Source organism: Haloarchaeobius baliensis (genome assembly GCF_052060055.1).
GTDB lineage: Archaea > Halobacteriota > Halobacteria > Halobacteriales > Natrialbaceae > Haloarchaeobius > Haloarchaeobius baliensis.
On record NZ_JBPPFR010000001.1, the window covers coordinates 223,016 to 446,826 of the forward strand.

General features: G+C 68.0%; 224 protein-coding genes, 1 tRNA gene and 2 pseudogenes (2 of these 227 running past the window's edge). 110 read left to right on the plus strand and 117 right to left on the minus strand.

The features are described 5' to 3' along the window. A protein-coding gene (locus tag ACSG06_RS01090) for a hypothetical protein (protein ID WP_440988413.1) crosses the window boundary here: on the minus strand, nt 1-2,845 show its 5' portion. It extends 581 nt beyond the left edge of the window; only the first 2,845 of its 3,426 coding nucleotides appear in the window; its start codon is at nt 2,843-2,845; the stop codon falls past the left edge of the window. Further along, entirely contained in the window at nt 2,842-4,536 is a 1,695-nt protein-coding gene (locus ACSG06_RS01095) for a hypothetical protein (RefSeq protein WP_440988414.1), read from the minus strand. The genes ACSG06_RS01090 and ACSG06_RS01095 overlap by 4 nt, the downstream gene beginning before the upstream one ends. A gap of 333 nt (nt 4,537-4,869) precedes the next feature. Here ACSG06_RS01095 and hemC point away from each other — a divergent pair, with 333 nt between their 5' ends. From hemC to ACSG06_RS01110, 3 genes are read left to right on the plus strand one after another with little or no spacing between them, the layout of a single operon-like run. Continuing rightward, on the plus strand, nt 4,870-5,958 hold the full coding sequence (gene hemC / locus ACSG06_RS01100) for a hydroxymethylbilane synthase (RefSeq protein WP_440988415.1): 1,089 nt from the start codon (nt 4,870-4,872) through the stop codon (nt 5,956-5,958). Continuing rightward, nucleotides 5,955-6,707 (plus strand): uroporphyrinogen-III C-methyltransferase, encoded by a 753-nt coding sequence (cobA, locus tag ACSG06_RS01105; RefSeq protein WP_440988416.1) that lies wholly within the window; start codon nt 5,955-5,957, stop codon nt 6,705-6,707. Before hemC ends, cobA begins: the two co-directional genes overlap by 4 nt. Further along, nucleotides 6,704-7,453 (plus strand): uroporphyrinogen-III synthase, encoded by a 750-nt coding sequence (locus ACSG06_RS01110; RefSeq protein ID WP_440988417.1) that lies wholly within the window; start codon nt 6,704-6,706, stop codon nt 7,451-7,453. Before cobA ends, ACSG06_RS01110 begins: the two co-directional genes overlap by 4 nt. A 222-nt stretch (nt 7,454-7,675) precedes the next feature. On the opposite strand, the gene ACSG06_RS01115 is transcribed toward ACSG06_RS01110, so the two are convergent. Next, the gene (locus ACSG06_RS01115; protein ID WP_440988418.1) at nt 7,676-8,272 is read right to left on the minus strand and encodes a cupin domain-containing protein; all 597 of its coding nucleotides are present in this window, start codon (nt 8,270-8,272) and stop codon (nt 7,676-7,678) included. A 102-nt stretch (nt 8,273-8,374) separates the two neighbouring features. On the opposite strand from ACSG06_RS01115, the gene recJ reads away from it, so the two are divergent. After that, on the plus strand, nt 8,375-9,790 hold the full coding sequence (gene recJ / locus ACSG06_RS01120) for a RecJ family nuclease (RefSeq protein ID WP_440988419.1): 1,416 nt from the start codon (nt 8,375-8,377) through the stop codon (nt 9,788-9,790). A gap of 24 nt (nt 9,791-9,814) precedes the next feature. Here the strand turns inward: recJ and ACSG06_RS01125 are convergent, their stop codons facing one another. Next, nucleotides 9,815-10,402 (minus strand): metal-dependent hydrolase, encoded by a 588-nt coding sequence (locus tag ACSG06_RS01125; protein WP_440988420.1) that lies wholly within the window; start codon nt 10,400-10,402, stop codon nt 9,815-9,817. Nucleotides 10,403-10,502: 100 nt separating this feature from the next. Between ACSG06_RS01125 and ACSG06_RS01130 the strand changes: the two genes are divergently transcribed. Then, nucleotides 10,503-11,117: a DUF2238 domain-containing protein gene (locus ACSG06_RS01130; RefSeq protein ID WP_440988421.1), complete on the plus strand. Its 615-nt coding sequence runs from the start codon at nt 10,503-10,505 to the stop codon at nt 11,115-11,117. Between the two features lie 27 nt (nt 11,118-11,144). After that, a complete protein-coding gene (locus ACSG06_RS01135) occupies nt 11,145-11,873 on the plus strand; it encodes a TVP38/TMEM64 family protein (RefSeq protein ID WP_440988422.1) in 729 nt (242 codons plus the stop codon). Between the two features lie 200 nt (nt 11,874-12,073). Here the strand turns inward: ACSG06_RS01135 and ACSG06_RS01140 are convergent, their stop codons facing one another. Next, nucleotides 12,074-13,846, minus strand: a complete 1,773-nt coding sequence (locus ACSG06_RS01140) for a vWA domain-containing protein (RefSeq protein WP_440988423.1) — start codon at nt 13,844-13,846, stop codon at nt 12,074-12,076. 226 nt (nt 13,847-14,072) lie between these two features. On the opposite strand from ACSG06_RS01140, the gene ACSG06_RS01145 reads away from it, so the two are divergent. Further along, entirely contained in the window at nt 14,073-14,390 is a 318-nt protein-coding gene (locus ACSG06_RS01145) for a DUF5783 family protein (protein ID WP_440988424.1), read from the plus strand. A gap of 4 nt (nt 14,391-14,394) precedes the next feature. Here ACSG06_RS01145 and ACSG06_RS01150 read toward each other — a convergent pair whose 3' ends face one another. After that, complete coding sequence (locus ACSG06_RS01150) at nt 14,395-15,021, minus strand: phosphoribosyltransferase (RefSeq protein WP_440988425.1); 627 nt, start codon at nt 15,019-15,021, stop codon at nt 14,395-14,397. A 330-nt stretch (nt 15,022-15,351) separates the two neighbouring features. On the opposite strand from ACSG06_RS01150, the gene ACSG06_RS01155 reads away from it, so the two are divergent. From ACSG06_RS01155 to ACSG06_RS01165, 3 genes are all read left to right on the plus strand, one after another. Then, nucleotides 15,352-15,714, plus strand: a complete 363-nt coding sequence (locus tag ACSG06_RS01155) for a NifU family protein (RefSeq protein WP_440988426.1) — start codon at nt 15,352-15,354, stop codon at nt 15,712-15,714. A gap of 80 nt (nt 15,715-15,794) precedes the next feature. Then, nucleotides 15,795-17,297, plus strand: a complete 1,503-nt coding sequence (locus ACSG06_RS01160) for a sulfatase family protein (protein WP_440988427.1) — start codon at nt 15,795-15,797, stop codon at nt 17,295-17,297. 1 nt (nt 17,298) lies between these two features. Then, a complete protein-coding gene (locus ACSG06_RS01165; protein WP_440988428.1) occupies nt 17,299-18,336 on the plus strand; it encodes a lysylphosphatidylglycerol synthase transmembrane domain-containing protein in 1,038 nt (345 codons plus the stop codon). A 192-nt stretch (nt 18,337-18,528) separates the two neighbouring features. On the opposite strand, the gene ACSG06_RS01170 is transcribed toward ACSG06_RS01165, so the two are convergent. The 4 genes and pseudogenes from ACSG06_RS01170 to ACSG06_RS01185 form a co-directional block, all read right to left on the minus strand. Further along, entirely contained in the window at nt 18,529-19,038 is a 510-nt protein-coding gene (locus ACSG06_RS01170) for a hypothetical protein (RefSeq protein ID WP_440990309.1), read from the minus strand. Between the two features lie 96 nt (nt 19,039-19,134). Next, nucleotides 19,135-19,233: pseudogene (locus tag ACSG06_RS01175) on the minus strand (AN1-type zinc finger domain-containing protein); the annotation flags it as partial. 175 nt (nt 19,234-19,408) lie between these two features. Then, nucleotides 19,409-20,323, minus strand: coding sequence for a ketopantoate reductase family protein (locus ACSG06_RS01180; protein ID WP_440988429.1), 915 nt, complete (start codon nt 20,321-20,323; stop codon nt 19,409-19,411). Nucleotides 20,324-20,362: 39 nt separating this feature from the next. After that, nucleotides 20,363-20,662, minus strand: coding sequence for a DUF7130 family rubredoxin-like protein (locus ACSG06_RS01185; RefSeq protein ID WP_440988430.1), 300 nt, complete (start codon nt 20,660-20,662; stop codon nt 20,363-20,365). A 472-nt stretch (nt 20,663-21,134) separates the two neighbouring features. On the opposite strand from ACSG06_RS01185, the gene ACSG06_RS01190 reads away from it, so the two are divergent. Continuing rightward, nucleotides 21,135-22,151, plus strand: a complete 1,017-nt coding sequence (locus tag ACSG06_RS01190; RefSeq protein WP_440988431.1) for a threonine aldolase family protein — start codon at nt 21,135-21,137, stop codon at nt 22,149-22,151. Here ACSG06_RS01190 and ACSG06_RS01195 read toward each other — a convergent pair. Beyond that, a complete protein-coding gene (locus tag ACSG06_RS01195; protein ID WP_440988432.1) occupies nt 22,148-22,312 on the minus strand; it encodes a DUF7859 family protein in 165 nt (54 codons plus the stop codon). The genes ACSG06_RS01190 and ACSG06_RS01195 overlap by 4 nt on opposite strands. A gap of 237 nt (nt 22,313-22,549) precedes the next feature. On the opposite strand from ACSG06_RS01195, the gene ACSG06_RS01200 reads away from it, so the two are divergent. Continuing rightward, the gene (locus tag ACSG06_RS01200) at nt 22,550-23,239 is read left to right on the plus strand and encodes an ArsR/SmtB family transcription factor (RefSeq protein ID WP_440988433.1); all 690 of its coding nucleotides are present in this window, start codon (nt 22,550-22,552) and stop codon (nt 23,237-23,239) included. A gap of 191 nt (nt 23,240-23,430) precedes the next feature. On the opposite strand, the gene ACSG06_RS01205 is transcribed toward ACSG06_RS01200, so the two are convergent. Beyond that, the gene (locus ACSG06_RS01205) at nt 23,431-23,961 is read right to left on the minus strand and encodes a metallophosphoesterase (protein WP_440988434.1); all 531 of its coding nucleotides are present in this window, start codon (nt 23,959-23,961) and stop codon (nt 23,431-23,433) included. 80 nt (nt 23,962-24,041) lie between these two features. Here ACSG06_RS01205 and ACSG06_RS01210 point away from each other — a divergent pair, with 80 nt between their 5' ends. Further along, on the plus strand, nt 24,042-24,611 hold the full coding sequence (locus ACSG06_RS01210; RefSeq protein WP_440988435.1) for a hypothetical protein: 570 nt from the start codon (nt 24,042-24,044) through the stop codon (nt 24,609-24,611). 41 nt (nt 24,612-24,652) lie between these two features. Beyond that, nucleotides 24,653-25,618 (plus strand): cation diffusion facilitator family transporter, encoded by a 966-nt coding sequence (locus ACSG06_RS01215; RefSeq protein ID WP_440988436.1) that lies wholly within the window; start codon nt 24,653-24,655, stop codon nt 25,616-25,618. 1 nt (nt 25,619) lies between these two features. On the opposite strand, the gene ACSG06_RS01220 is transcribed toward ACSG06_RS01215, so the two are convergent. Further along, on the minus strand, nt 25,620-25,802 hold the full coding sequence (locus ACSG06_RS01220; RefSeq protein WP_440988437.1) for a DUF8027 family protein: 183 nt from the start codon (nt 25,800-25,802) through the stop codon (nt 25,620-25,622). A 160-nt stretch (nt 25,803-25,962) separates the two neighbouring features. Here ACSG06_RS01220 and ACSG06_RS01225 point away from each other — a divergent pair, with 160 nt between their 5' ends. From ACSG06_RS01225 to ACSG06_RS01240, 4 genes are all read left to right on the plus strand, one after another. After that, the gene (locus ACSG06_RS01225; RefSeq protein ID WP_440988438.1) at nt 25,963-26,115 is read left to right on the plus strand and encodes a hypothetical protein; all 153 of its coding nucleotides are present in this window, start codon (nt 25,963-25,965) and stop codon (nt 26,113-26,115) included. 68 nt (nt 26,116-26,183) lie between these two features. After that, the gene (locus tag ACSG06_RS01230) at nt 26,184-28,346 is read left to right on the plus strand and encodes an ATP-dependent DNA helicase (RefSeq protein WP_440990283.1); all 2,163 of its coding nucleotides are present in this window, start codon (nt 26,184-26,186) and stop codon (nt 28,344-28,346) included. A 69-nt stretch (nt 28,347-28,415) separates the two neighbouring features. After that, nucleotides 28,416-28,568, plus strand: coding sequence for a hypothetical protein (locus ACSG06_RS01235; protein WP_440988439.1), 153 nt, complete (start codon nt 28,416-28,418; stop codon nt 28,566-28,568). 594 nt (nt 28,569-29,162) lie between these two features. Continuing rightward, the gene (locus tag ACSG06_RS01240) at nt 29,163-29,537 is read left to right on the plus strand and encodes a hypothetical protein (RefSeq protein ID WP_440988440.1); all 375 of its coding nucleotides are present in this window, start codon (nt 29,163-29,165) and stop codon (nt 29,535-29,537) included. Nucleotides 29,538-29,688: 151 nt separating this feature from the next. Here ACSG06_RS01240 and ACSG06_RS01245 read toward each other — a convergent pair whose 3' ends face one another. The 3 genes from ACSG06_RS01245 to ACSG06_RS01255 form a co-directional block, all read right to left on the minus strand. Beyond that, nucleotides 29,689-29,883, minus strand: coding sequence for a cold-shock protein (locus ACSG06_RS01245; protein WP_440988441.1), 195 nt, complete (start codon nt 29,881-29,883; stop codon nt 29,689-29,691). Between the two features lie 89 nt (nt 29,884-29,972). Beyond that, nucleotides 29,973-30,473, minus strand: a complete 501-nt coding sequence (locus ACSG06_RS01250) for a 2'-5' RNA ligase family protein (RefSeq protein WP_440988442.1) — start codon at nt 30,471-30,473, stop codon at nt 29,973-29,975. 61 nt (nt 30,474-30,534) lie between these two features. Continuing rightward, on the minus strand, nt 30,535-30,738 hold the full coding sequence (locus ACSG06_RS01255; protein WP_440988443.1) for a DUF7554 family protein: 204 nt from the start codon (nt 30,736-30,738) through the stop codon (nt 30,535-30,537). A 309-nt stretch (nt 30,739-31,047) separates the two neighbouring features. Between ACSG06_RS01255 and ACSG06_RS01260 the strand changes: the two genes are divergently transcribed. The 9 genes from ACSG06_RS01260 (at nt 31,048) to argF (ending at nt 40,266) form a co-directional block, all read left to right on the plus strand. Then, on the plus strand, nt 31,048-32,316 hold the full coding sequence (locus ACSG06_RS01260) for an argininosuccinate synthase (protein ID WP_440988444.1): 1,269 nt from the start codon (nt 31,048-31,050) through the stop codon (nt 32,314-32,316). A gap of 1 nt (nt 32,317) precedes the next feature. Next, nucleotides 32,318-33,844: an argininosuccinate lyase gene (gene argH, locus ACSG06_RS01265; RefSeq protein ID WP_440988445.1), complete on the plus strand. Its 1,527-nt coding sequence runs from the start codon at nt 32,318-32,320 to the stop codon at nt 33,842-33,844. 194 nt (nt 33,845-34,038) lie between these two features. Further along, nucleotides 34,039-34,203, plus strand: coding sequence for a lysine biosynthesis protein LysW (gene lysW, locus ACSG06_RS01270; RefSeq protein WP_440988446.1), 165 nt, complete (start codon nt 34,039-34,041; stop codon nt 34,201-34,203). A 57-nt stretch (nt 34,204-34,260) separates the two neighbouring features. After that, nucleotides 34,261-35,145 (plus strand): lysine biosynthesis protein LysX, encoded by an 885-nt coding sequence (gene lysX / locus ACSG06_RS01275; RefSeq protein WP_440988447.1) that lies wholly within the window; start codon nt 34,261-34,263, stop codon nt 35,143-35,145. After that, nucleotides 35,145-36,218 carry an N-acetyl-gamma-glutamyl-phosphate reductase gene (gene argC / locus ACSG06_RS01280; protein WP_440988448.1) on the plus strand — a complete coding sequence of 358 codons (1,074 nt, stop codon included), beginning with the start codon at nt 35,145-35,147 and terminating at the stop codon, nt 36,216-36,218. Before lysX ends, argC begins: the two co-directional genes overlap by 1 nt. Next, complete coding sequence (locus tag ACSG06_RS01285) at nt 36,219-37,091, plus strand: acetylglutamate/acetylaminoadipate kinase (RefSeq protein WP_440988449.1); 873 nt, start codon at nt 36,219-36,221, stop codon at nt 37,089-37,091. Next, entirely contained in the window at nt 37,092-38,225 is a 1,134-nt protein-coding gene (locus tag ACSG06_RS01290) for an aspartate aminotransferase family protein (protein ID WP_440988450.1), read from the plus strand. Then, nucleotides 38,222-39,334 carry a [LysW]-lysine hydrolase gene (locus ACSG06_RS01295; protein WP_440988451.1) on the plus strand — a complete coding sequence of 371 codons (1,113 nt, stop codon included), beginning with the start codon at nt 38,222-38,224 and terminating at the stop codon, nt 39,332-39,334. Before ACSG06_RS01290 ends, ACSG06_RS01295 begins: the two co-directional genes overlap by 4 nt. Beyond that, nucleotides 39,331-40,266 carry an ornithine carbamoyltransferase gene (argF, locus tag ACSG06_RS01300; RefSeq protein WP_440988452.1) on the plus strand — a complete coding sequence of 312 codons (936 nt, stop codon included), beginning with the start codon at nt 39,331-39,333 and terminating at the stop codon, nt 40,264-40,266. The genes ACSG06_RS01295 and argF overlap by 4 nt, the downstream gene beginning before the upstream one ends. Nucleotides 40,267-40,269: 3 nt before the next feature. Here argF and ACSG06_RS01305 read toward each other — a convergent pair whose 3' ends face one another. Together ACSG06_RS01305 and ACSG06_RS01310 are read right to left on the minus strand one after the other, a co-directional pair. Further along, nucleotides 40,270-40,452, minus strand: coding sequence for a hypothetical protein (locus ACSG06_RS01305; RefSeq protein ID WP_440988453.1), 183 nt, complete (start codon nt 40,450-40,452; stop codon nt 40,270-40,272). A gap of 178 nt (nt 40,453-40,630) precedes the next feature. Next, the gene (locus ACSG06_RS01310) at nt 40,631-41,101 is read right to left on the minus strand and encodes a DUF6789 family protein (protein ID WP_440988454.1); all 471 of its coding nucleotides are present in this window, start codon (nt 41,099-41,101) and stop codon (nt 40,631-40,633) included. Between the two features lie 121 nt (nt 41,102-41,222). Here ACSG06_RS01310 and ACSG06_RS01315 point away from each other — a divergent pair, with 121 nt between their 5' ends. The 5 genes from ACSG06_RS01315 (at nt 41,223) to ACSG06_RS01335 (ending at nt 44,618) form a co-directional block, all read left to right on the plus strand. Then, nucleotides 41,223-41,468, plus strand: coding sequence for a DUF8001 family protein (locus ACSG06_RS01315; RefSeq protein ID WP_440988455.1), 246 nt, complete (start codon nt 41,223-41,225; stop codon nt 41,466-41,468). Nucleotides 41,469-41,526: 58 nt separating this feature from the next. Then, entirely contained in the window at nt 41,527-41,907 is a 381-nt protein-coding gene (locus ACSG06_RS01320; RefSeq protein WP_440988456.1) for a helix-turn-helix domain-containing protein, read from the plus strand. A gap of 68 nt (nt 41,908-41,975) precedes the next feature. Next, on the plus strand, nt 41,976-43,235 hold the full coding sequence (gene thrC / locus ACSG06_RS01325) for a threonine synthase (RefSeq protein WP_440988457.1): 1,260 nt from the start codon (nt 41,976-41,978) through the stop codon (nt 43,233-43,235). Between the two features lie 88 nt (nt 43,236-43,323). Further along, nucleotides 43,324-43,602 (plus strand): hypothetical protein, encoded by a 279-nt coding sequence (locus ACSG06_RS01330; RefSeq protein WP_440988458.1) that lies wholly within the window; start codon nt 43,324-43,326, stop codon nt 43,600-43,602. Between the two features lie 248 nt (nt 43,603-43,850). Next, nucleotides 43,851-44,618 carry a helix-turn-helix transcriptional regulator gene (locus ACSG06_RS01335; protein WP_440988459.1) on the plus strand — a complete coding sequence of 256 codons (768 nt, stop codon included), beginning with the start codon at nt 43,851-43,853 and terminating at the stop codon, nt 44,616-44,618. 9 nt (nt 44,619-44,627) lie between these two features. Here ACSG06_RS01335 and serA read toward each other — a convergent pair whose 3' ends face one another. From serA to ACSG06_RS01350, 3 genes are all read right to left on the minus strand, one after another. Continuing rightward, a complete protein-coding gene (gene serA, locus ACSG06_RS01340; RefSeq protein ID WP_440988460.1) occupies nt 44,628-46,211 on the minus strand; it encodes a phosphoglycerate dehydrogenase in 1,584 nt (527 codons plus the stop codon). Nucleotides 46,212-46,419: 208 nt separating this feature from the next. Continuing rightward, nucleotides 46,420-46,713, minus strand: coding sequence for a DUF424 domain-containing protein (locus ACSG06_RS01345; protein WP_440988461.1), 294 nt, complete (start codon nt 46,711-46,713; stop codon nt 46,420-46,422). After that, nucleotides 46,710-47,441: a tetratricopeptide repeat protein gene (locus ACSG06_RS01350; RefSeq protein ID WP_440988462.1), complete on the minus strand. Its 732-nt coding sequence runs from the start codon at nt 47,439-47,441 to the stop codon at nt 46,710-46,712. Before ACSG06_RS01350 ends, ACSG06_RS01345 begins: the two co-directional genes overlap by 4 nt. A gap of 121 nt (nt 47,442-47,562) precedes the next feature. On the opposite strand from ACSG06_RS01350, the gene thpR reads away from it, so the two are divergent. The 10 genes from thpR to ACSG06_RS01400 all read left to right on the plus strand — a co-directional run bounded on the left by thpR (nt 47,563) and on the right by ACSG06_RS01400 (nt 55,690). Beyond that, entirely contained in the window at nt 47,563-48,117 is a 555-nt protein-coding gene (gene thpR, locus ACSG06_RS01355; protein ID WP_440988463.1) for an RNA 2',3'-cyclic phosphodiesterase, read from the plus strand. 123 nt (nt 48,118-48,240) lie between these two features. Then, nucleotides 48,241-48,393 carry a 50S ribosomal protein L39e gene (locus ACSG06_RS01360; protein WP_089732352.1) on the plus strand — a complete coding sequence of 51 codons (153 nt, stop codon included), beginning with the start codon at nt 48,241-48,243 and terminating at the stop codon, nt 48,391-48,393. Next, on the plus strand, nt 48,393-48,671 hold the full coding sequence (locus tag ACSG06_RS01365) for a 50S ribosomal protein L31e (RefSeq protein WP_089732351.1): 279 nt from the start codon (nt 48,393-48,395) through the stop codon (nt 48,669-48,671). The genes ACSG06_RS01360 and ACSG06_RS01365 overlap by 1 nt, the downstream gene beginning before the upstream one ends. 7 nt (nt 48,672-48,678) lie before the next feature. Further along, nucleotides 48,679-49,344, plus strand: coding sequence for a translation initiation factor IF-6 (locus tag ACSG06_RS01370; RefSeq protein ID WP_440988464.1), 666 nt, complete (start codon nt 48,679-48,681; stop codon nt 49,342-49,344). A gap of 527 nt (nt 49,345-49,871) precedes the next feature. Then, nucleotides 49,872-50,048: a 50S ribosomal protein L18Ae gene (rpl18a, locus tag ACSG06_RS01375; protein ID WP_440988465.1), complete on the plus strand. Its 177-nt coding sequence runs from the start codon at nt 49,872-49,874 to the stop codon at nt 50,046-50,048. Further along, nucleotides 50,045-50,512, plus strand: coding sequence for a prefoldin subunit alpha (gene pfdA / locus ACSG06_RS01380; RefSeq protein ID WP_440988466.1), 468 nt, complete (start codon nt 50,045-50,047; stop codon nt 50,510-50,512). Before rpl18a ends, pfdA begins: the two co-directional genes overlap by 4 nt. A gap of 3 nt (nt 50,513-50,515) precedes the next feature. Next, on the plus strand, nt 50,516-51,691 hold the full coding sequence (ftsY, locus tag ACSG06_RS01385) for a signal recognition particle-docking protein FtsY (protein ID WP_440988467.1): 1,176 nt from the start codon (nt 50,516-50,518) through the stop codon (nt 51,689-51,691). Between the two features lie 267 nt (nt 51,692-51,958). Beyond that, nucleotides 51,959-53,362 (plus strand): signal recognition particle protein Srp54, encoded by a 1,404-nt coding sequence (locus tag ACSG06_RS01390; RefSeq protein ID WP_440988468.1) that lies wholly within the window; start codon nt 51,959-51,961, stop codon nt 53,360-53,362. Between the two features lie 285 nt (nt 53,363-53,647). Beyond that, nucleotides 53,648-54,364 (plus strand): class I SAM-dependent methyltransferase, encoded by a 717-nt coding sequence (locus tag ACSG06_RS01395; RefSeq protein ID WP_440988469.1) that lies wholly within the window; start codon nt 53,648-53,650, stop codon nt 54,362-54,364. Between the two features lie 351 nt (nt 54,365-54,715). After that, on the plus strand, nt 54,716-55,690 hold the full coding sequence (locus ACSG06_RS01400) for an ornithine cyclodeaminase family protein (RefSeq protein WP_440988470.1): 975 nt from the start codon (nt 54,716-54,718) through the stop codon (nt 55,688-55,690). A gap of 4 nt (nt 55,691-55,694) precedes the next feature. On the opposite strand, the gene ACSG06_RS01405 is transcribed toward ACSG06_RS01400, so the two are convergent. The 9 genes from ACSG06_RS01405 to surE form a co-directional block, all read right to left on the minus strand. Next, on the minus strand, nt 55,695-56,996 hold the full coding sequence (locus ACSG06_RS01405; RefSeq protein ID WP_440988471.1) for an outer membrane protein assembly factor BamB family protein: 1,302 nt from the start codon (nt 56,994-56,996) through the stop codon (nt 55,695-55,697). Nucleotides 56,997-57,060: 64 nt separating this feature from the next. Beyond that, nucleotides 57,061-57,825, minus strand: coding sequence for an ABC transporter ATP-binding protein (locus ACSG06_RS01410; protein WP_440988472.1), 765 nt, complete (start codon nt 57,823-57,825; stop codon nt 57,061-57,063). Beyond that, complete coding sequence (locus ACSG06_RS01415; protein ID WP_440988473.1) at nt 57,822-58,577, minus strand: ABC transporter ATP-binding protein; 756 nt, start codon at nt 58,575-58,577, stop codon at nt 57,822-57,824. The genes ACSG06_RS01410 and ACSG06_RS01415 overlap by 4 nt, the downstream gene beginning before the upstream one ends. Continuing rightward, nucleotides 58,574-59,617, minus strand: a complete 1,044-nt coding sequence (locus ACSG06_RS01420) for a branched-chain amino acid ABC transporter permease (RefSeq protein WP_440988474.1) — start codon at nt 59,615-59,617, stop codon at nt 58,574-58,576. The genes ACSG06_RS01415 and ACSG06_RS01420 overlap by 4 nt, the downstream gene beginning before the upstream one ends. Continuing rightward, entirely contained in the window at nt 59,614-60,528 is a 915-nt protein-coding gene (locus ACSG06_RS01425) for a branched-chain amino acid ABC transporter permease (RefSeq protein WP_440988475.1), read from the minus strand. Before ACSG06_RS01425 ends, ACSG06_RS01420 begins: the two co-directional genes overlap by 4 nt. 3 nt (nt 60,529-60,531) lie before the next feature. Next, complete coding sequence (locus tag ACSG06_RS01430) at nt 60,532-61,824, minus strand: ABC transporter substrate-binding protein (protein ID WP_440988476.1); 1,293 nt, start codon at nt 61,822-61,824, stop codon at nt 60,532-60,534. A 118-nt stretch (nt 61,825-61,942) separates the two neighbouring features. Further along, nucleotides 61,943-62,101, minus strand: coding sequence for a hypothetical protein (locus ACSG06_RS01435; RefSeq protein ID WP_440988477.1), 159 nt, complete (start codon nt 62,099-62,101; stop codon nt 61,943-61,945). Between the two features lie 279 nt (nt 62,102-62,380). After that, the gene (locus tag ACSG06_RS01440; protein ID WP_440988478.1) at nt 62,381-63,502 is read right to left on the minus strand and encodes a hypothetical protein; all 1,122 of its coding nucleotides are present in this window, start codon (nt 63,500-63,502) and stop codon (nt 62,381-62,383) included. 869 nt (nt 63,503-64,371) lie between these two features. Beyond that, the gene (gene surE, locus ACSG06_RS01445; RefSeq protein WP_440988479.1) at nt 64,372-65,220 is read right to left on the minus strand and encodes a 5'/3'-nucleotidase SurE; all 849 of its coding nucleotides are present in this window, start codon (nt 65,218-65,220) and stop codon (nt 64,372-64,374) included. A gap of 147 nt (nt 65,221-65,367) precedes the next feature. Here surE and ACSG06_RS01450 point away from each other — a divergent pair, with 147 nt between their 5' ends. The 6 genes from ACSG06_RS01450 (at nt 65,368) to ligA (ending at nt 70,858) form a co-directional block, all read left to right on the plus strand. Continuing rightward, nucleotides 65,368-65,874: a hypothetical protein gene (locus ACSG06_RS01450; RefSeq protein WP_440988480.1), complete on the plus strand. Its 507-nt coding sequence runs from the start codon at nt 65,368-65,370 to the stop codon at nt 65,872-65,874. A gap of 289 nt (nt 65,875-66,163) precedes the next feature. After that, entirely contained in the window at nt 66,164-66,397 is a 234-nt protein-coding gene (locus ACSG06_RS01455; protein WP_440988481.1) for a hypothetical protein, read from the plus strand. A 93-nt stretch (nt 66,398-66,490) separates the two neighbouring features. Next, a complete protein-coding gene (locus ACSG06_RS01460) occupies nt 66,491-67,069 on the plus strand; it encodes a magnesium transporter (RefSeq protein ID WP_440988482.1) in 579 nt (192 codons plus the stop codon). Next, on the plus strand, nt 67,070-67,627 hold the full coding sequence (locus tag ACSG06_RS01465) for a magnesium transporter (protein WP_440988483.1): 558 nt from the start codon (nt 67,070-67,072) through the stop codon (nt 67,625-67,627). Nucleotides 67,628-67,668: 41 nt separating this feature from the next. After that, nucleotides 67,669-68,721, plus strand: a complete 1,053-nt coding sequence (locus ACSG06_RS01470) for a hypothetical protein (protein WP_440988484.1) — start codon at nt 67,669-67,671, stop codon at nt 68,719-68,721. Nucleotides 68,722-68,767: 46 nt separating this feature from the next. Continuing rightward, the gene (gene ligA / locus ACSG06_RS01475; RefSeq protein ID WP_440988485.1) at nt 68,768-70,858 is read left to right on the plus strand and encodes an NAD-dependent DNA ligase LigA; all 2,091 of its coding nucleotides are present in this window, start codon (nt 68,768-68,770) and stop codon (nt 70,856-70,858) included. Nucleotides 70,859-70,912: 54 nt separating this feature from the next. Here ligA and ACSG06_RS01480 read toward each other — a convergent pair whose 3' ends face one another. From ACSG06_RS01480 to ACSG06_RS01505, 6 genes are all read right to left on the minus strand, one after another. After that, on the minus strand, nt 70,913-71,776 hold the full coding sequence (locus ACSG06_RS01480; protein WP_440988486.1) for an ABC transporter permease: 864 nt from the start codon (nt 71,774-71,776) through the stop codon (nt 70,913-70,915). Next, a complete protein-coding gene (locus ACSG06_RS01485) occupies nt 71,773-72,684 on the minus strand; it encodes an ABC transporter ATP-binding protein (RefSeq protein ID WP_440988487.1) in 912 nt (303 codons plus the stop codon). Before ACSG06_RS01485 ends, ACSG06_RS01480 begins: the two co-directional genes overlap by 4 nt. Nucleotides 72,685-72,764: 80 nt before the next feature. Then, nucleotides 72,765-73,613: an ABC transporter permease subunit gene (locus ACSG06_RS01490; RefSeq protein WP_440988488.1), complete on the minus strand. Its 849-nt coding sequence runs from the start codon at nt 73,611-73,613 to the stop codon at nt 72,765-72,767. After that, on the minus strand, nt 73,610-74,590 hold the full coding sequence (locus tag ACSG06_RS01495; protein WP_440988489.1) for an ABC transporter ATP-binding protein: 981 nt from the start codon (nt 74,588-74,590) through the stop codon (nt 73,610-73,612). Before ACSG06_RS01495 ends, ACSG06_RS01490 begins: the two co-directional genes overlap by 4 nt. Before the next feature lie 148 nt (nt 74,591-74,738). Next, on the minus strand, nt 74,739-75,002 hold the full coding sequence (locus ACSG06_RS01500) for a DUF7967 family protein (RefSeq protein WP_440988490.1): 264 nt from the start codon (nt 75,000-75,002) through the stop codon (nt 74,739-74,741). A 499-nt stretch (nt 75,003-75,501) separates the two neighbouring features. Further along, nucleotides 75,502-76,770 (minus strand): TiaS agmantine-binding domain-containing protein, encoded by a 1,269-nt coding sequence (locus ACSG06_RS01505; RefSeq protein WP_440988491.1) that lies wholly within the window; start codon nt 76,768-76,770, stop codon nt 75,502-75,504. Nucleotides 76,771-76,926: 156 nt separating this feature from the next. Between ACSG06_RS01505 and ACSG06_RS01510 the strand changes: the two genes are divergently transcribed. Next, nucleotides 76,927-77,928 carry a transcriptional regulator gene (locus ACSG06_RS01510; RefSeq protein WP_440988492.1) on the plus strand — a complete coding sequence of 334 codons (1,002 nt, stop codon included), beginning with the start codon at nt 76,927-76,929 and terminating at the stop codon, nt 77,926-77,928. A gap of 23 nt (nt 77,929-77,951) precedes the next feature. Here ACSG06_RS01510 and ACSG06_RS01515 read toward each other — a convergent pair whose 3' ends face one another. From ACSG06_RS01515 to ACSG06_RS01525, 3 genes are read right to left on the minus strand one after another with little or no spacing between them, the layout of a single operon-like run. Continuing rightward, on the minus strand, nt 77,952-79,529 hold the full coding sequence (locus tag ACSG06_RS01515; RefSeq protein WP_440988493.1) for a bifunctional N(6)-L-threonylcarbamoyladenine synthase/serine/threonine protein kinase: 1,578 nt from the start codon (nt 79,527-79,529) through the stop codon (nt 77,952-77,954). Then, nucleotides 79,530-79,664 carry a 30S ribosomal protein S27ae gene (locus ACSG06_RS01520; protein WP_440988494.1) on the minus strand — a complete coding sequence of 45 codons (135 nt, stop codon included), beginning with the start codon at nt 79,662-79,664 and terminating at the stop codon, nt 79,530-79,532. 1 nt (nt 79,665) lies between these two features. Next, entirely contained in the window at nt 79,666-79,977 is a 312-nt protein-coding gene (locus ACSG06_RS01525; RefSeq protein ID WP_440988495.1) for a 30S ribosomal protein S24e, read from the minus strand. 215 nt (nt 79,978-80,192) lie between these two features. Here ACSG06_RS01525 and ACSG06_RS01530 point away from each other — a divergent pair, with 215 nt between their 5' ends. Beyond that, nucleotides 80,193-82,634, plus strand: a complete 2,442-nt coding sequence (locus tag ACSG06_RS01530; RefSeq protein ID WP_440988496.1) for a methyl-accepting chemotaxis protein — start codon at nt 80,193-80,195, stop codon at nt 82,632-82,634. Here ACSG06_RS01530 and ACSG06_RS01535 read toward each other — a convergent pair. The 7 genes from ACSG06_RS01535 to ACSG06_RS01565 form a co-directional block, all read right to left on the minus strand. Continuing rightward, entirely contained in the window at nt 82,631-83,173 is a 543-nt protein-coding gene (locus ACSG06_RS01535; RefSeq protein WP_440988497.1) for a GTP-dependent dephospho-CoA kinase family protein, read from the minus strand. The two genes, ACSG06_RS01530 and ACSG06_RS01535, sit on opposite strands and share 4 nt — an antisense overlap. A 1-nt stretch (nt 83,174) precedes the next feature. Then, entirely contained in the window at nt 83,175-83,372 is a 198-nt protein-coding gene (spt4, locus tag ACSG06_RS01540) for a transcription elongation factor subunit Spt4 (RefSeq protein WP_440988498.1), read from the minus strand. Continuing rightward, a complete protein-coding gene (locus ACSG06_RS01545) occupies nt 83,373-83,942 on the minus strand; it encodes a DNA-directed RNA polymerase (RefSeq protein WP_440988499.1) in 570 nt (189 codons plus the stop codon). It abuts the gene before it with no gap. A 4-nt stretch (nt 83,943-83,946) separates the two neighbouring features. Continuing rightward, nucleotides 83,947-84,333 (minus strand): type II toxin-antitoxin system VapC family toxin, encoded by a 387-nt coding sequence (locus tag ACSG06_RS01550; RefSeq protein ID WP_440988500.1) that lies wholly within the window; start codon nt 84,331-84,333, stop codon nt 83,947-83,949. Nucleotides 84,334-84,336: 3 nt separating this feature from the next. Next, the gene (locus tag ACSG06_RS01555; protein ID WP_440988501.1) at nt 84,337-85,572 is read right to left on the minus strand and encodes a translation initiation factor IF-2 subunit gamma; all 1,236 of its coding nucleotides are present in this window, start codon (nt 85,570-85,572) and stop codon (nt 84,337-84,339) included. A gap of 66 nt (nt 85,573-85,638) precedes the next feature. Further along, the gene (locus tag ACSG06_RS01560) at nt 85,639-85,845 is read right to left on the minus strand and encodes a hypothetical protein (RefSeq protein WP_440988502.1); all 207 of its coding nucleotides are present in this window, start codon (nt 85,843-85,845) and stop codon (nt 85,639-85,641) included. 56 nt (nt 85,846-85,901) lie between these two features. After that, nucleotides 85,902-87,734 (minus strand): SLC13 family permease, encoded by a 1,833-nt coding sequence (locus ACSG06_RS01565; protein ID WP_440988503.1) that lies wholly within the window; start codon nt 87,732-87,734, stop codon nt 85,902-85,904. Between the two features lie 166 nt (nt 87,735-87,900). On the opposite strand from ACSG06_RS01565, the gene ACSG06_RS01570 reads away from it, so the two are divergent. The 4 genes from ACSG06_RS01570 (at nt 87,901) to ACSG06_RS01585 (ending at nt 90,654) form a co-directional block, all read left to right on the plus strand. Then, nucleotides 87,901-88,140 carry a hypothetical protein gene (locus ACSG06_RS01570; protein ID WP_440988504.1) on the plus strand — a complete coding sequence of 80 codons (240 nt, stop codon included), beginning with the start codon at nt 87,901-87,903 and terminating at the stop codon, nt 88,138-88,140. 41 nt (nt 88,141-88,181) lie between these two features. Then, entirely contained in the window at nt 88,182-89,153 is a 972-nt protein-coding gene (locus ACSG06_RS01575) for a DUF5787 family protein (protein WP_440988505.1), read from the plus strand. A gap of 217 nt (nt 89,154-89,370) precedes the next feature. After that, entirely contained in the window at nt 89,371-90,279 is a 909-nt protein-coding gene (locus ACSG06_RS01580) for a DUF7351 domain-containing protein (protein ID WP_440988506.1), read from the plus strand. A 138-nt stretch (nt 90,280-90,417) separates the two neighbouring features. Continuing rightward, a complete protein-coding gene (locus ACSG06_RS01585) occupies nt 90,418-90,654 on the plus strand; it encodes a hypothetical protein (RefSeq protein WP_440988507.1) in 237 nt (78 codons plus the stop codon). A 71-nt stretch (nt 90,655-90,725) separates the two neighbouring features. On the opposite strand, the gene ACSG06_RS01590 is transcribed toward ACSG06_RS01585, so the two are convergent. Next, entirely contained in the window at nt 90,726-91,550 is an 825-nt protein-coding gene (locus tag ACSG06_RS01590) for an MBL fold metallo-hydrolase (RefSeq protein WP_440988508.1), read from the minus strand. 101 nt (nt 91,551-91,651) lie between these two features. Here ACSG06_RS01590 and ACSG06_RS01595 point away from each other — a divergent pair, with 101 nt between their 5' ends. Next, a complete protein-coding gene (locus ACSG06_RS01595) occupies nt 91,652-92,023 on the plus strand; it encodes a hypothetical protein (RefSeq protein WP_440988509.1) in 372 nt (123 codons plus the stop codon). A gap of 46 nt (nt 92,024-92,069) precedes the next feature. On the opposite strand, the gene ACSG06_RS01600 is transcribed toward ACSG06_RS01595, so the two are convergent. Next, nucleotides 92,070-93,434 (minus strand): ATP-binding protein, encoded by a 1,365-nt coding sequence (locus tag ACSG06_RS01600; protein WP_440988510.1) that lies wholly within the window; start codon nt 93,432-93,434, stop codon nt 92,070-92,072. A 48-nt stretch (nt 93,435-93,482) separates the two neighbouring features. Next, nucleotides 93,483-95,861, minus strand: coding sequence for a flippase activity-associated protein Agl23 (locus tag ACSG06_RS01605; RefSeq protein WP_440988511.1), 2,379 nt, complete (start codon nt 95,859-95,861; stop codon nt 93,483-93,485). Between the two features lie 189 nt (nt 95,862-96,050). Between ACSG06_RS01605 and ACSG06_RS01610 the strand changes: the two genes are divergently transcribed. Then, a complete protein-coding gene (locus ACSG06_RS01610; RefSeq protein WP_440988512.1) occupies nt 96,051-97,241 on the plus strand; it encodes a thiolase family protein in 1,191 nt (396 codons plus the stop codon). Nucleotides 97,242-97,891: 650 nt separating this feature from the next. Further along, a complete protein-coding gene (locus tag ACSG06_RS01615) occupies nt 97,892-98,662 on the plus strand; it encodes an ABC transporter ATP-binding protein (protein WP_440988513.1) in 771 nt (256 codons plus the stop codon). Nucleotides 98,663-98,683: 21 nt separating this feature from the next. Here ACSG06_RS01615 and ACSG06_RS01620 read toward each other — a convergent pair whose 3' ends face one another. Both ACSG06_RS01620 and ACSG06_RS01625 read right to left on the minus strand, forming a co-directional pair. Beyond that, nucleotides 98,684-99,124, minus strand: coding sequence for a hypothetical protein (locus ACSG06_RS01620; protein WP_440988514.1), 441 nt, complete (start codon nt 99,122-99,124; stop codon nt 98,684-98,686). Nucleotides 99,125-99,163: 39 nt separating this feature from the next. Beyond that, the gene (locus ACSG06_RS01625) at nt 99,164-99,694 is read right to left on the minus strand and encodes a 2'-5' RNA ligase family protein (protein WP_440988515.1); all 531 of its coding nucleotides are present in this window, start codon (nt 99,692-99,694) and stop codon (nt 99,164-99,166) included. 220 nt (nt 99,695-99,914) lie between these two features. On the opposite strand from ACSG06_RS01625, the gene ACSG06_RS01630 reads away from it, so the two are divergent. Continuing rightward, the gene (locus ACSG06_RS01630) at nt 99,915-101,165 is read left to right on the plus strand and encodes an outer membrane protein assembly factor BamB family protein (RefSeq protein WP_440988516.1); all 1,251 of its coding nucleotides are present in this window, start codon (nt 99,915-99,917) and stop codon (nt 101,163-101,165) included. A 21-nt stretch (nt 101,166-101,186) separates the two neighbouring features. Here ACSG06_RS01630 and ACSG06_RS01635 read toward each other — a convergent pair whose 3' ends face one another. From ACSG06_RS01635 to ACSG06_RS01680, 10 genes are all read right to left on the minus strand, one after another. Then, nucleotides 101,187-101,990 carry an N-acyl homoserine lactonase family protein gene (locus tag ACSG06_RS01635; RefSeq protein ID WP_440988517.1) on the minus strand — a complete coding sequence of 268 codons (804 nt, stop codon included), beginning with the start codon at nt 101,988-101,990 and terminating at the stop codon, nt 101,187-101,189. Between the two features lie 63 nt (nt 101,991-102,053). Next, the gene (locus ACSG06_RS01640; RefSeq protein WP_440988518.1) at nt 102,054-103,970 is read right to left on the minus strand and encodes a cation:proton antiporter domain-containing protein; all 1,917 of its coding nucleotides are present in this window, start codon (nt 103,968-103,970) and stop codon (nt 102,054-102,056) included. Between the two features lie 114 nt (nt 103,971-104,084). Beyond that, nucleotides 104,085-106,067: an AMP-dependent synthetase/ligase gene (locus ACSG06_RS01645; RefSeq protein ID WP_440988519.1), complete on the minus strand. Its 1,983-nt coding sequence runs from the start codon at nt 106,065-106,067 to the stop codon at nt 104,085-104,087. A 109-nt stretch (nt 106,068-106,176) separates the two neighbouring features. Next, entirely contained in the window at nt 106,177-108,120 is a 1,944-nt protein-coding gene (locus ACSG06_RS01650) for an AMP-dependent synthetase/ligase (protein WP_440988520.1), read from the minus strand. A gap of 92 nt (nt 108,121-108,212) precedes the next feature. Further along, nucleotides 108,213-110,162: an AMP-dependent synthetase/ligase gene (locus ACSG06_RS01655; RefSeq protein WP_440988521.1), complete on the minus strand. Its 1,950-nt coding sequence runs from the start codon at nt 110,160-110,162 to the stop codon at nt 108,213-108,215. A gap of 75 nt (nt 110,163-110,237) precedes the next feature. Further along, a complete protein-coding gene (locus tag ACSG06_RS01660) occupies nt 110,238-111,149 on the minus strand; it encodes an MBL fold metallo-hydrolase (protein WP_440988522.1) in 912 nt (303 codons plus the stop codon). A 50-nt stretch (nt 111,150-111,199) separates the two neighbouring features. Then, nucleotides 111,200-111,754, minus strand: a complete 555-nt coding sequence (locus ACSG06_RS01665) for a hypothetical protein (protein WP_440988523.1) — start codon at nt 111,752-111,754, stop codon at nt 111,200-111,202. 71 nt (nt 111,755-111,825) lie between these two features. Further along, a complete protein-coding gene (locus tag ACSG06_RS01670) occupies nt 111,826-112,590 on the minus strand; it encodes an SDR family NAD(P)-dependent oxidoreductase (protein ID WP_440988524.1) in 765 nt (254 codons plus the stop codon). Nucleotides 112,591-112,681: 91 nt separating this feature from the next. Next, on the minus strand, nt 112,682-113,521 hold the full coding sequence (locus ACSG06_RS01675) for an oxidoreductase (protein ID WP_440988525.1): 840 nt from the start codon (nt 113,519-113,521) through the stop codon (nt 112,682-112,684). 38 nt (nt 113,522-113,559) lie between these two features. Further along, nucleotides 113,560-114,237, minus strand: a complete 678-nt coding sequence (locus ACSG06_RS01680; protein WP_440988526.1) for a helix-turn-helix domain-containing protein — start codon at nt 114,235-114,237, stop codon at nt 113,560-113,562. 127 nt (nt 114,238-114,364) lie between these two features. Between ACSG06_RS01680 and ACSG06_RS01685 the strand changes: the two genes are divergently transcribed. From ACSG06_RS01685 to ACSG06_RS01700, 4 genes are all read left to right on the plus strand, one after another. Further along, nucleotides 114,365-115,816: an aldehyde dehydrogenase family protein gene (locus ACSG06_RS01685; RefSeq protein ID WP_440988527.1), complete on the plus strand. Its 1,452-nt coding sequence runs from the start codon at nt 114,365-114,367 to the stop codon at nt 115,814-115,816. Nucleotides 115,817-116,205: 389 nt separating this feature from the next. Then, complete coding sequence (locus ACSG06_RS01690; RefSeq protein ID WP_440988528.1) at nt 116,206-117,534, plus strand: O-acetylhomoserine aminocarboxypropyltransferase/cysteine synthase family protein; 1,329 nt, start codon at nt 116,206-116,208, stop codon at nt 117,532-117,534. Further along, nucleotides 117,531-118,793: a homoserine O-acetyltransferase MetX gene (gene metX / locus ACSG06_RS01695; protein WP_440988529.1), complete on the plus strand. Its 1,263-nt coding sequence runs from the start codon at nt 117,531-117,533 to the stop codon at nt 118,791-118,793. The genes ACSG06_RS01690 and metX overlap by 4 nt, the downstream gene beginning before the upstream one ends. Nucleotides 118,794-119,236: 443 nt before the next feature. Continuing rightward, nucleotides 119,237-120,538 carry an O-acetylhomoserine aminocarboxypropyltransferase/cysteine synthase family protein gene (locus tag ACSG06_RS01700; RefSeq protein ID WP_440988530.1) on the plus strand — a complete coding sequence of 434 codons (1,302 nt, stop codon included), beginning with the start codon at nt 119,237-119,239 and terminating at the stop codon, nt 120,536-120,538. Nucleotides 120,539-121,359: 821 nt separating this feature from the next. Here the strand turns inward: ACSG06_RS01700 and serB are convergent. Continuing rightward, a complete protein-coding gene (serB, locus tag ACSG06_RS01705) occupies nt 121,360-121,995 on the minus strand; it encodes a phosphoserine phosphatase SerB (RefSeq protein WP_440988531.1) in 636 nt (211 codons plus the stop codon). A gap of 132 nt (nt 121,996-122,127) precedes the next feature. Between serB and ACSG06_RS01710 the strand changes: the two genes are divergently transcribed. Next, nucleotides 122,128-122,520, plus strand: coding sequence for a DUF7522 family protein (locus ACSG06_RS01710; protein ID WP_440988532.1), 393 nt, complete (start codon nt 122,128-122,130; stop codon nt 122,518-122,520). Between the two features lie 19 nt (nt 122,521-122,539). Here the strand turns inward: ACSG06_RS01710 and ACSG06_RS01715 are convergent, their stop codons facing one another. After that, a complete protein-coding gene (locus ACSG06_RS01715; RefSeq protein ID WP_440988533.1) occupies nt 122,540-123,157 on the minus strand; it encodes a DUF7504 family protein in 618 nt (205 codons plus the stop codon). 155 nt (nt 123,158-123,312) lie between these two features. Here ACSG06_RS01715 and ACSG06_RS01720 point away from each other — a divergent pair, with 155 nt between their 5' ends. Further along, entirely contained in the window at nt 123,313-124,398 is a 1,086-nt protein-coding gene (locus ACSG06_RS01720; protein ID WP_440988534.1) for a DUF373 family protein, read from the plus strand. A 20-nt stretch (nt 124,399-124,418) separates the two neighbouring features. Here the strand turns inward: ACSG06_RS01720 and ACSG06_RS01725 are convergent, their stop codons facing one another. The 6 genes from ACSG06_RS01725 to ACSG06_RS01750 all read right to left on the minus strand — a co-directional run bounded on the left by ACSG06_RS01725 (nt 124,419) and on the right by ACSG06_RS01750 (nt 132,126). Beyond that, the gene (locus tag ACSG06_RS01725; protein WP_440988535.1) at nt 124,419-125,261 is read right to left on the minus strand and encodes a polyprenyl synthetase family protein; all 843 of its coding nucleotides are present in this window, start codon (nt 125,259-125,261) and stop codon (nt 124,419-124,421) included. A gap of 75 nt (nt 125,262-125,336) precedes the next feature. Continuing rightward, nucleotides 125,337-127,667: a methyl-accepting chemotaxis protein gene (locus ACSG06_RS01730; RefSeq protein WP_440988536.1), complete on the minus strand. Its 2,331-nt coding sequence runs from the start codon at nt 127,665-127,667 to the stop codon at nt 125,337-125,339. Continuing rightward, complete coding sequence (locus ACSG06_RS01735) at nt 127,664-128,809, minus strand: BMP family lipoprotein (protein WP_440988537.1); 1,146 nt, start codon at nt 128,807-128,809, stop codon at nt 127,664-127,666. Before ACSG06_RS01735 ends, ACSG06_RS01730 begins: the two co-directional genes overlap by 4 nt. Before the next feature lie 184 nt (nt 128,810-128,993). Continuing rightward, entirely contained in the window at nt 128,994-129,950 is a 957-nt protein-coding gene (locus ACSG06_RS01740) for an electron transfer flavoprotein subunit alpha/FixB family protein (protein WP_440988538.1), read from the minus strand. Further along, complete coding sequence (locus ACSG06_RS01745; protein WP_440988539.1) at nt 129,947-130,744, minus strand: electron transfer flavoprotein subunit beta/FixA family protein; 798 nt, start codon at nt 130,742-130,744, stop codon at nt 129,947-129,949. The genes ACSG06_RS01740 and ACSG06_RS01745 overlap by 4 nt, the downstream gene beginning before the upstream one ends. An 80-nt stretch (nt 130,745-130,824) precedes the next feature. Next, nucleotides 130,825-132,126 carry a helix-turn-helix transcriptional regulator gene (locus ACSG06_RS01750; protein WP_440988540.1) on the minus strand — a complete coding sequence of 434 codons (1,302 nt, stop codon included), beginning with the start codon at nt 132,124-132,126 and terminating at the stop codon, nt 130,825-130,827. 165 nt (nt 132,127-132,291) lie between these two features. On the opposite strand from ACSG06_RS01750, the gene ACSG06_RS01755 reads away from it, so the two are divergent. Both ACSG06_RS01755 and ACSG06_RS01760 read left to right on the plus strand, forming a co-directional pair. Then, complete coding sequence (locus tag ACSG06_RS01755; RefSeq protein ID WP_440988541.1) at nt 132,292-133,536, plus strand: DUF7096 domain-containing protein; 1,245 nt, start codon at nt 132,292-132,294, stop codon at nt 133,534-133,536. A 52-nt stretch (nt 133,537-133,588) separates the two neighbouring features. Next, nucleotides 133,589-134,383 carry a type IV pilin domain-containing protein gene (locus tag ACSG06_RS01760; RefSeq protein ID WP_440988542.1) on the plus strand — a complete coding sequence of 265 codons (795 nt, stop codon included), beginning with the start codon at nt 133,589-133,591 and terminating at the stop codon, nt 134,381-134,383. On the opposite strand, the pseudogene ACSG06_RS01765 reads toward ACSG06_RS01760, so the two are convergent. Beyond that, a pseudogene (locus tag ACSG06_RS01765) lies at nt 134,341-134,961 on the minus strand (methyltransferase domain-containing protein); the annotation flags it as partial. The gene ACSG06_RS01760 and the pseudogene ACSG06_RS01765 overlap by 43 nt on opposite strands. 123 nt (nt 134,962-135,084) lie before the next feature. Between ACSG06_RS01765 and ahaH the strand changes: the two are divergent. The 8 genes from ahaH (at nt 135,085) to ACSG06_RS01805 (ending at nt 143,238) form a co-directional block, all read left to right on the plus strand. Next, complete coding sequence (ahaH, locus tag ACSG06_RS01770; RefSeq protein ID WP_440988543.1) at nt 135,085-135,417, plus strand: ATP synthase archaeal subunit H; 333 nt, start codon at nt 135,085-135,087, stop codon at nt 135,415-135,417. Continuing rightward, the gene (locus ACSG06_RS01775; protein WP_440988544.1) at nt 135,404-137,593 is read left to right on the plus strand and encodes a V-type ATP synthase subunit I; all 2,190 of its coding nucleotides are present in this window, start codon (nt 135,404-135,406) and stop codon (nt 137,591-137,593) included. The genes ahaH and ACSG06_RS01775 overlap by 14 nt, the downstream gene beginning before the upstream one ends. Nucleotides 137,594-137,837: 244 nt before the next feature. Then, nucleotides 137,838-138,068: an ATP synthase subunit C-like protein gene (locus tag ACSG06_RS01780; RefSeq protein WP_440990284.1), complete on the plus strand. Its 231-nt coding sequence runs from the start codon at nt 137,838-137,840 to the stop codon at nt 138,066-138,068. Between the two features lie 19 nt (nt 138,069-138,087). After that, nucleotides 138,088-138,672: a V-type ATP synthase subunit E gene (locus ACSG06_RS01785; protein ID WP_440988545.1), complete on the plus strand. Its 585-nt coding sequence runs from the start codon at nt 138,088-138,090 to the stop codon at nt 138,670-138,672. After that, the gene (locus ACSG06_RS01790) at nt 138,669-139,730 is read left to right on the plus strand and encodes a V-type ATP synthase subunit C (RefSeq protein ID WP_440988546.1); all 1,062 of its coding nucleotides are present in this window, start codon (nt 138,669-138,671) and stop codon (nt 139,728-139,730) included. The genes ACSG06_RS01785 and ACSG06_RS01790 overlap by 4 nt, the downstream gene beginning before the upstream one ends. Beyond that, a complete protein-coding gene (locus tag ACSG06_RS01795; RefSeq protein WP_440988547.1) occupies nt 139,727-140,050 on the plus strand; it encodes a V-type ATP synthase subunit F in 324 nt (107 codons plus the stop codon). The genes ACSG06_RS01790 and ACSG06_RS01795 overlap by 4 nt, the downstream gene beginning before the upstream one ends. 3 nt (nt 140,051-140,053) lie before the next feature. Beyond that, nucleotides 140,054-141,823 carry an ATP synthase subunit A gene (locus ACSG06_RS01800; protein WP_440988548.1) on the plus strand — a complete coding sequence of 590 codons (1,770 nt, stop codon included), beginning with the start codon at nt 140,054-140,056 and terminating at the stop codon, nt 141,821-141,823. Nucleotides 141,824-141,825: 2 nt separating this feature from the next. Next, complete coding sequence (locus ACSG06_RS01805; RefSeq protein ID WP_440988549.1) at nt 141,826-143,238, plus strand: ATP synthase subunit B; 1,413 nt, start codon at nt 141,826-141,828, stop codon at nt 143,236-143,238. A 51-nt stretch (nt 143,239-143,289) separates the two neighbouring features. Here the strand turns inward: ACSG06_RS01805 and ACSG06_RS01810 are convergent, their stop codons facing one another. Then, complete coding sequence (locus tag ACSG06_RS01810; RefSeq protein ID WP_440988550.1) at nt 143,290-143,454, minus strand: DUF8143 family protein; 165 nt, start codon at nt 143,452-143,454, stop codon at nt 143,290-143,292. Nucleotides 143,455-143,521: 67 nt separating this feature from the next. Here ACSG06_RS01810 and ACSG06_RS01815 point away from each other — a divergent pair, with 67 nt between their 5' ends. From ACSG06_RS01815 to ACSG06_RS01825, 3 genes are all read left to right on the plus strand, one after another. After that, nucleotides 143,522-143,740, plus strand: a complete 219-nt coding sequence (locus tag ACSG06_RS01815; RefSeq protein ID WP_440988551.1) for a zinc ribbon domain-containing protein — start codon at nt 143,522-143,524, stop codon at nt 143,738-143,740. A 72-nt stretch (nt 143,741-143,812) separates the two neighbouring features. After that, nucleotides 143,813-144,496 (plus strand): V-type ATP synthase subunit D, encoded by a 684-nt coding sequence (locus ACSG06_RS01820; protein ID WP_440988552.1) that lies wholly within the window; start codon nt 143,813-143,815, stop codon nt 144,494-144,496. Between the two features lie 42 nt (nt 144,497-144,538). Next, on the plus strand, nt 144,539-144,931 hold the full coding sequence (locus ACSG06_RS01825; protein WP_440988553.1) for a DUF6276 family protein: 393 nt from the start codon (nt 144,539-144,541) through the stop codon (nt 144,929-144,931). A 125-nt stretch (nt 144,932-145,056) separates the two neighbouring features. Here ACSG06_RS01825 and ACSG06_RS01830 read toward each other — a convergent pair whose 3' ends face one another. The 3 genes from ACSG06_RS01830 to prf1 form a co-directional block, all read right to left on the minus strand. After that, a complete protein-coding gene (locus ACSG06_RS01830) occupies nt 145,057-145,821 on the minus strand; it encodes a helix-turn-helix transcriptional regulator (RefSeq protein WP_440988554.1) in 765 nt (254 codons plus the stop codon). Nucleotides 145,822-145,866: 45 nt separating this feature from the next. Further along, entirely contained in the window at nt 145,867-146,475 is a 609-nt protein-coding gene (locus ACSG06_RS01835; protein ID WP_440988555.1) for a hypothetical protein, read from the minus strand. Nucleotides 146,476-146,541: 66 nt separating this feature from the next. Then, a complete protein-coding gene (gene prf1, locus ACSG06_RS01840; RefSeq protein ID WP_440988556.1) occupies nt 146,542-147,783 on the minus strand; it encodes a peptide chain release factor aRF-1 in 1,242 nt (413 codons plus the stop codon). A gap of 261 nt (nt 147,784-148,044) precedes the next feature. Here prf1 and minD point away from each other — a divergent pair, with 261 nt between their 5' ends. Beyond that, nucleotides 148,045-148,989, plus strand: a complete 945-nt coding sequence (gene minD / locus ACSG06_RS01845; protein WP_440988557.1) for a cell division ATPase MinD — start codon at nt 148,045-148,047, stop codon at nt 148,987-148,989. Nucleotides 148,990-149,042: 53 nt separating this feature from the next. Beyond that, nucleotides 149,043-149,174, plus strand: a complete 132-nt coding sequence (locus ACSG06_RS01850) for a hypothetical protein (RefSeq protein WP_440988558.1) — start codon at nt 149,043-149,045, stop codon at nt 149,172-149,174. A gap of 1 nt (nt 149,175) precedes the next feature. On the opposite strand, the gene argS is transcribed toward ACSG06_RS01850, so the two are convergent. Genes argS through ACSG06_RS01865 form a run of 3 tightly spaced genes read right to left on the minus strand, consistent with a single transcriptional unit; the run spans nt 149,176 to nt 152,532 of the window. Continuing rightward, the gene (gene argS, locus ACSG06_RS01855) at nt 149,176-150,930 is read right to left on the minus strand and encodes an arginine--tRNA ligase (protein ID WP_440988559.1); all 1,755 of its coding nucleotides are present in this window, start codon (nt 150,928-150,930) and stop codon (nt 149,176-149,178) included. A 47-nt stretch (nt 150,931-150,977) separates the two neighbouring features. Further along, a complete protein-coding gene (locus tag ACSG06_RS01860) occupies nt 150,978-151,202 on the minus strand; it encodes a hypothetical protein (RefSeq protein ID WP_440988560.1) in 225 nt (74 codons plus the stop codon). Nucleotides 151,203-151,248: 46 nt separating this feature from the next. After that, complete coding sequence (locus ACSG06_RS01865) at nt 151,249-152,532, minus strand: DUF7544 domain-containing protein (RefSeq protein ID WP_440988561.1); 1,284 nt, start codon at nt 152,530-152,532, stop codon at nt 151,249-151,251. 511 nt (nt 152,533-153,043) lie between these two features. Here ACSG06_RS01865 and twy1 point away from each other — a divergent pair. Next, the gene (gene twy1, locus ACSG06_RS01870; protein ID WP_440988562.1) at nt 153,044-154,021 is read left to right on the plus strand and encodes a 4-demethylwyosine synthase TYW1; all 978 of its coding nucleotides are present in this window, start codon (nt 153,044-153,046) and stop codon (nt 154,019-154,021) included. On the opposite strand, the gene ACSG06_RS01875 is transcribed toward twy1, so the two are convergent. Further along, entirely contained in the window at nt 154,015-156,546 is a 2,532-nt protein-coding gene (locus ACSG06_RS01875; RefSeq protein WP_440988563.1) for a sensor histidine kinase, read from the minus strand. The two genes, twy1 and ACSG06_RS01875, sit on opposite strands and share 7 nt — an antisense overlap. A 362-nt stretch (nt 156,547-156,908) precedes the next feature. Between ACSG06_RS01875 and ACSG06_RS01880 the strand changes: the two genes are divergently transcribed. From ACSG06_RS01880 to ACSG06_RS01900, 5 genes are all read left to right on the plus strand, one after another. Continuing rightward, nucleotides 156,909-157,613 (plus strand): DUF120 domain-containing protein, encoded by a 705-nt coding sequence (locus ACSG06_RS01880; protein ID WP_440988564.1) that lies wholly within the window; start codon nt 156,909-156,911, stop codon nt 157,611-157,613. After that, the gene (gene ribB, locus ACSG06_RS01885) at nt 157,597-158,307 is read left to right on the plus strand and encodes a 3,4-dihydroxy-2-butanone-4-phosphate synthase (protein WP_440988565.1); all 711 of its coding nucleotides are present in this window, start codon (nt 157,597-157,599) and stop codon (nt 158,305-158,307) included. The genes ACSG06_RS01880 and ribB overlap by 17 nt, the downstream gene beginning before the upstream one ends. A gap of 257 nt (nt 158,308-158,564) precedes the next feature. Continuing rightward, complete coding sequence (locus ACSG06_RS01890) at nt 158,565-159,653, plus strand: DUF2268 domain-containing putative Zn-dependent protease (protein WP_440988566.1); 1,089 nt, start codon at nt 158,565-158,567, stop codon at nt 159,651-159,653. A 29-nt stretch (nt 159,654-159,682) separates the two neighbouring features. Beyond that, nucleotides 159,683-159,826, plus strand: coding sequence for a hypothetical protein (locus ACSG06_RS01895; RefSeq protein ID WP_440988567.1), 144 nt, complete (start codon nt 159,683-159,685; stop codon nt 159,824-159,826). 34 nt (nt 159,827-159,860) lie between these two features. Continuing rightward, on the plus strand, nt 159,861-160,220 hold the full coding sequence (locus ACSG06_RS01900) for an HVO_A0114 family putative DNA-binding protein (RefSeq protein ID WP_440988568.1): 360 nt from the start codon (nt 159,861-159,863) through the stop codon (nt 160,218-160,220). 22 nt (nt 160,221-160,242) lie between these two features. Here ACSG06_RS01900 and ACSG06_RS01905 read toward each other — a convergent pair whose 3' ends face one another. The 5 genes from ACSG06_RS01905 to ACSG06_RS01925 all read right to left on the minus strand — a co-directional run bounded on the left by ACSG06_RS01905 (nt 160,243) and on the right by ACSG06_RS01925 (nt 165,504). After that, nucleotides 160,243-161,253, minus strand: coding sequence for an ABC transporter ATP-binding protein (locus tag ACSG06_RS01905; protein WP_440988569.1), 1,011 nt, complete (start codon nt 161,251-161,253; stop codon nt 160,243-160,245). Continuing rightward, the gene (locus ACSG06_RS01910) at nt 161,246-163,135 is read right to left on the minus strand and encodes an ABC transporter permease (RefSeq protein ID WP_440988570.1); all 1,890 of its coding nucleotides are present in this window, start codon (nt 163,133-163,135) and stop codon (nt 161,246-161,248) included. Before ACSG06_RS01910 ends, ACSG06_RS01905 begins: the two co-directional genes overlap by 8 nt. A 24-nt stretch (nt 163,136-163,159) precedes the next feature. Continuing rightward, nucleotides 163,160-164,242 carry a thiamine ABC transporter substrate-binding protein gene (locus ACSG06_RS01915; RefSeq protein WP_440988571.1) on the minus strand — a complete coding sequence of 361 codons (1,083 nt, stop codon included), beginning with the start codon at nt 164,240-164,242 and terminating at the stop codon, nt 163,160-163,162. A 100-nt stretch (nt 164,243-164,342) separates the two neighbouring features. Then, on the minus strand, nt 164,343-164,645 hold the full coding sequence (locus ACSG06_RS01920; protein ID WP_440988572.1) for a hypothetical protein: 303 nt from the start codon (nt 164,643-164,645) through the stop codon (nt 164,343-164,345). 52 nt (nt 164,646-164,697) lie between these two features. Further along, nucleotides 164,698-165,504: a hypothetical protein gene (locus tag ACSG06_RS01925; RefSeq protein WP_440988573.1), complete on the minus strand. Its 807-nt coding sequence runs from the start codon at nt 165,502-165,504 to the stop codon at nt 164,698-164,700. A 182-nt stretch (nt 165,505-165,686) separates the two neighbouring features. Here ACSG06_RS01925 and ACSG06_RS01930 point away from each other — a divergent pair, with 182 nt between their 5' ends. After that, nucleotides 165,687-166,859, plus strand: a complete 1,173-nt coding sequence (locus ACSG06_RS01930) for an AI-2E family transporter (RefSeq protein WP_440988574.1) — start codon at nt 165,687-165,689, stop codon at nt 166,857-166,859. Between the two features lie 15 nt (nt 166,860-166,874). Here ACSG06_RS01930 and ACSG06_RS01935 read toward each other — a convergent pair whose 3' ends face one another. Next, a complete protein-coding gene (locus ACSG06_RS01935) occupies nt 166,875-167,654 on the minus strand; it encodes a sulfurtransferase (RefSeq protein ID WP_440988575.1) in 780 nt (259 codons plus the stop codon). Between the two features lie 277 nt (nt 167,655-167,931). Between ACSG06_RS01935 and ACSG06_RS01940 the strand changes: the two genes are divergently transcribed. From ACSG06_RS01940 to thsB, 4 genes are all read left to right on the plus strand, one after another. Continuing rightward, on the plus strand, nt 167,932-168,792 hold the full coding sequence (locus ACSG06_RS01940; protein ID WP_440988576.1) for a sulfurtransferase: 861 nt from the start codon (nt 167,932-167,934) through the stop codon (nt 168,790-168,792). Between the two features lie 103 nt (nt 168,793-168,895). Continuing rightward, nucleotides 168,896-170,065 carry a hypothetical protein gene (locus tag ACSG06_RS01945; RefSeq protein ID WP_440988577.1) on the plus strand — a complete coding sequence of 390 codons (1,170 nt, stop codon included), beginning with the start codon at nt 168,896-168,898 and terminating at the stop codon, nt 170,063-170,065. Between the two features lie 25 nt (nt 170,066-170,090). Next, nucleotides 170,091-170,840, plus strand: coding sequence for an SOS response-associated peptidase (locus ACSG06_RS01950; RefSeq protein WP_440988578.1), 750 nt, complete (start codon nt 170,091-170,093; stop codon nt 170,838-170,840). 206 nt (nt 170,841-171,046) lie between these two features. After that, complete coding sequence (thsB, locus tag ACSG06_RS01955) at nt 171,047-172,699, plus strand: thermosome subunit beta (RefSeq protein WP_440988579.1); 1,653 nt, start codon at nt 171,047-171,049, stop codon at nt 172,697-172,699. A gap of 125 nt (nt 172,700-172,824) precedes the next feature. Here the strand turns inward: thsB and lrp are convergent, their stop codons facing one another. Next, nucleotides 172,825-173,283, minus strand: coding sequence for an HTH-type transcriptional regulator Lrp (gene lrp, locus ACSG06_RS01960; protein ID WP_440988580.1), 459 nt, complete (start codon nt 173,281-173,283; stop codon nt 172,825-172,827). Between the two features lie 126 nt (nt 173,284-173,409). On the opposite strand from lrp, the gene glnA reads away from it, so the two are divergent. After that, nucleotides 173,410-174,762: a type I glutamate--ammonia ligase gene (glnA, locus tag ACSG06_RS01965; protein WP_440988581.1), complete on the plus strand. Its 1,353-nt coding sequence runs from the start codon at nt 173,410-173,412 to the stop codon at nt 174,760-174,762. Nucleotides 174,763-174,808: 46 nt separating this feature from the next. Here the strand turns inward: glnA and ACSG06_RS01970 are convergent, their stop codons facing one another. The 4 genes from ACSG06_RS01970 to ACSG06_RS01985 all read right to left on the minus strand — a co-directional run bounded on the left by ACSG06_RS01970 (nt 174,809) and on the right by ACSG06_RS01985 (nt 178,295). Further along, nucleotides 174,809-175,507 carry a hypothetical protein gene (locus ACSG06_RS01970; protein WP_440988582.1) on the minus strand — a complete coding sequence of 233 codons (699 nt, stop codon included), beginning with the start codon at nt 175,505-175,507 and terminating at the stop codon, nt 174,809-174,811. Continuing rightward, nucleotides 175,500-176,384 (minus strand): YihY/virulence factor BrkB family protein, encoded by an 885-nt coding sequence (locus ACSG06_RS01975; RefSeq protein ID WP_440988583.1) that lies wholly within the window; start codon nt 176,382-176,384, stop codon nt 175,500-175,502. Before ACSG06_RS01975 ends, ACSG06_RS01970 begins: the two co-directional genes overlap by 8 nt. Nucleotides 176,385-176,533: 149 nt before the next feature. Continuing rightward, entirely contained in the window at nt 176,534-177,643 is a 1,110-nt protein-coding gene (locus tag ACSG06_RS01980) for a tRNA (guanine(26)-N(2))-dimethyltransferase (RefSeq protein ID WP_440988584.1), read from the minus strand. A gap of 70 nt (nt 177,644-177,713) precedes the next feature. Then, nucleotides 177,714-178,295 carry a twin-arginine translocation signal domain-containing protein gene (locus ACSG06_RS01985; protein WP_440988585.1) on the minus strand — a complete coding sequence of 194 codons (582 nt, stop codon included), beginning with the start codon at nt 178,293-178,295 and terminating at the stop codon, nt 177,714-177,716. A gap of 161 nt (nt 178,296-178,456) precedes the next feature. Between ACSG06_RS01985 and ACSG06_RS01990 the strand changes: the two genes are divergently transcribed. Next, nucleotides 178,457-178,777, plus strand: coding sequence for a hypothetical protein (locus tag ACSG06_RS01990; protein WP_440990285.1), 321 nt, complete (start codon nt 178,457-178,459; stop codon nt 178,775-178,777). On the opposite strand, the gene ACSG06_RS01995 is transcribed toward ACSG06_RS01990, so the two are convergent. The 3 genes from ACSG06_RS01995 to hisH all read right to left on the minus strand — a co-directional run bounded on the left by ACSG06_RS01995 (nt 178,774) and on the right by hisH (nt 182,806). Beyond that, nucleotides 178,774-181,008: a PPC domain-containing protein gene (locus ACSG06_RS01995; RefSeq protein ID WP_440988586.1), complete on the minus strand. Its 2,235-nt coding sequence runs from the start codon at nt 181,006-181,008 to the stop codon at nt 178,774-178,776. The two genes, ACSG06_RS01990 and ACSG06_RS01995, sit on opposite strands and share 4 nt — an antisense overlap. A 224-nt stretch (nt 181,009-181,232) precedes the next feature. Further along, on the minus strand, nt 181,233-181,964 hold the full coding sequence (locus tag ACSG06_RS02000; protein ID WP_440988587.1) for a PPC domain-containing protein: 732 nt from the start codon (nt 181,962-181,964) through the stop codon (nt 181,233-181,235). A 179-nt stretch (nt 181,965-182,143) separates the two neighbouring features. Next, entirely contained in the window at nt 182,144-182,806 is a 663-nt protein-coding gene (hisH, locus tag ACSG06_RS02005) for an imidazole glycerol phosphate synthase subunit HisH (RefSeq protein WP_440988588.1), read from the minus strand. Nucleotides 182,807-183,168: 362 nt separating this feature from the next. Here hisH and ACSG06_RS02010 point away from each other — a divergent pair, with 362 nt between their 5' ends. The 3 genes from ACSG06_RS02010 to ACSG06_RS02020 are packed head-to-tail and all read left to right on the plus strand — an operon-like array spanning nt 183,169 to nt 185,936. Then, nucleotides 183,169-184,098, plus strand: coding sequence for a PhnD/SsuA/transferrin family substrate-binding protein (locus tag ACSG06_RS02010; protein WP_440988589.1), 930 nt, complete (start codon nt 183,169-183,171; stop codon nt 184,096-184,098). Between the two features lie 37 nt (nt 184,099-184,135). After that, nucleotides 184,136-184,891 (plus strand): phosphonate ABC transporter ATP-binding protein, encoded by a 756-nt coding sequence (phnC, locus tag ACSG06_RS02015; RefSeq protein WP_440988590.1) that lies wholly within the window; start codon nt 184,136-184,138, stop codon nt 184,889-184,891. Nucleotide 184,892: 1 nt separating this feature from the next. After that, a complete protein-coding gene (locus tag ACSG06_RS02020; RefSeq protein ID WP_440988591.1) occupies nt 184,893-185,936 on the plus strand; it encodes a PhnE/PtxC family ABC transporter permease in 1,044 nt (347 codons plus the stop codon). Here ACSG06_RS02020 and ACSG06_RS02025 read toward each other — a convergent pair. Genes ACSG06_RS02025 through ACSG06_RS02035 form a run of 3 tightly spaced genes read right to left on the minus strand, consistent with a single transcriptional unit; the run spans nt 185,933 to nt 187,325 of the window. After that, on the minus strand, nt 185,933-186,532 hold the full coding sequence (locus ACSG06_RS02025) for a uracil-DNA glycosylase (protein ID WP_440988592.1): 600 nt from the start codon (nt 186,530-186,532) through the stop codon (nt 185,933-185,935). The two genes, ACSG06_RS02020 and ACSG06_RS02025, sit on opposite strands and share 4 nt — an antisense overlap. Nucleotides 186,533-186,589: 57 nt before the next feature. Next, nucleotides 186,590-187,144: an endonuclease dU gene (locus ACSG06_RS02030; protein ID WP_440988593.1), complete on the minus strand. Its 555-nt coding sequence runs from the start codon at nt 187,142-187,144 to the stop codon at nt 186,590-186,592. A gap of 4 nt (nt 187,145-187,148) precedes the next feature. After that, nucleotides 187,149-187,325, minus strand: coding sequence for a DUF5786 family protein (locus ACSG06_RS02035; RefSeq protein ID WP_440988594.1), 177 nt, complete (start codon nt 187,323-187,325; stop codon nt 187,149-187,151). A gap of 145 nt (nt 187,326-187,470) precedes the next feature. Between ACSG06_RS02035 and ACSG06_RS02040 the strand changes: the two genes are divergently transcribed. Further along, complete coding sequence (locus ACSG06_RS02040; RefSeq protein WP_440988595.1) at nt 187,471-188,088, plus strand: MBL fold metallo-hydrolase; 618 nt, start codon at nt 187,471-187,473, stop codon at nt 188,086-188,088. A gap of 54 nt (nt 188,089-188,142) precedes the next feature. Here ACSG06_RS02040 and ACSG06_RS02045 read toward each other — a convergent pair whose 3' ends face one another. The 4 genes from ACSG06_RS02045 to ACSG06_RS02060 all read right to left on the minus strand — a co-directional run bounded on the left by ACSG06_RS02045 (nt 188,143) and on the right by ACSG06_RS02060 (nt 191,573). Beyond that, the gene (locus tag ACSG06_RS02045) at nt 188,143-188,292 is read right to left on the minus strand and encodes a 50S ribosomal protein L40e (protein ID WP_256296093.1); all 150 of its coding nucleotides are present in this window, start codon (nt 188,290-188,292) and stop codon (nt 188,143-188,145) included. Nucleotides 188,293-188,778: 486 nt separating this feature from the next. Then, nucleotides 188,779-189,276: a DUF367 family protein gene (locus ACSG06_RS02050; RefSeq protein WP_440988596.1), complete on the minus strand. Its 498-nt coding sequence runs from the start codon at nt 189,274-189,276 to the stop codon at nt 188,779-188,781. Between the two features lie 36 nt (nt 189,277-189,312). Next, complete coding sequence (locus tag ACSG06_RS02055) at nt 189,313-189,729, minus strand: hypothetical protein (protein ID WP_440988597.1); 417 nt, start codon at nt 189,727-189,729, stop codon at nt 189,313-189,315. 74 nt (nt 189,730-189,803) lie between these two features. Next, nucleotides 189,804-191,573: a Rieske 2Fe-2S domain-containing protein gene (locus ACSG06_RS02060; protein WP_440988598.1), complete on the minus strand. Its 1,770-nt coding sequence runs from the start codon at nt 191,571-191,573 to the stop codon at nt 189,804-189,806. A gap of 110 nt (nt 191,574-191,683) precedes the next feature. On the opposite strand from ACSG06_RS02060, the gene ACSG06_RS02065 reads away from it, so the two are divergent. Together ACSG06_RS02065 and ACSG06_RS02070 are read left to right on the plus strand one after the other, a co-directional pair. Next, nucleotides 191,684-192,562 (plus strand): redoxin domain-containing protein, encoded by an 879-nt coding sequence (locus tag ACSG06_RS02065; RefSeq protein WP_440988599.1) that lies wholly within the window; start codon nt 191,684-191,686, stop codon nt 192,560-192,562. A gap of 68 nt (nt 192,563-192,630) precedes the next feature. Beyond that, nucleotides 192,631-192,984, plus strand: a complete 354-nt coding sequence (locus ACSG06_RS02070) for a nuclear transport factor 2 family protein (protein WP_440988600.1) — start codon at nt 192,631-192,633, stop codon at nt 192,982-192,984. 1 nt (nt 192,985) lies between these two features. Here ACSG06_RS02070 and ACSG06_RS02075 read toward each other — a convergent pair whose 3' ends face one another. Further along, on the minus strand, nt 192,986-193,225 hold the full coding sequence (locus ACSG06_RS02075; protein WP_440988601.1) for an SHOCT domain-containing protein: 240 nt from the start codon (nt 193,223-193,225) through the stop codon (nt 192,986-192,988). A gap of 61 nt (nt 193,226-193,286) precedes the next feature. Beyond that, on the minus strand, nt 193,287-194,663 hold the full coding sequence (serS, locus tag ACSG06_RS02080; protein WP_440988602.1) for a serine--tRNA ligase: 1,377 nt from the start codon (nt 194,661-194,663) through the stop codon (nt 193,287-193,289). A gap of 179 nt (nt 194,664-194,842) precedes the next feature. Here serS and uvrB point away from each other — a divergent pair, with 179 nt between their 5' ends. The 3 genes from uvrB to ACSG06_RS02095 all read left to right on the plus strand — a co-directional run bounded on the left by uvrB (nt 194,843) and on the right by ACSG06_RS02095 (nt 197,660). Continuing rightward, nucleotides 194,843-196,912, plus strand: coding sequence for an excinuclease ABC subunit UvrB (gene uvrB, locus ACSG06_RS02085; RefSeq protein ID WP_440988603.1), 2,070 nt, complete (start codon nt 194,843-194,845; stop codon nt 196,910-196,912). An 80-nt stretch (nt 196,913-196,992) separates the two neighbouring features. Next, a complete protein-coding gene (locus ACSG06_RS02090) occupies nt 196,993-197,484 on the plus strand; it encodes a DUF4013 domain-containing protein (RefSeq protein WP_440988604.1) in 492 nt (163 codons plus the stop codon). After that, nucleotides 197,466-197,660: a hypothetical protein gene (locus tag ACSG06_RS02095; RefSeq protein WP_440988605.1), complete on the plus strand. Its 195-nt coding sequence runs from the start codon at nt 197,466-197,468 to the stop codon at nt 197,658-197,660. The genes ACSG06_RS02090 and ACSG06_RS02095 overlap by 19 nt, the downstream gene beginning before the upstream one ends. Here the strand turns inward: ACSG06_RS02095 and ACSG06_RS02100 are convergent. The 3 genes from ACSG06_RS02100 to ACSG06_RS02110 form a co-directional block, all read right to left on the minus strand. Beyond that, nucleotides 197,657-199,408: an excinuclease ABC subunit C gene (locus tag ACSG06_RS02100; RefSeq protein WP_440988606.1), complete on the minus strand. Its 1,752-nt coding sequence runs from the start codon at nt 199,406-199,408 to the stop codon at nt 197,657-197,659. The two genes, ACSG06_RS02095 and ACSG06_RS02100, sit on opposite strands and share 4 nt — an antisense overlap. A 542-nt stretch (nt 199,409-199,950) precedes the next feature. Further along, nucleotides 199,951-202,035: a DEAD/DEAH box helicase gene (locus ACSG06_RS02105; protein ID WP_440988607.1), complete on the minus strand. Its 2,085-nt coding sequence runs from the start codon at nt 202,033-202,035 to the stop codon at nt 199,951-199,953. A gap of 67 nt (nt 202,036-202,102) precedes the next feature. Next, on the minus strand, nt 202,103-202,474 hold the full coding sequence (locus ACSG06_RS02110; RefSeq protein ID WP_440988608.1) for a cupin domain-containing protein: 372 nt from the start codon (nt 202,472-202,474) through the stop codon (nt 202,103-202,105). Between the two features lie 114 nt (nt 202,475-202,588). Here ACSG06_RS02110 and ACSG06_RS02115 point away from each other — a divergent pair, with 114 nt between their 5' ends. Together ACSG06_RS02115 and ACSG06_RS02120 are read left to right on the plus strand one after the other, a co-directional pair. Continuing rightward, entirely contained in the window at nt 202,589-203,755 is a 1,167-nt protein-coding gene (locus tag ACSG06_RS02115) for a CBS domain-containing protein (RefSeq protein WP_440988609.1), read from the plus strand. A gap of 168 nt (nt 203,756-203,923) precedes the next feature. Beyond that, nucleotides 203,924-207,340, plus strand: a complete 3,417-nt coding sequence (locus ACSG06_RS02120) for a PKD domain-containing protein (protein ID WP_440988610.1) — start codon at nt 203,924-203,926, stop codon at nt 207,338-207,340. A gap of 65 nt (nt 207,341-207,405) precedes the next feature. On the opposite strand, the gene ACSG06_RS02125 is transcribed toward ACSG06_RS02120, so the two are convergent. Together ACSG06_RS02125 and ACSG06_RS02130 are read right to left on the minus strand one after the other, a co-directional pair. Further along, a complete protein-coding gene (locus ACSG06_RS02125; RefSeq protein WP_440988611.1) occupies nt 207,406-207,699 on the minus strand; it encodes a hypothetical protein in 294 nt (97 codons plus the stop codon). A 153-nt stretch (nt 207,700-207,852) separates the two neighbouring features. Then, a tRNA-His gene (locus tag ACSG06_RS02130) sits at nt 207,853-207,925 on the minus strand. A 123-nt stretch (nt 207,926-208,048) separates the two neighbouring features. Here ACSG06_RS02130 and ACSG06_RS02135 point away from each other — a divergent pair. After that, entirely contained in the window at nt 208,049-208,507 is a 459-nt protein-coding gene (locus ACSG06_RS02135) for a DUF5814 domain-containing protein (protein WP_440988612.1), read from the plus strand. Here ACSG06_RS02135 and ACSG06_RS02140 read toward each other — a convergent pair whose 3' ends face one another. From ACSG06_RS02140 to ACSG06_RS02150, 3 genes are all read right to left on the minus strand, one after another. Further along, nucleotides 208,508-208,921 (minus strand): DUF8146 domain-containing protein, encoded by a 414-nt coding sequence (locus tag ACSG06_RS02140; RefSeq protein ID WP_440988613.1) that lies wholly within the window; start codon nt 208,919-208,921, stop codon nt 208,508-208,510. 73 nt (nt 208,922-208,994) lie between these two features. Further along, nucleotides 208,995-209,594 (minus strand): RPA family protein, encoded by a 600-nt coding sequence (locus ACSG06_RS02145; protein ID WP_440988614.1) that lies wholly within the window; start codon nt 209,592-209,594, stop codon nt 208,995-208,997. A gap of 1 nt (nt 209,595) precedes the next feature. Further along, nucleotides 209,596-210,525 carry a replication factor A gene (locus ACSG06_RS02150; protein WP_440988615.1) on the minus strand — a complete coding sequence of 310 codons (930 nt, stop codon included), beginning with the start codon at nt 210,523-210,525 and terminating at the stop codon, nt 209,596-209,598. 270 nt (nt 210,526-210,795) lie between these two features. Between ACSG06_RS02150 and ACSG06_RS02155 the strand changes: the two genes are divergently transcribed. Together ACSG06_RS02155 and ACSG06_RS02160 are read left to right on the plus strand one after the other, a co-directional pair. Then, nucleotides 210,796-211,080 carry a DUF7091 family protein gene (locus tag ACSG06_RS02155; protein ID WP_440988616.1) on the plus strand — a complete coding sequence of 95 codons (285 nt, stop codon included), beginning with the start codon at nt 210,796-210,798 and terminating at the stop codon, nt 211,078-211,080. Further along, the gene (locus tag ACSG06_RS02160) at nt 211,074-212,099 is read left to right on the plus strand and encodes a mannose-1-phosphate guanylyltransferase (protein ID WP_440988617.1); all 1,026 of its coding nucleotides are present in this window, start codon (nt 211,074-211,076) and stop codon (nt 212,097-212,099) included. Before ACSG06_RS02155 ends, ACSG06_RS02160 begins: the two co-directional genes overlap by 7 nt. A gap of 1 nt (nt 212,100) precedes the next feature. Here the strand turns inward: ACSG06_RS02160 and ACSG06_RS02165 are convergent, their stop codons facing one another. Next, a complete protein-coding gene (locus ACSG06_RS02165; protein ID WP_440988618.1) occupies nt 212,101-212,883 on the minus strand; it encodes an SDR family oxidoreductase in 783 nt (260 codons plus the stop codon). A gap of 484 nt (nt 212,884-213,367) precedes the next feature. Further along, on the minus strand, nt 213,368-213,826 hold the full coding sequence (locus ACSG06_RS02170) for a TRAM domain-containing protein (RefSeq protein WP_440988619.1): 459 nt from the start codon (nt 213,824-213,826) through the stop codon (nt 213,368-213,370). A 281-nt stretch (nt 213,827-214,107) separates the two neighbouring features. Here ACSG06_RS02170 and ACSG06_RS02175 point away from each other — a divergent pair, with 281 nt between their 5' ends. Beyond that, the gene (locus ACSG06_RS02175; RefSeq protein ID WP_440988620.1) at nt 214,108-215,604 is read left to right on the plus strand and encodes a M61 metallopeptidase family protein; all 1,497 of its coding nucleotides are present in this window, start codon (nt 214,108-214,110) and stop codon (nt 215,602-215,604) included. Between the two features lie 58 nt (nt 215,605-215,662). Next, on the plus strand, nt 215,663-216,343 hold the full coding sequence (locus ACSG06_RS02180; RefSeq protein ID WP_440988621.1) for a hypothetical protein: 681 nt from the start codon (nt 215,663-215,665) through the stop codon (nt 216,341-216,343). Here the strand turns inward: ACSG06_RS02180 and ACSG06_RS02185 are convergent, their stop codons facing one another. Further along, entirely contained in the window at nt 216,344-216,604 is a 261-nt protein-coding gene (locus tag ACSG06_RS02185) for a hypothetical protein (protein WP_440988622.1), read from the minus strand. 72 nt (nt 216,605-216,676) lie between these two features. Next, nucleotides 216,677-217,672 (minus strand): radical SAM protein, encoded by a 996-nt coding sequence (locus ACSG06_RS02190; RefSeq protein WP_440988623.1) that lies wholly within the window; start codon nt 217,670-217,672, stop codon nt 216,677-216,679. Nucleotides 217,673-217,817: 145 nt separating this feature from the next. On the opposite strand from ACSG06_RS02190, the gene ACSG06_RS02195 reads away from it, so the two are divergent. Further along, nucleotides 217,818-218,024 carry a hypothetical protein gene (locus ACSG06_RS02195; protein ID WP_440988624.1) on the plus strand — a complete coding sequence of 69 codons (207 nt, stop codon included), beginning with the start codon at nt 217,818-217,820 and terminating at the stop codon, nt 218,022-218,024. A gap of 362 nt (nt 218,025-218,386) precedes the next feature. Here the strand turns inward: ACSG06_RS02195 and ACSG06_RS02200 are convergent, their stop codons facing one another. The 4 genes from ACSG06_RS02200 to ACSG06_RS02215 form a co-directional block, all read right to left on the minus strand. Next, nucleotides 218,387-218,956, minus strand: coding sequence for a cysteine hydrolase family protein (locus ACSG06_RS02200; RefSeq protein WP_440988625.1), 570 nt, complete (start codon nt 218,954-218,956; stop codon nt 218,387-218,389). Further along, nucleotides 218,953-219,738: a YqcI/YcgG family protein gene (locus ACSG06_RS02205; protein ID WP_440988626.1), complete on the minus strand. Its 786-nt coding sequence runs from the start codon at nt 219,736-219,738 to the stop codon at nt 218,953-218,955. The genes ACSG06_RS02200 and ACSG06_RS02205 overlap by 4 nt, the downstream gene beginning before the upstream one ends. A 61-nt stretch (nt 219,739-219,799) precedes the next feature. Next, nucleotides 219,800-220,891, minus strand: a complete 1,092-nt coding sequence (locus ACSG06_RS02210) for a molybdopterin-dependent oxidoreductase (protein ID WP_440988627.1) — start codon at nt 220,889-220,891, stop codon at nt 219,800-219,802. Nucleotides 220,892-221,349: 458 nt separating this feature from the next. Then, entirely contained in the window at nt 221,350-222,564 is a 1,215-nt protein-coding gene (locus tag ACSG06_RS02215; protein ID WP_440988628.1) for a potassium channel family protein, read from the minus strand. A gap of 128 nt (nt 222,565-222,692) precedes the next feature. Here ACSG06_RS02215 and citZ point away from each other — a divergent pair, with 128 nt between their 5' ends. Then, nucleotides 222,693-223,811, plus strand: the 5' portion of a protein-coding gene (gene citZ / locus ACSG06_RS02220; protein ID WP_440988629.1) for a citrate synthase. The gene runs 18 nt beyond the window's last position; only the first 1,119 of its 1,137 coding nucleotides appear in the window; the start codon lies at nt 222,693-222,695; the stop codon falls past the right edge of the window.

The following is a 223,811-nucleotide window of genomic DNA, read 5'->3' on the forward strand; positions in this document are numbered from 1 at the left end:
TGTACGCGACCTTCCAGTCGGCGACCGCCTCGTCGTTCGGAGGGAGGCGCCTGATGTCCGCCGTGGGACTCGAATCGTCGAACACGGTGAAGCTCACCCTGTCGGAGCTCACCTCGACCCGCTCTTCGTTCGGGTTCCAGGCGTACACCATCACGCCTGGGCTGTAGATGCCAGCTTCCTCGAAGCTGCCGTACAGCGGCATCCGTTGGGTCCCCTCGCTCAGGATCCCTCGTTTGCCCGGGTCGCCGAGGTCGATGAACGCGTCCGTCGCGGTTATGTTCCAGTCGTAGCCGAGGATGGACCGATTCCGTTCGGCGTACGACGACGTGGCGTCGAGCGTGACATGATCACCGACTGTAAGTCGGTCGCCATCGTGGGCCATCTCCAGTTCCGCGTGGACCTCGTCGACGAACGGGTGGTCGACGCTGTCTCCCGGTTCGACCACCTCGACGGTGACGTGCGCGTAGTCCGCGGCGTCGGCGATGGGATCCTCGACGTGGTACATGACGTCGTACTCTCCGGGTTCGCTGAACGAGAAGGACGGGTTCGACCCGTGCATGATCTCGATATCGCTGGTCCACAGCCCGACCTCCTCGAGCATGTGTGGCTCCGGGTGGAGCGCCTCGGTCTTCGGACGGATCCACGTCTCTTCGACCTCGTTCGCCCCGGTGTAGACGAACTCACCGTCGCCCACGAGTGTCTCCCCGACCGTGACCGGTGGTCCGGCGTCCGCACCGTTCGCGTCGCTGCTCTCGACATCAGCGTACAGGGTCCGCAGCTCTGTTTCGGCCTCTATCTCGAGGTTCTCGGACCGGGTGACGCCCGACTCGTTCCGGACGACGAACAACGGATGGTACGTCCCCTCCTCGGCGAACGAGATCTCGGTCTCCGTGCCCGAGTGGAACTCCAGTTCCTCCAGCCACGGACCGGTCCGGTCGAGAAGTTCTTCGGTCGGGACGAAGCCTGGAGACTTCGGAACGACCCACATCGCTTCGACCGATTGCTCCCCGTTCATCGTGCTCGACTCACCGACCAGTCTGACACCCGTTCCGGTCGGTATGGGTCCCTCGATTCGGTCGTCTTCGTCGACGAGCTCTGTCGCGTAGAGGTCCGAGATGGTGATGTAGGAGCCGTAGACGAACTTCTGGGTGACGAAGTTCCTGTACCCGTAGTGTTGGGCTCCACCCTCGCTCGGGTCCCGGGCGTCGCTGACCGCGAGGACGACGGCGTACGTGCCGGTCTCCGTGAGTGAACAGCGCCAGTCGGGGTGGTCACCACGCCCCGATTCGACGACGGAGTCGCGACCGATGTTCGGCCAGCCCTGCTGGGTCGTGCTGATCTCGTCGGGGTCGAACGCGTGCTCCGTCGGGTTGGTCACCGGACCGAGCCGGTAGACCGCCCACTCGTACTCGTAGATGTCCTCCGAGCCCCATCCGTCCTCGAACCAGAGCTTCGTATCGTACGCGTCGAACTCGATGTCGGTACCCGGCTCGACGTACGGCACACCGTCTGCCGGATCGAACTCCTCGTTGAGCGAGAGTGATTCGGGAAGGTGGCCGTTCTGGATCGTCACGACCGGTGTCGGTCCCGGATCGAGATTGCTGAAGAACTGATCGAGGTGGTCTGTATCGTCCTGGGACTGGTGCTCGCCTCTGGTCAGCGAGACGTTCGAGTAGAGGCTCTCGAGCGAGACGCCCGGATGGGTCGCGTACCGCATATCGATCTCGACGGTCCAGTGGTTGGACGTGAGTCTCGATATCGAGTTCGCGAGCGACTGATCGAGGTCGTGTTCCGACGAGACATCGAACTCGACCCGTTCTCCCGGGGAGACGTACACGTCGAACAGCGCGTTGTGTCCGGTGATGGGGGAACCACGTTCGGGGGAGTCCCGAAGCTCGAACCCACGGTAGTAGGGAACTGGCCTCGGTCCGGGGCCGGAAAGGACTCCCTCGACGCCGAACAGGAACCCGACGACGGAGACCAGGGTGGCGGCACCAGCAACGAGAGGGAGACCGAGGGTTGCGAGGGCGGTGAGGGCGGCCCCGGTCACGACGAGTGCGATGTCCCGGACCGCCTTCGAATCCTGCTGTGCGTCCTGGATGAGCGCGTATTCGTTTCGCGCGTTCTCGGCGTCGGCTAGACCGAGGCTCCCGACGAGTTCGCCCCAGGCGTGGGCGAAGTCCTGCCGCAAGGATTCGTCGTTCGCGAGTAGTTCGACGATCGCGTCCCCGTCGATGGCAGAGAACAGGTCCTGATCGCGCCGGACACCGAACGCGATGTGCTTCCACGTCTCTGCCTCGTCGTCCAGGGGTGGCCCCTCCACCCGGATCAGGTTACCTATCCGTATCTTCCCCCGCTGGAGTCCTTCGTTCACCGTTTCGTCACTGAGCATATATCCGGCACTCTCGTCGGCGCGCTCGACCATGTTGTCGTCGTAGTGTATCTCCTGTGCGTGGAGGGAGTACGCGGTCGAACTGAGGTCGAACGTGACACGCCAGCAGCCGCGCTCGTCGGCCTCCGTGTCGGGGTTCCCGTACGGTTCCCAGGAGATATTCACCGGTGCCAGCTCGGTCTGGGAGGCACCGATCCAGAGTGGCGAGCTGGACCCGTCGAGGTAGGCGTCACGCACCGGGTCGTGGGTCAGCATGCGTCGGTCGTGAACGCGCCACCGCGCCTCGCGAACCGCATCTGTCGGGGGGTGGAGCCTGTCGTCGAAGGAGTCGATACGCAGGCCGGTGTCCTCGATAGCAGCGGCGCCCTGGCTGAGGAGCGTGGCTACCGTGGCACCAGACAACGTCTGGAGCAACGTTCGTCTGGTCGTCGGCAGTGAACCGTCGTCGGTCATGCTGTCTCGCTCACCTCGATTGATTCCGTGGCGACGGCGTTCAGATACGAGCCGTCGTCGAGTCGCTCCCACACCTCGAGGAACACGTCGTACGTCCCGGCTGTCTCGGGTGTGAACTCGAATGTCGGATCACTGTTCGGCAACGTCGCGTAACCCTTCCCCAGTGCCAACCGCTCGGTCATGCTGAGCCAATCCTGCGAAGCGGACCGCTCGTAGCTCTCCGTGTCGGTCGGATCCGCAGTCGGCGGACAGTACATCACCTTCCAGCAGTACGCGCCGATATCGGCGTGTGAAAGTGTTGTTCCGTAGCCGTCACACGTCACGGGTTCTCCGGTAGAGGCCGGCTCGGTTGCATCGAGCGCCAGTCCCGGTTTGGGCGGCTGTCCCTGGTCGTGCTCGAAGTCCCCCCAGGCGATGTTTGCCGAGCCGAACAGCTGTCGATATCGTTCCTGTTCCGTTGCAGCACCGATGCTCGGGCCCGACACTGGGGCACGGATCGAAACACTCCAGCGGGGATGTGCGAACGTCTCCGGTCCGGTCACGTTCGGGAAGTAGTCCGTCGAATCCTCGCGCGAGCTGCCGACGCCGTGATGGGTCCGGACGTCGGCGGGGTGTTCGGTCTCGACCCGGACGTGCGTCGTCTCGCCGGGGGCGACGTAGATGTCCATCAGCAACGAGACCGCGGTCATCGGGCCGAGCGCCGCGTCGGGTTGGTCGACCTCGAATCCCTGCCAGTGTGGAAACTGGAACTCGGGGTCATCGTTCAGCTCCTGGAGGCCCTTGACGACCGTGATGAGGTCGAGAATCTTGCTGAGATTCCCGAGAATGCGACCGGCTCCGTCCGACTGGACGTGGAAGTCGTTGACCCAGCCACCGATCGTCGTCGCCATCCCGATGGCCGGCATTGCCTTCTTTCCGACGAGCTCCCGAAGTCTGGCGACTTCGGCGTAGTTCGTGGTAGTGGTGTCCTCCCACTTCGGTTCCACTGTCTGCTCTGTGACTGCCTGTCCTAACGAAGTCGTGTACTCGTCGTAGGCAGCCGGGTCTTCGTTCCGGAGCGAACGAAGGTGCTGCCTGACGTTGTCGCCGTAGACGAACCGCATGAGGTTCGGGTTCCGGCGAGCCGAGATGGCGATGGCGTCGAGCTGGGGATTCAACCCGTCGCCGTCGCCTCCCTCGGGGTCTGGTCCCCGGACGGAGAGCTTCGTCCGGAGGTCGATGTCCTCACAGCGGTCACCCCTAGCGTGGAGGGAGCTGTCGGCGAGCGTCCAGTGGTCGCCCGTGACCTCGTAGATGGGTTCGCCGTCGTCGTTCGTCTCCTCCCAGTCGACGGAGTCCATGGTCGGGACGAGTGCGAGCGCGCTGGAGTTCAACTGGAACGTGTAGCGCCAGCATCCACCGTCGTGGTCGGAGCGGGGGTCGCCGAACTCCTGCCAGCGAACGTCCCAGAGGGTCAGCGAGGTGTCGGTGAGCCCGTAGTAGGACGGGTCGACGTCTGTCTCGTACATCTTCCGGTCGTGGACGTTCGTGTGGTTGGCCGTCCACCGGTAGCGGTTCTTCAGCTCCTCGTTCGGTGTGCGCGACGGTCGTGTTGCCTCCCCTGGTCGGCCGAGGGCGGCCGGAACTGCCGTCGCGCCAAGGGCGGAGAGTACGGCCCGCCGTGAGTGATCGGACCCACCAGCGAATTCCATTTAATCCGAAATGAACTGTCGATAATATATATCTTCGGAATACTAGTTTTAGTGCCAGTGCCCGGATGTGAGCACGATAGCTGCCTGTTGCACCGATACCGCCGTCGCTGAGTACGGCCACCATCGCTCGTCGCTGGTCGCCCGCTCCCTCTAGATTCTGTATCGTGAAATAGGATTTATTCGCTCCTGACGCCATCGTCCTCCCAAACTGCCTGCAACGTCGATAGAGTGTTCAAACCGTCTGAATCCGGCCGATCTGCTGCGTCGAACCTCTGAAACGCGCGTCGAACGCAAACTGGTGTGCTTTTCACCGTCGGTCACCGACTCCCTCGCATGAGAACACGTGGGACCATTCGGCTGGCGACGCGGGGCTCGGACCTCGCCATCCGGCAGGCGACGACGGTCCGTGACGCGCTGGAGGAGCGACACTACGAGGTGGAGCTCGTGGAGGTCGAGACCGAGGGCGACAAGATCCGCGACGAGCTCATCGCGGACCTCGGGAAGACCGGCGCCTTCGTGCGGTCGCTCGACGAGAAAGTGCTCGATGGCGACGTCGACGCCGCCGTCCACTCGATGAAGGACATGCCGACCGAGATGCCCGACGACCTCGTCGTCGCGGGCATCCCCGAACGCGCACCGGCGGGCGACGTGCTCGTGACGCCCGACGGCAGCACGCTCGACGAACTCGAAGACGGCGCCGTCGTCGGCACCGCCTCGATGCGCCGGCAGGCCCAGCTCCTGCACGAACGGGACGACCTGACCGTCGAACCCATCCGCGGGAACGTCGACACCCGGGTCGAGAAGGTGCTCGCCCCGTCGCTCCAGGCCGAACACGAGCGTCGCACCGAGGCCGCAAAGGAGAAGAAGGGCAACGCCGGCGACGACGACTTCGAGGCCGAGTTCGACCGGACGGTCGAGGAGTGGTTCGACGACCGGAGCGAGATCGAGCGCCGCGCGCTCGGCCGCGAGGTGGAGACGCCGTACGACGCCATCGTGCTCGCCGAGGCGGGGCTCCAGCGCTCCGGGCTGGCCCACTACATCGAGTACGAGCGGCTCTCGAACGAGACGTTCGTCCCCGCGGCCGGACAGGGCGCACTCGCCGTCACGGCACGCGACGGCGAGACCGCCGAGGAGCTGCACGAGGTGCTCGACTTCCCGCGAACGCGGGTCGAGACGACCGTCGAGCGGACCGTCCTCGCCGGGCTGAACGGTGGCTGTATCGCGCCCATCGGCGTCCACGCCGTGCTCCAGGGGGAGTACGTCCACACCGTCGCGCAGGTGCTCCACCCCGACGGCGACGACGTCGTCCAGCAGCGCCGTGACATCCCGGTCGAGACCCACGTCGCGGCGGCGAAGGAGTTCGCCCAGGCGCTGACCGAGGCCGGCGCTGACGAGCACGTCGCGGCCGCTCGCGAGCGATGACGGGCTTCGTCTACCTCGTCGGGAGCGGTCCCGGCGACCCCGACCTCATGACCGTGAAGGCCCGCAGGCTCCTCGACGAGGCCGACGTGGTGCTCCACGACAAGCTCCCCGGCCCGGAGATCCTCGGGACCATCGAGGCGGAGCGCCGCGAGGACGTGGGCAAGCGCGCCGGCGGCGAGTGGACCCCGCAGGAGTACACCAACAAACGGTTGGTCGAACTCGCCGAGGAAGGCAAGACCGTCGTCCGGCTCAAGGGCGGCGACCCGTTCGTCTTCGGCCGCGGCGGCGAGGAGGCCGAACACCTCGCCGAACACGGCATCCCGTTCGAGTACGTCCCCGGCGTCACCTCCGCCATCGCCGGCCCGGGCGTCGCCGGCATCCCGGTCACGCACCGCGACCACGCCTCCTCGGTCTCCTTCGTCACGGGCCACGAGGACCCCACGAAGGAGGAGTCGGCGGTCGACTGGGAGGCGCTCGCGGCAACGGGCGGCACGCTCGTCGTGCTGATGGGCGTCGGGAAGCTCCCAGACTACACCGCCGCGCTGCGCGAGGCGGGCATGGACCCCGAGACGCCCGTCGCGCTGGTCGAGCGCGCCACCTGGCCCGACATGCAGGTCGCGACGGGCACCCTCGACACCATCGTCGACGTGCGCGATGCGGAGGGCATCGAACCCCCGGCCATCACCGTCGTCGGTGACATCGCCGGGACGAGAGACCGCGTCGTCGAGTTCCTCAGGACCCGCACATGACCACGAGAGACACCACCGTCGCCGTGTTCCGCCCGGACGACGAGCGGCTGCGCGACGCCGTCGAACTAGTCGAATCGCTCGGTGCGACCCCCGTCGCCGACCCGATGCTGGAGGTCCGGGAGACGGGTGCGTCGCCCCGAACCGACGCCGACTACACCGTCCTGACGAGCAAGACCGGCGCCGAGATTGCTCGCGAGACCGGCTGGGAGCCCGGCGAGACGACCGTCTGTGCCATCGGGTCGGCGACCGCCGGCGCACTCCGAGAACAGGGGTACGACGTCGACCTCGTCCCCGACGAGTTCTCCTCGACCGGGATGGTCGAGCTGCTCGCCGAGCGTGTCGACGGCGCACGCGTCGAGGTCGCCCGCAGCGACCACGGCAGTCAGGTGCTACTCGACGGCCTCGAAGCCGCAGGGGCCTACGTCCACGAGACGGTGCTGTACGAGCTCGTGCGACCCGAGGGCGCGGGCGGCTCTGCCGAACTGGCCGCCAGCGGCGACCTCGACGCGGCCTGCTTCACCTCGTCGCTGACCGTGGCGAACTTCCTCGCTGCGGCCGAGGAGCGCGGAATCCGTGCCGATGCGGTCGCAGGACTCGCCGACGCCGTCGTCGGCGTCATCGGCGAGCCCACCCGCGAGACAGCCGAGAGCGAGGGTATCGCGGTCGACGTGGTGCCCGAGAACGCCGACTTCGACGAACTGGCGTGTGCGGTCGTCGAACGGGCCGCGCCGACGTACCACGACTGAGCCGATCCGCAGTTTTCGGACGAGTCAGGCCATCTTGGAGCCGTTGGCTCGTCGTGGGTCGTGAGCGAGGGGCCCGAGGAATAAACTATATCTCACGATACGAAATGTGGTTCGGTGCGGGAACGGCGGGCTTCGCCGAGGCCCGCTGCTCGGGGCCATCGGTTCCGCCACGGATGGCTCTGCACCGAGAACAGATCCGGCGAGATGACGTGACCCGCGTGCTCAAGCGGTCTCGAGCAGGTGCCGCCGCTCGACCGGTACGTATTCGGGGTACTCGTGGCTGTAGCCGAGCCGGCGGGCGGCGGGTGCCAGAACACGCACGCCGGCACGCTGGAGCCACGTCGGTAACCGCGAGAGGTAGAGCAGGTCGTCGAACTCGTCGATTACTGGTGCCAGTCGCAGCGGATTGAGCGGCATTCCGGAGGGCGTCGTCGCGTAGTCGCGGCCGAGGCCGTAGGTGACGTACATGAACAGCTCGGTGTCGAGTGCGGGTCTGACCTCCCCGACGAGGTGAAGCTCGCCGTCGCCGCCGTTCCAGAACCGGTGCGGGTCGCCCGCGGGGATGGTGACGCTCTCGTCCGGCCCGAGCAGCCGTTCAGTCCCGTCGTGCCAGACACCAAGGGTGCCCGCCCTGACCTCGAGGTACTCGTCCTGTTCGGGGTGGACGTGCCGCATCGGGCCGTGGGAGTCCGGTGGCGGGGCCAGCCACATCTCGAACCGGGCGTACTCCCCGTCGGTCTCCTCGGCGGTCGCCAGGTAGCGCACTCGCTTGCCGCTCCGGGGTGCGTCGACGGTCGGTGTGGCGCTGGCGTCGGTCATGGCTCGCGCTACGACGACCGCCCTGAAAAGGGTGCTCGGCTCGGGGTGTCGGGACCGCCCCATCCGAGCCTTTATCCGCGATTGCGACCCATGCTCCGACGAATGTCCGCCAGCGCCCCCGTTCCGGAACTCGCCGACCGCGCCGCTGCGTGCGCCGAGCACCTGCGTGCGGCCGAGGCGGTGCTGCTCGCCTCGCACATCGACGCCGACGGGCTCACCAGCGCTGCCGTCGCGTCGAGCGCCCTCGAACGCGCCGGCATCGACCACGAGGTCGTCTTCGAGAAGCAGCTCGACGCCGAGCGCATCGCCGCCATCGCCGAGACGGAGTACGACACCGTGCTGTTCACCGACTTCGGCAGCGGGCAGATCGACGACATCGTCCCGCACGAGGAGCGCGGGGCGTTCACGCCGGTCATCGCCGACCACCACCAGCCCGGTGACGCAGACACGGAGTTCCACCTGAACCCGCTGCTGGAGGGCATCGACGGCGGCTCGGAGCTATCCGGTGCCGGCGCGGCGTACGTCCTGGCACGAGCGCTGGAGGGGGACGGCGACAACCGCGACCTCGCCCGACTGGCCATCGTCGGTGCGGTCGGGGACATGCAGGACCAGGACGGCGAGCTCCACGGTGCGAACGCGGCCATCGTGGACGACGGCGTCGCGGCGGGCGTCGTCGAGAACGGGACGGACCTCGCGGTGTACGGCAAGCAGACCCGTCCCCTGCCGAAGCTGCTGGAGTACGCGAGCGACGTCCGGATCCCGGGCGTGACCAACGACCACAACGGTGCGGTCTCCTTCCTCGACGAGCTCGACGTCGACTGCCGGGCCGACGGCGAGTGGCGGCGCTGGGTGGACCTCACCGCAGAGGAGCGCCAGACCGTCGCGAGCGCGCTGGTGAAACGTGCGGTGTCCTCCGGCGTGCCAGCCGACCGGATCGACGACCTGGTGGGGACGACGTACACGCTCACGGCCGAGCCCGAGGGCACCGAGCTCCGGGACGCCAGCGAGTTCTCCACGCTCCTGAACGCCACCGCGCGGTACGAGCGCGCCGACGTGGGGCTGGCGGTCTGTCTCGGCGACCGCGGGGAGGCGTTGACGTCGGCGCGCACCCTCCTGCGGAACCACCGGCGGAACCTCTCCGAGGGCCTGGAGTTCGTGAAGAACGAGGGGACGACGAGCGAGGAGCACGTCCAGTGGTTCCACGCGGACGACCGCATCCGCGAGACCATCGTCGGCATCGTCGCCGGGATGGCCCTCGGGTCGGGCGGCATCGACCGACGCAAGCCCATCCTCGCGTTCGCGAACGAGAGCGACACCGAGGTCAAGGTGTCTGCACGGGGCAGTGGGGCGCTCGTGCGCAAGGGGCTGGACCTCTCGGTCGTGATGCGCGAGGCCTCGCAGGCGGTCGGCGGCGACGGTGGTGGCCACGTCGTCGCGGCCGGTGCGACGATTCCCCGGGGCGAGGTCGAGGCGTTCGTCGCGGAGGCCGACCGGATAGTGGGCGAGCAGCTCGGCTGAACCGCGAGGCGACGACGCCCCGCGTTACTCGAAGAAGCGCGCCGGCACGTGCTGTGCGACCGGCTCCGGCAGTGCTCTGGCGAGCGTGGCCCACACCGCCGCGAGCCGCTTCCGGAGCGCGACGTACACCGCGCCGACCATCAGCAGCGCGAGTGCGAACGCTGGCACCGGTTCGGGCAGCGTCATCGTCGGGACCGCCAGCACGGCTGCCGTCCCGAGGTCGCGCGGCGAGCCGTCGTAGGGGACCAGTCGCTTCGGGGCGAGCCAGCGGCCGTGGTAGTGGCTGTAGACCGCGCGCTCGGACCGGCCCTCCCACGGGCGGAGCTCGAGCCCGCCCCCGTAGATGTCCATTACCGGGTGGAGGGCGACCGCGACGAGGAACGTCGCGAGCGCGAGGGTTGCGTTCGTCGGGACCGCGACGGCGAGGACCACGGCGAGCCCGGCCGGGAACCACCCGTACACCGGGTAGTGAAGCGTCTTCCGGTGCCCGGCGTAGATGTCGAGGTCGGGGAAGAGGCTCCCGGCGAGTCCGACGGCCGCGACTGTCACCGGATCTCCACCGACACCGACCGCGAGCGCGGCGAGGACGAGCCCCGCCAGCGCGTGGGTCATGGCCATCATCACGCTTGCGTACGAGATGAGGCCTTACTAATGTGTCCCTTCTCAGAGGACAGTGTATGGGTTTTTCACGTCACCACCGCTACCGGACAGTATGGACCGCCTTCGGCTGTTGAATCGTGCCCTCCAGGCGGGTCTCATCGCCGTCCTGGCGTTCGGCCTCCTCGTGCGCAACGTCAGCGTCGTGGTGAACGCACTGGCCGGTTTCGGCGTGACACTGGTCCCGGCGGTGCTCGCACGGGACCGGGACCTCCTGCTCGACCCCCGGTTCACGCTCGTCGTCAGTATCGCCGTCTTCCTGCACTCGATCGGCATGGTCGGACTGTACGACCGTGTCTGGTGGTGGGACCACCTGACCCACACGTTCTCCGCGACCATCGTCGCGGTCATCGCGTACACCGTCGTCTGGGCCGTCGACGTCCACCGGGAGGATATCCACCTTCCACCGCCGTTCACCGGGCTGTTCGTGCTCAGCTTCGTGCTCGCGATGGGCGTGCTCTGGGAGGTCGCAGAGTTCCTCGCCCGCGAGGCCGCCATCCGCCTCGGGCAGGAGCCGGTTCTCATCCTCTACGGACTCGACGACAGCATGTTCGACCTGCTGTTCAACCTCCTCGGCGCCGTGGCGGTGACGCTGTTCGCGACGACCCGTCTGCGTCACTGGGGAGAGGAGCTCGCCGCCTGGCTCGACCGTCGGCTGGAGGCAAGCTAGAAACCCCTCGAGTACGAGGCATAGACCGTGGCACACAGGCACTTCCTCGCCGAGGACGCCGACCGCCGGCAGGTCGCCGTCGGGCTGGCCATCCTCGGCATCCTGCTGGTCGCCGGGGGGTTGCTCACGAGCCGGTTCCTCTGGCTGTTCGAGGAACCAGATGCGATCCGCGAGGCCGTCTCCGCCTTCGGGCCGTTCGCACCGCTGGCGTTCGTCCTGATGCAGGCCGCTCAGGTGGTCCTCGCTCCCATCCCGAGCCACGTGCTCTCGTTCGCCGCCGGCTACCTGTTCGGGCCGGTCTGGGGGTTCGTCTACAGCATGTTCGGGGCGATCGCCGGGACGTTCGTCGCGCTCCTGCTCGCACGTCGGTACGGACGACCGGTCGTCGAGCGGTTCGTCGCACCCGAGGTGCTCGACCGGTTCGACGCCTACCTCGGGGAGTACGGGGTGGTCGGCGTGTTCGTCGTGTTCCTCCTCCCCGGGTTCCCGGACGACGTGGTCTGTCTCGTCGCTGGCTGTTCCGAGCTCGACCTCCGGAAGATACTGGTCGCGGCCACCCTCGGCCGGATTCCGGGCTACCTCGTGCTCGTCCTCTCCGGTGCCGGGGTCGCCGAAGGGGAGCTGTACGAGTCGGTGTCGCTGCTGCTGGGCGCCGCGGTGATCGGGAGCATCCTGTTCTGGCGCCGGGAACGCCTGCTGGAGTGGCTCCGTCGGCAGCTGACCGTCGACGATGGGGGCCGCCACCCCGGTTCCTGACCCGATACCGCTGTTTTCGGTCGCCTTCGTGCACGAACGGGGCCGTTCTCGCAGTCCGTGGCCCGCCGACCCCGGCGCATTCTATATCGCGATATCTGGTTTATCCACTGCTCTGTGTACCTCGCTCCTCGCAGCAGGGGAACAGCCTGAAACGGCCGAAAATAGCCGGTTGAGTGCTCGAACGCCGTCCCAGCCGTCGGTCAGGAGCGTCGTGATCGACCGAGACGTCGAGTCGTCACCGACGCGTCGGCGAGCCGTTCCAGCACGGCGAGCTCGCGTTCGAGGCTCTCGTCACCGATATCGGCCATCTCGTCCCGGAAGTACTCGGCGAACGAGGCGAACCGATCGGCGTACTCGGGCGAGACGGTCAGGTCGGTCGATCGGCGCTCCCACCGGCCGAGGTCGTCGTACTCGGCGGGCGCGATACCGTCGGCTGGCGGTTCGCCGTCGTCCTGGCGCATCGCCACGGCCCAGTTCCGGCAGAGGTCGGCGTAGCGCGTCAGCAGCACGGCCTTGCGGACTCCGGTGTTCCCGAACTGCTCCGGGCCGCCGTCCGGAAAGGCGACGGTCGCGGTCGTCTCACCGGTCTCGCCCTCCCGGTTCTCCCAGCTCGCACGGAGCTGGAGGGAGCCGCTCGCACCGGTCTGCTCGAGCTTCGCGAGGACGACGCCACCTCTCGTCTCCCCGCCCTCGCGGTCGGCGGCGAACAGCGTGTTGACGTGCATCACCTCGCCGGTGGACTCCTCGGCCGCGGAGGAGCCGTACACCGTCTCTATCTCGTATCCGTCGGCGTCGAGCTCGAGCGAGAGGTCGAACACGAGCGGCGTGACCATGTACTGGAAGCCGTCGGTGAGCCGCTGCTCGAACTCGTCGGCGGAGTGGACCGAGTAGTGGTTCGCCCCGCGGACGCTCGTGATGGCGTCGATTATCTCGGTGTTGAAGTCGACACCGACGCCGACGAACGTCGAGTGGACGCCCCGCTCGGCCTCGCGGTCGAGCCGGCCCTGCAGTCCCTCCTCGCTGGTGTCGCCCAGGTTCGGCATCGCGTCCGTGAGGACTGCCATGCGGTTCTCGTAGACCGTGGGATCGGAATCCTCGACCGCGTCGAACAGCGCGCTGGCCTCGTCGAGCCCGGCGGAGAGGTCCGTCCCACCGCCTGCCTCGATGTCCGCCTCGATGTGGTCGCGGATGGCGTCCATGTCGGTCGTCTCGACGGGGTTCAGCGGTTTCGCCACCGTCGCCTGGGTGTTGTAGAGGACGACCCCGAAGCGGTCGCCGGGCCGCAGCTGTTCGGTCAGGGCGGCCAGGGCGTCCCGGGCGACCTCGATCTTCGGGCGGGAGTCGTCCGTGTCCTCCCCATCGTCGCCGTCGTAGTGGTACTCGTCGAACGGCGAGCTCATCGACCCGGAGACGTCGAGCACGACGACGAAGTTGAGCCGCTTCCGCTCGAAGTCGTCGGCGTCGAGCCCGGAGTTCAGCCCGACGGAGAGGTAGCGCTCGGTCTCACCCGACAGGGGGTCTGCGGAGACGGCGGGTGCGTAGCGGGGGCAGAACAGGGAGTCGCACCCGCCCGCGTCGCCGGTGTCGAAGTAGTAGTCGTAGAACAGCCCCTCGTAGGGCATGTCGCTCGGCAGGGGGAGGAACCCCTCCTCGACGTTCTGCCGGAAGTTGTTCACGTCCTTCGCGCCGCCCGCGGCGAGGCCGACGCTGTTCCCGGCGGAGGTCTGGGCTGTGTACGTGACGTTCGCGCCGCCGCTCCCGCCCTTCGAGCCCGCCCCTTCGCCCTGACCGATGTCTGCCGGGTCGAACTGCCAATCGTCGACGAGTTCGCCCGACGGGGCCGTCGTCGGGAGGTCGGTCGGTGGTTCGGTTCCGGGGTCGTTCCCGGGCGTCGAGCCCGTGCTACAACCCGCGAGCGAGGCGGCCGTCGCCGTCGCGAGCGCGAGGAACGAGCGTCTGCGTCGTGGGGACATGCTCGCCTCTTCTTCCGCACGGCACATAACACGATTCCAAGGTGAAACCCCGATTTCAGCCAGCTCGACTCCCGAGGCGGTGGTTCTGTGTGCCGTTGCTTTCCGGGGGCACCACCCGGATAAACTAGATATGGCGATACGAAATCGGTTCCGGGCGTTCCAGGGCCGACCGTGGGGCCGCCGGTGAAACGCCCCGCTTTTGACCGTCCTGACCGTTCCCACGGATATGACCGAGTTCGACCCGGACCGCTTCGAGGCGGAGAAGTACGTCGACTACTTCCCGCAGCTCCAGCGCGCATACAAGAACGCCTTCGAGACGATGAACGAGGAGTTCGACTCGACGCTCATCCACGGGATCGACCAGCAGGTGCTCAACGAGTCCGAGCCGTTCTACGACGAGGACGAGGGCTTCACCGTCGAGCTCCCCGACGACCCGTACGACCGGCTCACCGCCGTCGTCGTGAGCGAGGAGAAGTTCGAGGGCGTGATGGAGCGCTACCGCGAGGAGATCCGGAGCGAGCTCCGCCGGGTCTTCGGACTGTAGCCGGTCAGGGTTCGTCGAGGTACGTCATCGCCTCCTCGTCGGAGACCTGCGCGAACGAGTCGTAGAACTGGCCGACCGCGTAGAACCCGGTCGGGGACCGCAGACAGACGACCTCGTCGGCCTCCGCGCCGAGCTCCGCGACGGTGTCCGGGGGCCCGACGGGAACCGCGAGGACGACCCGTTCCGCCCCTGCCGCACGCGCCCCTCTGATGCAGGCGATGGTCGTCGCCCCCGTCGCCACACCGTCGTCCACGACGATCGCCGTCAGCCCGTCGAGGTCGAGCGGCGGCCGGCCCTCGCGGTACGTCTCCACCTTCGCCCTGGCGACGTCGAGCTGGCGGTCCGTCTCCTCGTCGACGTAGGCCTGACTGACACCGAGGTCGGCAACGAGGTCGTCGTTCAACCACACCGTCCCGTCGCTGGAGACCGCGCCGATGGCCAGCTCGGGGTTGCCGGGCGCACCGAGCTTCTTGGCGGCGATGACGTCGAGCGGGACGTCGAGCGCGTCGGCGACCGCACGTCCGACCGGGAGGCCACCCCGTGGGACCGCCAGTACGACGTCGCCCGTGACCTGCTGTTCGACGAGCAACTCACCCAGCCGTCTGCCGGCGTCGGTTCGGTCCGCGAACATGGTCGACACTACGCGGTGGTGTTCCTTCCGTATTTATCGACGTGTCAGTGGTGCTACCCGGGAGTCAGAGCTCGCGGCCGGTCTCCTGCTCGGCGACCTCCTCGACCCCCTCCGAGATGGCCTCCGTCGCACCGCCGTCTCGGAACCCCTCGATCGTCTCCAGTATCACCTTGAGTACGTTCATGGTTGGCAAACAGACGGTACCCGGTATGATAAGCGTTCGCTACGGTCGGTGCGGGCCACTCCCCGACGGACCGGGCGAAACGCCGGCCTCGCCCTGTGAACACGTGGTGCGCAAAGTTTAGGGACGCGCGTCCCGAACCACGGCACATGAGCACCGAGACACAGGGCGGCGACGACCTGGAGGAGCGCGTCACCAACTTCCTCCGTCGCAACTTCCCGCAGATCCAGATGCACGGCGGCAGTGCGGCCATCCAGGACCTCGACCGCGAGACGGGTGAGGTCACCATCCTCCTCGGTGGTGCCTGCTCCGGCTGTGGTATCTCCCCGATGACCATCCAGGCCATCAAGAGCCGCATGGTCAAGGAGATCCCCGAGATCGAACAGGTCCACGCCGACACCGGCATGGACGGTGGCGGCCAGGGCGGTGGCGGTGGCATGTCCCCCTCGTTCCCCGGCGAGACCGTCGACGACGACGGCGAGGAGGACGAAGGCCCGCAGGCCCCGTTCTGAGGCGACCTGTAACGGGGAGACGTGACGGTCGGTCCACGGAAAACAACAGTTCTTAATCCTTCGTGCCCTCGAAGCCGAGTATGAACCCCACAGCCGGGCGGAACGTCCTCTTCGTCGTGATGGACACGGTCCGCAAGGACCACCTGTCCGTCTACGGGTACGACCGCCCGACCACGCCCGGCCTGGAGGCGTTCGCCTCGGAGGCGGCCGTCTACGAGGGCGCCGTCGCCCAGGCACCGTGGACGCTGCCGGTGCACGCGTCGCTGTTCACCGGGCTCTACCCCAGCCAGCACGGGGCAAGCCAGGAGAACCCGTACCTGGAGGGGGCGACGACGCTCGCCGAGACGCTGTCGGACACCCACCGAACGGCGTGTTACTCCTCGAACGCGTGGATCACGCCGTACACCCACCTCACCGACGGCTTCGACGACCAGGACAACTTCTTCGAGGTGATGCCCGGCGAGTTCCTCTCCGGGCCCATCGCCCGCGCGTGGAAGGCGATGAACGACAGCCCGACCCTGCGGCGGGTCGCCGACTGGATGGTGTCGGTGGGCAACCGGATCCACGAGTACACCGCCTCGGGCGAGGGTGCGGACTCGAAGACGCCGCAGGTCGTCGACCGGAGCCAGGAGTTCATCGCCGACGCCGCGGCCGACGGCGAGCACTGGTTCCAGTTCGTCAACCTGATGGACGCCCATCTGCCGTACCACCCGCCCGAGGAGCACCGCGAGGAGTTCGCCCCCGGCGTCGACTCGACGACGGTGTGCCAGAACTCCAAGGAGTACAACTCCGGGGCGCGCGACATCGACGACGACGAGTGGGACGACATCCGGGGGCTGTACGACGCCGAGATCCGCCACATCGACAGCGAGCTCACCCGGCTGTTCGACTGGCTGCAGGCCGAGGGACACTGGGAGGACACGCTGGTCGTCGTCTGTGCGGACCACGGCGAGCTGTTCGGCGAGCACGGGCTCTACGGCCACGAGTTCGGCATCTACGACCCGCTCGTCAACGTCCCGTGCATGGTCAAGCATCCCGACCTCGAGCCGGGCCGGTACGACGAGCAGTTCGAGCTGCTCGACCTCTACCACACGGTGCTGGACCACGCGGGCGTCGACTCGGCCGCCGGCGACGGGGTCGACCTCGACCCAAGCCGGTCGCTGCTCGACGACTCCCACGGCGACCGCGAGCAGGGCGAGTACGCCTTCGTGGAGTACTCCCGCCCCGTCGTCGAGCTCAAGCAGCTGGAGGGGAAGGCCGTCGACGCCGGCATCACGCTCGACGAGGAGTCCAGATTCTACTCCCGGATGCGCGCCGCCCGCCGGACGGACGGGAAGTACATCCGCAACGAGCGCATCGCCGACGAGTTCTACCGGGTCGACGAGGACCCCGACGAGTCAGACGACCGCCGCGGCGAGGGCGACCCCGTCGAACGCGAGGTCGAGGCCGCCCTCGTCGACTTCGAGGAGCGCGTCGCCGACGAGTGGGACGGCGACTGGTCCACCGACGAGGGCGACGGCGAGCTCGACGAGATGAGCGACACCGCGAAGGAACGACTACAGGACCTCGGGTACATGGAGTAGTGTGAGCGGGACATCAGGTGGGGCGTTCGGGGACCTGTTCGGTCGCAGGACGCTCGCCAAGATGGGGGCGGGCTTCGCCATCTCGCTGCTGCTCGTCTACCTCCTCGGCACCGCGGTCGGCTGGGAGCGCACGCTCGACCAGCTCTCGCGAGCCGACCCCGTCTGGATCGCCGCCGGTTGTCTCTCGACGTTCCTCTGTCTGGCGTCGTGGGGCCGGGCGTGGCAGATCGTCCTCGCCGTCGGCGGCGTCGAGGTCCCCTATCGCAAGCTCGTCGTCACCTACTTCGCGGCGACGTTCGCGAACTACGTCACCCCGTTCGGGCAGGCCGGCGGCGAGCCGTTCATCGCCTACGTGCTCGCCCGCGACACCGACGCGGACTACGAGCAGAGCCTCGCGAGCGTCGTCACCGCCGACCTGCTGAACCTCCTACCGTTCTTCAACTTCGCGGCGGTCGGCACCGCCTACCTCGTGGTCCAGACCTCGCTCGGCGACACGGAGACCGTCGGCAACCTCGTGCTCGTGCTGGGGCTGCTCGCGGTGAGCATCCCCCTCCTCGTCTGGTTCGCCTGGCGGCACCGCTGGGCGGTCGAGGAGCTGGTCGTCTGGCTCGTCCGGCCTGTCGCCCGCGTCACCAGCCGGGTGAGCGTCGACGGGGCCCGCGAGCGCATCGAGCGGTTCTACGCCTCCGTCGAGGACATCGCGGCCGAGCCCCGGGAGCTCGCCCGGGCGCTCGCCTACTCCTACGTCGGCTGGCTGTTCTTCACCCTGCCACTGGTCGCCGCGCTCCGGGCGGTCGACGCGACGATGCGCACCCTGCTCGTCTTCTTCATCGTCCCCGCGAGCACCATCGCCGGACTGGTGCCGACGCCCGGCGGGCTGGGTGCCGTGGAGGGCGCGCTCACCGGCCTGCTGGTCAGGGTCGGACAACTGCCCGCCGACACGGCCTTCGCGGTGACGACGCTCTACCGCGTCGAGAGCTTCGTGTTCGCGCTGGTGGTCGGTGGGATTGCGGCGCTGTGGGTGACGGCACGGGTTTGAGTTCGGTCAGTACAGAGTGTGTATTTAACGCGTTAGAAATTGGTGAATTGAATAACCGATATCCTGGAGCATTCGGTCAATTTGCCGAGTTACAGTGTGGTCGACTAATGCGGAAAGCTCCAGAAAGCCACTCATCAATCCCAGTAGTACAGCAATTGCTGCGAGTGCGATAACGCCGCGAACTCTCCAAAGTCACCACGATGAAATTCCAAGAGCGCGTCTCACAATGCCCTTGTTCGGTTCCGTCACGCCCGTTCCACTTCCAGTATCTCGTTTCAGGGACCCGTCGAGGGCGAGATCGGGCGAGTCGTCACCACCAGAGGAGCTACCTGGAGTTCGTTTTACCTTATCGACATCGGTTCGTCGATATTTAGGTCCGGTTCGTTCGTTGTTTGGATTTGCAGCCGTGTCCGGATCTACGATATTTTGGGCTTCGATGGTCTTCCGACGCCGCTCTTTCTTGCAATTTCGACAGATAGAACCCGAGTAGGACATTGCCGCACCACAGTCGTTACAGTACGGTGTTCCATCCTTCCGTTTTTCCGCCGCTCCTGGCTTTGAGCCAGTTTTTGAACTTCCGTCCTTGCCTATCTCCGTCTCCCCCTCGTCACATTCAATACAGAGTTCGCCTCGGGAAACGTCCACCTCCGCACCGCAACGGTTGCAGTTGGCCTCTTCCTCGTCATCTTTGTCCTCATCCATCCCGAGAACACCGGTGACTTTCCCGAGGACATCATTGGTTCCTTTACCACGGAATTCTGGGCCGAGCGTCTTGGTGGTTCTCTGTGCAGCGCAGTTGTGCCGCTCCGGAAGCACGTGGTCGCTGCACACAGTTTTCCCACAGTAGTTACAGCTTCCGGTGAGTGAAGATTCACCACAGACCGAGCATCGGCCCATGCCCCTTCGTGACACGGAGTTGTAATAACTCCGTTGGCAAGATGCTCACTCGACGGGCCACCCCAAGCGGTCGGATTCGGGAGCGAGCTGGTCGCCTTCGGTAAGTATGTGGACTCACCTACCAGCCACCTCGGGGTCGGAGATGTACTGATGAATCCAGTTTCGAGGACCCAACTTACCTGACCCCCCGCGCCTCCTCCCACGCCCGCAGCAACCGCGTCGCCGTCTCGCAGACGGGCACGTCGACGTCGGCGTCCCGGATCTCACCTGCCCGGTCGACGACGTAGCCGGTGATGGCGTCGACCTCGGTACGCCGGCCCGACTGGACGTCCTGTAGCATCGAGGAGGTGTTCGCGGCGGTCGCCTCGGCCACGTCCTCGACCGCGGTGACGGCCTCGCGGTTCGACAGGCGCACGTCGTGGCCGCGGGCGACGCGGGCGGTCTCTCGGGCGGCGTCGCGGGCGAGGCCGTTCGCGGTGCCGTCGAGGAGCGCGCCGTTCTCGCTGCGGGTGAGCGCGGTGACGGTGTTGATACCCGCGTTGACCGCGAGCTTCTCCCAGAGGCGGCGGGGCATGTCGTCGACGACCCTTGCGACGAGCCCGCCATCGACGAGCGCGCGTTCGAGCAGGTCGTCTTCTGGCCCATGACCGCCCTCGTGGAAGCCCACGACGACCTCGCCGACGCCGGTGCATTCGACGCGGCCGGGCTCGTGCAGGATGGCGCCGTAGGTGACCGTGCCGGCGTACACCGGGCAGTCGACGTGGGCGGCGAGGGTGGCCTCGTTGCCCATGCCGTTCTGGAGGGAGCAGACCGCGTCGAAGGTGCCGGTCGCGAGGTCGCGGGCGGCCGTCTCGGTGTCGAACGCCTTCACCGTCACGAGCGCGAGGTCGGCCGCCATGTCGGTCCCGTCGGTCGTCGCGTCGGGATGGACGGTCTCCACGCCCCCGGGCGTCTCGACGCGGAGTCCCTCGGCCCGGACGGTGGCGACGTGGGGGTCGCGGCCGACCAGGGTCACGTCGTGGCCGTCGCGCTGGAGGAGGCCGCCGAGGAGGCTGCCGAGGCTGCCCGCGCCGTAGACGACGATTCGCATGGCTCACCGTGCGTGGCCGGCGGGGAAAAAGCGTGCCGGTCAGTCCTCGGTCCAGTAGTAGATGTCCTCCTTGCTGGTGCCGCAGTTCGGACACTCGTCGGGGATGTCGCTGTCGAGCTTGCCCATCTCGCCGCACTCCCAGCAGCGCCACATCAGCTCGCCCTCGCCGAACTCGTGGCCGGCGCGGTGGTGCTCGATGCTCATGCCCTCGATGCCCTCCTCGGCGGTCACGTAGAAGCCGTGCTCGTCGAAGCCGCGGACGTGGCCGAGCCTCTGCCCGTCCTCCGTGTAGATTCCCGTGCCGAAGCTGATGCGCGGCTCCTCGTCCTGGTGGCTCATGCGCGGACAGACGACCGCCAGAATCTTAAGTGATGTGTCAACATGGCTCATGTTTTCCGACTCGGTGTCCGGCCGGGTGGCGCGCGGCTGGCGAGACTGTGCGACCGCAGGGAGCACGTCGAGCCATTCGCGCGAGGGACGAGGAGCGCAACGGAGTGAGTACCGCAGGAGGCTGGGGAGGCGTGAGGTGCGGTGCGGTCGCGGTCGGGTGGGACTGAAAGGGGCTGCTCGCTCGACGAACCCCGGCGACGCAAGCACCGCAGCGGAGCGAGGAGCGCAGCGAGCCGCGGGAGTCGCGCGAGCAGGGGCTTTCTGGCTGTATCCGTCGCCGACTATTCTCGTCGATGGAGGGACTTTCAGGCCGTTCGTATGGAGCGATTGAATCGCAACCGGACACCAATCGACGACGACCACGACAGGTCTCACGGTCGGACCGCGAGCTATTTCCACCCATCCCCACAACCCACACACGATGATCGACCTACGCAGCGACACGGTCACGAAGCCGGACGAGGCGATGCGCGAGGCGGCCGCGACGGCGCCGGTCGGCGATGACGTGTACGAGGAGGACCCGACGGTGAACGAACTGGAGGCCGAAGCGGCCGACCTCGTCGGGATGGAAGACGCGCTGTTCGTGCCGACGGGGACGATGGGCAACCAGGTGGCGGTGCGCACGCACACCGACCGCGGGCAGGAGGTGCTCTCGGGGGTCGAGAGCCACGTGGTGAAGTGGGAGCTCGGCGGGATGGCCCAGCTCTCCTCGCTGCAGGTCCGGACGTTCGACGGGGGCGAGCGCGGGGTCCCGACGCCCGAGCAGGTGCGCGAGGGCTACGTGGCGGAGGACCTCCACCGGCCCGGCACCGGCCTGCTGACGCTGGAGAACTCGCACAACTCGAAGGGCGGGGTGGCCATCACGCCCGAGGAGATCGCGGCGGCGGCCGAGGCGGCACACGACCTGGACGTCCCCGTCCACCTGGACGGCGCGCGGGTGTTCAACGCGGCGGTCTCGCTGGGCGTGCCGGCGAGCGACATCACCGAGCACGTCGACTCCGTGATGTTCTGTCTGTCGAAGGGGCTGGGCGCGCCGGTCGGCTCCATCCTCGCGGGCTCTGCGGAGTTCATCGAGCGGGCGCGGCGGAACCGGAAGCTGTTCGGCGGCGGGATGCGCCAGGCGGGCGTCATCGCGGGGCCGGGGCTGCAGGCGCTCGGGAACGTCGAGCGGCTGGCCGAGGACCACGAGAACGCGCGGACGCTCGCGGCGGGGCTGGACGAGCTAGAGGGCCTGTCGGCCGCGGAGCCGGACACGAACATCGTGCTCGTGGACACCACGGAGAGCGGACTGACGGCGGAGGCGTTCCTCGACCGCTGTGCCGAGGTGGACGTGCTCGGGTCGGCGTTCGGCGAGTACGTCGTCCGGTTCTGTACGCACTGGGACGTGGACGAGGCGGCGGTCGCGACGGCGGTCGAACGGGTCGAGTCGGTGCTCTAGTTCTTCCCGGAGCCCTTCTCCATGCCCTCCTTGAAGCCGAGCATGGTGCGCCGGAACAGCAGGTAGAAGAAGAAGATGAGTGCGAGCAGCACGACGACGACGAACAGCGTGAACGGGTCGTCGAAGAAGCCGTCGACCTGTGCGGGGACGGGTGTCTGCATGCTTCTCAGTTTCGCGCCTCGAAACAAATGCGTTTCGACGTCTGCGAGATGTGCTGACAGGACCGGCGCCACGGGGCTGCTCCGGGATAGTGTCCCGTTACCATTTGGCTCGGAAATCACTGCTGGAAACGGTGTGCTACCGGCTATCAATGGCGGCGCTGTCTTGCGATTATGGAAACACAAAGAGTTGTCGAAGATATACAAACGTTCATGTTCGACGATGCCCATCCCTACGGTATGGCGGACCTGTTGCCCTCCTCTCCGGATACGTCGGCCGCCGCCGACGCGGAGCCCCGCGTCATCGGTCTCGACAGCGACGACGCCGACGACCTCATCGGGGTACTCTCCTCGTCGACGGCGCGTGAGGTGTTGACTGCGCTCCACGACGAGCCGGCGACACCATCCCAGCTCGCCGACGCGGTCGACACCTCCCTCCAGAACACGCAGTACCACCTGGAGAAGCTGGAGGACGCCGACATCATCGAGGTCGTCGATACGGCGTACTCCGCGAAGGGGCGGGAGATGAAGGTGTACGCGCCAGCCGACCAGCCGCTCGTGGTGTTCGCGGGCGGCTCGGAGCAGTCGACCGGGCTGAAGGCCGCGATCTCCCGACTGCTCGGCGCCTTCGGGCTGCTCGCGGCCGGCTCGTTGCTCGTCCAGCAGTCGTTCGGTGGCGGCCTCGGCTCGTTCTTCGACCTCGGCGGTGGGACCCCTCCGAGCGGGGAGCCGCTCCCCCCGCCGGCGACGGAGACGGTCGCGGGCAACCCGAACGAGACGGCGACCACGGCCGTCGAGACGACGACCACGGCGACGCGCGTCGCCGCCGACACGGCGGGCGCTTCGGTCTCACCCGGACTGGCGTTCCTGCTCGGCGGCACGGTCATCCTCGCCGCCGGCTTCGCCTACTGGTACACGGCGAACCGCTAGGTGAAACGCGGGTTTGAGCTACCAGTATCTCTTTTGATACGTGTCTGCTTGGTAGATGTGGACCCCGGGGCTTCGGCCCTCCATCTGTCATGACACACGGCCCTGGGGTGTCTGCCCACGACCGACCCCGGTCCCCGTTTCTGCCCTCATCCCACGAACCCGACACAGCTGCCCGATCCGCGGCTCGTCGCTCAGTCCAGCACGTCGCGACCGCCCGCGAGGACCGAGAACTCCTCGACGAGCGTGCCGTCGGGCTGGACGATGCGCCCCGAGAGCCCGTCGTCGGTCGGTTCGAGCTCGGCGTGGCCGGGGCGATTCCCCCGCGGCTGGGCGTGACTGCCGGGGTTCAGCAGCGTCACGTCGTCGGTCTCGACGACCGTCGGCCGGTGGGTGTGCCCGGAGACGACGAGGTCCGCACCCTTCTCCCGGCCGAACATCCGTAGCCCTGTCGCGCCGCCGCTGCGGCGGTGTGTCACCGCGATGCGGACGCCCGCGTACTCGACGACGCGCGTGGTCGGCAACCGCTCGGTGACCGTGGGACCGTCGGCGTTGCCGTGGACGGCGCGGAGCTCCGGCGCGACCTCGTAGAAGGCGTCGAGCGCGTCGGGCGAGACGAAGTCGCCCGCGTGGACGACGAGGTCGGCGTCCGCGACCGCCTCGCGGGTCCGGCCGGTCAGCGCGTGCCCGGTGTGGGAGTGCGTATCTGAGCAGACGACGAGCATGGCGGGCCCTAGGTGCGCGGGGGTGACGTGCGTTTCGCTCGACAGAAACCACTTTGGTCCCACCGGTGCAACGGTGAGGCATGGCACAGGAGCCCGAGCGTCACGGGGACGAGGAGTCGCCCGGTGAGGCGCCGCCCCGGGCGGTCGTCCTCGCGACGTTCGACTCGCTCGCTCCGCGGACGGCCGAGGACGTCGCCGGGGAGCTGGACGTCGACCGGGACCGCACGGCCGAGACGCTGTCGGCGCTCGTCGACGCCGGCGAGCTCGAATCGGCCGCGCTGGTCGACGGCGACGACGCGCTCACGGCGTACTACCTCTCACCGGACGTGCATCCCGGCGGTGGCATCGACCCCGAGACGGCCCGCCGTGCGGCCGTCCAGCGCACCATCGCCGAACTCGACGTGCCGGGCGTGAGCGAGATGATGCAGGACTGGCGACGCGACGCGCTCGAACGCGCCTGGGAGTTCCTCGCCGAGGAGGGCACCGTCACCGACCGCGCGTTCAAGCGCGAGGTGTACCCCGGCCACAAGGCCGGCTACGACTCGGCCGAGGCGTGGTGGGCGTTCCTCCGCCCGCGACTCGCCCGCCTGCCGGGCGTCGAGGGGCCCTCGGACGACGGCTCCACCTGGGAGTACGCCGGGCCTGCGTAGCTTCGGAACGGTTTTTTGCCTCCATATCAGTCGAGTAGTCAATGGCCTCGAGCAAGTCAGTCGTCATCGCCGCACTCATCGCCAACGGGGCGATCGCGATCATGAAGTTCATCGGGTATCTCCTGACCGGGAGCCCGGCGATGCTGTCCGAGACGTACCACTCCGTCTCCGACACGGGAAACCAGGTGTTCCTGCTGGTCGGCATCCGCTACTCCGGCAAGGAGGCGAGCCGGAGCCACCCGTTCGGCTACGGCAAGGCGCAGTTCTTCTACTCCTTCCTCGTCAGCGTCCTGCTGTTCGGGATCGCGGGCTGGGAGTCCGCCAAACACGGCTACGAGGCCATCGTCCACCCCCACGAGCCGACGGTGACGGACCCGACGATCCTCGGCTACACGTTCCCCGCCGTCTGGGTGAACTACAGCGTCCTCATCGGCGCCATCATCTTCGAGGCGTACGCGCTCTGGAAGGCGAACAAGGCCCTGAAGATGCAGATCGAGAAGCACGGCTGGTCGGGCTACCGCGAGGCGTTCCGCAAGACCAGCGACGTGACCACGCTCACGGCGTTCACCGAGGACGCCATCGCGATGGCCGGGGCGGGCATCGCGCTGTTCGGCGTCTACCTCACCCGGACGACCGGCAACCAGATCTACGACGCCGTCTCCGCGCTGCTCATCGGGCTCCTGCTCATGTTCTTCGCCGTCGCGCTGGCGTGGGAGAACAAGCGCCTCCTGCTCGGCGAGTCGCTCCCCGAGGACGAGGAGTCCGGCCTCCGGAAGGCCATCCGTAGCGGCGAGGGTGTCGTCTCCGTCAACGACTTCCGGACGGTGTACTTCGGCCCTGGTCGGCTCGTCGTCACCGCCGACGTCTCGTTCGAGGGCGACCTCGACACCGAGGCCATCGACGACGCAATCTCCGCCATCGAGGCGGAGCTCAAGGCGCTCGACGACTCGGTGAAGACGGTGTACATCGAGCCCGAGACCAGGACCGACGACGCCTCGGCGGCCTGACTCAGCTCGCTTCCATCTCGAGCAGCTCGCTGATCTCCTCCGGTTCGAGCACGTCGGTGAGTCCTTCGCCGGCCTCCAGCCTGGCCAGTTCCTCGTCGTCCAGCATGTCGTGCAGCGCCTTCTGTGCGAGGCGTTCACGGAGCGATTCGTCCAGGTCGTCGAGGTCGTAGCCTGGGACTGGCATGTGGTATCATATGACTCGGCTGGTCTTAGGTCTGTGGGAGCCACCTCCACCGGGTGACGCCCGGCTGGCCGGGCCTTGTGGGCGGTCAGTACTACTGCCGCGTGCGGTTCGACGTGGCCGGCCACGGGCGGCTCTTCGCGGTCCCGACGCGCTCCTCGATGTGCTGGTCACCCCGACGAGGTGGGTCGTCGAACGCGTCACCGACCCGGCGGCGATGGGCGACCTGTCGCAGCTGGCACTCGCGCTCGGCTACGGCTACCTGCTCGCCGCGGTCGTGGCCACGCTCGGGGAGGCCGTCGCGGTGGGGCTCTGACGTCCGCAGGCACGAACCATTTTATCCGAAGCCGGCCAAAGGCGGGTGTGGCCGACACCGACGCGTACATGCGGTTCTTCCCGTACGACGCGCCCTACGACAACCAGGACGACGCGATGACGCGGATCCACACGTCGCTGGAGCGCGGCCAGGACGTGCTGTTCGAGGGGGCGTGCGGGACGGGGAAGACGCTCTCGGCGCTGGTCCCGGCGCTGGAGTACGCACGCGACGCGGACAAGACGGTCGTCATCACGACCGACGTCCACCAGCAGATGCGCCAGTTCGTCGAGGAGGCCCGGGCCATCACCCAGAAGGAGCCGATCCGCGCGGTCGTCTTCCGCGGGAAGGCCTCGATGTGCCACATCGACGTTGGCTACGAGGAGTGCCAGGTCCTGCGCGACAACACCCGCGAACTCGTCGACGCGCGACGCGAGGCCGCGGAACTGCGCGAGCGCGAGCGCGAGCTGCTCGCCCAGGCCCAGACGGGCGAGGCCGACGCCGCCGAGGCACGGCAGGCGGTCGTCGACGAGTTAGAGAGCGTGGAGGAGCGCGCGACCACCATCGCCGACGAGAAGAACGTCTGCGACAACTACCGGAACAACCTCACCGGCGACGTCGAGGGCTTCCGGGCGTGGCTGTTCGACGACGTGCGCACGCCCGACGACGTGTACGAGTACGCGGGCGAGCGGACGATGTGCGGCTACGAGCTGCTGAAGGAGTCGATGGAGGGCGTCGACCTCGTCGTCTGTAACTACCACCACCTGCTCGACCCGAACATCCGCGAGCAGTTCTTCCGCTGGCTCGGCCGCGAGCCGGAGGACGTCATCACCGTCTTCGACGAGGCGCACAACGTCGAGGGCGCGGCCCGGGACCACGCGACGCGCACGCTGACCGAGCAGACGCTCGACGCCGCACTGGAGGAGCTGGCCGACAGCGACGACAGCCGCGCCGAGCGCGCTGAGAACGTCCTCCGGGCGTTCCGGAACGCGCTCGTGGAGACCTACGAGGACTCCTTCGGCTTCGGGGAGCGCGAGCGCGTCGGCGACGACTGGGTGGACGTGACCGTCGCCAACGAGGACAAACGGGACGACCTCACGCTCAGATTCCTCCAGCTCTACAAGGGCCCGGGCTACAAGTCGGACCTCGAAGCGGCGGTGACGCTCGGCTCGGACCTCGACGACGCCTACGAGGAGGCGTACAAGAACGGCGAGGCGACCACCCGCCAGGAGTGCCAGACGCTCATGGCGGCGGGCTTCGTCGGGGCGTGGATGCGCGAGGGCACCGACGAGGGCCTCTACCCGGTCGCCTCGGTCCGGCGCGACCAGGCCACCGACGAGGTCTACGGCCGGGCCGAACTGTACACCTGCATCCCGCAGGACGTGACCCGGGACCTGTTCGAGGAGGTCCACGCCACGGTGCTGATGAGCGCCACCCTGCGCCCGTTCGCCGTCACCGCCGACGTGCTCGGGCTGACCGAGCCCATCACGATGGCGTTCGGGCTGCAGTTCCCGGCCGAGCGCCGGCGCACCTACGCCGTCTCCACCCCGGCGCTGTTCGCCAGCGCCCGCGACGACGCCGACGTGCAACAGACCGTCGGCTCGACGCTCGCCGATGCAGTCACGTTCACCCCCGGGAACACGCTCGTCTTCACGCCGAACTACGCCGAGGCCGAGCGCTACGCGACCCGGCTGCGACAGACGACCGACGCCACGGTGTACCTCGACGAGCCCGGCAAGCGCGCGGAGGACCTCCGCCAGCGGTTCACCGACGACGACGACGGCGTGCTGCTCACCTCGCTCTGGGGCACCCTCGCCGAGGGCGTCAGCTTCGACGGCGACGACGCCCGCAGCGTGGTCGTCCTCGGCGTCCCCTACCCGCACCTCGACGACCGCGCCGAGGCGGTGCAGGAGGCCTACGGCGAGGCGTTCGGTCGGCAGGGCGAGCGCGAGGCCGGCTGGCGCTACGCCGTCGAGATCCCTACCGTCAGGAAGACCAGACAGGCCATCGGCCGGGTCATCCGCTCGCCCGAGGACTTCGGCGTACGCATCCTCCTCGACGAGCGCTACACCGCCCGGAGCAAGGGCGAGATGGGCAAGTACAGCGTCCGCGACACGTTCCCGGTGGAGGAGCGCGACGAGATGCTGGACCTCAAGCCGGAGAAGCTGAAGTTCGCGATGCTGAACTTCTACCAGGATATGGACGGCTACGACGGCGAGCCGCCGCAGCCGTGACGGGTGTCCGTAGTCGCGGCGGTGCTCGCCACCCGTAGGTTTTTGCGGGCGACGGCGCAATCAGGACGTTTGAGTCTCACCACGGACGACTTCAGGGAGTTCATGGCTGCAGACCCCGAGGACGACCAGTCCGTCCCGCTGGGTGACGCGCTCGCTGACCTGGCCGTCGATGTCGAGGTCGATGCCGTCGAGGAGGTCCGTGACGTTCGCGAGCGGCTATGAAACTGCTTCTCGATACGAACGTTCTCGTCGTAGCCGTTGCCATCGACGCGACGCTCGTCACGTTCGATGCAGAACTGGTGGAACACGGTGCAGCACAACCGACCGACGTTCTCTGATTTCGAGTCGAGTGCAGTGGTGTCGGGCTGTCCGGCAGGGGCGCACAGGTTCGCGATGCTGAACCTCTACCAGGTCATGAATGGGGACGACAGGGAGCCGTCGCGCCCGTAACAAATTGGTTGATTGACAAAGATTATTTGTCAGAATCGGGGCTTTTACTGTGATATGTGCCCTCCAACCCGCCGAAACGTGCTGCGGGTCACCGCCACGATACCGTTCGCGACCGCGGGGTGTCTCTCCGGAAGTGAGACACAGTCGGAGTCGACGACGAGACACCAGACGACCGTGCGGACCGAAACCGTCTCGGAGACGCCGCCTACGACGGGGACCGGCACGGCCACGTCGGTAACCGATGGGAGTGCTGGCAGGGCCGAGTCCTGTCGGGATGGGTACGAGTCCATAGAGCCGTACTGGGTGGTGGAACGCTATGGACGGCTCGCTGGGTTCGCTCTCGAAATCGAGGAGCGGTCGATCTCGGTGGGGGAGACGCTCGCCGCGACACTGGAGAACGTCTCTGGCGAGACCAACACGTCCGGGAACAAGGGCAAGTTCGACATCCAGTACCGAGACTCGGACCGGTGGCGGACCATCTTCGGCCGGGAAGACGTGTTCGCGGGCTGGTCGGACGAGGGCGTAACGCACGAACCTGGGGAGGGGTTCCGATGGGAGTTCACGTTCAGCCAAGACGGTGCTTCGGACGCGGTTCGCCACTCGCCGACGTATCACGTCTGTGCGCCGCTCAGTAGTGGAGAGTACCGGTTCGTCTACTGGGGTGTCACGTCCGAGAAGGAGGCCGAGAACGACTACGAGACGGACTACGGGGTCGCTGCCCGGTTCACGGTTCGTTCGTAACGCGCTACTGCACGTCGTAGAGCGCCAACTCGTCGACCGTCCTCGTCACCGAACTCGACTTCGGCGGGGTGTAGAGCGACCGCTCGCGAGTGTGAGTGTGGAAGAACGAAGTCATCGACCGGTCGCGGGATGCGACGGACGAGAGCTGCGTTTAGTTACGGACGACGTTCGTCGCGCGGGGGCCCTTGGGGGCGTCCTCGATGTCGAACTCGATCTCTTCACCCTCTTCGAGGTCCGGACCGCCAACGTCCTCCATGTGGAAGAAAACGTCCTCGTCCGCGTCCTCTGTCGAAATGAAACCGTAGCCGCCAGTGTCGTTGAAGAAGTCAACGTTACCGTTTGCCATTACAGAAAAATATTCACTCGGCTGGGGGATAAGAGTTCCGAGGGTCGCGGTACCATGACCGAGTGCGTGTTCACACGGACCGGGCCGTCTCACGCCGGCAACGAGATCCGCCCGGCGACCTCCCGGTACTTCGAGTCGAAGAACTCCAGTTCGGTCACGGTCCACGAGACGGGCTCCACGTCGTACTCCGCGGCGCGCTTGGCGCTCGCCACGTCGCCGTCGCGGGCGAGGGTCACGTGCGGTGTGTAGTCCTCGCCCTCCAGCCCGTCGATGGCCCCGAACTCCTCGACCAGCGAGTCGTGCAGCTCGTGGAGGCCGGGGCTCTCGACGGCGAGGTAGACGACGGGCGCGGTGCCGACGGTCGGCTGCTCGAAGTAGTCGACGCCCGTGACCTGGACCTCGAAGGCGGGCTGACCGCGGAGGGCGCGGCGGACCTCGTGGGTGCGGGCGTCGAAGTGGTCCGGGTCGCCGATGCGCTTGGCCAGCAGGGTGTGCTCGTCGCGGACGCGCTCGAAGCCGAACAGCGCCGGCTGGAGCTCGTCGGCGAGCCGGGAGACGGAGCCGGGGACCGGGACGTTCAGGCTGAACACGGTCGTACTCGGCGGTCGCGGGAAAAGAGGCTGGCGGTCGGTGGCGGTGGCGCCCGGGTCGTCAGAGCCGGTCGAGCAGCCAGAGGACGATGATGGCGACGATGGCCAGCCCGAGCAGCGGCCGGAACGGGCCGAGCAGGTCGGTGAGGATGTTGAGGAACTCGCCCACGACCTCCAGGGCGATCCAGACGAGCACCAGCACCAGTATCACCTTGAGCAACGATTCGGCCTCGATGTCGGCTCTGTCGTCGAGTCCATTGAACATGGCCGCCAGTTGTTCGGGGGGCTGTATAAAATGGTAGCCAATCCATGTGGGATGTTCGCACGAACCGCGAAACCGCCTGACGTGCAAGCGTTGCCTGCCCGCAAGGCTTTAATAGCGACCTCGTTGTACCCATGGGTACGATGAGGCAGCACCGCGAACTCCGCGCTCGCACTTCTCTCGCGAGCGGTGCTGTCGTCCGACGACCGCGACCACGACCGGCCCGTTAGGGCCACACTCATTCATCCCCAGCGCTGGGCACAGTTTGCAACTATCCGGCGGACGCGAGTCCGCCAGTTTCCACGACAACCAATGACACACACGACATCGGACGGCAGCACACAGGAATCGGGCGGCAAAGTAGCACTGGCGTTCTCGGGCGGGCTGGACACGACGGTCTGTGTCCCACTCCTCGAGGAGGAGTACGGCTACGACGAGGTCATCGGCGTCACGGTCGACGTCGGTCAGCCGGCCGCGGAGTTCGACGAGGCAGAGGAGACCGCCGAGGCGCTCGGGCTGGAGCACTACGTCGTCGACGCCAAGGCGGAGTTCGCCGAGCTCTGTCTCGACTCCGTGACCGCGAACGCGACGTACCAGGGCTACCCGCTCGGGACCGCGATGGCCCGCCCCGTCATCGCGACGGCCATCCTCGACGTGGCCATCGAACAGGGCTGCACCGGCATCGCCCACGGCTGCACGGGCAAGGGGAACGACCAGCTCCGCTTCGAGGCGGTCTGGCGCGACTCCGACCTCGAGGTCATCGCGCCGGTGCGCGAGCTCGGCCTCACCCGCGAGTGGGAGCAGGAGTACGCCGCCGAGAAGGAGCTGCCCGTCGAGGGCGGCAACGAGGGCGACTGGTCCATCGACACGAACCTCTGGAGCCGCTCGGTCGAGGGCAAGGACCTCGAGGACCCGAGCTACCAGCCGCCGGAGGACATCTACGAGTGGACGACCGCTCCGACCGGCGAGACGACGACCATCACCATCGAGTTCGAGCAGGGCTACCCCGTCTCGGTGACGACCGAAGACGGCGAGGGCGGCGAGCTCTCCGGCGTCGAGCTCATCGAGTTCCTCAACGAGTACGCCGGCGCGTACGGCGTCGGCCGCACGGACATGATGGAGGACCGCATGCTCGGCCTGAAGGTGCGCGAGAACTACGAGCACCCGGCCGCGACGGTGCTCATCACCGCCCACGAGGCGCTCGAACAGCTCGTGTTCACGAAGGACGAGCGCGACTTCAAGCCGCAGGTCGAGAACCAGTGGGCACAGAAGGCCTACGAGGGGCTCATCGACGCGCCCATCATGGACTCGCTGAACGCCTACATCGCGGCGAGCCAGGAGACGGTGACCGGCACGGTGACGGTCAAGCTCCAGGGCGGGACGGTCCGCCCGGTCGGCCGCGAGAGCGAGCACGCCGTCTACTCCGAGTCCGCGGCGTCGTTCGACACGGAGACCGTCGACGGCATCGCACAGGAGGACGCGACGGGCGTCGCCAAGTACCACGGCTTCCAGGCCCGCCTCGCCAACGCGGGCGGCACAGACGAGGAAGAGACAGATGTCGAACTCACAGCGGACGACTGAGATGTCCGGATTCGGCGGCGACGACGGCGAGTTCACGCTCGGCGGCGACGACGCCGACAGCCTCGGCGGGAGCGACGGGACCGCGGTCCGTGGCGACCGCTTCAGCGGTGGCCCGGCCCGTGGCTACCTCTCGTCGCTCGCCGACGACGAGCGCATCTTCGCGGCCGACGTGGCCGTCGACCGCGCGCACGTCGTCATGCTCGCCGAGCAGGACGTCATCGACGACGACACCGCATCGAAGATCCTCACGGCGCTGAACGTCGTCGAGGTCGAAGGGCACGCCGCGCTGCCCGAGGGCGAGGACGTCCACGAGGCCATCGAGACGGCGGTCGTCGAGCAGGTCGGCCCCGACGGCGGGAAGATGCACACCGCCCGCTCGCGCAACGACGAGGTGACGACGTGCATCCGCTACCGCCTGCGCGAGGACCTCCTCGCGGCGGCCGCGACGGTCTGTGACCTGCGCGCGGTGCTGCTGGCGGCGGCCGAGGAACACGCCGAGACGACGATGCCCGGCTTCACGCACCTGCAGCACGCCCAGCCGACGACGGTCGGGCACTACCTGCTGTCGTACGAGTCGGCGCTCTCGCGCGACACCGAGCGCCTGCTCGACGCGTTCGAGCGCGTGAACCGCTCGCCGCTCGGCGCGGCCGCGTTCGCCGGCACGCCGTTCGACGTGGACCGCGAGCGCACGGCCGAGCTGCTCGGCTTCGACGAGGTCATCACGAACGCGACCGACGCCGTCGCGGCCCGCGACTTCCTCGTGGAGTCCGCCGCGGCGATGGCGACGCTCGCGACGACGCTCTCGGGGCTCGCGGAGGACGTCGTCCTCTTCGCGAACCAGGGCTACCTCGAGCTCTCGGACGACTACTCGTCGACCTCCTCGATCATGCCCCAGAAGAAGAACCCGGACACGTTCGAACTCGTCCGCTCGGTCGCGGGCGACGCCTCGGGTTCGCTGACGGGGCTGCTGACGACGCTGAAGGGGCTGCCCCGCGCGTACAACCGCGACCTGCAGAACGCGACGCCGCACGTCTGGGCGACGGTCGACGCCGTCACCGAGGCCACGGAGGTCGCGGCGGGCGGCATCGCGACCGCGACGTGGAACGCGGAGACGCTGGCCGCCGAGGCCGGCTCGAACTTCTCGACGGCGACGGGCGTCGCCGACCTGCTCGCGATGGCGGGCCTGCCGTTCCGCACGGCCCACGAGGTCGTCGCGACGGCCGGCGAGCTCGCGAGTGCGGCCGGTACGGAGCCGGACTACGCCATCATCGACGAGGCGACCCAGCAGACCATCGACGAGTCCATCGCGGCGTACGTCGACCGCGAGGCGGTCGAGACGGCGCTGGACCCGGCCGCGAGCGTGACGATGCGCGACTCGCCCGGCGGGCCCGCGCCCGACGCCGTCGCCGACGCGCTGAACGAGGCCGAGAGCTGCCTCACGAGCGATCAGGCGGTCGTCGAGGGCATCGGTGATGGCCTCGACGCGGCCCACGACGACCTCACCGCCGAGGTGACCGACTATGTCTGAGCACGACGCGACCCTGCCACCCGTCCCACCACTGCCACCAGTCCCCCGACGGGGACGAAATATATAGAACCTGATATCGAATTTCGGGTTCGTGCGTAATCTGCCTCTCTGAACCACACAGAGGCGTCACTGTTTGTATAATTAATTTGGTAAGTTCGCAATCTTTAAGTGATGTCGGCGTCGAAGGACAGGTGATGACAGAATGCGTCGAATGCGGGGCAGAACTGTCCCTGCACACGGACCTCGAAGCTGGAGAGATCGTCGACTGTACCACCTGCGGCGCGGAGCTCGAAGTGATCGACACCGACCCCGTCACACTCGACGTGGCACCCGAGCTCGCCGAGGACTGGGGTGAGTAGGATGACGGGGCTGGCACAGGCACTCCCGACGCGAGACAGCGAGGCGGGGTGGGCGGCGTGAAGGTCGGACTGCTCTACTCGCGCATCCGCCGGGACGAGAAGCTCCTGCTCGCGGAACTGCGCGAGCGCGGCCACGAGGTCGTGAAGCTCGACGTCCGGACGCTCACGTTCGACCTCCACGACGCGCCCGACTCGTTCGACGGGCTCGACGTGGTGCTCGACCGCTGTCTGGCGACCTCCCGCAGCCTGTACGCGACCCAGTTCTGCGAGGCGTACGGGATTCCCGTCGTCAACGCCGCCGAGACCGCCGACATCTGCGCGGACAAGGCGAAGACGAGCCTCGCACTCGCCAACGCGGGCGTCCCCACGCCCGAGACGAAGGTCGCGTTCACCACCGATGCCGCCCTCGAGGCAATCGAGAGCTTCGGCTACCCCTGCGTCCTCAAGCCGGTCGTCGGCTCGTGGGGTCGCCTCATGGCGAAGGTGGAGTCGCGCTCGGCGGCCGAGGCAATCCTCGAGCACAAGTCGACGCTCGGGCACTACGAGCACTCGGTGTTCTACGTCCAGGAGTTCGTCGGCAAGCCGGACCGCGACCTGCGCGTGCTCGCCACCGACGGGGAGCCCGTCGCGGCGATGGCGCGCTCGTCGGACCACTGGCTCACGAACGCCGCCAAGGGCGCGGAGACGGCGGAGTTCGACCTCGACGACGAGGTGTGCGAGCTCGTCCAGCGCGCCAGCGACGCTGTCGGCGGCGGCCTGCTCGGCGTGGACCTCATGGAGACCGACGAGGGCGGCTACACGGTCCACGAGGTCAACCACACGGTCGAGTTCAAGGCGCTCGACGACGCGACCGCGGTCGACGTCCCCGGAGCGGTCGTCGACTGGCTGGAGTCGGTCGTCGAGCCCGGCGTCGACACGGAAGCCGCGGAGGTGACGGCGTAGTGGGGACCACGGCTGCGGCCGACGCCGACACGGACGCGGAGACGAAGACCGCCGGCGTCGTCGGCGGCTCCGGCTTCGCCGGCGGCGAGCTCCTGCGCCTGCTCGACGGCCACCCGAACTTCGAGCTCGTGCAGGCGACGAGCCGCGAGTACGCCGGCAAGTCCATCGGCGGCGTCCACCCGAACCTCCGCGGGCGCGAGCTGCGGTTCTCGGAGCCCTCGGACCTCGAATCCGTCGACGTCCTCTTCACGGTGACGCCCCACGGCGTCACGATGGAGCACGTCGAGGAGTACACCGACGCCGCGGACCTGCTCGTCGACCTCTCGGCGGACTTCCGTCTCGCCACCGAGGGACAGTACGACGAGTGGTACGACGGCCACACCGCCCCCGAGTACCTGGACGTGGCCGAGTACGCACTGCCCGAGCTCAACCGCGAGAACCTCGCGGACGCGGACATCATCGCCTCCGGCGGCTGCAACGCCACGGCGACGCTGCTCGGGCTGAAACCGCTCGCCGACGCCGGTGTCCTCGACGGCGCGGACGTCGTCGTGGACGTGAAGGTCGGCAGCAGCGAGGGCGGCGCGGGCGGCGGCGCGGCCTCCAGCCACGCCGAGCGCTCGGGGGTCGTCCGGCCCTACGCGCCGACGGGACACCGTCACGAGGCCGAGATCGAGCAGTGGCTCGGGCTCTCCGTCTCGTTCACCTGCCACGCCGTCGACATGGTGCGCGGCGCGAGCGCGACCTGCCACGTGTTCCCCGACGGCCCCGTCTCGAAGAAGGAGCTCTGGACGGCCTACCGCGGCGCGTACGAGGCGGAGCCGTTCGTCCGCCTCGTCGCCGGTGGCTCCGGCTCCTACAGGTATCCGGAACCGAAGGCAGTCGCCGGCACGAACTACGCCGACGTGGGCTTCGAGCTGGACCCCGGGAACGAGCGCATCGTCGTGTTCTCGGCCATCGACAACGTGATGAAGGGCTCGGCCGGGCAGGCGGTCCACGCCGCCAACGTCGCGCTCGGCTTCGACGAGACGGCGGGACTCGAGTTCGCGGGGCTGCACCCCGTGGGGAGTCCGTAGATGGCAGTGGTGGTCAAGGTCGGCGGCGCACGCGCGGTCGACCCGGAAGGCGCGCTGGCCGACGTGGCCGCCCTCGTCGAGGCGGGCGAGCAGGTCGTCGTCGTCCACGGCGGCTCGACCGCCGTCGACGAGACGCTCGAGGACCTCGGCATGGAGCCCGAGTACGTCGAGACGCCCGGCGGGGTCGTCGGGAGATTCACCGACGCGGACACCATCGAGGTGTTCCAGATGGTGATGCCCGGCAAGCTGAACACCGGGCTCGTCGAGTCGCTCCAGAGCCAGGGCGTGAACGCGGTCGGGCTCTCCGGCGTCGACGGCGGCCTGCTGGAGGGACCGCGCAAGTCCGCGGTTCGGGTCCTCGAGGACGGGAAGAAGAAGATCCGCCGGGGCGACCACTCCGGCACCATCGAGACGGTGAACGTCGACCTCCTCGACACCCTGCTTGCGGGCGGCTACACGCCCGTCGTGACCGTCCCGATGCTCGGCGCGGAGGGCGACGGCACCTACACCGCGGTCAACGCCGACGCCGACCGTGCGGCCGCCGCGGTGGCGGGCGCGCTCGGCGCCGACCTCGTCGTCCTCACCGACGTCTCCGGAGTGTACGCAGACCCCGAGGACGAATCCACGCGCATCGACACCGTCGAGACGGCCGCCGACTGGGACGCCCTCGAATCGGCGGCGGAGGGCTTCATGACCCGGAAGGTGCTCGCCGCCGAGGAGGCGCTCTCCGGCGGCGCGTCGTCGGTCGTCGTCGCCACCGCGAACGCCGACGAGCCCATCCAGTCGGCGCTCTCGGGCGACGGGACGACGCTGCTGCCGAGCGCGCTCGCGCCCCCCGAGAGTGAGGGGGACGAAACGGAGGTGAGCCAGTAGATGCCCGCGGACTTCGTCTTCTCGCGCAAGCCCATCACCATCGAGCGCGGCGAGGACGTGTACCTGTACGACGACTCGGGGACGGAGTACCTGGACATGGGCGCGAGCTACGCCTGCGTGCCGGCCGGCCACGGCCACCCGGACGTCGTCGGGGCGGCACAGTCACAGCTCGCCGACCTGACGTTCGTGCAGGGCTCGTACCCGACGAGCGCCCGCGACGAGCTGTACGAGAAGCTGTCGTCGGTCGCGCCGCCGGGGCTCGACAACGTCTGGCTCTGCAACTCCGGGACCGAGGCGAACGAGGCGGCGCTGAAGTTCGCCCGGAGCGCGACCGGGGGCACGAAGTTCGTCGCCACGAAGCGCGGCTTCCACGGGCGGACGATGGGCGCGCTGTCGACGACGTGGAAGCCCAAGTACCGCAAGCCGTTCGAGCCGCTGCTCGCCGACGTGGAGTTCGTCGACTACGGCGACAGCGAGGCCATCGCCGACGCCGTCGACGACGAGACGGCGGCGGTCATCCTCGAACCCGTCCAGGGCGAGGGCGGCGTGAACCCGAGCACCACCGCGTTCCTGGAGGCCGCCCGCGAGGCGACCGACGACCACGGCGCGGCGCTCGTCTTCGACGAGGTCCAGACCGGGCTCGGCCGGACGGGCACGTTCTGGGCGTGCGAGGCGGCCGGCGTCACGCCCGACGTGGTGACGACGGCGAAGGGCCTCGCCAACGGCCTGCCGATGGGCGCGACGCTCTGTGCGGACTGGCTCGCCGAGGACGCCGGCCCCCACGGCTCGACCTTCTCCGGCGGCCCCGCCGTCTCCGCGGCGGCTGCGGCGACGCTCGACACCATCGTCGGGGAGGACCTGCCCGGCAACGCGGCCGAGGTGGGCGACTACCTCGTCGACGGGCTCTCGGACCTCCCGGTGCGGGACGTCCGGGGCGAGGGGCTGCTCGTCGGCATCGAGGTCGGGCGCGGCGCGAACCGCGTGCTGCGCGACCTCGCCATCCAGCACCAGATCCTCGCGCTGCCGGCGGGCCGGACCGTCGTGCGCCTGCTCCCGCCGCTGACGATGACCCGCGAGCACGCCGACGAGGTCGTCGGCGCGCTCGAGGCAACGCTGGAGGTGACGGAGGCGTGAACGACGCGGTCGTGGCCGACGGTGGTGCGGTCTCCGACGCCGCCGCGCGAGACCTGCTCGAAGCCATGGTCGCCATCCCCTCGCCGTCGGGCGAGGAGCGCGCGGCCGCCGAGCACCTGCGCGACTTCCTGCTGGACCACGGCCGCGAGGCGTGGCTGGACGACGTGGGCAACGTCCGCGCACCGGCTGACGACTCGGTGCTCCTCACGTCGCACGTCGATACCGTTCCGGGCGACGTGCCCGTCGGCATCGAGCACCCGGGCGAGGACACCGACGACCCCGTCCCCTGGGGCGGCGGCGACGAGGCACCCACCGACGCCGCTGTCCTCCGGGGCCGGGGGAGCGTCGACGCGACCGGCCCGCTCTGTGCGATGGCGGTCGCGGCGGTGCGGACGGGCGTCTCCTTCGTCGGCGTCGTCGGCGAGGAGACCGACTCCCGCGGCGCGCGCCACCTGGTCGACGACCGGGCGGCACCCGACGCCCTCGTCAACGGCGAGCCCTCGGGCTGGGACGCCGTGACGCTCGGTTACCGCGGCTTCCTCGCGGGCACCTACCGCGTCGAGACCGACGCGGGCCACAGCTCGCGCCCGGAGGCCAACGCCATCCAGCACGCGATGACGTGGTGGAACCGCGTCGAAAGCGCGTTCGAATCGGGCGACGACGCCGTCTTCGAGTCGGTGACAGCCAAGCCCGTGGACGTGACCGGCGGCGTCGCCGACGACGGGCTCTCCGTAGCGGCCGAGATGGCCGTGCAGTTCCGCATCCCGCCGGGCAGCAGTGCCACGGAGATCCGCGAGGCTGCGGAGGCCGAGCTCGACGCTGGCACCGTCGAGTGGCGCGACGCCATCCCGCCCGTGCTCGACAGCCCGCGGGGCGAGGCCGGCCGCGCGTTCCGCGTCGGCATCCGAGAGCGAGGGGGCGCCCCTCGCCTCCTCAAGAAGACCGGAACGGCCGACGTGAACCTGTTCGCCGGCGCGTGGGACTGCCCGATGGCCACCTACGGCCCGGGCGACTCGGCCCTCGACCACGCCCCGGACGAACGCCTCGCACTGCCCGAGTACGACCGCGCCATCGCGGTCCTCGAGACCGTCTGCGACGACCTGCAATGAGCACCCACACCGACGTGACATCCACGAACCCAGCACAGCCACCGAAGCACTTCCGCACCGTCGACGACCTGTCGGCGGCCGAACTACAGTCGGTACTCGACCTCGCGGCCGAGTACAAGGCCGCCGTCGAGAACGGCGAACCCCACGGCAGCCTCGACGGCAAGACGCTCGCGATGCTGTTCGAGAAGCCGTCGACCCGCACCCGCGTCTCCTTCGAGACGGGGATGACACAGCTCGGCGGTCACGCCGTCTTCCTCGGGCCCGACGACACCCAGCTCGACCGCGGCGAGCCGCTGAAGGACACGGCCCGCGCGCTCTCGGGCTACGTGGACGCCATCATGGCCCGCGTGTTCGACCACGACGACCTGACCGAGCTCGCGGCCTACGCCGAGGTTCCGGTCGTCAACGGGCTGACCGACGACGCGCATCCGTGCCAGACGCTCGCCGACCTGCTGACCATCAAGGAGCTGTTCGGCGGCTTCGAGGACGTCTCGGCCGCGTGGGTCGGCGACGGCAACAACGTCGCCAGCTCGTTCGCCGTCGGCTGCGCGATGGTCGGCATCGACCTCACCGTCGCCTGCCCCGATGACCACGGACTGGACGACGACGTGCTCGACGCGGCAGCCGAGGCGGGCACGCCACCGACGGTCACGACCGACCCGGCGGCGGCGGTCGCCGACGCCGACGTCGTCTACACCGACGTCTGGGTGAGCATGGGCGAGGACGACGACAAGGTCGACGCCTTCGACGGCTTCACCCTCGACGAGGACCTGCTTGCCGGCACAGAGGCGAAGGTCATGCACTGCCTGCCGGCGGTCCGCGGGCAGGAGATCACCGAGGAGACGATCGAGGGCGAGCGCTCGGTCGTCTGGCAGCAGGCCGAGAACCGGATGCACGCCCAGAAGGCGCTGCTCGCGACGCTCGTCGACTGATCGTCAGTCGTGTCTGTGGGGCCACTGGCTGGTCTCGACGAACGAGGTCGAGTCACAGACCCGGCACTCCGCCGGGGGTTCGTACACGTGGCTGCCACCTTCGACGTGTTCTGCGACCGTCCCGGCGTACACGAGCTGGCAGTCGGTACAGACGTACAGCTTCGGCCGCTCCGGTGAGTGTGCCATACGCTAGCTTCGACCGCACGGTAGATATGTCTGTTGCGTGGTAGCTCCGGTAAAGAAGGGGTGTCCGGTCGCCAGCGCGGGCGGCAGGGTCGCTGCCGTCGGTGGCCGGTCGGTGCCGATGACCGGGGGCCTGCTCGATTGTTGACCGGTACCCGTCCGGCCGCAGTCTGGCGAGTACTCAGTCCGCGAACGTGACGAACGGGTACACCAGCCCGAGCACGCCGCCGTAGACGAGGTGCCCGACGAGGCTCTGGACGTTCACGTTCGGGAGCGCGGGTGCCCCGGCGAAGCCGACGGCACTCAGCCAGACGGGCATGACCAGGACGGCCAGCACGAGCCAGAGCACGACGCCGTAGGCCAGCCCCACGCCGACGCTCGGGGCCAGTGCGTCGAGGTCGAGCTGCGACGCGACAGCGGCGAAGCCGACACCCAGGATGGCCGCGTGGATCATGTGGATCACCCAGCCGGCCGCGCCGCCGGAGAGGCCGTACATCGCGGGGATGGCGTTCTCGATGACGGGGGTCATCTGCACGGTGAGCATGACGCCCATGACCGCGCCGCCGACGAGCCCGCCGACGACGCCGCCCTGCCAGGGTTCGATACGTGTGTTCCGTCCGACTATCGTCTCGGTGGTTGTCTCGGATGCCATCACGAGAACGGATGTCACAGGGTGACATAGCGGTATCTCGGACGGGCGTGACGGCCGCATTCGGACACAACGCTGAAGTAGGGGGAAAGAGCGAAGGGCCCGAAGCGAGCAGTTGTGGACGATGACAGAGCCGATCCGCGTCCGGGCCGGCGAGCTCGAAGCCGACGAGATACTCGCGGCCCTCCGGGAGGGACGCCGCGTCCGCATCATCACCGAACTCCTGGGGTCCGAACACGAGGTGACGCTCAGACACGACGGGACGATCTTCTACTGCGACACCCCGACGACGCTGCACAAACACGAGACAGAGGCCGGGATGCGCCGGTGCATCGAGAACCAGGGCTACGCGCCGAAACGGGAGGAGTAGTCGCCTCCTCGATGCCGCGGTGGGTAGTCTTTAGGTCCCGCCAGCCCTCCGTTGGTCCATGAGCGACGCCTCCCCCGACGACCTCGGCGACCTGCTCGAACAGCCCGAGCCGGGCTTCCGGCAGGTGATGAGCTGCGTCTTCGGCATCCACGAACACGAGACGCGGACGTACCTGCTGCTGCTCGACCAGCCCGGCAGCACCGTCGAGGAGCTGGCGACCCAGCTGGAGCGCGACCGCAGCAACGTCAACCGGTCGCTGTCGACGCTGCTCGAACGGGGGCTCGTCGAACGCGAACGTCGGCTGCTCGACTCCGGGGGCTACGTGTACCAGTACACCGGTGTGGAACTGCCCGAGGCGAAGGAGATGCTCCACACCGCGCTCGACGAGTGGACCGAGCACGTCCACGGCGTCATCGAGGCGTTCGACGGCGAGCCCTGACCCCCCGACGTCGGCATCACTTCGCACGAACCTGCGTCTTTTTCCCCGCGTAGCGCTACCCCCCGACAATGAGTTCGCTCTCGCTCTCGGCCGAGGCACCGTCGGCACCGCCCGCCGCCGTCGACGGCGTCTGGCTCGAATGCATCGACTGCGGTGACGCGTACGCGCCGTTCGAATCGGTCCGGTACACCTGCGACTGCGGTTCGCTGCTCGAGGTACGCTACGACGAGCTCCCGACCTGGGACGCGTTCGACGGTCGTGGCGTCTGGCGCTACTCGGCCGCACTCCCCTTCGAGGAGGGCGTCTCCCTGCCCGAGGGCGACACGCAGTTCCACCGCGTGCCACGGCTGGAGGACGAGGTCGGCGTCGAGAGCCTCCGCATCAAGCACGAGGGGATGAACCCCACCGGCTCGTTCAAGGACCGCGGGATGACCGTCGGCGTCCGGACCGCCCAGGAGCTCGGCGTCGGCAGGCTCGCCTGCGCCTCGACCGGCAACACCTCCGCCGCGCTGGCGGCGTACGGCGCCCGCGCCGGGCTGGAGACGCTCGTGCTCCTCCCGGCCGGGAAGGTCGCCGCCGGGAAGGTCGCCCAGGCCAGCCTCCACGGCGCGCGCATCCTCGAGGTCGACGGCAACTTCGACACCTGCCTCGACATCGTGCAGGACCTCGCCGACAGGGGCGAGGCGTACCTGCTCAACTCGCTCAACCCCTTCCGGCTGGAGGGCCAGAAGACCATCGGGCTGGAGATCCTCGAAGCCCACAAGGAAGATTACGGCGAGTACCCGGACCGCATCGTCCTCCCCGTCGGCAACGCCGGCAACACGGCGGCGCTGTACAAGTGCTTCCGCGAGCTCGTGCAGGCCGGCGCGATGGACCGCGACGAGGTGCCGAAGCTGACCGGCGTACAGGCCGCCGGCGCGGCCCCGATGGTCGAGGCCATCGAGGAGGGTGCCGACGAGACGCGTCGCTGGGACCACGTCGAGACGGTCGCGACGGCCATCCGCATCGGCAACCCGGTCAACGCGCCGAAGGCCCTGCCCGGAATCCGCGAGACGGGCGGGACCGCCGTCGCCGTCGAGGACGACGCCATCACGCAGGCCCAGCGCGACCTCGCGGGCGAGGGCGTCGGCGTCGAGCCCGCCTCCGCCGCGAGCCTCGCGGGCCTCCGCAAGCTCCGTGAGCGCGGCGACGTGGCGGACGACGAGCGCGTCGTCTGTCTGACGACGGGGCACCTGCTGAAGGACCCCGACGCGGCCGCCGCGGCCGGTGCAGACCCGGAGCCGGTGCCCGGCGACACCGCGGGCGTGCTCGACCACCTCGGCAGCTGAGCGGGACCACTTCCACCGGCCAGTCAGACGGCCGTCGGTCGGGAGTCTGCCGCCGATTTTTGTACCGTGTGACCGTAGTTTCGGGTCCGTGTCCCGAAACGCCGAACCCGACCTGACGGCGGCCCTGCTGGGGAAGGAACCGAGCGAGGAAACCGACACCGACCGAACCCGAACGGACCCGGCCGCACTCCGCGCACAGGTGGCCGTGCTCGAACGTGACCTGGCGGCCCGCGAGGCGCAGGTGAGCGCGATGCGGGAGCAGTACGAGGCCGCGCTCGCGGCCCATGACGCCGACGAGGACCGCGATATCCGGACCGACGGTGGCCAGACGCTCGTCGACCGGTTCAGGCGCGCGCTGTCGCTGTAGTCGACGCCCGACGAGCGAGGCGAGTCGTCCGGGGCCGTCTGTGGGTCCCCGCCCCTTTCACTCCCGCCGCCACGCGCCGAGCGCGACGAACGCGAGCACCGCTGCCACCAGCCCGAGGACCGGCACCGTTCGAAATACGGACACGGGCACGACGGGCCCCGGTGGGATGACACAGCTATCCGTTCTTCCTGGACTGAGACGATCTTTCAGCGGTGAACTGTTATGTGCGCTGCCGTGAATCGACAGGGATGGATGCGACGGCTGTCGACGACACGGTGGCGCTGCTGAGCTGGGGGCCCATCCTCGAGGCCTGCCACGACGGGCCGGTCGACAGGTCCGAGATCGCCGAACGGGCAGGCTGCTCGCGGTCGACCGCGTACCGCGCCACCACCGACCTGCGCGAGGAGGGGCTCCTCGAACGGACGGACCGTGGGTACCGGATCACTGGTGAAGGCGCGGCAGTCCTTGCCCAGAGCCAGCAGTTCGTGGCCGGCGTGGAGGGAACGGCACGGCTCCAGCCCCTGCTCGAGTACGTCGACAACCCAGCGTTCGTCGACCTCGCCGCCCGGTTCGCGGACGCCGAGGTCGTCGCGCCGCTGGAGTCGGTCCCCTACCGCATCGAGAACCGGATGCAGTCGGTCATCGAGGGGACCCGCGAGCGGATGTTCGGGATGACCGACGGTCTCGGTTCGCCTGCGCTTGCCGAGGCGATGTTCGACCGGCTCCGCTCTGGCGTCACCGTCGACTGGCTACTCCCTCGCGAGATGTACGACCAGTTCACCGCGGCGTACGGGCCGCTCTCTACACACGCCGATGACGGCGGCGCGACGACCGTCTTCGTGCACGACGAGCTACCGGTGAACCTGGCCGTGTACGACGAGACGCTCGTGGTGCTCGGATTCGACCGGGAGCGCGGCGTGCTCGGCGCCGTGGCGATAGCCGACGACCCGGTCGCCTTGCAGTGGTCACAGGAGACCTTCGAGGCGTGTCGGGGTGCTGCAGAACGGGTCGAGTAGAACGGCGCTTCAGTCCTCGTCGAGGACGATCTGGCGCACCTCGATGATGCGGCCGTCGGCGAGCAGCTTCTCGATGGCCGCCTCGGGTACCTCGCCATCGACGTTGTAGACGGTGAGCGCCTCACCGCCGATGGTCTCGCGGGCGTTGAACATCCCCGCGATGTTGACGTCGTAGTCGCCCATGACACTCCCGATGAGGCCGATGACGCCCGGTTCGTCGGCGTTGCGCGCGACGACCATGCGACCGTGCGGGATCGCGTCGACCCGGTAGCCGTCGACGCGGACGATGCGCGGGTCGTCGCCGGCGAACAGGGTGCCACAGACCGAGACCTCGCTGTCGCCGTCGGCGACCTTCACGGTGACGAGGCTCTGGAAGTCCTCGGCCGAGCGGGTCTTGGACTCGGTGACGTCGATGCCGCGCTCCTCGGCGATGCGCGGGGCGTTCACGGCGTTGACCTGCCACTCGAGCGGCTGGAGCACGCCCTTGAGCGCGCTGGCGGTGACGAAGTCGACGTCCTCCTCGGCGATGTCGCCCTGGTAGACGACCTCGACGTTCGAGATGCGGTCGTCGAGCAGCTGTGCGGCGACCTTCCCCGCGGTCTCTGCGAGGTCGATGTAGGGCTGGACGCGCGGGAACGCCGTCTCGTCGATGGACGGGGCGTTCAGCGCGTTCATCACGGGCTCGCCGGCGAACGCGGCGACGACCTGCTCGGCGGTCGAGGTCGCGACGTTCTCCTGTGCGGCCTCGGTGCTCGCGCCGAGGTGGGGCGTGACGACCACGTCGTCGACGTCGAGCAGCGGGTTGTCCTCGCTCACGGGCTCCTCGGCGAACACGTCGACCGCCGCGCCGGCGACCACGCCGTCCGCGACCGCCTCGGCGAGCGCGGGCTCGTCGACGACGCCGCCGCGGGCGCAGTTGACGACGTAGCCGCCCTCGAGCTGGGCGAGCTCGGCCTCGCCGATCATCCCCGCCGTCTCGTCCGTGAGGGGGACGTGGACGGTGAGGAAGTCCGCACGGTCGAGACAGCCGTCGAGGTCGACGAGCTCGGCCCCGAGCTGGTCCGCGCGCTCCTCGCTGATGTACGGGTCGAACGCGACGATGTCCATGCCGAGCGAGCCGCACTTCTTGGCGACCTCCTGGCCGACGCGGCCGAGGCCGACGACGCCGAGGGTCTTGCCGTTGACCTCGGTGCCGAGGTAGTCGCCCTTGGCCCAGTCGCCGCCCTTCAGCCGGATGTGCGCCTGCGGGATGGAGCGCGCCGTGGCGAAGGCCATCGCGACCGTGTGCTCGGCGGCCGCACGGACGTTCCCCTCGGGCGCGTTCGCGACGATGACGCCGTGGTCGGTCGCGGCCTCGATGTCGATGTTGTCGACGCCGATGCCGGCCCGCCCGACGATGACGAGGTCGGGGGCCGCCGCGAACACGTCCTCGGTGACCTCCGTTCCGGACCGGACGACGAGGGCGTTCGCATCACTCACTGCCTCCAGCAGGTCGTCGCCGGAGACGTCGTACGCCGTCTCGACCTCGTGCCCCGCGTCGCGGAGCACGTCCAGACCCGCGTCCGCGATGGGGTCCGTTACGAGAACCTTCATGCCGCAAGCAACCAGCCCGGTCGGGTTAACGTTTCCTCTAGCGGCCCGCGTTGCGCTCCGTGCGGGACGTTCTCGCGGGGCACGGGTGGTTCGTCCCGACCGGCGGTCGGGTGCCCGGCGTGGGTAACGCGGCCTTACCCGACCGGCGGTCGGTCCACCTGTCGCTCGCCGGGTCGAAGCAGGTGGCTCCCGGGCCGAAGAAGTTGCGCTACCCGAGCCGAAGCAGCTGCGCGTGGAGCGTGTCCTCGATGGTCAGCACGTTCGCCTCGTCGACGACGCCGGCGTCGATGGCGACGCGCACCGACCGCTCGCCGACGAGGTTGGCGACGCTGGCCCGACGCAGGCTGTCGACCACGGCGTCCTCGTCGACCTCGTCGCCGGCGTAGAACTCCTCGGTGACGGTGAGCGAGAGGTCGCCCTCCTCGAACGTCTCGCCGAGCACGTCGGGGTCGCAGACGGAGACGAGCAGCCCCTCCTCGGTGCGTCGTTCGTTGAGGATCATCCGTCGACGAGTTCCTGCTCCTGTTGGCGGCGGATGGCCTCTGCCTCCTCCGCGACCTCCTCGGCCTCCTGATGTCTGTCCAGCTCCTCCAGCGCGCGGGCCTTCTCCTCCAGTACGTCGGCGTTACGCATACCGAGGCGGATGGCGTTGTCGAGGCAGTTCAGCGCGTCCTCGGCGAGCCCGCGTTCGAGCAGGAAGAAGCCCCGGTTGTACCACGCCTGGCCGAACCGCGAGTCGAGTTCGACGGCTCGCTCCGCGTGTTCGAGCGCGCGAGACACGTCACCGGACTCCCAGAGCGCGTAGGCGAGGTTCGTCTCGGCGCTCGCGGCGTGCTCGGAGTCGTCGTCGATGTGCAGGGCCTCCTGATACGCGCCGATGGCCTGGTCCCACTCCTCCATCTCGGCGTGGGCGACGCCCTTGTTCACCCAGCCCTCCTGCTCGACGAGCTCGTCGTCGGCGAAGCGGGCGGCGCGCTCGAATGCGTCGGCGGCCTGCTCGTGGCGGTTGATGCCCATGTAGTTCAGGCCGACGTCGATGAGGGCGTCGGCGTCGACGTTGCCGCTGTCGAGGTTCTCCCGGTCGAGCATGTCGGTGACGACGCGGGAGTCGACGGGGTCGACCTTGCTCGGGTCGACGCCCAGCTCTGGGGGGTCGAGGTCGAAGCCCTCGTACGGGTCGGAGAAGCCCTGACCCTCGGAGAACTCGTGCTTTCGCTCCTCGTCGGTCATACACCGCGGTTGGCGGTCCGGACGGGTAAGGGTTGCGACGTGCAGACGGGGGGAGAACCCGCTCTCTGCGTGCGATTGAACGGAAGATAGTTTCAAGTCGCAGTCGGGCATCTGGTGGGCCATGCGACTGTTTGTCAGTGTCGATCTCCCCCCGGACCTCGCCGACGACGTGGCGTCGGTGCAGGAGCGGTTCGCGGACGCCAGCGGGCTGGACCCCACGGACCCCGGGAGCGTCCACGTCACGCTCAAGTTCCTCGGCGAGGTCAGCGGCGCCCGCCTCGGTCGGGTCGAGGACGCCGTCGCGGCGGGCGTCGACCGGGCCGACGTCGAGCCGTTCGAGGCGACGTTCGGCGGCCTCGGCGTCTTCCCCTCGCTCGACTACATCAACGTCGTCTGGCTCGGGGTCGACGACGGCGCCGACGAACTCGTGGCGCTCCACGAGGGCATCGAGGCCGAGACGACGGCCATCGGCTTCTCCCCGGAGGACCACACGTTCACGCCCCACGTCACCCTCGGCCGGATGCGCCACGCCGGCGGGAAGGAGCTGGTGCAGGAGGTGGTCCGCGAGACCGACCCGTCGGCCGGCTCGATGGCGGTCGACGAGGTCCGCCTGACCGAGAGCACCCTGACCGACGACGGGCCGGAGTACGAGACCGTCTCCCGGTTCCCGCTGTAGCACCCACCGCCGCGGCGCCGGCGACCGGGCTCGACCTGCGCCGGCGAGCCCGAACCGCACCGGCCCACGTGGCGGCTCGAAAAGAACAACACTATAAACGCGGGCGGGGTATCTGCGGGCACTATGGGTAAGAAGTCGAAGGCGAAGAAAAAGCGCCTCGCCAAGCTCGAGCGACAGAACAGCCGGGTGCCTGCATGGGTCATGCTGAAGACCGACATGGAGACCCAGCGCAACTACAAGCGCCGGAACTGGCGGCGTAACGACACCGACGAATAATGAGCGCGAACGACTTCGAAGAGCGCGTCATCACCGTGCCGCTCCGCGACGTGAACGCGGAGGCCAAGCACAAGCGCGCCGACAAGGCGATGTCCCTCATCCGGGACCACCTCGCACAGCACTTCAGCGTCGACGGCGACGCCGTGCGCCTCGACCCCTCCATCAACGAGGCGGTCTGGTCGCGCGGCCGCAAGAAGCCCCCGAGCAAGCTCCGCGTTCGCGCCGCCCGCTTCGACGAGGACGGCGAGTCGATCGTGGAAGCCGAACACGCGGAGTAACGCAGCCGTGCTACGGACCGCGTTCGCCGGGTCTCCCTACGTCGGCGTGTTCGCGCGGGCCACCGACACCTGTCTGCTGTGTCGCCCCGACCTCGACGAGTCCCTCCAGGACCAGCTCGCCGACGAGCTCGAGGTCCCGGCCATCCCCACGAACGTCGCCGGCTCCTCGACCGTCGGCGCGCTCGCCGCGGGTAACTCCAACGGGCTGGTCGTCACCAGCCGCATCCGCGACAACGAGCGCGAGCGGATCGCAGACGCCATCGACGGACAGTTAGGCGAGCTCCCCGGTCGGCACAACGCCGCCGGCAACATCATCCTCGCCAACGACACCGGCGCGTACGTCCACCCGAACCTCTCGGACGAGGCCGTCGCCGTCGTCGAGGACACCCTCGACGTGCCCGTCGAGCGCGGCGACCTCGCGGGCGTCCGCACCGTCGGCACCGCCGCCGTCGCGACGAACAAGGGCGTGCTCTGTCACCCCAAGTCGACCGACGAGGAGCTCGACGCGCTCGAGGAACTGCTCGGCGTCCCGGCCGACGTCGGCACCGTCAACTACGGCGCGCCGCTCGTCGGCTCCGGGCTCGTCGTCAACGACTACGGCTACGTCGCCGGCGAGGACACGACCGGCCCCGAGCTCGGGCGCATCGAGGACGCGCTCGGCCTCGTTGACTGAGTTTCGGCTTTCTGTCGTCGATTTCTGCCTGGGAGTTTCCGAGTAGTGTGTACTTTCACCACCGGCGCGCGCTGGCGAGACTGCGCGACCGCAGGGAGCGCGTCGAGCCTCCAGCGCGCGAGGGACGAGCATCGCAGCGGAGCGAGAAGCGGAGGAGGCTGGGGAGGTGTGAGGTGCGGTGCTGTGCGTGGGTGGGACTGAAAGGGGCGAGGCGGTCGGCGTCTCCACGAGCGCAGCGAGTGGAGGCTCGGAAGACGGAGTCTTCCGGTGAACCCGGCCGAAGCAAGCACTGGAACGGAGTGAAGCGCGCAGCGAGGTCTCCGCGAGCCTGCGAGCGGAGAGCAGCGAGACGACGGAGGAGTCTCGCCAGGCCCGGGAGCCGAGTGCCTCGGGGGCGTTCTGGCTGTTGTCGGGACCAGTCCTCCCCGTCGAAGTCACCTCGACTCTGCTTCCACAACACCACTTCAATTCGACACGCACGCGAACAGAAGGGAACATTCTTCCATCTGCCCGACCGAGTAGCGGCCATGAGTCAGTTTACTGTCCGCGGGACGTTCCAGGCACGAGAGGGGGACCGCCCCTTCGAGACGACGGTCGACGCGCCCAACGAGAACGTGGCACGTGAGCGCACGTTCGCGACGTTCGGCAGCAAGCACAACCTCAAGCGGACGCAGATGGAGGTCACGGAGGTCGAGGCACAATGATGGGCGGTGGCGGCGGTCAGATGCAGCAGCTCCAGCAGGAGATGCAGGCCATCCAGCAGGAGATCGAGGAGCTCGAGGGCGAGGTCTCCGACCTCCGCGACGAGCAGACTGAGATCGACGAGGCCATCGAGGCCCTGGAGACGCTGGAGACGGACTCGGTCGTGCAGGTGCCGCTCGGCGGCGACGCGTACATCCGCGCGACGGTCGAGGACATCGACGAGATCGTCGTCGGTCTCGGCGGCGGCTACGCCGCGGAGCGCGACCAGGACGGCGCCATCGACACGCTCGAGGCGAAGAAGGACACCGTCGACGACCGCATCGAGGACGTGCAGGGCGAGATCGCGGAGCTGGAGAGCGAGAACGAGCAGCTCCAGCAGCAGGCCCAGCAGGCCCAGCAGCAGCAGCTCCAGCAGCAGATGCAGCAGGCCCAGCAGCAGCAGGCCGAGGAAGACGGCGACGAGTAAGCGATGTTCGACAGCCTGAAGGAGAAACTCGGCAGTTTCCGCGACGACGTCGAGGAGACCGCCGAGGAGAAGGCCGCCGAGGAGGAGGCCGAGGACGCGGCGACCGAGGCTCCCGAGGGCGAGACTGCGGAGGCCGCGGCGGCAGAGCCGGTCCCGGAGACCGAGGACGCCGAGTCGGCTGCCGAGTCCGCCGAGGAGCCGGTCGCGGAGACGACGGACGTCGAGCCCGAGCCGGCCGACGCGGAGCCGGTCGCGGACGAGGAGCCCGCAGCGGACGAGGAGAAGTCCACGGGCTTCGGCGCGAAGATGAAGGCGGCGGCGACGGGCAAGTTCGTCATCGAGGAGGAGGACCTGGAACAGCCGCTCTGGGACCTCAAGATGGCGCTGCTCGAGTCCGACGTGGAGATGAGCGTCGCCGAGGAGATCCTCGACCGCGTCGAGGAGGAGCTCGTCGGCGAGCGCCGTAGCTTCACGACCTCGACCGGCAGCATCGTCGAGGACGCGCTGCGCGACGCGCTGCTGGAGGTCATCTCGGTCGGGCAGTTCGACTTCGACCAGCGCATCGCCGAGGCGGACAAGCCTCTGGTCATCATCTTCACCGGCGTCAACGGCGTCGGGAAGACGACGAGCATCGCGAAGATGTCCCGCTACCTCGAGGAGCGGGGCTACTCGTCGGTGCTGGCGAACGGCGACACGTACCGTGCGGGTGCGAACGAGCAGATTGCCGAGCACGCGGAGGCGCTCGACCGGAAGCTCATCGCCCACCAGCAGGGCGGCGACCCGGCGGCGGTCATCTACGACGCCGTCGAGTACGCCGAGGCGAACGACGTGGACGTGGTGCTCGGCGACACGGCGGGCCGCCTGCACACCAACGAGGGGCTGATGGACCAGCTCGAGAAGATCGGGCGCGTCGTCGGGCCGGACATGACGCTGTTCGTCGACGAGGCCGTCGCGGGGCAGGACGCGGTCCGGCGCGCCGAGCAGTTCGACGACGCCGTCACCATCGACGGCTCCATCCTGACGAAGGCCGACGCCGACTCGAACGGCGGCGCGGCCATCTCGGTCGCCCACGTCACGGGCAAGCCCATCCTCTTCCTCGGGACGGGACAGGGCTACGACCACCTCGAGCGGTTCGACCCGGAGGTCGTCGTGGCACGGCTGCTCGGCGACGACGAGTAGCGAGGGCCCGTTTCTGCGGTCGGCTCGCGGAAAGAGAGATGCATCGCCAGGATGCCATCGGGATGATGGAAGTGGGGATGGGATGACAGCTGGCGACAGACTGCACACGGCGCTACGACGACCGGGGATAAAAGCGGTCCCAGAAGCCAGTTTCGGTAGTCAAATCGAGGGGTTGCTCGCGATTCCTCGCCGCCGGCGTGCCGTCGTGTGACAGCGCTCCGGCGAGAAAAAGGCCTTTAGGCGGGAGCCACGTACGGGTATCCGATAATGGTACTCGACGACTTGGGGAGCTCTCTCCGAGGCACCCTCGACAAACTCCGCGGGAAGTCACGCATCTCCGAGGAGGACGTCGAGGAGGTCGTCAAGGAGATCCAGCGGTCGCTGCTGCAGGCGGACGTTGACGTCTCCCTCGTGATGGAGCTGTCGGACAACATCAAACAGCGCGCACTCGAGGAGGAGCCGCCGTCGGGCACGCCGGCCCGCGATTTCGTCCTCCGTATCGTCTACGAGGAGCTGGTCGACCTCATCGGTGACTCGACGGAGCTCCCGCTGGAGGAACAGACCATCATGCTCGCCGGTCTGCAGGGGTCGGGGAAGACGACCTCCGCGGCGAAGATGGCGTGGTGGTTCTCGAAGAAGGGCCTCCGCCCGGCGGTCATCCAGACGGACACGTTCCGTCCGGGGGCGTACGACCAGGCGAAGCAGATGTGCGAGCGCGCCGAGGTCGACTTCTACGGCGACCCGGACAACGACGACCCGGTCGACATCGCCCGGAAGGGCCTGGAGGCGACCGACGACGCCGACGTCCACATCGTCGACACGGCCGGTCGCCACGCGCTGGAGGACGACCTCATCGACGAGATCGAGGAGATCGAGTCGGTCGTCCAGCCGGACATCTCGCTGCTCGTGCTCGACGCGGCCATCGGGCAGGGCGCCAAGGAGCAGGCCCAGCAGTTCGACGAGTCCGTGGGCATCGGCGGCGTCGTCATCACGAAGCTCGACGGGACCGCGAAGGGTGGCGGTGCGCTGACCGCCGTCAACGAGACGGACTCGTCCATCGCCTTCCTCGGGACCGGCGAGGAGGTCCAGGACATCGAGCGCTTCGAGCCGGAGGGGTTCATCTCCCGCCTGCTCGGTATGGGCGACCTGGGCTCGCTCGTCGAGCGCGTCGAGCGCGCCATGGAGGAGACCCAGGAGGAGGACGAGGACTGGGACCCCGAGGACATGCTCCAGGGCCAGTTCACCCTGAAGGACATGAAGAAGCAGATGGACGCCATGAACCGCATGGGTCCGCTCGACCAGGTGATGGACATGATCCCGGGCTTCGGCGGTGGCGGGCTGAAGGACCAGCTGCCCGACGACGCGATGGACGTCACCCAGGAGCGCATGCGCAGCTTCGAGGTCATCATGGACTCGATGACCGACGAGGAGATGGAGAACCCGCGCTCGGTCGGCCAGTCGCAGGTCGAGCGCATCTCCCGGGGCTCCGGCCAGCCCGAGGAGAAGATCCGCGAGCTGCTCCAGCAGCACAAGATGATGGAGCAGACCCTGAAGCAGTTCCAGGGCGGCATGGACGGCGACATGCAGCGCATGATGAAGAAGATGCAACAGCAGGGCGGCGGCGGTGGCGGCATGGGCGGCATGGGCGGCGGTGGCGGGCCGTTCGGGTAATCTCGTCTCGGGTTTCTAGTCGACGTTGTCGTCGCAGTCGGACGATCAGCCGGCGAGCGAGGCGGCTGCGGCCGGTGGGTTCGTTGGTGACCGCCGTCTTCTGGGATGCTACCACTGCACACTGGTCGGGAATGCGAGAGACATGTCTCCCGGCCGTTGTCTGGGTCTGTCGGTCGGAGACCGGACGCAGTCTGTCGATATGTGCATGCGACACGTCCACAGGTGTGGGGTGTTACCATCTTTCATTACATTCTTATTACAATTGGGGTGTGTTAGCTCATGTGTATGGCAGCAGATGCACTCGGCACGGCGATGCGGGACTACCAGCGCGGCGACCTCGGCGACTGTCGGTACGTCGACGGCGACGACCGGATGGACGGCCACATCGCGGAGAACTACTTCGGGAGCCACGAGGACTGGGACGACGACCGGCGCGGGTGGTTCGCGGCGTTCGACGGCCCGGTGCTCGACCTCGGTTGCGGCGCGGGCCAGCACGTCCGCTTCTTCGAGGACCGCGGGTCGGAGGTGCTCGGCGTCGACGTGAGCCCCGGCGCTGTGCAGGCGGCCCGCGAGCGGGGCTGTGAGTCCGTCGCCGTCGCCGACATGTTCGACCTGCCCTTCGAGCGCGACCGGTTCCGGTCGGTGCTGCTGAACGGCACCCAGATCGGCCTCGCGCACTCCGTGGCCGGCGTGCGCTCGCTGCTCTCGGACCTCGCCCACATCACCGACGAGGCGGCCACCGCGCAGGTGGACAACTACGACCCGACGCTGGTCGATTCGGCGCTGTTCGGCTACCGGCCCGACCCCCGGGACGGCTTCGCGCACCGCACCTTCCACTTCGAGTACGAGCCGCAGTCCGGTGAACGGATGCTGGGTCGTACATTGCACTTCCTGCTGTTCTCGCCCGCCCGGCTGCGGGACATCTGCGTGGGGACGCCGTGGTCGGTGAGCGAGGTCGAGCACCACCACGAGGTGTACTACAACGCCCGATTGACGAAGTGAGTCGAGTCCCGAGTGGTTCGGAATCGGCTGGGTGCGAGACTCGATGGTGACGACGACAGCCAGAAAGCCCCCGCCGTCTCGGCTCCCGCGGCTCGTTGCGGTCCTCGCTCCGCTGCGGTCCTTGCTTCGCCGGGGTTCGCCGAGACGGCGGCCCCTTTCAGTCCCGCACGACAGCACCGCACCTCAGACCTCCCCAGCCTCCTGCGCTTCTCGCTCCGCTGCGATGCGCGTCCCTCGCACGAGCGTCTGCTCGCGGCCTTCGGCACGCTCGCCAGCCGCGCGCCACCCGGCTGTCCGGGGTCGGGAGTCCACCCACAAACAGTTAACACGACACCCGGCAACTCCCCGGACATGGTACTCGTACTCACCGACGACGAGGTCGCCGCTCTCATCGACCTCCCGTCGCTCGCGCCGGTGGTGGAGGACGCGCTCGTGAAGCAGGGCCGTGGCGAGGTCGAACGCCCGGACCGCCCGCACTACGACGTCGGCACGGGACTCGACGGACCCGAGCCGCTGGGGATGGGCCTCGCCATGCCCGCGTACGTCCACGGCGAGCCGTACTTCGCGACGAAGCTCGTGGGGGTCCACGGTGGCAACGCCGAGCGCGGGTTGCCGACCATCCACGCGCAGGTCGTGCTCGCCGACGCCCGGACGGGGGAGCCCGTCTCGTTCATGAACGGCGGGCGCATCACGAACGCCCGGACCGGCTGCATCGGCGGGCTGGCGGCGCGCGAGCTGGCGGCCGAAGAACCGCTCCGCGTGGGCGTGCTCGGCGCGGGCACGCAGGCGCGCTGGCAGACCCGGGCCATCGCGGCGCTCTGCGACGTCGAGTCGGTCAGCATCTACTCGCCGAGCGACTCGCGGGACGACTGCGCGGCCGACCTCCGCGAGCACGACATCCCGGCGGAGGCGGTCGACTCGGCCGAGGCGGCAGTCGGGGACTCCAACGTCGTCGTGACGGCGACGACCAGCCCGGAGCCGGTGTTCCCGGCCGACGCGCTCGCGCCGGGCACGCTCGTCGTCGCAGTCGGCGCGTACACCGGCGAGATGCAGGAGCTGGAGTCGGCGGTGTTCGACCGGGCCGCCCGGGTCTTCGCCGACGTGCCAGAGGAGGTGGCGGAGATCGGCGACCTGCTGGCGACCGACCTCGCTGCCGAGGACCTGATTCCGCTCTCGGCGGTGTTCGAGGGCGAGGCCGGGCGGGAGTCCGACGAGGAGATCCTGGTCGTCGAGAGCGTCGGCACGGCGGTGCTCGACGTGGCCGCTGCGTCGGCGGTGTACGAGTCGGCGACCGAGGAAGGAATCGGGACCGAGCAGTCGCTCTGACGGTTTACTCCAGCACTCGAAGGCCGAAGCTGCGGTGGCTCGGCTGGGTCCGGAGGAACAGCCGACCACCCGCGACGACGGGCGGCATGTCGGACGGTTCGGGCAGGTCGACGCGCGCCAGTTCGTCGCCGCGATTCCGGTGGAGGACGCGGAGCGTGCTGTCGATCTCGTCCCCGTCGCTGTCCTGCCACTGGACGAGGTACACGCGGTCTCCTGCGACGACGGGTGGGGCGTGCGACACCGGTTCGTCGCCGGTCTCCTCGACCGTCCAGCGCGTGTCGCCGGTGTCGGGATCGCGGGCCTCGATGCGGCCGTGCATCGCGCCGTGGAAGTCGTAGTGGAGCAAGAGCAGGTCGTCGGTGACGGCGGCGACGTTCTGTTCGGCGTTGAGGCCACTACCGTCGTCTTGTTCGAACTGTAGGTCGTGCGTCTCGTTCCACCTGACCTCCTGGTCCTGCCCATCGAACGTGAGCAGTTCCTGTGCGTCGGGCCGTCCCGTTGAACAGTACACCGTGCCGGAGCGCACCGTCGCCGCTCTGGGTGACGCCCGCGGCGTCGACCAGCGGGTGTCGCCGGTCGCAGGGTCGAGAGCGTGGAGCTCGTCCGGGCGCTCCTCATCGTCGCCTTCCAGCCTGGCGTAGAACGCCTCGTCGTCGGCCGCGAGCGGTATCCACCGTCGCTCGCCGTTGCTCCTGCTCCAGTATCGGTTCCCGGTCCGTGGGTCGAGCGCTGCCAGCGACGGGTTACCGACCGAGCCACGCCCGGTCAGCAGGAGTCCGTGAGCTGGAATCAGGCGACTGTGGTTGGCTGCACCACTCGTCCACCTGGCAGAACCGTCGGATGGATGGAGCGCGCGTATCCCGTCGTCCGACGACAACCAGAACACCGTCTCGCCCGAGACGATCGGGGGTTTCGCGGTCATGCTGCCCGCGCCCGAGACCCGCCAGCGTTCCTCGCCGGTCCGGGCGTCGAGCGCGACGAGCCGTTCCGCCTCCTGGCCCCGTCGGATACCGGAAACTGCGACGTACACGATGCCGTCGGCGACCACGGGCCCGGCGACGTCGGTCGGCTCGATTTCGGTGAACTCGGCCACCCAGCCGTCGCTCCCGAGTTCGTCCGGCGCGGCGTACCCGGGAACCGACCGCGTGTTCCCGGCGTCGTACTCCGGGTGCGCCCAGTCCGCCGGCTCGGTCAGGGCCGGAGCCGGTGGGTCACCGCGCCCGGAGCCGAAGGGGTCGAACCCGACACAGCCGCCGAGGAGGGCACTCCCGGCCGTTGCGAGGAGCTGTCGTCGTGTGGAGGGCATCTGTCCGGGATACGACTGGTCTGGATAAAAATATGAGGGGCGGCGGTTCGAGAGGCTTACCGCCTCACCCGCCGAGGAACTGCCGCCGCACCTCGTCGTCGTCCAGCAGGTCGTCGCCGGGGCCCTCGTAGCGGTTCTCGCCCTGTGCGAGCACGTAGCCGCGGTCGCAGCGCCGCAGTGCCTCCTTGGCGTTCTGCTCGACCATCAGCACGGAGGTGCCGGCGGCGTTGACCTCGTCGATGCGGTCGAACATCTCGTCGACGAGGTCGGGTGCGAGTCCGGCCGAGGGCTCGTCGAGCAGGAGCAGGTCGGGGTCGAGCATGAGTGCCGCGCCCATGGCGAGCATCTGCTGCTGGCCGCCCGACAGCGTGCCGGCGTTCTGGTCGCCGCGCTCCTCGAGGACGGGGAAGCGGTCGAACACCGCCCGTTTGCGTTCCTCGGGGATGTCGTCGAGGATGTACGCGCCGATGCGGAGGTTCTCCTCGACGGTGAGCGACGGGAACACGTTCTCGGTCTGGGGGACGTAGCTCATCCCGACCGTGATGACCTCCTCCGGCGGGAAGTCGGTGATGTCGACCCCGCCGAACGTGATGGACCCGCCCATGCGCTCGGCGAGGCCGAACACGGACTTCATCAGGGTGGACTTCCCGGCCCCGTTCGGGCCGACGATGGCGACGTACTCGCCCTCGTCGACGTGCATGTCCACGTCGGAGAGCACCTGGAGGTCGCCGTAGCCCGCGTCGAGGTCGGTCACGTCGAGCAGGTGGTCGTCCCGCGGGCTGTGGGTGTCGTCCGGCGCGTCGTCGTCGAGCGTCGATGCGTCGTTCATGATCCAAGGTAGGCGTCGATGACGCGTTCGTCGTTCAGTACGGCCTCTGGCTCGCCCTCGACGAGCAGGCTGCCCTGCTGGAGCACGACCAGCCGGTCGACGAGTTCGGTCAGCGTCTCCAGTTCGTGTTCGATGACGACGACGGTCATCCCGTCGTCGTTCAGCTTCCGGATGTGGTCAGCGATCTCGTTCGTGAGCGTGGGGTTCACCCCGGCGAACGGTTCGTCGAGCAACAGCAGGTCGGGCTCCAGCATCAGCACGCGGGCGAGCTCGAGCAGCTTGCGCTGGCCGCCCGAGAGGCTGCTCGCGTACTCGTCGGCGAGCCGGCCGAGCTCGAACGTCTCGATGAGCTCGTCGGCGCGCTCGGCCACCTCGGCCTCGGTCCGCTGCATCGCGCCGGTGCGCAGGAGCGCCGAAACCGGCTGTTCGCCCGGCTGACCCGGCGCGGCGAGCCGGACGTTCTCCCGCACCGTCATCGTGTCGAGCTGGCGGGTGTGCTGGAACGTCCGGACCAGCCCGTCGCGGGCGAGTACCTCGGTGTCCGTGCCGGTCACGTCGGTGCCGTCGAAGCGGACGGTGCCGCCGTCGGGCTGGACCACGCCGCTCACGCAGTTGAAGAACGTCGATTTGCCCGCGCCGTTGGGGCCCATGACGCCGACGAGTTCGCCCTCGTCGACCGAGAGCGAGAGGTCGTCGATGGCCAGCAGGCCGCCGAACCGCTTGACGAGGCCGTCGACGTCGAGCAGGGTCACGAGTCCACCTCCAGCTCGCGTTCGTCGCCCCAGATGCCGGCGGGCCGGTACCTGATGACGAGGATGAGGATGAACCCGACGAGGATGAGCCGGAGCGACGCGAAGTCGCCGGCGCTGACGGGCGCGAGACCCTGGGCGAACCGGGACAGCAGCCGCAGGCCCATGATGATGCCGAGCCCGCCGAGCACCGCGCGGTGGTTCGATGCGCCGCCGAGCAGCATCCCGATCCAGACGGTCACCGTCACCTGCAGCTCGAAGAAGTCGGGCGAGATGGCGCCGTTGTACATCGCGAAGATGGCTCCCGCGAAGCCGGCGAGGGCGGCGCCGTAGACGAACGACTCCATCTTGTACCGGAACGTCGACTTGCCGACGGCCCTGGTCACGAGCTCGTCGGCGCGGATGGCGCGCAACACCCGTCCGTACGGGGCCTCGGTGAGCCGGGCGACGATGGCGAACGTCAGCGCGGTGAGGCCGCCGAACACCAGCAGCGTCGCCACGAGCGTCACGTCGCGGCTGCCCGCGATGTCCGACAGCGGCGTCGGCACGCCGAAGATGCCGGTGGTCCCACCGAAGATGTGCGTGAAGTTGATGAAGAAGGTGTGGAAGATCTCGGCGGTGGCGAGCGTCGCGATGGCGAGGAAGTCCCCGCGCAGGCGCAGCGACGTGGCGCCGACGAGTGCGCCGAGCAGTCCGGCGACGAGCACGGCGGCGACGAGCCCGACGGGCCACGGGTAGCCGAGCGCGATGCCCTCGAACGAGTCCACCGCACTGAGCATCGCCATGGTGTACGCGCCGGCCGCGAAGAACACGACGTGGCCGAAGTTGACGAGCCCGGTGTGGCCGTACTGGAGGTCGAGCCCCAGCACGAGGATACCGTAGACCACGAACAGGATGCCGACCTCGAAGAACACGTAGAGGTCGCCCGGAATCGACGCCGTGATGGGCGTGAACGCGATGGCGAGCCCGAGCAGCACGGCGACGACGCTGAGCACCAGCGCGGTGTCGGAGTCGCGGTCCGGCAGGGAGTCGGCGAGGCTCATGCCTCACGCACCTCCGCGCCGGCGATGCCGCTGGGCTTGACGAGCAGGACGACGACGAGGATGGCGAACGCGATGGCCGAGGAGATGCCCGTCATCGAGGCGGGCAGGAACGCCGTCGAGAGCGCCAGCGCGACCCCGATGACGTACGCGCCGGCGATGGCGCCGTAGGGGCTGCCCGCGCCGCCGAGGATGGCGGCCGACAGGATCTGCAGGATCTGGCTGAACCCGGTCGAGACGCTGACGTTCGTCTGGATGCCGAGCAGCACGCCCGACAGGCCGGCGAGCATCCCGGCGAGCACCCAGACGCTGTTGCGGATGAACTGGGTGTCGATGCCGCGGACGCGGGCGAGCGCCTCGTCGTCGCTCATCGCCCGCATCGCGATGCCCACGTCGGTCCGGGTCAGGACGGTGTGGAGGACGAGGAACACGCCGAGCGCACAGCCGACGACGACGAGCTGCTGGGAGGTCACGAAGAAGCCCCCGAGCAGGTCGACCGAACCGACGCTGAGGTCGGGGACGTCCCGGAACTGCCACGTCGTCGTGTCGGTGTCGTAGTACCGGGCGCTACGGCCCGCGGTGAGCCGGATGGCGTTGCGCAGGACGAGCCCGAGTCCGATGGACGTCAACAGCATCGGGATGGGACCGGTGTGGTTGATGGGCGTGAAGAACACCTTCGCGAGCAGCAGGCTGGCGACGCCCCCGCCAGCCATGGCGACGAGCACCGCCACGGGCAGCGGCAGCGGCAGCGCGCTCGCCGAGAGCAGGCCGATGAACGCGCCGATGGTGAGGTACTCGCCGTAGGCGAAGTTGATCATGTTCACGATGCCGTAGATGAGCGTGAACCCGATGGCCGCGATGGCGATGTACGAGCCCGTGACGAGCCCGAAGATGAGGTTCTGTGCGAGCCCCATCTATCAGTACTCGCCCTCCGGCACGAACTCGCGGAGGTCCTCCGCGGGGATGGTCTGCACCTGGCTGAACGCCCCGTCCTGCACCTCGTTGATGACGACGGAGCCGACGACGTTGCCGAACTGGGTGAACGTCACGGGCGTCGCGGCACCCATGTACTTGATCTCGTCGCCGTTGTCCAGCGCTTCCTTCCCCTCGGCGAAGGTGGCGACCTCGGTGCCGGGGCCGCGCGAGACGGGGCCGAGGTTCTGCTCGATGGCCTCCGCCGTGGCCTCGCCGGCGCGCTCGATGGCGAGTGCGGTGACCATCGTGGCGTCCCACGACGGCGGCGTCCAGGCGTTGATCTCCGCGTCGCCGCTGGCGCTGTTGTACGCGCTCTCGAAGGCGTCGTAGTTCGGCCCGGACTCGCCGGGGCTGGCCGCCCACGCGCCGTTCAGGTCGCTGCCGACCTGGTCGGCGAGGTCGTTCTGGGCGAGCGGGTCGGAGAGGACCGGCTGGCGGCCGTAGCCGCCGTCGGACCAGTCGCTCATGAGGGTGATGGCGTCCTCGAGCGGGAGGCTCACCGCGAACGCGCTGAAGTCGGCCTGGAACAGCCGTTCGAGCGCGGACTGGTAGTTCGACTCGCCCTGGGCGACCTCGACCTGTTCGGCGACGGTACCGCCGTTGGCCTCGTAGGCGCTCCGGAAGCCGTTCACCCAGCTCCGTGCCCCGGAGGTGGTACCGTTGATGATGCCCATGGTGTCGTGGCCGTCGTCGAGCGCGCGCAGCGCCGCACCGGCGGTGTGGACGGTGTCGCTGATGACGGTCCGCCAGATCCACTCGTCGTCGCTCACGTCCTCGGGGGTGCCGTGGTCGCCGCCGCGCGTGTCGAGGAAGTTCGAGCCCGGCCACGGCGTGACCACGGGGGTCTGTTGCTCCTGCAGGAAGTCGAACAGCGGTTCCAGCTCGCTGGAGAACAGTCCGAGGAGCGCGATGGCGTCCTGGTTCTCCGTGAGCTGCGTGACGACGGTGCGTGCCTGGTTCGGGTTCACCGAGGTGTCCGAGCGCTCGAGGTTGAGCTCGCGGCCGAGCGGCCCGCCGGCGTCGTTGATGTGCTGTACCGCCACGTCGGTCGCCTTCGAGACGCCGGGCTGCAGGAAGTCCCACTGGCCGGTCTGGGCCGCTGGCTGTCCGATCGTGATCGCGCCACCGCCTCCGCCGCCGCCGAGGCCGAGACAGCCGGCCGTCGCTGCGATGCTGCCCGCGCCGCTGATCTTGAGGAACGTTCTCCGGTCGACCACCCTGTTGTTTCCAACCATGGACGTAGGTAACACGCATTGCTAAAATAGTTTACTCGGGTTTCTCCCCGGCGTCTATCACTTTTCGCCATCTCAGTGGTTATCACCGGCTGTTTTTGCGAGACGGGTTGGGCTGCTGTCAGGACAGGTTCAGCTGTTCGACGATGGCGTCGAGCTTCTCGTGGTGCGCGGCCTCGTGGGGTGCGGTCAGCGGCGAGACGCTCACCTCGCCGTCGACGACGGCGCGCCGGTCGCTTCCGACGGGGTAGCGGTCCCGGACGGAGTCGGCCTCGGTCATGGGGTTCTCCCAGTTCTCGACGTGTGGCCAGAACTTGTCGTTGAGCGCGACCGGTTCTGCTCGGTGCTGGTGAACGGCAGGCAGGTCGAGTTCGCGCAGTCGGTGGCCGGCGTGCGCTACTGCTGTCCGAACTTCACGCACGTCACCGAAACGAAGCCACCGTGCAGGCGGACAACTACGACGCGACCCTCGTCGATTATTATGTAAATAAAAGAATATGGGAATAACCACAAAAATTAGGAAGTAAATTGGGTGTGATCCCCGTACTAAATGGACGTACTAAGTTTCGACATCCCTGTACTGTATAGGTGTATTCAGGTTCGGAGTTGCACTTGGAAATTCAGAAAACCCATCGAGGTGGATGTGCTCTCCCTCGAACTCGGGCTTATACCAAACATCTACTAAATCTCTGTCTCGGGGATCATCGATTGGTTGGGATAATTTGCACGAACTCCCCACAGATAATAATGTATCACTCCATCTTGCCTCTGCGTCGGTGGGGTCAGTAGTGTGTGGGAAGTACCAACTCCAATTCACTTCATCGCCCGTTCTATCCGGCGCGTTCCTGGTAATGTCATTGGGATCATAGCTAACACCGATTGTTGACGACGGTGCCGCTGCTGCTGTTATACTCGCTGAATAGCTGTAGTTCCCAGATTGACCGCTTGAAGGTTTGTACTGTTGTAGGTCACTTGAGTTCCACGCATCATTCAGATTCCAATCCATGCCGACCTCGGCATAATTATTGTAGGGGCCTTTATAATAGCTGCTGCCATTCGGCCAGTCGGAGTCGTATCCCTGTGATCCATCATGAGCGGGGTCCTGAAATGCCATTGATATTTTGCAAGCAAAGTAGTTGTCATCAGTATTAGGATCATAGTTTATGCTTGGGAGTTCGTAAATTTCGACATTCATATCTGCCCACCCGGCGAGATAAGTTGTTCCCTCGTGATCAAAATAGGCCCATTTATCCGTTCCAACTGCACCCACGAATGACCAATTGGGACTAGATCTCGTTCTTGATTGTCTCTGTGATATCCTCGATTCATGATTTTCTACAAATACTTCTACCCTATCATGTTGTTCCTGCACTAAACTTTGGACCATCTGGGAAGAGTTATCCGTGGTTTTAGAAATAATGTCCTGTTTAACCGGGAACGTTTTTTCAACTGGAACACCGTTTTCAACTGTAATCGCATATCCTACAAGTAATTCATCTTCGGCTATTGGACTAGAGTTAAGAGCAACAGATTGGGGTACCCGATCTTGGTCTCTAAGTGAATTCAGTATCGCACTGCGCTCACGCCTAATCTCCGATTCGTTTATCGGGTCATCTACCGAACCTTTAATTCTCCGAACTGGTTCGTTTTGTTCTTTTCCACTAACGAGCTGGGGAGTCATTATGCCTCCAGCGGAAGCTACGGATAGTTTTAAAACTTCTCGGCGACTCCGACCATCAGTTTTCTTCTGACACATCAAATTCTAATTGTGACGTGTTACTTATATACTTGTATATTTATTTTAGATAGTATTTCTGAGCTATTTATCTAGCAGGTTCCGGTAAGGGGCTTTATGACACTCCAGCACTACTGGTGGTTGATATTTTTACTATTCTATTTAACATCTCTCACGCCCTTCTGAATATAGAAAACAATTGCTAAAGTTCCGATATTGATGATACTATAACCAATAAAAAGCCAACTACCGCAATCATATAAACCAAAGGCGTATTTGGATTTTCAAACAATAATGTGAACTGGATTGATAATATTAAAAAACCGATTCCTAGGCGGAACGAAGATAAACCATAATCTGACATAATTCATTCTTTGTCCCTGGTAGATAAAACAGCTTTGATTACTATGCCTCCGGAGAGTCATCGAAATAGAAGGCCAATATATGTTGATATAAAAGTGTATCTTGGGGATATCTTAGTTTAAAATATTGTGGGGCTGACTTAGCCTGATACAGTTCAGTGAGGTTTTGACCGTTGCTGACGGTCCTGTGAAAGCATGACGGTTGGCCGGGCCAGATACATCTAACATGACTTCTGGGTAGCTAACTCCCCCCTGATACTCGTTATCCACGTTCTGAGATCGAAGATTGACTGTAATGAGATGCTGGCTCTGAACCGACAGACGCTATTCGCGACCTAACCGGCTTCGACGATGATTACTACTAGTATGAGTAACATCACCAAATTGCTCGGGTAACTTCTGTTGTACTTGGTCGGAATTAGTGTGGTGTGTATCCAATGTTACTTACTCCAATCACAACGCGTTCAGCTGCTCCACGATAGCGTCGAGCTTCTCGTGGTGGGCGGCCTCATGGGGCGCGGTCAGCGGCGAGACGCTCACCTCGCCGTCGACGACGGCCCGGCGGTCGCTCCCGACGGGGTAGCGGTCCCGCACCTCGTCGGCGTCGGTCAGCGGGTTCTCCCAGTTCTCCACGTGGGGCCAGAACTTGTCGTTGAGCGCGACCAGTTCGTCGTCCGGCTCGACCGCCACGGGTAGCTCCTCGATTTCGGCCTCCTCGACGGCACGGTGTTCGACGCGCACGTCGAAGTCGTCGTGCGGGTGGGTCACCCGCAGGCGTGGATCGGTGGCGTCACACGGCGCGTTCACGTTCAGGATGTCCACGGCGTCGAAGACGCCCGCGTCGAGCGCGGCCTTCGTCAGCTCGCCCGCGACGCGGGTCGGCTCGCCGAAGTCGAACTCCTCGGCGGGGTGGGTGAAGAACTCGACGTTGTGGTACGCCGAGACAGCCACAGCGGGCGTGCCCAGGTACGCCGCCTCGACCGCCGCGCCGACGGTGCCCGAGCGCCCGAGCACGTACGAGCCCATGTTCGGCCCGTGGTTGCAGCCCGACACCACGAGGTCGAACTCGCGGTCCAGCCCCCGCAGACCGTAGGCCACGCAGTCCGCCGGCGTCCCCGCGATGGCGTAGCCCCACTCGTGGGACTCCCGGGTGGTGTACCGCGAGCGCTTGCGGCCCACGCCGGACTGGTTGTCCGCCGGCGCGACGACCGTCACGTCGCCGATGTCCAGGAGTTCTTCTCGGAGGGCCGCGAGCCCGTCCCCGTCGATGCCGTCGTCGTTCGTCAGCAGGATGTCGGTCACGTTACCCGAGAGTTTGCTCTCCTGCGGGTAAACCTTCCTGATGGCCTAGAACACAATTAGGATGTCCAACAAAAATCACCATAGGCAGTGCGTACTAATAATTTTCTATATATTAATATAAAAATATATATTTGTAAGAAGGTGTCGATGAGAGAAACTGACAGTGGTTTCAACCGACGGAATGTTCTCAAAACGCTAGGCACAATCGGAGGAGTTACTACACTATCCGGAATTTCTTCGGCTGGAACGACGCCTAGAGACACAGATGACGATTCGACTGAAATAACGACTATTTCGGATAATGGCCGAGTTCGAACTGCGAGACTTCGCTGTGGTGAGGACATATACATCATCGAAAGTCACCATCGCACAGGTTCGCTAGCGATGGAAAGAGTCGGAGCCAGAGGCGAAACGTATATCGCCGAATTGAACGACGTATCCACCCTCTCTGCGGATGCGAACGTCGTCTCTGTAGAGTCTGTAGACCCTCCCGAAGTAGTCGAGGAGTCAGGCAACATCCCGCTAACTGACTATGGAGAATGCAACGTCTGCGATGGGCCTCACTACTACTCCGGGTTTTGGCTCAGACTGACAAAGGTAGCGGATGCCCTCGGAAAGGTGGCACTTGGAGCGGCGATCGTCTGGGGAATATAGCGATACCTTCCGCAGAGTGCCATCAACGTCTTGAGCGGCACAATCACGCTGAAGGCTGTCGCAGAAGGGATTGCGGATTTCATGATAAACTACGCCAGCTCGAGAACCTATTCGGTCGTAAGCTACGACTATGACATTGATTACTATCTCGGATACTTAAAACAGACTGGGGTCGGTATCTCTCTCGAACAGGACCCTAGCGTCGGAGACTTAGTCGATATACCGACTGTATGGCCACGCCACGGACTAAGTTGTATATAGGAGCCGGAGTAGAATATAGACAATTACGATGAACCCGGATACCGCAACGAAGGCCTTCGTCGCTGGGATGGGTGGAATAGTGGTCTGGTATGTGCTGGTCCAGCAGTCAGTTGTCCCCCTTCCCGATGAGTTCGTCCTCGGCCTCGTCGCGTTCCCGGTGTTCCTCATCGCCGCTTCGCTTACCGAGTTCAGCGTCAGGTCGTGGATGCGGAGTGCTGTCCTGATGTACGGCGCGTTCACGTTAGCTCAGCTGGTCGGATAGGTCCCACCGCTCCTCGATGTCTCCGGCGGCAGACGGACGGGAAGTGATTCCACACACCGATTTTTTATACGCTCGGGCTTCGATTCGACCCACATGAGCATCCGCGCCGTCGCACGCGAGGCCTACCGCGAGGCGCTGCCCGCGCTGGGGGCGAGCGTCGTCGGGGGGCTGTTCGCGGGCGTCGTGCTGGGCGGGATGCGCTCGGAGCTCCAGCAGGTGCCCGGGCTGCTGGTGCTCGTCCCGGCGCTGCTGGCGACGCGCGGGAACGTCTACGGCTCGCTGGGGGCGCGGCTGGCGACGGGGCTCCACCAGGGGTTGCTCGAACCGCGGGTCGACCTCGGGAACGAGCGGCTCCGGGGGGCCATCGCGGCGGCCATCTCGAACGGGCTGTTCGTGAGCGCGTTTGCAGCGGTGGCGGCGTACGTCGTTCTCGGGCTACTCGGACGGTCGGCCGCGCCGCTGGCGACGCTGGTCGCGGTGTCGCTGCTGGCGGGCCTGCTCTCGGGAATCACGCTCACGATTGCGGTCGTCTCGGTCGTCTTCGTCGGCTTCCGTCGCGGGCAGAACCCGGACACGCTCGTCGGGCCCATCGTCACGACGACGGGCGACGTGTTCGGGATGGCGTTCCTCCTGCTCTCGGCGCGCATCGTGCTGTCGGTCGGGGGTATCTGAGTGCCCGAGCACTGGTCGGTCCGGTCGATCTCGCGGGCGATGCTCCCGCTGCTGCTCGCACTGTCGCTCGTCGAGCTGGGCTCGGGGCTGGTGCTCGGGAGCTTCGAGGACGAGCTGCTGGCGCGGCCGTCGCTGCTGGTGCTCGTCCCGGTGACCATCGGGACGGCGGGCAACCTCGGCTCCATCCTCGCGGCACGGCTCTCGACGGCGGTCCACCTCGGCACCATCACGTTCTCGCCCGAGGACGACACGCTCGTCGGCAACGCCATCGCGACGGCCGGGCTCGCGATCTCGGTGTTCCCGGTGATCGGTGTCGGGGCGTGGGCACTGACCGAGCTGACCGTGGGGGCGACGCTCGCGCCGGCGCAGGTCGTCCTCGTGGCGGCGTGTTCGGGGGCCGCGCTCGCGGTGCTCGCCATCGCGGTGACGCTGGTGACGACCTACGCCGCCTACCGGCTCGGGCTCGACCCGGACGACGTCGTCATCCCGGTCGTGACGAACACCTGCGACGTGCTCGGCGTGCTGGTCCTGTTCGCGGTCGTGCTACTGGTGCTATAGCCAGAAGCGTCAAGTTCGGCCGTCCGGAATCACAGGCAGACATGGACAGACGTGTCTTCATACGGGCACTCGCGGTCGCCGGGGCGACGGCGGTCGCCGGCTGTTCGGAGGTACCGGGTGGTGCAGCCGGCGGCGACGACACCGGCGGCGGTGGGGGCTCGAACGACGACAGCGGTTCGGGCGGCGGTGGCGGTGGCGGCGACGGTGACGGTTCGGGCGGCGGTGGCGGTGGTGGGTCGGCCGACGAGGCGGACGAGCACATCCGCGCGGCGGTCGGGATGCTCAACCGCGTCGGCTATCGGCTCTCCGAGCTCCAGTCGCAGATGGAGGAGGACCCGACCGCGATCGAGCTCGAAACCGAGGAGACGCTGGCGGCCATCGACAGCGCGCGGGCCGACCTCGACGCGGCGGCCGAGAGTGCGGGCGCGGACCAGCAGGCGACCATCGAGTCGCTCCGGGGTCTGGCGACCGTGATGGAGTCGATGACGCGGCTCGTCGACCTGCTCGGCACGGTGGACATCGACGCCCGGCTGAACTCGGTCCAGACCGCCGTCGAGAACGGAAACTACGACGATGCGCTGGCACAGGTCCGCGATGCGGAGGCCCTCGCCGAGGAGGCAGACGGCCACGTGACGGCCGCCGAGGCGGCCAGCGACGCGATGGACCCCGACCGGCTGGCCGCGGTGGAGGCGGTCAGCTACGAGGAGCTCGAGCCGTCGCTGAACGCGGCGAGCCGGCTCGTCGACGCCATGCTCGCGATGACCCGGGGCTACGAGGCCATCCTGCTCGGACGCGACGACCTCGCGACCGCCCAGGAGGCGCTCGACGACCGGCGCTACGACGACGCCGAGGTCGCGCTCACCGACGCCGAGGAGCAGTTCGTGACGGCAGACGAGCGCTTCCGGAGCATCGAGGACGTGCCGTCGAGCATCACCACCCACCTCGAACGCTCGCGCTGTCAGAGCGAGCACCTCGTCGCGGCCACCGAGCACCTCCAGCAGGCGCTCGAAGCCGGCCGGAACGAGGACCTCGTGACGGCGCGCGAGCAGCGCGACGCCGCCCAGGAGGACCTCCAGCGCGTCGACGAGTGCTGAGGGCATCGAGCAAGACCTAACCCGGCCGGCTTCCAAGCCGGACTCGATGAGTGAGGCCGACCTCGCCGACGACAACCCGTACGTCGAGAACCCGGAGACGACGTTCGAGCCGGTCGACGAGCTGACCGAGGACGAGGCCCGCGAGCAGGCCGCACTGCTCCGCGAGGCGGTCCGGTACCACGACTACCGGTACTACGTCGACCACGATCCGGTCATCGGCGACCGCACGTACGACGCGCTGTTCTCGCGGTTGCAGGAACTGGAGGACGCGTTCGACCTGCAGACGGATGACTCCCCGACCCGCCGGGTCGGCGGCCAGCCCGTCGAGGCGTTCGAGACGGTCGAGCACGTCGCGCCGCTGCTCTCCATCGACCAGTCCGGCGAGGCCGACGACGTCCGCGAGTTCGACCGTCGCGTGCGCGAGGCCGTCGGGGAGGTCGAGTACGTCTGCGAGCCGAAGTTCGACGGCGTCAGCATCGAGGTCATCTACCGCGACGGCCGCTACGAACGGGCGGCGACCCGCGGCGACGGCCACGAGGGCGACGACGTGACCGAGAACGTCCGGACCATCCCGGCAGTGCCCCAGCGCCTGCGGGGCGACTATCCGGAGTATCTCGCCGTCCGCGGCGAGGTGTACATGCCGAAGGACGCCTTCACCGCCCACAACAAGGAGCGCGTCGAGGCGGGCGAGGAGCCGTTCGCGAACCCGCGCAACGCGACCGCGGGGACGCTCCGCCAGCAGGACCCGAACGTCGTTGCCCGGCGGCCCCTCTCGGTGTTCTTCTTCGACGTGCTGGATTCGAGTCGGGAGTGGGAGACCCATTCGGACGCGCTCGCGTCGTTCCCCGGGTTCGGGCTGCCGCTGAACGACCGCGTCGAGACGGGCTGCGACGTCGAGGACGCCATCGACTACCGCGACCGCATGCTCGAGTCGCGCGACGACCTCGACTACGAGATCGACGGCGTGGTCGTCAAGGTCGACGACCGCGCCGCCCGCGAGGAGCTGGGTGCGACCGCCCGGTCGTACCGCTGGGCGTTCGCCTACAAGTTCCCCGCCCGGAACGAGGAGACCCGGCTCGCCGACGTGGCGGTGCAGGTCGGCCGGACCGGCCGGCTGACGCCCGTGGCGCTGCTCGACCCGGTCGACGTCGGCGGCGTCACCGTCTCGCGGGCGAGCCTGCACAACCCCGACGAGATAGAGAGTCTGAACGTCAACGTCGAGGACGTGGTCCGCGTCGAGCGCGCCGGCGACGTCATCCCCTACGTGGCCGAGGTCGTCGAGAAGCGCTCGGAGGGGTACTTCGAGCTGCCCGACACCTGCCCGGTCTGTGACAGCCAGGTCGAACGCGAGGGGCCGCTGGCGTTCTGTTCGGGCGGGCTCGGCTGTCCGGCACAGCTCAAGCGGTCCGTCGAGCACTGGGGCAGCGACACCGGCCTCGACATCGAGGGCCTCGGCGCGGAGACCGTCGAGCAGTTCGTCGCTGCCGGCCTCGTCACCGACGGCGTCGCCGACCTCTACGAGATCGAGCGCGCGGACCTGCTCGAACTCGAGGGGTGGGGCGAGACCAGCGCGGACAACCTGCTCGCCGAGCTGGACGCCTCGAAGGAGCCCACGCTGCCGGACTTCCTCGCCGCGCTGGGCATCCAGAAGGTCGGCCCGGAGACCGCCCGCGCGCTCGCCGCCGAGTTCGGCACGCTCGACGCCCTCCGCGAGACCGCCGCGGCCGGCGACGAGGAGCGACTCCGGTCCGTCGCGGACGTCGGCCCCATCGTCGCCGAGACCATCGTCGACTTCTTCGGGAGCGAGGCGAACCAGCGCGTCCTCGACCGGCTCGCCGCGGCAGGTGTCGAGCCGGAGCCGTACGAGGTCGCGGGAGCCGACGAGCTCGACGGGCTGACGTTCGTGTTCACGGGTTCGCTCTCCGAATCGAGGAGCGAGTTCCAGGACCTCGTGGAGCGCCACGGCGGCTCCGCCACCTCCTCGGTCTCGGGCAACACCGACTACCTCGTCGTCGGCGACAATCCGGGGCAGTCGAAGCGCGACGACGCCGACGCGAACGACGTGCCGACCATCGACGAGGACGGCTTCCGGGACGTGCTGGCAGAGCACGGCGTCGACGACTGGGTCGGGGAGTGAGGGCGGAGGCTCGCATCTTCAGACGCTGTTGGATCAGTGAAACCTGACCCGCGGTCAGAGGTCGGCGGCGTCGAACCGCCAGTACCCCACGACCAGCGGGACGACGAGCCACAGCCCGAGCACGACGAAGCCGAGCCAGTCCTGCAGGAGGAACGAACTGCTGTCGATGGTGACCGACGCCGACTTCGGGAGGACGGCGTTCCGGGCGACGTTGTACGCTGCGGTCGGCGCGAGCCGGGTGACGACGTAGAACCACTCGGGGTACTCCGCGGGCGACACGGGGATAGGCTGGTCGGTGACGTAGTAGTAGCCGAAGACGGTCATGGTGGGGATGAGCTCCCAGAGCACCTCGAGGACGACGAAGACGGAGATGGCGCCGGCGGTCGCCTGCGTCGTGGTGTTCGCCATCGCGGAGACGCCGACGACGATGCTGACGTACACCAGCGCGTAGAGGACGGTCAGCAGCGCGAAGAAGGCGTACTCGGTCACGACGACGTTCACGCCGAGGGCGAACGCGACGAGGAGCGCGACGGCGAAGCCGAGCAGGACGGGGACGGCGAGGACCGCGGTGCGGCCGACGACCTTGCCGAGCAGCACGTCCAGCCTGGAGTGGGGCAGGCCGAGCAGGAGCTTGATCTGGCCGGACTCGCGCTCGCCGGCGATGGACTTGTAGCTCACGACGAGCGCGGTGGCGGAGATGAAGAGCGTGGTCGCGCCGGCCAGGAAGATGTAGAGGTTGAAGCTCACGCCCTGCTGGGCGGCTGCGGCCGCGTCGCCACCGGAGAGCAGCCCCTCGAACGCGGAGAACGCCCAGACCATCGCGGAGATGAACAGCACGTACAGCCCGGAGAGCAGCCAGAGGACCTTCGAGCGGCTGGCGTCCTGGAAGTCCTTCTTCGCGACGAGCGGTGCGCTCATTCGCTCACCTCCGTGTACTGCATGAACAGGTCCTCCAGCGAGGTCTCCTCGGTGGAGAAGTCGACGACCTCGTGGCCGGCGGACTCGATGGCGTCGAGGACGTCCATCTTGACGTTGCCCGCACAGGAGATGGTGAGCGTCGCGCCGTCGACGGCCACGTTCTGGACGCCGTCGACGGCCTCGGCGGCGGCGAGACCGGCGTCGTCCGGCGGGGTCGAGAGCGTCACGGTGAGCGTCTCGCCCGTGGCGGTGGCGTCGCGGAGGTTGTCGATGGTGTCGACGGCGACGAGCTCGCCGTCGCTGAGGATGCCGACGCGGTCGGCGACGGCCTCGACCTGCTCGAGGATGTGGCTGGAGAAGAACACCGTCGCGCCGCGGTCGACCTCCGTCTCGATGATCTCGCGCATCTCGCGCGCCCCGGCGGGGTCGAGGCCGGTCGTCGGTTCGTCGAGGACGAGGAGGTCGGGCTCGCCGGCGAGCGCCATCGCGAGGACGAGCCGCTGGGTCATCCCCTTGGAGTAGCCACCCGCCTTGCGGTCTGCGGCGTCCGCGATGTCGACCCGTTCGAGCAGGCGGATCGGGTCGTCGTCGCCGTCCTTGGAGTCGATGGCGAACTGGACGTGCTGGCGACCCGTCAGGCGGTCGTAGACGTGGTAGCCGTCGGGGAGGATGCCGACGCGGTTGCGGACGGCCTCGGGCTGCCGCTGTGGGTCCATCCCGAGCACGCGACACGACCCGCTGGTCGGGCGGACGAAGTCGAGGAGGATGTCGATGGTGGTGGACTTGCCGGCGCCGTTCGGGCCGAGGAAGCCGAACACCTCCCCCTCCTCGACGGTCATGGTGAGCTCGTCGAGTGCGGTGACCTCGTCGAACCGCTTCGTGACGCGGTCGAGTTCGATGGCGGCCATGTGTGTGCCACGCTACGAACACCCACACTATAAAAGCGGTCGGCGAGTTGCCGACCCGGAAAATCGGCTTCTGCAGTCGTTCAGAGGTCGGCGCGGCTGAACCGGAACGCGCCGATGGCGAGCGGGACGACGAGCCAGAGGGTCAGCCAGACGAAGCCGAACCAGGGCTCGAGGTAGACCGCCTCTGCGGTGCCGCCGACGATCTCGCCGGTGGTGCTCGCGCCGTCGAGGACGGTCGCGAGGGCGGACTGGTAGGCCGCGCTGGGCGAGAGGCTCACGATGCCGAAGTACCAGGTGGGGTAGTCGGCGATGGTGGCCGGGAGCGCAAAGCCGTTGGCGACGTACACCGCGGCGGTGGCGACCGCACCCCAGAGCAGCTCGACGACCACGAAGGTGCCGAACGCGAGGGCGGCGGCCTTGCCGCTGGTGGCGACGCTGGCGGAGATGCCGACCATGAGGCTCACGTACACCAGCGCGAACAGCAGGGTCACGCCGACGAACAGCGCGTAGTCGACCAGCGAGTACGCGTCGTACAGGGCCACGATGACCCCGAGCGCGACGACGAACCCGAGGACGATGGAGACCGCGAGCGTCGCGGTGCGCCCGACGACCTTGCCGAACACGACGTCGAGTCGCGAGTGGGGCAGGCCGAGCAGGAGCTTCACGCTGCCCGAATCACGCTCGCCGGCGATGGCCTTGTACGCCAGCACCAGCGCCGCGATGGAGACGAACAGCGTCGCCGACGAGGCGAGGAAGTCGTACAGCCCGAGCGCGGTGAGTTCGGGGTCGCTCCCGCCGAGGGCCTCGATCTCCGTGTAGATCCAGGCCATGCCGGCAGCGAACAGGACGAACAGGCCCGTCAGCAGCCAGAGCGACCGCGAGAGCCTGGCATCCTGGAAGTCCTTCCGGGCGACGGCGGTCCAGCTCATCGCTCCACCTCCATCGCCGCGTCGGCTGCCGGTTCGGCGCCGTCCTCGGCGTCGCCGGCGGGCGCGTCGGCGTTCCCGGTGTACTCGAGGAACAGGTCCTCGAGCGAGGTGCGCTCGGTCGCGAAGTCAGAGACGTGGTGCCCCGACGCCTCGATGGCGTCGAGCACCGCGGTCTTGGCGCTCGACGCGCACTGGACCGTGATGGTGGTGCCGGCTGCGCCGACTGACGTGATGCCCGGGAGCGCCTCGATGGCGTCGAGCGTCTCCGTGGTCGGCTCGGCGTCGACGGTGACCGTGAGCGTCGCACCGTCACCCATGCTCGCACGCAGGTTGTCGATGGTGTCGACGGCGACGAGCTCGCCCCGGTTGAGGATGGCGACGCGGTCACAGACCGCCTCGACCTGCTCGAGGATGTGCGACGAGAAGAACACCGTCGCGCCGCGCGACACCTCCTCGCGGATGATCTCGCGCATCTCGCGCGCCCCGGCGGGGTCGAGCCCGGTGGTGGGTTCGTCGAGCACGAGGAGGTCGGGTTCGCCGGCGAGCGCCATCGCGAGGACGAGCCGCTGGGTCATCCCCTTGGAGTAGCCCCCGGCCTTCCGGTCGGCGGCCTCGGCGATGCCGACGCGCTCCAGCAGGTCGATGGGGTCGTCGTCGCCGCCCTTGGAGTCGATGGCGAACTGGACGTGCTGGCGGCCGGTGAGTCGGTCGTAGATGTGGTAGCCGTCCGGGAGGATGCCGACGTGCTTGCGGAGCGCGACGCTCTCGCGCTGGGGGTCCATCCCGAGCACGCGGATCTCGCCCGCTGTCGGGCGGACGAAGTCGAGCAGCATGTCGATGGTGGTGGACTTGCCGGCGCCGTTCGGGCCGAGGAATCCGAACACCTCCCCCTCCTCGACGGTGAGGTCGACGTCTCGCAGTGCGGTGACGTCGCCGAACTGCTTGGTCACGTTGGTAAGTTCGATTACAGAAGCCATAACAGATATACGCTTTTCGCCTATTTATAGGTACTCTGATGGGTAGTAGCACGGCTCTATCTGGCTCAATACGTCCAACAATGGTCGAAAACAGGGGCTCGTATCTGATTTCGGACCTCTTTCACCGTCCCGGTCGGACCGTCCGGGGTCAGATCTCCTCGTCCGGCTCGTAGGAGTCGGCCGTCCGCCGAGCCTCCGCCGCGTACCGCTTCCGGGTCTCCTCGTCCGGCGTCTCCTCCAGCTCCGCCGCCGGGAACGTCGCTCCTGCGGTGACTGGGGAGCGACGCACGGCGTGCTCCGAGCGCTCCTGCTGGCGGTAGAGTGCGCCGTCCTCGGTCGCGTACACGACGGTGACGAGGTTCCGGTCGCCGAACGAACGCTCCACGAGCCAGCACTGCCGGGTGTCGGTCATCGGCTTGGCGTTCGGGTGGGAGCCGTTTGTCGGTGTCGGTGCTGAAATCGTACGGGCGTGTCAGTGCTGTTGGTGAAACGGCTGTTGACAACCAGAAAGCCCCTTCACCGACGGGAGCAACTGCAGCCGCGAACGGCCAGAAAGCCCCTGCTCGCTCGACTCCCGCGACTCGCTGTGGTCCTCGCTCCGCTGCGGTCCTTGCTTCGTCGGGGTTCGTCGAGCGAGCAGCCCCTTTCAGTCCCGCCCGACCGCGACCGCACCGCACCTCAGGCCTCCCCAGCCTCCTGCATCACCGGAAACCTCCGGTTTCCGGTTAGCAGCCAGAAAGCTCCGCTTTCTGGCCACATCTCCGGAAATCAGAGATTTCCGGCGGGCTCACGAGACGCAAGCGTCTCGTGACCGATGCGCGGTCGCCCTGCGCGTCTCGTCCCTCGCACGAGTGCGGCGAGCGGCCTTCGGCACGCTCGACAGCCGCGCGCCGAGCCAGAAATTCACGAGTTCACCGCTCCGGGTGCGTTGGGGCGTCGAACCCGCCCCTGACGAGCGGTTTCGCGACGTGGCGGCGGGCACACGGCGGGACCTCGTACCAGCCGAGGTCGAGGTCGCGTTCGACGGTGGTCTCGACCTTGCCGTCGGATTGGGTGCCACAGTCCCGGCAGCGGTAGCCCTGGTTCCGGCCCGCGGACTTCATCGTCCGGCCGCAGTCGGCGCAGGTGGGAGTGACGTGCTCGGTGGTGTTCAGCTCACGAACGGCGAACTTCTCCAGTTTGAGCGTCCCGTCGCTGACCTCGCCGCAGACGGTGAGGCGGTCGCCCGGGCGGAGCGCGCGCACGCGGTCGCGGAACCGTTTGGTTGGTTCGAAGGCTGCGCACTCCAGTTGGGGGCCGTCGGGCTCGCCGAACGCGACGAAGACGTGGCCGCCCTCGCGGGTCTCCGGTTCGCCCAGGACCGTGCCGTCGACGCGCCAGCCTCGCGCCGGCTCCAGCGCGCCGAGCTCGCCGTCGGCGAGGTGGGCATCGGTGCCCTGGTTGGTGACGAACAGCCGGGCGTCGTGGACGGGTTCGCTCCGGACCTCGCTGGCGAGTGCCCGGACCGCATCGGGGTCGTCGCCGCGGACCCCGTGGAGGATGGGACACGGCGTGTGCGGCACGCAGACCGCCTCGCCCTCGACGCGGTCGACGGTGTCCCAGGCGTCGGGGTAGTGGCGGTCGGCGGCCGCGAAGAGGGAGTCGTAGTCGACCGCGCGCTCGGTGCCCCAGCGGTCGGGCTCGCGGTAGCTGATGTGTTCGTACGTCCAGTCGTCCAGGGCGGCCCAGGCGCCGACGGCTGCGAGCGCGCCGACGGTGCCCCGGCCGTTGCCCCGGCCGCCGTGGCGGTAGCCGGACTCGTCGGCGAGGTTCCGGGCGTCGTCGATCGCGTGGATCTCGCGGAGGGCGTCGCGGGCGAAGATGGCGACGCGGTCGGGAACCTCCTCGGGCGCGCCGGGGGCGACGACGAACCCGGGGTTCGTCCGCGGGTCGTCGGTCTCGGCGGCGGCGAGTTCCTCGCGGGCGATGCGCTCGGCGGCGGCCGGGTCGAGGTCGCAGTGGACCGCGAGTGCGGCGTTGCCCCGGGTCTTGTGCTCGACGGCGGGGTTCAGCCGGACGAGCAGGACGCGGTCGACGTGGCCGCCGGCCGCCGTGACCCGGTCGGCGACGCGGCTGGCGACGTACGTCGTGCACATCCCGCGGTCGCGGGAGTCCGTGTCGTCCAGCCCGATGACCGTCATCGCCGGGTGGTAGCGGGGGCGACGGGTAAGCGCTTTCGGGACCCGCCTCGCGAACTCGTATTTGAACGTTCCCCCCGGAATCGCCCGGAATCGCCGGACACCGGACGTTCGCGCCCGACACAACACATATATGCGAAGAATCGATTACGTACGGGTATGTCCCGGGATGCACTGGTCGGCAACCTCACAGCAATGCTCCAGGACGCGGGCTTCGCCGTGAGCGACCGGTGTGCCATCCGGCCCAAGAGCTTCGACCTCGCGGCACGACGCGGCGAGGACCTCGTGCTGCTGAAGGTGCTCTCGAACATCGACGCCTTCGACGCCGCCACCGGCGCGGAGATGCGCCGTCTGGGCGCGTACCTCAACGCGACCCCGATGGTCATCGGCCTGCGGACCCGCGACGAGGAGCTCGAATCGGACGTGGTGTACTTCCGCCACGGCGTGCCCGTCTTCGCCCCCGACACCGCCATGGGGCTGTTCGTCGAGGGCGTCCCACCGCTCGTCTACGCCGCCCCCGGCGGCCTCTACGTCAACATCGACGGCGACCTGCTCGCGGACGAACGCGAGGAGCAGGACATGAGCCTCGGCCAGCTCGCCAGCGAACTCGGTGTCTCACGGCGCACCGTCTCGAAGTACGAGGACGGCATGAACGCCTCCGTCGAGGTCGCGATGCGCCTTGAGGAGCTGTTCGACGCGCCGCTGACCGCCCCAGTCGACGTGCTGGAGGACGGTGCCGACGAGGTCCGCGACGCCGAGCCGACGCCGGAGGACCCCGACGCCGACCCCGACGACGAGCCGATGGTCACGGTGATGACCCGCGTCGGCTTCGACGTCCATCCCACCACCAGAGCGCCGTTCAAGGCCGTCAGCGAGGACCACGAGGCCAGCGACAGCGCCGACGCGTGGGACGTCCGCGAGGACACCATCCTCACCGGCCACTCGGCGTTCACCGAGGCCGCGGAGAAGCGCGCCCGCATCATGGCCTCCATCGGCGACGTGACCCGCACCCGGTCGGTGTACTTCGTCGACCGCTCGAAGCGCGAGTCCGTGGACGGCACCGCCATCGTCGAGCGCGAGGAGGTCGAGCAACTGCGCGACGCCGAGGAGCTCCGCGAGCTCATCCGCGAGCGCGCCGACGTTGAAGAACGGCCCGCCTGATCGTCAGCGGACCAGCCTGATTCTCACCGATAGCGTCCGCGTCCCTCGACATCCTGCAGCCGCGTGAGCACCTGCTCGTCGCCGACATCGCGGTAGCCCTCGCGGACCACGTCCCGCAGCTCGTCGGGGGCGTCGGCGGTCCCGACGAGGCTCTGGTCGAACACGTGCAGGTCCATCGCGTAGTCCTCGACGTGGTCCGTGTGATAGCCGAGGCCGAAGTCGACGAGGTAGACCCGGCCGTCCGGGCCACCGACCCGGACGTTCCGCGTGGTGGGGTCGCCGTGGACGAAGCCGGCCCCGTGGATGGTCGCGAGGTGCCGGCCCACGTCGCGGACGCGGTCGACGGAGAGGCCGTCGCGCAGGTCCGCCGCGCCGACGTGCTCGAACTCGATGGTGGCCGACTGGACGTCGATGTCGCGGACGACCGGCGTCGGCACGCCGACGCGGCGGGCGAGGCTCGTCAGCCGGGCCTCCTGCACCGTGCGGTCGCGGCGCAGCGTCGCGTCGAGGTCGGGGTGGCGGTAGCGCTTCGGGACCCGGCGCTTCCGGACCGTGTCGTCTTCGAACTCGACGAACGCCTCGGCACCGCGGACCGGGCCTGACTCGGGTGCGATGGCGACGTCCTCGTCGGCGTCGCGCCAGGTCACCGGCACCTCGTCCGGACGGAAGTTCGGGTCGACACCCGACTCCGGGATGGCGAGCGTGTCGCCCGCCGCGTACATCTTCGCGCCCAGGACGGCGATCATGCCGGCGTTGTCCCGCAGGAACCGGGGCTCGGGCGCGAAGAACTCGGCCCCGCGCTGCTCGCACATCGTCGAAAGCATCTCCCTGAGCCGTGCGTTCTGGGCGACGCCGCCGCCGAGGACGAGCTCGTCGCTGCCGGTGAGCGAGAGGGCGCGTTCGGACACCTCGGTGAGCATCCCGAAGATGTGCTCCTGCAGCGAGAAGCAGACGTCCTCGACCGGTGTCCCGTCGTCGTAGGCCTGCTTCGCCGCGGACATGATGCCCGAGAACGAGAAGTCCATCCCCTTGACGACGTACGGCAGGTCGACGAACGCGCCGTCTTCGGCGTGGGCCTCGACCTTCGGGCCGCCCGGATGGGACCAGCCGACGTGCCGGGTGAACTTGTCGATGGCGTTGCCGACCCCGGTGTCCATCGTCTCGCCGAGCACGCGGTAGCGGCCGTCGCGGTAGCCCAGCAGGTGGGCGTTCGCGCCGCTGGCGTTCAGACAGACCGGCGAGGCGAACCCCGACTCGTGCCTGCCGATCTCCAGGTGGGCGACCATGTGGTTGACGCCGACGAGCGGCACGTCGAGCGCCCCCGCGAGCGCCCGTGCCGTGGTGCCGACGATGCGGAGACACGGGCCGAGGCCGGGGCCCCGCGAGAACGCGACCGCGTCGATGGGGCCGTCGACCTGCGCGAGGACCCGTTCGACGACCGCGGGCAGCGCCTCCTGCATGTGCTCGGCGGCCTCGCGCGGGTGGATGCCGCCGCTCTCCGGTTCGTAGGCGTCGGATTCGATGAGAACAGCGTCGGCCTCAGCGTCGTAGCAGGCGGCACTGGCGCACCAGGCCGTGCCCTCGACGCCGAGGACGCGCATCTACTCCCACTCGGTGTAGGAGCACTTCCCGCAATGCTTGCGGTCGCCGTAGTCGCCGAGGAACGTGTCGCCACAGCGCGGACACAGCTCTCGCTCGGACTCGCCGTCGTCGCTGTAGTACTCGTAGCGTGCCATCTCAGGCCTCCTCCGCTTCCTCGCCGGCCTCGTCGGCGACGATCTTGTTGCGGTCGAGCATGTGGTCCTGCTCGACGTCCCGGGCGCGCTCTGCGGTGTCGTACACCTTCGCGTGGCCGACGGTCTTGCGCATCCCGAACTTCGTGTCGAGCTTGCGGATGACGACCTCGTCGGCGTCCTTGTTCAGCATGGCCGCGAGGCTGTCGCGAACCGAGAGACGAGACGGGGTCGCTTCCTCGTGGACCATCTCGAACTTCACGTCCGTTCGGTGCAACATGGGGTTCTCCTCCTCAGAGAGTATCTCGATGTCCATGGTATCCAGTTACCTAATCTACCCCGCGAAGCGGGTAAAAGGATTTCGAAGTGGGAGGTTCGACCGCTGAGGCGACTGGCGACCGGTGGGTGAACGCCAGCACACGCGCCGGGCCCGCTCCGTGACTGTCCCCTGCACGGGTCTCGGTACCGTAGTGCAAATAACGTGACAATATCTGCCGAGAGCTTTATGAATCACCCACTAAATTCAAGGGTATGTTCCAGTTCGTCCGGGTACTCGTTCCTAACGCGATTCGCAAACGCTATGCACTGAAGTTCGCTATCGCGCTCGTTCTGCTCGGCGTCGTGGTCGGTGCGGTCGGTCTTGCGGCGACGGCACAGGTCGAACAGGAGGTCAAACAGGGCACCAACGAGGAGTACGCCATCCTCGCGAATCAGGAGGCGAACGAGCTCTCGAAGTGGAACCAGCGGAACAGACAGCTGACCCGGATCCTGGCGACGACCGATGCGGTCGAGAGCGAGAACACGACTCGTATCACCGCCATGCTGTCACAGCGCAGCACCCTCGAGGACGTCGAGGCCATCGAGTACGTCAGCCTCGACGACCGGACCATCGAGGCGAGCTCCCGCGGGTTCGATGGACAGAGCCTCGACACCCTCGGGATGTCGTCGACCAGCACACTCGACGGCATCGAGGGCACCGAGAACCCCCGGCTGGTCGACGTCTACCAGACCGGGCAGCTCCAGGCGGTCACCTACGCCGCGGCGACCGGTGATGGGCACGCCATCCTGTTGACGATGAGCGCCGACGCCTACTCGCTGAACCTTCGCGGCACCGTCGGCGGCTCCGGCGCGACGCTCGTCATGGACAGCGACGGGACCATCCTCTTCGACGACCAGTTCGCGTCGCTGTTCTTCGGCGACACCTACGACGCGAGCAGCGCCGGGGAGATCACCGGCATCGCCGGCGAGGGCAGCAACTCCAGCGCGGCACTCACCGCCGACTCGCCCGACAGCGTGCTCGACAGCAGTTCGTACGGCGTCCGGGAGGCCTACGTCGTCGGCTACGCACCGGTCGAGGGTACCGACTGGGTCGTCGCCGTCCACAAACCCCAGGACGAGGCCTACGGTGTCGTCTCCGACATCTCCGAGTACGGGCTGTACGTCACCGGCGGCATCGTCCTGCTCATCGGTCTGGTCGGCGCGGTGCTCGGCCGGAACACCGCGACCTCCATCGACCGGCTCCGCGGGAAGGCCGAACAGATGGAGGAGGGCGACCTGAACGTCGACTTCGAGACCGGCCGGGTCGACAACATCGGGCAGCTGTACGCCGGCTTCGCGTCGATGCGTGACGCCCTGCGCGAGCAGATCCAGAACGCCAACGAGGCACGCGAGGCGGCAGAGCTCGCCCAGGCCGAGGCCGAGGAGATGAACCGTCACCTCGAGCAGAAGGCCGACCAGTACGCCCGGGTGATGCAGTCCTGCGGGGACGGCGACTTCACCGCCCGCATGAACGCAGAGTCCAAGTCGGACGCGATGAGCGACATCGCGACGGAGTTCAACGAGATGATCGCCGAGATCGAGACGACCGTCGAACGTCTGAAGAGCTTCGCGAGCGAGGTCGCCACCGCGTCCGAGCAGGTGACGGCCTCCAGCGAGGAGGTCCGGTCGGCGTCCGAGCAGGTCACCGAATCCATCCAGGAGATCTCGGACGGCGCGGAACGGCAGAACCAGAGCCTCCAGAACGTCAGCGGCGAGATGGAGAGCCTCTCGACGACCACGGAGGAGATCGCGGCCTCCTCGAACGAGGTCGCCGACATCGCGGAGCGCACCGCCGAGACGGGCCGTACCGGTCGCGATGCCGCCGAGGACGCCATCGAGGGCATGCGAGACATCGAGACCGACTCCGAGGCTGCCGTCGAGGCCATCGCCGAGCTCGAGGACGAGATGCAGCAGATCGACGAGCTGACCGAGTTCATCACGGACCTCGCGAAGGAGACGAACATGCTCGCACTGAACGCGAACATCGAGGCGTCACGCGGTGCCGCCGGCAACGCCGACGGCGAGGGCGAAGGGTTCGCGGTCGTCGCCCAGCAGGTCAAAGAGCTCGCCGAGGACACGAAGTCCGCGGCCGAGGACATCGAGGAGCGCCTCGAGCGCATCCAGGAGCAGACCGACGAGACCGCAGAGGAGGTCCAGAACACGGCCGCGCGTGTCTCCCAGAACGTCGAAAGCGTCGAACGCGCGGTCGACGCGCTGGACGAGATCGCCGAGTATGCCCAGGAGACCAACACGGGCGTCCAGGAGATCTCGGCGGCGACGGAGGAGCAGGCAGCCTCCACCCAGGAGGTCGTGGCGATGGTCGACGACGCGGCGACCATCTCCGAGGAGACCACGAGCGAGGCCGAGAACGTCGCCGCGGCCGCCGAGGAGCAGACCACCGCACTCACCGAGGTGTCCAACAGCGCCGGCTCGCTCAGCCAGCAGGCGTCCCGCCTGAGCGAAGCACTCGACCGCTTCGACACGGACGCCACCGCCGATGCGGATGGCCTGCTCGGCGAGGAGCTCAGTCTGGACGACTCGTTCGACGAACAGGCGCTCGACGCGGACCCGGTGGCGGACGCCGACGCGGGCGGCGACGAACCGGCTGCTGACGACGTGGAGTTCGAGTTCGGCGACGCGACGGACGAGAACTAGAGCAGCTCGGCGACCCGCTCGTGGTCGCCGTCCATCCGGTCGAGCAACGACTGCATCTTCCGCTTGTTCTCCGCCGTGACCTCGACGTGGACCATGCCCTCGTCGGGCTGGCCGTAGACGACGCTCGCGCCTTCGGGCGCCAGGAGTACCGCGGGGAGTGTCGCGAGGTCCTCCTCGCCGTCGACGAAGATGGTCGTCGCCTCGCCGTCGGCGAGCGCGTCCCGGAGCGCGACGAGCAGCTCCGCCGTGATGGTGCCCGCCGGGTTCGGGACGGTCACGTCGGGGTCGACGACCGCCTCGCGGACGGCCTCGTCGACGGGTGCGCGCTTCGTCCGCTCGTCGACCAGGGCCACGTCGGGCTGTCGCCCGGCGCTCACGAAGTGGTAGGTGACGATGTCGCCGACGGCCACGAGCGGGCCCGAGACGTCCTGCAGAAGGGTGTTCGCGTCGGTCTCGACCGGGCCCAGCGGCTCCTTGAACGCGCTACGGAGCGACTTGGGCAGCGTGAGCACGACCGTGCCGTCGCTGTCCTCGGTCACGTCAACGGACCTTCAGCGCGTACTTGCCGGGCTCCGTGACCTCCATCTCGGTGGCGATATCGGACTTCTCGGGGTGGGCGATGATGACGTAGCCCGCCCAGTCCTCCGTCAGCGAGCTGGAGCCACAGGACTCACACGTCGCGTTGTTCGGCTCGTTAACACGATGGCACTCGCGGCAGACGATCCTGTCTTGTGCCATCTAATCACCCGCCTGCGCTTCGCGCTTCTGTCTGTCCTCCTCGAGCCAGCCGTGCTTGCCGAGGCCGGGCTGTTTCGCCGTGAGCCCGATCTTGGAGTCGCGCGGGTTGCGCTCGTCGATGCTCTTGGTGACGATGCGCGCCCGGACGGCGTCGTCGACGCCGAGCGTGCGGTTGGACTCGCTGGAGGCGAGCTGCTGGTTCTCGTGGTCGAAGGCGAGGTACTCGTCGGAGATCTGCGAGACGTGGAGCAGCCCGTCGACCGGACCGATGCCGACGAAGGCACCGAACTCGACGACCTCGACGACGGTCCCGTCGACGACCTCCTGCATCTGCGGGTCGAACGTGACCGCGTCGAAGTCCGCCTCGTAGTAGACGCCCGGACGGTTCGGGAGGACCGTCCCCTCGCCGATGTCGTGGACCTTCGTGACGGTGACGACGCTCCCGACGTCCTCGTCCATCCGTCCTTCGAGCTTCTCCTGCAGCAGTTTCTTCACGAGGTCCGGGCTGACGTCCCCGAGCTCCTCCGGCGGCACCTCGACCGTGTCCTTGAGCCTGACGCGTTTGTACATCTGTTTATGGTTGAGTTACTGCAAGTTTGTTCTTGCCCCGTAAAGCTATTACCGGAACGCCCGCGTCCAGCACGCGGTCGCGCAGGGGCAGGTCGTTCGTGACGACGTACGCGGCGTGGCCCTCCCGGGCGAGTTCGACGATGGCGTCGTCTGCGTACGATTCCTCCGTGTCGACGATGAGACAGCGTTCCGTGACGAGGTCGTGGCCGACGTTCGCGGCCGTGCCCTCCTCGCCGCCCTTCTCCGAGAGGCGGCGCAGTTCCTCGACGACCGCCTGCGGCGCGACCGGGTCGACACCCTCGACGAGGCGGTCGAGCTCGTCGAACAGCCGCACGTCGAGCTCGACGGGCATCATGAGCGCGCTCGTGTCGAGGACGACCCGTGTCGACATCGGCTATCCCTGGAGCGTGCCGATCCCGATGAGCCGCCAGCGTGCACCGACGCGGCGGTTGATGGCGATCTTCGCGCCGTCGGGGGCACAGACCGGCCGCTTGAGGTTGACCTCGCACTCGCCCTCGCGGGCGGAGGTGACCGCACCGACCGTGGTGGCGGTACCGACCGTGAGCATCAGCGGCTCGCCGGTGTTGATGTCCTCGACCTCGCCCATGTCGTCGCCGACGACGCGGTCGAGCAGGTCGACGGACATCGTGAAGGCCTCCCACGTCGGCGGGAGCGTCCCCGGTGGGCCGGCGATCTGCCCGGCGAGCGCGTCGCCCTTCGTGTACGAGGGGTCGAGCCCGGTGCCGACGCCGAGCAGGCCGCCCGGCGACGCCTCGTCGACGGTCTGGCCGCCGGCCTGCAGCGAGCGGATGGTGGTCTCGATGGGACGGTACTCCGTCTGGCCGCCCTCCTCGACCTCGCGGCCCGGACGGACCTCGATGTCGTCGTCGGTGTGGAGCCGGCCGCTGACGAGCGAGCCACCGATGACGCCGCCCTTGAGCTGGTCCCACGTGGTGCCCGGCCGGTTGATGTCGAACGACCGCGCGACGTGCATCCGTGCGTCGGCGTCGGGGTCGCGGTCGGGCGTCGGGATGCGCTTCTCGATGGCATCGATGAGGACGTCCATGTTGACGTTCTGGCCCGCGCTGACCGGGATGATGGGGGCGTCCTCGGCGACGGTGCCCGAGACGAACTCCCTGATCTGCTCGTAGTTCTCGCGGGCCCGCTCGGCGTCGACGAGGTCGACCTTGTTCTGGGCGATGACGATGTTATCGATGCCGATGATGTCGAGCGCCATCAGGTGCTCCTCGGTCTGGGCCTGGGGCACGTCCTCGGTCGCGCTCACGACGAGGACCGCGCCGTCCATGATGGCCGCGCCGGAGAGCATCGTCGCCATCAGCGTCTCGTGACCGGGTGCGTCGACGAACGAGACCGTGCGGACGACCTCGGTGTCGACGTCGTGTTCGTCGCAGTGGTCGGCGACGGTGTACGCATCGGGCGCCTCGCACTCGGGGCAGCGGCGGAACGTGGCGTCGGCGTAGCCGAGGCGGATGGAGATGCCACGCTTCATCTCCTCGGAGTGCTGGTCGGTCCACTCGCCACTGAGTGCCTGCACGAGTGTCGTCTTCCCGTGGTCGACGTGGCCGACGAGTCCGATGTTCACCTCCGGTTGTTGGTGGTTTCCTGCCATATCGAGAGTAATCTTGGCTACGTCTACCCCTGTGCGCTTGATAAACCCACCGTTCTCAGCCGCCTGTTACTCGGCCGTCTCGGTTCCGCTTGGCCCCGAATCGAACGCCTGCAGCAGAATCCAGAACGGGGTCACGACAACCGCGCCGAGGCCGAACACCATCGAACCGACCGTGACGATGGTGCCACTGGCATCCTGTGTCGTCAGTATGAGGACTCCGAGCTGTGCGACGATGACTCCGAGCAGCGGGGAGGGACCGTTGGACGAACCCATTGGTGATGGGTGGGGGCGAGTGACTGATACCGGTTCTGCTTCGGAGGGGTGCCACCTCACCCGGGCGGCCACAACACGCCGATTCCCAGCGTCGTCACGACCGCGAGCAGCAGCTGGAGCGGCGCGCCGACGCGGAGGTAGTCCGAGAAGTGGTAGCCGCCAGGCCCGTACACCATCAGGTTCGTCTGGTAGCCGATGGGCGTCATGAACGCCGTCGAACCGGCGAAGGTGACGGCGAGCGCGAACGAGAGCGGGTCCGCACCGAGCTCGCTCGCGGACTGGGCCGCCACGGGGACCAGCAGCGCGACGCTCGCGACCGGCGTGATGACGTTCGCGAGCAGTCCCGTCAGCAGGTAGAACGCGCCGACGACCAGCAGCAGGTCGGCTCCCGCCGCCGCCAGCACCAGCAGGTCCGCCAGGTAGCTCGCCCCACCCGAGGCCTGGAGCGCCGCCGACAGCGGGAGGATGCCGGCGAGCAGGAAGATGACGTTCCACGAGACCGCGTCGTAGGCGTCGTCGATGTCGAGACAGCCCGTGACGACCATCGCGACGACCCCGCCGAGGGCGGTGACCACGATGGGGAAGTGCGTGAACGCCGCGAGGCCGATGACGGCGAGCAGGATGCCGACGGCGACGGGCGTCTTCGGCGAGAGCGGGGCTTTCTCGGTCCGGTCCGACGGTCCGCGTGTCACCAGTACCTCGTCGTCCTCGGAGAGCAGGTCGGCGGCCGTCGACGTGGCGTAGACCAGCAACGAGTCACCCCGGGACAGTTCGACGGCGTCGAGTCGCTCGTGTATCACCTGACTCCCCCGACGCACGGCCATGACGGTCCCGCCGTAGCGCTCGCGGAACCGGAGGTCGGCCAACGTCCGCCCCGAGAGGTCCGAGTCTGGCGGGATGACGAGTTCGATGAGCTCGCCGCGGATCCACGGCGCGCTGAGGCTGTCGCCCGTCACCTCCTCGCGCGGGAGCTGCCGGAGGTCGTACGCCTCCGCGAAGCGGTTCACGTCCTGCAGGTTCGCCCGGACGGTGAGCACGTCGCCCGCCGCGATGTCGCGGTCGCTCCCCGGGGCGATGAACACCTCCTCGTCGCGGACGAGTTGCAGTACGTCCACGTCGAGGTCCGTCCCGGTGAACGCGTCCTCGACGCGCTGGCCGACCAGCGCCGAGGACTCCCGGATTCGGACCTGTGCGAGGTAGTCGCTGACCTCGTACGTCTCCGTCACGTCGAGCGTGGGCGGCACGCGTTCCGGCAGGAGCCGCGGGGCGACCGTCAGCAGGTAGACGCTCCCGACGAGCAGGACGACCAGGCCGAGCGGTGTCAGCTCGAACATCCCGATGGGGCCGTGACCGGGCACCAGGTCGGTCGCGACGAGGTCCGAGGCGACGATGTTCGTCGCCGTTCCGATGAGCGTCAGCGTCCCGCCGAGCATCGCGGCGTACGACAGCGGGATGAGGAACTTCGACGGCGAGAGGTGGCTCTCCTCGGCGAGGTCGCCGACCATCGGGATGAACACCGCGACGACGGGCGTGTTGTTGACGAGGCCGGCGAGGGGCCCGGTCGTCCCGACAGTCGCGGCGAGGACCCGTCGCTCGTCACCGTCGGTCACGCGGGCGAGGAACGTCCCGAGTCGCTGGACGGCGCCGGTCCGCTGGACCCCCTCGCTCAGCATGTACATCGCCATGATGGTCACGGTCGCGGCGCTGGCGAAGCCGGAGATAGCCGTCGCCGGACCGACCTCGGTCCACGGTTCGAGGACGACCAGCGAGACGAGGACCGCCAGCGCGGTCACGTCCGGCGAGACCACCTCCGTCACGAACGCGAGCAGCGCCGCGGCGGTGATGGCGAACACCACGAGCATCGCCGTCGTCGGTTGGGGGACCGCCATTGCCGGTCGTTCTCCCGTCGAACAAAAATAGCTACCCCCCTCGGCAGCCCACCTCGTTCGACCCGAAACCGGGCGACGGGACCGACAGAAATCCGCTTCGGTCCGATGGCCAACAGAAGTGAAATTCTGGTTACATATATGCTGTCGGGGGTCCTCGGTAGAGTCGATGAGCACCACCCACTCCACCACCGTCGGCATCGACTACGAACCAGCCCGCGTCTCGAACCTCGGCCGTCTCGCACTCGTCGCGGTCCTGGCGGCCCTCCTCGTCGCCGGGCTCCTCGCGACGGTCGCGGCTGTCCCGACGCTCGCGTTCCCCCTGCTGCTGGTCGCGTGGACCGCCCTGGTCACGGCCGTCGTCGCCGGACTCGTCTTCGGCGTGCAGGCGGTCGGCGCCTCGCTGTGATCCGGAGACGGACTTTTACTCCCCCGAGACCAACCCCTGCTGTGCGCGAATTCGCGTTCGAACAGCGGCTCTGTGCCAGCCTGGAACACGACGTCGACGGGGTGCTCGCACGACAGCTCGGCGGCGGCGTCCACAGCGCCCGACGGGTGCTCGACGTGGTCGTGGCCCAGCCCGGTCCCACGTTCGATGACCGCGCCGCCATCACCGGACGGACCATCCCGCACCGGGCCATCGAGAGCGACGTGGGACGCGGCCGCTCGCGGGACTGGCGCGGCGCGTTCGACCTGCCCGCCGAACGTGCTCGCGGCATCGTCGAACGTGCCGTCGACGTGGGTTTCTTCGAGCGCGACCCGACCGCCGGGGCAGAGCACGTCCGACGAGCCTGTCGCTACCCGGAGGGCTGGTTCGGTCGGCTCGTCGCCGTCGAGAACAAGCCCGACCTCGGCGCGCCGGGCGACCTGGAGACGCAGCTCCTGAAGGACGTCCGGCTGGGGCTCGTCGACGAGGTGGTGCTGGCGACGGCGAGCCACGTCACCAGGGCGCACCTGAACCGCATCCCCGAGGCGGTCGGCGTCTGGCGCTTCGACCCCGAGACGCTGGACCGCACCGTCGTCAGGGAGGCCACGCCGCTGGCCGTCGACGACCACGGCACCGAGATCGTCGAGGAGCACGCCGGCTGGACGGAGGTTCGCGTCGCGAGTCCCGCGGCCAAGGCACGGGCGCGACGCCGGCTGGCCGAGCGTGCCTACGGCAAGGGCTGGCGGGTCGACGAGTTCCCCGGATGCGGGCGGGTCCGGGACGTGGCCGTCGCTGGCGGGGGTGGCCTCCCCTACTGCGAGTGGAAGGGCCGCATCGTCGACCCCGGGAACGAGTGCGGCGCCGACTGTCCGGGCTTCGAGGCGAGCGAGCCGCCGTCGGTGGACGTGGCGGGCGAGCGCGACCGACGGACCGGCTGGGTGGCCGACCCGGACGGCCTGGCGAGGAGGCAGGCGGGGCTGGACCGGTTCGGCTGAGCAGAGCCGTCGCTACGGGCTGGCGAACAGACGGCACGTGGGGCACAGCACGCGGACCGGGGTGCCGTACGACCGCTGACCGGTCCGCGACGACTCGTCAGCGCACGCCGCCCTTGCCTCCGCCATCGCTCTTGAACTCTGGTCCGGGAAATATCAGTGTGTGGACCAAAACGCAGTTCAGGGAACGCTTTACTTGGATGCTCTCAAACAACTGTCTATGAGCAGACCGGACAGCAAACCGGACATCAACGAGTGCGAGGCCTGCGTCGCGCCCGCGAAGGCGTTCTCCGTGGTGGGCAACGAGACGCGCCTGTCCATCCTCGAGGCGCTCTGGCGGGCCGAGGAGCGACCGGTCCGGTTCTCGGACCTGCGCGAGACCGTCGAGATGCGCGATAGCGCCCAGTTCAACTACCACCTCCAGCAGCTCACCGACCAGTTCGTCGTGAACACCGACGACGGCTACGACCTGCGCTACGCCGGCAAGAAGGTCGTCCGTGCGGTCATCGCGGGCGAGTTCAATCAGAACCCGCGCTGGGGTCCCCACGAGCTCGACGCCGACTGCGTCACCTGCGGCGGCTCGCTCGTCGCCGCCTACGAGGACGAGAACATCACCATCGAGTGCGCCGACTGCGGCCATCCCCACGGCGAGTATCCGTTCCCGCCCGGCGGGCTGAGCGACCGCGACCGCGACGAGGTCATGGACGCGTTCGACCAGCGAGTCCGGCACCTCCACTGCCTCGCCGCCGACGGTGTCTGTCCAGAGTGCAGCGGCAAGATGGCGAGCCACGTCGAGCGCGAGGGCGACTGCTGCATCGGCTCGGACGTCCGCGTCGAGCACGTGTGCCAGCAGTGCGGCCACTCGCTCTGTTCGGCCATCGGCCTCGTGCTGCTCGACCAGTCCGACGTGGTCCACTTCCACCGCGAGCACGGCGTCGACCTCAACGGCACGCCGTACTGGGAGCTCCCGTGGTGTGTCTCCGACCACGGCACCACCGTCCACTCCACGGACCCGTTCTCGGTGACCGTGACCATCGAGCTCGACGGGGAGTCACTCGCGGTCACCATCGACGACGACCTCGCCGTCGCCGAGGTCGAACGCACGACCGCGGTCCCGGCCGACGACTGACCAGGCCGCTGTCCGGTTCTCGCGTCACCCGTCCCTGCCCCGAGCGGTTGGTGAAGGGAATTTCAGTACACGCGCTTACAGAAATGTATTTCAGATTACACTTATGGGGTCGGCAGTCCTACGACTACATGAGAACAGATGAGCACGAACACCACCACGTTCGCCCGGAAGAACCGCGCACCGACCACCACCGTCCCGCAGGGACTCGGCCGCCTCCTGCTCGCCGTCGTCGCCGTCCTCGCGATGGCGACCATCGCGCTGACGCTCGTCCCCGGGCTGGCGCTCGCCGTCGGGCTCGCGGTCTACGCCGCGCTGCTGGTCGGCGTCGTCGCGAGTCCGTTCGCGCTGGTCCACCTCGTCGCCGAGGCGCTCTGAACGGGCGGCACGAGCGACCGTCGCTGTCATCCCACACCCGGCCGGCTGTCATCCCACACCCGGCTCACCTTCTACAGCTCGTACGTCTCGCCGTCGACGGCGATGGCGTCGTCGAACGCCTCCTCGACCGGGTAGAAGTGCGCCGCGTGGACGACCCGCGTCACGTCGGCGTCGACGTCCTCTCCGAGCGCGAGCGCCCCCTCGTAGGTCATGTGCTTCGTCCCGAACGTGCGGAACGTCCCATCGGCGTCGGGGTGGGCCCCGCCCAGCGGGTGGTGCCTGCAGAGGTCCGCCGGGACGATACCGTCGGCGAGCAGCAGGTCCGGGTCCCGCAGCACGTCCCGTGATTCCTCGCCCAGCGCGTAGCTCGTATCGCCCGAGATAGCCAGCTTCGCGCCCGTCTCCGGGTCCTCGATGGCGAGCCCGTAGCAGACCAGCGGCGGGTGGACGACCGGCACGAGCGTCACCCGGAGGCCGCAGGTCTCGAACGGCTCGAACGGCGTCTCGTGGTTGACCGTCACCGCGTCGAGGTAGTCGTACTTCCGGTCCACGGTGTCGGCGACGCTCTCGCCCGTCTCCGGGTCGGTCTCGTCCGCGGCGTACACCTGCAGCCCGTCGAGCAGTCGGTAGGCGTTGCCGAGCCCGTCGAGGTGGTCGAAGTGGATGTGCGTGACGATGGCGGCGTCGGGCAGGTCGACGTCGTTGTGGAGGAACTGGTAGCGGAAGTCCGGGCTGCAGTCGACCAGCAGCGACTCGTCGGTGCGCTCGTTGTGGACGTGCACGGAGAAGCGGGTGCGCTCGACGCCACGCTCGATGGCTGCCTGGCACGTGTCGCAGTCGCAGCCGGGCGTCGGCGTCCCCGTCGTGTCGCCCGTTCCGAGCAGCGTGACCAGCATCGTCACCGGCTTTGGGGCGGGGGGCGAAAAAGACGCGGGTTGGGAGCCGACCACCACCGTCCTCGCAACTGTTTTCCATCCCACGGACGGATGCTTGCCCGATGAACGACCCAGACGGGACGCCGGCGGCGGGCACGCTCGGAGCGTCACCCGGATTCGAGCTCGCGCTGCTGGCCATTGTCGCCCTCCCCTTCGCCATCGTGCTGTCCGACGGCGGTTCGGTCGCGGTCGGTCCGCTCGGGGTCGCGGCGGCCGCCGCCGTCGGCTGGGACCTGCTGTTCGGCAGCCGGGGGGAGCTCGGCTTCGCCGGGCTGGACTGGTGGGTTCGGACCGTGCTCTTGGTCGTCGGGTTCAGCGCGGTCGCCGGGACACTCGTCCTCGTCCGCCCGCCGCTGCCGGTGTACGCGAGCGCGTCGCTCGGCCTGGTCGGCGGGCTCGCCGTCGTCAGGTTCGGGCGACTGGTCGCAGGATAGCTGGTCGCAGGACAGGTGACCGTTCGGGACAGGCGGCTCGGTCCTCTCAGTCGTCGTGGTCGTGACTGTGGTCGTGGTCGTGGTCGCCGTGGTCGTGCCCCGAGCCGTCGCCCGCGATGTCGCCGCCCGCGACGAGTGCGTCGTGATCGCCCTCGATCATGTCCATGTTCTTCAGGTTGTCCCGCTCCTCGAAGTCGGCGACGGCGGCCCGCAGGTCCGCCTGGGTCAGCGTCGTGCGCTCCTCGGTGAGCGCATCGAGGACGGCCTCGCGCATGACCAGCCGGAGGTCGCTCCCGGTGAGGCCCTCGGTGATGTCGGCGATGGCCTCGGGGTCGAACTCCTCGATGTCCATCGCACGGGTGATGATGCGGAGGATGTCCGCTCGCATCGAGTGGTCCGGCTTCGGGAAGTTGACGATCTCGTCGAAGCGTCGCCACGCCGCCGCGTCGAGCTGGTCCGGGTGGTTCGTCGCGCCGATGAGCAGCACGTCGTCCTGGATGAGCGACACGTCGTCGATGCTCTTCAGCAGGGTGTTGACGGCGCGCTTGATGGCGTTGTGCTCGTCGCCGCCGCGGGTCTTCGCGACGAAGTCGAACTCGTCCATGAACAGGATACACGGCGAGAGCCGCTTGGCCACCTCGAACGTCTTCTCGACGTTCTTGGCCGTCTCGCCGAGGTACTGGCTGGTGATCATCGAGAGCTTCACCTCGACGAACGGGAGGTCGAGCTTGTACGCCAGCCCCTTCGCGGCGGAGGTCTTCCCGGTACCCGGCGGGCCGACGAACAGCAGCTTGCCGATCTCGCGCAGGCCGATCTCGGCGAGGTACTCGCGGTGCTCGATGGCCTTGACGACCTTCTGTATCTCACCCTCCTGCTCCTCGGTGAGCACGATGTCGTCGAGCGTCTGGTCGATCTCCTCGGGCGCCCGGATGTCGACGAGGTCGAGCATCTCCTCGTCCTCCTCGTCCTCGAACATCTCGTCGAGCAGCGAGTCGATCCAGACGCGGTCGGCCTGGATGGGCCGGTTGGCCTCGCGGGCCTCCTCGTAGGTGAGCCCGTCGAACTCGTCGGCGAACTCCCAGGCGAGGGTGGGGTTGCGCCGCAGCGTCTCGATATCGGCGCGCTCTTTGAACCAGTTCTCTGCCATCTCCGGCTGGGTCAGCTTCAGCTTGCCGGAGAACTCGTCGCGGTCGGTGAACAGCAGCTCGGAGACCGCGTCCCAGGGGTGGTCGATGCCCGTCGCCGCCCTGGTCGTCTTGTTCGTCACGGTGAGCGGTCGCTCGACCTCGCCGTCGGCGTAGAACACGCGTCGGAACCGCGGCGGGAGGTCGTTCTCGTCCAGCTCGCGGTTCTCGGTGTAGACGTCGGCGGTCAACAGGAACTCGACGACCGATAGCGCCGCGTTACTCATTCTTCCAGAGGTTGACGCCACGGCCGCTTAAGGCCGTCGGAGCGCCGATTACGTGCCGAGAACGGAGGAACCACCCGCTCCGACCGGCCGCGCCGCGCGAGCGAGCCAGCCGTCACCGACGATGCTCCGGGCCGCCGTCTGCAGCCTGTCGGTCGGCGCCGTCGAGGGCTGCACTGCCGAGTTCGACTGCTCCGGTGCCGGTACGTCGGCAGATTCGGAGAGCGCCGATTCGTTGACGTAGACGACGAACGGCGTCCCCGGGCCGAGCTCCTGGTCGGTCCGGTTGACCGTCGCGAAGCGCTGGAACTCGCGGGCCTCGTAGCCCTCCTCGATGAGCCACTGGTGGATGTCCTGTGCGTCGTCGCCGTTCTCGCCGTTCCCGATGGCGACGACGACCGGCGCGTTCGTCCGGTTGACCTGCCGGAGCGTGATAGCCGTGTCGTAGACGAAGCTCTCGCCGTCGGTCTGGTTCGCGCGGTGCTGGTACATCTCCATGTACCACATCAGCGTCCGGCGTTCGTAGTAGCCCTGCGAGGCTGGTGGCTGGAAGTCGTCGGAGATGTTCGACGTGTAGTACTCGTTCCCGTAGAACAGCACGTCCACGTCGTCGGGACCGCCCTGCTCGCGGCCGATGCGCTCGACGTCCTGCAGCGTGTCCTTCAGGTCCGTGCTGGAGGACTGGGCGTACTGCACGAGCATGTTGTCGGGGTCCTGGTCGTTCACGTACACCAGCCCGACCGCGGTCGTGGCGACCTGCCCGGAGACGAGCAGGAGGATGACGACCGTCAGCGCGACGCCGGCCGGGTCGTCGTCGGTGAACGACTCGATGCCCCAGCGGAAGACGATGCCGAGGCCGACCGCCGCCGGGATGGCCAGCGCGATGATGGCGTGGGTCGTCGCCCAGCCCGCGCGGATGTCCGTCGCGATGGGGTAGCCGAGCACGCTGACGAAGCCCCAGTACGAGGCGAGCGCGACGAGGTCGCGGGGGCCGTCGCTGCTGTAGCGGTCCACGACGAACCCGATGACGGCGAACGCACAGAGCACGAGCGCGGCGGCCTCCAGCACGTTCACGTAGTGCTCGAAGAACGCGAGGTAGGAGTTGCCGTGGTCGCTGGCCCACTGCCCGGTGAACTCCTCCCACGAGCCGACGATGGCCTCCCGGACGACCGCGAGGAACATGTCGGGGTCGCCGCCGGCGAGCTGCCCCAGCGAGTTCCAGAGGCCGATGTTCTGGCCGGCCTGGTCGGGGCCGGGCCAGCCTGCCGCGTACTGCTTCGTGTAGCCGCCGCCGCGGGGCGCGTAGAACAGCACGATGATGGCGAAGAACTCGACGACGAGCCCCACCGCGACAGCGACCGAGGTCCAGCCCGTCCGCCACCAGTCGATGTGCCGGTCGATGAGGCCGTTGACGTTCCCACCCGCGAGCGTGCCCCACGAGCCGCGCAGGTCGAACGGCAGCACCCAGTCGAGGTAGTCGACGAGCACGCCCCAGACCGTCAGGTCCTCGGTCACCGGGGCGCGGAACAGCCGGTGGTCGAGCAGGAGCGCCGCCGCGCCCAGCCAGCAGACCGGGTAGAGCAGGGCGTTCTCCTTCGTCGTCATCGCGAGTGCGAGCGTCGCCACCCCGGCCGCGAGGTACCGACGCTGGCGCTCGTCGTAGTACCGCAGGAAGAACCCGACGGTGAACGCGACGAACACGACCAGCGGCATGTCCGAGCGCATGAACCGGGAGTAGTACAGGAGAACCGGATTGAACGCGAGGAACAGACCGAGCGCGACGACCTCGGTGTCCCGCAGGTGCTTCCGGTAGAGCCACGCCGAGAGCGGCAGGATGGCTCCGAGGATGGCGACAGGGAGCCGTGCGCTGAAGTCCGAGGGGCCGAGCAGCTGGAACACGAACCTGTCGACGTGGAACAGGAACGGCCCGTGGACGATGGGGCGGTACTCGTACGCACCGGTCTCGAGGTACCGGAGCACCCAGTACGCGACCCGGCCCTCGTCCTGGTGGACGAGCCGCTCGCCGAGCCAGACCAGCCGCGCGGCGAGCCCGGCCACGGCGATGAGCACGAGCGCGCCGAGCGTGCGGGGGCTCGACGGTCGGGGGTAGTCGTCGTTGCCCGCGAGTCCACCCGGTTCGGGCCCGTCCGTGTCCGTCCCGTCTTCGGCCGGTGCTTCGTCGTCGGCCACCGGGTCGGCGGTCGTCCACTCGTTCCACTCGTCGTCGGCGTCGTCGTCGGCGTCGTCGGCTCCGGCGTCGTCGGCTCCTTCGTCCGCGGGCGCGTCGGGCGACTCGTCGGCGGGGGTGCCGCCCGGGGCGCCGTCGTCGTCCTCGTCGGGGTCGTCCGTCGTGGTGGAGGGCGACGACCCGCCGTCGGCACGGAGGGCGTCCGCCGGAGGGCTGGCGGGCGGCGTGGGGTCGTCGGTCATTACTCGCTTCCAGCGAGAGCGTGCCTAAACCCTTTTTGGGTTCCGTTCGTCGCCCCGACCGCCGGATTCCGGCTCCGTGTCGGGACGCTGGAACGATTCCCGGCGCTCGCGAGCGGTCCGAATAAACTCTCGGCCCGATTACTGCCCGTTCAGCCGTGATTTAAGGTGGTGCCTCCCCACGCATCTGGTATGCCAGGACACACGCCCGTCATCGCGGCAGCCTACCGGACACCCCAGGGTCGCCAGGGTGGCGTCTACGAGAACACGCGCGGCGAGGACCTCTCCATCCCGCTCATCGACGAGATACTCGCCGAGAACGACCTCTCCGGCGAGGACGTCGACGACCTGATGTGGGGCTGCGCCCAGCAGCGCGGCGAGCAGGACAACAACGTCGCCCGCATCATCGCGCTGATGTCCGAGCTCGGCGAGAGCGTGCCCGCGACGACCATCAACCGCTGGTGTGCCTCCTCCATGCAGGCGGTCATCTCCGCGGCCGACGCCGTCGCCGCCGGGAACCGCGACTGCATCATCGCGGGCGGCTTCGAGCACATGACCCGCGTGCCGATGGGCGGCGGGATGGAGAGCCGGAACTTCCACCAGGCGTTCCAGGAGATGTACAACATGGTCGAGCTCCAGATGGGCATGACCGCCGAGAAGGTCGCCGAGGAGTACGACGTCTCCCGCGAGGCTCAGGACCGCTACGCCGTCCAGAGCCACCAGCGCGCCGCCGCCGCCACCGAGGAGGGCCGCTTCGACGACGAGATCATCCCCATCGAGGCCGAGGTCACCGTCGAGGAGGACGACGAGGGCGAGCCCGTCGAGACCGAGACCCGGACCATCACCGAGGACGAGGGCATCCGCCCCGGCACCGACTTCGAGACGCTCCAGAGCCTCCCGCCGGCGTTCATGAAGGACATCACGGCCGGCAACTCCAGCCAGATCTCCGACGGTGCGGCCGCGACGCTCGTCACCTCGAAGGAGTTCGCCGAGGAGCACGACCTCGAGATCCTCGCCGAGGTCGGCATGAACAACGTCGCCGGCGTCGACCCCACCGTCATGGGCATCGGCCCGGTCCCGGCCACGCGCGGCCTGCTCGAACGCAACGGCCGCGACATCGAGGAGTACGACCTCGTCGAGCTCAACGAGGCGTTCGCCTCCCAGACGGTGTACGCCCGCGAGGAGCTCGGCATCGACGAGGACATCTTCAACGTCAACGGCGGCGCCATCGCCATCGGCCACCCGCTCGGTGCCTCCGGGGCCCGGCTCCCGGTGACGCTCATCCACGAACTCCGCAAGCGCGGCGGCGGCCTCGGCCTGGCGACGCTCTGCGTCGGCTTCGGCCAGGGTGCGGCCATCGAGTTCGACGTCAACGGGGAGTAGACGCCTTCGCGCTGACTTTTTGGCCCAGCTTTTGCGAGCGACGAGCGCAGCGAGGAGCGAGACAAAAGGTGGTCGTGCCAGGGTGCGGCCATCGAGTTCGACGTCGACGGGGAGTAGACGCCTTCGCGCTGACTTTTTGGCCCAGCTTTTGCGAGCGACGAGCGCAGCGAGGAGCGAGACAAAAGGTGGTCGTGCCAGGGTGCGGCCATCGAGTTCGACGTCAACGGGGAGTAAGCGATCTTTCTGCTGTTTTCGTCGTTTCGAGGTGGAGGGTGACGACGCTCCCCGACCAGCCGACTGGCGCGCGGCTGGCGAGCGTGCCGAAGGCCGCTCGCCGTACTCGTGCGAGGGCTGAGCGACGCGAGAGCGAAGCTCTCGCTAGTCTGAGCGCGTCGCGCTCAGGCACCGGAGCGGAGCGAGGAGCGCAAGCGGCTGGGGAGGCGTGAGGCGCGGTGCGGGGTGGGACTGAACGCGGGGGCTTTCTGTCTGGTTTCGGGTCAGGTGGGTCCAACGAACGACACATCGTTTCAGCTGCCACCCGAGACTGACCGCCGCCCGAAACCACCCCTGCCGAACATCCTCAATCGACTTTTCAGGTCCGGAAACAGCCACGGTGCCTTCATACCGCCAGCCCCCGAACGACTCGGACAATGACCGACGCGGCCATCGTCACGGACGGCCTCACGAAGGAGTACGACGGGGAGACGGCGGTCGGCGATCTGGACCTGCGCATCGAGAGCGGCGAGGTGTTCGGCTTCCTGGGGCCGAACGGCGCGGGGAAGACGACGACGATGCGGATGCTGACGACGCTCACCCGGCCCACGTCGGGCAGCGCGCACGTCGCCGGCGAGCCCATCACCGACCGGGAGTCGGTGACGCCGCACATCGGCTACCTGCCGGAGGAGCCGCCGCTGTACGAGGAGCTGACGGGGCGCGAGCAGCTGGAGTACGTCGCGGGGCTGCGGGATATCCCGGACGCCGAGGCGGCAGCGCGTATCGAATCGCTCCTCGAACGCTTCGACCTGCTCGACGACGCGGACAAGCGCATCGACGCGTACTCGAAGGGGATGCGCCAGAAGACGGGCGTCATCCAGGCGGTGCTGCACGAGCCCGAGGTGGCGTTCCTCGACGAGCCGACCTCGGGGCTGGACCCGCGGGCGGCGCGGACGATGCGGGACACCATCGCGGACCTCGCGGACCGGGAGATGACGGTGTTCCTCTCGACGCACATCCTGCCCGTCGTGGACGAGCTGGCGGACCGCATCGGCGTGCTCCACGACGGGCGACTCGTCGCGCAGGGTGCGCCCGAGGAGCTGAAGCGGCGCGCGGAGACGGGCGAGGCGCGGAGTCTGGAGGACGCGTTCCTCGCGGTGACGACGACGGAGGAGGCGGCGGCGCCCGCGGAGTCACCAGCGGAGTGACCGTCCTCGGCCGACCAGGGATTACGGGCTGTCGGGCTCGCACGGCTGGCCGTCCGTCGACCCCCGGAACGCGGGGTTTGGGCCGGGGTGAACCTCCACGACGACCTTGTAACAGTGCTCCTGACCGGCCAGGTCCTCGACCGACTGCCATTCGGAGTCGGACAAACGCCCGAAATGGACCCCCACCCACCAGTTCGCGGGCCGGGATTCGAACGCCGGTGGGGCGATCAGTTCCTCGTCGACCCGCTCGTCCGTGGCACCGTCGAGTTCCACCGACTGCTCGAAGGAGATGGCATCGCCCTTCGCCAGCCGTACGTTCACCGAGCGGGTCTGTGTGTCGTGGTTCTCGACGGCGACCTGCACGAGTCGTGGGCGGGGCGCCGGTTCGAGGAGTTCGGACGCGACGGCGACACCGCCCGTGATTCCCGCCGTGCCCAGAGCGAGGAGGGTACGGCGTCGCATACGAACCGGTTCATTCCCGACGGTACGTGTCTTCTCCCGTCACAGCTCCACGCGCGAGCAGATGCGCGTCTCGGTGCCGTTGGACTCCAGATGCGCGAGGTCCCGGATCTCCATCTCCCAGTCGAACTCGCGGTCGGACAGGAAGGTCACCACGTCGCCCGCCAGCTCCGCGTCGAGGCTGTGGTACGCCAGTGTGACGTGGGGGAACCACCGCTCGGGGTGGTAGTAGTCGTCGGCGCGGTCGGCGAAGTCGGTGAGCCGGGACCAGAGGCTGTCGTGGAGGTCGGCCAGCTCCGGCGAGCGCGCGACGGGCAGGTAGATGACGGGCGCGGCGGTGAACACGCCGAGGCCGCCGGTGCGGACGGTGAACGGGTCGACCTCCGGGCGGACGGAGTGGAGCCGCGACTCGACGGTCGAGGCGTCGTAGGTCTCCGCGACGTGGTAGGAGACGTGCGGCGGCGGCAGCTCCGAGGCCGGGTCGATACCGAACTCGTCCTCGAGATCCTCCCAGACGTCGAGCACGCGCTGGTGGTGTTCGTCGGGCAACGTCGAGATCACAGCCGAGTTCATCGTAGGTCACGCAGCCGCCGACGAGTCACTCCCCCGTCGCGTCGGACATGCGTCAGACGCTTCGGGGGTCTGTGAGATAACGTTGTTGGCGAACCTACCTGTTCACGGAGACGAACGCGACGCCACCGCCTCCACTCGGTGCTGCGACGGGACCGGCACCCCGGCGTGACAGGTCAGCACTCACAGAAAGCACTTACAGGCAGGTGGTGACGTGGCGGCCATGCAACGGTCCCGCCGTGCCCTCCTCGCGAGCCTCGCCGCCGGTGCGTTCGCTGGCTGCACCGGCGACACGCCCAGCGACGAGACCGACCCTGCCGCGACGACCACCGGCCGAACCACATCTACCGACCCCACCGCGACGAGCCGCCCGGAGCCCGAACAGCCGTCGACCGTCGACGCCGACTGGCCGCTGCCAGCCGCCGACCACGGGCTGAGCAATGCCAGCCTCGACACCGCCGGGCCGACCACCGAAATCGGTGAACTCTGGCAAATCGACGCCGAGTCAGAGCTCTCGGGGCCAGTTCTCGCGGGCGGAACCATCTACGTCGGCGGGGGCGACGGCACCGTACACGCGTTCGACGCCCGCGACGGCACGGTGTGGTGGGAGCAGTCGGTCGGCCCGTCCGCGGGAACGCCGTGGGTCGTCGACGACAGCCTCCTCGTCCCCACCGACGACGGTGTCGTCTCGCTCACCACGGACGGGCAGACCGAGAACTGGCGGGCCGAGACGCCGGTCCGTGCAGCGTTTCTCGTCGCACCCCACGGCGTCTACTACGTCCCGGACGGCGAGGGCCCCGAACTCGTGAAGCTCGCGCTCTCGGACGGGAGCGAACGGTGGCGTGCCGACCTCGGCGAGGGGGTCGCACCACCGTCCTGGACACCCCCGGTGTTCGCCAGCGACGACCTCGTCTACGTCTCGACGGGGACACACGCCGCCGTGCCGTGGCAGTTCGACCCCGAGAGCGGCTCGTACGTCGGCGACACCGAGCTTCGCGGCACCGGCCGCGGCCACCACTTCCCGGGCGAGAAGTACTACCTCGACGGCTCCGTCTACGCCTCTGATTCGTACTACGGCGACTTCTGGGCGTTCAGCGCGAAGCCGGACGCGTACGGACGACGCTGGCAGACGGAGTTCATGGGCGTGAGCGCCGTCCTCGGGGGCGAACTGATCGCCGGCGACGGCGAGCGCATCTTCGCCCACAACCGTTCCGAGGGTTCGTTCCACGGGCTGTTCGAGGGCGCTGGCGGCGACTGGTCGTCCGACTCTATCGGCGAACTCGTCGCTCGTCCCGCCGTCACCGACGAGACGGTGCTCGCGCTCACCGCGGACCGGCTGTACTGCTTCGACCCGCAGGATGGAGCGCGTCTGTGGGACCGCTCGCGCGAGGGAATCGGCACCGAGATCGCCGTCGCGGACGACCTGCTCTTCACGACCGACGGCGGGACGCTCCGGGCGTTCCGGTCGGTGTGAGCCGCGCCAGGGAGGTTCGGCCTACTCCAGCGCCGCCGGGGGTTCCGGGAGTCGGCCGATGTCGTCGGGGTCGTGGTGGACGTACACGTCGGCGTCGGCCAGTTCCGCCCGGCGCTTGATGGCCTGGATCGATTCGACGGAGTCCGACAGCGAGTGCGCGAACGACGCGGCCAGCTCGCCCTCGTAGCCCTCGCGGTGGTTGGCGGCGTCGATGGCGAGGATGACGCTGCCGGCGTCGGACAGTTCGACCTGCACCGACTGGTGGCCCGGTGAGTGCCCCGGCGTCGGGAACGCGACGACGCTCCCGTCGCCGAACACGTCGTACTCGCCGCGGACGGCGGTCACGTCGTAGTCCATCCGGCGGAGGTGGTGGAAGTCGCCGGTGACGTAGAACAGGCGCTGGACGCCGTCGGGGTAGAACGCGTAGCGCAGCTCCTCCTTCTGGACGACGAACTCGGCGTCGGGGAACAGGTCGAGGTTGCCCGCGTGGTCCGTGTGCAGGTGGCTCATGACGACCACGTCGATGTCCTCAGGCGCGTAGCCGATACTGTCGAGCAGGTTCACGAGGTGCTGGTCCTCGTTCTGCTCCAGCGTCTCCAGCAGCGGGGCCATGTGCGCCGCGCCGGCCGGACCGTAGGACGCGGGGTCGGCGACCAGTTCCGGGCTGACGCCCGTGTCGACGAGCACCGTGCCCTCCGGGTGTTCGACGAGGTAGGCGGGGCAGGTGCCGCGGTACGGTTCGCCGGGGTTCTGCATCTGGACGGCGGCGGAGAAGTCGAACGTCCAGTGGGCGGTGTTCAGCGTGTAGAGTGCGGTCGCTGACATGTGCTGTCCTTGGGAGCGGACCTGCTTAAAGGGGCGCTCGGCGCCGACCGGGCCAGCAGTCGGTCAGTCCTCCGGGTGACAGAACGACATCGCCTCGCGGACGCTGTCACGTTCGCCGAGCAGGGTAAGGTTGTCGCCCTCCTGCAGCGTGAAGTCGGCGCCGGGGACCTGCACCTCGCCGTCCCGGGAGACCAGCGCCACGAGACAGCCCGGCGGCAGCTCCGGCCCGATCTCCGACAGCGTCCGACCGACGAGCTCGTCCGAGGTGACCGTTATCTCCTGGATGTCACCCTCCTCGCCGAAGTGGGTGATCCAGTCCGAGAGCGCGGGCCGCTCGATCTCGTTGTCGATGGCCCACGCGGTCGCCATCGCCGAGGAGATGGTCCGCACGCCGAGGTCCTCGAACGCCTCGACGTTGTCCGAGTTGTTCGCCCGTGCGATGACCGTGTCGACGGAGAACTTGCTGTTCGCGAGCTGTGCCACGAGGAGGTTCGCGTCGTCGTCGCCGGTGGCGGCGACCACGATCTTCGCGTTGTCGGCACCGGCGGCACGCAACACGTCCGTGTCGGTGCCGTCACCCTTGTGGACGGTGAAGCCCGCCTCGCGGGCGAGCTCCACTATCTCCGGGTTCTGTTCGATGATGACGACGTTCTCTCCCCGGTCGTCGAGGCGGTCGGCGAGCGAGCGGCCCACCTGTCCGCCTCCGATGATGAGTACACGCATTGGTATGACGTCGAGTGCTTCCGCGATCTGCCTGGCGAGTCCTGCCTCGAAGACGACGGTCAGCAGGATGACGAGGAACACCGCCCCGACGAGAGTGTCCGCGCCGCCAGGGTTCGTGCTCTGGAGTTCGAGTGCGAACAGCGTCGCGACGGACGCCGGAATGATGCCACGGGGGCCGACGAGGCTGATGAACCAGCGCTCCGACCAGGTGAACTGCCCACCGGTCGTGCTCGCGAACACCAGCAGCGGCCGGAGCACCAGCGCGACGACGAGCACCAGGGCGATGCCCTGCCAGCCGAGGCCGAGCAGCTTGTCGAACTCCAGGAGCGCGGCCAGCGCGATGAACACGAACGAGAGGACGATGAGCGTCACGTCGCCCTTGAACTCCTCTATCTGCTCCTCGTAGGGCAGGTCGGCGTTCCCGAGGACGATGCCCGCCGTCGCGACGGCGGCGACGCCCGCCTCGGAGGCGATCTCGTTTGCCGTCGCGAACGCGACGACCGCACCCGCGAGCGTCAGCAGCCGCGCGTTCTGCGGCGCGTTGTCCGGCGAGAGGTCGATGTGGCGGAGCACGTACCAGACGATGCCGGCGACGACGAGCCCGATCACGACCCCCGTTCCGAGTCGCCGCGAGAACTCCTCGATGTAGATCTGGACGCTCGCCTCCTCGATCTGGAGCACTTCGAAGATGACGACCGCGAGGATGGCGGCGGTCACGTCGTTGACGATGCCCTCGGTCTCCAGTGCCGCCTCGACGCGGTCGCGAACCGCGACCACCTCGAGGATGGGCGTGATGACCGTCGGCCCGGTCGCGACGAGCAGCGCACCGATGACCCCGGCGATGGCCCACTCGGTGCCGAGGAGGTACCGGACGGCGACGGTCGTCCCGATGAACGAGACCGCCGCCCCCAGCGTGACGAGCTTGACGTTCGCGGAGGGCGCCTCCCTGAGCTTCGATATCTTCAGGTGGAACGCGCCCTCGAAGACGATGACCGCCACGGAGAGGCCGACGATGGTCGACAGCGCACCGCCGAACGTGTCCTGGGTGACGATCGGGTCGATGAAGGTGACCCAGTTGCCGATGCCCTCCGGCCCGACGAGGATACCGGCGAAGATGAGGAAGAGCACGCTGGGCACCCGGTACCGGTCGCCGAGTATCTGTGCGACGACGCCGAGCGCGACGATGAGCGCGACGATGAGCGCGAGATGGCCGGCGCTCTCGCCCGCGAGGACCACGCCTGCGAACACGTCAATCACGGCGGACACCCATGTACCCGGGTTGTTGGAGCCGTCGCGTATAAACGACCCGTTTGCGGCCAGCGAGTTTCGGGGCGTCCCCGAAGAGACCCGTTTCGCCCGCGCTCGGGACCCTCAGTCGTCGGCCTCAGCCGGCTCGGCGCGCTCGTCCTCGCCGTAGATCTCCTCGACGAGGCGGTCGTACCGGTCCTTGATGTTCCGGCGCTTCTTCTTCATCGTCGGCGTCATCATGTCGTTGTCCTCGGTGAACTCCTCCTCGGCCAGCCGGATCTCCTTGATCTGCTCGTGCTTCTCGAAGCGCTCGTTGACCGCCTCGACCTCGGCCTCGATGGTCTCGTGCGCCCAGTCGTCGTCACAGAGCGCGTAGTCGTCGTCGGGCAGGTCGACGCCCTCCTCGGCGGCCTGCTCCCGCAGCGCCTCGAAGTTCGGGACGACGAGCGCGGAGATGAACTTCTCCCCGTCGCCCATCACCATCACCTGCTCGACGAGGCGGTTGGAGACGAACGCGTCCTCGATGGGGGCGGGCGCGACGTTCTTGCCGGTCGAGAGGACGAGGATCTGCTTCGACCGCTCGCGGAAGACGAGGTAGTCGTCGGGTCGCCTGTGGACGATGTCGCCGGTCTTGAAGAAGCCGTCCTCGGTGAACGCGGCCTCGGTCTCCTCGGGCTTGTTCCAGTAGCCGTCGGTCACGTTCGGCCCGCGGATGAGCAGCTCGCCGAGCTTGCCCATCGTGTCCGTCGCCTCGCCCTCGGGGACGACCGAGGTGTCGATGCGGACGTCGATGTCGTGGTAGGCCGGGCCGATGGTGCCGATCTTGACCTCCTCCGGCGGGTTGCTCGTCACGACGGGTGACGCCTCGGTCAGTCCGTAGCCCTCGTAGATGGGGAGCCCCATCCCGTGGTAGAGCGTGCAGAGCTCGTCCGAGAGGGTGCCGCCGCCGCTGATGAGGTAGTCGACGTTGCCGCCGAGCGCCTGGCGCACGTCGCTGAAGACGAGCTTGTCGGCGAGCCAGTAGCGGGCCTTCAGGAGCGTCCCGGGCCGGTCGGAGCGGTAGTACTCGCGGCTGACGCCGGTCGCCCAGTTGAAGATGCGCTCCTTGAAGCCGCTCTCTGCGGCCTGCTCGCGGATGGCGTCGTAGATCTTCTCGTACACCCGCGGGACGCTGGTGGCCGTGTTCGGCTCGACGGCCTGGAAGTCCTCCTTCAGCGTGTCGACGCTCTCGGCGTAGCCGACACAGCCGCCGGCCGCGAAGATGAGGAAGTGGCCGGCGGCGCGCTCGAAGACGTGCGCCAGCGGCAGGTAGGACACCGTCCGGGTGTTCTCGTCGATGGTCGGGAACGAGCTGGACTTCTCCGGCCGCGGGCCGTACCGGCGGTACATCTGGTTGACGTTCGACCGGAAGTTGCGGTGGGTCAGCCGTACGCCCTTCGGCTGGCCGGTCGTCCCGGACGTGTAGACGAGGCTCGCGAGGTCCTCGACGTCGGTCTCGTCGAGCCACGACTCGAACGTGTCGCGGTCGAAGCGCTTCCGACCCTGTTCGTACACCTCTCCGAGCGTGTAGACGCCGTCCTCGTCGTCGTACTCGGCGGGGAGGTCGTCCATGCAGACGACGAAGCGGATGGTCAGCGAGTCAGAGACCTCCAGCACGCGGTCGAGCAGCTCCTGGTTCTCGACGACGACGCCGGTCGCGCCGGGGTCGTCGAGCAGGTAGCGCACCTGTGCCGGCGATGACGACTCGTAGACGGTCGTGACGACCGCGCCGGCGGAGAGCAGGCCGAAGTCGCACTGGGCCCACTCCATCCGCGTGTCGGAGAACAGCCCCACCCGGTCGCCCGCGCTCACGCCGAGCGCCCGGAACCCCGCCGCGAGGTTCCGGACGATGTCCTGCATCTCGCCGTAGCTGAGCGTCGCGTAGCCGTCGCTCGGTGCCTCGTCTACGGCCCCCACCGTCTCGAGACTCCGGTCGTGCACACCACCTTTGTACTTCTGTGCCGGTCGGTCCGGGTGTCGGTCCGCGCTGTCGTGGAACATCCGTGCCAGGGTGTTCATCCCTGTCACGTCGTCCGAGAACTCTTTCTCTGCCTCCCGCCAATCCATGACTGGACGCTAGCACGACCCTTGTATGATAAAAGGTTATGGCAGTTTCGCCCGTTTCCAGCAGTTCAAGCCGTGCCTGCAGCCTGTTCTTCCATGGTGGCGGGGGGTGTCATTCCCCGTATATCTCCGCGACGAGGTGGTCGTACCGGTCGAGGATGTTCCGCCGTTTCTTCTTCAGCGTCGGCGTCAGCAGGTCGTTCTCCTCGGTGAACTCCTCCGGCACGAGCTCGAACGACTTGATGCGCTCGTGCGATTCGAAGTCCTCGTTCACGGCCTGGACCACCCTGTCGACCTGTTCGCCCACCCACTCGGAGTCGGCGAGCGCGTCGTCGTCGGCCGGGAGGTCGACGCCCGCCGCCGCGGCCGCCGCCCGCACGCCCTCCGGGTTCGGGACGATGAGCGCCGAGACGAACTTCTGCTCGTTGCCGACGAGCATGCACTGCTCGACGAGGTCGCTCGCCGCGAACGCGTCCTCGATGGGGGCGGGCGCGACGTTCTTGCCGGTCGAGAGGACGAGAATCTGCTTGGCACGCTCGCGGAAGACGAGGTAGTCGTCGGGCCGGCGCTGGACGATGTCGCCGGTGCGGAACCACCCCTCCTCGGTGAACGCCGCCTCGGTCTCCTCGGGCTTGTTCCAGTAGCCGTCGGTGACGTTCGGCCCCTTCAACAGCAGTTCGCCCGTCTCGCCGAGCGTGTCGGTGAACTGCTCCTCGGGGACGACGGACTTGTCGAGCTTGATCTCCATCTGGGCCAGCGGCGGCCCGATGGTGCCGATCTTGATCTCCTCGGGCGGGTTGCCGGTGACCGCCGGCGAGGTCTCGGTGAGGCCGTACGCCTCGTAGATGGGCAGCCCCATGCCGTTGTAGAGCGCACAGAGCTCCGATGAGAGCGTCCCGCCACCGCTGATGAACCCGTCGATCTCGCCGCCGAGGGCCTCCTTGACGCTGGAGAAGACGAGCTTGTCGGCGACCTTCAGCTTGAGCCCGAGCAGGAAGCCGGGCGAGTTGCTGTGGAAGTGCTCGCGGCTGACGTCGGTCGCCCACTCGAAGATGCGCTTCTTGAACGCGCTCTCTGCGGCCTGCTGGCGGATGCCGTCGTACATCTTCTCGTACACCCGCGGGACGCTGATGGCCATGTTCGGGGAGAGCTTCGGGAAGTCCTCGGTGAGCGTGTCGGGGCTCTCCGCGTAGCCGACGCAGGCCCCGTTCGCGAACATGAAGAAGTGCCCCGCCGTCCGTTCGAGGACGTGCGCCAGCGGCAGGAACGAGATGGACTGTGTCGTCTCGTCGACGTAGGGCACGTCCATGTCGTGGTCCTTCGGGCCGTAGCGCGGGAGCGCCTGGTTCAGGTTCGACCGGAGGTTCTCGTGGGTCAGCTTGACTCCCTTCGGCTGGCCGGTCGTCCCGGACGTGTAGATGAGCGTCGCGAGGTCCGCGAGCTCGGTCTCGTCCAGCCAGGACTCGTAGGTGGCCTCGTCGTACGCCTCGTCGCCGTGTTCGTACAGCTCCGCGAGGGTGTAGATGCCGTCCCGGTCGTCGTACTCGGCGGGGAGCTCGTCGATGGAGATGACGAAGGAGAGGTCGAGCTGGTCGACCACCTCCAGCACGCGGTCGAGCAGCGTGGCGTTCTGGACGACGACGCCGGTCGCACCGGGGTCGTCGAGCAGGTAGCGCACCTGTGCCGGCGAGGAGCTCTTGTAGACGGTCGTGACGACGCCGCCCGCCGCGAGGATGCCGAAGTCGCACTGCGCCCACTCCATCCGGGTGTCCGAGAAGATGCCGACGCGCTGGCCGCGTTCGAGCCCGAGCGTTCGGAACCCGGCCGCGAGCCGGCGGACGACGTGGCGCATCTCCCCGTAGGTGAGCGTCGCGTACTCGTCGTCCGGGGCCGGCGGGTACGCCACGTCCGTCATCGACCGCTGGTAGATACCGCCCTTGTAGCGCTGGGCGTCGCGGGCCTCGTGGTCCGCAGCCGACGCCTCGAACAGCTCCGCGAGCGTGTCCGAGCCCAGCCGCTCGTGCTCGTAGTTCTCCTCGAGTCCCTGCCAATCCATGGCACACGAATCGGCCACCCGTCTGTTAAACCTTGAGGCCGGACGTTGACAGTCCAAGGTAGGACCGCGTCACCGGGTGGGAGCCGCAGCCGTCACTCCGCGTAGATCTCGTCGATGAGGTCGTCGTGCACGTCGATGATGTTCCGGCGCTTCTTCTTCATGGTCGGCGTCATCAGGTCGTTCTCCTCGGTGAACTCCTCGGTGACGAGCCGGAACTGCTTGATCTGCTCGTGCGCCTCGAACTGCGGGTTGATGCGGTCGACCTCCTCCTGGACCCGCTCGCGGACGTACTCGTCGTCGACGGCCGCCTCGTCGTCGTCGGGGAGGCCGGTACCGTTCTCGGCTGCCTCGGTCCGGAGCCGTTCGAGGTTCGGGACCATGAGCGCGCCGACGAACTTCTCGCCGTCGCCGACGACCATGCACTGCTCGACGACCGGCGAGGCGGCGAAGGCGTCCTCGATGGGTGCCGGCGCGACGTTCTTGCCGGTCGAGAGGACGAGGATCTGCTTCGAGCGCTCGCGGAACTCGATGTAGCCGTCGGGGCGCAGGTGGACGATGTCGCCGGTGCGGAACCAGCGCTTGCCGTCCATCTCGGTGAACGCCTGGGTCGTCTCGCCGGGCTTCTCCCAGTAGCCCTCGGTGACGTTCGGGCCGTGGACGAGCAGCTCGCCGACCTGTCCGGGGTCGTCCGCGAACGTCGCCTGCTCGACGACCGCCTCGTCGATGTAGATGTCATCGTCGACGACCGGCGGCCCGATGGTGCCGATCTTCGGCTCCTCGGGCGGGTTCACCGCGACGACGGGCGCGGTCTCGGTGAGGCCGTAGCCCTCCATGATCGGCAGTCCCATCGCGTGGTACAGCGCACAGAGCTCCGGCGAGAGCGAGCCGCCGCCGCTGATGAGGAAGTCGACGTTCCCGCCGAGGGCATCGCGCACCTTCTTGAACACGAGCCGGTCGGCGAGCTTGGCCTTCGCCCGGAGCGCGACGCCCGGGTCCTCGGTCTCGTGGTAGTCCACGCCGACGTCGGTCGCCCACTCGAAGATGCGCGAGCGCAGGTCCGACGTCTCGGCCTGTTCGCGGATGGCGTCGTAGATCTTCTCGTACACACGGGGGACGCTCGTCGCCGCGTTCGGCTGCACGGCCGCGAAGTCGTCGCGGAGCGTGTCGGGGCTCTCCGCGTAGCCGACGCAGGCACCCGCGGCGAACATCTCGAAGTGGCCCGCCGTCCGCTCGAAGACGTGCGCCAGCGGCAGGTAGGAGACGGTCCGGGTGTGCTCGTCGATGACCGGCAGGTCGCCCTTGTCCGGGCGCGGGCCGTACCGCTTGCGGATCTGGTTGACGTTCGCCCGGAAGTTGCCGTGCGTGAGCTGGACGCCCTTCGGCTGGCCGGTCGTGCCCGAGGTGTAGATGAGGCTCGCGAGGTCGTCCCACTCCCGGGAGTCGACCCAGGACTCGTACTCGTCGCGGTCGAACAGCTCCGCGCCGCGGTCGTGGACCTCGGCGAGCGTGTGGATGTCTTCGCGCTCGTTGTGGCCCTCGAGGCTGTCGATGGAGACGATGAACTCGAGGTCGAGCTCCTCCTCGACCTCCAGCACGTGGGACAGCGCGTCCGCGTCCTCGACGACGACGGCGGTCGCGTTCGGGTCGTCGAGCAGGTAGCGGACCTGCCGGGAGGACGAGCCCGAGTAGACCGTCGTCACGACCGCACCGGCGGCGAGCAGGCCGAAGTCGCACTGTGCCCACTCCATCCGCGTGTTGGAGAAGATGCCCACCCGGTCGCCCGCGCCGACGCCGAGGTCGCGGAAGCCGGCGGCGAGGTGGCGGACGATGGTCCGCATGTCGTCGTAGCTGATGGCGCGGTACTCGCCGTCGGGTGCCGCCGGGACGACGGTCTCCGTCAGCGAGCGGTCGTAGACCCCACCTTTGAACATCTGTGCCGGCCGGTCCGCGTGCCGCTCGGCGCTGTCCTCGAACATCCGGGCGAGGTTCGTCTCACCGGTCACCTCGTCGGTGTACTCTCGCTCCGCCTCCTGCCAGTTCATACCACACCCCTGTACTGCAGGCGGGATAAAAACACCTGAACTTTCGGTCAGTTTCTCCCCGACGGCGCGACCGGCTCAGTCGTCCCGGCTGTCGAGGTACCGGAGCACGCCGCGGACGTTCATCGCCGTCTCGCCGCTGGCCTTGCGCTCGCCCCAGACCGCGCGCATCTCGGTCGTCTCCGCGAAGTGCTCGACGACGGCATCGTCGTCGCCGAGCTCGTCGCGTTTCTCGGCCACCGTCGCGACCCACGACTCCAGTCTGGCCTCGTACTCGGTGAGCCGGTCGTCGGTCTCGGCGGGCCCGAAGTGCGGGTACAGCAGCGTCGACGGCTCGAACGACCGGATGGTCTCCACGTCCGCGAGCGCCTGTTCGAGGTCGAACTGCGGCGGGGGCGTCGTCTCCCGCACCACGTCGAGGCTCGGGACGTAGATGCCCGCCGCGTCGGCCGTGAACACCGCGTCGTTCGCGGGGTCGTGGAACACGTGCTGGTGGGGGGCGTGCCCCGGGGCGTGCGCCGCCTGCAGCTCACGGTCGCCCAGGTCGATGGTGTCGCCGTCGGCGAGCGTCTCGATGCGCTCCTCCGGGACGGGCTCCGGCTCGGTGTACCACTCGATCTGGTCGCCGACCGCGGCCTTCGTCCCCTCCCAGAGCCGGGACGGGTCCGCGAGGTGGCGCGCGCCGCGCTCGTGGACCCACACCGTCGCGTTCTCGCAGGCCTCCGCGAGGAAGCCCGCCCCGCCCGCGTGGTCGAGGTGGACGTGCGTGACCACGAGGTGCGCGACCGCCTCGGGCGCGATGTCCAGTTCGGAAAGCGCCGCGAGGATGCGGTCGTGGTGCGTGCCGATGCCGGTGTCCACGAGCGCGACCTCGTCGGCGTCGAGGACGTACACCGCGCCGTACTCCGCCGTGCCGTACATGCCGGTGTCGACGTAGTACAGGTCCGAGCACTCGCCCGTCGTGACTTCGTCGACGTCGCCTGCTGCCATACGTGGTGGGCCGTGCCCCCGGGTGAAAAGCCTGTCTCGTGGCCGCCGGCCTACCGCCGGAGGTACCAGCCGACCACGCCGAGCAGGCCCCAGACTGGGAGGAAGAACACCGCCACGACGAGGCCGTCGGCCACCGTCAGCGCCGCCCCGGCGACCTGTCCGGCGGCCAGCTGGTCGCCGAGCGTCGGCACCGAGAGCCCGAGCGGGAACACGATGGCGGTGGCCGCGAGCGCCAGCGCGGCGAGCCCGACCGCGTCCGACAGCGACCGCTGCCGGGCGATGGCGACCGTGCCGGCGAGCCAGACGGCGGGTGCGGCGACGAGCGCACCCCCACCAAGCGGGACCATCGTCGCCAGGAACGTCGTCAGCCCGAGGGCGCCGCCGGCGAGGATGCCGACGACGAGGACGGTGATGCGTGTGCCCTCGGACCGCTGGCCCGCAGGGTGACCTGCTCGCTCGCTGGTCAGCGCGTCGCGGAGCGCGGCAGTGTCGGGGTCGGGCTGGAGGTCGACCTCGCAGTGCATGCAGTGGCGGCTCGTCGCGCCGACGCGGCCCCCACAGGCCTCACACCGGTGGTCGTCGGTCACCTGCCGTTCGGTCGTCACGGCCCTCCGTACACCGGCACCCGTATTGAGCCTCTCGGCAGCACCGGCACAGAATCGACGCCAGTGCCGACTCAGACCTGTCCGGTCGGCCGAATCAGCAGCTCGTTCACGTCGACGTGGGCGGGTTGACTCGTCGCGTAGACGATGCCGCGAGCGATGTCGTCGGCGTCGAGCGTCGGCAGTTCCATCTCGCCGAGCTGTTCGAGGATCTGTTCGTCGGTGATGTGGGTCGGCAGTTCGGTCTCGACCGCGCCCGGCTCGACGACGGTCGTCCGGATCCCCTCGGTCGTGACCTCCTTCCGGAGCGCTTCGGTGAAGCCGTTGACGCCGAACTTCGTCCCGTTGTAGCCGCTGAAGTTCTCCGACGCGAACCGACCCGCGACCGAGGAGACGTTGACGACGTGACCCGTCTCCTGGTCCTGCATCACTGGCAACACGGCGTGCGTGAGGTTCATCAGCCCGAGCAGGTTGACCTCGACCATCTGTCTGAGGTTCGAGCGCTCCGCGCGTTCGAGCGGTTCGACGAGCATCACGCCGGCGTTGTTCACCAGCACGTCGATGCGGCCGTACTCCGCGACGACCGTCTCGACCAGCTCGTCGATGTCGTCCGCCTCGGTCACGTCGGTCGGGACGACGAGCGCGCTCCCGCCAGCCGTCTCGATGCGGTCCGCGACGGCCTCCAGTTCGTCGACGCGACGGGCGGCGAGCACGACCGTCGCGCCCTCTGCAGCCATCGCTTCGGCGGTGGCCTCGCCGATTCCGGAGGACGCCCCGGTGACGATGGCGACGCTTCCGTCGAGTGGTGTCTCGCTCGTCGAAGTGGTCTGGTCTGACATCACCACATCGTACCGGCGAGAGACGGGAGAGTCGTGTGCTTACAGACAAGCCCGTTTAAGTACTCTGCCGGGGGCTCGACGCCTCGAAGTCTCAGACCATGTAGTCGACGACGCGGTCGTACACCCGGTCGCCACCGAAACGGCGGGCGGCGATGAGCGGCTTCGCGTACCTGCCGACGGCGTAGCGCCGGTTCGGGTCGCGACTGCGGACGGCCGTCCGGATGGCGTCCGCGACGACCGCGGGGTCGGAGCCGTCCTCGGCGTTCTCCGCCGACGCCTCGGCGATCTCGTGGGCCAGTTCGGCGTATGGGCCGTCGCCGCTGCGTTCGAGCAGTCCGTCGACCATGATGTCGCCCCACTCCGTGCTGATCGCGCCGGGTTCGACGACGACCACGTCGATGCCGAACTGCGCCAGCTCGTAGCGCAGACAGTCGCTCCAGCCCTCGAGCGCGTGCTTCGTCGCGTGGTACCACGCACCCATCGGCGTCCACACCTTGCCGCCCATGCTGCTGATGTTGACGATGGTGCCGTCGCCCTGCTCGCGCATCACGGGAACGACGAGCTGGGTGAGCCGGGCGAGCCCGAACAGGTTCACCTCGAACTGGTACCGGGCGTCCTCGATGGGCGTCTCCTCGACGCTGCCGTAGAGCCCGAAGCCGGCCCCGTTGACGAGCGCGTCGATGCGTCCGAACTCCTCGGTGACGGTCTCGACGAGCGTGAGGACGTCCTCCTCGTCGGTCACGTCGGTCGGGACGACGCGAGCCTCGCCACCGGCCGACTCGATGCGCTCCGCGAGTGCCGCCAGTTCGTCCTCCCGTCGGGCGGCGAGCACCACCGTCGTGCCGTCGGCTGCGAGTGCTTCGGCGGTCGCCGCCCCGATCCCCGACGATGCGCCGGTGACGATCGCTACCTCTGTCGTGCTGTGTGTCATCGTAGAGTCGGACGCCGCCAGCTCCCGAATGAGTGATGCTAGCTGGTAAGCTCGTTCAAATACTGCTCCGGGCCGAGCGTCTGACTGATGAGCTGCTCTTCCGCCCGTCTGAGGAGGTCCGACGCCGACGCAGCGGTGATGTCGAGCTCGTCGGCGAGCTCCTGCGTCGAGAGCTGCCGGGGCGAGTCGTAGTACCCCCGGGAGTACGCGACCGAGAGCGCCCGATGCTGTCGTTCGGTGAGGCCGAATCGGTCGCGTTCGCCGGGGTGTTCGGGGTCGGCGGCGATGGTCAGCAGCTCGAACGGGATGTCGTGGACGGCACACCGGTCGCGGAGCGTCTGGAACGCGTCGAAGTCGGAGAACACCTTCTGCTCTCGCAGCCCGTCGCGCGTGACCGTCGCGTCCAGCAGCACGCCCTCGAACTCCGAGTGGTCGTGGGACGCGGCAAGGCCCGAGTCGTCCTCGATGGTCAGCTGGTAGAAGTGGCCGTCGGCGGTCCGGCCGATCTCGGCCGCGTCGACGATCTCGGGCTGGGCGTCGAGCTCCCTGTCGAACGCGTCGCGGGAATCGGCGTCGATGGTGACCGTGACGAGGAGCCGACCGTCGGCGAGCTGGACCGTGTTCGAGACCGAGATCTCCCCGCTCGGAATCGCGTTGGCGAGCCCGACGAGGGGGAGTGCGGGGTCGGCGAGGAGGATCTCTGCGACGATTGCCATACCCGACAGAGCGCGTCGAGCTATTTAATCCGCTCCCACCCCGCGACGGCGCTGACGCGCCCTTCCCGGCTGGCCTTGCCGCTTCGGCTCCGGTACTACTAATCCGCCCGACGCCGAAGCATCGTCTATGGCATACGACGGCCCGACACAGCTGTACATCGACGGTGACTGGACGGACGCGGCGTCCGGCGAGACGCTCGAAACGTACGACCCGGCGACGGAGGAGCTCTACGCCGAGGTAGCGGCGGCGGGTCCCGAGGACGTCGACCGCGCGGTCGAGGCGGCCGAGGCTGCCGCTGCACACGACAGCGAGTGGAGCCGCATGGGTCCGGGCGAGCGCGGCCAGCACCTCCACGCGATGGCCGACGCCATCGAGGCGATGGACGAGGAGATCGGCCTCGTCGAGTCCCACGACAACGGCAAGACGCCGTTCGAGGCGTCCATCGACATCGGCATGGTCGTCGACACGTTCCGGTACTACGCCGGCTGGACCGACAAGATCCAGGGCGAGACCATCCCCGTGGACGGCCCGCGCCTGAACTACACCCGGCGCGAGCCGCTCGGCGTCACCGCCCACATCAGCCCGTGGAACTACCCGTTCCAGCTGGCGGGTCGTTCGCTCGCGCCCGCGCTGGCCGCCGGCAACACGGCCATCCTGAAGCCGTCGAGCGAGACGCCGCTGTCGGCGCTCTACTACGCGAAGGCCGCCGAGGAGGCCGGCCTGCCCGACGGCGTGTTCAACGTCCTGCCCGGCCGCGGGAGCACGGCGGGTGACGCGCTGGCCAGCCACGAGGGCGTCGAGCACGTCGCGTTCACCGGCTCGACGGAGATCGGCAAGCACGTCATGGAGACGGCGAGCGAGCACGTCACCGGCGTCACGCTCGAGCTCGGCGGCAAGGGCCCGCACCTCGTCTTCCCCGACGCCGACCTCGACGCCACGTCGAAGGGCGTCCGCAACGGCATCTTCATGAACTGCGGCCAGATGTGCTGGGCCGGCTCGCGCCTGGTCGTCCACGAGGACGTCCACGACGAGCTGGTCGACATGGTCTGCGAGATGGCCGAGGCGATGCCGCTCGGCTCCGGCATCGACGACGACGGCCGGATGGGCCCGCAGGTCTCGGCCAGCCAGCAGGACGAGGTCCTCTCGTACATCGAGCAGGGCGTCGAGGAGGGCGCGACCGTCGCCGCCGGCGGTGGCGTCCCCGACGACAAGGACGTCGGCCACTTCGTCGAGCCGACGGTGCTGACCGACGTGACCAACGACATGACCGTCGCCCGCGAGGAGATCTTCGGGCCGGTGCTGTCGGTCATCGAGGTGAGCGACGAGGCGGAGGCCATCGAGGTCGCCAACGACTCGCCGTACGGGCTGATGTCGGGCATCTGGACGAACGACATCAAGCGCGGCCACCGCGTCGCCGAGCGCCTGGAGTACGGCATGGTCTCCATCAACGAGTACCCGGTCACCTTCCCGCAGACGCCGTTCGGCGGCTACAAGGAGTCCGGCTACGGCCGCGAGCAGGGCGAGGAGGCGATCCAGGAGTACACGCAGGTCAAGAACGTCAACGTCAACCTGTACTGAGACCGGCGGTCACGCGCCCCCCGTTTGAAGAGAGAGCGCCGATTCTCAGTCGCTCGGAATCGGCGGTCCCCTCTTTCTGTTCCGACGGCGAAGCCACGGAGTGGGCCGAGGCACCCGCGCCTATCTGTATGTTCGTTGGACCGGATTGGCTCGGCCCCTGCACCCATCCGGGTCGGCTTCCCGACCGACCCGGGCTGCCTGCTGAATCCACCACCATCTGCAGTCCATCACTGGACTCTCTCTTCCCGTGCCTTCGTCGACGAGGGTCGCCTCCCGTGAGCCGTCGACGTCGCGCGTCCCGACGTGAGGAACGTGGACGCACCGGTGGTTCCATCCAATATTGCCGTAACTGAGAGTTATACGGTATTGCAGGAATATGCACCACGTACATGACCGACGACGCCAGCTTCGACACCCGCGCGCTCCACGCGGGCGGGGAGCCGGACCCGGCGACAGGGGCCCGCGCGCCCCCGATCTACCAGACTACCTCCTACACCTTCCCTGACGCCGACGACGCCGCCGCCCGCTACGCGCTCGACCGCGACGACCACGTCTACTCGCGCATCTCCAATCCGACGGTCGACCGCCTGGCGGAGCGGCTCGCGTCGCTCCACGACGCCCCCGGCGCGACCGCCACCACCAGCGGGATGGCCGCGCTCGACGCCCTGACGCTCGTCCTCGCCGAGGCGGGGGACACCGTCGTCTGCTCGACGGACACCTACGGCGGCACGACCTCCTACCTCTCGAACATCGCGCCCCGGCGTGGCATCGAGACGACGTTCGTCGAGACGCTCGACCACGACGCCTACGCCGACGCCATCGACGAGGACACCGCGTACGTCCACGTCGAGACGGTCGGCAACCCCTCGCTGGTGACGCCGGACTTCGAGCGCGTCGCCGACCTGGCCCACGCCCACGACGTCCCCCTCGTCGTCGACAACACGTTCGCCACCCCGCACCTCTGTCGCCCCCTCGAACACGGGGCCGACGTGGTCTGGGAGTCCACGACGAAGTGGCTCCACGGCTCCGGCACGACCGTCGGCGGCGTCGTCGTCGACGGGGGCGACTTCGACTGGGAAGCAGGCGGCTACGACGAGCTCGCCGGCGAGAGCCCGGGCTACGACGGCGTCGACTTCTCCGAGCGGTTCGACGCGCCGCTGGCGAAGGCCGTGCAGTACCGGTCGTTGCGCGCGCTCGGCAACCAGCAGTCGCCGTTCGACGCGTGGCAGACCCTCCAGGGCATCGAGACGCTGCCGCTGCGGCTGGACCGCCACTGCGAGAACGCCACCATCCTCGCCCAGTTCCTCGACGACCACGACGACGTGGCGTGGGTCTCCTACCCCGGCCTCGAATCGCACCCGACCCACGAGCACGCGAGCCGCTACCTCCGGGACTACGGCGGGATGCTCACCTTCGGGCTGGAGAACGGCTACGCCGGTGGGAAGCGCTTCTGCGAGAACGTCGAGGTCACGTCGTTCCTCGCGAACGTCGGCGACGCGCGATCGCTGGTCATCCACCCGGCGAGCACGACCCACGCACAGCTCACCGAGGCCGAGCAGCGCGACGCCGGCGTCACCCCGGACCTCCTCCGCTTCTCGGTCGGCATCGAGGACCCGGCGGACCTGCTCGCCGACGTGGAGGGGGCCATCGCGGCGGCGACCGACTCCGGGACCGACGGCACGGTCCCCGCCGGCGACGAAACGGAGGGGTCGCGATGAACGAGCGCGGCGTCGCCGAGCTCGGCGAGTTCACCTTCGAGTGCGGCGAGTCCGTCGCGGACCTCGAGATCGCCTACGAGACCTACGGCGAGTACGAGCCCGCGGAGGGCGACCGACACGCCGGCAACGCGGTGCTGGTCTGTCACGCTCTCACCGGCAGCCAGCACGTCGCCCGGCGACCCGAGCGCGGCGATGGCGGCGACGACGCGGGCGACGCGGGCGACGGGACCGACACCGCCGGCCAGGCCCGCGCCTGGTGGGGCGACGTCGTCGGACCGGGCAAGGCTATCGACACCACCGAGCAGTTCGTCGTCTGCGCGAACGTCCCCGGCTCCTGCTACGGCTCCTCCGGCCCGCCGACCGAGGGCCCCGACGGCGAGCCGTGGGGCACCGACTTCCCGCCGGTCACCGTCGCGGACTGGACCCGTGCGCAACGCCGGCTCCTCGACCACCTCGGCGTCGGCCGGCTCCGGGCTGTCGTCGGCGGCAGCGTCGGCGGCATGAACGCGCTCGACTGGGCGGTGCGGTACCCCGACGACGTGGACCACGTCGCCGTCGTCGCCGCCGCCCCCCGGCTGGACGCGCAGTGCCTGGGGCTCGACACGGTCGCGCGCCGCGCCATCACCACCGACCCGAACTGGAACGGGGGCGACTACTACGGCGACGACCGACCGGACCCCGACGACGGGCTCGCACAGGCACGCCGTATCGGCCACATCATGTACCTCTCGAAGGACTCGATGGACGGCAAGTTCGGCCGTCGCTCCGCCGGTCGCGGCCACTCCCGAGAGTCGCCCGACCCCGCCGGCTCGTTCTTCCCGTACCGGGACGTGGAGTCGTACCTCGACTACAACGCCGAGCGGTTCGTCGAGCGGTTCGACGCCAACGCATACCTCTACCTCGTCCGCGCGATGGACGAGTACGACGCCGCCGCCGGATACGAGTCCGACGCCGCCGCCCTCGGCGCGTTCGACGGCGAACTCCTCTGCCTCTCGTTCACCGGCGACTGGCACTTCACCGTCGGGCAGTCCGAGGGACTCGCCGCGGCCGCCCGGGAGGCCGACGTCCCCGTCGCCCACCACGTCGTCGACTCCGACCACGGCCACGACGCCTTCCTCGTCGAACCCGAGCGCGTCGGCCCACCCCTGTCGGACTTCCTCGCCGACGGCGTCGCCGGCCAGGCCGTCACCGACACCGTCGAATCCACCGACGACGGCGACGAGTTCGCGCCGGTGCACACGAGTCTGTTCGGGGACTGAGAACCCATATCTTCACAGCCGGGTGGCGCGCGGCCGCACTCGTCCCCGAGCGCAGCGAGGCGGGCGAGTGCACGCTCGCGCGAGGGACGAGCATCGCAGGGAGCGCTAGCGACTGAGAAGCGCAGGAGGCTGGGGAGGCGTGAGGTGCGGTGCGGTCGCGGGCGGGTGGGACTGAAAGGGGCTGGTCGCTCGACGAACCCCGACGCAGCAAGCACCGCAGGCACGAGGAGCGCAGCAAGTCGCGGGAGTCGAGCGAGCAGGGGCTTTCTGGCTGTTCGTGGTGCAAGCGAGTCCCACGATTGACCGAACGTACCGGCCGGTCGCAGTCACCACGACGAATCCAGCTCAACCCGAGACGACAACAACGATTTCTAGCGTCACTCATAGCGTCAAATCCGGCCGCTACCACCGCGTTACTACCCCCGCCGTCCGTACGACCGCCCATGACAGAGGACGAATCCAACGAGCGACAGTTCGCCACCCATTCACTCCACGCGGGACAGGAGCCGGACCCGGCGACCGGCGCCCGCGCACCGCCGCTCTACCAGACGACGTCGTACGTGTTCGAGGACGCCGACGACGCGGCAGCCCAGTTCGCGCTGGAGAAGCCGGGCCACATCTACTCGCGCCTGATGAACCCGACCGTCTCGACGCTGCAGGAGCGCCTCGCGGCACTCGAGGGCGGGGTGGGCGCGGTCGCCACCGCCTCCGGCATGGGTGCCCTCAATCTCGCCACGTTCCTGCTGGCCGACGCGGGGGACAACATCGTCACCGCCTCGTCGCTGTACGGCGGGACGTACACGTACTTCACGCACACGGCGCCGCGGAACGGCGTCGAGGCGCGGTTCGTGGACACGCTCGACTACGACGCCTACGCGGAGGCCATCGACGACGACACAGCGTACGTCCACTTCGAGACCATCGGGAACCCGGCGCTGGTGACGCCGGACATCGAGCGCATCTCCGACATCGCACACGACCACGGCGTCCCGCTGTTCGTCGACAACACGTTCGCGACGCCGTACCTCTGCCGGCCGCTCGACCACGGCGCGGACCTGGTCTGGGAGTCGACGACGAAGTGGCTCCACGGCTCGGGCACGACCGTCGGCGGGGTCCTCGTCGATGGCGGCTCGTTCCCGTGGGACGAGTACGCCGACGACTACCCGGAGATCGCCCAGGAGAACCCGGCGTACCACGGCGTCAACTTCTCCGAGCGCTTCGGGGAGGCCGCGTTCACCTACGCCGCCATCGCCCGGGGGCTTCGCGACCTCGGCAACCAGCAGTCGCCGTTCGACGCGTGGCAGACCCTGCAGGGCATCGAGTCGCTGCCGATGCGGATGGAGCGCCACTGCGAGAACGCACAGGTCGTCGCCGAGCACCTCGCCGACCACCCCGAGGTGTCGTGGGTGAACTACCCCGGGCTGGAGGACCACGAGACCCACGGGGAGGCCAGCGAGTACCTCGAGGGCGGCTTCGGCGGCATGATCACGTTCGGGCTGGCCCAGGGCTACGACGCCGCGCAGGCGACCGTCGAGTCGACCGAGCTCGCCAGCCTGCTCGCGAACGTCGGCGACGCGAAGACGCTCGTCATCCACCCGGCGAGCACCACGCACCAGCAGCTCACCGAGGAGGAACAGCTCGCGGCGGGCGTCACGCCCGACATGGTCCGGCTCTCCGTCGGCACCGAGGCTATCGAGGATATCGTCGCGGACCTCGACCAGGCCATCGCGCAGGCGACGAACTGAGAGGACTCCGTTTTTCCCGCTCTGTTGAAATCCTCATCAGGTGCTACGTCCTGACCTGGTTGCGGTCAGTACAGGTGGACTATGTGTAACGAATATATTTAAAAAGTGAAGATGGCGAGGCCATATTTCCATATTATTTAATTACAAGAGTTCTGTTCAGACATATGCAATCTGCCTTCATTACCGACTCTAATAGAGTACACGAATTCGTCGCATTCGATTTGAGACTGTGAATAGCTGGCTTCAACCGAATTGTCGTCAAGTATAGCAGCAATCTCAGTATTTCTAGCAGAGATTCCAGGCTCGATTGTGATTTGACTGTCTGGGTCTATTTCATGCTCTTCATCATATAGTGTTGAACTGCCCTCTGTAATAGTGATTTTAACCCTATGAGCCTCATCGTGCCAGTTTGTGAGTAGAATAGAAATATCTGACTTATTCACACGTGAGCATCCGGCTAAGCCAATAACAACTGAGGAGGTGATGAATGTTCTTCGCCAAAGTTTGACCATACCGCATGTTCCTGACCATTGGTAATCAGATTTATGTCAGATGACCAAATTTAACTAGTGGAAAATATTATTAATGGTGGCCCCTATTGGTTGCTTTTACAGTCCAAAGGCCCAATTAAAACAAACCGTCGAACGTTTCAATAATGCCCTGTATTCAGTACTGCTCTTTCGACACTAACTCAATTTGATAGGATCCTGGTGTTACATTCGTACGAACTACCTAACGTCAGTTTCAGCGGCAGAATTGTCGAATGAGTTTCATTTAAACAGCGTCGATTTTTTCCGGTTCGTGCTCCGAGTTCTGCCGACTCAGAGCACGCCGCGCGCTTCCAACAGCTTGCGCAGTTCGGCCATCGTCGTCACGGACTCGTCGCACGAGGGAGCCACGGCGGGCTTCGGGGCGAACCCGACCGCGAGCCCGGCGACCTCCAGCATCGGCAGGTCGTTCGCGCCGTCGCCGACCGCGACCGTGTCCGCCATGTCGATGTCCAGTTCGGCCGCGTGGGATTCGAGCGCGTCGTCCTTCGTCCCCTCGATGAGCGGCCCCTCGACGTCGCCCGTCAGTTCCCCGTCGGCGACGGGGAGGCGGTTCGAGACGATGGCGTCGACGGTGACGCCCTCGCGTTCGAGCGCGGCCTCGACGCCGCGCTGGAATCCGCCCGTGAAGATGGCTGTCGTCACGCCCGCCTCGTTCAGTGCACGGATGAGGTCGGCCGCGCCGGGTCGCAGGCGAACCTCGTCGAAGGCGGCCTGTGCGTCCTCGTTCGGGAGTCCGTCGAGCAGGGCCGCGCGCTGGCGGAGGCTCTCGGCGTAGCCGATCTCGTCGTTCATCGCCCGCTCCGTGATGTCCCGCATCTGGTCCGCCACGCCGTAGCGGCGGCCGAGCAGCACCGTCATCTCCGAGTCAGAGAGCGTCCCGTCGAAGTCGAACGCGACCAGGGTCATTGGGTCCCCGTTCGACACCGGCCGGTAAAGGGGTTCAGGTTCCCGCAGGGCTGGCTGTCGATGCGGCGCCCGACGGACGTCGCGATTGGGGCGCGCACATCATTTATGTGTCGACCGTCCGAACCGACGGCCATGACCGCCGACGACTTCGACGGTGTCGAGGACGCCGATCTCCGGGCGCTCCTCGCCGAGTTCGACCTCGGTGACGACGTGCGACTCGCCTTCCGGTTCGAGGGCGAGTCGTACGACCTCGTGCACGTCCGCGACGACGTCGCCGCACAGTTCACCGACGAGGAGCTGGAGAATCGGGTCCAGACACTGATGCTGAAGGGCCTCGGCGACCCGCCGAGCGACGACTCGCTGTTCGACTTCGGCGAGCTCGACGCGACCCTGCGGTTCTACGACTCGGTCGTCGTCGCCTCCTACCCCGACGAGGAGTGGTCCGGGGTCGTCGTCGTCGCAGAGCGGTCCGAGAGCGAGGCCGTCGAGAGGACCCTCGACAGCCTCGAGAACGGCGAGCTGTAGGGGGTCAACCGCCGGCCGACTACACGGGCGTCCACGTCCGCGGGCCGATGTCGAGCCCGCGGACACGGGCCTCCCGCCCATCGTCCTCGTCGCGCACCTCGATCAGTGCGTCGAACGGCTGTCTGAGCACCGAGTACGACCGTGCGTCGCCCACGTCGTCGAGGACGAAGCCGCCGCGGAACTCCGCGCCCCCGACCCGTCCCGTCAGTACGTGCAGGAACTGGTACACGCGCCGGAGGTCCGCGTACATCAGCGTCGTCGAGAGCGTGTGCATCCCGAGGGCGACCGTGTCACAGGACGCCTGCAGCTGGCGCATGAACTCCGAGGCGCGGATCCCGATGCCGGTCAGGTCGCCGGCGTCCGAGACGAACCGGTGGTGCTGGTCCTCGCGCCGGGCGCCCAGCTGCCGGCTCACGCAGTCGACCACCCGTAGCGCGGGCTCCGGCGTATGCCGTCTGAACTCGCGTTCGATCACCGACGCTCGCTTGCGCGTCGAGACGAAGACCGTCCCGTCGGTCGTGCCCCCGCCGAGCAGCTCGTACAGCAGTTCGCGCTTGCCCGTCAGTGGCGGCCCCGCGACCAGCACGTTCGTCCCCTCCGGGATGGTGTCGAACGCCGACCCGACCGTCGCTTGCATGCTTCGTCGTGCGTACGATGCCGACCCATTTCAATGGTCTCCCAAAACGCACCCGGGCTGGGCGGGGCCGGACCGTGACACGAGCCCCGAAGACATCGACGCAGACTGACACGGAACCAAAAGCACTTGACCGGTACCGGCCAACGGAGACGTGAATGCTGCTCGTGCTGTGCGTCGACCTCGACGACGACGTCGGCCGCAAGACCGACGTGCGCACGCCGGTCGTCGGCCGTGACGCCGTCGAGGAGGCGGCGGTGAAGCTCGCCACGGTCGACCCCGAGGACAGCGACGTCAACGTCCTGTTCCAGGGGGTCCACCTCGCCGACGAGCTGGCCGCCGAATCCGTCGAGGTGGCGGCGGTCGCGGGCAACGAGCGCGGCGACGTGAGCGCGAACCGGCAGGTCGGCGAGGAGGTCGACGAGGTGCTCGCCGGACTGTCGACCAGCGAGGAGGTCACCGCGCTCATCGTCACCGACGGCGCGCAGGACGAGTCCGTCATCCCGGTCATCCGCTCGCGGGTGAAGGTCGACGGCGTGCGCCGGGTTGTCGTCCGGCAGGCCCAGGACCTCGAGTCGATGTACTACACCATCAAGCAGGTGCTGAACGACCCCGAGACCCGCGGGACCATCCTCGTCCCCATCGGCATCCTCGTGCTCATCTACCCGCTCGCGCTGCTGGGCGACCTGTTGAACCTCCCCGGCTCGATGCTCGGGCTCTCCTCGGCGCTGCTCGGCCTCTACCTCATCTCGCGCGGGCTCGGCCTCGGCGAGCGCCTCGACGAGGCCGTCGACCGCGCCCGCCGCGGGCTGTACGCGGGCCGGATGACGCTCATCTCCTACGTCGTCGCCGCGGCCCTGCTCGTCGTCGGCGGCGTCTCCGGCGTCGAACAGCTGGAGGCGGTCCAGGCCGCGAGCCCGACCTCGCTCACCGCGACGGAGGTGCTCGCCGCGCTCACGTTCGGGGCCGTGCGCTGGTTCGCCGCGGCCGGTGTCACGACCAGCCTCGGCCAGATCACCGACGAGTACATCGCCGGCTCGCTGGAGTGGCGCTACCTCAACGCACCGTTCTACGTCGTCGCCATGGGCGCAGTGCTGCACGCCGTCGCCGCGTACTTCCTCCAGTTCATGGTGCTGACGGGGATGGCGGCGGTGCTCACCGGCGGGACGCTGCTGGCGCTGGCGAGCACGCTCGCCTTCGCCATCGCGGAGACGCACTTCTCGGAGCGCGTCGAGGCAGGGTAGAACGAGGGCGGGGAGACGGGCTACCGCTCCCGAACCACGACGAACCGCGCGAGGTCCTCCAGGTACTCCCGGGCCTCGGTGTTGCCCGACTCGACCGTCGAGAGCGCGTCGAGCGCGGCGTTCGCCTCGGCCTTCGCGCGGTCGTTCGCGGCCTCCGGCGTGAGGTCGGTCACCTGCACCACCGAGGGTCGGTCCATCTCGGCGTCCTGCCCGGTGGGCTTGCCGAGGTCGTCGGCATCGGCGGTCGCGTCCAGCACGTCGTCGCGGATCTGGAAGGCGACGCCGACGCGTTCGGCGTACTCGCCCAGCGCCTCGACCGTGTAGGCGTCCGCGTCGGCCGCGACCGCACCGAGTTCGGCGGCGGCCCGGAACAGCGCGCCCGTCTTCCGGCGGGCAAGCTCCATGTACTCCCGCTCGTTCGTCGGCTGGGCGGCGAGCTCCGTCGCCTCCCCCTCGCCGAGCTCGACCATCGCCTCGGAGACGATCTGCATCGCCTGGGGGTCCGACGAGAAGAGCGCGAACGCCTCGCCGAGCAGCCCGTCGGAGGCGATGATGGCCGGGCCGTAGCCGTACTCGGCCCACGCCGCGGTCGTGCCGCGGCGCACCTCGGACTGGTCGATGATGTCGTCGACGACGAGCGACGCGTTGTGGACCAGCTCGATACCGACCCCGAAGTCGACGGCGTCCTCCGGACGCCCGCCCGCGGTCTCGCAGGCCAGCACCGTCACCGTCGGCCGCACCCGCTTGCCCCCCGAGAGCGAGACGTGTCGCAGCTCGTCGGCGAGCTCCGGCGGCTCGACGGCGTCCAACACCTCGACGAGCCGGTCGTCGACCAGCTCGCGCCGACGCTTCAGGAACTCCATCGCGAGAGCGTTAGGAACGCCACGAAAAGTAGGTGACGGAACACGCCGGCCCGCGGTGGCGGGCCGAGAGCGGTCTCAGTTACCGAACTCGAAGGCCGAGTCACCCGAGCTCGCTGGCCCGGCGACGAGCTCCGCATCGGCGTCCTCGTCGGGGTCGGTCTCGAACCGCTCCAGCACCTCGCTCAGCTGCGTCGCCTGGTCCGAGAGGTCGCTCGCGCTGTCGGAGACCTCGGTGAGCGCGGTGGTCTGCTCCTCGGCGGCCGCGGCGACGTTCTCGGCCTCGCTCGTGGTCTCCTCGGAGATGGTCGCCGCGTCGTCGACCATCGCCACGACCTCCTCCGTGGAGGCAGCCTGCTCCTCCGACGCCGCCGAGATCTCCTGGATGCCGTCGTTGGTCTCCTGGGCGTACTCGGCGATCTCGTCCAGCGCGTCGGCGGCCGCCGCGACCGAGCTGGCCTGCTCGGCGATGCGGGCGGCGGTCCCCTCGACCTCCTCGGCGGTCGCGTCGGTCTGGCGCTTGATGCGTTCGAGCCGGGCCTCGATGTCCTCGGCCGCGTCCTTCGTATCCTGTGCGAGCTCCTTGACCTGCTGGGCGACGACCGCGAAGCCCTGGCTGTCGCCGTCGTCCCCGCCGCCGCCACGCGACGCCTCGATGTTCGCGTTCAGCGCGAGCATGTTCGTCTCGTTGGCGAGGTCGGTGATGAACTCGATGAGCTCGTCGATCTGGCCCATCTCCGCCTCCAGCGCCGCGATGGCGTCGACGGCGTCCTCGGCCTCGGACTCGACGGCGTCCATGCCCTCGATCGCCTCCTGTGCGGCGTCGCGCCCCTCGCGGCCGGTGCGGGCGGTGCGTTCGGCGAGGTCGGCGACCTCGTTCGAGGAGGCCGCGATCTCCTCGGTCGTCGTCGCCAGCTGGTCCATCTCGTCGTCGACGGACTGGAGCGACTCGTTCTGGCGCTCGGCGCCGTCCGAGATCTCCTGGACCGATTCGGTGACCTGTTCGGACGCCGACCTGACCTCCTCGCTGGAGGCGGTGACCTGCTCGGAGGCGGCCGCCACGTCGCCCGCGAACGACTTGACGCGGTCGGTCGTCGCCTCCAGCTCGGCCACCATCTCGTTGAACTCCTCGGCGATGTCGGTCATCGCCGCCGACTGCGACTCGGGGTCCATCCGGACCGTGAGGTCGCCGCTTCCGGCGGCCCGCATCACCGCGCTGTAGCGGTCCGCCTTGCGCTCGAGGTGCGTGTTCAGCTCCTCGGCCTCCGCGCGGGCCAGTTCGGCCTCCTCGCGGGCCTCGGTCGCCTCGTGGATGCGCTCCCGGAGCGCGTCGCGCATGCTCCCGAACGCACCGTACAGCCGGCCGATCTCGTCGGTCCGCCCCGTCGAGAAGTCGACGGAGAGGTCGCCGTCCTCCATCGCCCCGGCCTTGTCCCGGAGCTCCGCCAGCGGCGTCACCGTCTGGCGCGCGAGCACCGCGCCGACCAGCGTGAGCGAGAGCAGGCTCGCGACGACGATGCCGCCGACGTACGTCGCGACGGTGTCCCGGACCGCGTACGCGTTCGACTGCTCCATCGTCGTGATGGCGACCCAGTCCGTCCCGGGCACCGGCGCGTAGGCGTGGACCTGCCCCGCGCTGGACTGGAACACGGACTCGTCGTCGCCGGTCCGGACCGTCGCGAGCGCGTCGCCGTGGACGGTCTGGTCGACGCGCTCGTCCGGCTGCAGGACGGCGTCGCCGCCGTCGTTGATGATGCGCGTCGTCGCGTCGCCGTCGCCGCTCGAGATGGTCTCCAGATGCGTCTGGATGCGGCTCACGACGACGACGTACCGGTCCTCGTGGGCCGGCACCGAGCTGGCGAAGGCGACGACCGGCTCGCTGTCGTGCACCGGCGACTGGTAGGAGGTGTTCGACACCCACACCCGGTCGCTCTCGCCGGCCGAGCCGCTCGCGACCGCGGCAGCGGTCCACGGCGCCTCGAACTCGTCGAGGCTGCGACCCTCCAGCGGCGTGACCGTGCTCGCCGCGACGGTGCCGGACGTGGCGTTCACGTAGTGCATCGAGAGGATGTCGTCCGAGAGTCTGGTCTGTTCCGCACGGAGGTACGCGCGGGCGCCGGCGTCCTGCCGGAGCTGCGTCCCCGCGGAGACGGTTCGCGTCTGTATCTTCATGCTCTCGACCCAGTTGCCGAGCGAGTCACCGCGGAGCTGGCTCGTCTCCTCGAGCTGGTCCGCCGTGCTGTCCTCGACGGTGCCGGCGGCCTGTGCGTAGCCGAACAGGCCGACCCCACCGATGATCAGGAGCACGACGAGCATCGACACCGCGAACTTCACCGCGTAGCGCCGCCGGACGAACCCGGGCACGAGGCGTGCGACCCCCGAGGTGCCGTCGTCGGACCGCTCGCTCATCGGGCGACCACCTCCTCGCCGTCGTCGGAGGGCTCCGTCGGCACGGTGATGTCCCCGTCGACGATGGCCTGGCGCGACACCGCGAGCGCGTCACGCACCGCGTCGGGGATCGCGTCGCCGATCTGGTCGCCGTAGACGACCTCCAGCCCCTGGCGTTCGAGCCCGAGCGAGACGACAGCGCTGCCGTCGTAGCTGCCCGTGATGACCGACTCCACCGCCGTGTACACCGCGCTGTCGACGCGTTTGACCATGCTCGCGAGGATGACGTTCGCGAAGCGGGGGTCGCTCAGCGACTGGTCCGAGTCCACGCCGATGGCGAACCGACCCGCCTCCTGTGCGGCCTCGAACACGCCGATGCCGCTCCCGCCGGCCGCGTGGTAGACGATGTCGGCGCCCCGTTCGTACATCTCCGCCGCCACCGTCCGCCCGGCCGCCGCGTCGTCGAACGACCCGACGTACTCCCGGAGCACCTCGACGTCGCCGTCGGCGTGTCTCGCTCCGGCGGCGAACCCGGCCTCGAACCTGTTGAGGATCGGGACGTCGACGCCGCCGACGAAGCCGACCGTCTTCGCTGTCGGGTCCGTCTCGCCGGCACCCGCCGAGAGCTCGCGGCTCGTGAGCAGCCCGGCGAGGTGGCCGACCTGGAACGAGCCCTCCTGCTCGCGGAACACGTAGCTCGCGACGTTGTCGGCCTCGACCACCGAGTCGACGATCATGAACCGCTGGTCGGGGTGCTCGCCCGCGGTCGTCCCGAGCGGGTCGGCCTGCGAGAAGCCGACACAACAGACGAGCTCGTAGTCGGGGTCGTCGGCGTTCGCCAGCCCGCGCTGGAGCGGTCCGAACTCGTCGCCCCCCTGCGGGAGCCGGTTCGTGTACGTGATGTCGTAGTCCAGCCGTGCCTCCTGGACCCCGCGGTTCGCCATGTCGTTGAACGACTTGTCGCCGAGCCCACCGAGCGAGTAGACGACACCCACCGCCGTCGCGTCGCTCGTGGCCGCCGCCGTCGTTGCCCGCGAGTCGGTCCCGTCCGCGGCGTCGCCGCCGCCGCCACCCGAACCGAACGTGCCTGTACAACCTGCCAGCAGACCGCTTCCCACGGCACCGGCGGTCGCGACGAACCGCCGCCGAGTGTTCCAGCCCATTTCGTGATACGTTGTGCGACAAGTATCCGTTTAACGTTTGTTCATTCGCCCGCTGAAAAATGTTGTTCTGCAGAAACATTATCGGCGCTTCTCGTAGAAAACAGGCTCCGGGTCGAGCTGCGACCATGCCGGTCCGGCTCGGGACTCTGGCGAAAGAACGGCGGTCGTGGGTCCGACGTCGACGCTACTGGAACTCCTCGATGAGCGCGGGCACGACGTCGAACAGGTCGTCGACGATGCCGTAGTCCGCGATGTCGTAGATGGGCGCGTTCGGGTCGGTGTTGATGGCGACGATGGTGTCGCTGCCCTTCATGCCGGCGACGTGCTGGACCGCCCCCGAGATGCCGATGGCGATGTACACGTCGGGCGTGACGACCTTCCCGGACTGTCCGACCTGCCGGTTCTTCGGCAGCCAGCCGGCGTCGACGATGGGGCGCGAGGACGACAGCGTCGCGTCGAGTGCGTCCGCGAGGTCGCGCACGAGGTCGAGGTTCTCCTCCTCCTCGATACCACGGCCGACGGAGACGAGCACGTCCGCCTCGCTGATGTCGACGTCGCCGCCGCCGACCTCCTCGAAGCCGGTGACGGTCGATCTGACCGCGGACTCGTCGACGTCGGCTTCGAACGCCTCCACGGCCGCGTCGCCGGTCTCCTCGGTCATCGGCCACTCGGCACCGCGGATGGAGACGGCGACCTGGTCCGCCTCGACCTCGGTCGTCGTCTCGACCTTCCCGCTGTACATCTCGCGGGTCGCCGTCAGGGTCGTCCCGTCGGCGGCGAGGCCGACCGCGTCGCTGACGTACGCGAGGTCCAGCCGGTTCGCGACGGCGGGCGCGTAGTCCAGCCCGTTGACCGAGTTCGGCATGAGCAGGAACTGCGGCGCCACTGCGTCGAACAGCTGCGTGACGACCTGCGTGTACACGTCGTGGTTGAACTCCTCGCCGTTCTCGACGGTGTGGACCGTGTCGACGCCGTCGAGCTTGAGCTGCTCGCCGAAGCGCTCCGTGTCGCCGGAGATGACGGCGACGTGGAGGTCACCGCCGGTCTCGTTCGCCAGCTCGCGGCCCGCGGTGACGAGCTCGAACGAGACGTCGCGGAGCTCGCCGCGCCGGTGGTCGGCGATGGCCAGGACGTCGGTCATTGTGCACCCACCCCCTTCTCGCGGAGCAGGTCAGCGAGCTGTCCCGCCTCCTCCTCGGGGCCGCCCTCGAAGTACGTCGCGTCGCTCTCCGTCTCGGGTTCGTACATGTCGGTGAGTGTCAGGTCGTTCTCGACGGCCGCGGCGTCGAGGCCGAGGTCGCCGAGCGTCTTCGGTGCGATCTCCTTGCGCTGTGCCTGCCGGATGCCACGCAGGCTGGCGTAGCGCGGCTCGTTGATACCGGTCTGGATGGTCAGGACCGCCGGGAGCTCGACGTCGGTGAGTTCCTCGACGCCGCCCTCCAGCTCGCGCCGGACCGACGCCGTGCCGGACTCGACGGAGTCCTGGTCGAGCGCGTTCACGACCGCTGCCCACTCGAAGCCGAGCGCGTCGGCCAGCGAGACGCCGGTCGCGCCGAAGCCGTCGTCGTCGGCCTGGACGCCGGAGAGGACGAGGTCGGGGTCCTCCTCCTCGACGACCTGTTCGAGGATGGCGGTCTTCGCACCGACGTCGAGCAGGTCCGCTCCCTCGAGCGCGTCGTCCCAGACGCGGACTGCACGGTCCGCACCCTTCGCGAGTGCCATCCGGATGGTCTCCTCGGCCCGCTCCGGGCCGATGGTCACGGCGACGACTTCGTCGGCGATGCCGGCCTCCTGGAGCTGGACGGCCTCCTCGACGGCGTAGTCGTCCCACTCGTTGAGGTCGTATTCGAGGTACGTCTCGTCGATGGACGTGCCCGCGATCTGGAACTCGTCCTCGACGGCGGCCACCTCCTTGACGGTCACGAGAACTTTCATCGTCAGGAGCTAACGCTGCCCCCTACGTAAATGGTTACGAAACCGCCTGTCCGCTGAGAACCGTTTCTGCGGCCGCGCGCTCAGGGCTCGTCGTCGAACTCGCCGATGCTCTCGCCGGGGAGCGTGATGAGGTTCTCGCGACCGATGCGGAGCTTCCGTATCTCCTCGTCATCGGCCATCCCGGACAGCAGCTGTGACACCTTCGCGTTCGACCAGCCGGTCTCCTTGACGATGTTCGCCTGCTTCATCCGCCCGCCGTTGTCGTCGAGCAGTCGGAGCACCCGCTCCTCGTCAGAGAGCAGCTCCTCGTCGATCTCGTCGGTCTCGTCGGCTTCCTCGGTCTCGTCTGGCTCGTCGTCGGCCGCCGCGCCCGCCGCGCCTGCAGTCGCTCCGGCTGCCTCCTCGGTGGGGACGGAACCGGTAGCGCCGCCGTCGCTCGTCGGCCCGTGGCCGCCGTTCGGCGCCGGGCTCGGACCGGTTTCGCCCGGCTCCTGTGACTGCTGTTTCGCGAACATGTACGCGCCACCGGCCGCGGCGACGACGAGCAGACCGACGAGCCCAGCGACCAGGAACGGGGACAGCCCTTCGTCCTCCGGGTTCGGACCGTCCGGCGTGTTGGTGTTCGTGGGTGCGAGCTCGAAGTACGTCGCCTCGAGGTATCCCGGTTCGAACCGCACCGGACCGTCCCACACCAGCGTCCCGTCGTCCGGGCCCTTGTCGTCGGGGGAGTCGCGGATGCCGTAGTTCGTCGGGCTGTTCAGGACGAACCGCTGGCCGTCGTACAGCCGGTTGAACCACGTCTCGTTCGCCGTCCCGAACGCGTCACCGACGACGATGGTGTTGCCCTGCACCGTCGCGAAGTTCGTCCAGACGAACGAGTAGGTGAGCTCCCCGACGTAGGTCGTCGTCCCGTTCTCGGTCCCGTTGGCGGTCGTCGTCGGCGATGTCGTCGTCTCCGCTGGTGAGGCGCGCTCCTGGATCCGAACGTCCTCCCAGCCGGCACCTTCGATGGTCATCTCACGGTCGGTCCACCCCTGTGCCTGCTCGGCGAACCGCTGGAACACCTGCGGTGAGAACCCGATGTCGGCGGTGCCCGACGAGACGTCATCCCCGAACCGCTGGAAGGCCTCCGTCTCGTTCGAGGAGTTCAGCAGGTAGAGATAGGTTATGGACCAGCGGGCGTCACCGGATGCCGTCACGTTCACCTCGAAGACGGTGTGGGGGTCCGCCTTCTCGAACGGGAGGGACTCCGTCGTCTGCGTGGTGGACCGGTCGCTCTGTTCGACGACCGGGACGGCACCGCCGCTCGGCGCGCCGACCACCGGGGCGACGACGAGCGAGAGCACGAGGAGGGCGACAGCGAACGCGGAGAGTGACCGCATACGACTGCACGTGGAGGCTCATAGGAAAAAACGCTTTCCATCCTGATAAAACGTCAGACGGCGTTATGAAACGTCTCATGCGTTCTCACGTCTCGTCGCCGTCTGAGTGTCCCCTAAGCATCCAGGTCGACCACTTTTTGTATCCCCACCGTGTACGTGCCGGCGATGACGCGTCTCACGCTCGCCCTCCTCCTCACCCTCCTCGCCATCGCGCCCTTCGCGTCGGTGGCCGGCGTCGGCGACGCCGCCTCCCCGCTCGCGCCCGACGACGGCGGGGACGCACCCGTGACGACCGCCGAGCAGACCGGCACGGTCGTCACGATCCAGGCGAACAATACCACACGACGACTCGAGCTCGCGTCGGCCGACCGCACGAACTACTCGACCCCCGGGATGGACCTCGCGAGCACCGCCGCCGTGGCCGGCCAGCGGCTCGACCAGGGGCTCCGCTTCGAGTACCTCTCGGTCCGCGTCGAACAGGTCGGCTCCGCGGAACGACGGCAAGCCATCGCCGACGCGGAGGTCGCGCGGCTCAACCAGGCCATCACGGAGCTCCGGGACCGGGAGTGGGCGGTCCTCCGGGAGTACGGAGACGGCGAGATCTCCGAACGGGAGCTGCTTCACCGTCTCGCCGTGATCCACTCGAGTGCGGAGAACATCGAGTCGGCTGCGACACGCCTCGAGGAAGACGGTGCCGACTTCAACGCGGACGACCTCCGACGTCGGGCGGCCGAACTCCAGACACCGATCCGGGAACAGGTCGGTGACACAGTGACGGGCTCCGCGGCCACCTCGTTCCGAGTCCACGTGCGCGGATCCGAGGAGGGCCTCGTGTTGCAGGCCCTGTCGGAGTCCCGCTTCAGCCGTGACTACTACCGGGAGGCTGTCCGGTTCGACAACCATCAGGACGGGCCGAACACGTTCAGCCTGAACGAGTTCCTCGACCTGCTCACCACCCGATACCCGTACGCCACGACGTTCGACGCAGACCTCGACGAGACGACGGACGGCACGAACGTCTACGTCAACTCCCACGACCAGGGCGACATCCGGCTCTACAACGACGGCCGCACCGAGGGTGTCTACCGCGAGTACCAGTCGCTCCGGCTGAGCGACCTCCCGCGCGGCGGCACGGAGACCGTGACGGAGAACGGGACAACGGTGGCCGTCCAGCTGACGCCGAACGGCGGCCCGGCGAAGGTCGTCACCACGAACGCCCTCACCGGCAACACCGTCTCCGCGTCCGTGCTGGTCGACGGCGAGCGCGTCGGGCAGACCGGCTCCGGCGGGAGTCTCTGGATACTCCAGCCGTCCCCGGGGTACACGGTCACCGTCCAGACGCCCGACGGGACGATCTCGCTGGACGTCGAACGGGAGGGGACGACGACCAACACCACCGCCTCGGCCTGAGGCGCTCCCGTCCGGCCTGCCCTTCTTATCGGATGCCGCACCCAGACCGGGCGTGCTCGCCGCCCGTGCCGTCAGTCCGGTCGTCGGAATCGTCCTCCTGCTCGCACTCACGATCGTGGCGTCGAGCGTCGTCGCCGTCGGCACGCTCGACCTCGCGTCCGAGCAGACGGCACCACCACGGGCGACGTTCGACGCGACGGCGGACCCCACGACGGGGCGGATCACGATCACACACCGCGGCGGCGGGGCCGTCGACGTGGACGAGCTGCGGCTCGTCGTCACGGTCGACGGCGAGGAACTGCGCCACCAGCCACCGGTACCGTTCTTCTCCGCGCGCGGGTTCGTCTCCGGGCCGACCGGGCCCTTCAACGTGGCGGCCGACCAGCGCTGGACCGCGGGCGAGACGGCGAGCTTCACCGTCGCGGGGACGAACGAGCCGACCGTCTCCCGCGGAGCCGTCGTCGCCGTCACGGTCGTCGTCGGCGGACAGGTCGTCGCCCACGTACGGGCGATTCCGGTAGAAGGAACACGGCACGCACCGGTCGAGCGTCCCGGGTATCGGTCCTCTCAGTCGGTGGTCTCGTCGGGTTCGACGCTCTCGGCCCCGCCGTCTCGGTCGCCGGCCACGTCGGGCGTGACCTCGTCGTCGGGGTCGACGTTCTCGGCACCGCCGTCTCGGTCGCCGGCCACGTCGGGCGTGACCTCGTCGTCGGGGTCGACGCTCTCGGCACCGCCGTCTCGGTCGCCGACCACCCCGGGCTCGGTCTCGTCCGTCGGGCTACCGGCGTCGGGCTCCTGGTCGCCGGGCACGCGCGCGACGGTCGTGATGGCGACGTCGGGGTCGTAGCTCGGTCCCATCAGTCGATGCCGGACGTCCTCGAGGCCCGCCTGGGTGAACATCCTGTCCGCCTCCTCCTCGTCGTAGAACAGCATGATCGCGTCGGCGACCTTCTGCATGATGGTCGTCTTCGGGTAGTTCGGACCGACGACGAGGATCTGCCCGCCGGGCTTGACGACACGCCGGAACTCCCGGAGCGCCCGGACCGGGTTCGGCCAGTACTCGATGGAGCCCGACGACCAGATGACGTCGAAGCTGTCCGTCGCGAACGGGAGTCGCTCGGCGTCGCCCAGGTGGAAGTGGACGGGGCCGGTGCGCCCGAACTTGGCGAACGCCTTCTCGAGCTGGTGTGGCGACTGGTCGAGCCCCCAGACCTCCTCGACGTTCTCGTGGGCGAGCAGCCCCTCCGTCGCGAAGCCGGTGCCACAGCCGACGTCGAGGATACGGTCGCCCTCCTGGATGTCGAGCATCCCGATGGCCTCGGTCCGCATCTCCTCGTTCCAGATGAACGGGTTGATCTTGTCGTACACCTGCGAGAGATACTTGTAGAACAGGCGCGCCCGCGCTTTGTTTTCGAGGATACCCATTGGCCGGGGCTTGGGAACGTCGGCACAAAGTTCTGTCGTGACGACGCGAATCGGCCGTCGAGGGGTCCGACACCTTTCGCAACTACCTTATAGGCGCTGTGTAAACTCTCGACTGTTCAATCTATGCCGAGGCCAGAGGTTCTCGAACAAATAAAGGAGGCCGAGACGGCGGCCGACGAGATCGTCGCCGAGGCGGAGGCCGACCGCGACGAACGTATCGCCGAGGCTCGAAAGCGCGCCGACGAGATCCGCCAGGAGGCGGAGGAGGAGGCACGAGAGCTCGAAGAACAACGGCTCGAAGAGGCCAGAGAGGAAATCGAGGCCGAACGCGAGCAGATCCTCGAGGAGGGCGAGACCGAGCGCGAGGAGCTTCGCGCCCGCGCCGACGGTCGCGTCGACGATGTGGTCGCGTACGTCCTCGAGACCTTCCAGGAGGAGGTACATGCTCAGACCTGAGAAGATGAGCAAGGTCTCGGTGACGGGGTCCAAGGCGGTCATGGACCCGGTCATCGAGACGGTACACGACCTCAACCGGGTCCACCTGAGCGACTACGACGGCTCCTGGGAGGGGTTCGACAACGGGGCGCCCCGTTCGGACGCCGACGACGCGTCCGAGAAGCTCGTGACGGTCCGCTCGCTCGAGAGCATCCTCGACGTCGACGAGGACGATGCGGGACCGAGCCGCATCGTCACCGACGAGGCGCTCGAGGAGGAGCTCGAGGATATCCGCACCGAGGCCAACGAGCTCGACGACCGCCGGAACGACGTCGAGGCCGAACTCCGCGAGGTCGAAGAGGAGATCGACGCTGTCGAGCCGTTCACGACGCTCGGCGTGCCGCTGGACCTGCTCTCGGGCTACGACACGCTGCACGTCGCCGTCGGTCAGGGCGACCCGGCCGCCGTGCGGGCCGCCCTCGACGACTCGAAGGCGATCCGCGCGTTCGACGTCGAGACCGGTGACGAGCTCGTCGCCGTCTTCGCGTACCCCGAGTCGAACGCACGCGAGAGCATCCTCGACGACCTGCTCGTGCAGGCGAGCTTCACGCGCACGGACGTCCCCGACGCAGCGGGCGACGCCGCGGAGTACATCGAGGAGCTCCGCCACCGCAAGCAGCAGCTCGAGTCGAAGCTCTCGACCATCGAGGACGAGATCGACGACCTGCGCCTCGACGCCGCCGGCTTCCTGCTGGCCGCCGAGGAGCGCCTCACCATCGACGTCCAGAAGTCGGAGGCGCCGCTCCAGTTCGCGACGACGGAGAGCGCCTTCGTCGCCGAGGGCTGGATTCCGACCGAGGAGGTCGACCACCTGAAGGCCGAGCTCGCCGACGCGGTCGGGAACCGCGTCGACGTCGACGAGATCGAGCGTGCGAAGTACCGCGACGGTCACGCGACGGACACCGAGCACGTCGCTCACGAGGACGAGAGCTCCGGGAAGGCGGCCGCGACCGACGGTGGCGTCGTCACGATGAACGACTCGCCGCCGACGATGATGGAGAACTCGGAGCCAGCCGAGCCGTTCGAGCTCCTGACGAAGATGGTCGGACTCCCGAGCTACGACGAGCTCGACCCGACCTTCTTCATCATGCTGACGTTCCCGGCGTTCTTCGGGTTCATGATCGGGGACCTCGGCTACGGTCTCCTCTACGCCGGTGCCGGCTTCTTCCTGTACAGCCGGTTCGACAGCGACGCTATCCGCGCGCTCGGTGGCATCGGCATGTGGGCCGGTGCGTTCACCATGCTGTTCGGCGTGCTGTACGGCGAGTTATTCGGACTGCACGTCGTCGGCGAGGTGCTGTTCAACGGTAGCCCGCCGATGCACAAGGGCCTCCAGCCCGCCTACGCGCGGTACGCTCAGACCTGGCTGTTCGTCAGCGTGCTCGCGGGGCTGGCACACATGACGCTCGGGTACTTCTCGGGCGTGGTCAACCACATCAGCCACGGCATCGAGGAGGTCATCTACGACGACCTCTCGTGGCTCACGATGATGCTGGGCCTCTGGCTCGCCATCCTCAGCAAGGCCGCAGAGGGTATCAAGCCGGCGTTCCTGTTCAACACGCTCGGCGGTGAGGGCGCAGCATACGAACTCGGCTACACCGGTCTGCCAGAGTGGGCAGCCTTCGTCGGGCTCGGGATGTTCGCATTGGGCCTCGTCGTGATGACCTACGGCGAGTTCCAGCACATGGGCGCACCCGGCCTGGTGGTCGGTCCACTCGAGAGCGTGAACGTCCTCGTCAACGTGCTCTCGTACTTCCGGCTCGCGGCCGTGCTCCTGGCGAAGGCAGGGATGGCGTTCGTCGTCAACCTGCTCTTCTTCGGCGCCTGGGAGGACAGCAAGGGTGGCTGGCACTTCGGGACCGGCGGCATGCCGAGCCAGCCGGGCATCGAGTACCACCACTACGAGGTCGCCGACATCATGTTCGGCGGGCTGCTCCACGGCGGCATCGCGATGGCGCTCATCGGCGTCGTCATCCTCGTCGTGGGTCACTTCGCCGTGCTCATGCTGGGCATCACCAGCGCCGGCCTGCAGGGGATCCGTCTCGAGTACGTCGAGTTCTTCGACAAGTTCTACGACGGTGACGGTCGCCCCTTCGACCCGTTCGGCTACGAGCGCGAGTTCACGACCGAGGACTGATCCTCGGCTTTTATCACGATTCTTCCTGTTCTTCGGCGGCGATAGCCGCGGTACAATCGAAACTATAATCCCCCTGGAACCCGCCAATCAGGGTTTAGAACGGCGATATCGGCGGTTTCTTTTGGGAAGTTTTATGAAGGCCGTAGGGTGAAGTACCACCTGTTCGGAGGTACACGAAATCATGTTCGAAGCTCTCGCCGACGCCGGTATGCTCACAATGGATAGTGTCGCAAACTCCCTGCCGATGCAGCAGGAGGTACTCAACGGGAACGCCCAGCCCGCGCTCACCCAGAAGGGTGCCGCCGCGATCGGTATCGGCCTCGCAGCCATCGGTGCAGGGTACGCCGAGCGTGGCATCGGTGCAGCCGCCGTCGGCGCACTCGCCGAGGACTCCATCAGTACGGGTATCGCCGTCTTCCTGACGGTCCTGCCGGAGACCCTGGCGATCTTCGCGCTCGTCGCGCTCTTCGTCTAAACCGTTCCCCCTTCTTACAATGACCTTGGAAACAGTCGTTGAGGACATACGAGAGGAAGCCCGCGCGCGTGCGGAGGAAATCCGCGAAGAGGGCGAGGCGGAGGCCGAGTCGCTGGTCGAGGCGGCGGAGGCGGACGCCGAGGAGACCCTCGAGGAGGCGAAGCGCCGGGCGGAACGGAACGTGGCACAGGAGCGCGAACGCGAGCTGTCGAGCGCGAAGCTCGAGGCCAAGCAGATGCGCCTCGAGGCGCGCCGGGACGTGCTCGAGTCGGTCCGTGACGACGTCGAGGCGGCCATCGTCGACCTCGACGGCGAGGATCGCGAGGAGCTGACCCGCGCGCTGCTCGACGACGCGGCCGACGAGTTCGAGGACGCCGACGCCGTCCTCGTCCACGGTCGCGCCGACGACCAGGAGCTCGTCGAGGGGATTCTCGCCGACTACGACGGCTACGAGTGGGCCGGCGAGTACGACTGCCTCGGCGGCGTGGTCGTCGAGAGCGAGGAGAGCCGCCTCCGGGTCAACAACACGTTCGACTCGGTGGTCGAGGACGTCTGGGAGGACGAACTCAAGGAAATCAGCACCCGACTGTTCGACGAGCAATGAGCAAGAGCGACAGCGGTTCCAATCCGGAGTACGTCAACGCCCGGGTCAGAGCGCGTCGTGCGAAGCTCTACGACGACGAGGACTACCGCAAGCTCGTCCGCATGGGGACCGGTGAGATCGCCCGCTACATGGAGGAGTCCGAGTACGAGACCGAGATGAACGCACTCGGCTCCCGCTACAGCGGCGTCGACCTCATCGAGTACGCCCTGAACCGCAACCTCGCGAAGCACTTCGAGGACATCCTCGACTGGTCGGGCGGCCGCATCTACGACCAGCTCGCGGCGTACCTGCGCAAGTTCGACGCGTGGAACCTGAAGACGGTGCTGCGCGGCGTCTACGCCGGTTCGGAGCGCGAGGAGATCGAGGCCGACTTCATCCGCGCCGGGGAGTTCGACGACGAGTTCCTCGGTCGGCTGCTCGAGGCCCAGGACATCGAGGGTATCGTCGAGCTCTGCTCGGGGACCATCTTCGGCCCCGGTCTCGAGGACGGACTCGAGGTGTACCAGGAGTCGGAGGTCCTCGTGCCGCTCGAGAACGCCGTCGACCGCGCGTTCTACGAGCAGCTGCTCAGCGAGGTCGGTACGGTGACCGACGTCGACAGCCCGGCAGCGCTCTACCTGGAGTTCCTCCAGGCGGAGATCGACTTCCGGAACGTCCGGAACGCACTTCGGCTGTCGCGCAGCGGGGCCGACATCGACCCCACGGAGTACTTCATCGAGGGCGGACGGCTGTTCGACGCGGACGAACTGACCCAGCTGGTGACGAACACCGACGAGCTGGTCGCACGGATCCGCGACAGCACGTACGGCGACGACCTGTCGACTGCGCTCAACGAGCTCGAGGAGGCAGAGAGCCTCATCGGGTTCGAGAACGCGCTCGACGCGGCGCTGCAGGAGTACGCAGACCACTTCTCGAACTCGTTCCCGATATCGATCACGCCGGTCCTCGCGTACATCATCGCGAAGGAGCGGGAGATCGACAACATCCGCGCCATCGCACGTGGCAAGGAGGCGGGACTGAACGAGGAGGAGATCGAAGCGGAGCTGGTCACGATATGAGCCAGGAGATAGCCGTCATCGGCAGTCCGGAGTTCACCACCGGCTTCCGGCTGGCCGGCGTTCGGAAGTTCGAGAACGTCACGGCCGACGAGAAGTCGGACGAGCTGGACGACGCCGTGCGGTCGGTCGCGCGGGACCAGGAGGTCGGCATCGTCGTGATGCACGCCGAGGACCTCGACTACCTCTCGCGCGAACCCCGCGGCATCGTCGACACGAGCGTCGAGCCGACGTTCGTGACCGTCGGTGGTGAGGCCGGCAGCAGCGGGCTGCGCGAACAGATCAAGCGAGCCATCGGAATCGACCTGATGGAGGAAGACTGATACATGAGCCAAGCAACAGATTCGGAGGCCGTTCGCGAGGACGGCGTCATCGAGAGCGTGAGCGGTCCGGTCGTGACCGCCACGGACCTCGGGGCCAAGATGAACGACGTCGTCTACGTCGGTGACGAGGGCCTGATGGGCGAGGTCATCGAGATCGAAGGGAACCTGTCCACGATTCAGGTGTACGAGGAGACCTCGGCGGTCGCGCCGGGCGAACCCGTCGAGAACACGGGCGAGCCGCTCTCCGTGGACCTCGGTCCGGGCATGCTGGACACCATCTACGACGGCGTCCAGCGCCCGCTCGACGTCCTGCAGGAGAAGATGGACTCTGCGTTCCTCGACCGCGGTGTCGACGCACCGGGTATCGACCTGGAGAAGACCTGGGAGTTCGACCCGGTCGTCGAGGAGGGCGACGAGGTCGAGCCCGGCGACGTGCTCGGCATCGTCGAGGAGACCATCACCATCGACCACAAGGTCATGGTGCCGCCGGACTACGAGGGCGGCGAGGTCGCGTCCATCGAGGCCGGCAACTACAACGTCGAGGAGACGGTCGTCGAACTCGCCAACGGCGAGGAGATCCAGATGCGCCAGGAGTGGCCCGTCCGGTCCCCGCGCCCGAGCGAGGACAAGCAGACGCCGACGACCCCGCTCGTCTCCGGACAGCGCATCCTCGACGGCCTGTTCCCGCTCGCGAAGGGCGGGACGGCCGCGATTCCGGGCCCGTTCGGCTCCGGGAAGACGGTCACCCAGCAGAGCCTGGCGAAGTTCGCCGACGCGGACATCGTCGTCTACATCGGCTGTGGCGAGCGCGGCAACGAGATGACCGAGGTCATCGACGACTTCCCGGAGCTGCCCGACCCGCAGACCGGGAACCCGCTGATGGCCCGGACCTGCCTCATCGCGAACACGTCGAACATGCCGGTGGCGGCGCGTGAGTCCTGTGTGTACACGGGCATCACCATCGCCGAGTTCTACCGCGACATGGGCTACGACGTCGCGCTGATGGCCGACTCCACCTCGCGGTGGGCAGAGGCCATGCGCGAGATCTCCTCCCGACTGGAGGAGATGCCCGGTGAGGAGGGCTACCCCGCGTACCTGGCCGCGCGCCTCTCGCAGTTCTACGAGCGGGCCGGCTACTTCGAGAACATCAACGGCACCGAGGGCTCCATCTCGGTCATCGGGGCGGTCTCGCCGCCGGGCGGCGACTTCTCCGAGCCGGTCACCCAGAACACGCTGCGCATCGTGAAGACGTTCTGGGCGCTGGACGCCGACCTCGCGGAACGGCGTCACTTCCCCGCCATCAACTGGAACGAGTCGTACTCGCTGTACCAGGACCAGCTCGACCCCTGGTACCGAGAGAACGTCGCCGAGGACTACCCCGAGGTGCGCCAGTGGGCGGTCGACACGCTCGACGAGGAGGGCGAACTGCAGGAGATCGTCCAGCTCGTCGGCAAGGACGCGCTGCCGGAGGACCAGCAGCTCACGCTCGAGGTCGCGCGCTACCTGCGCGAGGCGTGGCTCCAGCAGAACGCGTTCATCGAGGTCGACCAGTACTGCCCGCCGGAGAAGACCTACGGCATCCTCACGGCGATCAAGCACTTCAACGACGAGGCGTTCGAGGCGCTCGACGCCGGCGTGCCCGTCGAGGAGATCCAGAACATCGACGCGGCACCGCAGCTGAACCGCATCGCAACGACTGAGGACGACGAGGCCGAGGAGTTCATCGAGGACCTCGAAGCCGACATCACGGAGCAGCTCCGGGAGCTGTACTAACAATGAAGGAGTATCAGACAATCACGGAGATCAGCGGTCCGCTGGTGTTCGCCGAAGTCGACGAGTCCATCGGCTACGACGAGATCGTCGAGATAGAGACGCCGAGCGGCGACATCAAGCGCGGCCAGATCCTCGAATCCAGCAGCGGCCTCGTGGCCATCCAGGTGTTCGAGGGGACCGAGGGTATCGACACGAACTCGTCCGTCCGCTTCATGGGCGAGACGATGAAGATGCCCGTCACCGAGGACCTCCTCGGGCGGGTGCTCGACGGCTCCGGCAACCCCATCGACGGCGGCCCGGACATCGTCCCCGACGAGCGTCGGGACATCGTCGGTGCGGCGATCAACCCGTACGCACGGGAGTACCCCGAGGAGTTCATCCAGACGGGTATCTCCGGCATCGACGGCATGAACACGCTCGTTCGCGGCCAGAAGCTGCCGATCTTCTCGGCATCCGGCCTGCCGCACAACGACCTCGCACTCCAGATCGCCCGTCAGGCGACGGTGCCGGAGGAGGACGAGGGCGACGAGGGCGACGACGAGGGATCGGAGTTCGCAGTCGTCTTCGGCGCGATGGGTATCACCGCCGAGGAGGCGAACGAGTTCATGGCCGACTTCGAGCGCACCGGTGCGCTGGAGCGGTCTGTCGTCTTCATGAACCTCGCGGACGACCCCGCAGTCGAGCGGACGGTCACGCCGCGGCTGGCCCTGACGACCGCGGAGTACCTCGCCTTCGACAAGGGGTACCACGTGCTCGTCATCCTGACGGACATGACCAACTACTGTGAGGCGCTGCGCGAGATCGGTGCGGCCCGCGAGGAGGTGCCGGGTCGCCGTGGCTACCCCGGCTACATGTACACCGACCTGGCGCAGCTGTACGAGCGCGCCGGCCGCCTGAAGGGCGTCGAGGGCTCCATCACGCAGATCCCCATCCTCACGATGCCGGGTGACGACGACACGCACCCGATCCCGGACCTGACCGGCTACATCACCGAGGGCCAGATCATGATGGACCGCGACCTGGAGAGCCAGGGTCTGAAGCCGCCGATCAACGTCCTGCCCAGCCTCTCCCGGCTGATGGACGACGGTATCGGCGAGGGGCTCACCCGTGCGGACCACGGTGGGGTCTCCGACCAGCTCTACGCGGCGTACGCGGAGGGCCAGGACCTGCGCGACCTCGTGAACATCGTCGGTCGCGAGGCGCTGTCCGAGCGTGACAACAAGTACCTCGACTTCGCCGACCGGTTCGAGGCGGAGTTCATCGACCAGGGCTTCGACACGAACCGCAGCATCGACGAGACGCTGAACATCGGCTGGGACCTCCTCTCGACGCTCCCGAAGACGGAGCTCAACCGTGTCGACGAGGAGCTCATCGAGGAGTACTACCAGGAAGACGCCGAGGCCGTCGAGGCCTGAACCCGGGACTCTATCTCTCTCTGTTTCGACCGTCGCCCAGCGACGGCACAGTCACGACCGTCGGTCGCGGTCGTCGGTGTCGTTCCGCACCCGCCGTTCCGCCTCGGCGCGGTCCAGCACCTCGCTCTCGCTCGTCTCGGACTGGATGAGCGCGTAGAGCAGCAGGGGGGCGACGACGGCGAACAGGAGTATCAGCGCGACGAACAGACCGGACATGGATACACGGTCACCGGTACGGCCCGTAGTGACAAAATATTCAGGGGACGACGTCGAACGACGAGGCATGAGCCCTCCACCCAGTGACGGCTACGACGACGGCTGTCCGAAGTGCGGCCACCGCGAGACCGAGATCGACGAGATATCGACGACCGGTTCCGGCCTCTCGAAGATGTTCGACATCCAGAACCGCCGGTTCAAGGTCATCTCCTGCGTGAACTGCGGCTACTCCGAGCTGTACCGGGGGACCTCCGACGGCGACCTCGCCGACCTGTTCCTGGGGTAGCGTCGCTCTCGCGCGCTCGCACACGGGGACAATCGTAAAGGGTTAACAGGCTGGCCACGCTACGCTCCCCTAATGGCCAAGGACGTCAAGCCCACCCGGAAGAACTTGATGGCGATCGAGGACCGCATCGAGTTGTCCGAGCGGGGCCACGACACGCTGGAGCAGAAGCGCGACGGCCTCATCATGGAGTTCATGGACATCCTCGACGAGGCACAGGACGTCCGCTCGAACCTGGAAGCGGACTACGACAACGCCCAGAAGAAGATCAACATGGCCCGCGCCATGGAGGGCGACGTCGCGGTCCGTGGGGCTGCTGCGGCGCTGAAGGAGCACCCGGAGATCACGACCGAGTCGAACAACATCATGGGCGTGGTCGTCCCGCAGATCGAGTCCTCGAAGGTGAAGAAGTCCCTCGGCGAGCGGGGCTATGGTGTGCTGGGGACCTCGGCCCGCATCGACGAGGCCGCCGAGGCCTACGAGGAGCTGCTGGAGAGCATCATCCTCGCCGCGGAGGTCGAGACGGCGATGAAGAAGATGCTCACCGAGATCGAGACGACGAAGCGCCGCGTCAACGCGCTGGAGTTCAAGCTCCTGCCCGAGCTCAAGGAGAACCAGGAGTTCATCGAGCAGAAGCTGGAGGAGCAGGAGCGCGAGGAGATCTTCCGCATGAAGAAGATCAAGGACAAGAAGGAGGCCGAGGAGGCCGAGCTCGAGGCCGCCGAGGAGCAGGAAGCCGAAGCGGTCAGTGCGGACTGAGTCCGGCCTAGATTTTAGAGGTGCCCCTGCCTTGTGGGGCGTATGCAATGTTCGAACTGTCGCTCCGATACGGTCGCGTTCGCCGTCCCCGACGACGTCTCGGAGTTCGCACCGGGTAGCGGCTCTGCGGCGGCTATCTGTACGTCCTGCCTGAAGGTCTACGCCGTCGAGTCGGCCGACGAGGACGCCGACCTCACCGAGGTCAGCGAGGCGTTCGACGTCGACGAGGAGGCGGCCGTCGAGATGGCGCTCGTGGTCGGACTGCTCTCCTCGCTCGCGCTGAACCGCTCGAAGATCGAGACGCTGCTCGAGCACGTCGAGGACAGGGGCGTCGACCCGATGCTCGTGCTCGAGGAGCTGCAGGCCGATTCGAGCCTGCAGCCCGCGGTCGCCATCGGCCGCCGCCGGAGTCAACTCGAGCAGCTCATGGGTTGACGAATCTTTTTGTACCAGGAATCGCCCGGTGAGTGGGCGGGTCGGGAGGTAACGCTACTTCGGCACTCATCATAGCACCCAGCGCCGCGCGGTGCGGCGTCAGACAGGGGCAGGTCGTCGGCAGACTACGGGGGAACAGTCTCGGCACGCGCGCTGTACCTGTCGAACACCCCGGTCGCCCACTCGACGGCGGCCGGGTTCTCGTTGAACAGGATGCCGGCGAGCCGGCCAGAGGGGCCGTAGACGAGCACCACGGCGACAGCCCAGGCGTCGGTCAGCCCGACGCCGAGACCGAAGGGGAGCTCGTCGACGACCCCGTACTCGAAGCCGGCCGCCTCCATGGGGGGGAACGCCTCGTCCAGATGCGAGGTCAGGTGGGCGGCCATCTCCCGGGTGAACACGAACGAGAGGTCGAGGCCCTCCTCGACCACCTGTTCGTGGAAGAACCGGCCGAAGCCCGTGCCGGTGTCCGTCCCCGACATGCCCAGGTAGCGGTCCGACCGGCGGATGACGTCCTTCAACCGCTCCAGCGGCGCGGCCGTCGACGGCGGTTCGGCCCGCTCGACCTCGACGCCGGCGAGCATCTCGCGGCCGATTTCGGCGTCGTCGTCCAGCAGGTCGAGCAGTTCCCTGGCGCGGTCGACCCCATCGAGCTCGGCGACGTGGGCCGCACGCGACTCGGCGGCGAGCCGGCCCGAGACCGTCGCCGTGTAGCCGCCGTTCGTCCGCTCGACCAGTCCGACGGCTTCGAGGTCGCGGATGCCCCGGTCGACGGTGGAGCGCGAGGCGTCGACGCGGCTCTCGATGGTGCGCTTGTCCAGTGGTTCGGCGACGAGGAGGGCGAGCAGGTCGCTCCGCCGGTGCAGCGTCCGTGCCAGATCGTCGACCATTCAGTCAACAGGGTTGGTGTGGACTGACTTACAGTTGGTGGGTGGTCACTCGCCGGAGTCGTACTGGTAATCCAACTCGTAGTATTCACTATCAATCCGGATATATATCGGGTGAAATCCCCTATCGACGGTGAGACCGGAGACGAATCGGTACGTCTCAGCTGCTGACTCGTTTATCGGTGTGGCTTCGAACTGTCCGTTCGCGGCCGTCTGACGGAGCACTTCTCGGACGGTTTGGTTCGTAGTCGACTGGTCGATTTCTGCAACGAGATCGTCGAGGACGATTTCACATATCGCTTCCTGCGTGTCGACGCTCGCTACCAGCGAGAGCTGGTAGTCGTCAGCACTGTCTCGATGACGAATCTCGACGTGGTGGTACCGGTCCTGGCCCTCCAGATATAGTTCCTTCCGCCCGGTAAAATCGACGATGGCGCTGTCCTCGCCAGCGATGACGCGCTTCGCCGCATCCTCCTCTGGTGCTTCAAGTACTTCCAACCGCTCCGTTGCCTGCTCGCAGATGTCAGACTCGGTCACCGACTCGGCTTCGAGCTTGAACTCCGAGGTGTCTGGGCCGAGCCCGAGGAATTGACAGCCGGCCAGTCCGACCGAAACGAGGACCGACGAACCAGCGGCAATCACCGTTCTCCGTTGCATTGGTTCACGACTCCCGAGAACCTGTAAAAGTCTTGCGTGGTCCGTCCCCGGACCGGAAAGTCAGCTTTAGACTCCAGTAGAGTACCGCAGCAGACCGGCGATACCGCCGAAGGCGTTGTAGAGCTGGTCGCCCTTCTCGAAGTCGGTGGAGATGAACTTCGTCTCGGTGCCGCGCTGTTCGGCGATGTTGATGAGGAACTCGATGGCGTCCTCGCGCTCCGCGGCCTCGACCTCGGTGCCGTCGTCGCAGGTGTGGGTGGGCGTGTTCTTGCGCGAGTCGATGAGCTCGTACTCCTCGGTGCCGTCGGGGCAGTCGTAGGTGACGACGTCCTTGCGGAGGTCCTCGGAGATGAGCAGCGTCTCGACCGAGCCCATGACGAGGTTCTCCCGGGTCGGCTCGAAGCCGTAGGTGGCCTTGTTGCCGTCGTGGAGCTGCTTGAAGAACTCCTGCATGAGCTCCTTGTCCTCCATGATCTCGGCGTCGGCGAGCACGTCGTCGGCGGCGTCGACGAGGTCGTAGAGGCCGGACTCGTCGGTGTAGGCGACGTCGAACTTGCCGAGCACCTTGTCCTGGAGCTCGTGGTGGAGGTAGTCGCCGTCGAGGAACTCGTCCTTCGTCGGGGAGGGGCCGCCGACGAGCACGCCCTGGAGGTCGTGGCGCTCGGGGACGAACAGGTCGTTGGCCATCTCCGCGACCTCCTGGTAGAAGTTGTCGATGGCCTCGAGGCGCAGGCGGGCGAAACGCTGGGCGGACTGGCCACCCTTGCGCTGCTTGCCAGGGACGAGCGACGAGGCTGACTTGACCGGGACGACGCGCTTGCCCTTCAGCCAGCCGACGTTGGCCTCGCGACGGTCGAGCACGATGAGGCCGTACAGTCCCTGGTCCGCGAGCATGTGCTCCAGCGGCTCGGTGAGGAACGCCGAGTCGCAGTGGTAGCGGAACGACTCGACGGGCTGGGGCGGCCCCTCCAGCACCTTGGTGACCATGTCGGTCTGGCCGCCGCCGGAGTCGACCGCGCCGGAGAACAGCACCATCCCGTTCTCGGGCGGGTTCTTGTAGTAGCGCAGGCGGTCCTTGATGCTGGTGAGGGCGTCCTGGACGTTCGTGCGGGTCTGCTTCGACTTGATGTTCGCCGCCTCGCTGTGCTCCTGTGTGACGTGGGCGACCACGTCGCTGATCTGCCGGTCCTCGGGGACGTAGATGGTGACGAGCTGGGTGCCCGACCCCTCGTAGTCGTCGAGTTCCTCGATCACCTTCCGGAACTCGTACTTCTTGCGGTCGGACTCCTCGCCCTCCTGCTGACTCATTGGAGGTTCTAGGCCCCGCTGGCGGTAAGTAACTGTTCCTTGCCCGCCAGACCCTCGCATGCGGGTGATTCTCGCGTCGTCCCAGTCCCGTGATTTATCGCCGAAGCGGCGGCCAGCGTCGACGTGACCTGACCACGGTCGCCCCGGTGGACGAGGCGGGTGTGCGGCAGCCCCCGGGGCGCGCGGTGCGTGCCGCCTGCTCGCCACGCCGGAGCCGTGGCTTCATGTTTTATTAGCCGTCCGTGACTCTATCCGAGATACATGAGCACGCAGGAGACGGTGTACGCCATCGCCAGCGGAAAAGGCGGCGTGGGTAAGACCACGACGACGGTGAATCTGGGCACCGCCCTCGCGGGGGCGGGCAACCGCGTCGTGATCGTCGACGTCGACCTGGGCATGGCGAACCTGGCCGGATTCGTGAGTCTCTCCCCGGAGGATACGACGCTCCATCAGGTCCTCGCCGGTGAGGCCGACGTGACGGAGGCGACGTACGAGCTCGCGGACGGGATCTGGGCGGTCCCGAGCGGTATCGAGCTCAACAGCTACGCGTCCGTCAAGACGGAGAACCTCCGCGACGTCGTCGCGGACCTCCGCGAGCGGTTCGACTACGTCCTCCTCGACGTCGGGGCCGGCGTCAGCCACGAGACGGTGCTTCCGCTCGGGCTCGCCGACGCCGTCATCCTGGTCTCGACGCCCGAGCCGGCGTCGGTACAGGACGCACGCAAGACCTGTGACCTGGCCGACCGGGCCGGCGGACAGATCGCGGGGCTCGTCCTCACACGCACGCGGCCGTCGGGCGACATCGACCACGAGGGCATCGCCGAGAAGCTCGACCTCCCGCTGCTGGTCACCATCCCGGAGGACGCCACGGTGCGCGAGAGCGTCTACGCGGGGACACCGCTGGTCGTCCACGAGCCGAAGAGTCCGGCATCGAGAGCGTACCGCTACCTCGCGGCGCGCCTCGTCGGCGAGGCCGACCCCGAGGACAGGCCGACGTTCGAGGCAGGGACACGGGCTCGTTCGGAGGCTCAGTCAAGCGGTGGCGCAGGTGACGATGGCGGCGACGGCGGCGACAGCGAGGCGGACGAGGCCAGCGCCGCGAGCGAGGACGACGTCTCCGCCGCCATCTCCGAGATCGACGCCGACTCCGAGACCGACGGTGGCCAGCGACACATCGACATCCCCGACGCCGAGTCCGACGGGTAGGCCGACGGGCGCGACTGGAAACCGTTATGGGTCGCCACGTCGCAGTATCGAGCATGGCAAACGACGATAACTCGGTTCCGCTCTCCTGGGTACTGTTGTTCGTCGCACTGGCACTCGGCGCCGGCGTCGCGGCCGTCATGTTCGCCGGCGGCAGTCTGATGGCCTGGACCGCACCGCTCTTCTAGCTCACATCGAGCGCGGGGCGGCCACGCCCAGCGTCGACAGCGCGTTGGCGATCGTGTGCCGAGCCGCGGCGACCAGCGCGATGCGCGCGTCGCGCAGCGCCTCGTCCTCCGCGCCGAGCACCTGGCACTCGCGGTAGAAGGCGTTGAACGTCTCCGCGAACTCCCGGGTGTACGTCGCGACGGTGTGTGGTTCGAGGTCGTCGGCGGCCTCGTCGATGACGCCGGGGAAGCGCGCGATGACCCGGAGCAGATCCCGGGACTCCTCGCGCTCGAGGACGCTCGCGTCGACCGACTCCGGCACCGAGTCGACCTCGTCGAGGATGCCACAGCAGCGCGCGTGGACGTACTGGACGTACGGCGCGGACTGGGCCTCGAAGTCGAGCGCCTGGTCCCACTCGAACGTGATGGCCTTCGTCGGCTGCTTGGAGACGATGTCGTAACGGACCGCGCCGATGCCGACCTGGTGGGCGATGCGCTCGACGTCCTCGTCGGTGAGGTCGTCGTCGCGGATGCGCTCTTCCATGCGCGTCTCGACCTCGTTCCGGGCGCGGTCGATGGCCTCGTCGAGCAGGTCGTCGAGGTCGACGCCGGTGCCCGCGCGGGTGGACATCCCGAGCCCACCCGGGAGGTTCACCCACGAGAAGATGACGTTCTCCAGCTGGTCGGTGTCGTTGCCGAGCAGGGACAGCGTCTGCTGGAGCTGGTCGGCCTGGAGCTTGTGGTCCTCGCCGAGGACGGTGACGGCGCGGTCGTAGTTGTCGAACTTCCACTCGTGGTGGGCGAGGTCGCGGGTCGTGTAGAGGCTGGTGCCGTCGGAGCGCAGGAACACCATCTTCTTCTCGATGCCGTACTCGCTCAGGTCGAGCTGCCAGGCGTCCTCCTCGTAGACGGCCTCGTCGAGTTCCTGGAGGCGGGCGACCAGGTCGTCGGTCGAGCCGTCGAACATGAACTGCGACTCCTTGACGAACTCGTCGAACTCGGCAGGGAGGCGCGCGAGACACGCCTGCATCCCGGAGAGCACCTGGTCGACGACCTCGCTGACGCGCTCGTAGGTCTCCTCGTCGTGCTCCTCCAGCCCCTGCATGATGGACTGGATCTCGGCCTCGGCCTCGTCGACCCTGTCGGCGGGGCCGTCCTCGAGGAACGCGTTGCCCTTGCGGTAGTAGCGCACGAGGTCGTACTCGATGCGGTCGCGTTCGGGCTCGGAATCGAGGTCGTCCTCGTCGAACGTCTCGTAGGCCCAGGTGAACACGGCCATCTGGCGGCCGGCGTCGTTGACGTAGTAGTGGCGGTCGACGTCGTAGCCGGCGAAGTCGAGCACGTTCGCGACGGCGTCGCCGACGATGGGGTTGCGGGCGCGGCCGACGTGGACGGGGCCGGTCGGGTTCGCGGAGGTGTGTTCGACGACGACGCTCTCGTCGCGGTCGGGGAGGTGGCCGTACTCCTCGTCCTGGGCGGCCGAGAGCGTCGCCGCGAAGTACGTCTCGCTCGGGAGGAAGTTGATGTACGGGCCCTGTGTGGTCACGTCGCCGACGTACTCGTAGGCGTCGGGGTCGATCTCGTCTGCGATGTCGGCGGCCACCTTCGGCGGCGGGGCGCCGACCTCGCCGGCCAGCCGGAAGGCGACGCTCGACGCCAGCACGGCGTCGACGTCTTCCGGCGGCTCTTCGATGCCGAGGTCGTCTGTCGGGAGGTCGAGCGCGTCGAGGGCGTCCTCGATGGCGGTCGCGACCTCCTCGCGGACGGCGATGAACATACCGGGACGTACCGCTGGGGACTGTAAAGGGGTTTCTGAATGCGATATCAGGTCTCGGCCGTGACGGCGACGGCCTCGCCCGGCTCGTCGTCGCCGCGGGTCAGCAGCCACAGGAGGATGACCAGCCCTTCGAGTCGTGCGACCGTGTACACCCATCGACGGAGCTCGACGTCGTCGGACTTCGTCGCCAGTCGCATCCAGAAGTCGACGAAGCGGCGGGGTGCGAGCAGTTCGGCCAGCCCGACGAGCGCCAGGACTGTTCGGAGTAGCATACGTTACCGTACACCACGAAACCGCAAGAACCTACCCCCTTACCGGTCAGCCGGACGTGGAGCTGGCGAACGACCGCCGGCCGGCGGCCTCGTCGTCGCCGCGCCAGCGTGCGTGGTCGTCGTCCTCGTCGTCGTCCCCCTCGGCGTCGGAGCGGTCCTCGTCGTCGTCACCACGCCACCGTGCGTGGTCGTCCTCCGTCCCGGCAGTGGTCTCGTCGTCCGGGGTGTCGACATCGCCGCCCCCGTCGCCGCCGTCGCCGCCGTCGCCGCCACCGTCCCCACCGCCCCCGTCGCCGTCGTCGCTGCCGAGTCCGCCTGTCCCGTCGTCGCCGTCGTCGGCCTCCCGCACTGCGGCGCGCTGGTCCGGCACGACGTCGAAGCCGGGCTCGATGTCGCCGAGGACGAGCAGCGCGTAGTACCGGAGGTAGGTCTGCACCGGCACCTGGAGGAGCGCCGCCGCGGCGATGACGGCGAGCCCGAACAGCACCGCAGTCACGACGATGACGGCGAGCCCGGCCGGTTCGAACACCGCGAACAGCCCGACGCCGAGCACGGCGAGCAGGCCGAACGGGATCAGCAGGACGAGCGCGACGACGCCGGTGGCGATGGCGACGACCATCCCGCCGACGAACGACAGTATCACGCCCGCGACGGCGTAGGCGAGGTACTGCGTCCAGTGCTTCCGGATGGAGCCCCAGAGCCGCCCCCACGCCGGGAGCACGTTCCGGTCCTCACGGAGCATGATGGGGACGACGAACACCGTGGTGAACCCGTCGACCACGCCGACGACGATGGCGAGGACGATGAACAGCGGGAGCAACAGGAGGAACGCGCCGACGGCCAGCCCGCCGGTCGTCTGACCGCCGTCGACCCCGGCGAGGACGAACGGCAGCGCGAGCACGGCGACGCTCCCGACCACGACGAACCCGAGAACCAGCCGGAAGCCGAACAGCCGGAGTCCCCGCCGCCAGTGCTCGTTCCAGTACTGCCGTATCTCGACCGTCTCCGTGCGGAGCGACTCGACGAAGACGAACTCCATCACCGCGCCGACGAGAGCGAACGCGAGCGCGACGAGCAGCACGACCAGGACGACGCCCCCGACGAGCAGCCAGAAGTTGCCGCCGGGGTCCTGGAACGGCTGTCCCGGCTGCATCCCCCCACCCGAATCGCCGCCGAAGCTGAACTGCCCCGAGTTGGCGCTCACCCCGGGCAGCCCGAGGAAGAACACGACGATGGCCAGCTTCACCCAGAGGGTGCGGTCGATGGGCGTCAGAAGGTTCCGCGTCGCCCGGTACGCGTCGTCGATGTCCTCCAGCGCGTAGAGGGTCATGCCGGGTCGTTCGACCGTATTCGGGATAAGTAGCCGGTGGTTAGAGGGGCCGGCGACGGTGGTACGCGGACCGTGCCAGGAGCTGTGCGTTCACGACAGCCACCCCGGAGTTCACAATAACTGTAAACTCCCGGCTCGCATCGACGACCGACCAGCCGGATGGCGCGCGGCTGGTGAGACTGTGCGAGCGCAGCGAGCACGTCGAGCCATTCCGCGCGAGGGACGAGGAGCACAGGGAGCGCTAGCGACTGAGCACCGCAGTCGGCTGGGGAGGTATGAGGTGCGGTGCGGGGTGGGACTGAAAGGGGCGGCCGTCTCGACGACGGCGGCCGACGCAAGCACCGCAGGAACGAGGAGCGCAGCGAGGCCCCCGAGTCGAGACGGCCGGGGCTTTCTGGCTGTTCGCAGCACCAGTGACTCACACCGATGAAGGGGCTTTCTGGCTGGTCCCAATTACGAACGAGAACGGGAGGAACGGATACTTTAGGACTGGAACCCCTCCACTCGTGCAATGAGCGAGTCCGACGGCCCGAAACAGGTTGACGACCCGGACTACCACAGCGTCAACCACACCGCGGCCCAGACCTGCGGCTGGACGAAGAACGCGCTGACGGGCGAGGGGAAGTGCTACAAGTACGCGTTCTACGGCATCGAGTCCCACCGCTGCATGCAGATGACGCCCGTGGTGAAGTGCAACGAGCGCTGCGTGTTCTGCTGGCGGGACCACGCCGGTCACGCGTACGAACTGGGCGACGTGGAGTGGGACGACCCCGCCGCGGTGGCCGACGCCACCGTCGAACTCCAGCGCGAGCTGCTGTCGGGCTACGGCGGCAACGACGAGGTGCCCCGGGAGGTGTTCGAGCAGGCGATGGAGCCACGCCACGTCGCCATCAGTCTGGACGGCGAGCCGACGCTGTACCCCTATCTCCCCGAGCTCATCGACGAGTTCCACGAACGCGACATCACGACCTTTCTCGTCTCGAACGGAACGGCTCCGGAGATGCTGGCGCGCTGTGACCCCACGCAGCTCTACGTCTCGGTGGATGCGCCGGACCGGCACACGTTCGACAACGTCGTCAAGGCCGTCGAGGACGACGCGTGGGAGCGCCTCGTCGACACGATGGACGTGCTCGCGGAGAAGGACGAGACGCGGACGGTGCTGCGGACGACGCTCGTGAACGGCGAGAACATGCGCGACCCGGACTGGTACGCGGGGTTCTACCGGCGCGCGAAGCCGGACTTCGTGGAGCTGAAGGCGTACATGCACGTGGGGCACTCGCGGGGCCGGCTCGACCGGTCGGCGATGCCCGACCACGAGGACGTGCTCGCGTTCGCCGAGGACGTGGCCGAGCACATGCCCGAGCACGACGAACTCAAGGACGTGCCGAGCTCGCGTGTCGCGCTGCTGGCCCGCGACGCTGACACGTGGGTGCCGAAGCTGAACAAGGACAGCGAGTTCTGGGCCGACGACCCGCTCGTCGACTACTGAGTCCGGAGCCGCAGTACGACGACGCTGCCTTTCTCGGAGGTCTCGAACGCGAGGCTACCGCCGAAGCTCTCGACGATCCAGTTGATGGCCCAGAGCCCCAGTCCGCTGCCGTGCTGGAGCTGGGTGATGTCGCGCTCGCCGGTGACGAGGTCGCGCTCTTGCTTCGGGATGCCCGGTCCGTCGTCGGCGACCCGAATCTCGACCTCCTCGTCGGTCCGCTCGACGCTCACGTCGACCGACGGATGCTCGCTGTCGTTGTGGTCGACCGCGTTCTCGATAGCGTTCGACAGCGCGAACACGAGCCGCCGGTCCGCGACCGCCGTCGCCGACTCGGGCGTCGACACCGTGAGATCGGCGTGGGGGAACCGCTTCCGGGCCGTCTCCGCGGCTTCGGCGACGTAGCGGGTCACGTCGGTCACCGCGAGGTGGTCGTCGTCGCGGTCGAGCGCCCGCTCGACCCGGCGGGCGGTGTCGCTGAGGTCGGCCACCTGGTTGGCCTCCCGGCGGATGGCATCGAGCAGAACCGGGTCGTCGTCGTACCGTCGCTGCAGCTGCTCGGCGTAGCCCACGATGAGGTTCATCTCGGTGCGGAGGTTGTGCCGGAGGACCGTGTGCAGCACCTCGAGCCGGCTCTCGCGCTCCTTCTGGTCGCTGATGTCGGTGTAGATGCAGAACCCGCGACGGTTCGCGTCCGTCCCGAAGCTGACCCCCCGGAAGAGGAAGTGCCCGACACCGGTGCTCGTCGAGCGCTCGACCTCCTTCGTCTCCACCGCGCCGGCGACGATCGACTCGTCGAGCTGTTTCGCCTGGTCGTGGTACTGCTTCGGGACGATGAGGTCGTTGAGCGACTCGCCGACCGCGTGCCCGGCGCTGATGCCGAACGTCCGCTCGAAGGCGGGGTTGACGCTCTCGACGACCGGCTCGGTGCCGTCGAAGGTGAACTCGACGAGCGCGTCCGGGATGTGGTCGAACAGGTACCGGAACCGGTCGTTCTCGATGGCGAGGCGCTGTTGTGTCTCCTGGAGTGCGCTCACGTCGCGGACGACAGCGACGGTGCCGGGGTCGGCGTCGGTGTCGTTCGGCAGCAGGGCGACGTCGACCTCGACGGGGCGGCGTTCGCCGTCGCTGGTCTCGATCTCCGTCTGGATCGTCCGCGAGCGCTCGTCGGACCGGCGGAGCTCCGCGACGACGGCGCGACCGCGTTCGAGCGTCTCGCGGTCCACGACCACGGCGGGCGTCGCGCCGACGAGCTCCTCGCGTTCGTAGCCGGTGAACTCCACGAACGGTTCGCTGACGTAGACGAACTGCCCGTCCGCGTCGAGGACGTACAGCATGTCCTCGACCGACTCGATGACGCGCTCGAACAGCTCGAGCCGTTCGCGGCGCTCGGTCCGGTCGAGAGCGGTCGTCGCGTTCGCCGCCAGCAGCTCCGCCGTCTGCTTCTCGACGCCGCCGAGCTCCTCGCCGTCCCCGACGCCGGCCGAGAGCGTGCCGTGCTCGCCGAGCGGGAGGTACAGTACCGCGTCGATGCCGTCGACGTCCACCTGGTCGCGGTACGTCGCCGCACCTGACTCGAACACCGCTCCGGGGCCGCCCTCGCCGACGTCGTAGACGGGCCGGTCGCCGACGGTCTCTGCCAGCGCTGCGGTGCCCTCGATGGGGACGAGTTCGTCCCCCCCGACCTCGTGAAAGCGGACGACGGAGAGGTCCAGCGAGAGCAGGTCCTCGGTCGCGGCCACCAGCTGCTCGGCGATCTCCTCGGGCCCATCGGCCTGCATCATGTCCCGGGTCGTCTGGAGCAGTCCCGGGAGCATCTCCTCGTACCGCTTGCGCTCCGTGATGTCGTGGAAGAACACCGAGAGGCCGTCCTCGGTCGGGTAGGCCCGGTTGGACGTCCAGAGGTCGAGCGGCTCGTAGTACTCCTCGAACGAGACGGGTTCGCCCGTCTCTATCGCGTCGGTGTACTCGTCGTAGTACGCGTGGTCGGTCGCCTCCGGGAAGACCTCCCACACGTTCTCGCCGACGAGGTCGTCCGGACTGGCGCCGAGTATCTCGGCACCGCGCTCGTTGATGTAGGTGAAGTTCCAGTCCGTGTCGAACGAGAGGTACGCCTCGTCGATGCGTTCGAGCACGACCGGCCGGTCGACGGTGGTGGTCCCGGGGTCGGCGGCGCGCCTGGCGGTCGCGTCCCCGGTGTCGACGACGGCCCGGAGGCGCTCGGCAACGTCGTCGCCGCCGTGCAGGTAGTGGACAGCACCTCGTGCCGAGGCTGCGGAGGCGAGCTCGCCGTCCGGCTCCGCGCTCCGATAGAGGACTGGGCACGGGGCGTCGATAACGTCGAGGACCGCGAGTCCGTCCCCACCGTCGTCGGTCTCGTGATCGACGAGCACGCAGTCGACGCCACCGCAGAGGCGGTCGCTCGCTGCCGCAGCCGAGGACACGGTCTCGACGGTCCAGCCCTCCGGGACGCTCGGTGGCGAGGTCCCGGCGCGACCGACGTGAAGTAGCGTCGCTGTCTCCGACACGATAACTCGACAATCGATTGCCTATCACCGGGGATAACGCTTCTGGCTACGCGGGCTCCAGCCTGCGGTCGACCCCGGCGTCGGCCGGCGACTGGGCGCTCGCAAGGTCGCCGCCGAGCGAGCGGACCCGTCGCGGTACGACCTGTCCTCTTCTGGATCACCGCCAGGAACGGGTGCCGGGTCGAGGGCCGGTGCCGACCAGCGGTGTCCCCACGACCGACGGGCTTTTGTGACATCGCGACAACTTTCCACACGAGTCTCGTTTCTACGCCGTCGTCACGCTCCCGTGACGCCCCCATCACGAATGTGTTATGCGTACCGGATTCGGTACGCTTATCCGAAACGAACTCCAACGTCGAGATATGTCAGAGACAGCGTCGTACGCGGTCGGCCACGACGAACTCGCCGTCGCGAAGCTCCTCGCGCTCGACGGCGCCATCGACGGCGAGGTGAAGGTGTCCTGCTCCGGGCTCGCCGGGCGGCTCGACGCCTCCACCCAGACCGCCTCCCGACGCCTCCAGCGACTCGAGGACGCCGGCTACATCACCCGCGAGACCGTCAGCGACGGTCAGTGGGTCCAGCTCACCGACGAGGGCGAACGCGCCCTGCGCGCCGAGTACGAGGACTACCGCCGCGTCTTCGAGGGCGAGACGAGCGTCGAGCTCTCGGGGGTCGTCACCAGCGGGATGGGCGAGGGTCGCCACTACATCTCCCTGCCGGGGTACATGCGCCAGTTCGAGGAGAAGCTGGGCTACGAGCCGTTCCTCGGCACGCTCAACGTCGAACTCGACGACGAGAGCGTCCGCCGACGCACCGCCATGTCCGCCATCGAGCCGGTCCACATCGACGGCTGGGAGGACGAGGACCGCACGTACGGCCCCGCCGTCTGCTACCCAGCCACCGTCGAGACCGCGGACGGGACGACGTACGAGAACGCACACACCATCGCCCCCGAGCGCACCCACCACGACGAGGACCAGCTGGAGGTCATCGCGCCGGACAAGCTCCGCGACGCGCTCGACCTGGGTGACGACGCCGAGGTGACCGTCGATGTCCGGGAGCAGTGAGATGAACCGGTCACAGCACCACGACGGCGAGGTCGACGCGGACGTCCCGGTCGACGCCGTCGACCGCGCCATCGCCGCGTTCCGCGCCGGCGAGCCGGTCTGCATCCACGACGCCGCCGACCGCGAGGGCGAGACGGACATCGTCTACCCCGCCCACGGCGTCACGCCCGACGCCGTCCGCCGGATGCGCAACGACGCCGGCGGTCTGGTCTGCGTCGCCCTCCCCGACCAGGTGGCCGACGCCTTCGACCTGCCGTTCATGCAGGAGGAGCTCGACCACCCGCTCGCCGCGGACCACGAGCTCGGCTACGACGAGCGCTCCTCGTTCTCGCTGACGGTGAACCACCGCGACACGTTCACCGGCATCCCGGACGACGACCGCGCGCTCACCATCACGAAGCTCGCCGAGGCCGCGACCGACCCCGACGGCTTCCCGTTCGTCGAGGAGTTCCGCGCCCCCGGCCACGTCCACCTGCTCCGGGCCGCCCCCGGCCTGCTCGACCACCGCCTCGGCCACACCGAGCTCGGCGTCGCGCTCGCCGAGGAGAGCGACGTCTCCCCGGCCGTCGTCGTCTGCGAGATGCTCGACGACGAGACCGGCGGCGCGCTCACGCCCGCCGACGCCCGCGCCTACGCCGACCGCGAGGGCATCCCCTACGTCGAGGGGGCCGACCTCGTGGCGCGGCTGGGCTGACGGACATCTCGACTTTCGAATACTATTTCCGACGGTGAGTACCAACAGCCGGCATGGCCCGTCCTCCACTCCGCCCCTTCGTCTGCTGTCTCCTGCTCGTCCTCGCTGGCTGCGGCGCACCCGTCGCAGACCAGCCCGGAGAGACGGCGGTCACGTCAGAAGTGTCTCCGACCGAACCTCACCCGGATACTACGGCACCGATTGCAACTTCCCGAACGCATACCGACACAGGCGACGGTGCCAACAGCGACCTCCGGATGAACGAATCACGCACGTTCAATCAGCTCGAACGACTGCTCGGCGTCGAAGCCGACAGACCACGGCTTCGAGTCGAGCGAGCTCCGGTTTCCCGAACCGCGGAGGAACCGTCGAGTGGGTTCGCTCGGCGACTCGGCACCCCGAACGGCTCGTGGACGAACGAGTGGGGCGTCACAGGAATTGCATCGACGGGTGACGAGGTTCGGCTGGGTCTCTCCGACCGCGCGACGACACCGAGAGTACGGTCGGTCCTCGTCCACGAGTACACACACGCGGTCCAGTATCAGCGTGGCTGGCACGAGGCCGCACAACGGCTCTCCCTGCAGTCTCCCGCGGCGGCACACGCACTCAGCGAGGGCGGCGCGACCTACGTCGCGACGGCGTACGCCGAGCGTGACGGTGAGACCGCATCGGACCGCCAGCGCGTCTGCGAACAGTACCAGGCCGGCGACGCGGCGACGAAGCTGAACTTCGCGCCGTACTGTGTCGGTGCACGCTACATCGACGACCGTATCGACGACCCGGCGAATTTGGGGATCGTCTACGAGAACCCGCCGAACACGACCGAGCAGCTCCGGCACAACTACTCACCGAGCGAGGAACCGCCCGCCGCGCTCCCGGTGACCGCGACCGGGACCGAGAACTGGAGCGTCGTCCGGGAGCCCGCCGACGGCACGTCGAACCGCCGCGGCGAGCTCTGGACCTACGCGGTCCTGACGGCCCATCTCTCCGAATCCCGGGCCGACACCGCGGCGACGGGCTGGGGCAACGACACCAGGGTCACGTTCGGCTCGCTCGACGGCACCGGTGACGCCTGGGTCACGCGCTGGGACACCGAGCGCGACGCCGACGAGTTCGAGGGGGCCATCGCGGACCACGTGGCGAACATCAGCACCGGGTACGTCACCGACGCCAGCTTCCGCGTCGTCCGCGTCGACGCCACGACCGTCGTGCTGTTCGCCGGCTCCGGGACGTTCGTCGACGGCGCGAGCGCCACGGCGACCGACGCGGGCGGGGTGCTCGTCCGGCCGCCGAACGCGACGGCGCGGCTGATCCCCGTCGCCGGTCGCCCGGTGCGACTCGGCTGACTTACTCCCCGCCCGTCGTAGCTGCCGTCGTGCCCGACCCCGACGACACGCCGCTCTACCACGACCGACGCCTCCAGCTCGTCGCCGGCTGGCACGCCCTCGCGCTCGTCGTCGCCGGCGTGGTGGCGGACCACCTCGGCCCGCTCGCGCCCTGGGCCCGCCGCGTTTGCTAACGTTTAACCCCGGTCATCCGTGAGCACCACTGGTATGACCGACACGGGCGACACGGGTGGGGAGCCGTTCCAGGTACGGCTCGAGTCGACGGACGAGTTCTACCAGCGGGTCGGCGCGGGCGCGGCCGACGCGCTCAGCGTCCGGAGCGAGGCGGAGCTCGCCCGGCTGTTCGCCCCGGCGAACGTGCGGTTGCTCAGGGAGCTCGGCGGCGAGGAACCGACCGGGCTCGGGGACCTCGCTGCCGTACTGGAGCGCGAGGAGGACGAGATCGCCGACGCGCTGAACGTGCTCGAACGGTTCGGGCTGGTCCGTGTCGACCCCGACGAGAACGGGCGCGTCGAGCGTGCGGCGGTGCGATACGACAGCGTCGAGATATCGATTCCGCTGGAGTGAGAAGAGCGGGGGGGTCGGGCGCCTACAGCACGCGACCGTGCTCGGGAGCGAAGCCGAGGGTCACCTCGGCACCGCGGTCCGGTACGACACCGTCCGTCCGCCAGACGACGGTCCGGCCGTCCCAGTCGCAGTGGACCCGGGTCGCCTCGCCGAGGAACTCCGACTGCTCGACGGTGACCGCGAAGCGGTTCTCGGCGGCGTCCCGCCGGAGGTGCTCCGGGCGCACGCAGAGGGTGGCGTGGCCGCTCGCCTCCGCCACACCGGCGACCTCGAAGGTGGTGCCGTCGACGCGGACGCCGCCGTCGGCCCACTCGCCGTCGAACAGGTTGTTCTCGCCGACGAACGAGGCGACGAACCGCGTGGCCGGCTCGCGGTACACCGCCCGTGGTGTGCCGACCTGCTCGACGCGGCCGTCGTGCATCACCGCGACCCGGTCGGAGACGGCGAGGGCCTCCTCCTGGTCGTGGGTGACGTAGACGGTGGTGATGCCGAGCTCGGTCTGGATGCGCCTGACCTCCCGGCGGAGCTCCTCGCGGAGCCGGGCGTCGAGCGCGCTCATCGGCTCGTCGAGCAGGAGCACGTCCGGTTCGGGAGCGAGCGCACGGGCGAGCGAGACGCGCTGTTGCTGCCCGCCGGAGAGCTCGGTCGGGTCGCGCTCGCCGAACCCCTCGAGGTCGACGAGCGAGAGGAGTTCGGCGACGCGAGCCTCTGGGTCGTCGACGCGGTGGAACCGCAGGCCGTAGCCGACGTTCTCGGCGACGGTCATGTGCGGGAACAGCGCGTAGTTCTGGAAGACGACGCCCACGTCGCGCTCCTCGGGCGGGACGCCGGTCATCTCGCGGCCGCCGAAGCGCACCTGGCCGGAATCGGGCGTCTCGAAGCCCGCGACCGTCCGCAGGGTCGTGGTCTTGCCGCAGCCGGAGGGGCCGACGAGGGTGAAGAACTCGCCGTCGGCCACGTCGAGGTCCACGTCAGAGAGCGCGACGGTCCCCGCGTAGCTGACCGAGACGCCGTCGAGGGAGAGCTCAGCCACGCTCGACCCTCCCGCCGAGGCGGTCGACCACGACGAAGCTGGCGGCGGTCACGACGAGCAGCACGGTTCCCATGGCCATCGCGGGGCCGAACCGGCGGCCGAGGTAGCGCTCGACGGCGACGGGCATCGTGTAGGTCACCGTGTCGCCCGCCACGTCGCTCGCCAGGATCACCGTCGAATCGAACTCGCCGATGCTGATTGCGAAGGCGAAGGCGGCCCCGGCGACGAGCCCGGTCGCTGCGAGCCTGAGCTCGACGTCGAGGAACGCCCGCACCCGGCTCGCGCCGAGGCTCCGGGCGGACTCGACGAGCCGGGGGTCGATACCCGCGAGCTGGGGGGCGACGTTGCGCACGACGAACGGATAGGCGGCGACGGCGTGGGCGGCGACGATGGCGACCGCGCCGGTGAGGACGAACCGCCAACCGCCGGGCAGCGAGATACCGAAGACGAGCCCGCGGAGCAGCCCGATGCCGAAGACGATGCCCGACACCGCGAAGGGCAGCATCGTCGCCGTCTCGAGCAGCGACCGCCAGCGTCCCTCCCCGGTGCTCGCCACGGAGACGACGAGCCCCATCGGGACGGCGACGGCGACCGTCGCGACCGCGAACAGCAGCGAGTTCCGGATGGCCGGCAGCGGCTTCGTCTGGAAGCTCGCGCCCGTGGCCTGCCGCTGGACGAGGAACTCGTAGTGCCGGAGCGTGAGCCCGCTCCCGTCGGTGAGCCCCTCCAGCACCATGGCCGCGAGCGGCCCGACGAACAGGACGACCACGACGACCGCGTAGCCGGCGATGGCGAGCCGTCGGGCGTCCACCAGCTCGCCGAGCCGGGCGCCCCAGGAGCCGGTCGCGCCGCCGGCGTCGCTCGCGCGGCCGAACAGCGGCTCGCGTGGGGGCCCCTCGCCGGGGCTCGCGGCGCGCTGGGCGGACTCGTAGCGCAGATAGGCGTAGGTCACGCCGAGGGAGACGACCGTCTCCAGCACGGCGAGCGTCGCGGCCTCCTCGAACGCGAGGACCTCCGTCAGCTGGTAGAACACCCAGACCTCGACGGTCGCCAGCTCCAGCCCGCCGATGGCGAGGACGATGGGGAACGTGAGGAACGTGAAGAGGAACGTCAGCAGCGCGCCGGTCGCGATGGCGGGCGTGAGCTGGGGCAGTACCACGTCCCGGAACGCCCGCCGCCGGCTCGCGCCGAGGCTCCGGGCGGTCTCGACGGCGCGGTAGTCGACGGACTCCCACGCCGCCGTCGCGACCCGGGTGACGAGCGGTGCGTTGTAGAACGCGTGGGCGAGGACGACGACGAACAGCGGGTTCGTCTCGATGAGCTGTTGCGGCCCGAGCCCGAGAAGTGCGAGCACGTCGTTCAGCAGCCCCGCCGGGCCGAAGGCGGCGTAGAAGCCGCTCGCGACCATGATACCGGGGAGGACGAACGGGACGATGGTCAGCGAGCGCAGGGTCCGCCGGCCCCGGAACTCGAAGTTCGCGAGGACGTACGCGCCCGGGAGGCCGATGGCGACGCTGGCGAGCGTCGAGAGGACCGCCTGGTAGGCCGTGAAGCCGAACAGTCCCTTCCGGAGCGGCGGGGTGTCGACGCCGTCGAGCCCGACCGAGACGCCCGCGAACCACGAGACGACGTTGTCGACGTGGTAGCCGACGGCGAGCGGCCGGGCGAACACCTCGGCGAGGACGCCGGTGTAGAACGGGTCCGTGAGGGTGGTCACGAACGAGTCGAACGGGCGGGCACCGCCGAACGCCTCGGCGAACACCAGCCCGACCGGGAAGTACAGCACGAGCAGCAGGACCAGCGCGGTGACGACGGTGGCGGCGACGGCGAGGCTGCGGAGGGCTCGATCGGTGGACAGCCCGGTCCGCTCGCGCCGGCTCATAGCTACTCCGTCTCGGCCACGGTGTTAGTTGCTTGCGATGGTGCGGGCCCACTCCTCGACCCAGCCAGAGAGGTTGCCGTCGAGCTCCTCGTAGCCGAAGGAGACCGGCTCTGGCGGGCGGAAGGCGTACTGGGCGAACGAGTCGTCGAGGTCGACCTGGTCGTCGGTCACGGCCGGGAACTGGACGTTCCGGACCGCGATCTCGGACTGCGTCTCGCCCCGGAGCATGAAGTCGAAGAAGTCCGTGGCGAGGTCGACGTTGTCGGTGCCCTCGACGACGGCCATCCCCTCGGGGTTGGCGTAGCCCTGGTCGTTGAGGAAGCCTATCTGGTGGCGGCTCATCGGCAGGTCGTCGACGTTCGCGTACACCTGGTCGGTCGAGTAGGAGACGACCATCGGCCGCTGGGACTCGAGGTAGGCGCTGTAGGACTCCCACCAGCTGCCGAGGATGCGGACGCCGTTGGCCTGGAGGTCGCGCCAGTAGTCGAGGTAGCCGTCCGTGCCGAACTCGTTGATGGTCCAGAGCAGGAACGCCTGTCCGGAGTCGGCGCTCTGGGCGTTCTGGGCGAGCAGCGTGTTCTCGTAGGCCGGGGCCGTCAGGTCCTCGAACGTCGTCGGCTCGTCGACCTCGTCCTCGTCGTACACGAGACTGATGTAGCCCGTGTCGTACGGGAGGACGCGGCTCTTGGGGTCGCCGAACTCCAGCTCGGGGCGGAGGTGCTCGGCGTTCGGGACGAAGTCGCGGTCCAGCTCGCGGAACAGCCGCGTATCGTCGCCGAGCGTGGCGTCGATGGTCACGAGGTCGTCGACGTTCAGCCCGACGTAGACGTCGGCGTCTATCGACGCGCCCTGCTGTCGTCGCTGGACGTAGTTCGTGACGCCGTTCTGGGGCGTGACGTACTCGACGGTCACGTCGTCGTACTCCGCCTCGAAGTTCTCCTTGATCCACGCGCCGGGGCTGGACGACGGCGAGTCGACGAACGACTCGTACGTCGCGACCGTCAGCGTGCCGCTCGGCTCCCCACCGCCACCGCCCTGTGTCAGGCAGCCGGCGAGCGAGAGCGCCGCCGCCGACCCTGCACCACTCAGGAACGCTCTGCGTCTCATTAGTGGGTGATTGCACCCGGTGGTACAAAAGGGGCGTGATAGCCGTTGGTATCGGAAGAATAGTCGTCTGAAAAGGGTAGAGAGGAACTGGGCGTTCTAATTAGGAAACCGACATTTTCCCGCCGTCTGCAGAGCCATTGGACAATGCCCACCAAATAGTCAGTAGTCCAATCAGAATGAATCCGATACCAGACAGGTGGTTCCCTGTCACTGCCCAGTAACAACCGGTTCCACCGGCGAGCAGGCCGCCGACCCCACTGAGGAGTCGCTCGTGTTCAGGAAAGACTACGCTGACGAGGATGAGCGTGGCAAGTGCGCTGAACAGGATGACCCACAGTCCTCCTTGAAACTGGACTGCCCAGACTAAAGCTAGGCCAGCCATCGCTAATCGTTTCCAATCCATACTATCCATTGGTGTTCTCACTCACTAATATGTAGTGTGTATCATATAGTTTTCACGTATTGTTTTCACACGCTGGAACGATTATGGGTTTTGGAACTGGCATCCACCATTTCGGTTTATGTATAACAACCTGATTATTGCTACATACGTCACCTGGTGCATACCCGATTACGTTCTCCATTATCGTCTCCATTGAGTCGCAGAACTGGTTGTATGCAAGACATGTAGCGGACGCGATTTGCAGAATCTTAGTCGGATCATTCTTTATTGCTTTTAGCGCTGTCCCTCCGATTATAAATCCACATATCACTTCTTCACCATCCGACTGGAAGTGATCGCAGATCTCATCAGTATCTGCGAGGAAAGAATTGAATCCCGGGAGGCTGAAAACATCATGTGCTGTTACGCCTCTTTCTTCTCTACTATATCCTGCCACACTGGTGTTTGAATCGGATTTTACATACACAAATTGGACACCAGCGTCAATCTGTGCATAGAGACCCGCACCAGCGTCAGTAAAGTCGGTGGTTACCTCACCTGCGGCCGCAAAGAAGAGACGTTCCTCACTGTCTGCTTTTTCGAAAATGACTCCGTCTCGTAACTCAACCTGCGATAGCAGCTCCGGTTGATCTCGCATGGCTTCCCTTACCAGACTACTCCGATATACTAGTCGCTGCTCTCTATCTGTTGGTTCCCGAGAAACGATCTCAGATTCGGGTACTTGAAAATTGTCATGTCCACTCTCAGCACCACTAACTTGACCGAATCCGATTGATGCAACGCTAAGGGAACCAATTGCACTGAGATACCGTCTTCGCGTCGTGCTGTCGTCGGATTGCGACTTTTCTATCTCTTCCATCGGTACTCACCGATAAATAACACCCAAATATATATCTCTCGATATAAAAATTAAAACATTTTCCAATATTTCTAATTTTTATAATTTAGCAGCTCGTTCTGAATGGGTGGATTAAATAGGGTCTTCGTGGCTGTGCATTAGAATCACACAATTTTTTACGCACACGGTGACGTAGTTTACCGATGGAGTTGAACCGCCGACTCGGACTCGCGCTGGTCGTCGTCGTCGTGGGGGCGCTCACCTGGTGGGTGATATCCGAGGTGTTCGGGACGGTGTTCTTCGCGCTGACGGTCGCGAGCGTCGTGCTCCCGCTCCAGAAGCGACTGGAGAAGCGCGGGATACCGGAGTACTGGGCGGCGATCGTCACCACGGTCGCCACGTTCGTCGGCGGGGTGCTGGTGTTCTCGCCGCTGTTCGTGGTCGCCTACGTCCGACGCGAACAGCTGTTCGGGCTCGTCGAGCAGCTCCCGGAGACGTTCTCCCTGACCGCCTTCGGAACGACGTACGAGCTGTCGTTCGAGGAGGTCCAGTCGATGGCGCTGGACTTCCTGACGGTCCTGCTGGAGGACGCAGCACGGGCGACACCGGACCTCAGCCTGAAGGTGCTCGTGTTCGTGATGGTGCTGTTCGGGTTCCTCGTCGGACAGGACCACGCCTACCGGACCGCGATGGGGGTCGTCCCCGTCGAGTACCGGGACGCGATGCAGGCGCTCCACGAGCGCACGAAGGACACGCTGCAGGCCATCTACCTGCTCCAGATCGCCACTGCCGTCGGGACGTTCCTGATGGCGCTGCCGACGTTCTGGGCCCTCGGGTACGACTACCCCGTCACGATGGCGGTCATCGCGGGCGTCCTCCAGTTCCTGCCCGTCATCGGCCCGAGCCTGCTCATCGGTGCGGCCGCGCTGTACCACGTGAGCGTCGGCGACGTGAACGCCGCCATCCTCGTCGTCGTGGTCGGCGGGGTCGTCATCGCCTACCTGCCCGACGCCCTCATCCGACCGCGGCTGGCGTCGATGACCGCCGACATGCCCGGCAGCCTCTACTTCGTGGGCTTCGTCGGCGGCCTGCTGACAGTCGGTCCGGTCGGGGTCATCATGGGTCCGCTGGCCGTCGCGCTGTTCACCGAGAGCGTGACGCAGCTCTCCGAGGAGGTGCCGGAGGTGCCGGTGCCGGAGGACGAGGTGTCGGACACCGACGAGTCGCCGGGCGAGGGGGTCGGCGGCGAGTGGACGGAAACCGTCGAGGAGGCGCCGGACGGCGACGCCGACGGTCCCCCGTCCCCCGACAGCGGTGCCAACACCGACGGCGGCACCGACGTGGCAGACGGAACGAACGAGCCGGACTCCGACTGACCCGGCCGACCCCGTCTAGGGAGTCTCCAGCGGGCCGTCGACTGCCTCCCACTCGGTGAGGCTCCCTTCGAAGAAGGCGACGTCGTCGTAGCCGAGGTGGTCGAGGACGACGTAGGTGTGGCTGATGCGTCGGGCGGTGTTGCAGTAGAGGACGACGCGACGGTCGGGTGTGATACCGCGCGATTCGAGCAGCTCTCTGAGCTCGGCTTCGGGCTTCAGTCCCCTGGTCTCCTCGTCGACGAACGCCCGCCAGTCGAGCAACTGTGCGCCCGGGATGTGGCCCTCCTCGTACTCCCAGTCCTCGCGCGTGTCGACGAGCACGGCGTCGGTGTCGAGCGCGGCGAGGACGTCCTCGGCGTCGACCAGCGGCCAGTCCTCGTCGTAGTGGCCCTCGTACGTGGTCGGCTCCACGTCCGGACTGCCGCTCTCGGTCCGGTACTCGCGCTGCCACGCGGAGAAGTCGCCGTCGAGCAGGTGGACGTCGTCGTGCCCGTACGCGAGCGCGGTGACGACGAAGCGCGCGGCGAACACGCCGTGGGTGTCGTCGTAGGCGACGAGCGTGTCGTCGTTCGCGACGCCGGCCGCCGAGAGCAGCGCGTTCCAGTCGTCGGCGTCGGGCAGGGTGCCAGGTGCGTCGCTCTCCTCGTCGCGGAACGAGTCGAACGGCACCGACACCGCGCCCGGGATGTGGCCGATGCCCTCGTACTCCCAGGCGTCGCGGACGTCGACGACCTGCACCGCGTCCAGTTCGTCGGCGAGCCACTCCCGGGAGACCACCCGTGGCACGTCTGTCATGGTCGGCCGTACGGCACGGTCCGGTTAAGCATCCACGATGCCGGCGGAACCCCCCGTCTCGTAGAGAGCGGCAACAGTTACCGATTGTTGGCCCGCGAACAAATGTACGGAACCGGAGAGGTGCCCCCTCGACCGCACCGTGGGACCCACCCGTGCGCCGACGGCTCACGACCGTCACCCGGACAACCACCGGCGATTCTCTCCGCTTCGACCGATGACCGGCGGACGATGCCGGTGTGGAACAGGAATATACCCCTGTAGCGATAACTACCGGTGTATGACCGACTACGCGAAAGACGTGCTCGTCTCGGCCGACTGGGTCGAGGCGCACCTCGACGAGTTCCAGAGCGACGACCCCGCACACCGGCTGGTGGAGGTCGACGTCGACACCGAGGCGTACGACGAGGGCCACGCCCCCGGCGCCATCGGCTTCAACTGGGAGACACAGCTCCAGGACCAGACCACCCGCGACATCCTCACGAAGGACGACTTCGAGGACCTCCTCGGGAGCCACGGCATCACCGAGGACTCCACGGTCGTCCTCTACGGCGACAACTCGAACTGGTTCGCGGCGTACACGTACTGGCAGTTCAAGTACTACGGCCACGACGACGTGAAGCTCATGGACGGCGGCCGCGACTACTGGCTCGAACACGACTACCCGCTCACCACCGAGGTGCCCGAGTTCGACGCCGTCGAGTACACCGCCAGCGGCCCGCGCGAGAGCATCCGCGCGTACCGCGAGGACGTCGAGAACGCCATCGAGCGCGGCGTCCCGCTCGTCGACGTGCGCTCGCCCGAGGAGTTCAAGGGCGAGATCCTCGCGCCCCCGGGACTGCAGGAGACCGCCCAGCGCGGCGGCCACATCCCCGGCGCCCAGAACATCTCCTGGGCGGCCGTGACGAACGACGACGGCCGTTTCAAGTCCGCGGACGAGATCAAGGAGCTCTACGCAGACAAGGGCATCACCGGCGACCAGACCACGGTGGCCTACTGCCGCATCGGCGAGCGATCGTCGGTCGCCTGGTTCGCACTCCACGAGCTGCTCGGCTACGAGGACGCCATCAACTACGACGGCTCCTGGACCGAGTGGGGCAACCTGGTCGGCGCTCCTATTGAAAAAGGCGACGCGGAGTAAGCACCTCCTGCTTCCATAGCGAATCCAGCGGCTCCGATTTTCCCCGGCCAGTTCCTGACAACGGGCAGTAATTTTATCGCACCGACGCGTGTTGGCGAGGGACATGAGGGAGGAACTCGACTTCCGACACGCGACGGCGATAGGGGTCGTCGTCACGCTGCTCATGCTCGCGTTGCTACCGGGAGCGCCTGCAGTACCGCTCCTGTTCGGGATGACCGCGGCCGTCGTGCCGATGCTGCTCGCGACGGCGGAGCGGAAACGGTACGCGGTGGCGGGGACGGCGTACTGCCTCGCGCTGGGGCTCGTCCTGGCGCTGGCAGACACCCTGCTCGGGCTGGGCGAGGGGAACACGCTGGTCGCCGGACTGTTCACCTTCGGGGCGTTGAGCCTGCTGGTCGTCACGGCGAAGGTGGTCGGCCGGCGGCTGGCCCGGGCGACCATCGGACTGCTCGTCGGGGAGGAGTACGCCGAGCGGCTGTTCGACGCGGTGGCCTCCATCGTGGCGCTCGCGGGCCTGGTGTGGACGCTGTTGACCGCCGCCGAGAAGGTGAGCCGGTACGCGGGCTTCGGCGTCGGTGGGGCGGCGACGCTCGCGCTGAGCCTGGTGGGTGTCGAGTACAACGTGACGGTCCCGATGCTCGGTGGGCAGGTCGACGCCGTGCTGTTCCTGTTCGTCGGCTGCATCCTCGCGGGCTTCTACACGTTCGAGTCCCTGCACACGACCTGGCTCGCGGCGAGGGAGACCGCGAAGAAGAGCGTCGACGCCGGTGGGACGGTGAAGTCGAAGACGGCGGCTGCGGTGGCGGACCGACGCGGGGGTAGCTCCGGCGGCGGTGACGGCAGCTACGATCCGGACGTCGAGTCCGGGGTCTCCGAGCCTGCCGAGGCACGGACGAGCCGACGGGAGCCGGGTGAACGGCGCGAGCGGGAGGGTCGACGGGACGGTCGCGACCGAGGCGACGCCAGGAACAGACGCGGTCAGGACCGCGGGGACCGTCGCGCACGGACCGACCGTCGGGAGAGTCGAGAGCGGGATGACCGTCGAGACAGGCGGAACCGGGGCGACCGTCGGGACCGCGGCGACACCGAACGTCGTCGGGCGGACCGCGAACGGAACGAGCGCGGGACGGGCCGCGACCGGGACGGGCGTGGGGACGACCACGACCGTCGGAACCGTCGTGAGGACCGTCGCGAGGGCAGGCGGGACCGGGGTCGCCGGCGACGCGACCGACGCGAGGACGACGATGACGACGACCGCGATGCACGCCGGTAAGTAGTTCCCGTGCGTACGTGCGGGCATGTGTGGACGGTACAGCCTGTTCGTCGAGCCCGAGGAGCTGGAGTCGGCGTTCGGCGTCCGGCTGCCCGAGCGGTTCGAACCGCGGTACAACGCCGCGCCGTCGCAGGACCTCCCCGTGATTCGGAGCGACGCCGCCGACGAGCTCTCGTACGCGAACTGGGGGCTCGTCCCCTCGTGGGCCGACGACCCGGCCGACGCATCGAAGCCCATCAACGCGCGCTCGGAGACGGTGCGCGAGAAGCCGACGTTCAAGGCTGCGTTCGAGGGCGACGGCGGTGACGGGTCGGACAGCGACGGACTCGCAACCGGTCGCTGTCTCGTCCCCGCCGACGGCTTCTACGAGTGGGTCGAGACCGGCGGCGGCAAGCAGCCCTACCGGGTGACGATGGCGGACGACGCGCCGTTCGCGATGGCGGGCCTGTTCGCGGTCTGGGAGGGCGTCGAGCGCCAGCCCGGCCTCGACGCGTTCGCGGGCGGTTCTGCGGAACCCGAGACGAAGCGTCACGTCTCCTTCACCGTGCTCACGACGGAACCGAACGAGCTCGTCTCGGAGCTGCACCACCGGATGGCCGTACTGCTCGCACCCGAGGAGTACGACACGTGGCTCCACGGCGACGCCGACGAGGCGGCGGAACTCCTCGACCCGTACCCGTCCGACGGGATGCGGGCGTATCCGGTGTCGACGGCGGTGAACGACCCGTCGAACGATAGCCCGATGGTGGTCGAGCCGGTCGATGTCGAGGGCTAGCACCGCCTGGGTCATCGTAGGTATATAAAAGAACGGGTCCGGGACGAGTTCGGCTCGTTTGTGGCGTGTTACTGGTTGTCAAAGTACGTCGAAAAATCGGGCACAGTATTGCGGTTTTCGACGTTCTCGCTCGTTGGTCGTGCATCGGCGTCTCGTCACGGACCACCAACTTTTATATAGAATCACATTCATAGCTTCGGGTGACCATGAGCCAGCGAATGCAGCAGGGACAGCCGATGATCGTGATGTCCGAAGACTCCCAGCGCGTGAAGGACCGTGACGCGCAGGACTACAACATCCAGGCCGCTCGCGCGGTCGCCGAGGCAGTACGCTCCACACTCGGCCCGAAAGGGATGGACAAGATGCTCGTCGACTCGATGGGCGACGTCACCATCACGAACGACGGCGTGACCATCCTGAAGGAGATGGACATCGACAACCCGACGGCCGAGATGATCATCGAGGTCGCCGAGACCCAGGAGAACGAGGCCGGCGACGGCACCACGACGGCCGTCGCGGTCGCGGGTGAGCTCCTGAAGAACGCCGAGGACCTCCTCGAGCAGGACATCCACCCGACCGCCATCATCAAGGGCTTCCACCTCGCCAGCCAGCAGGCGCGCGAGGAGATCGACGACATCTCCGAGGACGTCGACGCCGACGACGAGGACCTCCTCCGGAAGGTCGCCGAGACCTCGATGACCGGCAAGGGCGCCGAGCTCGACAAGGAGCACCTCGCCGAGATCATCGTCGAGGCCATCCAGTCGGTCACCGTCGAGGGCCAGGTCGACATGGAGTACCTCAACATCGAGACCCAGACGGGCCAGTCGGCCTCCAACTCCGAGCTCCTGAAGGGCGCGGTCATCGACAAGGACCCCGTCCACGACAACATGCCGACGTCCGCCGAGGACGCCAACATCCTCCTCCTCAACGAGGCCGTCGAGATCGAGGAGACCGACGTCGACACCGAGGTCAACGTCACGGACCCGAGCCAGCTCCAGCAGTTCCTCGACCAGGAGGAGAAGCAGCTCAAGCAGAAGGTCCAGCAGATCGTCGACTCCGGCGCTGACGTCGTCTTCTGCCAGAAGGGCATCGACGACCTCGCCCAGCACTACCTCGCGAAGGAGGGCATCCTCGCCGTCCGCCGCGTGAAGAAGGCCGACGTGCGCTTCCTGCGCGAGATCCTCGGCGCGAACATCGTCTCCGACCTCGACGACTTCGGTCCCGAGGACCTCGGCTTCGGTAACATCGACCGCGACGACGAGGACGAGCTGTTCTACGTCACGGGCGCGGAGAACGCCCACGGCGTGACGCTCCTCCTGCGCGGCTCCACCGACCACGTCGTCGACGAGCTGGAGCGCGGCGTCTCCGACGCGCTCGACGTCGTCGCCCAGACCGTCTCCGACGGCCGCGTCGTCGCCGGCGGCGGCGCCATCGAGGTCGAGGTCGCGGACCGGCTCCGCAACTTCGCCGACGGCGTCGAGGGCCGCGAGCAGCTGGCCGTCGAGGCCTTCGCCGACTCGCTGGAGCTCGTCCCGCGCGTCCTCGCCGAGAACGCCGGGCTGGACTCCATCGACACGCTCGTCGACCTGCGCGCCGCCCACGAGAGCGGCGAGAAGCGCGCCGGTCTGAACGTCTTCAGCGGCGACGTCGAGGACACCTTCGAGGCCGGCATCGTCGAGCCCGCTCACTCCAAGGAGCAGGCCCTGACCTCCGCCACCGAGGCCGCGAACCTGGTCCTCAAGATCGACGACATCATCGCCGCCGGCGACCTGAGCACCGACAAGGGCGGCGACGAGGGCGGCGCACCCGGCGGCATGGGTGGCATGGGCGGTATGGGCGGCATGGGCGGTGCGATGTGAAACCGGTCAGGTAACCCACATCCCACCCGACGCCGGTACAGCACACAAACGAGTTCTTCTTTCGCGGACAGACACGGAGAGCAGCCGCTCCATCAGGAGCTCAGTTCGGACGAGAACAGCCGGCGTCAGTCCTCGACCGCGAGCTCGAACTGCTCGTTCTCGCAGACGGAGTTCAGCACGACGCTGGTGTTCGACTCCTTGATCTCGGGGTCGGTGAGCAGCCGCTTGATCTGGTCGTTCATGCCGTCCGTGTCGGTGAACTTCCCGATGGCGATGACGTCGTAGTCGCCGGTGACCTCGTAGACGGAGACCATCTGCTTCTCCGCACGGAGCCGGTCGGTGATGTCGGGGAGGGCGCTCCCCTCGACCTTCAGCTGGAGGACGGCGGTCACGTCGTAGCCCAGCAGGTCGTAGTCGACCTTCGGCGTGTAGCCGCGGATGACGCCCTCCTCCTCGAGGGCGGAGACGTGGTTCGAGACCGTCGTCACCGAGACGTCGAGCTGCTCCGCGAGGCTCCGCAGACTCGCGTCGCCGTTGTCCAGAAGTGCATTCACCAACTTCGCGTCGAGATTTTCGTACGTCATTGTATCCACCGTACGCCCCCAGGCATTAGAAGTTTACGAACATCCAATTTCGGGTGCGACAGTCGAGAATTGCGTATAACAGCAGGGTTTTAGTACTGGCAATAGTTGGCTAACCCGACGAGAAAGATGACAAGCGGAAACTTCAGCGCGGAGGAGGAGGCGGTGCTCGAACAGATCGAGGAACAGAACGTGGACTTCCTGCGGCTCCAGTTCACCGACATCCTCGGCACCGTCAAGAACGTCTCCGTTCCGGCGAGTCAGGCCGAGAAGGCGTTCGAGGAGGGAATCTACTTCGACGGGTCGTCCATCGACGGCTTCGTCCGCATCCAGGAGTCGGACATGCGCCTCGAACCCGACCCGAGCACGTTCGCCGTCCTCCCGTGGCGGAAGACGGAGGAGAGTGCGGCGGCACGGCTCATCTGTGACGTGATGGACACGTCGAGCGGCGAGCCGTTCCCGGGCGACCCGCGTGGGGTCCTCAAGCGCGCCATCGCCCGCGCCGACGACATGGGCTACGACATCAACGCCGCCCCCGAGCCGGAGTTCTTCCTGTTCGAGGAGGACGAGGACGGTCGGGCGACGACGAAGACCAACGACGCCGGGGGCTACTTCGACCTCGCGCCGAAGGACCTCGCCCAGGACGTGCGCCGTGACATCATCTACGGCCTCGAGTCCATGGGCTTCGACATCGAAGCGTCACACCACGAGGTCGCCGAGGGCCAGCACGAGATCAACTTCACGTACGACGACGCGCTGTCGACGGCCGACAACGTCGCCACGTTCCGGTCCGTCGTCCGCGCCATCGCTGCGGAGCACGACCTGCACGCGACGTTCATGCCCAAGCCCATCCCGCGCATCAACGGGTCGGGCATGCACACGCACATCTCGCTGTTCCAGAACGGCGAGAACGCGTTCCACGACGACGACGACGAGTTCAACCTGAGCGAGACGGCCAAGCAGTTCACCGCCGGTATCCTCGAGCACGCGCCGGCCATCACGGCGGTCTCGAACCCGACCGTGAACTCCTACAAGCGGCTGGTGCCCGGCTACGAGGCACCCGTCTACGTCGCGTGGTCCGACCGCAACCGCTCCGCGCTCATCCGGAAGCCGGCCGCCCGCGTCCCGGCCGCGAGCCGCATCGAGGCACGCTTCCCCGACCCGTCCTGTAACCCGTACCTCGCGTTCGCCGCGCTCATCCACGCGGGTCTCGACGGCATCGAGCAGGACCTCGACTGCCCGGAGCCGGTCCGCGAGAACATCTACGAGTTCGACGAGGCAAAGCGCGAGGAGTACGGCATCGAGACGCTCCCCACGAACCTCGGCGAGGCCGTCGACGCGCTGGAGGCGGACGAGGTCATCGCCGATGCGCTCGGCGAGCACGTCTACGAGAAGTTCACCGAGGCCAAGCGCGCCGAGTTCAAGGAGTACCTCGTCGACGTCTCCGAGTGGGAGATCGACCGGTACCTCGAGAAGTTCTAATATCCGCGCCGTTTTTTCGCCGTTCCGTCGCCGAACAGTGCCGACGCTAGCTCGACCGCCACGCCTGCACGCGGTCCCGCAGCCGTCCCGGGATACCCAGCACGGAGAACGTGAGCCCGAACAGCACGAACAGCACGTACAGCCCGAGCGTCGACAGCCAGATGATGATCATCGCGAGCACGACCCAGCCGTCGCCCTGGAGTCGGGGCGTGTACAGCAGCCCCAGCGTCATCACGGTGCCGTAGAGCAGCACGACGTACGGACCCCAGCCACGGGCGTGGCCGCGACGGAGCTTCCGACGCACGTAGCGTTTGAGCTCGCTCCGCATCTCGTCGCGGTTGACGGTGCGTGACTGCACGTCGTCCTCGAACTCGGCGAGCTCCTCCCGGAGGTCGGCGACGGAGTCCTTGCTGGCCCGGCTACCCTCCACCTCGTCCTCGAGGTCGGCCAGCCGCTCGTACAGCCGGTCGATCTCGCGTTCGCGGTCGGTCCGGTCGTCGTCGTCGTCGCCGTCGTCGTCGCCGTCGCCGGAGCCGCCGCTGCCGGTGCCGCCGTCGCCGTCTGGACCCCCATCGCCGGGACCGTCGCCACCCGCGCCGCCAGCGTCGCCGGAAGTGTCGCCGTCGTCGGTCGACGGGTCGTCCACGGGCGGCGCTTCGCCCGCCTCCTCCTCGCTCGCTGGTGCGTCGTCGTCGGTCGCGTCGGTGCCCTGCTCGGTGGGATCGTCCATCTCGTCCTCAGGCATCGTCGCTGTTCCTTGTCGCTTCGTCCTGTCGCAGGCCCGCGGTTTGAAGGTGCCGGTCGAGAGCGGCCTCCAGCTCGTCCGTCGCCAGACTCCGGCCGGCGAGCACGGCGTTCAGCGACGCTCCGACGAGCAGGACGAGCGCACCGAAGTAGAGCCACGTCACCAGCAGCAGGATACCACCGACGACGCCGTACACCGCGTAGCCCGTCGCGTACCGCGTCGCGTACACCGAGAAGACGACGCTGAGGACGGTCCAGCTCAGCGCCGCGAACGCCGAGCCGGGCAGCGCCTCCGCGACGGTCACGTCGGCGTGCGGGAAGATGTAGTACAGCGGGAAGAACACCAGCCCGAGCGCGAACACGGTGACGACCGCGCCGACGAGGCCGCCGTACGGGAGGTCGAGCAGGCTCACCACGAGGGCGACCCCCGCTGCGACAGCGCCCGCGAGCCCGACCGCCGCGAGGCCGATGCCCGCGTCGACGAGCTGGTCCGCGAACGGCTCCTCGAGCCCGCGGCCGTACACCGCCGAGAACGACCGGTCGATGGCCCGGAACACCTTCAGCGCGGACCAGACCAGCACCACGAGCCCGACGATGGTCGCGCCGCCCCGACCCTCACTAGCGACGAGCGCGTCGCGCAAGAGCTCCTGGCTCGACGGTGTGAGGGTCTCGCTCGCCATCTCGACGATCCTGGTCGCGAGCGTCTCACCGCCGATCGCCGTCGCCACCGCGACGACGAGCAGCGCGAGCGGGAACAGCGAGACGAACGCGTAGTATGCGATGGCCGCGGCGAGGAACGTCAGCTGTTCGTCGCGGGCGATGGCGACGACCGCCGCGACGAGGGACGCGACACGCTTGACCGCGGACGGGATGGACACACGTACGGGTACGACGACTCGCCCAAAAAGACCGTCGCCGAGCGTGGGTGGGACGACTCAGGTGAGCCAGGCATCGCGGGGTGTTCCGGTCGTTCTCGCCACCTTTCCGTCAGTTCCGGACAGGGCGACTCCCCCTGGAGACGCCGGGCTCAGATCTCCTCGGTCGCCGCGCGCATCTCGGGGATGGTCGCGTCGCTCTTGAACGCGGTACCGCCGTAGTGAGCTCGCGACGCCGCGAAGCCCGCCTCTCGGAGCGCGTCGATGAAGTCGTCCATGCCGCTCGCGCCGCGCCCCCAGAGCTTGCAGAGGCGGTGCTGGTCGTAGTGGCTGGGCTCGTCCAGCTCCGATTCGAGCGTGTGACAGAGGTCACGGGCGCGGTCGGCGGTGCCCATGTCGTCGGTGACCCGGTTGCGCACGTCGGCGACGAACTCGGGGTCGCGGTAGGAGCCGAGCCAGAGCGGTCCGGCGGTGAGCACCCTGTTGCCGTCGCAGCGGGGACAGGTCTCGGGTGGATGGGGGATGAGACCGTGCTCCGGTTCGCGCCGGAGGCAGTCCTCGCAGTGGTGGAGGAAGCCCAGTTCGTCCATGCTCGCGTTGGCGTCGGTGGCCCGCCCCGAGAGGTCGAGGTAGGTGCGGACGTAGTGGCTGGTCGCGTGCGTGAACAGCGGCGTGATGCCGGTGTCCCAGCGCGCGCCGGCCCGGGCGAGCGCGCCGAGCAGGATGCGGACGCCCATCTCGGCGTGGTAGTCGGTGTTGCGCGGGACGGCGGCGTAGGAACGCACGCCGGAGTCGAAGTGCGCGCCACAGAGCGGTGCGGTGTCCGTGGCGGTGACACAGAGCAGGTCCCGGGTGTTGGCGAAGGCGGCGTCGGCGAAGGGCATCGGCGTGCCGAACGGGTCGAGGTCCACCACGTCGAAGTAGTCGTCGTGCATGAGCGCGTTGACGTTCCGGTGGACGACCGCGCCGTCGAGGTCGTTCCGGGCGAGGTTCTCGCGGGCGAGCTCCACGGCCTCCTCGTCGATGTCACAGCAGGTGACGTCCCAGCCCTCGGCGGCGGCACGAGCCCCCCTGACTCCGGAGGCCGTCATCGCGTCGAGGTAGGTGTCGGCGCGCTCCTCGTGCTCGCGGTACGCCCGGAGGACCGCGACGGTCAGGTCGCGGTTGAACTCCTGGACCGGGTTGAAGAAGACCGACTCGTGGGTGCCCTCGCCGTCCTGCTCGGGCACCGAGACCGTGACGTTGCCCTCCGTGACGTCCATGCGCCTTCGTGGGGGGCGGTGGGCGAAAAGGGATGCGATGTGGTCGGTCCCGACGGTGCGGGTCCGGCGGTCACCAGCCCGCGTCGCCGGCGACGTGCCGGGCGAACACCGGGAACTCGTGTGTGGCCGTCTCGCCGGCGAACTCGGCGGTGGCCGCGATCGTACGCGGCAGCTCGTCGACCAGCGTCGCGAGGCCGATGTCGGGCTCGCCGACGACCTCGTCGGACCCGTCGAGCGCGGTGATCCACTGGACGACGACCCGGGTCGACCCGTCCTCCCGGACCGTGGCGACCTCGATGTACTCGCGGTCGGGCAACGGCGGCTGGAACGTCGTGTTCACCGCCAGCTCGGCCGCGGTCTCGGCCTCGAGTCGCAGGAACTCCCCGATGTCGATGGTCCCGTACTCGACGACCGTCTCGCCGGACATCTCCTCCGGATACCGCACCGTATCGTTCGACTCGACGTACTCCAGGTCCGGGTCGTCGACCGCGCGCTCGGTGTCAATCGGGTCGGCTTCCCCGCGAGCCCGTTCACCCGCGTCGAGCGTCGTCGGTTCGCTCCCGTCACCCGCGTCGAGGTCGCCGAGACAGCCGGCTCCGCCGACGGCGGCGGCCGTCGCTGTCGCGCCGAGGAACTGCCGTCTGGAGGGCATACGCCGACCAACGGTGATACACGGCAAGTGCCTTTGGGTGACTGGACCGAACTGTTTTCACACCCCGGACCGAACGACGGCACAGTGATTGGGGGCATCGTCGCCGGGTGGCTCGCGTGACCGACGAGGCGCGCGAGCGGGCGGTCGCGGAGTGGCAGGCGATGCTGGAGGACGCTGGCGAGCTGACGCCGGACGCCGTCGAGAAGATCATGGCCGTCCACGGCGACCGCGGCAAGCACGCCATCGAAGCTGTTTCTGAAGCGCGCGTGAAGCGGTACCGGGACTTCACCGTCGTCGTCGGCTACGAGGACGAGTACATCGTCGAGGACGGCGGCTGCACGTGCAAGGACGCCGAGTACAACCTCGACCCGGACGACCCGACCGAACTGTGCTGGCACGCCCTGGCGGTCCCCATCGCCGAGCGGGTCGGCGCGGTGGACCACCACGACATGTGGTACTCCGAGGTGCGGGAGTTCCTCTAGGCCGTGTAGACCGAGAGCTCGTACTCGAAGGTGGCCCGCGAGCTGAAGCTGGTGGCGATGATGGTGTAGTCGCCGGCGTCCAGCGTGAGGCCGGTGATCGCGGCGTTGAGGCCGTTGTAGTCGTCGTTCTCCGCGATGATCTGGTCGTTCGCGTCGAGCAGGAAGAGGTACGTGTCGCCGTCGGAGTTCATCTCGATGTTGACCGTCGTCGTGCTGTCGACGGACAGCGAGACGGGCTCGTAGTAGCCGTTGAACGCGGAGCTCTGCGGGTCGCTGGGGTCGAGCTCACCGGTGCGGGTCTGGCCGACCGAGATGGAGCGCAGGTCCGTGGGAGCCGCCCCCGCGAGGACCGAGAGCTCGTACTCGAACAGCGCGCCCGAGGTGAAGCTGGTGGCGATGATGGTGAACTCGCCCGACTGCGACGTCTCGTACTCGATGAGGGAGTTGAAGCCCTCGTAGTCGTCGTTCTGTGCGACGACGTTCCCATCGGGGTCGAGCAGGTAGAGGTAGGTGTCGCCCTGCTCGGAGGTCATCTCGATCTCGAGGAACTGGCCGGCGTCGGCCTGGAGCGTGACGGGCTCGTAGTAGCCGTTGAACCGGTCCTCGTTGGGGTCGCCGTTGTCGAGCTCGCCGGTCCGCTGCTCGCCGACGGAGATCGAACGCAGGTCGATGGGGGCGCTCCCCTCACGGACGGTGAGCTCGTACATGAACGTGGCCTCCGTGTCGTAGCTGGTGGCGATGATGGTGTACTCGCCGGTCTCGGTCAGCTGGTACTCGACGCGCGAGTTGAGGCTCGCGGCGGTGTCGTCGTTCTCGGCGACGACCTGTCCGTCCGTATCGAGCAGGTAGAGGTAGGTGTCGCCACGCTCGGACGTCATCTCGATGTCGACGTACTGGCCGGCGCTCCCCTCGAACGTCACCGGTTCGTAGTAGCCGTTGAACCGGGACTCGTTGGGGTCGTTCCGGTCGACACCGCCGGTGCGCGTCTGCCCGATGGAGATGGAGCGCAGGTCCGGCAGCGGCTCGCTCTCGGTGACCGAGAGCTCGTAGGAGAACGTCGCATCGACACTGAAGCTGGTGGCGAGGATGGTGTAGTCGCTGTTCGCGCCGACGAAGAGCCGCGAGATACGCGAGTCGAGGCTGGTGCCCGCGTCGTCGTTGACAGCGACGACGTTGCTGTCCGCGTCGAGGACGGCGAGGAGGGTGTCGCCGTCGGCCGAGCTCATCTCGATGTCGACCGTGACGTCTCCGGCGACGTCGAGGTCGACGAAGTCGTAGTAGCCGTTGAGCGAGGGGTTATGGGCGTCGTCGGTGCTGAGCTCGCCCTGCAGCGTCTCGCCGACCGAGATGGACCGCGTCGCGGTGGCGTCGGAGACGGAGAGCTCGTAGGTGAAGGTCGCGTTCGGGTCGAAGCTGGTCGCGACGATGGTGTACTCGCCAGCCTCGGGAAGCGCGAGATTGAGGATGAACGAGTTGAGGCCGCTGAAGTCGTCGTTCTGGGCGATGACGTTGTCGTCCGGGTCGAGGACGTAGAGATAGGTGTCCCCGTCTGCGGAGGACATCGAGATGTTCACCGACATCTCGCTGCCGACCTCGAGGCTGACCGGTTCGTGGTAGCCGTTGAACCGGCTGCTCTGCGGGTCGCTGCTGTCGATGGTCCCCGTCAGGGTCTCGCCGACGGCGATGGACCGAAGGTCGCTCTGCACCTGGGTGAGAGAGAGTTCGTACTCGAAGTCGACGGTGTCGTCGAAGCTCCCGGCGAGGATGACGTAGCCGCCGTCGGACGGGAGCTCGAACCCGCTGATCGCGGAGTTGAGGCCGTCTGCGTCGTCGTTCTCCTCGAGGACGTTCCCCTGCTCGTCGAGCAGGAAGAGGTACGGGTCGCCGCCAGGGGAGGTCATCGAGATCTGGACGACGTCGCCGGCCGAGCCGACGAACGTGTACGGCTGGTAGTACCCCTCGAACTGGGGGTCGGAGGGAGCGCTGCCCGTGAGCTCGCCGGAGACGCTCGCACCGTACTCGATGCGCGTCGCCTCGCCCTCGACGGGAAGGTCGATGGGTTCGGGGGTCGCCGTCGGAGCCGCCGTCGGCGTCGAGGTGGCGGTCCCGTTCTCGTCGCCGTCCTCCAGTTCTGATTCTTCGAGTAGTCCTGTACAACCGGCGAGTCCGCCGGTCAAGGCTGTCGCACCGGCCAGCAGGAACGACCGGCGTCGTTTGTCTTCGAGAGACATTACTAAACAGATGAATGTTTTCCGGTGATTATTCTTTTGGTAGATGATTCGTCGTAATATGGGCGTACTGCTGACGTATCTCGGCGGCGTATCGGCGTCACGCCCCGCTTACTGGCGGTTCTGTGCGGCGAGCTGAATCCGATGGAAATCGCCATCGGCCCTAATCGGGTGGAAAAATATCGAGAACTCGACATCGAATGTACGCGATCTCCCGCGGTTCGTCACTACACCTCCTGGACGGTGAGGTCGTAGACGAACGTCGCCCCCGGCGAGAAGCTGGTGGCGATGATGGTGTACTCGCCACTGGCGGAGAGGGTGACGTTCCTGATCCGCGAGTTGAGGCCGTCGTAGTCGTCGTTCTGGGCGACGACGCTGCCGCTCGGGTCGAGCAGGTAGAGGTAGGTGTCGCCCGAGGACCGCATCGCGATGTCCACGGTGGTCCCGGTGTCGGCGTCGAGGGTCACGCGCTCGTGGTAGCCGTTGAACCGGTTGCTCCGGGGGTCTGTCGAGTCGAGCGTGCTGGTCCTGGTCTCGCCGACGGCGATGGAGTCGATGTCCGCCTCCACCTTCGACAGGCTGAGCTCGTAGCCGAAGCCGACCGTGTTGGACCAGCTGCCGGCGAGGATGCCGTACCCGCCGTCCTCTGGGAGCTCGAACCCGCTGATGGCAGAGTTGAAGCTCATGGAGTCGTCGTCGTTCGCGGCGAGCAGGGTCCCCTCGTCGTCGATGAGGAACAGGTAGGGGTCGCCGGTACTCGAGCGCAGTCGGATGCGGACGATGTCGCCCGCGGAGCCCCGGAACGTGTACGGTTCGTAGTGGCCCTCGTACTCCGGGTCGGACGGCGAGTCGGTCGTGAGACGACCGGAGACGCTCGCGCCGTAGTCGATGTGCTCGGGACTGCCGTCGACCGGGAGGCTGACACCGCCGCCACCCGTGAGGCTTTCGAGCGTTCCCATGCAACCTGCCAGTCCACCACTGAGCACCGCCGCCCCTGCCGCCAGGAACGATCGGCGTCGCGTGTCGTCGAGAGACATTGTTACTCAGATGACTCTTTCTCCGTGATTATTCTTTTGGCTTCCTCCCGTGTGAAAACTGGGGCGGTCTCGGTTCTCGCCTGAGTATCCTCCGGCCGCCGTCACTCCGCACAGAGGTCGACGAAGTTCCGCAGGATGGTGAGTCCGGTCTCGCCGGACTTCTCGGGGTGGAACTGGGTACCGAAGACGGTGCCGTCGTCGTTGGCGACGATGGCCGGGAACGAGCCCCCGTAGTCGGTCGTCGCGACGACCGCGTGCTCGTCGTCCGGAACCGCGTAGTAGGAGTGGACGAAGTAGGCGTAGCGCCCGTCGACACCCTCGACGAGCGGGTGCTTGCGCTGCACCGAGAGGTCGTTCCAGCCCATGTGGGGGACCGTCTGGCCCGCCTCGAAGCGGACGTTCCGGCCGGGAATGAGGTCCAGCCCCTTCACGTCGCCCTGGCCCTCGCGTTCGGCCTCCTCGCTCTCGGTCAGCAGCATCTGCATCCCGAGGCAGATGCCGAAGAGCGGCGTGTCCGACTCGGCGACGTCGACCAGTGCGTCCCGCACCGACTCGGCGTTCTCCATCCCCTCGCCGAACGCGCCGACGCCCGGGAGGACGACGCCGTCCGCCTCGGCGAACGCCTCGGGGTCGCTGTCGATGCTGACCGACGCCCCGGCCCGTTCGAGTCCACGGGAGACGCTCCGGAGGTTCCCCAGCCCGTAGTCCACCACGACGACGTCCGCGAGCGTCTCCTGCTCGCGTGACCGCGACTGCGTGCTCATACTCTCCGTTTTCCCGCCGCCGCGCAAGTGCGTTTCCGTTCCGGTCACGCTCGCCTCGGCGACGTTCCGTTCGACAGTCGATGGCGCTGTTTTTTCGACGCAGCGCTGCCAGAAAACCGGTGCCATGTCTACATAGCGCACGCGGTTCTCCGCCGTGACGCGTACGTGTGGCCGGGGCCGCCAGTCGGGTATCGATAGTCCGTCGTCGACAGGACCGAAGAAACCGCCGGAGGGTTCGCCATCGACGTGGTGGGATTCCGGGCCGTGGCGTCTCTGACCGTTCAGACTGCGTCCTATGGAGGTCTATGTAGATAGATTAGGAACTTTTAATAGCGACATCAAGAACTATGAATTGATTCGCTATGGAAAGTCGACGCAACTTCCTCAAGGCCGCTGGCGCAGCGACCACGGCTGGGATGGTGGGTACCGCTGGTTGTATCGGTTCGTTCGGGGGCGACCCGTACGTGGACGGAACACTGACGTTCCTCATGTCCCCGACAGAGCCGCAGGACCAGATGCGGGACCAGTACAGTCCGATCGGCGAACGGCTCGTCAGTCACATCGACCCGATCAGCGAGGACGACCTCGAGATGCGCTACGCCGCCAACTACGGCGCGACGCTCGAGGGTCTCAACAGCGGGACCGCCGACGTCGCCGAAACCGGGCCGTTCGCGGCAGCGCTCGGCGTCAACTCCGGTAAGGTGGACCTCATCCTGCAACGCTACGCCTACGGTGGCTGGGAGTACTCCAGCTTCATCGTCGCGCCGCAAGGCTCGGACATCACCGAACCCGCAGACCTCGAGGGCAAGGACGTCGCCTTCGCTGACCCGCTGAGCGCGAGTGGCTCGCTCTACCCGCTCGCGATGATCAAGGAGGACACGGACCTCTCGCTCCCCGATGAGCCCGGGAGCCCCGAGGGTGCCGACTTCAACCCGCAGTGGTCGACCCACATCGAGGCCTCGAACGCGGCGGCGAACGAGCAGGTCGACGCGGCCGGCGTCGGCGACTTCGCCTACTTCGCGAACGAGGACAAACTCCAGGTCGTCGCCGAACGGAGCGGCATCCCGCGGGCGCCCATCGTGGCCTCGCCGGAGCTCAGCGACAGCGAGAAGGAGAAGATTATCACGGCGTTCACCGAAGCACCCGACACGATGTACTACGGTGCAGATGGCACCGAGGGCAACGACGACGACGTCTGGTTCGACGACGTGCGCCGGACCGACATCGACACGTACCAGCCGGTCATCGACACGGCCGAGAACCTCGGCTACGGCGAAGAGATCTTCGGATAGAACCGCCCGACAGCCAATCCCGTTTTAGTACCGCACAATGGCAACGATTTCCGTCAACAACGTATCGAAAGTCTACGGCGACACCGTCGCACTCGACGACATCTCGTTCGAGATCTCGGACGGCGAGTTCGTCGTTCTGCTCGGACCCTCCGGTGCTGGGAAGTCTACGCTGCTCAGGATTCTGAACGGTCTCACGCAACCGACTGAGGGGAGCGTCGAGTTCAACGACCGCCCGTCAGGTTCGATGCCGACGAGCGACGTCGGTATGGTGTTCCAGATGCACTATCTCGTCGAAGGTCTGAGCGCGTACAAGAACACCCTCTCCGGTGCACTCAGCCGGTCTTCGACCGGTGAGAGCCTGCTCAACCGGTTCGACCGGGAGGACAAGGAGATGGCGCTCGAGGCGCTCGACACCGTCGGCCTGCTCGAGGAGGCCGACCAGCGCGCGAGCAGCATGAGCGGCGGTCAACAGCAGCGTGTCGGCATCGCCCGCGCGCTGACGCAGGACCCCGAACTGCTGCTCGCCGACGAGCCGGTCGCCAGTCTCGACCCGAAGGCCGCACAGGACGTCATGGAGTACATGCGTCGTGCGGCCGTCGACCGGAACCTCACCTCCATCGTGAGCCTCCACCAGGTCAACATCGCCCGCGAGTTCGGCGACCGCTTCATCGGGCTCCACGACGGCGAACTCATCTTCGACGGCGACCGCGAGGAGCTGACGATGGACGTCGTCGACCGCATCTACTACGGTGAGGAGACAGCAGAGAGCGACGAAGGAATCCAGCACATCTAACATGGCGACAGAAGACTCAACAGATGACCGGGTTGGAGAGAAGCTCAACCAGCTCAATCGAGCGTCCCGCACCCGCCAGCTCCTCTACCTGACTGGCCTCGTCGTACTGCTCGGACTCACGTTCGCGGGGCTGTGGTTCGTTGAACTGACCGTCGGTGCCCTCTACCGGAACCTCCCGGGCTGGTTCACGTTCCTCGGCGGCTTCTTCCCCCCGGACTTCGTGGACCTGACGAACCAGACGAAGGCACAGGGGATCGACGGTCTGGACGCGATCGTCGCGACGCTCCTGCACCCGCAGTGGTTCGTCTCCACCGTCCTGGACGCCCAGCTCGGCTCCGCGAGTGTCCTCGTCAGCGCGGCGTTCATCACCGTGGTCATGGGCTTCCTCGGGACGGTGCTCGGCTTCCCCCTCGCGCTCGCGCTCGGTATCCTCGGCTCCGAGCGTGTCGTCCCGTTCCCGTTCAACTTCATCTTCCGAGGCATCATGAGCACCATCCGCGCCGTCCCGGCGCTCATCTGGGGACTCATCTTCGTCCCGCTGACCGGCTTCGGGCCGGTGACGGGCGTGCTCGCCATCGGGACCGACACCATCGGGAACCTCGGCCGACTGCTGACCGACGAGCTGGAGGAGGTCGAGGACGGCCCCATCGAAGCGGTCCGCTCGACCGGTGCTTCTGGTCCGCAGACGATCCTCTTCGGGATGCTCAGTCAGGTGTACAACGGCTACGTCGCGTGGACGCTGTACGTCCTCGAAATCAACACTCGCATCGCCATCGGGCTCGGTGTCATCGGCGTCGGTGGTATCGGTCGGTACATCGACGCGAAGATCCGACTCGGTGCGTTCGGGACGCCGAGTGCGTACCCGCAGGCGGCGGCCGGTATCCTGGTCGTCATCGCCATCGTGCTGAGCGTCGAGATGATCTCCTCGCGGATCCGCTCGCGGCTACGGCCGGGCGAAGACAATGGTCGGAGCCTCCTCGACATCATCCGGGGACTCGGTGACGCCGGCAAGTGGATGGGTACCGAGAACCCGAAGAACGACTAGAACTCTCCGAGACGGGACTGCCCGTCGCTCCCTTTCTCGCGGCCACCGACCAGTTCGGCAGCACTCTCCAGCGCCGAGCGGAACGTCTCCTTCTGGCTCGGGTCGTACAGCGTCGCCGCCGGGTGTACGCAGACGAGCAGCCGCCGTGGCTCGCCCTCGATGCGGACGTCGGTCAGCTCGCCGGCCTCCTTCGTCACCGCGACGGAGCGCCCGAGCAGGTGTTCGGCGGGCACCTTCCCGAGCGTCACGAGCACCGCGGGGTCGACGAGGTCGATCTCGCGGTCGAGGTACGGACGGCAGTTCTCGAGCTCCTCGGCGTGGGGGTCGCGGTTGTCCGGGGGTCGGCAGCGCACGCAGTTGGTGATGCGGACCGTCTCGCGGTCGAGGCCGACCTCGCGGAGCGTCTCTGTGAGCACGTCGCCGGAGCGCCCGACGAAGGGCTCGCCCTGTTCGTCCTCGTTCGCGCCGGGCGCCTCGCCGACGAACAGCACGTCGGCGTCGGCGGGCCCGACGCCGTTGACGATCCGGCTCCGGGACTCACAGAGCGCCGGGCAGCGCTCGCAGTCGTGGACCTCCAGTCCGTCCATGGTCTCCATACGATTCACCGCGTGGGCGGGCCACCTAACCGCTACGCTCTGGCACCGGCCGCTCCGTCACTCCCGCCGGAGGGCGTCGCCGGCCCGTGCCGCGAACCGGGCGACACGCAGCGGCTCCGGCCGGCCGCCTTCGGGGGTGAACGCGCGGACGACGTCGCGTGCCTCGCCGTCGTCGAGGCCGACCGTGCGGACGTACACCGTCTCGCCGTTGACCTCGACGGGCGTCCGTGGCGGCTGGCGGCGGTAGGTTTCGAGCCGCCGCTCGCGCTCCGCACCCTCGAACGCCTCCTCGATGGCGGGTTCGAGCCCCGGGCTCGCCTCGAACGTGACCGAGAGGACGGGCCGGTCGACCGCCTCGTGGACCGCGTGGAGGTCGACGACGTTGTACCACGCCAGCGCGATGCCGGCGAGGAGGACGTAGCGCACGTCTTCGCGGGCGAGGCGCTCGTACGTCTGGACGACGGCGTCGGTCGCGTCGCTCCCGCCGACCGTACACGTCCCAAAAGAGAGTCCATCGACGGTGCGATCAGCCCTGACGACGACGCCGGCGAGCGTGCTCACGTCCCCCTGCGTGGACTCGGCGATGCCGACCGCTCGAACGCCGGCTTTCATCGCCTCAGTCGTCGTCTTTGATGTCCTTCAGTCGGTCGATGAGTTCGTCGTTGGTCGCCCCGTTCTCGAACTCGACTCGGCCCTGGTGGTCGGTCTCGCGCGAATCGACCGACTCTTCGTCGAGTTCTGTGTCGATGCTCTGATTGTCCTGTTCCGATTCGTCGTAGCTCCCGAAACCCATACACTGTACAATAATCGTGGAGGACTCAAAAAAATCACGGCAGCAGCCGCGTTTTTGTCACGTTCGGCTATCGTCAATGGAAACGTTTCGGGAGGCTGTTGCAGGCTCCAGTCAGCACTTAAGCGCTGCTGCCATACGCCGGTGTATGGAAGTCCACAACGTCACTGCCGACGCGGAGACGTTCACCTGCAACGCCTACCTCGCCGTCGGCGACCGCACGGTCCTCGTCGACGCCGGCGCGATGGACGGCGTCGTCGACGTCGTCCGCGAGCACACCGACCACGTCGACGCGGTCGTCCTCACCCACCAGCACGGCGACCACGTCGCCCAGCTCGACGCGGTACTCGACGCGTTCGACGACCCCGACTGCTACGCCTACGGTGACCACCCGCGGCGCACCCACGGCATCACCGACGGCGACGACCTCCTCCTCGGCGACGAGCGCTTCGAGGTCGTCTACACGCCCGGTCACGCCGCCGACCACGTCTCTCTCGTCAGCGACACCAGCCTGTTCAGCGGCGATGTCGTCGTCCACGACGACGGCGCGTTCGACTACGGCAGCTTCGGCCGCACCGACATGGCCGGACAGTCCCGCGAGCGGCTCATCGAGAGCATCCGCACCCTGCTCGAGCGGCTGCCCGACACCGTCGAGCACATGTACGCCGGCCACGGCGACGAGTTCCACGGCGACGTCCGCGACGTGGTCGAGACGGCGCTCGAACGGGCGGAGAGACGCGAGCCGAAGTACCCCGACGAGGCCTGAGACCGGCCAGCGTCGCCACTTCCCGCGCGAGTGAGACGAGAAAGATGACCGCGATTACGCCGCGCGCGCTTCCTTCGCCTTCGGGCGGAGCTTCTTGTAGCCGCACTTGCGGCACTTCTCCGCTCGCTTCGGGTTCCGCGCGTTGCAGCGCATGCAGATCATCTTCTCGAGCGACCGCTTCTCCGCAGCCTCGAATCGTGCCATACTCCTTCCTACACCGTGCTGCGGGTAAAAGCGTTTCCGAGTGCGTTCGTGAGTGCTTCGGGATTTTTGGTCCACCTGGACTTGGGGTACTGGTGACAACAACAGCCAGAAAGCCCCTGCCTGCTCGACTCCCGGGACTCGCTGCGGTCCTCACTCCGTTGCGGTCCTTGCTTCGTCCGAGTTCGTCGAGCAGGCAGCCCCTTTCAGTCCCGCCCACCACGACCGGACCGCACCTCACACCTCCCCAGCCTCTTCGCTCGGTCGCAGGCTCCCTCGCTCATCCCTCGCACGAGCGCCGGCTCGCGGCCCTCACTTCGTTCGGCCCACTCGCCAGCCGCGCGCCAGTAGTGGAAATCCAGTCGCCATCGAGGCCACCCTTCAAATACGAAGCCGGGACCAGACCAGCCGTGACCTGAGAGCGGTCGCGCGGGGGCCGAGGCGGGAGCACGGCACACCCCCGTGCCAGGGAAGCGTGCCGTCTGTTCGCTACGCCGACTCGTCGGCGAGGTAGTCGTCCTGGACCGCGACGACCTCGGTGGAGTCGGCACAGTCCGCGTAGCGCCGCAGCGGCTCGTCGTTGAGTTCGAGGAACGTCTCGCCCCAGGTGAACTTCGCGAGGATGCGCTCGGCGTGGTCGCGCTCGCCGAGGATGCACAGCGCGGCGGCCAGCGCCTCGACGGTCGTGAGCGCGAACGGCTTTCCGAAGTTCACCGGGTTGGCGGCGACGAGGAACGGGAGCGCCCGGTGCTCGCCGCGGAGGTCGAACGCGTCCACGTCCGCGCTCTCCCACGAGCAGTCGAGCGCGACGAGCGCGTCGGGGTCGTCGGCCGGCGAGAGCGCCTGCTCCGCGTGGGGGTCCAGCACCAGGCCGTACGGCGTCGCCCGGTTCGAGCGATGCAGCTCGGCGAGGTCGAACTTGGCGAGCTTCCGGGCCGTGCACTTGTCGGGGTCGTCGTCGCCCTCGTACCGGACGTGGAGCTTCACACCTGCTGTACCCCGGCGACGGGCAAAAGCGCCACGCTACACCAGCTGGTCGTACAGCGCGTCGACGTCGACCAGCGTCAGCTCTCGCTCCTGCATCGTCGCGATGTGGTCGGCGCGCTCGCCGACGGTCTGCCCGTCCATCGACTCGAACAGCTCGGCGAGGAACGGCTCCATCGCGGCCTGGAGCTCGTCGTAGCTCGTCTCCACGTGACCCATCTGGAGGTCGACGAGCACGGTGCCGTCGCGCTCCGCCACGTCGTAGCCGAGGAACTGCGGGTGGACCGTCCGCTCCAGCCGCGCGAGGTCGTAGAGCCGCAGCAGGGCGTGGATGGAGCCGTAGCCCTGGTAGACCGTGCTGCCGTCGGTCTCGACGGTGAACTCCACGTGGTCGGAGGGGCCGGTCACCGCGGCTTCCCAGCCGCCGTGGACGCCGTCGAGTCGGAACCGTACCATGCCCGGAGGCAGGGGCTGCGAGGGGTAAAAGGCTCCGAGAGCGGTCAGTGACGAGGCCGACTCCCTCGCTGCGCTCAGTCGTCGGCCTCGCTGTCGTCGGCCTCGCCCGCTTCATGGACAGCTTCGCCCCGAAGCAGCCGCGACGCGATGGTGAACGTCTGCTCGGCCTCCCGGCGCGTCGGGAAGTGCGCCGCCAGATAGCGCGCGACGGCGACCATCGCGACCCGCTGATCTCGCTCGGCGGTCGCGCAGTCGAACTGCCGGAAGCCGGCCTCGAGCGCCTGGAGCGTGTGGAACCCCGCGTCCTCGCGGAGCAAGGCGTGGCCGAGCCGTCGCTTCAGGGTGGACGGCTCACCGCCCGCATCGAGGAACTCGCCGACGAGTCGGCCGGCCTCGTTCACCCGACCCTCGGCGTCGAACGTCCCGTCGAGGTCGTCGAGGATGTCGTCGGGTTCGCGCGCCGTCTCGCCGGGCTCCGGAATCGGTGCCGGGGGCGTGTTGAGGAACCGGTCGAGGTAGACGTTCACCGCGCCGTCGAGCACCCCTCGATAGAGCACCGGGTCGTCGACGCGCCGGGTCGCCTGGTGGACCGCGTTCGCGTAGGTGAACGTGTGATGTACCGTGTTCCAGTCGGAGAACTCGTTGCTCGTCCCGAACTGAGCGACGCGGGTCGCGGCCGCGGCGGCGACCGCGCTCGCGAGCTGCTCCGGCGTCGCGCCCTCCGCGATGGCGTCGCGGATGCCGTCCACGATGGCGTGTGGGTCGTCCGAGAGCAGCAGCTCGCGGAACCCGTCGGGTTCGGTCCACGACTCGTCCGCGCCCTGTGCCACGAGCTCGTCCAGTTCCGCGGTGACGTCCGCGACCAGCCCCGCGAGGTCGACGGGCTGCCGCCACGAGGAGAGCTCCTCGCTGCGTTCGGCGTCGGTCAGCGACGGGACCAGGCTCGCGAGCGTATCGTCCGCGTGCTCCCAGCCGACGTGGTCGAGGGTCTCGATGGCCTTGTTCACGAAGTCGAAGCTGTGGCCGGTGTCGAGGTACCGGTGGTCGGTCGCCGCCGCGTAGAGCATCCGCTCGACGGCGTCGCGGTCGCAGGCGGCGACGGCGGTCCGGAGCACCCGCTCCGCACCGTCCTCGTCGCGCACCTCGACGTTCTCGCGGAACCAGGACGCGAGCCGGTCGGGGTCCACGTCCGCGCGTTCGAACGGCGGCTGGGCGAACCGCGGCGGCTCGCCGGCACAGTCCGCGGCGACGTGTCGGAGCCCGGTGTACATCGCCCGCTTGCGGTCGTCGGGGTCGAGTTCGGGAGCGACGTTGGCCATCGCGGCGAGGATGGTCAGCCCGGACGACCAGCCGCCCTCGCGGTACTGCGTGCCGAACCGGACCCCGCGGTCGAGTACGTCGGTCCGGTCGACTCCGGCATCCGCCAGGCCGACGACGGCCTTGGCGACGACGAGCCGCAGGTTCTCCTCGAGCCCGGTCTGGAGGCGGCTGCGCCAGTGCTCGGCCGGCGGCGCGTCACGTCGTGGCTGCGGGCGGACGAACACGTCGCCGTCGCGCACCTCCACGGGGTACGTCGCGACGTCGTCGGCCCAGGGGTCGAACGTGTCGCCGCAGCCGAGTTCGAACCGGGCGTGGTGCCAGTGACAGGTGAGGACGCCCTCGTCGACGGTGCCCTCGACGAGCGGGAACCCCATGTGGGGGCAGCGGTTGTCCACCGCCCGGACCTCGCCCTCGTGGTGGAACAGCGCGATGGCGTGCCCGTCCTCGGTGACGAGCTGTCGACCCTCGTCCCGGAGAGCCGCGAGCGTGCCGACCCGCACGAAACCGTCGTCAGTGGTTGCCATGCGTGGAGTTGGCACGCCAGCGTGAAAACCGTTGGCTGGCGGCCGGGTCGCACCGTCGATACCATGGACTGGCAACCACGGTTAAGTCCACGGGGCCGATAGAGTGGCGCATGCTTTCCGTCGGCTCAGAAGCCCCGAACTTCTCCCTTCCCGGCGTCGAGGGTGGCGAGTTCGACGAGTACTCGCTCGCGGACGCGCTCCGCGAGGACCTCGTCGTCATCGCCTTCTACCCGGCCGATTTCAGCCCGACCTGCACCGACGAGCTCTGTACACTCCAGGACATGGACCTGCTGAATCTCGACGCGGACGTGACCCTCTTCGGCATCTCCGGGGACTCGATGTACAGCCACCGGCGTTTCGCGGAGGAGTACGACATCACCTACCCGCTGCTGGCCGACAGTGCGGGCGAGGTCGCCGCCGAGTACGGCGTCTGCATGCCCGACTGGCGCGGGCACCGGAACGTCCCGAAGCGCTCGGTGTTCGTCGTCGACGAGCGCCAGCGGGTGCGCTACGCCTGGTCGGCCGACGACCAGACCGTCCTGCCGGACGTGGGGGAGGTCCGGGCCGCCATCGACGACGTGCGTGACGACAGGACCGCGGTCCAGCGGTACGCCCGTGGACACGAGCACCTCGGAGCCGGCCGCGAACGGTTCGAGACCGCCTGGAGCGAGTACGAGGTCGGGGCGTGGCTCGGGGCGGTCGAGCACTTCGACGAGGCGGTCGCGTACTTCGACGCGGCGGGCGAGAGCCTCCGCTCGGCCGAACGCTTCGCGGAGTCCGATCGCGTCGGACGCGCGTGCCAGGACGCCGGCGACCGCGCCGACGACTACCGGCAGGCGGCCCGCTGGTACGCCCGCTCGGCAGAGCACTACGCCGACGGCGACGAGGCGATGGGCGACGAGTACCGTGCGGACGCGGAGAGCCCACACGAGGCCGCCAGCACGGGTGACGAGCTGCCGAAACCATCGACGCTGTTCCCCGGGGAGTAGCCCGGGGTCGGCGTTCGCGTGCCGTCGCCGACCACTGGCTTTCTGTGGCGGGCGACCGAAGCCGGGGTATGGCCCCCGACGACCCGGTCGCGACGTACTACCGCGCGCTCGACGACCACGACTACGCGGCGCTCCGGTCGGTGCTCTCGCCGTCGTTCGTCCAGCACCGACCGGACCGTACGTTCGAGGACCGTGACTCGTTCGTCCGGTTCATGCGCGACGACCGGCCGTCGTCCGAGACGAACCACGAGCTCCGGGGTCGGTTCCGGCGCGACGCTGCAGGTGGCGAGAGCGGGGACGACGAACCAACCGTCCTGGTCCGCGGTCGGGTGTGCGAGGGCGACGAGGTGCTGCTCCGGTTCGTCGACGCGTTCACGCTCTCGGCGGGCCGCATCGAGCGCGTCGAGACGTACACACGCTGAGTCAGTCCTGTGCCTCGGACTGGAGCTTCCGTTTCCGGCGCTCGAACTCGTCGTCGTCGACCTCGCCGCGGGCGTAGGCGATGCGCAGTTCCTCGAGCGCCCGGTCCGTGCTGGACTGCTGTGAGCGGGCGGCGTGGACGACGCCGGCCAGCAGCACCAGCGCGACCGGGAGGGAGAAGACGAACAGGATGATGACGATCTCGGGGGCACCGACGCCGCCGAAGAACGCGGGCGGGAGCATACGGTAGCCAGGTCCGCACGCGGAAAAAGCGTTTCGCGGGCGGCGTGGCGCCGGTTCGGGGTTACTCGTCGGTGCCGAGCGCGCTCTCGCCGACCTTCTCGTGGCCCTCGATGACCTCGGTGCCGCCCAGGTAGGGCTGGAGGGGTTCGGGGACGTCGACGGTGCCGTCCTCGTTCTGGTAGTACTCGAGGATGGCGACCATCACGCGGCCGACGGCGGTGCCGGAGGCGTTCAGCGTGTGGAGGTACTCCGCGCTCTCGTGGTGCTCGGGCCGGTAGCGGATGCCCGCCCGGCGCGCCTGGAACTCCTCAAAGTTCGAGGCGCTGGAGACCTCCAGCCAGCGGCCGCCCATGCCCTCGGGGGCGTCGTCGCTGTCGGTGCCGGGGGCCCAGACCTCGAGGTCGTACGTCTTCGCGCTGGCGAACGTGAGGTCGCCGGTACAGAGGTCGAGCACGCGGTAGGGGAGCCCGAGCCGTTCGAGCACCTCGGCAGCCTCCTCGACGAGCGCGTCGAGGCGGTCGTAGCTCTCCTCGGGTTCGACGAAGTTGACCAGCTCGACCTTGTTGAACTGGTGGACGCGGACGATGCCGCGGGTCTCGGTGCCGTGTTCGCCGGCCTCGCGCCGGAAGTTCGGGGTGTACGCCTGATGCTTCAGCGGGAGGTCCTCCCGGAGGAGGATGTCGTCGCGGTACATGTTCGTCACCGGCACCTCCGCGGTGGGGCAGAGCCAGAGGTCGTCGTCGTCGTACTCGTCGAACTCGTCGCCGCCGATACGGTAGGCGTCCTCGTTGAACTTCGGGAGCTGACCGGTGCCGCGCATCGAGGTCGACTTCACGGGGACCGGCGGGAACACGTCGACGTACTCCTGCTCGCGGTGGACGTCCAGCATGAACTGGATGAGTGCGTGTTCGAGCCGTGCGCCGTCGCCCTTGAGGAAGTAGAAGCCGGCGCCGGTGGTCTTCGCGCCGCGGGCCTCGTCGATGATGTCGAGCTCCTCGCCGAGGTCGTAGTGCGGGGTGACCTCGTCGGGCAGGTCGCGCAGGTCGTCGAAGCCCCAGCGCTCGACCTCGACGTTGTCGGCCTCTTCGTCGCCGACGGGGACGCTCTCGTGGGGGACCTGCGGGAGTTCGAGCATCGCCTCGTGGAGTTCGTCCTCCAGCTCGTCGGTACGCTCTTCGACCTCGGCGAGTTCGTCCTTGAGTTCGCCCGAGCGCTCGATGGCCTCCTGCGCTTCCTCGTCCTTTCCGTCCTGTTTGAGCTGCCCGATCTGCTTGCTGACCTCGTTGCGTTCGTGTCGGAGGTCGTCGCCTCGGGCTTTCAGTTCGCGCCACTCCGCGTCCAGTTCCAGGATCTCGTCGAGGTCCACGTCGTAGCCCCGGTTGTCGAGGCTCTCGCGGACGGCCTCGGGGTTCTCCCGGAGGTATCGGCGGTCGAGCATTTGCAAGGTGGTTGCTGTGGGTCGGGGAAAACCGTATCGGATGTGTGGTGCGGCGTGTCAATCGCTCTCGGTGTGCTCCTGTCGTCGCGTCGTCGTTTCGGGCGGCTCGATGGTCGGCGGGGACGCCGGCCGTCCGCGAACGCACGACTCTTTGTGCTGGCTCGCATAGGGTGTCCAAGATGAGCGACGCCAACTCCGGCCCCCTCTCTCCCGACCGTCCGGACGCCCAGACGCCGTTCCGGGTGGACGCGCCGTTCGAGCCGGCGGGCGACCAGCCCGAGGCCATCGAGTCGCTGGTCGCGGACTTCGAGTCGGGCGCGACGGAGCAGACGCTGCTCGGGGTGACCGGGTCGGGCAAGACCAACACGGTGTCCTGGACCGTCGAGGAGATACAGGAGCCGACGCTGGTCATCGCGCACAACAAGACGCTGGCGGCACAGCTCTACGAGGAGTTCCGGGAGCTGTTCCCGGACAACGCCGTCGAGTACTTCGTCAGCTACTACGACTACTACCAGCCGGAGGCGTACGTCGAGCAGACGGACACCTTCATCGACAAGGACGCCTCCATCAACGACGAGATCGACCGGCTCCGGCACTCCGCCACGCGCTCGCTGCTCACCCGTGACGACGTCATCGTCGTCGCCTCGGTCTCGGCCATCTACGGGCTGGGTGACCCGACGAACTACGTCGACATGGCGATGCGGCTGGAGGTCGGCGAGCAGGTGGGCCGCGACGAGCTGCTCGCCCGGCTGGTCGACCTGAACTACGAGCGCAACGACGTGGACTTCACGCAGGGCACGTTCCGGGTGCGCGGCGACACCGTCGAGATCTACCCGATGTACTGGCGGTACGCCGTCCGCGTCGAGCTGTGGGGCGACGAGATCGACCGCATGGTGAAGATGGACCCGATGCAGGGCGAGGTCGTGAGCGAGGAGCCGGCCGTGCTCGTCCACCCGGCGGAGCACTACTCCATCCCGGAGGAGCGCCTCGAACGGGCGATGGCGGAGATCGAGTCGGACATGGCCGACCGGGTGCGCTACTTCGAGCGCAAGGGCGACGCGGTCGCGGCCCAGCGCATCGAGGAGCGCACGACGTTCGACCTGGAGATGATGCAGGAGACGGGCTACTGCTCGGGCATCGAGAACTACTCGCTGTACCTCTCGGACCGGGAATCGGGCGAGGCGCCGTACACGCTGCTCGACTACTTCCCCGACGACTTCCTCTGTGTCATCGACGAGTCACACCAGACGCTCCCCCAGATCAAGGGCCAGTTCGCCGGCGACAAGTCACGGAAGGACTCGCTGGTCGAGAACGGCTTCAGACTGCCGACGGCGTACGACAACCGCCCGCTGACCTACGAGGAGTTCTTCGAGAAGACCGACAAGCGGCTGTACGTCTCGGCGACCCCCGGCGACTACGAGCGCGAGCACAGCGACAACGTCGCGGAGCAGATCGTCCGCCCGACCCACCTCGTGGACCCGGCGGTCGAGGTCGCGCCCGCGACGGGGCAGGTCGACGACCTGATGGACCGCATCGACGAGCGCGTCGAGCAGGACGAACGCGTGCTCGTGACCACCCTCACGAAGCGCATGGCCGAGGACCTCACGGAGTTCCTCGAGGAGTCGGGCGTCGACGTGGCGTACATGCACGACGAGACGGACACGCTGGAGCGCCACGAGCTGGTCCGCGCGCTCAGGCTCGGCGACATCGACGTGCTCGTCGGCATCAACCTGCTCCGTGAGGGACTGGACATCCCCGAGGTCAGCCTCGTCGCCATCCTCGACGCCGACCAGGAGGGGTTCCTCCGGTCGGAGACGATGCTCGTCCAGACGATGGGCCGGGCCGCCCGGAACGTCAACGGCGAGGTCGTCCTGTACGCCGACGACCGCAGCGACGCGATGGACGCCGCCATCGAGGAGACCCAGCGCCGCCGGCGCATCCAGCAGCAGTACAACGAGGAACACGGCTTCACCCCGACGACCATCGAGAAGGACGTCGGCGAGACGAGCCTGCCCGGCGCGGAGACCGACACGGGCGGACTGACGAGCGACGACGCCCCGGAGGACGCCGAGGCAGCCGCCGCGCGCATCCAGCGGCTGGAAGAGCGGATGCAGGAGGCCGCGAACAACCTCGAGTTCGAGCTCGCGGCCGACATCCGCGACCGCATCCGCGACCTGCGCCAGGAGTTCGAGGCGCTCTCGGACCCCGACGACGGCACCATCGAACCCGAGGCCGACCCCGACTTTTGAGCCGTCGACCGGCCGCCCGAACCTTTCGTTCGTCGTTTCGATGTCCGAACATTTTTTAGCCGGCCGCTTTACTTCGACCCATGGTAGTGGATTCACTGAAGTTCCCGACCAGAGGAGAGGACGGGATGATGCGGGCCATCATCGGTGGCGGTCTGCTGCTCGCCTCGGCCATCATCCCGCTGCTCCCGCAGCTCATCGTGAACGGGTACAGCCTCCAGTCGATGCGGGCCGGCGCCCGGAACGACCCGAACCCACCCGAGTTCGACGACTGGGAGGTGCTGCTGAAGGACGGCGCGTACATGTTCGGCGTGACGCTCGTCTACACGCTGATACCGGTGATGCTCCTGTTCGGGGTGCTCTTCCTCGGCTTCTTCGTGTTCTCCTTCGGGGCGGCAGCCGGGAGCGCCGCCGGTGAAGGTGGCGCCGCCGCCGGTGGTGGCATCGGTCTCATCGTCATGCTCGTCCTCGGCGGGCTGGCGTTCCTCCTCCTCATGCTCGCGTACTACGTGATGCCGGCCGCACTCGTCGGCGTCGCGACTACTTCGTCGCGCTGGTGGTCGCGGCCATCGTGAACTTCCTGGCGTTCCTCGTCATCTTCCCGCTGATGTTCCTGCTCGTCGGCTTCCCGCTCGCGTTCATCATGCAGGCGGGCATCTTCCACTACCTCGGCACCGTCGCCCGCGACATCGCGACGACCGGGACCTGCCAGCCGGGCCACAGCGACCCCCGAGCAGGGGACGCGTACTAGAGCCGCCGACGCAACTGTTCGGCGGTCTTCTCGCCGACGCCCTCGACCGCCAGGAGCTCCGCCGCACTCGCCTCGCGGACGTTCTCGACGCTGCCGAACCGGCCGAGCAGCCGGCGGCGCGTCGCCGGCCCGATGCCGGGCACGTCGTCGAGCACGGTCGACACGTCGTCACGGATCGTCTGGTGGTACTGCACGGCGAAGCGGTGGGCCTCGTCCCGCACCCGCTGGAGCAGGTGGAGCTGGGCCGCGTCGTCGTCCCAGTCGTGGGTGCGCTCGGGCGTGATGACGAGTTCCTCGGCCTTCGCCAGTGCCACGGCGGGCACGTCCCAGCCGGTCGCTTCGAGCGCGTCGGTCGCCGCGGCGAGCTGCCCCTCGCCGCCGTCGATGAGCAGGAGGTCCGGGTCCGGACGGTCGTCCCGCCCCGCGAGCGCGCGCTCGGCCCGCCACCGGATCAGGGCGGCCATGTTCGCGTAGTCGTCGTTCGTCTCGTCGAGCTTCTTCCGGCGGTAGTCCGACTTCTCGGCGCTCCCGTCGACGAAGCAGACGTTCGAGCCGACGACGGCTCTCCCCTGCGCGTGGCTCACGTCGAACCCCTCGATGCGCGAGATGCGGCCGAGCCCGAGTTCGTCCGCGAGCGCGGCGGACTCGTCCCGTCGGCCGACGTTGCGGCGGGCGTTCTTCAACGCCAGCTCGATCAGCTTCGCCTCCCGGCCCGCGCCCGGTACCCGGACCGCCACGTCGGCAGCGTCGAGCCACGCCGTCACCTCCGCGTCGCCGTGGTGCTCGGGCAGCAGGATGGCGTCGGGCAGCGACCGCTCCGCGTAGTACTGCACGAGGAACGCGGCGAGCACGGCGGGCACGGCGTCGCCCGACTCGCGGTCGGTCCCCGTCGGCACGGCCATCGAGTGCCGGTCCCGTTCCACGAGCTGGCCGCCCTCGGCGTGGAGCCGCGCCACCGTCGCGTCGTCGCCCCGCAGTGCCACCCCGAGCACGTCGACCGAGCGCTCGTACTCGTCCCGGCCGCTGACCGCCTCGCCGCCGCTCCCGTGGAACGACTCGACGACTGCCAGGCGGTCCCGCAGGTTCGCCGCGCGCTCGAACGACTGCGATTCGGCGGCCGCCTCCATCTCCCGCCGAAGCGGGTCGGCGAGCACGCCGGTCTCCCCGGCGAAGAACTGCGTCACCGAGTCGACGTCGGCGATGTAGTCCTCCCGCGCAATCTCGTCCGTACACGGCGCGGTGCAGAGCCCCATCTCGTAGTCGAGGCAGGGTCGCTCCCGTCCGGCGAACTTGTGGTCCGAGCAGCCCCGCACGCCGAACGTCTCCCGGAGCGCCTTCACCACCGTCTCGACGGTGCCCATGCTCGTGTACGGCCCGAAGACGGTCGCGCCCTCGTTCGGGTCCCGCGTCACCTCGATGCGGGGGAACTCGTGGTCGGTCAGCTGGACCAGGGGATACGACTTGTCGTCCTTCAGCCGCACGTTGTACCGCGGCTGGTGGCGCTTGATGAGGTTCGCCTCCAGCAGCAGCGCCTGCGTCTCCGTGTCCGTGACCGCGACGTCGAGGTCGTCCGCCCGCTCGACCATGCCCGCGATCCGGGCCGACCGCGGGTCCGCGTACGACCGGACGCGAGAGCGCAGGTCCACCGCCTTCCCGACGTACAGCACCGTGTCGCCCTCGAAGAACTGGTAGACTCCCGGGTCGGTGGGGAGGTCGCTCGCGAAGTTCCGGACGGTTTCGGCGTCCATCGGTTCTGACTGGACTTGGGCGCGCGACGGCATGGGGGTTACGTCTGAAGAATCGAGTTGGCTGAGAGTTCAGGTAGGTCCGAGGACTTACTGGAACCGATAACAGCCAGAAAGCCCCTGCCTGCTCGACTCCCGCGCCTCGCTGCGGTCCTCGTTCCTGCGGTCCTTGCGTCGTCGGGGTTCGTCGAGCAGGCAGCCCCTTTCATTCCCACCCGACAGCTCCGCACCCCACCTCGTGCCTCCCCAGCCGACTGCGGTGCTCAGTCGCTAGCGCTCCCTGCGCTCCTCGCCCCTCGCGCGAGTGTCGGCGAACGGCCTGGCGAGACTCCTCCGTCGTCTCGCTGCCCTCCGCTCGCACGCTCGCGGAGACCTCGCTGCGCTCGGCACGTTCGCCAGGGTGAGAGCGAGCTCTCACTGGCCATCGGAATCGCAAGCGATTCCGAGACAGCCGCGCGCCACCTGGCTGAGTAAGCGATGTCGCTACACCTCACCCGAACCCGCAGCGCTAGCCAGACATTCAACCAGAAATCAGAAACACAGCGTCACAGCTCGGTCTCCCGAAGCTCCAGGTCGGCAACCACCTGATACGGGTGCTTCTCCTTGCGGATGCCGTCGATGATGGCGAACGCGTCGCCCGGCGTCAGGAAGTGCTGGCACACGACACGACCCAGCGGCGTGGGCTCGAAGCCGTCGATGAAGCCGTACTCCAGCAGCTTGCCGATGGCGTGCTTCGTGGGGATGTCGCCGATCATGCGGTCGTTGAGCGCCTTCGCGGACTTGCCGGCGACGGCGACGTTCGCCAGGGTCTCCTCGACGGCTGCGTCCTCGTCGTAGCGGGTGATGACGGGCTCCATCTCGCCCTTGAGGAGCTTGAACGCGACCTCGTCCTCGGACATCTCCATGGAGTTGTGGTAGGTGCACTCGGGCTCGACGAGCATGTACACCTTCCCGCGGTCGTGGTAGTCGGGGCGGCCGGCGCGCCCGAGCATCTGGCTGAACTCCTGGACGGAGAGCCACTCGATGCCCATAGCGAGCGAGTCGAAGATGACCTGCGAGGCGGGGAAGTCGACCCCCGCCGCGAGGGCGGCCGTGGTGACGACCGCCGAGAGCTCCTGGTCGCCGAACATGCGCTCGACCTTCTTCCGGCGGCCGTAGTCCAGGCCGGCGTGGTAGGGGGCCGCGCTGTACTCCAGCTTGCGGGAGATCTCGTGGCAGCGCCGCCGCGAGTTGGTGAAGACGATGGTCTGGCCGCGGTAGCCCTTCGAGGACTCGCGGTCGAACTCGCGCTTGACGAGCCGGTTGATGATGCGTGGTTTCTCGCGGCCGTCGGCGAAGGTGACGTGGCGCTCGATGGGGACGGGACGCTCCTCGAACTCGATGAGCTTCGCCTCGAGCGCGCGGCCGAGTTCGGCGGGGTTGCCGACGGTGGCAGAGAGGTAGACCCACTGCGCGCCGTCGTAGCCCGACCGTTGTTTCTGGCGCTGCTGGCTGTAGTGCTTCAGCCGCGAGATGAGCCCGTCGAGGCGGTGGCCGCGGCCCTCCTCCTTGAGCGTGTGGACCTCGTCGATGACGACGGTGCCGATGTCGCCGAGGTCCTTCCCGGTGCGGAGCGCGTGGTCGATGCCCTCGTAGGTACCGACGATGACGTCGGCGGAGGGGTCGAACCGCGAGCCGGAGTCGTTGACGCGGCTCGCTCCGACCCGGATGGTGACGTCGACGAGGTCGCCGTACTCGTCCGCGAAGTCCTCGTGCTTCTGGTTGGCGAGCGCGACCAGGGGGACGAGGAAGAGCATCTTCCCCTTCCCGTCGAGGACGTTCTGGAGACCGGCGAGCTCGCCGACGAGCGTCTTCCCGGTCGCCGTCGCGCTGACGACGAGCTGGTCGTCGCCCATGCCCCGGGGGCCGTCGCCGGTGCGCTCGCCGAACAGGCCGTTCTCGACGGCGAGGCTCTGCACGGGCAGCAGGGTGTCGAACCGCTGTTCGAGCAGGCCCTGCAGCTCCGGGTGGAGGTCGAGCCCGTCGACCGGGACGAGGTCGATGTCGTCCGTCGTCGCCGATATCTCGTCGAACTTCGTCAGGTCGGGGTCGAGCTCGCCCTTGAGCAGGTTGCTGATGCGTTCGAGGTCCTGCACGTCGAGGAGCAGGTCCTCCAGTCGTTCCTTCGCGTCGCTGGTGAACTCGCCGTGGTAGGCCAGCTCCTTCTCCAGCTCGCGGCGGGCGCAGTCGGTGCAGATCCAGTCCGTGCCGTCCTTGACGGCGGTGTCGGTCGTGATTGGCGAGTACCGACCGGCGGAGGCGCAGTAGCGACAGGTCCGGACGACCTTCGCGTCGAGCTGGTAGCCGTCGAGCATCGCCTGCAGCTCCTCGCGGGCCCGGGTCGAGGTCTGCTCGGAGATACGGATTCGCTCCGCGCGGCGTGCGATCTCGACGAACTCCTCGGGGCTGCGTGGCTCCTCGCTGGAGTCGCGGACGAGCCGGAACTTCCCGGGTCGGGGGCCGGCGCTCGTCTCCTTGAGCTCGAGCTTCGCACGGAAGACGCGCTCGCCGTCGCGCTCGACGACCGCGAGGTAGTTCCTGCCGGCCTCGTGGAGGAACAGGGTGTCGACGCGCTGGACCTGTCGTGACACGCGATTCGGTACGAGAGCGGGGTATTTCAGGGGTTCGGAACTTCTTCGGGGACCTCGTCGGCGTCGGTCACTCCTGCAGCTGTATCTCGTCGTCGCCGTTGGGCACCGCACAGAGGAACGCGCCCTGTACGTCGCCCTCGTTGCGGTACCAGTGGACGACGCCCGCCGGGATGAGCAGCGAGTCGCCGGCCGAGACGGTGTGCTCCTCGTCCCCGATGCCGACCACGTACTCACCCTCGAGGACGTACTGCTCGTGCTCGACGGCGTTCGTGTGCTTCGGGACCTCCGCACCCGGGTCGAGGGTGAACCGCCGGATGGCGAAGTTCGGTGCGCCGTCGCTTTCGTCGACGAGCACGCCCTTCGACAGCCCGTCGGCGGCGTCGACTGGCTCGTATTCGACGGCGTCGCTACGGCGGATGACCGGTTTCGGGTCGGACATGCGCGAGGGTAGGGCGGTGGGGCACTTAACGGGTACCGACCGACCCGGTCGTTCCCCACCGGGTCGACTGCTATCGTCCCCCAATTTAAGAGTGGTCGGCGGCTACTCGATAGCATGCGAAGCTTCAGGATCGGGTCGGTGTTCGGCATCCCCATCAAGCTGGACCTGACGTTCCTGCTGGTGCTACCGCTCTTTGCGTTCCTCATCCAGCAGCAGGTGGGCTCGGTGACGGACCTGCTCAACCAGACGATGGGGGCGAACCTGCCGGTCGACCCGCTGGTGGCCGGCTGGATGCCGTGGGTGCTCGGGTTCGCGGTCGCCATCGGCCTGTTCGTCGGCGTCGTGCTCCACGAGCTCGGCCACAGCGTCGTCGCGATGCGCTACGGCTTCCCCATCGACTCCATCACGCTCTGGATATTCGGCGGCATCGCCTCGCTCTCGGAGATGCCCGAGGACTGGAAGCAGGAGCTCCAGATCGCCATCGCCGGGCCGGTCGTCTCGATCGCCATCGGGGCCATCTCCTACGGCGCGTTCCTCGTCGTGCCCACGGGCCTGCCGTCGGCCCGGTTCGTGCTGGGCTACCTCGCGCTGATGAACGTCGCGCTCGCGCTGTTCAACATGCTGCCGGGCTTCCCGATGGACGGCGGGCGGGTCCTGCGGGCGCTGCTGGCCCGCACCCGACCGTACGCGAAGGCGACCCAGATGGCCGCCGAGGTCGGGAAGGTGTTCGCGCTCCTGCTCGGCCTGTTCGGCCTGCTCAACCTCCAGTGGCTGCTCATCGGTATCGCCTTCTTCATCTACATCGGTGCGTCCTCGGAGGCCCAGCAGGTCGTGATGAAGGCCGCCTTCGAGGGTGTGACGGTACGTGACGTGATGACGCCCGGCCCCGACCTGCACACCGTCACGCCCGACACCAGCATCTCGGAGCTGATGTCGCGGATGTTCACCGAGCGCCACACCGGCTACCCGGTGATGGACGACGGCGGGAACCTCGTCGGGCTCGTCACCCTGGAGGACGCTCGCGACGTCAAACCCGTCGAGCGCGACGCCTACACCGTCGAGGAGATCATGACGCGGGAGCTCCACACCATCGGCCCCCATGCCGACGCGATGGAGGCGCTTCAGACCATGCAGTCTGAGCGCGTCGGACGCCTGCTCGTCGTCCGTGGCGACGACCTCGTCGGCCTCATCTCGCGGTCCGACCTGATGACCGCCTTCGACGTGGTCCAGGAGACCGGGTCGGTCGAGCCGAGCCGGCGGACACCTGCCCGGGAGACATGAACGCGTTCTAATACGTGCTGGCGGACTCGGTGTTCATATTTTTGGCCAGCTTCCGGTACAATACAATTATAGGGTTTCTGTGGGCAGAAACGGCTTTCGAGTTAAGTGCTGTTTCGACGTATCATATGGGCCATAATTGTTACAAGTGGTTCACTGATACAGCATTGCATGGCAGGGGACCGAACGGTCTGGCTGACGATGTTCGTCGTCACCGTCGTCGTGCTGTCGACCGCCTCGCCGGCGCTGGCCGGCGTCGGTGGGTCGACCGCGACGACGGCAGACTCGATGACGACGCTGGCACCGAGTCAGTCCGCACCGTACGTCAACATCGCGAACACGAGTATCGACAACAGTACGCACTCGACCGTCGAGCTGGCGTACAACTTCACGAACAATATCTCGGCCAGTGACGCCGCCATCTACGTCACCGGTCCGGGGCACTACTCGGCGTTTGTGAACGACAGTATGAAATCGATGAATGTCAACGAGACCCTCGGCAGCGCTGGCTCGGAGGGCGTCCTCTCGTTGTCCATCCCTGCGGAGACGTTCGAGGGTGGGAACGTCACGCTCGGTATCTCGATGCAGAACCAGTCGACCACCAACACCGTCGCCACCGACACGGCGGTCCTCTCGGTCCCGAGCAACGTCTCGGTCGTCGGGAGCACGCTCTCCTCGGGGTCGGTCACGACGGGTGAGACGTTCACCGTGAACACGACCGTGAACAATCCGACAGGCGCAGCCGAGAACATCACCGTCGACGCGTTCGTCCCCTCGGCCGGTGCCCGGCTGAACAGTACGACCGTCCGGGTCGCCGCCGGTGAGACGACGCACGTCGAACTCTCGGGCGCCATCTACGTCTCGGGGACCCATCAGGTCCGCGTCAACGACGTCTCGACGAACACCATCTCGGTCGGCGGCGGTGGCGGCGGTCTCCCCCCTGCTCCGCTCGTCTCCGTTGGTGACACCACGGTCGACGTGAGTTCGTCGAGCACGGTCACCGCGACGTACAACGCGACCGGCATCGCCCCGACGGACGACCTCGCTATCGTCCTCCTGAACTCGTCGGACAACAGCGAGATCGCGCGCAACGACTCGCTCACGACCGCCAAGGGAGTCGCCGACATCGACCTCTCCATCTGCGCGATGACCGCAGACACGAGCGTCGTCGCCCAACTGGTCAACACGAGCAACAACACCATGCTCGCCAGCAACACCGCATCCTACACTGTCACCAACGCGGACGGCTGTGGTGGCGGTGGCGGTGGTGGTGGCGGCGGCTCGCTCCCGGCCGCGCCGTACGTCAACCAGTCCAGCACGGTGCTGGTTTCGAACGCCGACACGCCGCTGTCGGTCAGCTACAACGCGTCCGGGAGCGGGACCGCCGTCGGCGACCTCGGCGTGCGGATCATCGACCAGTCCGGCCCCTCGCTCGTCGCATCGAACACCTCGCTGTCGGTGGACAACGGGACCGCACTCGTCACCGTCCCCTCCGGCACCGTCTCGAGCGACTTCACCGCGAGCATCCAGCTGTACAACACCTCGAACAACACCGCCCTGACCACGGACACCTCGTCGATGACCGTCGACGCGGTCTCGAGCGAATCCGTCTCCGTGCCCTCGTACTTCAACGTCCAGGTCGGGAACGCGACCATCGACACGCGCACGCCGACGAACGTGACCGTCGCGTACAACCTCACGGACCAGGTCGCCCCCGCGAACGCGAACCTCACGCTCGTCGGTTCGAGCGGCGACGTCGTCGCGTACAACAACTCGGTGACCGCGGCCAACGGCACCGTCGAACTGACGGTGCCCGCGACCGACGAGGCCGGTGACTTCCGGGTCGAGGCCCAGGTCGTCGACGACGCGGCCGGTTGGGCGATGCTCACCGACCCCGGCCGGATGGACGTGCTCTCCTCCGGCATCAGCATCTCCTTCGACGGCGTGTCGACGACGACGCCGTACCTCGGCGACTCGTTCTACGCGAACGCGACCGTCACGAACACCGGCGAGGCCAGCCAGACCGTCCGGGTGAGCAGCTACTTCGACGACAGCGGTCAGACGGCCAACACCACGACCGTCCTCGTCGGGCCGGGGAGCTCGGTCGCGGTGAACCAGAGCGTCGTCCTCAGCCAGCACCAGTACGCCGCGGGCTCGCACACGGTCACGATGAACAACGAGACGCCGATCACGGTGACCGCCGGGACCCGCGTCATCGCGAAGTCAGCGACGGTCGTCAGCGGCACCGGCATCCAGAGCGGCTCGCTGCACGTCGAGGGCTACGTCGACAGCCAGCCGATGCTCCAGCTGAACCTGCGCACCAACGCCTCCAGTGGGAGCTACGAGCTCCAGGAGATCGGCCTCGACCGCACGTCGCTCATCCGCATCGACCTCACCGTCGAGGACTTCACGCCCCGCCTGCTGCTGGGCGCGGGGAACGTGACGAACTGGTCCGTCTCGCCCAACGGCTCGGCGACCGACGTGACCATCTACACGCGGCCGGTCGACACGAACTACCGGTTCCCCTCGCCGCAGGTCTGGGACGGGACGCACAACGCCACCGATCACCGGAACGCCAACGTCGGGATGGCCATCACGCCGCTCCAGTTCATGTCCAGCGCGCGTCAGGACCGGTTCAACGGTACTGTGCTCGCGACCGACGCCCAGACGTTCGGCAGTCCGCAGTACAGCGAGCAGAACGGTCAGTCGAACCTCTCGCTGTACGTCGCGGCGCCGCACTTCCAGACCGATGGAACGACCACGAACCAGGGATTCTACGACGCCTTCCTGCCGAACGCAGTGCTGAACGACTGGGGCGTCACCGATCCGTCGGACCTGACCGCCGACTTCAACGGCTCCCAGACCATCGACGTCATCCAGACGAACGACGGCTGGTGGGTCGAGACCGACATCCACTACTCGTCCGGCACGGTCGCGGTGAAGACCAACGGCGGCGGTGGCGGCGGTAGCGACACCACCGCACCGACCGCCGACGCTGGCTCCGACACGTCCGCCTCGGTCGGCCAGAGCGTCTCCTTCGACGCCTCGGCCTCCGCCGACAACGTCGGCATCTCCAGCTACGAGTGGGACTGGGACGGCGACGGCACCTACGAGGGCTCGGGCCAGACCGCCTCGCACGCGTTCTCGTCGAGCGGGACGTACGTCGTCACGCTCCGGGTCACCGACGCTGCCGGCAACTCGGATACCGACACCGTGTCCGTGAGCGTCACCAGCCGCTCCGGCGGCTCCGGCGGCTCGACCTCGACCAGTACGCCGACGCCGACGGCCACGCCGACTGCGACGCCGACGGCCACGCCGACCGCGACGCCGACTACGACGGTAACGATGACCGCGACCCCGACGGCAACGCCGACGCCGACCGCGGACGGGACGACGGCGGCTCCGGACACCACCGCCGCACAGGAGTCGACCGACACTCCGGAACCGACGACCGCCGCGGACACCGAGCCACCGGCTGATGACGACGACTCCGGCGGGAGCGCCGACGGCGGCTCACCCGGGTTCGGTGCGCTCGCTGCGCTCGTCGCACTGCTCAGTGCGGTCGCGCTTCGGGTGCGGCGGGGCTGAGAGCACGGCGCGACGGCATCGTACGTCTGGCAGACCCGGCGCTGTCCGTACGACCGGTCGATCCGTCAGGCACAGTCGCTGCCGCCCTCGTGCGTCTTCGCCTTCTTCTCCCGATCTTGGCGTTTTCGCTTCTTCCGTCGCTCCGCTGGCGTCAGCTGTTCGGGCCGGGCGTTCGCCTCGTGCTCCGTTTTCGCCCGGTTCATCTGGACGCCGATGCAGAGCAAAGCGACGGCGAACGACAGGGCGGCGTAGCCGCGGTGTGCCTCGCCCTCGTAGACGAACAGCGCGATGGCGAGGGCCAGACCGGTGACGAGCACGACCGCGTAGCGATTCGGCCGTGGGAGGGAACCGAGCGCCATGCTCTCCCTTTCGGGCGATTGCCTGTAGTTCTGTTCCCTGGTGATCCGGGCGCGAGAATCGGACCTCGCTCGCAGTCTCGCGGGCTCGGCTGCTCCCTGGTTCGATTCGCTTCGACGGACCTGCCGCTCCTCACGTCCGTTCGTCGCGAGAAGGTCCAGGTGCGAGAATTGAACCCGCGTCTCAGCCTCCACAAGGCTGAAGGATAGTCCACTACCCCAACCCGGACACGTACCAGGACATACCCGGGTCGAACTCAAATACGTTACGACTCGGAGGGGGCTCCGTCATGCGGTGTCACAGTCGGAACCGCGACGCTTTTGCCCCTCACGACGCTATCGATGCCCAAGCGTGGCCATCACGGACAAGATCTACGTCAAGAACCACCGGCAGCTGAGCTCCCAGCTCGACACGAACATCCCGAAGGGCGTGTTCAAGGGCGCGACGCTGGACATGCTGTTCAACGGTGGTGAGGCCCTGGAGAAGCTCGACGAGACGACGCGCGAGCGCATCCTCGACTTCTCGAAGGACTTCATGGACTGCGGCTGCGACAACAGTCCGTACTGTGGCCACCCCGAGGAGAAGTTCGTCCGGTACCTGCTGGAGCTCCGGGCGCAGGGACTTCGACCGTCGGCCATCGTCGACGTGATGGGCGACGACTACATGGTGTACGCCTACGAGGGCGACGTGCTCTCGTTCCTCGACGACTCGGTCCGCACGCTGGAGGCGATGGAGGAGCTGACCCGCGTCGAGGGCAACGAGGAGGCCCGGAAGGCGGCGAAACGAGAGAAGGAGACGCTGTCGGGCTGACTACCCGAGCTGGTACGGCTCGTCGTCGTCTTCATCGGGCCCATCGAGTTCTTCGAGGTGGATGACGTCCTCGTCGTCCTCGTCGTCGACGCGCTCGCGGAGGTAGGTGACGTACTGCTTGTACTCGTCGAGCTGCTCGCGCAGGTGCTCGGCCTCGAGCTCGAGGCGTTCGTGTTCGCGCACGAAGCTCCTGGGGACCTCGACCTTCGGCGGCCACGCCTCGTCCACCGGTGCCTCCTCGGGGGCCTCGTGCTCCGGCAGCACCGCGACCTGCCCGTCGTGGGCGACGAGCATGTCGACGTAGTCGCGGAACACCGCCGACAGCGAGAGGTCGCGCTCCTCGGCGATCTCCTGCAGCGTCTCGAACGCGTCCTCGTTGACGCGGAACGAGACCGTCTTGTTCTTGTTGCCCATGCTACCCATAACTGTCACACAGGCACTTGAACGTTCGTCAGACGCTCGGCGCGAAAAGTCGTGGTTCGGTCGGCTACGCGGTCGCTTCCGGCTCCTCGTCGGCGACGCCGTCGAGGCTCTCCAGCGCGGTCAGGACCTCCTCGCGGTAGCTGTCGAGCAGGCTCGCGTCGTAGCGCTCGGTCGCCATCGCGGCGTACTCGTTGGTGTCGCCGTCGAACGCCTCGATGCGGTCGAGCGTGCGGTCGGCCGTCTCGACGACCCAGCGGTCACGCGTCGCCTCGTCGACGGCGGTGATGGACTCGGGCCGGAGCGAGACGTTGATGCTGCCGTCGTCGGTCTCGAACGTCCGGGGCTTGCCGACGACCGAGACGTACGCCGGCGGCTCCGTATCGCGGAGGAACGCCGCCGCCTCGGGCTGGTACTGCCCGGCGTAGATGAAGAACGTCCCCGTGGGGTCGACCACGCGGCCGCGCCAGTACTCGGAGTCCTCGCCGATGTCCTCGGTCTCGGTGAGGGTGCCGACGACGAACACGCGGTTCGCGCGGTCGCCCGTCGGCAGGAGCGCGAAGTTCGGGGCGCGTTCCTCGTCGGACTCCTTGAACGTGTACGTCGCGTCGTTGAACTCGCGTGCGAAGACGCGCTTTGCGACCTCGCGGGTGGGTGCCTGGCTCATATCACATCGACCTCGCTCGGATGAGCGTCGCCTCGGTGTCCGGACGCTCGGTCAGTTCCTCGACGTCGTCGGCCAGCACGTAGCGGCCGAACGTCGGGCCCGTCACGCGGTAGTACACTCCCATGACCTCGTCGCGGATCTCGTCGGCGACGACGGTCGTGTCGAGTGCGTCCATCGCCATGTCCTTGGCCTCCTCCAGCGAGATGTCCGCGACGTCCTCCGTCGCGGCCTCGTTGAAGATGACCTCGTGGGCGTCGACGCCGTCGTCGATCACCGCCTTGATGCGCAGGTCGAAGGTGCCCTCGACCTCGCCGTGTTCCGCACAGCGCCCGTTCTGCAGGACGCGCGTACAGTCCTCCTCCGGACAGCGCTTGATGAGGCCGGACCCGGACTGGATGTCGACGAGCGCGCCCTCGATGGTGACGTCGTCGTCGCCGACCTCGATGTCCTCGTCGAGCTCCTCGATGGTCGTGGTCCGGTTGAGCTTCACGGAGTACTGGCCCTCGTACTCGTCGGTGACGACGTTCGAGAGGCGGTACACCTTGCCCTCCTCCAGCTCGGGGAGTTCGGAGGTGGTGAACGAGACGAACTTCTTGGTGCCGGACTCGTCGCCGACCAGCCCGACCTGGGCGATGGCGTCCGAGCGCGGCTCCCAGAGCTGGGTGACCTTCACCGTCAGGTCGACCCACTGCTCGTCCTGGTCGATGTCGCCCAGCTGTACCTCGTCGCTGGAGCCGCCCGCGAGCTCGTCGCGGTCGACACCGGTCTCGTCGACGTAGTGGCTCCGGACGCTGCGCTTTGCCTCGTCCATCGGCACCTTGAACTCGTCGACCAGCCGTTCCAGTCGCTCCTCGATTTCGTCGACGGACACGTCCGCGTGTCCGGAGAACTGTTCGTGTAGGTCTTCGGCGTGCTGTCGCACATCGGTCATGGTTGGCTCTGTCTCCGCGTGTGTTCAGTGGGAGACGTATCGACGTTGGGGCGCGATGGTATTTAAACTGTCCCAAGCGGGGTGAAAGTGAAACCGGCGACTGGGTACGAAACGACGGTATCCAGCCCGCGAACGTCGGTATCCGGCGGTTGGGGGTGGGCGGAGGTGGACGACCGACGCGACTTTGTGGCCCGCCACGTTACGGTCGGTCATGTCAACGGGTCCGCGCCGACCCCGCAGCCGAACGCCCACCGTCAGGCGGTGGTCCCGATGAGCGACGACCCCGAGCGCGGTATCGGCGGCTACATCCGCCGGGCCATCCGCTCGGCCGGCCGGCAGTACGAGCAGTCCCGCGAACAGTTCACCACGGGCCGCACGGTGAACCGGCTCCCGGCCGACGAGCACGGCCGCGCGAAGATCGTCTGCCGCCGCCACGCCGACAAGCGCGCGGTCATGCTCTCCGAGCAGGGCGTCCCCCCGTGTTTCGACGCCGAGAACCGCGACTGCCAGGGCTGTCTGGAGGACATCCGCGAGGGGGCCATCGAGACGTGGTGACGACAGTCGCGCTGGTGCTCGCCGGCGGCACGGGCACCCGGCTCTACCCCGCCAGCAGGGCCGACCGCCCGAAGCAGTTCCTCGACTTCGGCGGCGACGGCTCGCTGCTCGCCCGCACCGTCGACCGGGTCGCCTTCGCCGACGAGACGTACGTCCTGACCGGCGAGCGCTACGCCGACGCGGTCCGGGAGCACGCCCCCCGTGCCGGTGTGCTTGTCGAACCAGCGGGGAAGGACACGGGACCAGCGCTCGCCTACGCCGCCCGGCGCATCCGCGAGCAGGTCGACGACGCCGTGCTCGCCTGCGTGCCCAGCGACCACCACGTCGACGGCGACTTCGCGACCGTCGCCGAGCACGCCTGCGACGTGGCCGTCGAGATGGACGGGCTGGTGACGATGGGCGTCGAACCGACCAGAGCCGCGACGGGCTACGGCTACATCGAGCCCGGCGGGAGCCTCGAGGGCGATGGCAATCTCGCCGATGGCGTCGCGCCCGTCGCCTCCTTCCTCGAGAAACCCGACGAGGAGACCGCCCGCGAGCTGGTCGACGCGGGCTGTTTCTGGAACGCCGGCATCTTCGCGTGGACGCCCGACGCCTTCCTCCGGGAGTGTCGCGGTACGCCGCTGGAACCCATCGCCACGGCGGAGGATGCAGCCGAGGGCTTCGCCCGCGCGGAGAGCGTCAGCGTGGACTACGCTGTGCTCGAACGCACCGACGACGCGTACGTCGTCCCCGCCGCCTTCGACTGGGACGACCTCGGCGCGTGGGACGCGCTGGAGCGACTGACCGACGCCGGGCTGGGGGTCGAGGAGCGAGAGGGGAACGCGATGCTCGGTGACGGACTCACCGTCGACGCGTCGGGGAACGTCGTCGCGAGCGACGGCAAGCACGTCTCGCTCGTCGGCGTGGAGGACCTCGTCGTCGCCGCGTTCGACGACCGGGTGCTCGTGGTACCGAAATCGGAGGCACAGCGGGTCCGCGAGGTCGTTTCGGAACTCCGTGAGGAGGGGCTGTTCTGACTCAGCTCCGCAGCCGCCCGCCGTCCACCGGCACCGACGCGCCCGTCACGAAGCTCGCCCGATCCGAGGCGAGGAACGCCACGACGTCGCCGAGCTCGTCGGGGTCGCCGATGCGGCCCATCGGGATGCCGTCGGCCCAGTCCTCGAGGCCCTCCTCGTAGGTGCTGTACTCGCCGCGTTCGAGGCCCTGCTCGACCAGCTCCTCGATGCGGCTCGTCTCGTGGGCGGCGGGCAGGACGACGTTCGCTCGCACGTCCGGGGCCCACTCCCGGGCGACGGTCTTCGCGATGCCGACGACCGCCCGGCGCACGCCGTTCGAGAGCACCAGCCCGTCGAGGGCCTCCTGCACGCTCGTGGAGGTGATGGCCGTCCAGCTGCCGCCGTCGCTGGCTTCGAGGTGGGGGTACGCCTCCCTGACCGTCCAGACCGCGCTCATCACGAGCAGGTCGTACGCCTCGTAGAAGTCCTTCTCCGTCATGTCGAGGAACGGTCCCGAGCGTGGGCCGCCCGCGGAGGTGACGACGTGGTCCAGCCCGCCGAACTCGTCGACCGTCGCCTCGACGAGCGCCGAGATGTCCTTCGGGTCGGTGATGTCGGCCTCCAGCGCGAGCACGTCGCCGTCGAGGCCCTCGAACTCGGCCTCGGCGTCGGCCAGCCGGTCGGGGTCCCGGCCACAGATGGTGACGTTCGCGCCCTCACGAGCGAGCGCGAGGGCGCTCGCGTTCCCGAGTCCGGCCGAACTCGCCGTGACCAGTGCCGCGTCGCCGTCGAGATGCAGGTCCATGGACGGGTGGACGTGGGCCGCGGACTAAGCGTTGGGGACGGCGGTAACCGGGACTCTGGTGCGTCGATAGTTCGACTAGCCGGGTGGCGCGCGGCTGGCGAGCGTGCCGAACGAAGTGAGGCCGCGAGCCATCCGCGCGAGGGATGAGCGAGGGAGCTTGCGACCGAGCGAATCGGCTGGGGAGGCGTGAGGTGCGGTGCGGTCGCTGCCGGGTGGGACTGAAAGGGGCCGCCTGCTCGGCGACCCCCGGTGAAGTAAGGACCGGAACGGAGTGAGGACCGCAGCGAGCCGCGGGAGCCGAGCAGGCGGGGGCTTTCTGGCTGTTCGAGTCCGGTGAATCACCTTCGAGAGCAGGAACCTTCGAGGTTGTCACAACGGCGCCACGCTCCGCTCGAACGCAATCGCAGCTAGCAACAGAATCACGGACACAGAAAAGGCCGGTCGGTGGACTGTCCAGGTGCCCCGACGCGGGCTCGTTCGGCCGTCAGTTGCCCCAGAAGTTGTCGCGGCTTCCGAGGCGCTCGCGCTTGGCCGGTCGGTCGCTCTGCTCCTCGTCCTCACCCTCGCCGTCGCCGGCTTCGCTCTCCTCGTCGTCGTCGTCCTCGGGCTCCATCGGGAGGCGCTCGACCTCGTCGGCGCGGGCGTGGTTGTTGTGGACCTTGGTGATCTTCACCTTGGCGCGTGCGTCGGGGAGGACGCCGTCGACCATGACGATGAAGCCGTCCTCGGTGCGGCCGACGCCGGCACCGGACTCGTGGATGTCGGTCACGTCGACGACGATCTCCTCGCCGCGCTTGACGGGCTGGGTCTTGAGGTCGGAGATGGGCTGGTCGTAGTGGCCGCACCACTCCATGCCGCCACGGTCGCCGTAGTGGTTGCAACCCATCCCCGAGATTCGTTCCTGGAAACTGGGGCAGTCGTCTGCGAGTGGACAGTCCGGCATGGAACCGTGTAGCGGGGCGGGCGTCTAAACGCTTGCGCATCGGGGGACGGCCCCGCGGGCGCCGCCGTCGATGCACCGCGGTCAGGACGGTTCACGGGTGGTCGTGCACGGCTCCAGCACGGGAGACGACAGCGACGCGGTATCTGCGTCCCAACCGTGGTTCGACGGTTCCTCTCACACACGTCAGAATGCAACAAAAGCGCGGGAGAGGGCTCCTACGGCCCGAATCGTTAACAGTGGCCCCTGCTTCGAACCAGTTACAGACGGAGTACGGACACCAGATGACAACCGCCCGCCAATCACGGTCGCTGGCGGCGGTGCTCGTCCTGTTTCTCGTCGCGACGGCGGTGGTGGGGGCCACGGCGGTCGACGCGAGCGCGGCCACGCCGCGACTGGACGACGCGCCGTCGACCCAGCCACGGTCGGGGGTTGGGGGAGCGTCCGACACCGGCCTGTCGGTCCGGTACGAGCTGGCGCCGGTCGACGCGGCCGACGGACGCGTTCGCGTGCGTGCCCAGTTCCGACTCTCGGAGTCGGTGTCACGGGTCGCCATCGCCGTCCCTGACGGCGCGAGCGTCGAGTCCACCGAGGGGTTCGACGCCGCTGACGACGACTACGACTACCGGTGGGACGGGCAGGGCGACGCCTCGATCACCTACGTCGTCGACGCCACGCGCTTCGGCAACGGCGGGCTGGAGTCCATCTCGACGCGGGAGTGGTCGTTCATCTACGAGCAGGCCGTCGACCTCGCGACGCTGGATTGGTGGTACTACGGCGACCAGCCGGGGAGCAGCCGCACGCTCGCGCTCGCCGACGGCGTCGAGGGCTGGGCCGGTGACGACGTGGCGGTGGTCGGCCCGGTCACGGTCACCGAGGAGCGCCGCGACGGACACACCTACCGGGTCGTCAGGCCCGACCGGGCCGACGGGGCGCGACCGACCGACGAGGTGCTCGACCTGCTCACGGCCGCCGACGACTCCTTCCCGGTCGGGGACCGCGGCGAGTCCACGACGGTCGTCCTTCCGCCGGCGGCCATCCGCTCCGGCGGGCTGGCGACGGTACGGCGCGGCCCCGACCGCGAGCTCTGGGCGCACGGCTCGACGGCGGTGTTCGCCCACGAGCTCGTCCACGTCCGCCAGACGTTCTCGCTCGCCGACGGGTCCGATGGACCGTCGATGCACTGGCTGCTGGAGGGGATGGCCGACTACCAGGCCGCCGTCGTCGAGCTGCGGGCGGGACGGCTCGCCGAGGACCGGTTCCGCGAGCGCGTCACCACCGACGCAAACGCCGACGCCGTGCTGGCGGACCGTTCGACCTGGGCCTCGTCCGAGGTGCCGTACGACAAGGGCGAGCGGGTGGTCGCCGCACTCGACGCCGAGATACGGCTGGCGACCGACGGCGAGCGCAGTATCGTGGACGTGTGGCGGCTGCTGAACGCCCACGACGGCACCGTCAGCTACGCGGACTTCGTGGCGGTCGTCGAGGCCGTCGCCGGCACCGAGCTGGAGCGCTGGCTCGACCGCTACGTCCTGACCGATGCGGCCCCCGAGGTGCCAGACGATGCACCCGGCCTGTACTCGGTCCCGGACGAGCCGCCGACCTCGCTCAACGCCGATGCGGCCGCGGCCGGCCTCGACGACGTGGACCGGGCGGCGGCCTCGCCCGCGGCGACGACCGGCGTGGCCGCACTCGGCGTCCAGCCCACCGTCGCGGGGGTGCTCTCGCTGCTCGCCGGCTTCGTGAGCGTAGTGCTCGGCCTGTTCGTCGTCGTCGAGTAGTCGCGACCGGGCCGCCGCGAACGCAACCGTTTCCCCCGTCCCACCCCGAGCACCAGGTATGTCACGGCGCGTCCCCGAGATGGCCATCGTCGTCGGCGTCCTGTTCGCGTCCGGCTGGCTCGCGTTCGTCGTCCTCGTCGAGGGTGACCGCCTGCTCCACGAGCCCGCCGCCATCCTCCCGGTCGTGCTCGTCGCCGCCGCGCTCTGCTATCCCTTCGCCGCCTGGGCGGTGTACTTCGACGACGACCCCGCGGGGACGTTCCCGCCGGGGCCGGTCGCCGCCGTGGGCGGACTCCTCGCGCTCGTCCCCGTGCTCGCCGGCGCCCTCGGCGGGCAGCCCCTGTTCGGCCTGCTCGTCGGGACCGCCGTCGCCCTCCCACCGGCGGCGTATGCCCTCAAATACGGCGACTCGCTCCCGCCGGCCCGGGCGACCCTCGCGGTCGGCACCGTCGTCGGCGTCAGCGTGCTGACCGCCGGCCTGCTCGTCGGCCGGCCGTACCTCGTCGCACCGGTCGCGCTCGCCGCGTTCCTCGGCGGGGTCGCCGTCCACGACCGCGCCGGGGCGCCCCTGCTCTCCGCGACGCTCGTCTTCGGCGCGACGGCTGTCGTCGCCGTCGTCCTCGTCGGCGCGAGCGTCGCGCTCGGCCGCTCACCGTCGGTCACGCTGGCGACCGCACTCACGGTCTGTTTCGGCGGTGCGGTGGGGGCGCGGTTCCTCTCGAAGCCGTCGCGGCGGTGACTACAGCAGGCTCATCGCCCAGGCGACCAGCGCGACCGCGGCGGAGACGGTGACGAGCACGAGGCCGGGCGTCTCCGGGACGGCGGGGTTTTCGGCAGTGAGCTGTTCGTACAGAGACGCGAGGACCATCCCGACCCCGCCGACGGCCATCAGGACACCGCTGACGCTGACCTCGTCGGCGACGAGCGACGGGACGCTGACGGCGGCGAGGACGAAGCCGCAGACCGCGATGGAGGCGTGGTAGAGGAGGGCTCTGTTCACGGACGACGTTTCGTCGCTATCGCTGATATATCTGTCCGTCGAAAGGTTCTGTGACAGTGTGAGAACGTCCGTTCAGGCCAGCGGCGTCCGCTCGACGACCTGCCCGTCGTACGTCGGGTACTGCTCGACGATCTCGCCATCGTCGACGTCGCCGTCCTGTATCATCTCCTCCAGCAGCCACCAGGCGACCTCGACGTGGGTCGATTTGACCGTGTAGAACTCCTCGGGGACGCCCAGCGCCTCGAACTCCTCGGGGTCGGCGTACGTCTTGCCGTAGACGAGCGTGCCGTCGTCGGTCACGTCGTCGAACTCGCGGCGGACGTTCCGGGCCATCCGCTTGAGGCGACGGCGGTGCTGGGCGGCGTCCTTGAAGACGCTCGTACAGAAGTACACCCGGTCGTGGTCGCCCATCACGTCGAGGATCGCTTCACGAGAACCGTCGACCGCGCTCATGTGGTCCTCCTTCAGCTCGAAGCCCTCCTCCTGCATGCGGCGGTAGTTCCCGTCGCTCATCTCGAACTCGTTGATGTTGCAGAAGTCGGCGGCGCCCTCGTCGAGGAACTCGAGGAACTCCTCCTCGGGGCGGATGCCCGGAATCTCGAAGGCGGGCGTGAGGCCCTCCTCGCGGGCGATGTACAGTATCTCCTCCCACTCGGTGCCGTGCATGTCGCCCCAGAGTTCGAGCGGCGGGTGGAAGCGGATCTCGTCCAGCCCCGCCTCGGAGAGGCGGCGCATGTTCTCCCGCCCGCCGGGGATGCCGGTGTAGAGGTGCGTGTGGTGGTCCTCGCCGAACTCGTCTTTCAGCAGCGAGAGGTAGTGGCAGGTCCGGTCCATCGCCTCCTGGGGCTCGCCGCCCGTGATGGAGGTGCCCAGGGCGTCCATCCGCTTCGCCTCTGTGATGACGTCCTCGTCGGACTCGACGAGGCGCTCGTTCGCGTAGACGTCCGTGACGTTCTTGCGGTTCTCGCCGAGCGGGCAGTAGAAACAGTCGCGCTGGTCGCAGTAGCCGTAGACGAACATGACCATCTTGCCCCCCTCGGCGCACTGTTCACAGCCCTTCGAGATCATTCGTTGTACTGTGAGTCGGTCCGGAACGGGAAAAAGCGTGCGAAACGAGTCGTGGATGGGGATGCTGGTTCGTCGGGTGGGTTGGTGATGAGTAACCGTCTGTACCCAACAGAAGGGATTTGATTCAGAAGCTATTGGTGACAGTATGCGCAGTCCACTCCGGGCTCTTTGGAATACCCGAATCATCGGGTCGTACCTCCGATTTCGCGTCGGTCTCTTTCTCGCGGGGGTGTTGGCTGTTGGAGCTGGCGTGGTGATGATTGGGATTGGGGGAATCTGGGGGATTCTGGCGCTCTTTACGCTCATTCTCCTCTTTCTGCTTGTAACAGGGTTCGTCGTGCTGGTCCGGTAGTCAGAGTGGGAGGTATCGGTCCTGTACTGACCAACGAACAGGCAATCGTTCCTAGCGAAGGATTTCGACGGGTCTGACCGGCCAGAAAGCCCCTGCCTGCTCAACTCCCGGGACTCGCTGCGCTCCTCGTGCCTGCGGTGCTTGCGTCGTCCGGGTTCGTTGAGCAGGCAGCCCCTTTCAGTCCCACCCACCGCGACCGCACCGCACCTCAGTCCTCCCCAGCCTCTTGCGCTCCTCAGTCGCTAGCGCTCCCTCCGGTGCTCATCCCTCGCGCGAGCGTCGGCGAACGGCCTCGCTAGCGCTCGGCACGTTCGCCAGGCCGCGCGCCACCCAGCTGGTTCACAAGCGACGCAGAAGCGCGTTCAGTCGACTAACGAACTCGTCTCCACGACCTCGGCGAACTCGCCGGACAGGTGCGCGAGCGCGGCGCGGTGGTTGTCAGCAGCGGAAATCGAGCCGCCACCCGGAATTTCACGGGCGTAGGTCGCCGTCGCGTCGGACACGACGACCGGTGCGAACCCGCGGTTCTCGGCCATCCGGGTCGTCGTCGAGACGCAGTGGTCGGTGGTGAACCCACAGACGACGATGCGGTCGTGCGGGGTGTCGCGGAGCCACGGTTCGAGGTCGGTGCCGAGGAACGCGCCGTTGACGGTCTTGGCGAAGACGGGCTCGTCGTCGCGCGGTGCCAGGGCCTCGATGAAGGCGTTCCCGGGCTCCTCGGGGCGCAGGGTCGAGTCGGGCTCCGTGGAGTCGTGTTTCGCGTGGGCGACGGGCCAGCCCTGCTCGCGCCAGTGGGCGAGCAGGTCGGCGATGCGGGCCTCGGCGTCGGGGGTGCTTCTGTCGCCGCGGTCGGGGTCCTCGAACGCCTGCTGGGCGTCGACGACGAGCAGCACGTCGGGGGCGTCGGTCGGGTCGTCGGCGTCGCGGCTCACACCCGGACCTCCAGCGGGCAGTCCTCGAGGTCGCGCTCGTCGTTCGGGAGGACGTACTGCTTCCACTCGTGGCTCTCGTCGTCCTCCCAGTCGCCGAGGTGGGCGTGGGGGCAGACGTCGTCGTAGTCCTCCAGCCGGTCGTGGATGACCTCGCGGGCGCGCTGCCCCGCCACGGTGTCACCGGTCACGCCGGCGAACACGCTCCGGGGCTGGACCGTAATCTCCAGGCCGTGCGGGTTGTACCGGCTGTGCCGCCGGTCGTGGGCGGGCGTGCGGGCCGTCGGGAAGATGGGCTCGCCGGCGTAGCAGAACTCGAACTGGTGGTCGGTGGGGTCGCTCGGGAACTCGTCGGGCCAGGGCTCGGGGTCGTGGTCGTGGAGGAACTGGAGCACCTCCCAGTAGCGGTCGTGCCAGTGCTGTTCGGGCTGTGCGCCGTCGTCGTTCCTGAAGAACGCGACGAGGGAGGTCCGGGGCGAGTGGTGCTGCTGCGTCCGGAGGTACGCCCGGGTCACGTCGGCGAACCGGGCGAGGGATTCGTCGTCGAAGCCGGGGACGAAGGTGTAGAGCGCCCAGCCCTGCTCCTCGGAGTCGACGCCGAAGAAACACGGGAACGGCGTGCCGTCGCGCTCGCCGAGCATGTCGGCACGGAAGGTCTCGTAGTGCTCGCGTGCCCAGTCGGGGAGCGTCCCCGCCGCGAGGCGGTCGTGCAGCCGCTCCTGGTCGAACAGGCGGACGAGGTCCGTCTCGGCCAGTGTGTCGTCGACGGTGGCCGTCTCGCTCATGCGAACGTGTTCGGGCGAGTGGGCTTGTACCTGTCGCGGTTTCCCGGGGACTGGAAGCCGGTCAGCTGCCGCCGTCGTCGCTGTCGAAGCCCGAGACGAGCGTCGCGACCCACTGCGCCGGGTCGGGATCGTAGCGCACCTCGACGGCCTCGACCCACTTCACCCACTGGAAGCCGCGGCGACCCGGCGCGACGAGCCGGCACGGGAAGCCGTGGCCGTGGCTCAGCCGTTCGCCGTCGACGTGGGTCGCGAGCAGGGCGTCCCGGGCCTCGTCCGCGGGCAGGCTCCACCGGTAGCCCGTCACCGACCGGAACCGGACGTATCCCGCGTCGGGGTCGGCGCCAGCGGCGTCGAGCAGGTCGCCGACCCTGACCCCGCGCCAGTCGTGCTCGGAGTACCAGCCGCTCGTGCAGTCGAGCAGCGCGCGCTCGTCCGCGCTGGCGGTCGGCCCCTCGGCGTCGGAATCTGACGCGAGCAGTGCGGCCTCGGAGAGCGACAGCGACTCCGCAACCGCGCCACGCACGTCGAGGCTCCACGCGTCAACATCGACCGGCTCGGGGTCGTCGGCGACCCACGAGGTCACCGGGAAGGCGTTGCCGTCGTCGCTGCCCTCCTCGCGCGAGCCGGTGAACCGACGGCTCGGGACGAGGTCACCTGCAATCGACTGCTTCAGCCGCCAGGCCGCCGCGCCGCCGACGAGCAGCCCGCCGACCCGGAGTGCTTGCCGCCGCTCCGTCACCGTCTCGCGGTCGGGGAGTCGGAACCGCGCCGCGAGGTGGACCAGCAGGACCGGAAGGACGAGTGCGCCGAGGTAGCCGTGCAGCACGAGCAGCGTCAGCCCCGAAACCGGCGACTCCGCGCCGAGCGTCCACGCCACACCGGTCACGAGAGCGGCGACAGCGAGTACGGAAAGGAGGACGCTCACCGCGACCGTACGGGTCCACGAGCCCGCGACGCGCTTCCAGACGCGCCGGAACTTGAACCCGAGGAGGACGACGAGCGTCACCCCGACGACGCCGTGGACGACGAACACCCAGCCGTCGTCGGGCCGCGCGGTCAGGCTCAGGAGTCCGGTCGCCCCGGCGACGAGCACCGACGCGAGGATGCCCGCGTCGACCACCCGGGGCGACGGTTCGAGCGGGAGACGCCGCATACCAGCGAGTTGGGGCCCGACGCGTAAGAGCGCTCGTGTGCGGAACTGCGATGGTGGTCGAGCCGCTGGGGTTTGCGAAAATTGTAACCGGTCACCACCGGCGCGCGGCTGGCGAGCGTGCCGAACGGAGTGAGGCCGTGAGCCATCCGCGCGAGGGACGAGAAGCGCAGGGAGCCTGCGACCGAGCATCGCAGGAGGTTGGGGAGGGGTGAGGTGCGGTGCGGTCGGTGTCGGGCGGGACTGAAAGGGGCGGGGTTCTCGACGAACCCGGACGACGCTAGGACCGCAGCGGAGCGAGGACCGCAGCGAGTCCTGGGAGGCGAGAACCTCGGGGCTTTCTGGCTGTTCGTGGCGCACGCAGTTTCCACTGATGAAGGGGCTTTCTGGCTGGTATCGGCCCCAGATGTTTCTACGACTGAGGGGACTCTATGACAACTCTATCCGCTCACAATCCGTTCTCACTCCACGTCGAGCGAGTCGTCATCGGCCAACTCCGCCAGTCGCTCCGCACCCGCCCGCGTCCCCTTCGCGATGAGCACGTCGCCGGGGTGGAGCGCGGTGTCGGGGCCGGGCGAGATCTCCCAGTCGTCACCGTCGGCGGTGGTGTGGCGGACCGCGATGACGCGCATCCCGGTCTCGGTGCGGACCATCTGCTCGCCGAGGGTCGTCCCCGCCAGTTCTGAGCCGGGTGCCACGTCCAATCTGACGACGACCTCGTCGGACTCGAAGACGGCCTCGGCGACGACGGGGTGGGTGCCCATCCCGCGGAGGACGCCCTCGGCGATCTCGAGGGCGGCGTCGGAGATGACCTCCGTCGCTTCGGCGATGTGCATCAGGCCGCGCAGGGAGACGGGGTCGTCGACGCGGCTGGCGGCGCGGAGCACCCACGCCTCGAACCGCGACTCGAGCGCGTCCATCTCGGCCTCGAGTTCGGCGACCTCCTCGGCGAGGGCGTCGCTGTCGTACAGCACGGAGCCGTAGGCGACGTCGACGCCGAGCTCGCTCATGTTCTTCATGAGGACGATGGAGTCGACGGCCCGTTCGAGGTCCTCGATACCGGGCTCGACCGGGTCGGGGGTGACGTACTCGCCCCCGGTCACGTCGGGGTAGACGCGCTCGATGTTCTCCTCGACGCCGCGCAGCAGCAGCACGTCGCCGGCGCGGATGTAGTCGTCGCGGTCGGGGTTGAGCCGCCAGTCGCCGCCGCGCCGGATGGCGATGACGCGCACGCCGGTCTCGGTCTCGAGGTTCAGCTCCTCCAGGGTATGGCCGGCGAGCGGCGAGTCGTCGGCGACGAGCGCGCGGGCGACCGTCTCGATGGCCTCGGGCAGCGCGGTCCGGAGCGCGTCGGGCAGGCCGATCTCCTCGATGACGACCTTCGCGACGTCGCCGGTCGCGTCGCTGATCTTCTCCGTCGCGCCGACGACGCCCAGCACGGGCGCGAGCGCCTCGGCGTCCTCGGGCGAGCGGGCCGCCATCATCAGGCTCATCCGGGCGCGCATCTGGAGGACGTCCATGCGTTCCTCCAGCTCCAGCACCTCCTCGGCGACCTCGCGGCTCCCGAGGAGCACCGCCGAGAACGACATGTCGATCATCAGCTCGGCGGTGTCTTTCATCTCCGCGAGCACGGCCTTGACGCTCACGGGCTCGTACTCGACGTCACCGACGTCCATACCTCGGCGTTCTCCGGCGCGGGAGAAAAGCGTTCGGCCGCCCACTCGGGGCGAGAGCCGGCAAAACAGCACGGTAGGGTAGCGAGTAAAGGGCAATGTTTTTCGGTGAAGGTTCTAAAGCTCAGCGTATGTCTGACGACCTCAAGAAAGGGCTGGAGGGTGTCCTCGTTGCCGAGTCCGAGCTGAGCTTCATCGACGGCGACGAGGGCCGCCTCGTCTACCGTGGGTACGACATCGAGGACCTCGCCCGAGACGCCAGCTACGAGGAGGTGCTCTACCTCCTCTGGCACGGCCGCCTCCCGAATCGGGACGAGCTCGACGAGTTCGCCGAGTCGATGTCCGCGGAGCGGGAGATCGACGACGGCGTCATGGCGACGGTGCGCGAGCTCGCCGCCGCCGACGAGGAGCCGATGGCCGCGCTCCGCACCGCGGTGTCGCAGCTCTCGGCCTACGACGACGACGCCGCGGCGGACCCGACGGACGAGGCGGCGAACCTCCGGAAGGGTCGCCGCATCACGGCGAAGATCCCCACCATCCTCGCCGCGTTCGTCCGCGTCCGCAACGGCGAGGAGCCGGTCGCGCCCCGGGAGGACCTCGATCACGCGACGAACTTCCTCTACATGCTCAACGGCGAGGTGCCCGACGACGTGCTCGCCGAGACGTTCGACATGGCGCTCGTGCTCCACGCCGACCACGGCCTGAACGCCTCGACGTTCACCTCGATGGTCATCTCCTCGACGCTCGCCGACCTGCACTCGGCAATCCCGGGCGGCATCGGCGCGCTCTCGGGCAGCCTGCACGGCGGCGCGAACCAGGACGTGATGGAGGCACTGCTCGAGCTCGACGAGTCCGGCAAGGACCCCGTCGAGTGGGTCGAGGACCGACTGGACGCCGGCGAGCGCGTGCCCGGCTTCGGCCACCGTGTCTACAACGTCAAGGACCCCCGCGCGAAGATCCTCTCCGAGAAGAGCGAGGCGCTCGGCGACGCCGCCGGGACGCCCCAGTGGCACGACTACTCCGTGGCCATCGAGGACTACCTCACCGAGGAGAAGGGCCTCGCGCCCAACGTCGACTTCTACTCCGCCTCGACGTACTACCAGATGGGTATCCCCATCGACATCTACACCCCTATCTTCGTCATGAGCCGCGTCGGCGGCTGGGTCGCCCACGTGCTCGAGCAGTACGACGATAACCGTCTCATCCGGCCGCGTGCGCGCTACGTCGGGCCGATGGACGAGGAGTTCGTG

Coding starts and splice junctions, on each gene's coding strand:
- ACSG06_RS01095 (WP_440988414.1), bottom strand. CDS start 4,536: ATGGAATTCGCTGGTGGGTCCGATCACTCACGGCGGGCCGTACTCTCC.
- hemC (WP_440988415.1), top strand. CDS start 4,870: ATGAGAACACGTGGGACCATTCGGCTGGCGACGCGGGGCTCGGACCTC.
- cobA (WP_440988416.1), top strand. CDS start 5,955: ATGACGGGCTTCGTCTACCTCGTCGGGAGCGGTCCCGGCGACCCCGAC.
- ACSG06_RS01110 (WP_440988417.1), top strand. CDS start 6,704: ATGACCACGAGAGACACCACCGTCGCCGTGTTCCGCCCGGACGACGAG.
- ACSG06_RS01115 (WP_440988418.1), bottom strand. CDS start 8,272: ATGACCGACGCCAGCGCCACACCGACCGTCGACGCACCCCGGAGCGGC.
- recJ (WP_440988419.1), top strand. CDS start 8,375: ATGTCCGCCAGCGCCCCCGTTCCGGAACTCGCCGACCGCGCCGCTGCG.
- ACSG06_RS01125 (WP_440988420.1), bottom strand. CDS start 10,402: ATGACCCACGCGCTGGCGGGGCTCGTCCTCGCCGCGCTCGCGGTCGGT.
- ACSG06_RS01130 (WP_440988421.1), top strand. CDS start 10,503: ATGGACCGCCTTCGGCTGTTGAATCGTGCCCTCCAGGCGGGTCTCATC.
- ACSG06_RS01140 (WP_440988423.1), bottom strand. CDS start 13,846: ATGTCCCCACGACGCAGACGCTCGTTCCTCGCGCTCGCGACGGCGACG.
- ACSG06_RS01145 (WP_440988424.1), top strand. CDS start 14,073: ATGACCGAGTTCGACCCGGACCGCTTCGAGGCGGAGAAGTACGTCGAC.
- ACSG06_RS01150 (WP_440988425.1), bottom strand. CDS start 15,021: ATGTTCGCGGACCGAACCGACGCCGGCAGACGGCTGGGTGAGTTGCTC.
- ACSG06_RS01155 (WP_440988426.1), top strand. CDS start 15,352: ATGAGCACCGAGACACAGGGCGGCGACGACCTGGAGGAGCGCGTCACC.
- ACSG06_RS01160 (WP_440988427.1), top strand. CDS start 15,795: ATGAACCCCACAGCCGGGCGGAACGTCCTCTTCGTCGTGATGGACACG.
- ACSG06_RS01170 (WP_440990309.1), bottom strand. CDS start 19,038: ATGGATGAGGACAAAGATGACGAGGAAGAGGCCAACTGCAACCGTTGC.
- ACSG06_RS01180 (WP_440988429.1), bottom strand. CDS start 20,323: ATGCGAATCGTCGTCTACGGCGCGGGCAGCCTCGGCAGCCTCCTCGGC.
- ACSG06_RS01185 (WP_440988430.1), bottom strand. CDS start 20,662: ATGAGCCACCAGGACGAGGAGCCGCGCATCAGCTTCGGCACGGGAATC.
- ACSG06_RS01190 (WP_440988431.1), top strand. CDS start 21,135: ATGATCGACCTACGCAGCGACACGGTCACGAAGCCGGACGAGGCGATG.
- ACSG06_RS01195 (WP_440988432.1), bottom strand. CDS start 22,312: ATGCAGACACCCGTCCCCGCACAGGTCGACGGCTTCTTCGACGACCCG.
- ACSG06_RS01200 (WP_440988433.1), top strand. CDS start 22,550: ATGGCGGACCTGTTGCCCTCCTCTCCGGATACGTCGGCCGCCGCCGAC.
- ACSG06_RS01205 (WP_440988434.1), bottom strand. CDS start 23,961: ATGCTCGTCGTCTGCTCAGATACGCACTCCCACACCGGGCACGCGCTG.
- ACSG06_RS01210 (WP_440988435.1), top strand. CDS start 24,042: ATGGCACAGGAGCCCGAGCGTCACGGGGACGAGGAGTCGCCCGGTGAG.
- ACSG06_RS01215 (WP_440988436.1), top strand. CDS start 24,653: ATGGCCTCGAGCAAGTCAGTCGTCATCGCCGCACTCATCGCCAACGGG.
- ACSG06_RS01220 (WP_440988437.1), bottom strand. CDS start 25,802: ATGCCAGTCCCAGGCTACGACCTCGACGACCTGGACGAATCGCTCCGT.
- ACSG06_RS01230 (WP_440990283.1), top strand. CDS start 26,184: ATGCGGTTCTTCCCGTACGACGCGCCCTACGACAACCAGGACGACGCG.
- ACSG06_RS01245 (WP_440988441.1), bottom strand. CDS start 29,883: ATGGCAAACGGTAACGTTGACTTCTTCAACGACACTGGCGGCTACGGT.
- ACSG06_RS01255 (WP_440988443.1), bottom strand. CDS start 30,738: ATGTTCAATGGACTCGACGACAGAGCCGACATCGAGGCCGAATCGTTG.
- ACSG06_RS01260 (WP_440988444.1), top strand. CDS start 31,048: ATGACACACACGACATCGGACGGCAGCACACAGGAATCGGGCGGCAAA.
- argH (WP_440988445.1), top strand. CDS start 32,318: ATGTCCGGATTCGGCGGCGACGACGGCGAGTTCACGCTCGGCGGCGAC.
- lysW (WP_440988446.1), top strand. CDS start 34,039: ATGACAGAATGCGTCGAATGCGGGGCAGAACTGTCCCTGCACACGGAC.
- ACSG06_RS01285 (WP_440988449.1), top strand. CDS start 36,219: ATGGCAGTGGTGGTCAAGGTCGGCGGCGCACGCGCGGTCGACCCGGAA.
- ACSG06_RS01290 (WP_440988450.1), top strand. CDS start 37,092: ATGCCCGCGGACTTCGTCTTCTCGCGCAAGCCCATCACCATCGAGCGC.
- argF (WP_440988452.1), top strand. CDS start 39,331: ATGAGCACCCACACCGACGTGACATCCACGAACCCAGCACAGCCACCG.
- ACSG06_RS01305 (WP_440988453.1), bottom strand. CDS start 40,452: ATGGCACACTCACCGGAGCGGCCGAAGCTGTACGTCTGTACCGACTGC.
- ACSG06_RS01310 (WP_440988454.1), bottom strand. CDS start 41,101: ATGGCATCCGAGACAACCACCGAGACGATAGTCGGACGGAACACACGT.
- ACSG06_RS01315 (WP_440988455.1), top strand. CDS start 41,223: ATGACAGAGCCGATCCGCGTCCGGGCCGGCGAGCTCGAAGCCGACGAG.
- ACSG06_RS01320 (WP_440988456.1), top strand. CDS start 41,527: ATGAGCGACGCCTCCCCCGACGACCTCGGCGACCTGCTCGAACAGCCC.
- thrC (WP_440988457.1), top strand. CDS start 41,976: ATGAGTTCGCTCTCGCTCTCGGCCGAGGCACCGTCGGCACCGCCCGCC.
- ACSG06_RS01335 (WP_440988459.1), top strand. CDS start 43,851: ATGGATGCGACGGCTGTCGACGACACGGTGGCGCTGCTGAGCTGGGGG.
- serA (WP_440988460.1), bottom strand. CDS start 46,211: ATGAAGGTTCTCGTAACGGACCCCATCGCGGACGCGGGTCTGGACGTG.
- ACSG06_RS01345 (WP_440988461.1), bottom strand. CDS start 46,713: ATGATCCTCAACGAACGACGCACCGAGGAGGGGCTGCTCGTCTCCGTC.
- ACSG06_RS01350 (WP_440988462.1), bottom strand. CDS start 47,441: ATGACCGACGAGGAGCGAAAGCACGAGTTCTCCGAGGGTCAGGGCTTC.
- thpR (WP_440988463.1), top strand. CDS start 47,563: ATGCGACTGTTTGTCAGTGTCGATCTCCCCCCGGACCTCGCCGACGAC.
- ACSG06_RS01360 (WP_089732352.1), top strand. CDS start 48,241: ATGGGTAAGAAGTCGAAGGCGAAGAAAAAGCGCCTCGCCAAGCTCGAG.
- ACSG06_RS01365 (WP_089732351.1), top strand. CDS start 48,393: ATGAGCGCGAACGACTTCGAAGAGCGCGTCATCACCGTGCCGCTCCGC.
- rpl18a (WP_440988465.1), top strand. CDS start 49,872: ATGAGTCAGTTTACTGTCCGCGGGACGTTCCAGGCACGAGAGGGGGAC.
- pfdA (WP_440988466.1), top strand. CDS start 50,045: ATGATGGGCGGTGGCGGCGGTCAGATGCAGCAGCTCCAGCAGGAGATG.
- ftsY (WP_440988467.1), top strand. CDS start 50,516: ATGTTCGACAGCCTGAAGGAGAAACTCGGCAGTTTCCGCGACGACGTC.
- ACSG06_RS01390 (WP_440988468.1), top strand. CDS start 51,959: ATGGTACTCGACGACTTGGGGAGCTCTCTCCGAGGCACCCTCGACAAA.
- ACSG06_RS01395 (WP_440988469.1), top strand. CDS start 53,648: ATGGCAGCAGATGCACTCGGCACGGCGATGCGGGACTACCAGCGCGGC.
- ACSG06_RS01400 (WP_440988470.1), top strand. CDS start 54,716: ATGGTACTCGTACTCACCGACGACGAGGTCGCCGCTCTCATCGACCTC.
- ACSG06_RS01405 (WP_440988471.1), bottom strand. CDS start 56,996: ATGCCCTCCACACGACGACAGCTCCTCGCAACGGCCGGGAGTGCCCTC.
- ACSG06_RS01410 (WP_440988472.1), bottom strand. CDS start 57,825: ATGAACGACGCATCGACGCTCGACGACGACGCGCCGGACGACACCCAC.
- ACSG06_RS01420 (WP_440988474.1), bottom strand. CDS start 59,617: ATGAGCCTCGCCGACTCCCTGCCGGACCGCGACTCCGACACCGCGCTG.
- ACSG06_RS01425 (WP_440988475.1), bottom strand. CDS start 60,528: ATGGGGCTCGCACAGAACCTCATCTTCGGGCTCGTCACGGGCTCGTAC.
- ACSG06_RS01430 (WP_440988476.1), bottom strand. CDS start 61,824: ATGGTTGGAAACAACAGGGTGGTCGACCGGAGAACGTTCCTCAAGATC.
- ACSG06_RS01435 (WP_440988477.1), bottom strand. CDS start 62,101: ATGACCGAGGCCGACTCCGTCCGGGACCGCTACCCCGTCGGAAGCGAC.
- ACSG06_RS01440 (WP_440988478.1), bottom strand. CDS start 63,502: ATGACTCCCCAGCTCGTTAGTGGAAAAGAACAAAACGAACCAGTTCGG.
- ACSG06_RS01450 (WP_440988480.1), top strand. CDS start 65,368: ATGAGAGAAACTGACAGTGGTTTCAACCGACGGAATGTTCTCAAAACG.
- ACSG06_RS01455 (WP_440988481.1), top strand. CDS start 66,164: ATGAACCCGGATACCGCAACGAAGGCCTTCGTCGCTGGGATGGGTGGA.
- ACSG06_RS01460 (WP_440988482.1), top strand. CDS start 66,491: ATGAGCATCCGCGCCGTCGCACGCGAGGCCTACCGCGAGGCGCTGCCC.
- ACSG06_RS01470 (WP_440988484.1), top strand. CDS start 67,669: ATGGACAGACGTGTCTTCATACGGGCACTCGCGGTCGCCGGGGCGACG.
- ligA (WP_440988485.1), top strand. CDS start 68,768: ATGAGTGAGGCCGACCTCGCCGACGACAACCCGTACGTCGAGAACCCG.
- ACSG06_RS01480 (WP_440988486.1), bottom strand. CDS start 71,776: ATGAGCGCACCGCTCGTCGCGAAGAAGGACTTCCAGGACGCCAGCCGC.
- ACSG06_RS01485 (WP_440988487.1), bottom strand. CDS start 72,684: ATGGCCGCCATCGAACTCGACCGCGTCACGAAGCGGTTCGACGAGGTC.
- ACSG06_RS01490 (WP_440988488.1), bottom strand. CDS start 73,613: ATGAGCTGGACCGCCGTCGCCCGGAAGGACTTCCAGGATGCCAGGCTC.
- ACSG06_RS01495 (WP_440988489.1), bottom strand. CDS start 74,590: ATGGCTTCTGTAATCGAACTTACCAACGTGACCAAGCAGTTCGGCGAC.
- ACSG06_RS01500 (WP_440988490.1), bottom strand. CDS start 75,002: ATGACCGACACCCGGCAGTGCTGGCTCGTGGAGCGTTCGTTCGGCGAC.
- ACSG06_RS01505 (WP_440988491.1), bottom strand. CDS start 76,770: ATGACGGTCATCGGGCTGGACGACACGGACTCCCGCGACCGCGGGATG.
- ACSG06_RS01510 (WP_440988492.1), top strand. CDS start 76,927: ATGTCCCGGGATGCACTGGTCGGCAACCTCACAGCAATGCTCCAGGAC.
- ACSG06_RS01515 (WP_440988493.1), bottom strand. CDS start 79,529: ATGCGCGTCCTCGGCGTCGAGGGCACGGCCTGGTGCGCCAGTGCCGCC.
- ACSG06_RS01520 (WP_440988494.1), bottom strand. CDS start 79,664: ATGGCACGCTACGAGTACTACAGCGACGACGGCGAGTCCGAGCGAGAG.
- ACSG06_RS01525 (WP_440988495.1), bottom strand. CDS start 79,977: ATGGACATCGAGATACTCTCTGAGGAGGAGAACCCCATGTTGCACCGA.
- ACSG06_RS01530 (WP_440988496.1), top strand. CDS start 80,193: ATGTTCCAGTTCGTCCGGGTACTCGTTCCTAACGCGATTCGCAAACGC.
- spt4 (WP_440988498.1), bottom strand. CDS start 83,372: ATGGCACAAGACAGGATCGTCTGCCGCGAGTGCCATCGTGTTAACGAG.
- ACSG06_RS01545 (WP_440988499.1), bottom strand. CDS start 83,942: ATGTACAAACGCGTCAGGCTCAAGGACACGGTCGAGGTGCCGCCGGAG.
- ACSG06_RS01550 (WP_440988500.1), bottom strand. CDS start 84,333: ATGTCGACACGGGTCGTCCTCGACACGAGCGCGCTCATGATGCCCGTC.
- ACSG06_RS01555 (WP_440988501.1), bottom strand. CDS start 85,572: ATGGCAGGAAACCACCAACAACCGGAGGTGAACATCGGACTCGTCGGC.
- ACSG06_RS01560 (WP_440988502.1), bottom strand. CDS start 85,845: ATGGGTTCGTCCAACGGTCCCTCCCCGCTGCTCGGAGTCATCGTCGCA.
- ACSG06_RS01565 (WP_440988503.1), bottom strand. CDS start 87,734: ATGGCGGTCCCCCAACCGACGACGGCGATGCTCGTGGTGTTCGCCATC.
- ACSG06_RS01570 (WP_440988504.1), top strand. CDS start 87,901: ATGAGCACCACCCACTCCACCACCGTCGGCATCGACTACGAACCAGCC.
- ACSG06_RS01580 (WP_440988506.1), top strand. CDS start 89,371: ATGAGCAGACCGGACAGCAAACCGGACATCAACGAGTGCGAGGCCTGC.
- ACSG06_RS01585 (WP_440988507.1), top strand. CDS start 90,418: ATGAGCACGAACACCACCACGTTCGCCCGGAAGAACCGCGCACCGACC.
- ACSG06_RS01590 (WP_440988508.1), bottom strand. CDS start 91,550: ATGCTGGTCACGCTGCTCGGAACGGGCGACACGACGGGGACGCCGACG.
- ACSG06_RS01595 (WP_440988509.1), top strand. CDS start 91,652: ATGAACGACCCAGACGGGACGCCGGCGGCGGGCACGCTCGGAGCGTCA.
- ACSG06_RS01600 (WP_440988510.1), bottom strand. CDS start 93,434: ATGAGTAACGCGGCGCTATCGGTCGTCGAGTTCCTGTTGACCGCCGAC.
- ACSG06_RS01605 (WP_440988511.1), bottom strand. CDS start 95,861: ATGACCGACGACCCCACGCCGCCCGCCAGCCCTCCGGCGGACGCCCTC.
- ACSG06_RS01610 (WP_440988512.1), top strand. CDS start 96,051: ATGCCAGGACACACGCCCGTCATCGCGGCAGCCTACCGGACACCCCAG.
- ACSG06_RS01615 (WP_440988513.1), top strand. CDS start 97,892: ATGACCGACGCGGCCATCGTCACGGACGGCCTCACGAAGGAGTACGAC.
- ACSG06_RS01620 (WP_440988514.1), bottom strand. CDS start 99,124: ATGCGACGCCGTACCCTCCTCGCTCTGGGCACGGCGGGAATCACGGGC.
- ACSG06_RS01625 (WP_440988515.1), bottom strand. CDS start 99,694: ATGAACTCGGCTGTGATCTCGACGTTGCCCGACGAACACCACCAGCGC.
- ACSG06_RS01630 (WP_440988516.1), top strand. CDS start 99,915: ATGCAACGGTCCCGCCGTGCCCTCCTCGCGAGCCTCGCCGCCGGTGCG.
- ACSG06_RS01635 (WP_440988517.1), bottom strand. CDS start 101,990: ATGTCAGCGACCGCACTCTACACGCTGAACACCGCCCACTGGACGTTC.
- ACSG06_RS01645 (WP_440988519.1), bottom strand. CDS start 106,067: ATGGATTGGCGGGAGGCAGAGAAAGAGTTCTCGGACGACGTGACAGGG.
- ACSG06_RS01650 (WP_440988520.1), bottom strand. CDS start 108,120: ATGGATTGGCAGGGACTCGAGGAGAACTACGAGCACGAGCGGCTGGGC.
- ACSG06_RS01655 (WP_440988521.1), bottom strand. CDS start 110,162: ATGAACTGGCAGGAGGCGGAGCGAGAGTACACCGACGAGGTGACCGGT.
- ACSG06_RS01660 (WP_440988522.1), bottom strand. CDS start 111,149: ATGGCAGCAGGCGACGTCGACGAAGTCACGACGGGCGAGTGCTCGGAC.
- ACSG06_RS01670 (WP_440988524.1), bottom strand. CDS start 112,590: ATGTCAGACCAGACCACTTCGACGAGCGAGACACCACTCGACGGAAGC.
- ACSG06_RS01675 (WP_440988525.1), bottom strand. CDS start 113,521: ATGACACACAGCACGACAGAGGTAGCGATCGTCACCGGCGCATCGTCG.
- ACSG06_RS01680 (WP_440988526.1), bottom strand. CDS start 114,237: ATGGCAATCGTCGCAGAGATCCTCCTCGCCGACCCCGCACTCCCCCTC.
- ACSG06_RS01685 (WP_440988527.1), top strand. CDS start 114,365: ATGGCATACGACGGCCCGACACAGCTGTACATCGACGGTGACTGGACG.
- ACSG06_RS01690 (WP_440988528.1), top strand. CDS start 116,206: ATGACCGACGACGCCAGCTTCGACACCCGCGCGCTCCACGCGGGCGGG.
- metX (WP_440988529.1), top strand. CDS start 117,531: ATGAACGAGCGCGGCGTCGCCGAGCTCGGCGAGTTCACCTTCGAGTGC.
- ACSG06_RS01700 (WP_440988530.1), top strand. CDS start 119,237: ATGACAGAGGACGAATCCAACGAGCGACAGTTCGCCACCCATTCACTC.
- serB (WP_440988531.1), bottom strand. CDS start 121,995: ATGACCCTGGTCGCGTTCGACTTCGACGGGACGCTCTCTGACTCGGAG.
- ACSG06_RS01710 (WP_440988532.1), top strand. CDS start 122,128: ATGACCGCCGACGACTTCGACGGTGTCGAGGACGCCGATCTCCGGGCG.
- ACSG06_RS01715 (WP_440988533.1), bottom strand. CDS start 123,157: ATGCAAGCGACGGTCGGGTCGGCGTTCGACACCATCCCGGAGGGGACG.
- ACSG06_RS01720 (WP_440988534.1), top strand. CDS start 123,313: ATGCTGCTCGTGCTGTGCGTCGACCTCGACGACGACGTCGGCCGCAAG.
- ACSG06_RS01725 (WP_440988535.1), bottom strand. CDS start 125,261: ATGGAGTTCCTGAAGCGTCGGCGCGAGCTGGTCGACGACCGGCTCGTC.
- ACSG06_RS01730 (WP_440988536.1), bottom strand. CDS start 127,667: ATGAGCGAGCGGTCCGACGACGGCACCTCGGGGGTCGCACGCCTCGTG.
- ACSG06_RS01735 (WP_440988537.1), bottom strand. CDS start 128,809: ATGGGCTGGAACACTCGGCGGCGGTTCGTCGCGACCGCCGGTGCCGTG.
- ACSG06_RS01740 (WP_440988538.1), bottom strand. CDS start 129,950: ATGACCGACGTCCTGGCCATCGCCGACCACCGGCGCGGCGAGCTCCGC.
- ACSG06_RS01745 (WP_440988539.1), bottom strand. CDS start 130,744: ATGAAAGTTCTCGTGACCGTCAAGGAGGTGGCCGCCGTCGAGGACGAG.
- ACSG06_RS01750 (WP_440988540.1), bottom strand. CDS start 132,126: ATGCGGTCACTCTCCGCGTTCGCTGTCGCCCTCCTCGTGCTCTCGCTC.
- ACSG06_RS01755 (WP_440988541.1), top strand. CDS start 132,292: ATGACGCGTCTCACGCTCGCCCTCCTCCTCACCCTCCTCGCCATCGCG.
- ahaH (WP_440988543.1), top strand. CDS start 135,085: ATGCCGAGGCCAGAGGTTCTCGAACAAATAAAGGAGGCCGAGACGGCG.
- ACSG06_RS01775 (WP_440988544.1), top strand. CDS start 135,404: ATGCTCAGACCTGAGAAGATGAGCAAGGTCTCGGTGACGGGGTCCAAG.
- ACSG06_RS01780 (WP_440990284.1), top strand. CDS start 137,838: ATGCAGCAGGAGGTACTCAACGGGAACGCCCAGCCCGCGCTCACCCAG.
- ACSG06_RS01785 (WP_440988545.1), top strand. CDS start 138,088: ATGACCTTGGAAACAGTCGTTGAGGACATACGAGAGGAAGCCCGCGCG.
- ACSG06_RS01790 (WP_440988546.1), top strand. CDS start 138,669: ATGAGCAAGAGCGACAGCGGTTCCAATCCGGAGTACGTCAACGCCCGG.
- ACSG06_RS01795 (WP_440988547.1), top strand. CDS start 139,727: ATGAGCCAGGAGATAGCCGTCATCGGCAGTCCGGAGTTCACCACCGGC.
- ACSG06_RS01800 (WP_440988548.1), top strand. CDS start 140,054: ATGAGCCAAGCAACAGATTCGGAGGCCGTTCGCGAGGACGGCGTCATC.
- ACSG06_RS01805 (WP_440988549.1), top strand. CDS start 141,826: ATGAAGGAGTATCAGACAATCACGGAGATCAGCGGTCCGCTGGTGTTC.
- ACSG06_RS01810 (WP_440988550.1), bottom strand. CDS start 143,454: ATGTCCGGTCTGTTCGTCGCGCTGATACTCCTGTTCGCCGTCGTCGCC.
- ACSG06_RS01815 (WP_440988551.1), top strand. CDS start 143,522: ATGAGCCCTCCACCCAGTGACGGCTACGACGACGGCTGTCCGAAGTGC.
- ACSG06_RS01820 (WP_440988552.1), top strand. CDS start 143,813: ATGGCCAAGGACGTCAAGCCCACCCGGAAGAACTTGATGGCGATCGAG.
- ACSG06_RS01825 (WP_440988553.1), top strand. CDS start 144,539: ATGCAATGTTCGAACTGTCGCTCCGATACGGTCGCGTTCGCCGTCCCC.
- ACSG06_RS01830 (WP_440988554.1), bottom strand. CDS start 145,821: ATGGTCGACGATCTGGCACGGACGCTGCACCGGCGGAGCGACCTGCTC.
- ACSG06_RS01835 (WP_440988555.1), bottom strand. CDS start 146,475: ATGCAACGGAGAACGGTGATTGCCGCTGGTTCGTCGGTCCTCGTTTCG.
- prf1 (WP_440988556.1), bottom strand. CDS start 147,783: ATGAGTCAGCAGGAGGGCGAGGAGTCCGACCGCAAGAAGTACGAGTTC.
- minD (WP_440988557.1), top strand. CDS start 148,045: ATGAGCACGCAGGAGACGGTGTACGCCATCGCCAGCGGAAAAGGCGGC.
- ACSG06_RS01850 (WP_440988558.1), top strand. CDS start 149,043: ATGGCAAACGACGATAACTCGGTTCCGCTCTCCTGGGTACTGTTGTTC.
- argS (WP_440988559.1), bottom strand. CDS start 150,930: ATGTTCATCGCCGTCCGCGAGGAGGTCGCGACCGCCATCGAGGACGCC.
- ACSG06_RS01860 (WP_440988560.1), bottom strand. CDS start 151,202: ATGCTACTCCGAACAGTCCTGGCGCTCGTCGGGCTGGCCGAACTGCTC.
- ACSG06_RS01865 (WP_440988561.1), bottom strand. CDS start 152,532: ATGACCCTCTACGCGCTGGAGGACATCGACGACGCGTACCGGGCGACG.
- twy1 (WP_440988562.1), top strand. CDS start 153,044: ATGAGCGAGTCCGACGGCCCGAAACAGGTTGACGACCCGGACTACCAC.
- ACSG06_RS01880 (WP_440988564.1), top strand. CDS start 156,909: ATGTCAGAGACAGCGTCGTACGCGGTCGGCCACGACGAACTCGCCGTC.
- ribB (WP_440988565.1), top strand. CDS start 157,597: ATGTCCGGGAGCAGTGAGATGAACCGGTCACAGCACCACGACGGCGAG.
- ACSG06_RS01890 (WP_440988566.1), top strand. CDS start 158,565: ATGAACGAATCACGCACGTTCAATCAGCTCGAACGACTGCTCGGCGTC.
- ACSG06_RS01900 (WP_440988568.1), top strand. CDS start 159,861: ATGACCGACACGGGCGACACGGGTGGGGAGCCGTTCCAGGTACGGCTC.
- ACSG06_RS01910 (WP_440988570.1), bottom strand. CDS start 163,135: ATGAGCCGGCGCGAGCGGACCGGGCTGTCCACCGATCGAGCCCTCCGC.
- ACSG06_RS01915 (WP_440988571.1), bottom strand. CDS start 164,242: ATGAGACGCAGAGCGTTCCTGAGTGGTGCAGGGTCGGCGGCGGCGCTC.
- ACSG06_RS01920 (WP_440988572.1), bottom strand. CDS start 164,645: ATGGATTGGAAACGATTAGCGATGGCTGGCCTAGCTTTAGTCTGGGCA.
- ACSG06_RS01925 (WP_440988573.1), bottom strand. CDS start 165,504: ATGGAAGAGATAGAAAAGTCGCAATCCGACGACAGCACGACGCGAAGA.
- ACSG06_RS01930 (WP_440988574.1), top strand. CDS start 165,687: ATGGAGTTGAACCGCCGACTCGGACTCGCGCTGGTCGTCGTCGTCGTG.
- ACSG06_RS01935 (WP_440988575.1), bottom strand. CDS start 167,654: ATGACAGACGTGCCACGGGTGGTCTCCCGGGAGTGGCTCGCCGACGAA.
- ACSG06_RS01940 (WP_440988576.1), top strand. CDS start 167,932: ATGACCGACTACGCGAAAGACGTGCTCGTCTCGGCCGACTGGGTCGAG.
- ACSG06_RS01945 (WP_440988577.1), top strand. CDS start 168,896: ATGAGGGAGGAACTCGACTTCCGACACGCGACGGCGATAGGGGTCGTC.
- ACSG06_RS01950 (WP_440988578.1), top strand. CDS start 170,091: ATGTGTGGACGGTACAGCCTGTTCGTCGAGCCCGAGGAGCTGGAGTCG.
- thsB (WP_440988579.1), top strand. CDS start 171,047: ATGAGCCAGCGAATGCAGCAGGGACAGCCGATGATCGTGATGTCCGAA.
- lrp (WP_440988580.1), bottom strand. CDS start 173,283: ATGACGTACGAAAATCTCGACGCGAAGTTGGTGAATGCACTTCTGGAC.
- glnA (WP_440988581.1), top strand. CDS start 173,410: ATGACAAGCGGAAACTTCAGCGCGGAGGAGGAGGCGGTGCTCGAACAG.
- ACSG06_RS01970 (WP_440988582.1), bottom strand. CDS start 175,507: ATGCCTGAGGACGAGATGGACGATCCCACCGAGCAGGGCACCGACGCG.
- ACSG06_RS01980 (WP_440988584.1), bottom strand. CDS start 177,643: ATGGACGTCACGGAGGGCAACGTCACGGTCTCGGTGCCCGAGCAGGAC.
- ACSG06_RS01985 (WP_440988585.1), bottom strand. CDS start 178,295: ATGCCCTCCAGACGGCAGTTCCTCGGCGCGACAGCGACGGCCGCCGCC.
- ACSG06_RS01990 (WP_440990285.1), top strand. CDS start 178,457: ATGCTGGAGGACGCTGGCGAGCTGACGCCGGACGCCGTCGAGAAGATC.
- ACSG06_RS01995 (WP_440988586.1), bottom strand. CDS start 181,008: ATGTCTCTCGAAGACAAACGACGCCGGTCGTTCCTGCTGGCCGGTGCG.
- ACSG06_RS02000 (WP_440988587.1), bottom strand. CDS start 181,964: ATGGGAACGCTCGAAAGCCTCACGGGTGGCGGCGGTGTCAGCCTCCCG.
- hisH (WP_440988588.1), bottom strand. CDS start 182,806: ATGAGCACGCAGTCGCGGTCACGCGAGCAGGAGACGCTCGCGGACGTC.
- ACSG06_RS02010 (WP_440988589.1), top strand. CDS start 183,169: ATGGAAAGTCGACGCAACTTCCTCAAGGCCGCTGGCGCAGCGACCACG.
- phnC (WP_440988590.1), top strand. CDS start 184,136: ATGGCAACGATTTCCGTCAACAACGTATCGAAAGTCTACGGCGACACC.
- ACSG06_RS02020 (WP_440988591.1), top strand. CDS start 184,893: ATGGCGACAGAAGACTCAACAGATGACCGGGTTGGAGAGAAGCTCAAC.
- ACSG06_RS02025 (WP_440988592.1), bottom strand. CDS start 186,532: ATGGAGACCATGGACGGACTGGAGGTCCACGACTGCGAGCGCTGCCCG.
- ACSG06_RS02030 (WP_440988593.1), bottom strand. CDS start 187,144: ATGAAAGCCGGCGTTCGAGCGGTCGGCATCGCCGAGTCCACGCAGGGG.
- ACSG06_RS02035 (WP_440988594.1), bottom strand. CDS start 187,325: ATGGGTTTCGGGAGCTACGACGAATCGGAACAGGACAATCAGAGCATC.
- ACSG06_RS02040 (WP_440988595.1), top strand. CDS start 187,471: ATGGAAGTCCACAACGTCACTGCCGACGCGGAGACGTTCACCTGCAAC.
- ACSG06_RS02045 (WP_256296093.1), bottom strand. CDS start 188,292: ATGGCACGATTCGAGGCTGCGGAGAAGCGGTCGCTCGAGAAGATGATC.
- ACSG06_RS02055 (WP_440988597.1), bottom strand. CDS start 189,729: ATGGTACGGTTCCGACTCGACGGCGTCCACGGCGGCTGGGAAGCCGCG.
- ACSG06_RS02060 (WP_440988598.1), bottom strand. CDS start 191,573: ATGGCAACCACTGACGACGGTTTCGTGCGGGTCGGCACGCTCGCGGCT.
- ACSG06_RS02065 (WP_440988599.1), top strand. CDS start 191,684: ATGCTTTCCGTCGGCTCAGAAGCCCCGAACTTCTCCCTTCCCGGCGTC.
- ACSG06_RS02070 (WP_440988600.1), top strand. CDS start 192,631: ATGGCCCCCGACGACCCGGTCGCGACGTACTACCGCGCGCTCGACGAC.
- ACSG06_RS02075 (WP_440988601.1), bottom strand. CDS start 193,225: ATGCTCCCGCCCGCGTTCTTCGGCGGCGTCGGTGCCCCCGAGATCGTC.
- serS (WP_440988602.1), bottom strand. CDS start 194,663: ATGCTCGACCGCCGATACCTCCGGGAGAACCCCGAGGCCGTCCGCGAG.
- uvrB (WP_440988603.1), top strand. CDS start 194,843: ATGAGCGACGCCAACTCCGGCCCCCTCTCTCCCGACCGTCCGGACGCC.
- ACSG06_RS02090 (WP_440988604.1), top strand. CDS start 196,993: ATGGTAGTGGATTCACTGAAGTTCCCGACCAGAGGAGAGGACGGGATG.
- ACSG06_RS02100 (WP_440988606.1), bottom strand. CDS start 199,408: ATGGACGCCGAAACCGTCCGGAACTTCGCGAGCGACCTCCCCACCGAC.
- ACSG06_RS02110 (WP_440988608.1), bottom strand. CDS start 202,474: ATGTCCGACCCGAAACCGGTCATCCGCCGTAGCGACGCCGTCGAATAC.
- ACSG06_RS02115 (WP_440988609.1), top strand. CDS start 202,589: ATGCGAAGCTTCAGGATCGGGTCGGTGTTCGGCATCCCCATCAAGCTG.
- ACSG06_RS02120 (WP_440988610.1), top strand. CDS start 203,924: ATGGCAGGGGACCGAACGGTCTGGCTGACGATGTTCGTCGTCACCGTC.
- ACSG06_RS02125 (WP_440988611.1), bottom strand. CDS start 207,699: ATGGCGCTCGGTTCCCTCCCACGGCCGAATCGCTACGCGGTCGTGCTC.
- ACSG06_RS02140 (WP_440988613.1), bottom strand. CDS start 208,921: ATGGGCAACAAGAACAAGACGGTCTCGTTCCGCGTCAACGAGGACGCG.
- ACSG06_RS02145 (WP_440988614.1), bottom strand. CDS start 209,594: ATGAGCCAGGCACCCACCCGCGAGGTCGCAAAGCGCGTCTTCGCACGC.
- ACSG06_RS02150 (WP_440988615.1), bottom strand. CDS start 210,525: ATGACCGATGTGCGACAGCACGCCGAAGACCTACACGAACAGTTCTCC.
- ACSG06_RS02155 (WP_440988616.1), top strand. CDS start 210,796: ATGAGCGACGACCCCGAGCGCGGTATCGGCGGCTACATCCGCCGGGCC.
- ACSG06_RS02165 (WP_440988618.1), bottom strand. CDS start 212,883: ATGGACCTGCATCTCGACGGCGACGCGGCACTGGTCACGGCGAGTTCG.
- ACSG06_RS02170 (WP_440988619.1), bottom strand. CDS start 213,826: ATGCCGGACTGTCCACTCGCAGACGACTGCCCCAGTTTCCAGGAACGA.
- ACSG06_RS02175 (WP_440988620.1), top strand. CDS start 214,108: ATGACAACCGCCCGCCAATCACGGTCGCTGGCGGCGGTGCTCGTCCTG.
- ACSG06_RS02180 (WP_440988621.1), top strand. CDS start 215,663: ATGTCACGGCGCGTCCCCGAGATGGCCATCGTCGTCGGCGTCCTGTTC.
- ACSG06_RS02190 (WP_440988623.1), bottom strand. CDS start 217,672: ATGATCTCGAAGGGCTGTGAACAGTGCGCCGAGGGGGGCAAGATGGTC.
- ACSG06_RS02195 (WP_440988624.1), top strand. CDS start 217,818: ATGCGCAGTCCACTCCGGGCTCTTTGGAATACCCGAATCATCGGGTCG.
- ACSG06_RS02205 (WP_440988626.1), bottom strand. CDS start 219,738: ATGAGCGAGACGGCCACCGTCGACGACACACTGGCCGAGACGGACCTC.
- ACSG06_RS02210 (WP_440988627.1), bottom strand. CDS start 220,891: ATGCGGCGTCTCCCGCTCGAACCGTCGCCCCGGGTGGTCGACGCGGGC.
- ACSG06_RS02215 (WP_440988628.1), bottom strand. CDS start 222,564: ATGGACGTCGGTGACGTCGAGTACGAGCCCGTGAGCGTCAAGGCCGTG.